This is a genomic window from Streptomyces sp. NBC_00012, from assembly GCF_045040875.1.
Taxonomy (GTDB): Bacteria; Actinomycetota; Actinomycetes; order Streptomycetales; family Streptomycetaceae; genus Streptomyces.
The window spans coordinates 619,364-847,555 of record NZ_CP108310.1; the positions used below are offsets into that span (position 1 = coordinate 619,364).

Below are 228,192 nucleotides of genomic sequence, written 5' to 3' on the forward strand. Positions count from 1 at the left end.
CCTTCACGAAACAGGTGGGAGCCGGGCGGCCGGGGGATGCTCCCCGGCCCCTGGTGGTGGAGGAGGGGATGGCTCAGGGGGTGAGGAGGGTCTTGATGGCGCGGCGTTCGTCCATGGCCTTGTAGCCCTCGGCGACCTGGTCGAGGGGGAGGGTGAGGTCGAAGACCTTGCCGGGGTCGATGGCGCCGGTCAGGACGCGGTCGATCAGGTCGGGCAGGTAGCGGCGTACGGGGGCGGGGCCGCCACGCAGGCCGACGTGGGAGAAGAACAGCTCCTGCCCGTCGACCGCGACCTCGTGCGGCACCCCGACGAATCCGACGGTGCCGCCGGGGCGGGTGGAGTGCAGGGCCTGGCTCATGGCCTGGGCGGTACCGACGCACTCCAGGACGCTGTCGGCGCCGATCCCGCCGGTCATCTCCTTGATCCGGGCCACGCCCTCCTCACCGCGCTCGGTGACGATGTCGGTGGCGCCGAAGGCCAGGGCGAGCTTCTGCCGGGACTCGTGGCGGGACATGGCAATGATCCGCTCCGCGCCCATCTCCTTCGCCGCGATCACCCCGCACAGGCCGACCGCGCCGTCGCCGACGACCACGGCGGTCGAGCCGGGCCTGACCTCGGCGGCGTCCGCGGCCCACCAGCCGGTGCCCAGCACGTCCGAGACCGCCAGCAGGCCCGGCCAGAAGTTCTCGTCCGGCACCTCATTGGTAGCGACCAAGGTGCCCTGCGCGTTGGGGATGCGTACGTACTCGGCCTGGCATGTGGACATGAACTCGCGGTTCAGGCAGTTCGACGGGAATCCGTTACGGCAGTTCGCGCAGGTGTTGTCCGAGGTCGCGAACGAGCCGACGACGAACTGCCCGGGCCGGACCGAAGTGACCTCACTGCCGACCTCCTCCACGAAGCCGACGTACTCGTGACCCATAGGGTGCGGGTCGCCGATCGGCTCCGCGCCCCGGTAGGACCACAGGTCCGAGCCGCAGACGCAGGTGACGGCCGTACGGATGATCGCGTCGGTGGGGTGGAGGATCTTCAGGTCGTCCAGGGTCTCGAAGCGGACGTCGCCGGGGGCATGGATCACTGCGCCGCGCATGTGGGGTCTTCCTTAAGCATGTGGGGTCTTCCTTAAGTACGAGGGGGCCGGACCGCCCGGGGCGGCCCGCGTGCCGGCGTTCCTGCTCTACCGAAGGAGCAGCAGGAAAAGCGCCACGTCATCCAGGTAACCCTCGCTTCGCGCGCGCAGCGAGTCACTGACAAGGGGTGTACTGGCAGTACATCCCTCCGTCTCCGGCCAGGCCGTACCGTCGAGGTGTGGGCAACCGAGAAGAGGTCCGCGAGTTCCTCACCTCGCGGCGCGCAAAGATCACTCCCGAGAAGGCCGGACTGCCTGCCGGTCCCCGGCGCCGCGTGCCGGGGCTACGCCGCAGCGAGGTCGCTGCTCTGGCCGACATGAGCGTCGAGTACTACGCCAAGCTCGAACGCGGCAACCTTGTCGGCGTCTCCCCGGCTGTCCTCGAAGCCGTCGCCCGTGCCCTCCAGCTCGACGATGCCGAACGCGCCCACCTGTTGAACTTGGCCCATGCCGCCGATGGCTCCCACGCGCTCACCCGCCCCCGTCGCCGACGTACCAAGGAGCAGTGGAAGCCGCACCGCAGCCTGCAGTGGACCTTGGACGCGATCACGGCAGGCCCGGCATTCGTACGCAACGGCCGCATGGACCTTCTCGCCGCCAACCAGCTCGCACGCGCCTTCTACGCCGACGTCTACGCCACGCCGGGCAACCAGGCGAATCTGGCCCGCTTCAACTTCCTCGACCCCGTTTCCCGCCGCTTCTACCCCAACTGGGACCTGGCCGCCGACGTCGCCGTCGCCATCCTGCGCACCGAAGCCGGCCGTAACCCGCACGACAAGGACCTGCACGACCTGGTCGGTGAGCTGTCCACACGCAGCGACGACTTCCGCACCCGTTGGGGCGCCCACAACGTCCGCCATCACGGCACCGGCACCAAACGCTTTCACCACCCGGCCGTCGGCGACCTCACCCTCGCCTACGAGGGCCTGGAAATGGCTGCCGAACCCGGCCTCACCCTCACCATCTACACCGCCGAACCCGGTTCCACGTCCGAAGAGGGCCTGCGTCTCCTCGCCTCCTGGGCCGCCGCACAAGACGCCGACCTGCCCATGGAACCGTCCACCACCAGCTGACCCACGACTCGGGTGACCCGCTGCTCAAGGCTGCTGCCTGGCATCTCCCGAGGCGGTCGGCGTGCGAGTGTCCGCCGGTCGCGGCGCAGTCATGTCGAGCAGGAGCAGCGCATCGTGGTCGGGGCTGCCCGGTTCGGCGGTATAGACGCCGATGCGCTGGCCGGGGGTGCCTTCGATGTGCAGTGACTGCGAGGTGAGGGTGATCGTGCCGACCTGGGGGTGGTGGAACGTCTTGTGGGCGGGCTTGCGACCGGTGACTTCGTAGCGTTCCCACAGGCCTGCGAAGTCGGGGCTCTTGAGAAGCAGCTCGCCGACGAGGTTGGTGAGGTCTGGGGCGTCGGATGCGGTGCCGGCGGTCGCGCGCAGGCGGGCGACGCAGGCGGTGATCTGCCGATCCCAGTCGGCGAACAGATCACGGGCCGCGGGGTGCAGGAACAGGTAGCGGGCGAGGTTGCGGTGCTTTGCCGGCCAGTCGTCCAGGCCCGCGTACAGGGCGAGGCCACCAGGGTTCCAGGCGAGCATGTCCATACTGCGACTGATGACGTAGGCCGGGTTCGGGCGCAGTGACTCCAGGAGCAGTTTGAGGTGGGGGCGCACGGTCCGGCTGGGCGCGGGCGGCGGCTCCGGGGCGTAGCGGGCGGCTCTGGCGGCGAGCTCGCGTAGGTGCTGGTGTTCCTGGTCGTCCATGTGTAGGGCGCGGGCGAGGGAGTCGAGGACGGCGGGGCTGGGGCGGGTCTCCTTGCCACGTTCAAGGCGCACGTAGTAGTCGATGCTGATGCCGGCGAGAGTGGCCAGCTCCTCGCGGCGCAGGCCCGGGGTGCGTCGGATGCCGGCGCCGACGGTGAGGCCGACGCGCTCGGGGCTGGTCTGGGTGCGGCGGGCGCGCAGGTAGCGGCCCAGCTCGGCGCCCTCGCTGTGCGCGCTCTCGGATGCCATGACTCCAGTCTCACCCGACGGGCACCCGCTCCGTAGACGGGAGGGGGGCCCTGTCATTACCCCTGAAGAGCCCGCCCTGCCACACCGGAGGAATCCGGGCGAAGGTGAATGAGCAAGACGCCGGCACCCTCCTCCTGCCGCCCAGTCCTCCACGAGAGGCACCGCCTGACGGGCTGGGCGAGAGTGACGAAGAGGCCCGGCAGCACCACGAACCGGAGAGGGCGAAATGCGGTACATCAAGCTGCGTGACCTGGAGGTTTCCCGGATCGGACTGGGTGCGATGGGCATGTCCCACGGCTACATCGGCTCAGGCACCGACGACCCGGAGTCGATCAGGACCGTGCACCGGGCACTGGAGCTGGGCGTCACCCTCATCGACACCGCCGAAATCTACGGGCCCTACACCAACGAGGAACTCCTCGGGCGGGCCCTGAAGGGCCACCGCGAGAAGGTGGTGCTGGCCGAGCGCGGCGAGGAAGGCATCGCCCGCATCCGCGAGCTGACCGGCGGCGTGGACAAGGTCATCGAGGCCGTCGGCACCCGCCAGGCCCTCGACACCGCGCTCGGCGCGGTCCTGGACGGCGGCACCATCAGCCGCCTGGGCGTCCCCCAGTACGAGCAGGGCCCGATCGGCCCGGCCGAGTTCATGCACAACATCACCCTGACCGGCGGCGCCAGCCCCGCCCGCGCCTACATCCCGGAACTGCTGCCCGACGTCCTGGACGGCACCATCACCCCCGGCCGCGTCTTCGACCGCACCTTCACCCTCGACCAGACGCCGGACGCTTACCAGGCCATGGCCGACCGCCAGGTCCTCGAGGCCCTCATCCGCCCCTGACCCCCCGGCCCCACCCGCACAGCGAAGGACACTCCGCTCATGCAGACCGTCACCCTCAACAACGGCATCAAGATGCCCCTCCTCGGCTTCGGCGTCTACCAGATCCCCGCCGAGGACACCGAGCGCGCCGTTTCCGAGGCGCTGGCCGCCGGCTACCGCCTGCTGGACACCGCCGCCGCCTACGGCAACGAAGAAGCCGTCGGCCGCGCCATCAAGTCCAGCGGCATCGCCCGTGAGGACCTGTTCGTCACCACCAAGCTGTGGGTGCAGGACGCCCCCGCCGAGGACAACACCCGCCGCACGTTCGAGACGTCCCTGAACAAGCTGGGCCTGGACCACCTCGACCTGTACCTGATGCACCAGCCCTTCGGCGACGTCTACGGTCAGTGGCGCGCCATGGAGGCGCTCAACCGCGAGGGCGTGGCCAAGGCGATCGGGGTTGCCAACTTCTACCCCGACCGGCTGATCGACCTGATCCTCAACAACGAGATCACCCCGCAGGTCAACCAGATCGAGACCCACCCCTTCTTCCAGCGCGCCGACTACCAGGACCTCATGCACGAGCACGGGGTGCAGATCCAATCCTGGGGCGGCTTCGCCGAGGGCAAGAACGACCTGTTCACCAACCCGCTGCTCGCCGAGATCGGCAAGGAGTACGGCAAGTCGGTCGCCCAGGTCGTGCTGCGCTGGCTGACCCAGCGCGGCGTCGTCGCCATCCCCAAGTCGGTGCGCGCCGAGCGCATGGCCGAGAACATCGATGTCTTCGACTTCCAGCTCACCGCTGAGCAGATGGCCGAGATCGCCACCCTCGACACCGGCAGCTCCCTGTTCTTCGACCACCACGACCCCGAGATGGTCACCTGGCTCGCCAAGCGCCGCCTAAACACCTGACCCGAACCCGCCACCCCAGGGGCGAACGGCCGCATGGTCGGCCGTTCGCCCCTCCCGCTTCCAGATCCCTCGCGAAGGGGCTATCTGTGAACCAGCAGGACCGCACTTCAGCCCGGCGTCGCGTCGGCGACCCACCGCTTCAGCGTGCGCAGCCCGATGCTGAGCTCGGCGATCTTCGCCGCGTAGCGGGTCTCCGCCGGCAACCCCGGCATGTACTCCGGTCGCGGTTCGCCGGGGAGTGCGAGGCGAGAAGTGCCGGAACGGTAGCCGGTCAGCACCTCACGGATATGTCCGGCCCGGTCCCGGATCCTCTCCCTCTCCGGCTCGCTCACTGCCCGAGCACCACAGTGGCGATCTCCTCAGGATCACTCCCCGCAGGACCAGGGTGATCGGCCTCAACGGCGGCGCGACCGGAGAACAGCAGCTCCTTCAGCGAGACGCGACGCACCCGCGCCTGACCGTCCCTCAGGACGACCTCGTTACCGGCCGCGGTGGCAACCAGCTCGACCACTTCGACGGTCGAAATCGGCGAAGAAGCCTCGCCAGCTCCAGGCGACTCTCGTGGAGCACGTGATCACGCATTGTGGCCGACCAGTGGACACCGGAGAAGTACCTCTGCCCTCGGTACCACCGGAACGTATGCCACGGAGCTGCCCTGGCCAGCCGGTCCAGCGGGACCGATCTCCACGCCTGGCCCTCGACGCATTCACCGTCCCGACATCGGAAACTCACCAAAGCCCCTGCGTCACGCCCCCCAGCAGCCACCCTGATGACCAAGGTGCCAGCGTGGTAACCGCGTCGGGTGCCAGCCTGGTGCGGAGTCACCCGAACAGATGACGCGCTCGACCTGCGGATCTCCGATAGATGGCACAAGTGCCGACCTGGTGCCATTGCAGCTGAGACTGTGCCGCGAAATCCTGGACCCTACACCCGTGCCCGTCAGGGGGGCCTGGAGGTACGTATGCCGCGGCCTTTGTGGACCGGAGCCATTTCATTTGGCCTGGTCAGCATCCCGATCAAGGTTGTCAGCGCGACCGAGGACCATGCGATCCGCTTCCGCCAGGTCCATCTGGAGGACATGGGCCGGGTCCGCACCCGCAAGGTCTGCTCGATCGAGGACGAGGTCGTGCCGCAGGAGGAGATCGGCAAGGGCTACGAACTCACGAAGGACGAGCTCGTCGCGGTCACCGATGAGGAGCTCGACGAAATGCCGCTGCCCACCGCGAAGGCCATCGAGATCGTGGCGTTCGTCGATGCCGACAGCATCGACCCGATCCGGATCAGCGACTCGTACTTCCTCGCGATCGACGGACAGGTCGCAGCCAAGCCGTACACCCTGCTCCGCAAGGCGTTGGAACGGTCCGACAAGGTCGCGGTCGCAAAGTTCGCATGGCACAACCGCGAGCGGCTGGGGCTGCTCCGCGTGCGGGAGGATGCGATCGTGCTGCACGCGATGCGGTGGCCCGATGAGATCCGCAGTCCCGAGTCCCTCAAACCGAGGGAAGTCGGCCTGGACGAAGAGGAGGTCGAACGGGCCGTCCAGCTCACCGAGACCATGGCCCTCGACGACATCTCCGGCTTCCGGGACGAGTACCGCGACGCCTTGGAGGAGCTGATCGAGGCGAAGTCGGAGGGCACCGAGATCCCGGAGCCGGCCGAGGGCGAGGAGCGGGAGGCCGGGAAGGTCGTCGACCTGATGGCGGCCCTGAACGCCTCCGTCAAGGCGGCCAGGGAGAGCCGCGGCGAGCACGGCGACCAGGACGCCACTGTGCACACCATGCAGCCGCGCAAGAAGACCGCGGCCAAGAGGGCCGCCCCGGCCAGGAAGACCACCGAGAAGAGGACCACGGCCGGGAAGAAGCGCGCGGCGAAGAAGTCCACCACCAAGAAGACCGCGGCCGCGAAGAAGCGCAGCGCGTCCTGAACGGGCGCGTAGCGGGATGGTCATGGTGAGTCTGCCGCGGATCGCTCCGATGCTCGCCACCCCGGGCTGCCTGCCGCCCGCGGCCGTGGAGGACCGCTGGGCGTTCGAGGTGAAACAGGACGGGCAGCGGGCGATGGTCTACCTGCCGGGCGACGGGACCACGGTCCTGCGGTCCCGGTCCGGGGCGGACATCAGCGCCGTCTACCCGGAGCTCGTAGGGCTCGGGTCCGTGCTCGGCCGGCCCGCGGTCCTGGACGGCGAGATCGTCGCGCTCGACGACGAAGGGCGAAGCGACTTCGAGCGGCTGCAGTCCCGCATGGGACTGGCCTCCACGGCGAAGGCGGCCCGGATGGCGCGACTGGTGCCGGTGCGTCTGGTTCTGTTCGATGTCGTGTACCTGGACGGCCGCGGCCTGACCGGGCTGCCGTACACCGGGCGCCGCGCCCTCCTGGAAGGCCTGGGACTGGACGGGGAACGGTGGTCGACGCCCGCGGCGATCGTCGGGCACGGCGAGCAGGCGCTGGAGATGACCCGGACCGCGGGGCTGGAGGGGGTGCTCGCGAAGCGGCTCGCGTCCGTGTACGAACCCGGCGCCCGCTCCCGCGCCTGGATCAAGATCCGTCACGTCCGGACCATCGATGTGATCGTGGGCGGGTGGGTACCCGGCCGCGGCCGGCTCACCGGCCTTCCCGGTGCCCTCCTGGTAGGAGAGGCACACGCAGGCCGACTTCGGTATGTAGGCAGCGTCGGAACCGGGTGGAGCGACACCGAACGAACCACCCTCGCCGCCCTGCTCCAGGTCGCCGCGATCGACCGCTGCCCCTTCGACGAGGTGCCGCGCGTGCCCGGTGCACAGTGGGTGCTGCCGCGGCTGGTCGGCGAGGTCCGCTACGCGACCAGAACGAGAGCGGGACTCCTGCGACACCCTTCATGGCACCGGCTGCGCCCCGACCTCGCACCGGACGACATCACCTGACTCGGGCGCCACTTCCTACTGATGCGGCTGCAGTCCCGTTTGCGGATTGCAGATCTGGCACGGCTCGGTGTCCGGCTCGCCCAGCGCGATCAACGCGTCCTCCCGATCGAGGAACCCGAACTGCGAGTTGTACAGGCTTCCCACGCCGTGGGAATCCCGGACGACGAGGCCGTGATCCGTGTCCCCGCCTGGATGGTCCACCTGATCAGGGAGGCGCGCAGGTACGGATCACCCAGCCCAGGGAGATCGCCCTGCACACGAAGGCGTTTGAGCAGATGCGCCGCAGTGCCGTTTACGGGCCCGAGGCACGGGCGCTGGTTGTGAAGGCGATCGACGCGCTCGGCTGAGTGGATCCCGCAGGTGGTCGGCCTGTGGCCATGCGACCTCGTCGGTGCGAACGGTGTTCTCCGACGGGCGGTACCGATGGTGTCAGCGTGATGCGGACGCGTACACGTCTCTCACGTCGTTTTTGGGCTTGGGCCTGGTTCGGCCGCACGGGCCCGCCGCGAACGCGTGGAGCAGGTTCTCCGTGGTGCGGGTGACGAAAGCTCCCGTGCGGGCATCCATGCCGTGGTTGCGTCCGTTCTCTCGGGTCCCCGCCATCAGCGCCTCGACCCACCGCATCGTCCCGGAGGCGAAGACGCCCGCCCCGCTCGGCGCGGTGTAGTAGGCGGAGTCGGCATAGCTGGACCTGCCCTTACAAACGACGGGGGAATGGGCGATGATCTCAAGCGGTGCCGGGGTGGGCATGCCAGGAGTGAGCCGGTCGTACTCCACTCCGACCAGATGATCGAAGGAGGCTCCTCGCTTCACGCCTGTCCCCTCGAAGAGCCAGTGGTCGCTCCGGCGAACGACATACGGGGCGTCCACGGGATAGCCCTCGTAGAGGACACCTGTCAGAGAGGACTCGGGGGAGGCGCCGGGCGGCCGGCGGAAGTCGTTGGTCGGCATGTCCGGGTGGTCGGCGAGGTAGGGGTCGTTGCGGTAGTCGGTCTTGTAGCAGACGACAGTGCGGTCGGCGCCGGTGGCGTCCGGCTCCAGCCTGACCCTGCGGAAGCAGGCGTTGGCCCCGAGGAAGGCCACGTTCATACCTGAGTCGCGCGCCTGGGTGACGTGTGCCCGTTGCTGCGGCGTCCAGTATTCGTCGTGTCCCAGCGAGACAGCTCCGGACGCGTTGTGGAGAATCCCGGGGTCGCGATGGATGTCCAGGCCCGTGGTGTGGGCGAGCGGGATACCCAGCCTCTCCGCCAGGACCACCACCGCCCGTTCGTAAACCATGAACTTCTCGGCGCCGTTGCCGTCATAGGGCCGGTCGAAACTTACGGCGAGCGACCGCGTGCCGTACGCGCCGTTCTCGCCCTGGTAAAGGCTGTAGCCGCCCCACAGGTTGTACGCCTGCCATGTTGCCGGGGCGTGCATCAGCACGACTCTGCCCGCGGCACTCGCCGAGCGGACGATCAGTGGCACAAAGTGCTGGTGCGCGTCTTCCGAGTCCAGCCGGAGCAGATACGCCCCCGCCGGCCAGCCGCTGGTGCTGACAGGGAGTGTGCGCTGCCAGTCCGCCCGTACGGTACGGGTGGCCCGGACCAGCCGGGGACGCCCCTGAACCGAACCGGCAATACGGTGGGAACGCCACACCAGTCGCGCCTGCGCCCCGCCGTACCAGCCGACGCGGTAGGCCGAGACCCGGAACGCCGGGGCGGTGGTGGAAACACAAAGGCCGAGTTCCTCGCCCGGCAACACACTCACCTTGTCGGCATAGCCCTCGATGGCCCCGGGCGGTCCCAGCGAACGGACACGCCAGTCGGAGTCCCCGGCCCGGGCGTTCTCCCCTCTCTCTGCGCCGTGGCTGGCGCCGGGCGGGGCGGACCCGGCGGTCCTGATTCCCCCTGCCTCGGAGGAGTGACAACCGGTCACCGACATACCACCGGCCATCGCCCCACCCACTGCCGCAGCAAGGAGGAGCCTGCGGTCCAGCCAGCCGGAGATCCCAGCGTACTGTCCCTCACCATGCTTCATTTCGCCCGCCGAACCCGTTCCGCAATGCTGTCACCGGCCATAATCCCCCGCCACGTGCCCGGGGACGACGAGGCAGCACCGAACCAGGACGGGCCGCGTCGTGTCACGGGCGTGGGGGCTGGAACGCTGACCGGATGACCCGGATGCGACCTGACCACCCTTGTGCGCTGTCCGGTGTGTCCCGTCGTGGCTTCACGACGTGCACTGTCCCACCCACGCGCCACTGACATCCCGGGCCGGTCCCGGCACACGCCTGCGGGAGGAGGTGCCGTCGCAATAGATGTTTGGTCGGGGTGCACGAACCAGGGCAGTTTGAACCCCGGGAAGCTCACCTCGGACTGTTCCAGCATGGTGCCGATGCCCCGCTGACTGCCGTCGCACGCGGTGTGGGTTCCGGTCTGGTGGTAGCTGGAACCCGAGCCACCGCCTGCCGACCAGATGCCCCTCACCTTGGGACGCGACGCGGCCGCTTCCATGACGGGCCTGACTGCCGTACTTCAGGTGATCGTGCAGGGCCTGATATAGCCGCTCCGGTCGTGCCCCGCCGTCTTTGCGTCGAGATGCTCCAAGGCGCAAGAGCATGACCGCTGTGCAGATTGCAAGAGCGTGGATCTGGTCCAGTGGGGCAAGACCTTCGACCGCGCTGGTAAGTCCCATCTCATTCCTGGGCAACGCGACGAAGGGCCGTAGTCGTCGCGAACTCGACCTCTTCCGGGGCCGAGGCCGCCAGCGCGTCGACCTCCGACATCCCCATGGATGGCTCCCCCAGCTCGTCGAAAAGCGCATCGTGATCGAGGATGATCCAGGCCAGGACACGCTCCAACCGGTCAGTACCCAGACCTGCGATGCAGGCAGCAACTCGGTCCCGGTTCCCGGCGAGGTGGGCCCGAGTCAGATCGGACTGCCCGCCACATTGCATCGACCAGCCACGGATCACCTGCTGCCTCCATGCCCACTCTTCCAGCGGATTTGAGGGTACGTCGCGGACCACTCCGGCCGATTCACCACTATGGGGCGGCGGTCGCGCGCGCTGCGCGTGGATCCGTTCCATGTCGGTACGGCTGTATACCGCCCTCTTCGGCGCCTCCGCGCGCTTCCGCGGTCTTGAGCTGGACGTTCAGAGAAGGGATATTCTTGGGCCGGGGGCCGGACGAGAATCCCGGCCCGATTACGGCGGGCCGGGATTCTCTGGCATGTGGATCAGGCGGTTGCTGGTTTTAGTAGTCGCCGAATCCGCCGCCCTCGCCCTTCTCGTCGTGGTGGCGCTTGATGACGCGGAAGCTGGCGACGACTCCGTGCTTGACCTTCACTCCGTCATCCATCTTCTCGTGGTGCTTCTTCTCGTGGTGCTTCTTCTCGTGGTGCTCGCCCTTCTCGCCCTTCTCGCAGTCCTCGTCCTCGTCCTCGTCCCTGCTGGGGAGGATGTTGTTGGCGGAGCTGTAGCGGCCGACGGTGGCGATGGGGGCACCGTTGTCGCACACGGCTCCGCGGAAGACCTCGACTTCGTTGCGGCTGTCGTTGCGGATGTTGATGCTCTTGGCGCCCAGGCCGCTGACGACGGTGATGCAGCCGTCGGGGCGGCCGGAGTATTCGCGCTCGTTGATGTGGATCCGGCCCTCCTCGTGATGGCGCTCGCCCCCGCGCTCGTTGCCGCCGCGCTCGTTGCCGCCGCGCTCGTTTCCTTCATTGCCCTTGCCTTCATTGCCCTTGCCCGTGTTGCCACCCTCGCCACCCATGGGGGCCTGGGCGGGGAGGACGACCGGGGCCACCTGGGCCTGGGGGGCGGGGACCGCGGAGGCGTAGGTGATACCGGTCGCGGTCAGTGCCGCGGCGGCCGCGACGGCCGTGGCGATCGCGTGGGAACGGGTCATGATCATGTCGCTTGTTCTCCTTCTCGGACTCAGAGACAGTGCTCGCTGTGACAGCCGGTGCGTGATCGAACGTACTAACACCCCCTGGTGCTGTCATATCGAGCAAATCGGAATCGCTGTTCTGGTGGGCCGATCGGGTCTGCAGAGCCTCCTTGCGACGCTCCGATGAAGAGCTGATTGACCGTCAAAATTGCCTTGAGCATGGGTGATTGAAAGACAATTAGCCCTTGCAGGTGATCTTCTGACGCCTAGTCACCCGTTGGCAGTGGGAAGTGCCGGCAAGTCGCTGCTTGACATGTGGCCTGCCTAGGTTCCAAGGAGGCCGAACGGCGTCGCCGAAGCGGTCGCCGCCCGGGTCGCCCGCTCCCGGTTCCTCTCCGAGGGCGGTCACCGCTGCGTGGTCCTCATGGAGGGATCCGTCCTGCGCTACCGCACGGCCGACCCCGACGCCATGAAAGGGCAGCTGCGCCACTTCCTGGCCGTGATGCCGCTCGCGTCTCTCTCTGGGGATCATCCCGTTCACCGTGCAGCGCACCGTGTGGCCGCTGGGGGCGTTCTACCTCCACGACGACGTGGCCGTGGAGGAGACGTCGGCGGAGATCAAGGTCAAGCAGCCGCGCGAGGTCGCCGATTACGCGAAGGCGTTCGCCGGGATCGCGGAGATGGCGGCGTACGGCGACACAGCCCGTACCGCGTGCCCGCGCCCGGCCAGAAGCCCGTCAAGCGGACCGACATCCTCATCCACAGCGAGATGCTCGCCGACAGCACGCAGGCCGGCGGCGTTCCCCTCAAGGACGACGACTTCTGGCGCCGGGACGCCGACTTCGACTACAAGTCCAAGGGCTGCATCAAACTCACGCCCACCGACCTCAAGGACCTGTCCTCTCTCCTCGACAAGGCCGGCTGGCCGAAGCAGGCCCCCAGCCACGTCACCAGCCTCCTCAGCGCAGCCACGATCGGCACCCGGGAAGAGGTCCAGGTACTGGTACAGGCACTTGACGGTGAGTACACGTACTTCGAGCCCCTCTGGAAGCAGGCCGCCGCCGAACGCACCGCCCCCGCATCAGCTCCCACACCACAGCCTCCGGGCCAGGGAACCAGCAGTCGGCTCGAAGAACTCATCGGGTGCGGCCTGGTGGGCGGCTGGTCGTGGCAGTCGGTGCCCGCGTGCGGTTCCGGGAGGTGCGGTGGCAGGCCGTCGCCCCGGCTGGGCCGAACTTCCACCTGCCCGGCCAGGACGGAACGGGCCTTGCCCAGTACCCACTGCGGAGTCCTGGACCATGCGGTGCCAGTCACGCTACAGGCCGGGGACCAGCGCTGATGGGGCTTGTCTCAGGCGATGCCCTCACCGGCTCATTTCACTTCCGTGTCCGTTTCCCGCCGTCCGCCGTATCTGAGCCGGGCGGAGGAGGCTCGGCAACGACGACGACCTCTGGACCCTTTGTTCCGGGGCGAGCGAGGTCGGATCCGACAGCACCGCCGCCGAGCCCGCTTCACGTCCTCGGGTGCGTGGGCGCGTGTGGGTCGCAGGAGTCCATGCGGCCGCTCTCCCAGGCCCAGGCGGCGACCTCGACGCGATTACGGACGCCGAGTTTGTCCTGAATGGTAGCCAGATGACTCTTGACGGTGCTGAGGGTGATGAACAGGGCGGTGGCGATCTCCTGGTTGGTACGGCCCCGGGCAATGGCCCGGATCACTTCCATCTCCCGTGCTGAGAGCGGCCGTGCGGGCCAGGCCGCGGACGGCGTCCGCGCCGGGGCGAGGCCGCGGAGCAGGCGCAGGGTGACGGATGGGGAGATCAGGGCGTCCCCGGCATGTGCGGCCCGGACGGCCTCGGTGAGCAGGGCGGGAGCGGCGCCTTTGAGGACGAAGCCGACCGCCCCCGCGCGCAGTGCGCCGTGGACGTACTCGTCCAGGTCGAAGGTGGTGACGATGACCACCCGGAGCGGGTCGGTGATTCCGGGACCGGCCAGGGCGCGGGTGACGTCGATGCCGTCCAGTCCCGGCATGCGGATGTCGACCAGGCAGACGTCCGGGCGCAGTCGGCGGGCGAGTTCGACCGCCTCGGCACCGTCGGCGGCTTCGCCGACCACGGTGATCCCGTCCTGGTCCTCCAGGATGAGGCGCAGGCCGCTGCGGATCAATGCCTGGTCGTCGGCGAGCAGGACACGGATGCTCAACGGGTCTCCTTGCCGAGGGCAGGCAGGGTGGCGCGGACCGACCAGCCGGTGCCCCGGCCGGGGCCGGCGCTCAGGTGGCCGCCGAGTGCCTCGACGCGTTCGCGCATGCCGATGAGGCCGAAACCGCCGTGGTGCTTGGGCCGGGTGTGGCCAGGCGGGGCGTCGTCGGTGACCGTGACGGTGACGCCGTCCGGGCCGTGGGTGACGTCGACGGCGGCGGAGCGGGCATGCGCGGCGTGGCGGGCGATGTTGGTGAGGGACTCCTGGACGATCCGGTGGACGGTGGTTGCCACTTCCGGCGGCCAGGGCGTGGGGTCCACGGGCAGCCGCAGGTGCACCTCCGGGCCGTGCCCGTCGAACCGGCGTATCAGTTCGGCCAGTTCCTGTCGGCCGGGTGCGGTGGGAGCCGTGGTGGCGACGTCGTCTGTGTCGCGCAGCAGCCCGACCACCCGACGCATCGCGGTCAGCGCCTCGCCACCGGCTTCCTCGATGTCGGCGAGGGTGGCGTCCAGACTCTCGGGCCGCCGTCCGGCCACGATTCGCGCGGCCTGGGTCTGGACGACGATGCCGGTGATGTGATGGGCCACGACATCATGCAACTCCCTTGCCAGAGCGAGCCGTTCCTCCTGACGGACCTCCTCGGCGGCGGCCCGTCGACGGAAGTCCACGAAGCGCAGCCCCAGCCCGGCCCCGAGCGCGAGGATCCAGCCCTCGATCCCGACCCGGAAGGGCGTTCCTGGACTCTCGACGGTCAGCAGACCTGCGGCCATCAGCGCCAGACCGGCCAGAGCGACGGCAACGGCGCGGCGCCACGGGAGCGTTCTCACAGCGGAGCCGCCGAGGACGAGCAGCCCCACGATGGCTCCGGCGCCGGGCTCGCCCGGCAGATCCGCAACTCCGGCGATCACCGCGCCCGCCCCCGCGACGGCCAGGCCGGCTGCGGCGGCCCAGCCCCGATGGCGCTCCCTGCCCAGCGCGATCAGGCAGACGGCGACGCCGACGCACACATCGACGGCCCAGGCACGGCCCTGCATGCTGTACTGCGCCGCCACAACAGCCAGTACGAGCGCGAAGACTACGCCCAGCGCCGCGTTGACCACGGTTTTCGACCTGCGGACCGGCCGCCCTGCTGTACTCACCCGGCCCACGTTAGCCCGCCCGGCGGACCTGCGAACCGGCCGAAAGTACGACTCCGTGCACGCCGATGCGTTCCTTCGGCCGGTGTGCGGCCCGCGGCCGTTCGACATGCTGGCCACATGCCTGATTTCACCTCTGCACCTCTCCTGCTCGCCACGGCGGCGTACGCCGAGAAGACCGAAAGAAGCCCACTGCTGTACGCCTGGTGGGCGCTCAACCTCGCCGTGCTGATCGCAGTCGGCTACGGCGCATTCCGGTTCATCACGTCGTGGCGCGCGAAGCGCGCCCCGCGCGGCTGATCTGGAGGGGAGAAAACATGACACCAGTACTGGAAGCCCTGAAGCTCAGCAAGCGGTACGGTCGCCACCACGCGCTCACCGACTGCGACCTGAGCGTCCCGCCCGGCCGGGTGATCGGACTGGTCGGCCCGAACGGCGCCGGCAAGTCGACGCTGCTGCAACTGGCCAGCGGACTGATCACGCCCAGTTCGGGCACGATCCGCGTGCTTGGCGCCGCGCCCGCCGCCGGTTCCGGCCACCTGGCCAAGGTCGGCTTCGTCGCCCAGGACACACCTGTCTACGCCGAACTGTCCGTCGCCGACCATCTGCGGATGGGCGCCCGGCTCAACCCCGACTGGGACCCGGACCTTGCCCGGCGCCGCCTCGCCCGCATCGACCTCGACCCCCGGCAGAAGGCCGGCCGGCTCTCCGGTGGCCAGCGTGCCCAGCTCTCTCTGACCATCGCCGCGGCCAAACGGCCCGAGCTGCTGATCTTCGACGAGCCCGCCGCCGCCCTGGACCCGTTGGCCCGGCATGCCTTCCTGGACCACCTGATGGAGTCCGTCACCGAACTCGGTGCCGCCGCCATCCTCTCCTCCCACGCCCTACCCGACGTGGAGCGGGTCTGTGACTACCTGATCGTGCTGGCGGGATCCCGGATCCAGCTGGCCGGTGATGTGACAGAGCTGCTGGCCGGCCACGTCCGGATCACCGGCGGCCACTCCGGTCTCTCGGCCCTGCCTGCCGGTGCGGATGTCATTGCGCTCACCGACCGCACCGAGCGGGAGAGCACCGCCCTGGTCCGTGCCGACCGCAGGCTGCCGGCCGACGGTCCATGGACGACGGCGGACGTGGGCCTCGAAGAGCTGGTCCTCGCCTACCTCGGCCGGGCGGACCGGTCCGATGGCCGACCTGTTCCGACTGCGGCGGAGGCCCACCGATGATCTGGATGACCTGGCGTCAATTCCGTGTCCAGGCCCTGGTGGGCCTCGGGGCGCTCCTGCTCCTCGCCTCGTACCTCGTCGTGCTCGGCGGGCGGATCCACGGCGCGTACGACGACACGCTCGCCCACTGCGCGAACCGTGACGCCTGTACCGGACCGCTGGGCGCCTTCGCCGACCGCTACAGCCTGCAGACCGACCTGCTCGGCTATCTGCTGCTCGCCGTCCCGGGTGTCATCGGGGTCTTCTGGGGCGCACCGCTCATCTCCCGGGAACTGGAGGCTGGCACCCACCGCCTGGTGTGGAACCAGAGTGTGACCCGCAGCCGGTGGCTCGCCGCCAAGCTCGGCCTGGTGGGCCTGTTGAGCGTGACCTGCGCCGGCCTGTACAGCCTGCTGCTGACCTGGGCGACCGGGCCGGTCGCCAACGTCCTCAACAACCGCTTCGAACCGGCGCTCTTCGCGTCGCGCGACATCGCCCCGCTGGGCTACGCGGCCTTCGCCTTCACCCTGGGCGCCACCCTGGGCCTGGTCCTTCGGCGTGCTGTGCCCGCCATGGCCGCCACGCTGGTGGTCTTCGCCGTGCTTCAGATCGCCGTACCCGCCCTGATCCGCCCGCACTACGAAACACCCACCCGCACCTCGGTACCGCTCACCGCCGAACTGATCCGCCGTCTGACGAAGATCGGCACGTACGGGGACATCGGCGGCCTGCGAATCCCCGGCGGGCCGTGGGTCGTCGAGACCAGCCCGATCCTCGACTCCACGGGCAAGGAGGTCGGCCACACCACATGGTTCCAGGACTGCATGGCCCGCAGCTCACTTTCCGAGCTGCCCACCTGTTTGGCCAAGGGCAACGTCCACGTCGAGACCGCCGAGCAGCCGGCCGACCGCTACTGGACCTTCCAGTACCGGGAAACGGCACTCTTCACCACTCTGACGGCCCTCCTGGCCGCCCTCGCCTTCTGGCGGATCCGTAGGCATCCCGCCTGACGGAACACCACCGTCGCCGCTCCCCGAAGCCGGACGAAGGCTCGGCCCGCCGGTACGCTCCGGTGCCGCGTTCCGGTCCTTCGGGAAAGGCGGAGCACACTGGATCCGAGATCGGGAGGCACCGGGCAAGCCGATGTGCGGACCCGGCCGGCCCCTGATGAGGCCCCTGGGCTCTACCAGTTCAAAAGCCCCTGGCCGACGCTCTGCAGCTGGTACCCGCTGGTATCCACCGGCAGAAGTCCGGGGTCTGAACCGGCCGGATCGCGCCCTACGGTCGAAGGCGACACCGTCACCTGCTGTGGCGCACTCGTGGCTGCGGTGGATCGCGGTCCTCATCAGCCGGTGGGCGTGCTCGGTCGGAGTCGTCGTGCAGACAGCGCAGACCCGGTAGCCGTCCTGGAGGGTCACCAACCCGTCGGCGGCAAGCTGCTCCAGGGCGGAGCGGACGCGGACTTGCCGGGTGCCGGCATCGGCGAGGTCGTTTGGCACTGGGGCCCTGCCGCAGCAGGCACCGGCTGGCCGGGGACCTGGAGCTGCTGTCGAGGGGGCCGTCCGCGGCATGGCGGAGCTGAGCGAGGACGTCGGCCACCACTACGGCACCCGGGTGTCGTAGTGGTGGCACTGCGGGCCGAGCCCGCCAGCGACGCCGCTCAGGTCGGCTCCGAAGAACTTGAGGGTTCTGGTGTTGACGCTCTCCAGGGGGATGCGCACGCGGTCTACGGGAACCCGGCGGTCGAGGCGTAGCGCGACTGTGATGTCCAGGCCGTGGATCACGTCGTGGCCCAAGTCCGCCTCGATCCCGCCGACCGGTGGCTTCCAGGGGTGATCCGCGTTGTCACGGAGCAGTGCGGCGAGCTCACGGGTCGAATGGGCAGCCGCGTCCCTGTGCGCGCATCGATCGGTCATCCGGTAGCCCAGGAACACCAGGTCACGGTCACCGGGCCGCTGCCGGTGAACTCCACCCGCCAGCACCGCAAGAACGACGGCTTCGGCCGCAACGACTTCCACATCGGCTTCGACCGCCAACAGGTGACCTGGCCGCAGGACGAGATCAGCCGGGGACGGCACGGCCCCTACCCGGCCTCCTCACCCACTGCGGCGCCTCTGATCGTGGCACGGTTCACCGCCACACCCGGAATCCGCACGGCGCCCATCGAGGACCGTCCGATCCTGCGCCTGCTGTTCGCCGCGCCGCGTCACACCCAGACCGCGAACCTGACGACCACGGCCGTGATCGCGGCACTGCGCACAGCGGCGCGGCAGGAGGTCGTACTACGCGCCTCCCGGCGGCCTAGGACAGGCCGTCGAGCGGCCGGAGGAAGCGGCGCTCGTACCGCTTGATGCAGCGGGTGTCACGAGCCAGCTGGAACGCTTCCTGGCATTCCGGGTCGGACATGCTGTCCGTGCGGTACTGCTCGTACGCGGCCAGGCCGGGAAAGGAGAAGAGGGCGTAGGCGATGTCGCTGTCGCCCTCACTCGGCAGGAAGTAGCCGTGGTGCGTCCCGCCGAAACGGTTGACGAGCCGGACCCAGCGGCGACCGTACTCTTCGAAATCCTCAAGCTTGTCGGCGTCGATCTCGTACTTCAGATGAACAGTGATCATGCCGACATCATGCCGGGTGCCGTACTGGCTTGATTCTGGTTCTGCCACAAAGGTTCACGGAGCGGCCGGTAGGCGGGAAACGACGCTGTCAGCCCACCCTGATCGCTCCCGGAGAGATCCTGGGAGTTCTCTGTGAAGCACGACGGCCACCACAGGGCCGGAGCGGCGGCAAGCGGGTCTTTCTCCCGATCGTCTCGCCGTGATTCACAGGAAGTTCACCGCGTCGCCCCGAGGTGAGCCCCCGATCCATAGGAACGCCTTGATGAGCCGAGCGACCGGCACGCCCGGGGAGATGACCTGAGAGCCGAAGTGTCCACGACGCGGTGATGGAGTTGGAGGACGAGGGTGGAGTAGTCATACCCGCGAGCACACCCCCGCGTCCGGGCGCTGTGCACAGGAATGGGCGTCCCCACGTCAGCCGTCCACTACGCCTGGGTGCCTTGGAGCAGGTACACATGCACACGCCCCGGAAGATCCTCCTCGGCGTGGGGACCGCCGCCCTGCTCGCGACCGGCGGCTTGAGCGCGTCCGCGGCCCCACCAGTGGACCAGCAGCCAGTTGACCACGGTCACCACCAGGGCGACGGCCAGGACCGCGGCCACGAGGAGCACGAGCAGCCGGTCATCCGCACGCTGCCGTCTGCCGCGCCTGCGGGTGCGCCGCCGTACCAGCGAGGGCCGGCGCCTGCGGGTGCGCCGCCGTACCGGCGAGGGCCGGCGCCTGCGGGGGCTCACCGGCTGGCCTGTGTCACGCCGCTCGCGACCTGCCCCAGGAAGCTCAGGATGCCCTGGCCCACCGGGGTGGGAGCCAGAAGGATCCCGAGCGCCAGGACAATGACGACGGTCATCTTCTCGTCCAGGCGGCTGCGAGCCTCAGTCCGCCGGCGCAGCCGGAGGAAGACGACGACTACCATTGCCCTCATGATGCACGCAGTGCGTGCATCATCAAGTGCATAGGTTAGGCTGCGCCTGTACGGAAGGGGCGAGATGACTGGCCGAAGGCGATGGTCAACCGAGGAGATCCTGGACACGGCGGTGGAACTGCTACGAACGGGCGACGCCGAGTCGTTCGGTGTGCGCAAACTCGCCGCGGCGCTCGGGACCGACTCCTCCAGCCTCTACCGGCACTTCCGCAACAAGACCGAGCTGATGCGCGCGGTCGCCGACCGGATGCTGGCGGCCGCGATGGAGGGCTACCGCCCCGAGGGCAACTGGAAGCAGCGCATCACCGCCCTGATCCTGCGCCTGCGCGAGACCTTCGGCGAGCAACCCCAACTCGCCGCGGTGTGGGGACGCCATGGGTCCGGCGGCACCGGATCCCGATTGGTCATGGAGGAGCTGCTGCAGGCCCTGCGCGCGTCCGGCCTGCCCGACGAGGAGGTCCCGGTGCGATACCACCGCATCGTGATCCTCCTCGCCGCGCTGATCGCCTCCGAGGCCGGTATCAGCACCATCGCCCCCAAGGACCACGAACAGGGCATGGAGCAGTTCCGCGTCGCGGTACTGGGCGCCGACCCCGAGCGCTTCCCCACCCTGGCCCACTTCGCCCGCGACATCCGTCCCCTCGGAGCGGACCGCCGCGCCGCGTTCGAGGAAATCCTCGCGGCCCACCTCGCCCACATCGAGGCCCGGATCCCCTGACATGCCGGATCACGGCCCGCCGGGCCAAGGCCCACCCGTCGGCGACGCTGACCCGCAGCAGTGGAGCGACGGACGGGTCAGCGATTGGCTCCGAGTGGCCGGCACGGGCTGCCGGGTGACGTCCCAATCGGCCGCGGTGCTTAGGGGCCAGCGGCTCTGCGCGGAGCATGGCGGCGCCGAACACCGAGCATGACGGAGCCGAACCGCCCCATAAAGGACATAAGGGCAGGCTGGCTCGAGCCCCGGGAACCGTCTTTGCTTCGGCACTGCGACCCAGGACACAGCCTCTTCCCGGGCCTGGCACACAACGGCTGCCGGCAAGGGTTGAGGGCACGGAACTCGGAAGACCTGGTCGGCTGTCCGTCCCGCCGGTCACGGTGGGGCAGCAGGTGATCGCGCCTTCATGGCCTGATCGGGCATCTCAGCAGACTGACGCCGGTACCGAGAGCACTCTGGGTACAGGCGTCAGCCGTTGGTCATGCTGCGTGCGCCACCGGGCCCCGGGCGCCTGGGCGACCATGCGGCCGCCGCACTGCGTGTGGACCGGCGGGTCGGGTCAGACCGTCGGGGAGGCGGAGAAGTAGGTGTTCCGGTAGCCCTTGCCGTCCCGGTCCCAGTCCAGCTGGATGAAGCCGTCGGCGAGGTATCGGCCGCTGCCCGCCTTGTACTTGAGGACTCCGGTGGTGTAGCTGCCGTTGCCGTTGGTGTTGCCGTGCTCGAGCTTGCTCTTGATGCCCGTGTAGTTGGCCCACTTCACGACCGGGTCGGTGCCGCTCACGGACTTCTTCACCTGGAGATGGAAGCGAGCAGCATCGAACTCCGCCGGCCCATCCACGAACCAGGCGGGCCCGTCCCACTTCACGTAGGCGTAGGTCGAGATGTAGCCACCGGATCGCTTGGCGCACAGAGTGACATCGAAGTCGAAGTTGTCGCCGTATATGCCGCCGTAGACGGGATTGTCGACGGAGTGGCTGCTGGTCTTGCAGTGATAGTTGGTGTCGGCGGAGGCCGTGCCCGCTGTGGCGAGGGTGGCAGCACCGAACGCCATGGTGGCGATCGCCATCGTGGCGACGGTGCGGGAGGTCCTGCTCACGGAAGTGCTCCTTGAAAGTGAGGCTGCGTGCGATCGGCGGAGCCTACCAAGGGAAGCGGACACCCCCTGCCAGCAAACTCAACTGGCCTCGGGGGCCCGCAGGTTACGCCGTGAATGTCCCTTGTTCCGGTGTGGCTACCGGCGTGCCGTAACCGCCCCTCGGGCCGTCTGTACAGCCGGCCACGATCAGCGAGCTTGGTCATCTTCGCCCGCAGCGGCTCCAGCTTCCCACGCACCGCCACCTCAAGTCCCAGCTCCTCGCCCACCGCCCTGACCTGCACCGGACCGTCGGCGGTCCGAACGAAGGCAAGTGTGTTGGCGGGACCCAGCGGACAGCAGCAGCACGGCGAACATCAGAGTGCAGGCGTCGACCACCCACTTCAGGCCCTACGAACGCGGAGCCGCCTACGCCGCCAGTAAGTACGCGCTGACGCACTGACCGCCCTCGTGCAGACCTCGCGCCCGGAACTGAACGGCTGCCCCGTCCGCATCATCGACTTCGATGACTGCGGCACCGGCCACTACCTGCTCGACATCGCCACCGTGCCCTTGCCCGTGCAGGCGTATGCGGAAGGGCGTCCCTACCCGGGCGCTCTCACCTCCGAGCAGTTCTGAGCACCTGACCGGAAAGTCCCCTTGTCAGCTGAGAGATCGCGGTGCAGGACGGTCGACACCGACCAGAAACACCGGCTTCGTGGCACTCTCCGCGACGAGCTGGCCGGCATACAGCCTCCCGGTCCAGATCGGCCCGGTCCGGACCGGACGGCGTGATCGGCGAGCCCACCGTGGCGATGTGGCCGGTCCGGGGGAGGTGGCAGACAGCTTACTGCCGTGCCACCGAGCTGCCGAGCAGAGCACTGGGAAGATATCCGGAGAGGACTCCCAACTCCCACCTGTGCACCTGGACCGCCAGGGCTGCCACGGCAACCACGCCGACCGGGAGCAGCGTCCGGGGCGAGGTGTCGACCATGCCCGCGCTGGCCCGATGCTCGACGAGCCGGGTAACGAGTGCCTGTTCGAAGGAGTTCTGGTCGTCGTCGAGGAGCACACGGAGGAGCCGCTGGTCCGGCGTCAGGTGGCCGGCTGCGTCCAGTCGGCGAGCCGCCTCAGCCCGTTCGACGGCGTCCGGCTTACGCAGGGGCACCGTGGGCCAGTCGCGCGGCAGATGTCCGCTCGCCTCGGTCAGGTACTCGCACAGCGCATCCATTGCGGCGAGGTCCGCCGGCTGCGACGTCGAAGTCAGCGTCGAGTACGGAACCCCTTCGCGGATCGCGGGCGCGTAGTCGTCCCGCAGCAGTAGACCGATCACCCGCTGGCTGTCCCACATGAGGCCGCTGATCAGGCACGTGGCGAACGTGTCGAGCCACGTCTCGGCGGTGGGCGCCTGCTCGATGACGTCGCCGAAGGCGATGTTCTCGCTGCTGAGCTGCTCATCGATGAGCGGGAAGACGATCTCCTGGTCACCGTTCGGGAAGCAACCCACGCTCAGCGCCCCCAGCGAGCACTCCGCTGCGGTCCGCAGTGCCGCGCGGGCGGTTTCATCGTCAAGGGCAGGGTCGTTCGCTGCGCGGGCGGCGACATGGTCGAGGAGTTCATCGCGCATCTCGTTCAGCTTCTCCGGGGAGGGATCGTCGTAGCGCATCCAGTGCCACCGCCGCCGGGTCCGCCCCGTGATGTCGTCGAGTGCCTCGGCCATGCACCGTCCGCTGACCGCGTGCTGCATCACTTCCTGCATCGTCTGCACCCTTCGTGGTGATCGTTTCGCCTGAACGCGGCAGGCTAACAGCGGCCTCGGACACTCCCCCACGAGCCCGCAGGCACCCTCGGGCCGACGTCCGGGTGCCGGTGCTTGGGCTTCTTCGATGTACGCGGCCGCCGGCTGCGCATCACCGTTGAGACCACAGCTCTGGACGGCGCCACAGTCGCCGCCGCGACGAGCTCGGTTCTCGGTCCACTTCGTTCATCTGACTCCGCGGCCTGACCCCAGCGAGTTCGTGCGAGATTGGGCTGCCGGACCGGTAAGGGGCCCAACACGACCGGCCGGTCCGGCGGCCTCGGGGGGGGGTGCCCTTATGTGTTTGGTCAAGGTCGAAGACCAGTAGGTTCATGTGGTCGAGGGCGGGGGCCGAGCCGTAGGGGTGCGCATGGGTGATAACCAGGTGGCAATCAAGCTCACGAGTGACGAGGCACTGGTGCTGTCGCACTGGCTGGAGAAGCTGCAGATGACGGACCTCAGTCGCGTTGTCGACGATCCGGCGGTGTGGGCACCGATCCACCGGATCGCCGGAACGCTGGACAAGGCTCTTCCTGAGCTGTTCGCGCCTGACTACGACCAGCGGCTTGAGGCCGCTCGTCAGCGGCTTCGGCCGGAGGACTGATCGAGCGTTCTGAACTCCTCACCTGGCCGCAGCGGGTGGGGGTTCGTAGAAGGTTCCGTCGCGGAGCATCGTGAAGAGGACATCGGCCCGGCGCCGTGCGAGGCAGAGCAGGGCCTGGGTGTGGTGCTTGCCCTGGGCGATCTTCTTGTCGTAAGGCACGCGAACCATCCCCGCGGGCGCGGGGAGCAGCACCGGCATACCCAGCCGACCTGCCGGGCGGGGGAACCATCCCCGCGGGCGCGGGGAGCAGGCTTCGCGACCTGCGATTTTAGCGCGGGCTTAGGCCGCTCTGGAGTACTTTCATAGATTCCGATAAATCGGCTGAACTATGCATTAACGACATTTCATGCCCTCCCGAAGCGGCGCCGCTTGGAGGCCCTGCTCCAGCCTTCGATCATGGAGCGAGATGATCTCCGCCTGCAAGGATAGAGTGTGTTGCAAGACCTGCATCGCCAGCTGATTTACGGCCGGGGCCCGCTCGTCAGCCCGGTTCCCGAGTCACGGGCACAGCGCCGGGCCCTCGCTCACCGGGCCCCGGACAGCGCGGTCCCTCAATTCCGGCGGGCCAGACTCCGCCAGCGGGTCCGGCGGACCGATCCCCGCTCGATTCCCGACTCGATGTGGGACGAGTTCTTCGGGGCTATGACCTGCGACCGTGACGGGCCGCGGTCCTGCTCTACGCCTCCACTGGCTCACGCGCCAGCGAGCTCCTCGGGGTCACCCCGGGAGACATCGACTCGGTCAAGCAACTGATCTGGGTGATCACCAAGGGGACCGACGACCGCGAGGCGGTCCCGGCCAGCCCGCAGGCGCTGACGGTCCTGGCCGCCTACCTCGACCACATCGGGCTGCCGCCGGCCGACGAGCCGGTTCTTCGCACGCGGCGGGGCCCGGACAGGCCGCTGGCCTACTGGGCGATGCGGCGGGTGATCCAGCGCGCGAACGAGAAGCTCGGCACGAACTGGACCCTGCACGACCTGCGACATACCGCCGCCACCCGAATGGCGAACGACCCCGACCTCCCTCGCCCAGGTCCGCGCGATCATGCGACACACCGACCTGGCCACCACCGGCCGCTACCTCAATGCCCGAGTCGAGGACCTCTTCGACGCCCTTCAGGCCCATTACGACCGCCCGCGGGTGCACCGGACCTTCATCGCCGGTTACGACCCCGACGACGTCAAGGCGGTGTTCGGTGCCTAACCGCACAACCGTCGAGACCTACACGGTCCGCAACCGGCGCCAGAACTACGACTCGGCGCCCAGCCAGAAGGAGCCGAGAAGGTTCACTGTCAGCATGAACACGCCTGCGTACGATGCCCGATGCTGCAGGTCAGCCCGAAGATGCTGCCGAGGCTCGCAGAGATCGAGAAGGACCTGATCCTCCGTCGCAAGCGAGCCGAGGAGGAGCAGCGGCTCGGTGAGATCAAGGGCATCGGCCTGACCCTGACCTTTGCCCGCACCAAGCAGGCCGACGCGGCCCGCCTCACGCGCCGATCCCCCGTCGCCCTCGGCATCCCAACCGTCCCATCCCCGAATAGATGACGCCCAGGGGCGGACGCCGGCGGTGACACTCCCGAAAGACGGAGGCCACGGCGTGAGTGAATAGGGGGCATGCTCTTCGACTTCACGCACGACCATGACGGTGAACGGCTCAGCGGCGTATACGGCGGTGACCCTTCCGGGGTCACCGCCGTGGTGCTGCATGGCGCAGGCACCAGCAGCACGGAGCGACTGCTCCCGCTGGTACGGGAGTTCGTGGCCCACGGCTGTCGCGGGATCGCCTTCGACTTCTCCGGGCACGGCGAAAGCACCGGAAAGCTCAGTGAGTTAAGCCTGCGGCGACGGTTCGAGCAGGCCGTAGCGGTGATCGACGCGTATGCGGGAGCGGACGGGCCGCTGGCCCTGGTGGGGTTCAGCATGAGCGGCCAGACCGTGGCCGATCTCGTCCGGCACTACGGAGATCGGGTAGCGGCGCTGGGGCTGTGCGCGCCCGCCGTGTACACCGCCGAGGCGTGGGACGTGCCCTTCGGGGACGGGAACAGGCGGTTCAGCAGGATCATCCGGCAGCCGGACAGCTGGCGGGAGGCGTCCGCGCTTGAGGTGCTGCGGGCGTACGAGGGCCGGGCGGTGCTCGCCGTGCCGGGCACGGACACGGTAATCCCCGCCGCGGTGACCGAGGCCGTACAGGATGTGCTGGCCGCCCGCGCCCAGTACACGCGGTTTGACCTTCCGGACGCACAGCACCAGCTGGGAATGTGGTTCCGCGATCACGGCGACGATCGGCGGGAGTTCGTTGAGGCGGTGCTTACCGGCCTCGACGACCGTGGCTGGACGGCCACGCGCGCATGGGTGGCCAAGCAGCTCGGCGACGGCCGCAAGGTCACCGACTTGCGCCTCCTGTCCGGTGGTTGGAGCTCCCAGATGCGCCGGCTCAGGCTCGACGACGGCACTGCTCTGGTGCAACGGACCTTCGTGAAACCGTTCTTCCGCCACCACGGGCCCGGGCTGCTGGCCCGCGAGGCGTCCGTCCTGGCGCTGCTCACCGGGCAGGAGAGCATCCCGGCGCCCGGTCTCGTCGCCGTGGACGCCACGGCCGAACACTGCGACCACCCGACCCTGTTGATGTCCGCGCTGCCGGGCCGCGTCCGCGTCGACGAGGACGACCTCGACCGGCGCCTGGACCTGCTCGCGGCCCAGCTCGTCCGCGTCCACGGCGTCGTACCGGCCGAAAGACCGCGCACGTACCAGGCGTGGACGTCCCCGGACCGCGTCCGCACCCCGGACGGCCCCCTGTGGGAACGGGCCGTGGACGTGATCCGCCGCAATCCGCCGCCGTACGAAGGCTGCTTTCTGCACCGCGATTTCCACCCCGGGAACGTGCTCTTCACGGGAGCCGGGCCGGGGCTGCGGATCACCGGTGTCGTGGACTGGGTCGAGACTTCGTGGGGACCTGCCGACCTGGACGTGGCGCACTGCTCGACCGCGCTCGCACTGCTGCACGGGCCGGCGCACGGGCTGGGCTTCCGCGGGCGGTATGAGGCACACGGCGGCCGCGACCTCGCCGACGACTACGATCACTTGTACTGGCGGCTGCTCGACGCCCTGCACTACTGCCCCGACGCGGCGAAGCTGGCCGGGCCGTGGCGTGACCTGGGGCGGGACGATCTGACGTCCGAGGTGCTGGGAGAACGGCTGAAGGCGTACGTGGACGGACTACTGCATCGATACGGCTGAGCGGCCCCTGAATCACTCGTCTGACACTGCCCCGAGGAGGCGGGCGTATTGGCCGCCGTAGTGCTCGTTCATGGCGTGTATCACCGCCCCGAACACTTCGCTCCGGTGGCAGAACGCTTGCGGACCGCAGGAACCGGGGTCGTCGTTCCCGAGCTCCACCGGGGCTCATTGCCGGCTGACACAGCCGCGGTCCAGGCTGTCATCGACTCGCTGCCGGAGAATCCGACCGTGCTCGGTCACTCCTACGGCGGGTCAGTGATCACCGGGGTGCGCGGGGCGGGACACCTGGTCTATCTGGCGGCCTTCGTGCCCGATGCCGGCGAGAGCGCAGCCGGTCTGAGTGGCGCGCCCCCGCAGCTCCAGGACGCGATCAACCCTGAACCCGACGGCTCGACCAGACTGCACCCCGACCGCGCCGCCGACACCCTCTACGGTGACTGTCCCGAACCTCTCGCCGCCTGGGCGGCTGGCCTGCTGCGTGCGCAAGCCCCCGGCTCCGGGCGAGGCATCCCAGAGCGGCACAGCTGGAGGTGAACCTGACCAAGGTCACCACGCACTGGCCGGACATGCTGCGGGTCGCCTGCTCGCTGGTGACCGGGCAGGTCCGCGCGTACGACCTGCTGCGGATGTTCGGCCGCGAGGGGCGGCCCGCGCCCTCGGGGCAGGCGTTCGCCGAGTACGGGCGGGTCGCCAAGACCCTGCGCCTGCTCCGGGTCGACGACCCGGTCGACGACACCTACCGCCGACAGATGAACCGGCAGCTCACCGTCCAGGAGTCCCGCCACAAGCTCGCCCGCGACATCATCTGCCACGGCAAGCGCGGACAGATCATGCAGGCGTACAGGACAGGGAGGACAGGGCAGGAGGACCAACTCGGGGCGCTCGGCCTGGTCCTCAATGCCGCCGTGCTCTGGACGACCCTCGCAGCTTCCCGGGCGGGTGCCCGTCTGGGGTATGGGGCCCCGGCGATCTGCGGCTGCGCCGTGTGGGCGTGAGTGACCGGAAGCGTTGCCGCGGGCAGGCAGCGGCGGGGCCCGGGGGCCCGGTTGCGTGCCCGCCGGGATGGTGTGTCAGAGCACGGCGAGCCGGTCCACCAGCAGTTCCACCCTCTGCTCGGTGTACTCCGGCGGCAGCCGTCCCGCCCGGGTCAGGGTGGCCAGCCCGTGCAGGGATGCCCAGAACGTTTCGGTGAACAGCCCCGGGTCGACGCCGTCCCCGGCGACCTCGCCCAGGCTTTCCAGCAGGGCGGCGAAGGCGTCTTTGAGTGGCTCCGGGGTGTCCTCCTGCGCGTACGCGAGGCCGCCGTCGAGCTGGAACAGGGCGTCGTAGAGCGCCGGGTTGCGTGCGGCGAAGTCGAGGTAGGCGTGGGCGAGGGCGGCGACCCGGGCGCGCGGGCCGTCCGCGGCGGAGGTCGCGGCCCGCACCGCCGCGGCCAGCTCGGTTGCGCCCTGGAGGGCGACGGCGCCGATGATCTCGCGTTTGCCGCGGAAGTGGCTGTAGAGCACGGGCTGGCTGTACTCGATGCGCTCGGCGAGCCGGCGGGTGGTGACCGCGTCCCAGCCCTGCTGCTCGGCGAGTTCACGGGCCGTCGCCACGATGAGGCGCTCGCGCTCCGCCCGTTCGCGGGCCTTGCGTTCCTGTACTGACATGCTTCGAATTCTAGCATCGCTAGACAAGTGAGCGGCAGCAGCGCTAGCGTTGCCTCATCATCTAGCGACGCTAGATCCCAGGAGGGGTCATCATGCTCAACGCACTCGAGGTGTTCACCACCGTGGTCGTCGGCGTGATGGTGGGGGTGGAGTTCTCCGTCGCCTTCGTCATCAACCCGATCTTCAACGCACTCCCCGAGGACAGCGGCCAACTCGGCCGCGCCCACGGGGGCCGGATGCTCGGCGCCGTGATGCCCGTCTGGTACATCGGCTCGCTCGTCCTGGTCGCGGTCTGGGCCATCGCCGGATGGCACCACCACGGCACCGGCCTCGTCGTCACCGCCGGCGCGCTGCTGATCCTCACCGTCGTCATGTCGATCCTGCTGCTCGTCCCGATCAACAACCGGAACAAGACGTGGACCCCCGAGAACCGGCCCGCCGACTGGAAACAGCAGATGAACCGCTGGAACCGCTTCCACTACATCCGCGTCGCCCTCCTCATCGCCGCCTTCGCCCTGCTGGCCGCCGCCCTCGCCTGACCCCGCGGGCCGACACCGCGCCGGTGGCGCACAATCCCCACTCCCCGGGCGGCAGCGGCCACCGAAATCCCAACATCCGGGAATGCAGCTGCCGATCGGATCCCACAACTCCGATCCCGGCAAACCACGCCCCTCGATCAGCCGCGTCAACGCGGCCTGATCAGGCTCCGCACGACTCAGCAAGCTCTACGAAGCTCACCAAGCCGACGAAGACTCGCAAGGAGAAGAACAATGTCGCTGAAGAAGATCAACACCGTCCTGGCCGCCGCCTTCATCCTCTTCATCCTCTGGTTCGGGACGGAGTTCATCCTGAGCCCGGAGACGACGGCGCCGGGCTTCGGCCTGCCGAGCTGGCCGTCCGGCGACGGTGACGGCTTCCTGATCATCAAGGGAATCCGCGACGTCGTCATGGCCCTGGTCCTGGGCATCCTGCTGGTGACGGGCCACCGCCGGGCGCTGGGCTGGGCGCTGCTGGTGGAGGCCCTCGCCGCGTACGGCGACATGGCCACCGTGCTGGCCCACCATGGCTCCGTGGCCATCGCGCTCGGCGTCCACTGCCTGACCGCGACACTGATGGTGGTCAACGGCCTGCTGATCATGCACGAGACCCGCAAGGTCGCGGCCGCTCCGGCAACACCCGTCCCGCAGCCCGCCTGACGCCACCTGGGCGCGTGTCGGCAGCGGCTGACCTTTTCAGCGTAAGGTCGATGCCGTACGTGGGATTGTCGAAGCCCTGGCTCGGGCACCGAGGAGCCGTCGATGCTGGACCAGGATTTGCCGCGCGCCGCGCGCCTGGCTGGTTACGGGACCGTGAGCACTCAGCTCTCCTTGCTGAGCGACCACCGGCTCGGGGAGGTCGTGGCAGCCGCTGCCCCGCTCGGGTCGGGCATCGGCGGCAGGTCGGCAGAGCTGGACATCGACGGAACGCGCGTCTTCGTCAAGCGGATCCCTTTGACGGACACCGAATTGCGCTCGGAGAACGCGCGGTCGACGGCGAACGTCTTCGAACTGCCGATGTTCTACCAGTACGGTGTGGGTTCGGCCGGGTTCGGTGCCTGGCGGGAGCTTGCCGTGCACACCATGACCACGAACTGGGTTCTCGGCGACGAGTATGCGGGATTCCCCCTGATGTACCACTGGCGGGTTCTGCCTGACTCCCCTCCCGAAGGATTCACCGACGAGTTCGGGGGCCTGGAGGGGGCCGTCGCGCACTGGGAGGGATCACCCGCCGTTCGTGACCGGCTGGAGGCCATCAGCCAGTCCTCGTGCAGCCTGGTGCTCTTCCTGGAGCACGTGCCGCACACACTCGCCGGATGGCTGGCCGACCACCGCGAAACCGCCGTGCCGGAAGGCGGGGACGGCTCGCACTTCCGCTGGGTGGAGGAAGCCCTGACGAGCGGAGCTGCCTTCATGAGTTCTCGCGGACTTGTCCACTTCGATGCTCACTTTGCCAACATCCTGACCGATGGCCGCCAGCTCTACTTCGCTGACTTCGGACTTGCTCTGAGCTCCCGCTTCGACCTTTCGGCGGACGAGTCCAACTTCCTCGCGGACCACCTCGCGTACGACCATTGCTACACCGCGAGCCACCTGCTCCAATACCACTTGCTCGACGGCATGCGCGGTGACACGGAACGCGAAGTCTTCCTGCACGACTGGATCGCAGGCCGGCGACCTGGCGACATCCCGCCCGGGATCACGGCCATCATCGACCGGCACGCACGCCCTACCATCGTCGTTGACTCCTTCTTCCGCCGTCTGCTCACCGAGAGCAAACAGACGCCGTTCCCGGCCGCGGAGATCGAGCGGCAGCTGGGCGCCGGCGCCACAACCCAGAGCTGATCCACGCCCTCGCCTGGGCTGTCCGGCAGTACGGCATCGGGGGCCACGGCCGCTGCCGGCCGGCGGGCGTCTCGGTGCGCCTCCCCGGGCCCTACGACCATCCGGCAGTAGCTCGGGGCACCTTGTAGCTGAGGCATCGCTCTGCGGACTGCGTGGGCCAGGCACTGTCACCGCGGCCGCAGGTTCCAGGTCCAGGCGGCTGTTCATGTCCAGCTCGAACCAGCCGTACGGATTCACATGGGTCCAGAACAGCGGCGACAGCGCTCGGCGGTCCGCATCGGTGAGCTGGTCGGCCCACCTCGGATCGGCCAGGACCTCCTGCATCAGCAGCGTGTTGACGTGCACCAGCGCGGACTGCAGCAGGTGCAGCGCGAGCATGCTGACCTTCTGGGACTCCTTGTCCGCACCGGCCAGGTCGCCGCCGCCCGCCGCCGGGAGCTCCCAGGCCCGCTGGGCGATCAGATCCCGGAAGAGCAGGGCGAGCACGGTGAGGATCGTGTCGCCCGCGCGTTCCAGCCGCCTGTACTTGGTGAGGCGCTGATGGAGAGGGCCTCGATACGGGTAGGGCGGGTGTCGGCGCTCATGGAGGCCCGGATGGCGTCCGCGTCCATACGGGCCCACTGCGGGAATGTTCCGGGCGCCGGGGTGCGGCCTCCGAGGTTGGGCCGTACGACCAGGAGCAGCAGCACGGCGGCGGCCACCAGGGGGTCGCCGTAGTAGTGGACGCAAGAACAACGGATATCGCTGACCTGGGACGATGCCGCTCGGGGTGCGGGGGTCTCGGGGCCGCTCGTACCGGCGGAGAGAGTCCGGTAGGTGTGCGGGCCGCGAACGAGGGGCCAGGCTGCCGGGGGCGTGGCTTCCTGGCCGGTCGCTGCTTGCGACTGGCTGGTCAGACGAGCGCCGGTGCGGGAGCGGGCAGGTAGGGGGTGATGTTGCGCCAGGCGCGCTCGATGTATTCCTCCTTCTCACCGACCGGGGCGACATAGTGCAGCGCGCTTTCGGCGGCGTCGTTGCCCTCAAGGCGGGCGATGATCCAGGCGGCGAGGTAGTGCGAGGCCAGGCAGCCGCCCGCGGTGGCGATGTTGTGATTGGCGTAGAAGGGCTGGTTGAGCACCTCGACGCCGGCGGCGACGACCCAGGGCTTGGTGATCAGGTCGGTGCAGGCGGGGATGTCGTCGAGCAGGCCGAGCTTGGCCAGCACGAGCGCGCCGGAGCACTGCGCTGCGATGAGTTGGCGCGAGGGGTCCAGGCCGCGCAGGATGTTCATGATCGCCGGGTCTTCGACGACCTCGCGGGTAGCGATGCCACTGCCGATGATGACGGCGTCAGCGGCGCACGCCTCCTCAAGAGTGGACATCTGTTCGATGACCACCCCGTTCATCGACGTCACCTTGGGGCCGGGGGTGGCGATGGTGACGCGCCAGTCGTCGGTCTTGATGCGGTTGAGCACCCCGAGCGCGATCAGGGAGTCGAGCTCGTTGTAGCCCTCGAAGGTGAGGATGGCGATGTGCACGGCGGCTGTCCTTCCGTATGAGTGGGGGTGGGTCTTGACGGTAAGGACCCACGAACAGGACAGTCAAAGAATTGTCATGGATACAATTCGGTGCATGGCAGCCCCGCGGTACAAAAAGCTGGTCGACGCTCTCGCATCCGACATCCGGACGGGGCGGCTCGCCACAGGTGTGCGGCTGCCGACACACCGCGGGCTCGCCGCCCGCGAGGGCATCGCCGTGGTGACCGCAACCCGGGTGTACGCCGAGCTGGAAGCGATGGGCCTGGTGAGCCGGGAACAGGGCCGCGGCACGTTCGTGCGTGACATCGCGGTTCCCGCCGGTCACGGCATCGATCAGCAGGTCGTCGCCACGGATGCGGTCGACCTCAACTTCAACTATCCGTCGCTGCCCGGCCAAGCCGATCTCCTGCGGCAGGCCCTGCGAGAGGTGGCCACCTCCGGTGATCTCGACTCGCTGCTGCACTACCAACCACATCGAGGGCGTCCCCAGGACAGAGCCTCGATCGCACGACACCTGAGGCGTCGAGAAATCACCACTGACGCGGATCGGATCCTCATTGCCAACGGCGCGCAGCACGGCCTGGCCATCACCGTCATGGCCGTGCTCAACGCCGGCGACGTCATCGCGGTCGACGCACTCACCTATCCCGGTTTCAAGGTGCTCGCGCACGCCTTCCATCTCGACCTGGAGCCCATACCGACAACCACCAACGGACCGAATCTCGATGCCCTCGAGAAGCTGTGCGCGACCCGCCCTGTGCGCGCGATCTACACCATGCCCACCTTGCACAACCCTCTGGGCTGGGTCATGCCGGCAACCGACCGAACCCGCCTGATCAAGATCGCTCGACAGTACGGTTCGCTCATCATCGAAGACGCCTCCTACGCCTACCTGGTCGAGGACCCTCCACCGCCCCTGGCCGCAACCGCGCCGGACATCACCGTCTACGTCTCGGGACTGTCCAAGAACGTCGCCACCGGCCTGCGGGTCGGCTTCGTCGTCGCCCCGCCTTCTGCGGTGCCCTCGCTCGAACGCGCGATCCGAGCGACCACCTGGAACACCCCCGCCCTGACCACCGCGATCGCCTGCCGCTGGCTCGACGACGGCACGGTGGACCACTTGGAAGCGCAGAAACGAAACGACGCCAAGGCGCGCCAATCACTCGCCAGACAAGAGCTGGCAGGCCTACCACTCATCAGCCACCCCTCGTCCTACTTCACATGGCTACCGCTGCCCGACGACGTACGCGCCGATCGCCTGACCGCCACCCTCGCGCGCCGGCACATCTCGGTCACCACGGCGGAGCCGTTCACCACCACCGTGCACACACCGCAGGCGATCCGCCTCGCTCTGGGCTCGACCGATCCGGACAGCCTCCGGTCGACACTGCGTACAGTGCGACGAGTCGCCGTCGAGGACGCCTACGCCTGAACTCCCCTCGACCGGCCGATTCTTGCCCGCACCGACGTCTGCGTACGAAAGTCCGTCGGCGCTGAAGGCATGGGGGTCCGGTCGGCCTGCGACCCGAGACTGATGAGGGAATCACCGCAGCCGTCCGAAACCGACGACCTCAAGGCCTCTCAACAGCCGCACAGGAAGCGACGTTGGGCCTGCGCCAACCTGCGTCCTGACCAGCGCTTCCGCATCGAGGAGATCCGTGACGACCTCATCGCGCGCAACGCCGAAGCCGAGGCCATGAGTTGGAGCGAATCAGAGTGGTCGCCCAATCCCACGCCTACCGCAGTCCAGCTCCCTGCCCTTGCGCACGTCCCGCACCAGCGCCCGAAAGGGCACGTCCGCCTCCGCGAGGACAGCGGCAAGCGGACCTCGACGAGCTCGGCATGCGCCGGTAGAGGCGGCAGGGGCAACGGCGCGGAGTGGTTCTTTTCTGAGGTCACGGTGTTTCGCGGCGTGCGAGAGCGTGCCGGATTGCTGCGAGGGTTTCCTCGTCGGTGGCATTGAGCTGCCTGGCGGCAGCTGCGTAACTGCTTGCATGTTCTGCGAGTTTCGCCTTGATGTCGGTAGTGGCCGCAGGGGCGACGACCTTGGTACCGGAACCTCGGCGGCTGCTGACCAGGCCCGCGGTCTCCAGTTCGCGGTATGCCCGCACAACGGTGTTGTTGGCCAGCCCGAGGTCCGAGGCGAGCTGGCGCACGGACGGCAGTCTGTCCCCCTGAACCAGCCGGCCGATGGAGATCAAATCGGCTAGTTGTGCGCGAAGTTGCTCGTACGGCGGGACAGGGGAGGCGTGGTTGACGCTGATGTTGATGCCATTTGTCGTCATGGTCGAGCCTTGATGTAGGCCTGCGGCAGCAACAAGACGCCCAGACAGTGACACGCGGTCAGTGCGGAGGTCAGGGCCGTGATGGCAAGCCCCCACTGGGCCACGTCCTTCATCCCGCCCGCGCAGGACATGCTCAGCACCACAACGCCCATCGTCAGGGAGACAGCGAAAAGAGGGGCGGTCACCAGCACTCCCCATGCGCCGACCGCCGCCCGGACGCTCGTGCGGCGTTGATCGTCGCTCCCGCACCGCGCCGTGACACGGCGCAGAAGCAATGCGCAGGCGACGGTTCCGAGGGCGAGACCGCCGAGGGCCGGCCAGGCGTAGTAGGGGCCCGGCCAGGGCGAGAGCAGTTGGGTGCCCGCCGGGCACGCGACGGACAGAGCACGTCCTGAACGACCGTCGGCGTCCGCCGAGCCGGTTGTGGCTGCGACGATCAGAAGGACCAGCAGGACAACAGCCTGCGCGGCCAGTGCAGCGGTCAGGAATCGGGGCAGATAGTCGCGGATCCGACGCGGTGTCACTTCGGCCACTCGTAGCGGGCCAGGACGCGGGCGCGCGACTACATCTGCCGCGAAGACGCCACCCATGACGCACAGACCGAATACGGGGAACCCGTACAGCAGATCCACATCAGACTCGGGGCTGAAGGAGACCAGGGCGTTGGCAGTCAGGCCGGTCGCCGCACCGGCCCATCTCACGGGAGTGTCGAGCCTCGCCCGCCACGCTCTTTCCGTTCCTGTGGCAGCAGGCATGCCGACCCCGTTCCCTCCCACGATGTGTATCAACCATGTGACACACTGCCCGGCAGATTAAAGTGTGTCAAGGGGGTAATACACTTCGTTTCGCCTGTTCGGCGGTCAGCTTCCGCAGCCGCCTCAGCTCCACGACCTGGGCGTGGTTCCGGTGAGCTGACAGCCGGTCGGTTCGGTTCGACGTGACGGACACGGATGCCATCGGCCGGACGGTGGCCGTCTCCCACCCCCGGCATCCCGCCCACCGGCACGGATGCCGCAGGGACGAGGGGACGTTCACGGCCCGGCGGTCAGTCGCCGGAGCAGGGCGAGGTCCACGTCCAGCAGACTGCGGACGACGGTCCGATGTGGTGCGGGGGTGATGGCGGTGAGCGAGGGCACGGCCACCACCCTGCAGCCGACGGCCTCCGCGGAGGCGACGCCGGTCGGGCTGTCCTCGACGGCGACGCAGGAGGCCGGGGAGGTGCCGAGCGCGGTCAGGGCCGCCTGGTAGGGGTCGGGGAACGGCTTGGTGCGCGGGGTCTCGCCCGCCGCCACCGAGACCGTGAACCAGTGCCGCCCGAGGGCGTCGAGGACAGTGTCCACGACCGGCCGCGGTGACGCCGACACCAGCGCCGTGGGCAAGCCTGCGGCGTGGACCGCCGCCAGGAGTTCCACGGCCCCGGGAAGGGGGACGACCTTCCGTCGTACGAGATCCGTGAAGCGCCGTTCGAGGGACTCGCCGAGCCGGGACGCCTCCGGGCGGCCCGGCGCACGGGAGGCGAGGTGCACGGCGCAGTCCTCGACGGCGCGGCCGAGGACGAACGACAGGTCCGCGTCCGTCAGGGCGAGACCCAGACCGAGGGCCTCCTCTTCGACCGTCCGCAGCCAGAGTCGCTCCGTGTCGACAAGCGTGCCGTCCATGTCGAAGAGGACCGCCTGGAGTTCGGTGTGCAAGGGGGGGCTCCCTGGTGGTGTGCTCGGGTGGTATGGATCCGGGTCCGGAGCCGCGGCGTCGCCGCTGCGGGGGCGCCGCGCTCCGGGCTGGTCATTCCTCGGTGGCGCCGAGGCTCGGTGTGTCGCGCAGGTGGACGTGGCGCGTGCCGGAGGCATGGAGTTCGAGGACGGTTACCTCGTTGGCGCCGGGCACGAGGACGGGAGCGGGGACGTACAGGCTGGCCTGGGGGCCCCGGGACCAGTAGCGGCCCAGGAGGAAGCCGTTGATCCAGGCCAGGCCCTTGGTCCAGCCGTCGAGGTGGAGGAACGTGTCGGCCGGCTCGTCCACGGCGAGTGTTCCGCGGTGGAAGGCCGGGCCCACCGGCGGACGTGCGGGGTCGAAGGGCCGGTGGGCGACGGCGTCCAGGCAGTCGAGGGGCAGGGCGCGGCTGTGCCAGACGGCGGGCGGCGTCCCGTTGATCGTGGTGCGGCCGAGCAGCCCCTTGCGGTCGCGGAGCCCCGGTCCGTAGTTCACCCGCCCCTGGTTCTCGACCAGTACGGTGAGTCGGGCTCCCTGTCTTGGCACGGTGAAGGCGAGGGCGTGCTCGTGGTTCTCGCGTTCCAGGACGCCGACCGGTTGCCCGTCGACGAAGACCTGGGCCCGGTCGTGGACCTGCTCGGCGTGCAGGACCACCGGTCCGGGCGTGGCCAGGTCGGTCTCGTAGAGGACGAATCCGAAGGACCGGCCGAGTTCCTCCATGGTCAGCGGCCGGTCGGCGGTCGTGGGGACGCCGAGGGCGTCGGCCTGTTCCAGCAGGGCGGCCGTGTGGGTGAGTTCCACCGGTCCGTACGCCGCCTTGGGAGCGACGGGGGGCAGGGGGTCCGCGGGGACGGGTGCGTGGCGGGCGATGACCTCACGGAAGGCGGCGTACTTGGGGGTGGGGTCCCCGGCCTCGTCGAGGAGGGCGTCGTAGTCGTAGGACGTGACGGTGGGGCGGTAGGTGCCCTTGTCGTTGGCTCCGTTGGTGAAACCGAAGTTGGTGCCGCCGTGGAACATGTAGATGTTGACGGAGGCGCCGGCGGCGAGCAGGACGTCGAGTTCCGCGGCGGCGTCGGACGGGTCCCGACGGGTGTGGATCCCGCCCCAGCGGTCGAACCAGCCGATCCAGAACTCCCCGCACATGAGCGGCCCCTGCGGCTGGTGGTCGCGCAGCGCGGCCAGCCCGGCGGCGGTGCGGCCGCCGAAGTTGGCGGTGGCCAGGACACCGTCGAGGCTTCCCCGTGCGAGGTCGGAGGGCTGGTCGCAGGTGAAGAGGGGGACGTCGACGCCGTGGCGGCGCAGCATGGCGGCGAGTTCGGCAAGGTAGGCGGTGTCGTCGCCGTGGGCGCCGTACTCGTTCTCGACCTGGACGGCGAGGATCGGCCCGCCGTTGCTGCTGAGGTAGGGGTGGAGGGGCGGCAGGAGGGCGCCGAGGTAGTCGTCGACGGCGCTCAGGTAGCGAGGGGCGCGGCTGCGCGGAACGAGGCCGTCCTCGGCCAGCAGCCAGGAGGGCAGGCCGCCACCTTCCCACTCGGCGCAGATGTACGGACCGGGCCTGAGCAGGACATGGAGTCCTTCGGCGGCGGCGGTGTCGAGGAAGCGGGGCAGGTCGAGGCCTCCGTCGAGGTGGAACTCCCCGCGTCGGGGGGCGTGCACGTTCCAGGGGACGTACGTCTCGACGGTGTTGAGGCCCAGCAGCCGCGCCTTGCGGAGTCGGTCGGCCCACTGATCCGGGTGGACGCGGAAGTAGTGCAGGGCGCCGGAGATGATCCGGAACGGGCGGGCGTCGAGGCGGAAGCCGTCGTCGACGATCTCCAGGCGGGGCATGACGGGTGGTGCTCCTCGGGGGCGGACCGGTCGCCGGACCGGTCGGGTTCCGGGCGGGTGACGTGAGTGAGGTGGGGAAGTGGGGAGGTGGGTGACGGGCCGGTCAGGCCGCGAGCGCGGTCTGACCGGCGTATCGGCCTAACCGTCGGCGTCCGGAAGGCGGCAGACGGCAGCCCGACGTCAGGCCCAGGGTCTTTCGTTTGGATCAGGCCGGATCAGGGAGCGGGGTCCGGTGCCGTGCGTCGCAAGGCGGAGGAGGGAGGCGACGCGGAGCGTCGGTGACCGACGACAACGCGGCGAGGTGCGGCACCGGGGCACGCGAGCCCGGCATGATCCAAACGAGAGGCCCTAGCTCAGCGGGCGGCACAGCAGGGCGTCGGGGACGCCGCCGTGGTTCCACTTCCAGGTGTAGGCGACACCGGCGATGTACTCGTTGTCGCCGCACTGGCCCTTGAAATGGCCCGGTGCCCAGTCACTGGCGGTCGAGCCGCCGGTGGCGGGCCGGTTGTCGGCGCGGTCGAACCAGAGCGCGCGGCCGGTGGTGGGGAGGGAGGCGGTGGCGGGCGCGCACAGCAGGGCCGCCATGGCGTTGGCCGTCACGCTGTAGCCGACCACGAAGGTGCGGTCGGGGCACTGAAGCTTGTTGTAGCCGCTCGCCCAGTCGCCCCCGGTGACGTACCGCTCGTCGGACACGACGGTCCAGGGGCTACTCGCCTTGGCCGGCTGCCCGGCGTCGGTGCACAGTCCTCGGCTGTCGCTGCGGCCGATGCCGACCAGTCGCTGGCTGTCCGGGCAGTTGGCCTTGCGGTTGCCCGGTGACCAGTCCGGCTTCGCCAACATGGTGGCGGAGACGTTGTAGTCGGCGTGGTCGAGGTCGAGCATGTTCCAGCGCGCGGTCGGTGCGACGGGCCCGGTCCTGCCCGTGGTGACGAGGCGGTTCCAGTCGTCGGCACGCCAGTCGCCGCCGTCCTGGATGCCCTGGCGGACGCCGTTCGCGCCGTATCCGAGCAGGGCCCAGTTGTCCATCTGGGCGCCGGAGGCGTCGGTCCAGCCGACGAGTGGCCAGATCGCGAAGTCGGTGTCGTTGGCGACGAGGATGTCGGTGAAGCGGTGCAGCCAGGTCTGTTCCTTGGTGTCGGTCGAGCCACGGCCGGCCGCACCGAACTCGCTGATCCAGACCGGGGCGGTGAAGTGCTGTCCGGCCCGCGTGACGAAGACGGCCTCGGAGTCGACCACCTGGGCGAGCTGCTCGGGCGTGAAGTCCTCGTACCGGGGGTCGCTGGTGGAGCCGGGGCCGCTGCCCGCCCCGGTGTTGGCGGGGCCGGTGTAGCCGTAGAAGTGGGCGGCGTACACGAGCTTGTCCGACCGGATCAGGGTGTGGGAGAGGGTGGCCACCGGCTTCAGCTGGGGACGGCCGTGCGGCACGCCGTCGAGTGGGATGCCGGTCCAGTTGATGCCCTCCATGACGATGAGCATGTCCGGGTCGGCCTGGAGGATCCGGTTGCCGGCCTCTTCGTACGCGGCGTAGAGGTCGTGGTCGTCGTACCAGCCCCAGTTGGGGTTGTCCCAGGTGTCGCGGCGGACCTCGTTGCGCAGGTCTGCGCCGACGACGCGCTTGTTCGCCTTGTAGCGGTTCACCAGGAACAGCCAGTCGTCCACCCACTGCTGGGTGGTCTGGCTGCTGTTCCAGCGCTCATTGCCGTCGAGGCCGCAGCAGAAGCGGGCCGTGGTGGTGTGGTTGTTGAGGATCACCGCGAAGCCGTCGGCGGTGAGTGCGGCGACGGCCGCGTCGAGGACCTGGAGGGGTGTCTTCCCCTTCAGCTGCGGGTTGGCCGCGACGGCCGCGTCCGGAACGGGGGTGGTGTTGTGGACGAGGGCGTTGGAGTACGGCAGCCGGATGCTGTTGAGGCCGAGGCGGTGGAAGTCGGCCAGGATCGTGGCCATGGGGACCCGGTCGAGGCCGAGCGGCATGTTGTTGGCGTTGATGCCGTGGACGTGGTTTGCGGTGTCGTTGATGTCCCCGCTGCCGTTCCAGGTGCCCTGGGCGCCTTCCCAGTTACCCGATTTCAGCTTGAAGCGGTTGCCGTCCGCGTCGACGATCCAGCGGCCCCGGGTGCTGAGCGGTGCCGTCCAGGACGCGGCGAGTTGCGGTCCGGTCAGGGGGACCGGGGGCGCCACCGCCTCCGCCGCGGCGGGCTGGAGGGGGGTGGCGGCAGCCGGGGTAGCGAGGAGCAGCGCGGACAGTACGGCCAGGGCCGAGGTCGCGCGTCGGAGCAGTGTGCGAGGTGGCACGGTGTCTCCTTACTTACGGATGGGTGGTGAGCCTGTTCTCGTGGTGCGGACCTGTGGGGCGGCGGGGGCGGGGCCGCGAGCAGTGGGCCTCGGGCCCTGGTTCAGCCCTTGAGGCCGCTGGTGGCGATGCCTTCGACGATGTAGCGCTGGGCGACGAGGAACATGACGACCAGGGGGGTGATGGTGACGACGGCACCGGCGAACAGCCCCGGAAGGTTGATCGTCTGTGAGGTGAGGAAGGTGGACAGCGCGATCTGCGCGGTCCAGGCGGACGGGTCCTGGCCGATGACCAGGGGCCACAGGAAGGAGTTCCAGCTGTCGATGAAGGACAGCGCGCCGAGCGAGGCCAGCATCGCTCCGGAGCTCGGCAGGGCGATCCGGCGGTACAGGCCGAGCCAGCCGAGGCCGTCGAGCCGTCCGGCCTCTTCGATCTCGGTCGGGAACTGCAGGTAGAAGTTGCGGAACAGCAGGACCGCGAACGGATTGAAGAGACCGGGCACGATGATGCCCCAGAGCGTGTTGACGCCTCCCATGGAGCCGACGACGACGAACGTGGGCACGAAGGTGACCGAGCCGGGGATCATCAGCGTCGCCACCACCAGGGCGAGCAGGACACCGCGTCCGGGGACGGGGATCCGGGCGAGGGCGTAGCCGGCGGCGGAGGCGAGGAGCGTGGAGACGGGCGCGGTGATGCCGGCGATCAGCAGCGAGTTGCCGAGGGCCCGGCCCATGGAGACGGTGGGGTCGGCGAACAGGTCGGTGAAGTTCTCGAAGTGCATGCTCGATGGCCACCACGTCCACTCCGGAGCGGTCAGGCTCTGGGAGTCCATGAGGGAGTTGCGGAGCATCAGGTAGAAGGGTGTCAGGAAGACCGCGGTCAGCAGGCCGATGAGCAGGCCGCGTACGAGGAGCCGCGAGGCTCGCGACAGTCCGGGCAGGGTGATCATGCGCGTCTCACTCTCCGCTTCTGCCGAAGCCGGTGAACCGGCCCTGCACCAGCGTCACTCCGACGATGACGGCGGTGAGCACGAAGGCTCCGGCGGAGCCGAGGCCGTAGTTCTGACTGCCCATCGCCGTGTTGTAGAGGTGGACCAGCGGGGTCTGTACGGGTGCGGTGCCGGTTCCGGAGAGCCCGCTGTTGAACAGGTTGTAGAACTCGTCGAAGGCCTGGAACGCGGCGATGAACAGCAGCATCAGCACGGCGACGGAGGTGTTCCGCAGCATCGGCAGGGTGATCCTGGTCAGGAGCCGCCAGCCGGTGGCGCCGTCGAGTGCGGCGGCCTCGTTGATCTCCTTGGGGATCGCCTGGAGACCGGCGAGGAAGAGCACCATGTAGAAGCCGACCTGGAGCCAGAGGCGCAGGGTGACGAGGGCGACCCAGTAGAACGGCGGCGACGTGGACTGCAGCCAGGCCACGGGATCCGCGCCGAACCATCCCCCGATCATGTTGGCTATGCCCATCGGCAGGCCGTTGAACAGGGACATCTTCCACAACAGTGACGCGGCGACGTACGAGACGGCCGCCGGGATGAGGAAGGTGGTGCGCAGCAGACCGCGAAATCGGCCGATCCGGTGCACCAGCAGGGCGAGCCCGAGGGAGGCGGCGAAGGTGACCGGCACGATGAAGGCGGTGAACACCAGGATCTGGACCAGGGAATCGCGGAACGCCGGGTCGGCAAGGAGCGTCCGGTAGTTCTCCAGTCCGACCCAGTTGCCGAGGGCTATGGTGCCGCGCGCGTCACTGAGGCTGAGCAGGAAACTCCAGCCGATCGCGACGTACTTGAAGATGCCGAGCCCGATCAGGGTCGGCGCGGTCAGCACCACGAACGCTGTCCAGCCGGACCGGCCCACGCGCGGACGGCTTGCGCGCACGTCGCCGGAGCGGGACCGGCCTGCGGGTGGCAGGCCGGCGTCCACGGCCCTCCCCGCCTTCTGTGTCATGTCGGTCACCGGGTTCATCGGCCGCGCTGCTTGTCGATCTCGCTCTGGGCCTTCTTCACCGCGCCCGCGAGGAGGTCGGACGGATCACCCTGTCCATTGGCGATCTTCACCGCGGCCGCGGAGAACGCCGTGCTCACGGCGAGGTCCCACGTCCCCGGGTAGTGCTTCCCGTACTTCTGGGCGAGCCGCACGGTCTCCTTGGGCTCGCCGGCGGAGAGCTTCTTCGCGGACGCCGCCACGGATGTGCGCGGCGGGACGTGGAAGCCGTAGCTCTCGGCGAAGTCCGTCTGCAGGTCGGTCTGCTGGACCCACAGCCACTGGACGAACTTCTTGGCCGCCGCCACGTTCTTGCCCTTGGCGTTGACGCAGCTGGTCCAGCCTCCCACGCGCACGACGGGAGTCCCGCCGGCCTTGAACGCGGGCCACGGCACCACCCCGAAGTCGTCACCGAGCGCGGAGGTGATGGCGGGCATCGCCCACAGACCGCCCCACTGCATCGGCACGACGCCCTGGTTCAGGGCTGCGGGGTCCCACCAGTCCGTGGTGAACCCGAGCAGCAGCGATTTGTCGTCGTGCAGTCGCTTCAGGCCAGTCAACGCTTCGAGGGCCTTCGCCGATCCGAACTCCACCTTGCCGTCGGGCGACACGAGGTCGCCGCCGTTGGAGAAGACGGAGATGGCCGTGGATTCACCGAAGCCGTCCTGGCCGAGGAACAGTCCCTTGTTCTTCTTGGTGGTCAGGGCCTTCGCCGCGTCGGCGAGGCCGTCGAAGGTCGTGGGCGGGGTGATCCCGGCCTTCGACAGGGCGCTCTTGCGGTAGTACAGCGCCATGACGTCGTCGATCATCTTGACGCCGTAGAGCTTGCCGTCGACGGTGACCGCTTCGATGGCGTTCTTGTTGAAGTCGCTCCTGGCGCTGCCGTACACGTCGTCGAGCGGAGCTATCTGGCCCCGTCGGGCGAAGTTCTCGTTGAAGTCGCCGATCTCGAAGACATCGGGGGCGGAGTCGGTCAGCAGGGTCGCGTTGAGCTTGCCCGAGTAGTCGCCGGGGACCCAGGTCACCTTGACGGCGATATCCGGGTTGGCCTTGGTGAAGGCTTTGGCGTAGCGGAGCACCGCCTGCTGGGTGCCGGCCTCGCCGTAGGCGTGGTACCAGACGTTGAGAGTGGTCTTCGCCCCGGAGGCGGAGCCACCGGTGGGGTCGGTGCTGCAGGCCGTCGCCAGGACGCTTCCGGCGGCGATGAGCAGCGATCCCGTGAGGAATCCGCGTCGGCTAAGCTGGGTTGGGCGTGTGCTCATGTCCCATCCTTCTTGTGAGGGTGTGCACAGGGCTGATGTGCTGCTTGGCCGACGCCTTCGTCATTGCTTGCCGGCAGAGGAGGGCGACGGCCAGGTACGCGACGGCTGGGGGCCGGTCAGCCGGCGCCGGCCGTCGGAGTGGCCGCGTACTGCGGGAAGAGGGCCTGGATGGCCACGGCCGCGCCACCACGGGCCCACTCCTCCCAGGGGAGCGGGCGCAGTGACAGCGGACACCGGGACGCCGCCCCGAAGACCTGTGCGGCGTAGGCGTCCTGGATGTGACGGCCGAGCAGGTCGTAGGTGTCGACTCCTTCGCCGCTGACGACGACCCGTTCCGGACCGACGAGGTTGACCAGTGCGGCGATGCCGACCCCGATGGCGTTTCCGGCCCGGGCGAACGCCCCACCAGCCGCGGGGTGGCCGTCCCGGGCCATGCAGACGACCTCGTCGAACGTGAGGTGCCCGTTCCCGGTGTCGCCACGGACCGACGCCAGAATCGCGTCGGTCGAGGCGATCGCCTCGACACAGCCGCGTGCGCCGCACCAGCAGCGCGGACCGGTCGGGTCTACGCAGATGTGTCCGACTTCTCCCGCGACGCCGAAGGCGCCCCGGAGGAGGCGTCCGTTGACGACGAGGGCGGAACCGATGCCCGCGCCGATGGTGACCAGCGCGAAGTTGCCGGTGCCGATGCCTTCGCCGAACCAGTGCTCCGCGACGGTCAGGGCCCTGACGTCGTTCTCAACGGTGACCGACAGACCAGTGGAAGCGGTGAGCAGCTCGGCGAGCGGTACGTCCCGCCAGCCGAGGAGTCCCGACTGGCGGAGCCGACCGGTGTCGCGGTCCACGTCCCCGTTGACCGCGACGCCGAGGTGACGCGTACGGTCCCGGAAAGCCGGTTTGGTGTCAAGCAGTTCGTCGACGAGGGCGGCGACGAGGGCGGCGACGGACTCGGGGGTGCACTCACCGAGCGGCCGGACGGCCGTGGCCCGGACACCGGCCCGCAGATCGCAGACGGCGCCGAAGAGCTGGTCGACGCTGATCTTCAGCCCGACGAAGTACTCCCGGTCGGGAGCGACCGCGAGCGGGTTGACCGGCCGGCCCGCACCGGGTGCGGTGCGCTCCGGCGGCAGTTCGTACAGGTAGCCGTCGTCGATGAGGGGCCTGGCCGCCTTGGTGACGGCGGTCGAGGAGAGCCCGGTCCGCCGCGCCAGTTCCACTCTGCTGAGCGGTCCCTCGGCAAGCAGCAGGGCGAGCACCGCCGTCTCGGCGGGTGCGGTGACCAAGGGCTGCGAGTGATGTCGAAACACGGGTGAAACGTAGAGCAAATAAATAACTTCTTCCAGTATTGATTTACGAGTTGGGGTTGTCCTACGCTCAAGCCCGCCTCCGTGCCCCCCTCCAGGACGCTCGAACACTGCGTCGTCTGCACGCCATTCCGCCCTGGAATCACTCCTGTTCATCTATCGCACGTCAGGGGACCCATCCGTGCTCGCCGCGCTCCCGCCCGTCACCTTCGACCCCGACCTCGGCCTCGCGGTCCTGCGCACGCCGAACAGCCTGTACGCGCTGCGGCTCGGCGCCGACGGCAGCCCCCGGCACCTGTATTGGGGCGCACCGCTCGAAACCTTCACCCTCGCCGCGCTCCCCGAGGTGGTCTCCCCCGCCGAGAGCAGCTTCGAGGCCGACGCCACCCCCGACGAACTCGCGCCGCAGACCGGAGCGCGCTTCGGACCGGCCGGACTCCAGGTCCGCTTCGCCGACGGAACCCGCGGCGCCCAGTGGCGCTTCGCCGGCCACAGCGTCGACGGCGGGGAACTCCGGCTGCTCCTCGATGACCGGCACCGCCCCCTGCGGGCCGAACTCTGCTACCGCGTCCGGCCCGGCACGGACGTCGTCGAACGCTGGACGGAACTGACCCACACGGGGGCCGCGGACGGTCCGCCGGACCCGGTCACCGTCGACCGGCTGGACTCGGCCTCCTGGACCGCACCCCCGCTGCCCGACTACCGGCTCAGCCATCTGGTCGGCGGCTGGAACAGCGAGTTCCAGCTCCAGCGCGACCGACTGCCCGTCACCGAGACCGTGCTGACGAGCCGTCGGGGAATCACCGGACACCATGCGAGCCCCTGGCTGGCCCTGGACTGCGGCACCGCCACCGAGGAGCAGGGCGAGGTGTGGAGCACCGCGCTCGCCTGGAGCGGAAGCTGGCGCGTCACGATCCACCGCGACCCGGTCGGCCGCACCACCTGGACCGGCGGCTTCGGTCACGAGGGCCTCAGCTGGACCCTGCGGCCCGGCGAGACCCTTCGCACACCGACGTACGCGGGCCTCTACTCCCCCCACGGCTTCGGCGCGGCCAGTCGCACCTGGCACCACTACGTACGCGAACACGTGCTGCCGGAGCCGGGCCGGGACCGGCCGGTGCTCTACAACTCCTGGGAGGCCACCGGATTCGATGTCGACGAGGCCGGCCAGATCCAGCTGGCGCAGCTGGCCTCCCGCGTCGGCGCCGAACTCTTCGTCCTGGACGACGGCTGGTTCGGCACCCGGCGCGACGACCGGTCCGGGCTCGGCGACTGGACCCCCCGCCAGGAGGCCTTCCCCCGCGGACTGCGTCCGCTGGCCGACGAGGTGCACCGTCTGGGCATGGACTTCGGACTGTGGGTCGAACCGGAAATGGTCAACCGCGACAGCGAGTTGTACCGGTCTCATCCGGACTGGGTCCTCCACTCCCCCCGGCTCGACGCGACGGAGCTGCGCAACCAGCTGGTGCTGAACTTCGCCCGGCCCGAGGTGGAGGAGTGGGCGTGGCAAACCCTGGACCACCTCGTCCGCACCTACGACGTCGACTGGTTCAAGTGGGACGCCAACCGGGCGTTCACCGAGGCCGGCTGGGACGGCCACCCCGACCCCGACCGCCTCTGGATCGACCACACGCGGGCCGTCCACCGCATCATGGACCGGCTCCGCGCCGCACACCCCGGTCTGCGCATCGAGGCGTGCGCGGGCGGTGGCGGGCGCGTCGACCTCGGCATACTCGCCCGCACCGACCAGGCCTGGACCTCGGACAACACCGATCCGGTCGACCGGATCGCCATTCAGCACGGTTTCGGACAGCTCCTCCCCTCCCAGGCCATGGCCGCGTGGGTCACCGACAGCCCCAACCCCACCACCGGCCGACGGACTCCGCTGCGCTTCCGCTTCCATGTCTCCATGGCCGGGGCGCTGGGGCTCGGCGGGGATCTCACGTCATGGTCCGAGGAGGAACTCGCGGAGACCGCCGAACTCGTCGCCCAGTACAAGCTGATCCGCCCGCTCGTCCAGCGGGGGCACCAGCACCGCGTCACCCCGGCCGGACCCGTGACCGCCGTCCACTACGCGGCACCGGACGACAGCGAGCACGCGGTCCTCGTCTGGCGCCCCACGACCCGCTTCGGCCACCGCCCCGCCCCGGTGCGGCTCCCGGCCCTCGACCCCGAGGCGCACTACCTGGACCCGGAGCTGGACCGCGTGCACAGCGGAGCGGTTCTGGTGCGCCACGGCATCGACCCGCGACTCCCCGCCGGCGACTACGCCAGCAGCCTGATCCGGCTCCGCCGCGTCGGTCCCTGAGCGTCAAGCCGTTCTCAACGCGCCCCGCTTCCCGCCCTCGCCGTTTCCCCCTCCTCTCCGCTTCCCGCCCCCGACACTCAGGACCCGACCATGAACGCTGCCACGGACACCGCCCGCGTACTGGTGATCGGCGTCGACGGCGTACGCCTCGACCTGCTCCCGGAACTGGACACGCCCCACCTCGACGGAATCGCCCGTGCCGGCTTCCTGGCGCCCGTCGAGGTGGACGCGGCGACACCCACGATGTCGGGCCCGTGCTGGACCACCATCGTCACGGGCGTCGGCGTCGCCAAGCACGGGGTATGGGCCAACCGCCTCGACGGCAACCGGCTCGACGTCTTCCCCGACTTCACGACCCGCCTCGCCTCCGACTGCGGACGGCGGACCTTCGCCGTCGGAGGGTGGGCGCCGCTCTTCCTCGCGCAGCAGGGCGGCCCGCTCTTCGTCGCCCCCACCCGGCTCGGCTACGTCGCTCCCCGCGAGGACACCCCCGAGGCCTGGGAAGAGGTGGACGAGAGGGTGACCGCCGAGGCGGAACACCTCCTCGGCCTGGACGAGGAGCTCCACGCCGGCTTCGTCTACCTCGGCGCCGTCGACGAGACCGCCCACTTCCTCGGCTGCGACCTGGAGTACCGTCGGGCGATCGAGGCCGCGGACCGACGGCTGGGACGACTCCTCGCCGCCGTACGCGAGCGCCCCGGCCACGCGGCGGAGCAGTGGACGGTCATCGTGGTGACGGACCACGGCCACCGTGACGAAGGCGGCCACGGGGGACGCAGCCGACAGGAGCGCACGGCTTGGATCGCCGCGTGCGGTCCAGGCCTGACCGCCGGTACGGCGCCGTCGTCCCTCCACCACGCCGACGTCGCCGCCCATGTCTACACAGCCCTCGGCATTGCGCCCGATCCGCATTGGACCCTGGACGGCACCGCCTTCACCGCGTGATCCCGAAGCCGACCCGTGTGTTCACCGGCAGGTGCACGGGTCGGCTTCGGGATCGATCACACGCATCATGCAGCCGCGGACCCAGCAGCGTGTGCCGTCGGGTTCCTGGACCGCGAGCATCGCAGGGAAGCGGTGCTGTTCTCGGACCGACTGCCCACGAAGGGGCTGCCGAGTCGTTTCCCGGAGGGCCGCAAAGTTACGTGAGCTCTGAGCTGCGGGGAAGCATCAGCGCAGAGTCCGTGTGGAGCGTGATGCACACCGGTGTGGAGGTGATGGCATCCAATGGCGACTCCCCGGTGCCGGAATTGCGGGCGTAGCGCGGATGGGCGCCTCCGCTGATCTGCCAGCGGATGCGGTGACCGACGTCGAAGCGATGGGCGGTTGAGCTCATGGGCACGGTGACCTGCGAGGGCGCATGTCCAGTCGTCCGAAGTCGGCCCAGCCCGTCACAGATGTTGACGGAGCGGCCTTGCGCGTCCACGTCGCACAAGCGGGTGAAGACGTCGGCGTGCCCGGTGTCCGTAGAGATGCTCAGCCTGGCGGAGACCGGGCCCAGGATGTCCACGGGCTCGGTCAGTGGAGGGCCGGTGAACGTCAGGACGTCGTCTCGGGTCTCCAGGATGCCGTTGTCCTGGGGACCGGCGGTGCGGGAGAGCAGCGGGCCGCCGAGGGACGGGGTGGGGTCGGCCGGGTCGTAGCGGAACGTCGTCAGTGGTGCGGAGTCCGTGGAGACCTGCTGGGTGAGATGTCCGCCCGGGGCGGGATACCACGAGGTGGCAGCGGAGGCCGGCGGCCAGTCGTCGAGGTCTCGCCAGGCCTTCTGGCCGCCGACGTGCACGCGAACCGCGGTGGGGCGCAGGCTGGACGGGTCGGTGTACAGGTGGGCGCGCAGCCAGGCGAGGCTTTCGGCGAACACCTCGGGCCACCCCTGCTGCAGGGCGGAGGTGTGGGTCCAGGGGCCGACGAGCAGGGCGGTGTCGCAGTCGGCCTGACGCAGCCGGTTGTACTGCTCGAATGTCTGGTCGACCAGTGCGTCGTGCCATCCGGTGATCAGAGCTGTGGGCACGCGGAGCCGCTCCGCCGGCTCCGCCAATGATGCGCCGCGCCAGTAGGCGTCCTTGGCGTCCGGGTGTGTCATCACGTCGTCCAGCCAGGGCAGTTCGCACCCGAGGGCGGACACGTACGCCCCGCGCAGGGGCTGCGCGGTGGCGACGGCGCGCATGCGGCGTTGCAGGCGCAGTGCCGCCTTCAGGAACGGTGCCATGCCCTGGTGCTGGTAAGTCATGCCCATGCCGACGGCGAGAGCGTTCTCCAGGCGCAGTGCACCGTCCGCGTGGAACAGGGCGTAGGGATCGTGCAGTCCTACTTGCACCACCATTGCCTTGAGCTCCGGCGGCGGGTCCAGAGCGAGAGCCCATTGCACGTAACCCAGATAACTGGGACCGACGGTCCCCAGTGTCCCGCTGAACCAGGGTTGCTCGCGCAGCCAGGACACCGTGGCCTGGCCGTCGGCGGCCTCGTTGCGCCACAGGTCGAACACGCCGCCCGAGCCGCCGGTGCCGCGACAGCTCTGCAGGACCACGTGAAAGCCCTGTTCCGCGAAGAGCAGGCCGTACTGGGGCGACCACGGCAGACCTCGGCCATAAGGTGAGCGGACCAGGAGGGTTGGGAAATCGCCCTCCGTGCGCGGAAAGTAGTGGTCGGTGATCAACGGGCTGCCATCGGCGGCCGGCACCACCAGCCCCGGCTCCCATCCGACCTCGTGCCGTTTCGCCGGCAGACCTCGCCAGGTCGCCCTCATCATCCGTGAGGACAGTGGCGGCTTTCCGGCTGGTGGCACCCAGGCCGGTCCGGCTACGGCGCCGGGCGTGCGTGATGGCATCGATCCGCTCCTTCATTCCGTACGATGTACGAGAATAGACGATGCTTGGATGGCCTTCGCAAGAGCCACCTCGACAACCGGAGCGCGAGACGTGCCCCATGACGGAAAGTCCGGCGCCGCGGGCGTCGACCCCGAACAGCTCTGGCTGCGTCCCACCGAGCCCCGCAGGGGCCGCAGGCCCTCCTTCAGCCGGGAGGCGATCACCGTGGCAGCCGTCACCCTGGCGGACACGGAAGGACTCGAAGCGGTCACCATGCGGCGGGTGGCCGCCGAGGTCGGAGCCGGCGTCATGTCGCTCTACAGCTATGCCCCTGACAAGGAGACACTGCTGGAACTCATGGTCGACCACGTCAGCGGCGAACTGACGGTCACGGACCCTCCCAGTGGCGACTGGCGTGCCGATCTGAAGACCATCGCCCACATGCAGCGCACCCACATGCTGCGACACCCGTGGCTGCCCTCCGCCTTGTCCACCCGCCGCGTTCCGGGCCCCAACACGCTGGCCTTCCTGGAACACGCGCTCGCCGTCCTGCGGCCTTCCGAGCTGGACGGCGCGGCGAAGCTGGAAGTCTTCGCCCAGCTCACCGCATTCGTGGCCGGGTACGTCGCCCACGAAATCACGCAGGCCGCAGCCTCACGATCCCAGGACAGGGCCGCAGCCGAGGCCCGCTATTTCGCCGCCGTCGCCTCCGACGGCCGCCACCCGGAACTCGCCGAAGCGCTTTCCGCCCCCGGACGCCCTCTCACTCCCGAAGCCACCTTCGCCCGGTTCCTGGGCCGCCTGATCGACGGCCTCGCCGCTGACTGACCGCACGCACATGTGGCCGCGTCCCGCCCGCGGCCCGCGGCCCGCGGCCCGCGGCACGTGTCACGTGTCACGGACGAAGACTGGCTTCGCACTTACGCCCCGGTGACGGCGCTTCCCGGCCTGCCACGCTTTCAGGGTGAGGTCGGTGACAGTGGAGGGCGGCGCGGCTGCTCGTGGTCAGTCCTGGCGGCACTGGACGGTCCGGCCGACGACGAACACAACCCTGACACCGCCCGCGAACTCGTCGTCTACATGCAACGCCCCGACGGCCAGCCCGGCCGGATGGGAGCGAGCTCTCAGGCGGGGTAGCAGCTCCGCCCGCACCGAGCCGAAGCAGCGATCGGCAGGCCGTCGGTCGTGGCCGGCGTGTGCAGGCAGTACAGGCCGATGTGGTCCAGGCCCAGCCGTCGCGCACTCATGTGGGCGGCCTGTCGCGGGTGGTTCCGGTTGCCCACCGCGCCCAGGTCGCCGTAGTCGGGGCCGCCCCGTACGAAGCCGCCCTCGGTGGCGATCACCAGGTCCCCCGGATACGGGTGGAGCGCCTCGCGACTCAGCTCCTCGTTGCTGTGCGGCCCGTGGCCGTCGGCGGTGTCGATGAAGTTCGCCCTCACCTGATCGGTGCCCACCTGGTGGTCCCTCGCAGGGTCTGGCCCGAGTGTCTAAGCAACGCAGGTGGCAGGCGTCCCCGAGGGGCGCAGGCGTCGGGACGCCGGCCGGTCCGACCATGCCCGGCGTCCGGAAGCCCGGGCGAGCGCGGGCCATAGCGCCGCACCGGCACCGTGCGCATCCCACCACACGGCGGAGGAAACCTATGGTCCACGACGACTCCAGACCGTCCCGCCGTGCATTTCTCCGGAGTACGGCAGGCGTCGGCCTGCTTGTCGCCCTGCCGGGTGCAGCCGCTTCGTCCTGCGCCGGACCACAGCAGACCGAAACCCAGGCGGCACCGGCCACGCCCGCCGCGGCCAGGACCAGTCCGTCCGCGGCGGGGCACGGCCTCACGTCGAACGCCTACGGTCACACCGACGCCGACTATGCACACCCGGGTCAACGACGGTTTCCTGCCCGCACCGGGCGAGAGCGACCGCAAACCCGCCGCCACCGTCGTCGTGACCACCCCCGACGGCAAGAGCCACGGCAACACGAAGACGTACGCCTGGAGCGACTTTTCTGCGTCGAAGGACCGATGCGACGTGCGCCTGGGGCCTTGTACCTTCAGCGGCGACCTGAAGACCTACCGCATGAAGGGCGAGTCGGACGGGACCGCTGTCGACCTGAATCTGCTGCGATGAAGTCGTCAGCTCTCCCAATCGACGGAAACCACCGTGCCGTCGCGGGTCAACTTGACGGCGAGTATTTGATCACTGAGATCAGGATCAAACATGTAGTCCAAGATGACAGGGGGGCCATCGGACAGGCCGCCCAGCCACAGGCCGACGCTTCTCAGGCGCATGGCGGCGGCGAAGGAATCAGCTCCGACCGGTTCGTCGGCTGCGTCCCGTACAAGACGAACAACCGTCACGCTGTCTTCAAGATTCTCAACGTGGTATTCGATGAAGTAGCGATCCTCGTGCAGGTACGTTCGCAGCGCCGTGCGAGCCGCTGTGTCGAGAGCCGACAGGTCGGTAAGGCATGCTGCAAATGCATCCAGCTCTTCGGTGTCCGGCTCGCTGGACGGTCCGGCCCACAGCTGGACTTCGACCTCATCGTCACCAAGCCGCGAAGTGCTTTCCCAGACGACATCCGTGCCGTCCAGCGCACTTGTTTCCACGCGCCCGAAGTGGGCGTGCTCCATGACCTTCACGAGAGATCACCATTCTCTTGCCGTGCTGAATGCGGGCAACTCCGCAGATCAGTTCACCGTAGCGGAGCCTTCTGACACCAACAGCTGACGCCCGATACCGGCGACGGAGTGCCCGAGGCCGCGCGGCCTCGGGCAAGGCTCCGGTGGAAGCCCTTCGTGCCGCAGACCCACCTGCCTGACTTCTACCGCCTCGCCACCACACGGACACGGGCCGAAGAGCAGGCCGCAACCTGCGCGGCCCGTGATCACGCCGGAGGCGGTGGTGGCGGCCGACCAGGGCCGGCTTTCGTCTCCGCCCCGTTCGTCGCGGCGTGCGGGTGCCTGGGGGTGTCGGTGCAGCCGATGCCGCCGGCCAACGGCCCGGTGGCAGGGCGTACCCAGCGGACGTTCCGCACTATCGGTAGCGGGTTCTCCCAGTACGTGGCCGGCGACCGAGCCGGAGGTCCCTGGCGACGTAAGGCAGGTCGGTTGTGCCGCGGCCGGGCCATGCGATGTCGTCAACGGCGAGAAACGGCTCGCCGGTCACGGTCGCGGGCGTTGCCCCGGTGAACGCCATGACGTCCCGATGCAGTTGCGACTGGTCGCACGCCGTACAGGTGGACTGAATGAAAACGAAGGGTGCCCTGCGGATTCTCGTCTCCGGCGCCGGTGTCGCCGGTCCGGTTCTGGCCTACTGGCTCACCAGGCACGGCTTCTCCGTCACCGTCGTCGAGCGCGCGCCGGTTCTGCGCCGCCTCGTCTTCGACGAGGAGTCCCGCTTCAACGCCTTCATCGGGGCCTACCTCGGAGTGCTGACCCTGCCGAACATCTCCGGCCTCGACGGCGAGCTCCTCATCCACGTCGGCGTCGGACGCACTGCCGGCATGTACGGCGCGCGGCACCTCGGCGACGCGCGGGCGTTGTTCCTGTTCCGGAGCGAGCGCGAGCTCGACCACCACCACCGCGACGTGCCCCGGCAGAAGGAACTGCTGCGCGGTGCGTTCGCCGGCATGCACGCCCACGTGGACCGCTGGCTGGACGAGCTCGACCGCACCCCGGCGTTCTACTTCGACTCTTCACAGAGCTGTACTGGGTGGGCCCTGGCACCGTCTGCTAGGGACCCTCCGCGCCCCGCTCTGGAGGTCCGCCACCATCAGTGAAGAACTGCCAGAGACTGAAAAGGGCGACGAGTTGAGCAAGCAGGTACGCGATCTGTATGGAGAAGTAGCGGATCTGGTAGACCGACAGCAATAGGCCCAGGCGGCTCTGCCAGTAGCGCCGCTCGCCGCGGAACGTATCCAGGTCCAAGACGATGCCGGTGACCGTGAGAACCAGGAGCATGCTCACGGCGTAGAGGGCCAGGTTCGACTGCCCCTCCCGTGTGATCCAGTTACCGACGGCGTCGATCCCTATCGGCAGAGCGTACGCGGCAGCCAGGGGCAGACTTCGCACGGGACCGCGGCGTCCAGGAAGCCGCCGCCAGAGCGCGCCGAGCAGGAAGCCTGCTCCGGCCCATGTGATCTCCCAGTACACGGCGTTCAAGGCAATGCCGGGCAGGCCGAACTGTGTGTCGAGGGTCGTGGTCAGGAAATGCCCTTTGATGTTCTCGGCCCACACAAGCAGCACGCTGGCAGGCAGTCCTACGAGCGCGGCGAGTCGGGCGGCTCGCTGTCCGTTGGCCCACCAATCGTCACAGGGGCCCAGAGCGAGTGCCGCGTCGACGACCGAGACATCGACAGGCAGTCTGTCTGCGACACCGGTCGAAGCCCGCCAGCGGTGCAGGCTGCGCAGTTCATGTTCGTGGCTGCGCCGGTTGAGAGCCTCATCATCCGACTGTCCTTGGTCCAGGCGCCGGAGTTTGGCGTGGATCTCGCGGAACCGGCGTGCACGATCGAGCAGGTCGGGGCGGAGCGAGGGGGTGATGGCCGTGCTCAGGCTCTCACCGGAACGTTGCAGGGATCGGTCGAGCACGCCTTTGCCTCGACACACGGCGAGGACGAGTGCGAGGGCCCCCAGGTCCAGGAAGAACCACAGGCCGTTCAACGCCGAGGTGTCCACGAATATGCCTAGCGAAAGCCCGACCATCAGCGGGAAGAACAGCAGCATCCAGAACTCGTCGACGGGGCCAGGATCCTGCGGCATGGGCGTGGTTCTATGGGCTCGCGCCCGCAGGACGGCGAGGACCACAAGTCCGCTGGCTGTCCACCAGATGTAGCCGGTCCACCAGTCCTGGCTGTTGACGGCAAACCAGGTGAGGTCCGTGCGCAGTGATTGCACATGGTCCAGTCCGTAGCGGTTGTCGGCGTGCGAGCTGAGCCACGAGACACGCTGCCAGAACCGTTCACTGGTGCTGGCAGTAGCCAAACCGGTCACCGCGACGGCGAGCGCAAGCGCTGGTGCCGTCCAACGCAGGGACAGTTCCCGTGGCATGGACGGGCCGCCCGGACTCAACGGAGGGGCAGGGCGGATCAGGCCGACTGTGCGGGCGAGCCGCCAGATTGCCGCAGCACTCCCCAGAAGCAGGAAAGCAAATACGCACCCGGTCGCGGTGAAGAGAGCGAGCACCGCAGTGTCCGGCGAATACGGGGTCAGGGAGGTGTGCGCTGTCAGGCCGAAGGTCGTAGGGCTCAGGGCCGCCGCGATGCCTGGCACGGTGAGAATGACCGCAGCCAGCCAGATCGTGCGGCGCCGGGGCCGGCCGAAGGCGAAGAGAACCCAGCCCAGCGCCAGGTTGATCAGGAGACCGTGCTGCGCCTGCCGGTTGGCCCATGACCCCTCGTCGCTGTACTGCCGCATCACGTCGTAGAACACGTTGTCGCCCATGCTGAGCAGACTCAGGACGACGCTGATGGCAGCCCACCAGGTGGCTGTTCTCATGCGAAGCTCTTCGTCCGGTGACGGCGGACCAGACCTTCTTGTCCTTCGTACCGCGACGAGCAGAAACACCGCCGTCGGCCAGTGCCACGGTATGCCAGACGTGTCGTTGGCCAGACTGAAGCGCAGGCGTTCCTGCTGCGCCGCCCATGAGCGCTGCCAGGAGGGGTCCAGGCGCACAGACAGCTGCGGCATGTGCTGCCCGGCTTTCCGGCGCCAGACCAAGCCGTTCTTGTCGTCATTGCCCGACGGTCGGGGCTTGGCCGAGAGGATGCTGGAAGCACCTGGCCTCACGATGATGGTGGTCCAGCGGGCCTGAGCCAGGGCGGGCGGGTTGAGGGCAACAGTCCAGTGGTCCTTGCCTATGTTGATATCCCAGGGACCGACCCAGAGCATGCCTTGGCTTTCGGCCCAGCCGTATGTGTCGACCTGTACACGCACTCCACCCTTCTCTGAGGTGATCTCAGGGCGGTTGGATCGCCACTCGGTCGACCATTGGACCTGCCTCGCTTCGCCCCGCAGCAGGCACCGCATTGCTCGGCGATACTCCTCGGAGTCCTGGCCGAGCAACAGCCCGGTGGCATACGGCCACTTTGAGGGAACATGGACGATCAGCCGGCTCAGTATCTTGGTCTGGGTACGGTGCCTGTCGTCCAGTTCCACGGTGGCACTTACCGACGCTTCAGCCAGCTTGCTGCTCTGGCATGCATCGCCTGCAGCGTGTGCGGGCGCAGATATGGAAGCGAAGACCGTCCCGAGCAACAGCGCGAGGAGCACACCAAAACGGACGCCCAACTCGTTCCCCCAAGCGCTTAGTTGACGCTGCACCATGATGAATGGACATCATGGTGCACGGGACGGCATTCTCGAAAACAAGTGCCATGTGGCGCGGATCGGCGGTGTCCGGTCCGGCCCCGAACCCGGACATCACATGTCGGAGCATCCGCTCTTGCAGGTTCTGGATGTGCTTGCCGTCTGGACGCGCTACTGGTCGTCGCCGGCGCTGTTCGAGGCGCTCGCCGCCCTGTTCCTGATCCGGGGCAAACGCCGAGGAACCGGGCTCGCCTGCGCCATCATGGCGACCGACCTCGCCACCAACTGGTACGCGGTCCACAGCATCCAGCACAGCAACCTCGCCGCTCAGCCCGGCCTTCAACGATTGGCTGCCTTCGCCGCACTCGTCCTGGGGATGGACGCCATTCATCCGACGACACCTCACCGATTGAGATGGGCTCCGAGCAGGCGGCCGAACCGACAGGAAATCTCATGACCGGAACATCCACGACCGGCCGACGGCACTGCACCAGGATCGCGGCGACCGCGCTACCGCTCTATCTCACGATGGTCGCGTCGTCCGCCGGAGCGCTGGTGGACACCGCTCTGCTCGGCAGACACGCGACCTCCTCACTCGCCGCGTTCGCCGTGACGATCGCCGTCTACAGCCCGGCCACCGCCGCAGTCACCGGCGCCCTGCGCGGCGTCATGCCGTTCGTCAGCCGGCACGAGGACGATCCCGACATCATGGTGCCGCTGGTCCGCAACGGCATGTGGCTGGGATTCATCGTCGGTCTGCTCGGCGCCCTCGCCGTGGCCTGGGCGAGGGTCATCGGACGCGCTACCGGTGTCCCCGAGTCCACCCTCGACCGCCTCGGGGCCTTTCCCTGCCTGCTGGCCATCGCGGTGCTGTCGACGTCGGTGGGGGCCTCCGCGATCTCCGTCCTGGTCGCGCTCGGACAGGGAAAGCTCGTCATGCGGGCGGGACTCACCGGCACGGCCGTCGCTGTGCTGATGTCCATCGCACTCATCGCGGGCGTCGGGCCGGTACCGGCTCTGGGGCTGAACGGCGCGGGCATCGCCATGCTGGCGTCCAGCCTCGTCACCACCTGCCGGGTCCAACTGGCCCTGCACCGGCTCCCGGTGCTGGCCGGACGGTCCCTGCGTCCCGGCCGCCCCGACCTCCCGCGGGTGTTCCGGCTCGCAGGCGTCGGCGTCCCGCTCGCCGGAACCGTGCTGATCAAGTTCGTGGTGCTGGGCGTCCTGACCTTCGCCGCCGCCAGGCTCGGCACGGAACAGGCCGCCGTGCACGGCGTCTCCGAGACCCTGGTCAACCTGGTCTACACCCTCGCCGTGGCGATCGGACAGGCGACCGTCCCCATCGTGGCGGGCGCTGCACGCGACGCCGACGTCGCCGAGGCCCGACGCAGTGTCGTCGCCGGCGGCGGGGTCGCACTGTGCGGCGTCGGCACCCTGGGCATCGGCCTCGTGGTGTTCGGCCACTGGATCGTTCCACTCCTCAGCAACGACCCGTCCCTGCGGCCGCAGTTGGAGGACCAGCTTCCGCTCGTTCTCGCCGTCGTGGTCACGGACGCTCTGCAGGCGATCGCCGGCTTCGGCATGCTCGGCCTGAAGCGGACCTTCCCGAGCCTGGTCTCCACGGCCGTCTTCTTCGGTCTGCTGTGCCTGAGTGCCGTTCCGGTGGCCGACGCGGGCGGACTCACCGCCCTGTGGTCCGCACTGATCTGCGCGAACCTCCTGCAGGCGCTCACCAAGGCCGCCGCCTTCCACCGGCGCAGCGGACGCCTGGCCACCCAGCAGTCAGGTCTCACCACCTGACATCCCGTCCCTCTCCGACCGGAAGCGGTAGTGCCGCGCGCACAGTCCCCGGGCCGTGGTCTTCGCCGCGGGCATCCGGGCACGGCGCAGGCACCCTTGGGCGAGACGCGGCGCGGCGGCGAGGGCCTGAACGTGATGGAGTCTCCAACAGCGCAAATTCCGTGATCGCGTACGGCAAGTGCGGGGAGATCGGCTCGAACCGGCGTGACGAGCAGGAGATGTTCGTCCTGTGCCTGCGCATCCTGCAATCCGCCCTGGTCCACGTGAACGCCCTGATGCTCCAGGACGTCCTCGGAGTGCCGGCGTGGGCCGGGCTCCTCGCTCCGGCCGACCGGCGCGGCCCGGCCCCCTGTTCCGGTCTCACGTGCGCCCCTGCGGTGAGGTGAACGTCGACAAGGGCGCCCGTCTGCACCTCGCCGCAGCCGCTGTTCCCGGGCCTCGTACACCGGCGGACGCCCGGCGGCTGCCCGGTAACCCGGGCACCTGGCAATAGAGGTCGGCCGAAGTGGTGGCTGCGCAGGGTTCCCGTGATTGGCCTGAGCTTCTCAGAGGGCGGTATGTGACGTGACGTCGTGGGACGCGGCCAAGAAGGTCCCGGGCCGCAAGCGGGGACCGGCCGTTGACGTCCTGGGCCTGGTGATCGCGGTGGTGGTGCTCGCCACGGCCGATGCCCCTCCGCGGGCGCGGGCGGTGTGTGAGGCGATGAATTGGAGATAGCTCCCAGCAACATCAACAACGTCCGTCTGAAGCTTAAGCGGCTCGCCGAGCGGGGGATCCTGGCCGAGACCGAGCAGGGGCTGTTCGCTGTTCACCCTGCCACGGCCGTAGCCCCTCCCGCGGGCCGCAACCAGCCTGCTCAGCCCAACCGAAAGGCCAATCCGGGCATCACCTCAGGTGCCGCCCTCCGGGGGCGCTCGGTCGCGCCGATGAGCGGACACGTCTGCCGGCCCGCCGGGAAATCCCGTTGCGGGTGACCGGCATCGGCTGTCTGATTGATCGGTCACCGATCAAGGTAGGGAACATGAGGACGTCGCTGCCCACCCCCTCGTTGCACACCGCTCGCCTTCGGCTGCGTGCCTTCGAAGACGCGGATGCGAACGACCTCTTCGCACTGCACAGCAGCGCCTACGTGCTGCGCTACTGGGACTCGCCACCGTGGAGCGAACGCGTGCGCGCCGAGAAGTTCATCACGGCTTGCCGGCAGATGGCGCAGGAGGGCACCGGGGCGCGGCTGGCCGTAGATCGTGTCTCCGACGGGGCGTTCATCGGCTGGTGCAGCCTGAACAGGTGGAATCCGGACTACCGTAGCGCGTCGCTCGGCTACTGCTTCGACGATGCAGCGTGGGGCCACGGCTACGCGACCGAGGCCGCGCGCGCTCTGCTGCGGTGGGCATTCGACACGCTGGACCTAAATCGCGTCCAAGCCGAGGCCGATACACGCAACATGGCTTCCGCCCGCGTGCTGGAGAAGCTCGGCTTCGTGCGTGAAGGGACATTGCGGGAAGACTGCGTCGTCAACGGCGACGTCTCTGACTCGTGGGTCTACGGGCTGATCAGGCGGGAGTGGCAGCCGTCGTCCGAGCCGGTTCCCGCCCACTGAGTTCCGTCGCTCGGCACCCGGTATCGGCCAACCCCGAGCAACTGATCACTGCGCCTCATCCCCACACAACGGCGAACTGGATAGAGAGTTGCACACCGTCCTCTCAGACGTCGAGCGCACCTTCTGGGCGGTGGTTCTTCCCGAGCAGGGTGGCTATGAGGACAGCGCCGAGCATGAGGAGGACGGCAGCGACGGTGAGCGCGAACGAGAAGCCTTCCGTCGCGGCGCGCAGAGAGTCGTCGTGTCCGGTCAGCGCCTCGCGGCGACGCGCGGCCATAGCAACGAGCACCGCTACCCCCACAGCGCCTCCGACCTGTTGAACAGAGCTCAGGACGGCCGATCCGAGCCCGGCGTTCTCCTCGGTGGTGCCCGCGAGCGCCGCGACGGTCAGGGCGGGCAGACTCAGTCCGCACCCCAGGCTCGTGACGAGCATGCCGGGCAGTACTCCGGAAGCGTAGCCGTCTCCCGGTGCCACGCCGGACAGCAGCAGGAGCCCGGCCGCGGTGATCAGGAACGACATGACGAGGGCCGGTCGCGCGCCGAGCCTGATCACCGCTCGGGAGGAGAGCCACATGCCCGTCAGGATGCCGGCGCCGTAGGGCAGGTAGGCGAGGCCGGCCGTGAGCGGGCGGTAGCCGAGCACGGTCTGCAGATGCACCATCAGCAGAAAGGCCATCGCGTACATGGCGGCGGAGAACAGCAGCGTCGTCCCATTGGCGACGGCACGGAACCGGAAGGACAGGAACGACAACGGCACCAGTGGCTCGGCAGTTCGTGCTTCGACTGCGACAAAGGCGAGGGCCAGGAGCACGGCGAGAACCAGGGGCCCGACAGCAGCCGTGTCCCCCCAGTTCGACTCACCGGTCCGGAGCAGTCCGTAAACCAGTGACACAAGGGCACCAGTGCCCAGTACCGCACCGGGTACGTCGAGGCGTACCGCGCGCCCGGCCCGGCTCTCGGGGACCAGGCGCGGGAGCAGCACGACGGCAGCAAGGGCCACCGGCAGGTTGATCAGGAAGATCCAGCGCCAGGACGCAAGGCCGGTCAGCGCGCCGGAGATCACCAGACCCGTGGTGCCGCCCAGACCCGCGATCCCTCCCCAGATGCCGAACGCCTTGGCGCGCTCGTCGGTACCCGGGAAAAGAAGCGTGATCAGTGCCAGCGCGGCCGGGCTGGCCATGGCCGCGCCCGCGCCCTGGACGAACCGCCCGGCCACCAGTTGCCAGGGATCCTGCGCGAGCCCGCAGGCCAGGCTCGCCACACCGAACAGCGCCACACCGGTCAGGAAGACGCGTCTGCGGCCCAGCAGGTCGGCCATGCGACCGAACAGCAGCAACAGCCCGCCGAAGGCGAGGAAGTAGGCGTTGACGACCCAGGCCAAGCCCGCGGTGCTGAAGCCGAGGTCATCGCGCATGCTGGGAAGTGCGACACTCACCACGTTGTCGTCCAGGACGAGCATGAACTGCACGAAGCACAGCACCACCAGGGCCGGTCCACGGCGTCCAACGGCCGTGGCACCGACCCTGGTTGACATCGACGTCATGCCGTGAGTCCTGTCCTCGTGAGCGGCCCGTGCAAACTGCGACAGCGCCCGTGGCGCGGATGAATGATCGGCATAGGACGACGCTATGCACCCGCCGCGCCGGCCGCGATGCGCTACAAGGCCACGTCATATCGCGTTGGGGACATACGCTGGGAGGCATGACCGATGCCGTCGTTGGGGCCGTCCCGGCCGGGGTGGGTGCCATCGTCGTCGGGACTTTTCCGTTGGCGTCCGGGCAGTGGTTCGTCCCGCACAGCCACCCGCAGCACCAGTTGGCCTGGGCGCGGCGCGGTGTGCTCGGCGTCGCCGTCGACGATGCCTACTGGGTCCTGCCGCGCACACGGGCGTTGTGGCTGCCCGCCGGGGTCGTCCACCGGACCGGCGCGACCCGCGACGCGGTGCTGTGCAGCCTCTACTTCGAACCGGACAGATGCGACAAGGACTGGACAGATCCCACACCGGTCGGTGTCGACGGGCTGTTGGCACACCTGATCGCCTACCTCAGCCACGAGAACCTCCACGATGACGCGCGACTACGGGCCGAGGCGGTCGTCCTGGATCTGCTGCGCCCCCTGCCTGCCACGCCCATCGACGTACCGAGTCCCGCCGACGACCGCGTACGCGCCGTGGCCGACGCGCTGCTCGCCAACCCCGCAGACCCCCGCAGTCTTGAGGCACACGCACGGGCCGTCGGGGTGAGCCGACGCACCCTGACCCGGCTGTTCGTCCACGACACCGGCATGAGCTTCGACCGCTGGCGCACCCATGTGCGGCTGCGTGCCGCCCTCCCCCTCCTCGCTGAGGGCCAGCCCGTTTCCCGGGTCGCACACACCGTGGGGTACGCGACACCGAGCGCCTTCCTCGCGGCGTTCCGGCGCACCGTCGGCACTTCCCCCGGCCGCTACCTCGATGGCGACGCTTCGTTCGAGGCATCTGCCACGAGCACCCCGATAAATGACCACTGAAAGGGTTCGGACCTTGGGGAGCGGTGAGCGGGTTGCCTCGCCGTGATTACTGCGGACGGTAGGCCCGAGCAGCCGGGCCGAGGTCGTCAACGCCTGCCCCCCCGGGCCCAGGATGCGGCGAAGCCCGCAAGGAAGCGGCAACGCAGTCTCGCGCTCACCGAAGCAGGACGCATCCAAAGTTGCCGCTCGTCCCCCTCGCCCATGAGCCCCGGAAGGCCGTTCGCCGGGCTTGACCTCAATCACGGTTGATGTTGTGGGGTGAGTGGTGGCGGCGATCGCAGCCGCCACCTGAGCAATTCGGCACGGGGAAGGGCACCGTCATGACGCGCGAGATTCTCGTAGTGGGGACGATTTCGCCGGAGACCCGGACCGCGGTGACCGGTGTGGTCAAGGACCTGGAGAAGGCTTTCAACGCGAAGGACCCGGTTGCGCTGGGCGAGCAGTACACGGAACACGCCTCCTGGACCAACGCGAGGGGCACGCGTCTTGACGGCAGGGAAGCGATCGCCGAGTTCAGCGCCCCGGCGCTGAGGAGCTTCCTGCGCGACTCCTTTGCCCGGTACGACGTGGTCAAGATGCTGGAGATAGCCCCTGGCGTGATCGCGGTGAACGTGGTGCAGACACCCACCGACAGCACTGGCAACCCTGTCGACGGTCCGTGGGGAGCGACGCTCTATGTGGTCGCCGAGCAGGTGGACGGCTGGCGCATCGTGGCCGGGCAGAACATGGCTGTCGCCCCGCAGGCCGTGTGACACCCGGCCCTGATGCGGGCCTGCTGTACGGGGCCGATGGCCCGCGAGAACCCGCCCTCGGGTCCGCTTGTCCGGAGCCGGGGAGGGCGAACGAGTCGTACCGCAGGCAGAAGATGCGCGAGGGGGTGTTGTCGGCGCGGTGAGGATCGTGCGCACCGCGCACGGAAGGAATCCGATGAACCCCAGCACCTGCGCCCGCCTGTACGGGCCCCCGCAGCCGGCGCCGCGTCCCGGGCGGACCGGCGTCGTCGTGCCGGCCTGGGTGCTGTGGACACTCAGCGTGGCGTCGCTGGCCTGGCTGACGTTCCTCGTGGCCCTGACCGCGCTCTGGGGCGCTGTGGAAGGGGCAGCAGCCGGCGGCTTCGTCCTGCTGTTCGTGCTGATCGTCACCGGCGCCGCCGTCGCCCTCATCGCTCTGGCCTTCGCCCCCGGCGTGCGCCGTCTGCACCGGGCGGGCCGTCTGCTGGCCTTGCCGGGCATGGAACTGCCGTGCTGACGTGCTGACGTCGGGTCGACCAGCCACGTATCGCCCTCTGTTCGCCGTGCCACGCGCCGTCATCGACAGCATGCGCACCATCGGGGAGCCGGCGCTTGAAGCCGTCCTCGCCCACCGGTCCTCATGCAGGACCGCGAAGAGGTCAACGGGGGGGCGAACCCCGGTGCGCGGATCTGCCCGGTCGGAACAGAGGGGGGTTCCTGCAAATGGAATTGCGATGTACGGTTCTGCAATCACGCTTGCAGCACGCTGCATCTCGTACCAGGGAGCAAGACCTGTGTCCGCATCGCAGAACCACGACCCCGCCGACGGCGACAGCCAGTGGCTGGGCGACGCCCTGCCCGATGTACGGCTGTCCAAGGCTCAGGCCCGGGTCGTCGACGTCATCGTCCGCAATCCGCAGCTTTCCTCGTACGCGGAGATCGCGGAGATCGCCGAGCGGGCTGACGTGAACAGTTCGACGGTCGTGCGGGCAGCCCAGACGTTGGGCTACCGGGGCTGGCCGGATCTGCAACGCGAGTTGCGGGCCCGCTACTTGGTGCACATCTCCACCGAGGAGACCCTGACCGAACACGGCGAGCACCGCAGCCCGCTGCACGACTCGCTCACGCACGACATCGAGAATCTGCGCCAGACCCTGGAGAGCAACTCCGCCGCCGATGCGGAGGCGGCCATCGCCACGCTGGCCTCGGCCCGGTCGATCCTCGTGGTCGGGGTCGGCTCCTTCGCCGGCCCGGCAAGTGTCATGGCGCACCTCGGCTCCACGATGGGCTACCCCGTCACGCTGGAGAGCCGGGCCGGCGTCCATCTGGCGACCGCTGTCAACTGTCTCGGCCCGGGTGACGTGATCCTGGTCATCAACATGTGGCGATCCACGAAACAGGTCATCGTCGCAGCCGACGCAGCCCGTGCGGCGGGCGCCACGGTGGTGGCGATCACCGACATGCGGCGCGGCCGGCTCGCCACCGCCATCGCCCACCACCTGCTGATCGTGCCGTCGGAGGGCATCTCCTTCTTCCAGTCCGTCACGGCCGCCACCTCGGTGGTCTACGGACTTCTCGCCGGCATGCAGACGGCTCAGCCCGAGCGCAGCCGTGCCGTCATCCGCCGCACCCAGCAGCTCTGGAAGGACCTGGACGTCTACCTCGACTGAACCGCTCTCACCCTCACGCCGTGTGGACGTCCGATCCGGTCCGCACGGTCGGCGACACCCACCCCACAGCCCATATCGAGCGGCGCGCCCCACCGGCTGTCGCCGCCGTACCGCACACGCTCCCACGCCGCCCGATCGGTGGCGCCTTCGGAGCACGGTGGCCTACGCGCCTTTCAGCACACCTCTTCCACTGCCGCGTGCGAGCGCTGACCGCGCCGACGGGCCTGCCCCGGCTCGCCCCTTCCCAAGGTCTGCCGGGGCTCACTGAGAACCGTCTCCCCCGGGCCTGCCAGGCCCGTCTCCCCGGCCTGGCCACCCGTTTCCCCAACCTGGTCCGTCCCCCCGACCCGCCCAACCCGACCCAACCCGGCCCGACCCGGCCCGTTTCCATTTCCGTACATACGCATGTACGTCCCCTCGTGACAGGAGCACTGATGAGTAAGCACATCGCCGTCGTCGGCCTCGGCTCGATGGGCGGCGCCATGGCATCCGCCCTGCTGCGGGCGGGGTGGCGGGTGCGCGGATTCGATCCGGCGCCCGCCGCCCGGTCCGCCGCCGCGAAGGAGGGTGTGGAGGTCGTCGAGGACCTCCACCGGTTGGCCGGCACTCCCTACGTGGTCCTGTCGCTGCCTTCGGCCCGCGTGGTCGAGGCGGCCGTGCCCGCACTGCTGGCGCGGCCGGGCACGCTCGCCATCGTCGACACCACGACATCGGAGCCGGGCACGTCCGCCGAGTGCGCGGCCCTCGCGGCGGACCATGGCGCGGCCTTCGTGGACGCACCTGTCTCGGGCGGCCGTGACGGTGCGGCCGATGGCCGGCTCGCCGCGTTCGTCGGTGCCGGCCCCGACGCGCTCGACGCGGCCCGGCCCGTCCTGGACGCACTCACCGGCGGCCAGTACCGCCACCTCGGCGCCCCCGGCTCCGGAAACGTGGTCAAGCTCCTCAACAACGCCCTTGCGGCGGTCAACCTGGTCGCGGTCGGCGAGGCCCTCGCCGTGGCGAAGGCGTACGGCGTCGACCCCTCGTCCGCGGCGGCGGGCATCAGCGGCGCGTCCGGCGCCAGCAAAGCGTCCGCGGCCATGTACCCGGACTGGGTGCTCACCGGCACCTACGACTCCGGCTTCGCCCTGGGACTCATGGCTCGGGACGCCGCACTCGCCGTCGAAACCGCCGCACAGCGCGGTACGGCCACGCAACTGCTGGCCGCCGTCAGCCGCGTCTGGCAGGAGGCCCTGGCCACGCTCGGTCCCGACGCCGACTTCACCGAGATCGCCCGCACCGTAGCCCCCTCCCTCACCCCCGAAGGAGCCACCGCAGCATGAGTACCACCACCTTCCCGACGGATCCGAGCGCATCCGGCGCCGCCACCGCCCGTGCCGCTCTCGATGCCGCGTTCCCGCAGGGCCTGGGCTCGTTCGTCGACGGTCAGGTCGTCACCGGCGGCGGCGAGACCGTACGCCTCACCACCGCCGCGACCGGAGAGGGCTTCGCCGACTACGCCGACGCCGGGGCCGAAGGGGCCGACGCCGTGCTGGCCTCCGCCGTCCGCGGGGCCGAGGTCTGGGCCGCGACCGACCCGTTCGAGCGGGCCGCGATCCTGCGCGAGGTCTCCCGGACGATCGGCGAGCACACCGAGGAACTCGCGCTCCTGGAGTCCGCCACCACCGGCAAGCCCGTCCGCGACACCCGCGCCGAGGCGGCCAAGGTCGCCGAGATGTTCGGCTACTACGCAGGGTGGGCGGACAAGTTGCTGGGCCACACGATCCCCGTCCCGGGCAACTGGCACACCTACACCGAACGGATCCCCTGGGGCGTCGTGGTGGCCATCACCCCGTGGAACGCGCCCCTGTTCACGGGCGGCTGGAACTCCGCCGCACCACTAGCGGCCGGCAACGCCGTCGTCGTCAAGCCCAGCGAATTCACCCCGGCCTCAACACTGCGCCTGGCCCAGCTGGCCCACCGGGCGGGGCTGCCGGACGGTGTGTTCAACGTCGCCACAGGTCTCGGCGCCACCGTCGGCGCCGCCCTCACCTCGGACTCCCGGGTCGGCAAGGTGTCCTTCATCGGCTCGGTCGCCACCGGCCGCCGGGTGGCGGTCGCCGCGGCGGGCGCCGGTATCCCGACCGTCCTCGAACTCGGCGGCAAGAGCGCCAACATCGTCTTCGCCGACGCCGACCTGGACCGGGCGGCCGACGGCGCCGTGTCGGCCATCTTCTCCGGAGCGGGCCAGTCGTGCGTGGCCGGCTCCAGGCTGCTCGTGGAGCGTTCCGTGCACACGGAGTTCATCGCGCGCGTGGCCGAGCGAGCGTCCCGGCTGCGGCTGGGCGATCCCCTCGACCCCACCACCGAGGTCGGCCCCATCATCACGCAGTCCCAGTTCGACACGGTCACCTCGCTGATCGAGGCCGGGCTCGCGGGCGGCGCCCGCCGGGTGACCGGCACACAGCTGCCCGCCCGGCTCACCGACTCGGCACTGGCGAGCGGACGCTGGGTGGCGCCCACCCTGCTGGACGGGGTCACGCCCGCCAACCCGCTGGAGACCACCGAGGTCTTCGGACCAGTGGTCGGCGCCGACGCCTTCGACACCGAGGCGGAGGCCATCGCCCGCGCCAACGCCACGAACTTCGGCCTGGCCGGGGCGGTCTGGACCCAGGACGTCGCCCGCGCCCACCACGTGGCGCGTGCCGTGACGGCCGGCACCTTCTGGATCAACGCCTACAAGACCATCCACGTCGCCGTGCCCTTCGGCGGCTTCGGGGACTCCGGGCACGGACGCTCCTCCGGTCCCGGAGTGCTGGACGAGTACACGCAGACCAAGGCCGTCTGGACACCCACCCGGGCCGCCGGCGCCCCGTTCCCCTCACTGAGCTACTAGGAGGCACCCCGTGGCCACGAAGAATCCCGCCGTCGCCGGCAGCCGGCTCAAGACCGAAACCTCCACCGGTGTGTCGGACTGGCAGGACCGGGTGCTCAAGCTGGCACGCGCCCTGCACGCACGTCCCGAAACCGCCTTCCAGGAGACCGGGTCCGCCGCGGCGATCACCGAGCTGCTCGCCGAGGGCGGGTTCACGGTCGAGCGCGGCACGGGCGGTCTGCCGACCGCGTTCACCGCCACCGCGGGCAGCGGCGAACTGACGGTCGCGCTCTGTGTCGAGTACGACGCACTGCCCGAGGTCGGTCATGCCTGCGGCCACAACCTCATCGCCGGCGCCTCGGTGGCCGCCGCGCTGGCCCTGGCCCCGTACGCCGACGAACTCGGCATCACGCTGAAGGCGATAGGCACCCCGGCCGAGGAACACGGCGGCGGCAAGGCGCTGCTGCTCGACGCCGGCGCGTTCGACGGAGTGGGCCTGGCCCTGATGGTCCACCCGGTACAGGACGGGGTCGGCTACAACCCCGCCGGGAGCACCGCGCAGGCGGTCGGCCGGTACCGGGCCGTGTTCCGGGGAAGTGCGGCGCACGCCGCAGCCGCACCCCACCAGGGCGTGAACGCCGCCGACGCCGCCACGCTCTCCCAGGTGGCCGTCGGTCTGCTGCGTCAGCAACTGCCGGGCGACCAGCGGGTGGCGCTGTTCGTCTCCGAAGGCGGCGTCGCCACCAACATCATCCCCGAGCGGGCCGTCGTCGACTTCGAGTGCCGGGCATTCACCCTGCCCGAGTACGAGACGCTGCTGGGGCGTGTCCGGCGGTGTTTCGAGGGTGCGGCCCTGGCGACCGGCACCGAACTGACCGTAGAGGCCACCGAGCCGCTCTACGAGCCTCTCGTACAGGACGACGTGCTGGCGGGCTTCTGGACATCGGCCATGGCTGCCTTCGGGCGGGACGTCACCTCCGGTGGCCGGCTCGCCGGCGGTTCGACCGACATGGGCAACGTCAGCCAGGTCATCCCCAGCCTGCATCCGTGGCTGAGCATCCCGGGGGTCGACGTGCCCATTCACTCCCATGCGTTCGCCGCTGTCGCCGACACATCCGTGGCGTACGACATGATGTTCGAGGCGGCTCGTGCCCTCGCCTGGACCGTCGTCGACGCGGCGGGCAGCACCGAGTACCGGCATCGTTTCGTCGCCGCGGGCTACCGCCGTGACGTCCGTGAGAAGGCGGTGTCGACATGACCACCCCCACTGCCGCGGTCAAGAACCGCGTCGCCGGGCCGCGTCAGACCCTGCCGATCGCCGCCCTCGCCCTGGTGATCGCCCTGGTCGTACAGGCCGTCGGACAGCTCGACATCGACCTGGGCATCGGCTCCGTCATTGTCTTCCCCATGGTGTGGGGTCTGATCCTGGGCCTGCTGGTGTCGGTCCAGAAGGTCCGCCCCCTCGGCATCCGTCTCCAGAAAGTGGCGTCCGCGCTCGTCGGCGTGGCCGTGATGCTCCTGGTCGCCCGGCTCGCCTTCAACATCGGCCCCAGCCTGCCGACGCTCGTCAAGGCCGGGCCCGCGCTGCTGCTCCAGGAGATCGGCCATCTTCTGGGCACGGTGGCCGTGGCCCTGCCGCTCGCCGTCGTACTGCGATTGGGCAAGGCCACGGTCGGTGCCACCTTCTCGCTCGACCGCGAGCCGTCCTTCGCGATGGTCTCGGAGAAGTACGGGCCGGACTCCGACCAGTACCGCGGCGTCCTGGCCATGTACGTGTTCGGCACGATGTTCGGAGCGGTGTTCATCACGCTCCTGACCTCGTTGGTGTCGAACTGGAACATCTTCGACCCACTGGCCCTCGCCATGGGCGCCGGCGTCGGCTCGGGATCGATGATGGCCGCGTCCTCGGCCAGCATCGTGGCCGCTTACCCGGGGCACGAGGAGGCCATCCTCGGCATGGCGGCGGTGTCGAACCTCATCACCACCGTCCTCGGGGTCTACGTGGGCATCTACGTAGCGCTGCCGCTGGCGGACCGGTTCTACCGCGCCCTCACCCGCCGTCAGAACACCCGCACGCCGCAGACAGCGACGCCCGACGCCCCCTGTGCCCCGGACGGCCCGACGGACGACGCCACTGCGAACCGCGCCTTCCGGGAGGAAGTCGCCGCCGCCTCGGGCGAGATCAGGATCCCGCTGTGGCTGTCGCTCGGCGTCCTGACGGTGCTCGGCCTCGGCACCGCCTCCGTGGCGGCCGGCACGATCGGCTGGGACATCGTCGGCGGCTACGCCGTGCTGCTGGGCCTGGTGATGCTCGGTCTGCTCCTCGCCAAGGTCAGCCGGAAGATCTCCGCGATCGTATGGATCACCACAGTGGGCGCGTACGCGTCCAGCCCGTGGTTCTTCGCCTCTGGCAGCCTCAACAGCCTGGTGGGCTCGGTGGACTTTCTGTCCATCGCCACGATCATGCTGACCCTCGCGGGACTGTCGCTGGGCAAGGACCTTCCGTTGCTGCGCCACATCGGCTGGAAGATCATCCCGGTGGGGCTCGTCGCGATCACCGCCTCGTTCCTGCTCTCGGTGGTGATCGCCGAGTTCACCCTCGGCGCGTGGGGCTGACCCTCCACGCGCGGGCCCGATCGCGCGACAGCGCCTGCGGAGCCGGCGGCGCGATCGGGCGAGGGGTCGTGGGGTCGTCGACTTCTTCTGTCTGCGCCGTCGTCGCCCGGACGCGTTCGGTCAGTTGCTCGGTGAGGCCGGTGTCGGTGAGCCAGTTCGCTGCGGTCAGCCGGCGGGCACATGCTGCATCGGGAAACGACGAAGCCCTTCCCCGGTGGAGGGAAGGGCTTCGTGAGCGAGCGCTGGGCAGGCCTTGCACCTGCATTTCCCCGCGGGAAGCGGGGCGTCTTTCCTTGGACCACCAACGCAATGTCAGTCGCCGCGAGCTGCGGCGGACTTTCAAGATCAACCATAGCGCATGCGGGCCGCCGGCCGGACACCATGCTCACCTCCGGCGCGAGCCCCTCGGCGGCGGGCTGCTCCTGGCCGCAGACCTGCTGCGGGACCGCCGGCCCGGACTGCGCGAAAGGTTGGTGGCAGTGGTCGAGTGGTCAGCCCTGCCGGCGGAAGTCCAGCATGTAGAGGACCTTGTCGTAGCGGCGTTCGCAGACGGCGACGAAACCGGGCAGACGGCCGTATTCGGTGAAGCCCAACGACCGGTAGAGGTGCAGGGCATTGGTGTTGTCACCACGGGCGTCCAGGGTGAGGACCTCGATCCCCGCCGCCCTGGCGTCAGCGACCAAGGCAGCGGTCAGTGTCCGACCGACACCACGACCATGGGCAGCAGCATCTACCGCGACCTTCTCCAGATCGGCGTGTGGCCGATGGGTCGGTCAGCCGTAGCGGAGCCAGTACCCCAATCCGACAAGCCGACGGTCGAGGTAAGCGACACGCAGCGCCGCGTCCCCGGCCTGCACCGCAGAGACGACGTGACCGAGAAGTTCCGCCACCTCGTCCCGCGAGGGCGGTTCGACCCAGCCCAGCGCGGCACCTCCACCGACCAGGTCCGCCAGGATCCGGTGGGCCGACTCCGCGAACCGGACCTCCAGCTCCGGATCGGAAGTCAGCTCCATGGCGTCAAGGATGGCGGGCTCAGTGGTCGCACCGCTGGTCGTGGCCGGATTCATGACCGGCAGCCTAAGGCGCGGTCGTCGCCAACCCCGTGATCGGGATCCCGGTGCCCGACACCCTGCTGCGTGACTACAAGGACGGGATCGACGGCGTACGGGTCATCTACTTCGTGACGGCTCTGAAGACGCTGACAGGCCTTGACACGCCCCGGCAGGTCTTGACACGTCTTCTCCGAACTGGTCAGCGTAGGCACGCGTTGCTGCGGACGCCGGCAGGCTTCTCCGTGACCGGCTCAACCGCTCATCCGCATCCGGACCATGCGCCCCGGACACCGCTCGACAGCCTGTTCCTGCCGGTGCGCTCCACTTCTGAGGAGGACTCCGACATGGCATCTCCCACTTCCACGAAACGAACTGTCGCGGCGGTACACGCCGCTCCGGTGTTCATGGACACCGAGGCGACCGTCGGCAAGGTCATCCGCTTCATCGAACAGGCCGGCCGGGAAGGCATCGACCTGCTGGTGTTTCCGGAGGCCTACATGCCCGGTTACCCGTACTGGATCGAGGCCTACGCCCCGCTGGACCAGCAGGGCGCCAACGTCGCCTACGCCGAGGCGTCCGTCGAGGTGCCCGGTCCGCAGATCGCCCGGGTCCAAGCCGCTTGTGAGCGCGCCGGGGTCGGCGCCGTTCTCGGTGTCAGCGAGCGGCTCGCGGGGACCCGCACGTGTTTCAACAGCCAGGTCTTCATCGAACCCGACGGCAACCTTCTCGGAGTTCACCGCAAGCTCCAGCCCACCTACGCCGAACGGATCGTGTGGGCTCAGGGCGGCGGCGCCACCCTCAGCGTCTTCGACAGCACTCTGGGCCGGATCGGCGGTCTGGCCTGCTGGGAACACACCATGAACCTGGCCCGGCAGTCCCTGATCACCCAGGGCCAGCAGATCCACGCAGCAGCATGGCCCGGTCTGTCCACCATGGCCGGCTTCGAGACCGTCGCCGACGTCCAGATCGACGCCATGATGAAGACCCACGCGCTCACGGCGCAGGCGTTCGTCATCTCCGCCGGAAACCCGGTGGACGAGACGTGCCTGCAGTGGATGGAGTCCACTGTCGGACCGCAGAAGCACATCACTGTGGGCGGCGGCTGGTCGGCCGTGATCCACCCCTTCAACCAGTACCTCGCCGGCCCGCACACCGGCCTCGACGAGAAGCTCGTCACCGCCGAGATCGACCTCGCCGACATCAACGCCGTCAAGGTCTGGGTCGACTCCCGCGGCCACTACGCGCGACCGGAGATCCTCGGCCTGCGGGTCGACCGACGCCCGCTCTGGCACGACGAAGGGCACCGCGAATGGCCTGCCGCCCCGAGCGACGGCACCACCGCCCCGGCGGCCGAAACGGCCTGAGCAGACGACAACGGACCAGCTCGACCACGCCGTCGGCGACCCCGATCCTGCCCGTTGTGCCAAAGTGCGTTGGTTGTCACCGACGAGAGCGGTTGGCTCGGCATTCTGCGCACCCGTCAGTATCGGCCGATGCTCGCCGCCCCTGCCGAAGTGGTGCCGGTGCGGCGGGAGCAGGGCTGCCGGAACCGGCTCCACCTGGTGACCCGTCTTGGCCAGCAAGGTCAAGCAGATGGGAGGCGATGGTGGAGGGAGAGGCCGCAGTGGCTCGGTGGACGCGACGCCGATCCGGACCGTGGGCTGCGGGCGGGAGCACGAAACGGGACCCGCGGTGTCGGTCGGCCTGGACACGAGGGCGGGTGCCCGCCGTGCTCGCGGTACTGACGGCCGGGCTCATGGTCTTCCACCGGGCGGTGCCCGACTCCGCGGGTCACCTGGGTAGTCTGCTGGAAGCCTTCCTCCCGTGGCTCGGCCTGGTGGACGTGGTGCTGCTCGTCCTGGCACTGCTGCGCCGCTCAGCGATCGCGCTGGTGGCGCTGCTGCTGCCGGTGGCAGCCTGGACCCATCTCTTCGGCGGGCTGCTCGGGACGGAGCACGGCCCGCACGACCTGGTCGTGGTGCAGCACAACGTCAGCGACGAGAACACCGACCCGGCGGGTACGGCCCGCGCCCTGGCCGGCGCCGAGCCCGATCTCATCGCGCTGGAGGAGCTCGTCCCCCCGGCGCTGGCGACGTACGCGCAGACCCTCGCCCCGAACTACCCGTACCACGCCGTCCGGGGCACCGTCGGACTCTGGTCGAAGCATCCGCTGACCGGTGCCCGGCCGGTGGACATAAAACCTCAGCGGATCACGGAGACCTGGAGTCGCGGGCTGCGCACCGTGGTCCACACGCCGCACGGCGATATCGCGGTGTACGTCGCGCACCTGCCCTCGGTCCGTGTCCGGGCGAGCGGCCTCGCTTCCTCGCAGCGGGACGAGAGCGCCGGCCTGCTGGGCAGAGCCATCGCCGCCGAGGAACTGAGAACGGTCCTTCTGCTCGGCGATCTCAACGGCACCGTCGACGACCGTGGGCTGGCCCCGCTGACCTCCCGGATGAACACAGCGGAGCGGGGCTTCGCCTTCAGCTTTCCCGCCGCCTTCCCCATGGCCCGGATCGACCAGGTCATGGCCCGCTCGGCGACCGTCGGCCGCATCCGCACCCTGTCACCCACCAGCAGCGACCACCTGCCGGTGACCGCCCGGATCACACTGGGCTGAAGCAGTCATCTCCATGGCAACAACCCTGTTCACCGGCTGCTGTCGGTGGAATCGCGTAGGCACGGTTTCATCGCGCCGGACGTCGGCGCGCACATCCTGTACATCCAGCACGAGGAAGGCGGCCGAGGCCAAAGGAGAGCCCTTAGGCTTCCCAGGTGACGAAACCCGCCGAGTCCCAGAACCCGCAGCCCGCCGCCCGGAGCTCGGCCGCGCAAGGAGGACCGCCCGACCGGGGGCGCCCGGCCAACCAGGGGCGCCGGGTCGCGGCCCGCAACCGGACCGCCCTCATCACCGCCGCCCGCGAGGTCTTCGCCGAACAGGGCCTGAACGCACCTCTGTCCACCGTCGCCCGCCGTGCCGGGGTGGGGCAGGGCAGTCTGTACCGGCACTTCACCGACCGGGTCGCTCTGGCCTCCGCCGTCCTCGACGAGAACGTCCGGCAGATCGAGCGGGCCGCCGTCGAACCCGGCGCGAGCCTGGAGAGCGTCCTGGGCGTGATCACCTGGCACCTGAGCCGCTCGACGGCGTTCGTCGACCTCCTGCGGGTTCGCGGCGATCAGGCCCGCACCCTGTCCGAGCGCGTTCGTACCGTCCTGAGCGGGTGCCTGCCCGCAGGTCATCGCCTGTCGCCCGACGACGTCATGCTTGCAGTCGCCATGGTCTCGGGAGCCGTCGCCGGCCCCACCCCGGCGGAACGAGAGCGCCTGGCCCTGCGGGCCTGGCGGCTGCTCGGCGTCGAGGTGGGACCGTTGCGGCCCTTCGAGACGGCCGTCGACGAGTGACCGTCAGCCGCCGTTGGACTGGCGGATCCCGTCGGCGAGCGCGGTGAACCCGTAGATGTACCCGCCGTCTGGGCCGCTGACGGTCATGTAGGCCGCCCGGCCTCCCGGGGCGATGGCGACGTTGGTCGCCGACCGCAGGCCCCCGGCGTCCTTGGCGGGGACCTCGACAGTGGCGAGGCGCTCCCCGTACTTGCTGTAGACGGCCATGGCCGGTCGGCCGTGCAGCGCCTGGTAGAGGTTGCCGGCGGCATCCACGGCGATGGAGTCGGTCTGGGCCAGGCCGCCGTCGACACGGATGGCCTTGTGCTGAGAGGTCACAGCGGTCCTGTCGGCGTCGAGCGACAGGTAGGAGACGGTGTCCTCGGTGAGTTCGCTGATCCACAGGCCGCGCACCTCGGGGTCGAACATGACCCCGTTGGGGTGGGCGAGCCCGTCGGTCAGGACGGTCGTCCCCGTGCCGTCGCGTTCGATGCGCACGATGCGCCCCCCGGTGTCGCCGGGCTCGGTGCCGTGCGAGTCGCTCACGTACAGGTTGCCCTCGTCGTCGAAGGCGATGTCGTCCGGGGTCATCCGCGAGCCGTCGACCTCGCCGGAGAAGAACGTGCGCGGGTCCGAGCCGTCCCGCTCCACGCTGACGACGGAACCGGTGGCGAAGTCGGTGAGGTACAGGCGCCCGTCGTACGGGCTGACCTGAGCGGAAGTGTAGGCACCCGTCCTGTCGGTGTAGACGCCCCGGTGCTCACCGGTGGCCACGTCGACGGAGATGACCTTGGGCTCGCCCGGGGGCGCGGTGACATCCACGACGTACAGGTCGCCGTTCTCCATCAGGACCGGTCCCTCCAGCAGTGTCATGCCGGTGGCCTCGTGCACGTCGGTCACGTGCGCGACCTGGGTGGCCCGGATGCCTCTGCCCTCTCCGGACGGCGAGGAGTTCGGGGCCTGGGCGGCGCCGGTCTCCGTGCCGCATCCGGTCAGTGCCAGGAGTCCTATGGCTGCCAGACTCGCCAGGGTGCGGGGTGTGCGGTACGTGGTCATGGGGTGGTGTGGCTCCTTCCTGTCGCGTCCGGGACGTCCGGACGCCGTGTCGTGCAGGAGAAGTGCCTCGAGTCCGTCGGTGGACACGTCGACCGTGACGACGCGGCCCTCCTCGCGCACGATGCGCGCGGCGACGGCCCTGCCGATGCCGGAGGCCGCGCCGGTGACGACGACGGTCTGGCCACCGAAGCGACCGGCCGTGACCTGCTCGGTCCACGGCTCGGGGGCGCCGATCTCGACGCCGAGGCCGGACTCCACGGCCGACCCGGTGGCTGCCGGAGGAGCGGTGGGCAGCCACTCCGGCACCCGGCCGGTCTCAGCGGCCGTGACGAGCGTGTCCACGAGCCTTGGCGGGAACTTTCCGCCGGACATCTTCACCAACTGCTCCAGCGGCAGACCGAGAGCCGGGGCGAGGGCCTGTTCGTTCTGTCCTTCCGAAGCCAGCAGACCGCGCAGGACCTGCCCGGCGACAGGATCCGCCAGCCAGTCGCGCAGCGGGGAGGCGGGGGTGAGGTTCGACATCGTGGGCCCTTCATGTCGTGGCGCTCGGGCAGGGCCGTGTGCGCCGGGACCCACCCCAACCGGACAGTATTGTCCGGTACTTGGGTTACGGTACCGGTGACCGCGCGGGGTGCCGCGAGAACACTGCCCCACCTCACGCGGCCGGCCGGCGCACCTCCCCCGAGAGAGGAATCCCCCCATGACCCTGCCGCAGCGCGACACCCCGCCCACCCCGCAGCAGACCGCAGACCTGCGCGAGCGGTACCGCATCGAGCGGGAGCGCCGCGTCCGCCCCGAGGGACCGGGCCAATACCGGTCGACATCCGCGGAGTTCGGCTACTTCGCCGCCGACCCGTACGCCGGCGTGGTGCCGGAGCGCGAAACGCTGCACGACGCCGTGGACGTCGCGGTCATAGGCGGCGGGTTCGGCGGGATCCTGGCAGGCGCGCGCCTGCGCCGGCAGGGTGTGGCAAGGGTGCGGGTCATCGAGAAGGGCGGTGACTTCGGTGGCACCTGGTACTGGAACCGCTACCCGGGAATCCACTGTGACGTCGAGTCGCACGTCTACCTGCCGATGCTCGACGAGACCGGCCACATACCCGAGTTGAAGTACGCCCCGGGCGAGGAGATCCGCAGGCACGCGGTGCGCATCGCCGAGCAGTTCGACCTGTACGAGGACGCTCTCTTCTCCACCGCCGCCACATCCCTGACCTGGGACGAGACCACACAACAGTGGAAGGTCGCCACCGACCGCGGCGACGAGTTCCGCGCCACCTACGTCATCACCGCCACTGGCACCCTCACTGAGCCCAAGCTGCCCGGCATCCCCGGCGTCGAGGACTACCGGGGCCATACCTTCCACACCTCCCGCTGGGACTACGGCTACACCGGCGGCAGCCCCGAGGGCGGGATGACGGGCCTGGCCGGCAAGCGGGTCGGCGTCGTCGGCACCGGCGCCACCGGCGTACAGGTCATCCCCGTGCTGGCCGAGGATGCCGGACACCTGTACGTCTTCCAGCGCACCCCTTCCTCCGTGGACGTGCGCGGACAGCGGCACATGACGCCGCAGGAGGTCGGGGCGGCCCATGAGGGCTGGGCGGCCGAGCGCCGGGAGAACTTCCTGCGGATCGTCTCCGGGGAGCACACCGAGCAGGACCTGGTCGCCGACCGCTGGACGGAGTCGGCAGCCCTGCTCGAGAAGCTCCTGCCGAGCTTCCGCCGTGACGGGGAGCCGGACTTCGAGGTCGTCTACGAGGCCGCCGACCACACCACGATGAACGCCATCCGGGACCGCGTGGCCGCCGAGGTCACCGATCCCTCCACGGCCGCGGCCCTCCAGCCCTGGTACCGGTACGCGTGCAAGCGCCCCACGTTCTCCGACCGGTACCTGCCCACGTTCAACCGGGACGACGTCACGCTCGTGGACACCGCCGACAGCCACGGCATCGAGCGCATGACCCCGCGTGGGGTCGTCGTGGGCGGTGTTGAGTACGAACTCGACTGTCTGGTGTTCGCCACCGGATTCTCCGTCGGCGTCTCCGGCATCACCTCCGGGAAGCTGCCCGTGACGGGCCGCGACGGGGTCCGGCTCCTCGACGCACGGACCCAGCACGGCCCACGCACCCTGCACGGTTTCACCAGCAACGGTTTCCCGAACCTGATCCAGATGGGCTCGCTGCAGAACGCCAGCAGCGTGAACTTCACGCACATCCTGGACGAGCAAGCAGTGCACGCCGCCGCCCTGGTCGCTGCCGCGGAAGAACACGGCGCCGTCGTGGAGCCCACCCGTGAGGCAGAGGACGCCTGGACCGGCGTCTGCGCCCAGGGAGCCCCCGACCACGAGTGGTTCCACGCCGAGTGCACCCCCGGCTACTACAACCAGGAGGGCCGCGGCCGCCCGAACGGCCCCCTCGCGTACCCGCACGGCGCCGTCGCCTTCCACGACCTCCTGCGCCGTTGGCGCGCGGAGAACATCATCGAGGTACTGCAGCCCAAGGTCTCCACCACGGTCTGACGTCCGCCCGACGTGCCCGCCCGGCGCACGTCGGGTGACGCCCCGTGGTGGGCGGCGAGTTCGACGCCACGGGTGGTGATCCTCTGCTCCAGAGCGGTCATTTCGGCGCGGGACAGGGGCGAGCATTCATGGCCGACGGCCCTGCCGACAGCGCCGTCCGGGGCGGCCGCGGTGATAATCCGCGGCTATGACCCTGTCTCGCGCGCCATCATGTATGTGTTCCCGATGTCGGGATCGCCGTAGAAGAAGAACAGCTTCAACTTGTCGTGCTGATCGCGGTCCACGTAGAAGGACCACACGTATGTCGATGGGGGCTCAGGAGTCGAGGCGTCAGTGGCCGTCACGGAAGAACGTCCATCCACTCGTGTCCGGGCTGTCAGCGCGAGCCGGACGACCTGTCCGCCGTCGTCGTCGGTCAGTTGCCAGGTTCCCGTACCGGAGAGGCGCCAGCCGTCCTCGAAGTCGAAGTCCTGCCCGTCGAGCTTCTCGAGGAGAGCCGTTCCGTCTTCGCGAAGCACCACGCGGGTCCCCTCGACGTTTTCCCACCCCCCCGCGACTTCGGCCGTAGTGGCGTCGTGGAGCCCCGTTCCCCCGTAGTACTGATAGGGACCGGCACACGCCGTCAGAACAGTCAGAACCACCATCAGGCCGACAACGGTCGCCCCCCACGCACGCAGCCTGCTTCCGCCCGCCACCAGGACCTTCCCCCCTCAGCCCGCATCGGCCAACCGATAGGAGTGGGCCGTGGAGAGATACCTTGTCAGACCTGTTGAACGCGTTCAACTCTGCGGCTGGAGCGGTAGCGCACACCACCCCGACTCGCGTAATCAAGTTTGACTAGCCGATATCGACGCCGTACCTTGCATCCCTAGTCAAGTTTGACCACTGACCGAAGGGGGGCGCTTTGCCTGACTACGATCTGGCGATCGTCATCGAAGGCCTGCGGAAGAGGTACGGGGACAAGCAGGCCCTCGACGGCCTCGATCTCATGGTCCGAACCGGGAACGTCCAGGGGATTCTCGGCCCGAACGGCGCCGGCAAGACCACAGCCGTACGCATCATGTCCACACTGCTGCGCCCCGAGGAGGGACGTGTCGAGGTAGCGGGATTCGACGTGAGGACCCGGGCCGACGAGGTGCGCTCACGGATCGGGCTGGTCGGCCAGAACGCCGCCGTCGACGAAGAGCTCAGTGGACGCCAGAACCTGGAGATGTTCGGCCGCCTCCACCATCTCGGCGCGCGCCGTGCAGGCATGCGGGCCGACGAGCTCCTGGCCCGGTTCGGGCTCGCGGACACCGGCAGCAAGGCCGTCAAGCAGTACAGCGGCGGTATGCGGCGGCGGCTCGACCTGGCAGTGGCTCTCATCTCCCGGCCGCAGGTGCTCTTCCTGGACGAGCCCACGACCGGGCTCGACCCCCGCGGCCGCACGGAGGTGTGGAACGCGGTGCGCTCACTGGTGGGCGGCGGCACGACCGTCCTGCTGACCACGCAATACCTGGAGGAGGCCGACCAGTTGGCCGACCGGATCGCGGTGATCAACCACGGAACGGTCATCGCGGAGGGCACGGCGGACGAGCTGAAGTCCAGGACCGGCGGTGACCGCATCGACGTGGTCCTGCACGACACGGCCCAGCTGGCACACGCGGCCTCTCTCCTGCCCGGTGACGTGGTGGCGGACGAGGACCGGCGAATGGTCAGTGCCTCGGTCACCGACCGGATGGCCGCGCTGACCGAGACCGTGCGGGCGCTGGAGGCGGCCGGAATCGAGGCGGAGGACATCGTGGTACGCCGGCCGACGCTCGACGAAGTCTTCATGCACCTGACGAAGGAGGACGCCGCATGAGTGCGACCCACGGTGTGAGCCTGGCGCACGGCACGGGTTCGAAGCTGAGCCGGGCGGCCGCCGACTCCTGGACGATGACCAGGCGCGAACTGGCCCACTGGGCGCGCCGGCCCGTGCAGGTGGTCGTCGGCCTGGTCTTCCCGGTGATGATGCTGCTGATGTTCAGCTACCTGATCGGCGGCGGACAGGGCATCGCCGGGGACTTCACGGACTACCTGGTGCCCGGCATGCTCACCATGACCATGGCCTTCGGCCTTGAGGCGACCATGCTCTCGGTCACCCAGGACCTCGGCAAGGGGGTCATCGACCGGTTCCGCTCGATGCCCATGAACTCCGGCGCGGTCCTGGTCGGACGGAGCGTCGCCGACATGCTGCAGTCAGCCGTCGGCCTGACCGTGGTGATCGCGGTCGGATACGCGATCGGCTGGCGCGGGCACGAGGGAATCGCCTCTTCCCTGGGTGCGGTGGGACTGTTGTTGCTGCTGCGGTTCGCGATGTTGTGGATCGGCATCCACCTGGCGATGGTCGCGGGCAAGCCCGAACTGGTGCAGGCGGTGCAGATCCTGGTCTGGCCGGTCAGCTTCCTCTCCAACGCCATCGCCTCGCCCGAATCGATGCCGTCGTGGCTGGGCGTGATCGTGGAGTGGAACCCGATGTCGGCGACGGCCACCGCAGTACGCGGCCTGTTCGGCAACCCGGGCGCGGGTGGCGACTCCTGGGCCGCGACCCACGCGGAACTCCTCGCCGTGGCCTGGCCGGTGGCCCTGATCGCGGTGTTCTTCCCGCTGGCCGTGAGGCGGTTCCGGGACCTGAGCCGCTGAAGGACAGTTCGGCGGATCCGGACCGCAGGTACTTCTACCGGATCGCCGTGCGACACCGGCGGGGCGGAGTCGGAAGCGGTCACCACCCTCGAGCGGCTCTGCGTAGTGTTCCGGCTCCTCGGTATCCGGCCACGGAGCCCGCGCAAGAACCCGTTTGGCGGACCGCCACGACCGCTGCTACGTTTCCGGAGGCCGTGCTGGAGAACGAGGAGGTGGTACCTGTGAACGCAGTATCGACATGGGTGCTTCCCTCCGGGGTCACGGTCGGGCGATAGGTCGTCCGGGAGCGCCGTTCATGAGCACTCCCGGAAGGCACGACCATGCACTTCACTTCTGAACAGCGTCTCGACGACGGTGTCCTCGAGCGCGAATTCACTCTCGGCGAGATCCCCGGCATCCTGTGGACGCCCGCATCCGCACCGGCGCCGCTGATCCTGATCGGCCATCCCCCGCTCGGACTGCGCAAGATGTACCCCCGGCTGGCAGGGCGGGCCCGGTACTACGCGTCGGAGTACGGCTTCGCCGCGGCCACCATCGAGCTCCCCGGGAGCGGTGAACGGCCCCGTTGGGCCGCCGCCGAGCAGGCCCGCGCCGACCTGCGCCGGGCGATGGCGGCCGGCGGGCCGGTCGGCGACGAGATCGTCGATGCCCTCATCCTCCCGCTGGTCGAAAAGGCGGTCCCGGAATGGCGGGCCGCCCTGGACGCCCTCCTGTCGCTGCCCGAGATCGGCGGCCCGGTCGGGTACGAGGGAGGAGTGATTTCCATCGGCGTCCGCCTCGCGGTGGTCGAGCCGCGCATCGTGGCCGCCGGTTTCTTCGCCGGGAGTCTTGTGCCCGCCGCCATGTTCGAGGAGGCCCGCCAGGTCACCATTCCGCTGCATGTCCTGCTGCAGTGGGACGACGAAGGGAACGACCGGCAGGCGGCCCTGGACCTGTTCGACGCCTTCGGCTCCAAGGAGAAGACCTTGCACGCCAATCTCGGCGGGCACACCGGCGTCCCGCAGTTCGAGATCGAGACCGGGGCCCGGTTCTTCGCCCGGCACCTGAAGTGAGGCCGGGCCGTCAGGCCACCAGCAGGCGGTAGGCCGTGTCGGCCAGGACGCTGCTCGTCGAGTGCAGGTCCCGGCGCTCCACTGCTGTTCATGCCGCGGGCCCCTGCCGACTCAAGACTTCGGCAGGGGCCCGCGCAGCCCGAATGCATGAGCTGTTCGATCTCTGCAGTGCTTCGATTTCTGCGTGCTTCGGGGGCTGCCCGGTCTGCACACTCTCGCCGCGGGTATCGACCGCGACCGCGACGCCGTCATCGCCGGTCCGGCCTTGCCCTGGAACTCGGGCATGGTGTCCTGCGCTCTTCCCGCCCTCTTCGTCGGCCCGGGGGCGGCTCGGGACCTCCCGGTCCCGCCACAAGGCCCTCACCGGCCGAGCATCACCCACCGCCCCGGCAGGCCGGCGGCTTGTTCATGCGATCATACGGACGGCTCTCGATGGACCGGCGCACGGCCAACTGATCAGGGGGCACGGCCAACTGATCAGTCTGTCGAGCGATCGCGCCATCGGGCATCGAGCAATCGGGCAAGAACGGGAGTGCGGTGTGAGCGGGGCTGGGGGGCAGGACGGGTCGTCCCTGTCCGAAGAGGAGTGGGAGCGGTTCCTCCGTGAATCGGTGGCGGGTGTGGACGGGGCCCCGGTGGAGCCGTCGGCACGCGCCCGTCAGGTGGAGCGGCAGCTGCGGGAGCGCTCCGGGCAGCCGGAAGGCTGGCGTACGTACTCACCGGCCCGGCCCCGGCGCAGGACAGGCTGGTACGTGACCGGGCTAGTGGCGGTCCTGGCCCTCCTGGTCGTGGCACTCTTCCCGCAGCAGGTCGTCGGCTGGTTCGGTGGCGACGACGGTGGGCAGGACGCGGCGCCGTTGGCCGCCGAGTCGGAAAGCCCGCAGGAGGCTCCCGGCGCCGAGCGGGATCTGCCCCCTACCCTCGCCGAGCCCTTCCGGGGTTCGCCTGCCGCCCGCTGGGCCGACGGAGCGGCAGGGATCACGGTGCCACCCGCCAGGGCGACCGGCTGGATGGACGCCGCCCAGGTCGAGCGGGCACTGCGGCAGAGCCGGGACTTCCTGGTGGCCGCGGGGCTCAACTCCCGTGTGCTGCGCGGCGAGCGGCCCACGAAGGCGATCGCCCTGCTGAACCCGCACCAGAAGGACGTCCAGGAGTATCTCCGTGCCTCCCTGTCGTCGAAGGCACCCACGGGCAAGACCGACCCGCTGCTGTTGTTCAGCCGCTTCCGGCCGGAGCAGTCCCGGCTGGTCGGGGACGTGGTCAGGACGCGCGGTCGGCTCACGTACCGGGAGGGGAAACATGGGGCGGTCGAGGTGACGGCGGACGTCACCTTCGTGTACCCGGTCACCGCGGCGGGCGACCGCGGGCGGGACGCCGAGGTCGTCCGTACGATCGTGCGGCGCGAGGTGGTGATGAGCTGGGACGATCCGGCCGAGGTCATCACCGAACCGGGCACGATGTCCCTCGTCTCGTACGCGCTCGACATGGTCAACGGCGGCTGCTCCGCCCCGACCGGATACTTCGAACCCCCCTTCGGCACGGCCGACGAGCAGCGCACCGACGAGGCCCGCCGGGTCGATCCGTACGACCGCAGCAAGCCGATCGACACGGGCGACGGCACGACGGCCACGGGCAACGACTGCGCGACCGCCACCCGCTCCTGATGCGTGCCGCGGAGGGCTGTGGAGCGGGTGTTCCTCCTGTATGAGTGGGGTGTTGCGGGCTGAGCCGTTGTGGGTTCGATGCTCGGTGACAGAACGATGCCGGTCGGGTCCTGAGATCCTCCGGCCGCAGAACGACAACGGGTGGGAGAGCATGATGACCGGGCAGGTCGCCGCAGTGAGCCGTAACGAGGTGTACTCGTTCAGCAAGCCCAATCGCGATTCCATCACGCTGCTCACGGGGCTCGGCGTGGAAGGAGACGTTCACGCAGGTGAGACGATCCGCCACCAGTTCCGCATGACCTACGAGCCGGATCTGCCCAATCTGCGCCAGGTCCACCTGATGCACGAGGAACTCTTCGACGAGCTCGCACTCAAGGGCTTCAAGGTCTCCGCGGGCCAGCTCGGCGAGAACATCACCACGCGCGGGGTGGACCTGTTGGGTCTGCCCACCGGCGCTCTGCTCCATCTCGGAGAACAGGCGGTGCTCGAGGTGACGGGGCTGCGCAACCCGTGCTCGAAGATCAACGACTTCCGCAAGGGACTGCTCGGCGAGGTCTTCACCATCGACGCCGTGTCCGGCGAGTTCACATTCAAGTCCGGCGTCATGGCTGTGGTCCGCCGCGGAGGGATCGTGCGCCCCGACGATTGCATCCGGGTCGAAACCCCGCCCCTTCCCCACCGGTCGCTGGAACGGGTCTGAGGGACGACGGCGCGGATCGGATCCCGCGTCGGCGCGATGGCCTCGGATCGCGCGGGACGAACACGCGGTCGCCGACCAGCCGGCCTCGATCAGGGCACTGCCGCTCGCGGTGGCCCGGTCGCGAACAGACCGCACGGCCCGCTCACCCAGGTCCATCCGTCGCCGGCGCGCCCGGCAGATCCTCCTGCCCTCCAGCCGAGGGTTAGCCGCAGCCCACCTCGGGGGGTGTCCCCATGGTCACGGTGTACCCGCTGCCAATAGCTTGCGGGCACACCATGGGGTCGCTGGAGCCTTGACGGGAAGGTTCTTTGGGGGAATCGCATGAATACGTATGTCCGGGCACTGGGTGTCGCGATAGCCCTTGCCCTGAGTGTCACGTCGTCAGCTCTCGCTGCGCCGCGGACCGTCGCCGAATCCTCCGAACACACCTCGTTGCAGCAGGTACTCGATCGACTGGCCGGCGCTGACGGGGCACCCGGAGCGATCGCGGAGGTGCGCGGCGGCAAACACGGATCCGCCGTGCTGACCAGCGGCATCGCGAACCTGGAGACGGGCGCGCCGATGCGTGCCGACAGCCACTTCCGTATCGGCAGCATGACCAAGACGTACGTCGCGACGGTCGTGCTGCAACTCGTGGGCGAAGGCAGCGTCGTGCTCGACGCGCCGGTGGAGCGCTACCTGCCCGGCGTCGTGCGCGGCAACGGCAACGACGGCCGGAAGATCCGCGTACGGGACCTGCTCCAGCACACCAGCAGGCTGCCCGACTACCTGACGTACTTCACACCGCAGGAGATCCTGGCCGACCGGTACGCGCACCACAGCCTCACCGACCTGCTCGCGATCGCGCGCTGGGTTTCCAGACGATGAGCGGCGCCACGACGGACGGCCGGCAGGCCACGGTCATGGTCAACCTCGACCCCGGCGGCTCCGACGCTCAGGACGCCGATGTGCAGGCCGCGGTGACGACCGCGTTGTGTTCCTGACCGGCATCGTGCCGACGTGGCGGGCGCGGGCCTCGCCGCCGAGCAGCGCGGCTCCCGGTCGCAGCTCCCATTCGTGATCGAAGTCGACACCGGGCGAGTGGCCTGCCGCGTCGAGGCTGCCGAGGTGGGTGGGGGGCGAGGACCCGGTCGACGAGGGCGAGTTCAGCGGCGGCCCGGTCCATCCGTAGGTCCACTTCGTCCTCCGTCCTCCGGGACGAAGCGGCCGCCGACCGTGGCCGATCCATGCCAGTGGCGCTCATGGGCACCGAGCGCGCCCGGTACCCGATACCGTCCGGGAACCGCCGCCGAACGGCGGCGGTGAGGGTACCCGAGCCGCGCTGGGAGGGCCGGTAGGTTCTACCGCCTCATGCCCTGCCCTCACGAGTTCTGTGGAGGACCTCATGACCATCCACCAGGTACTCACCACCGACTATCACACCGGCGGTGAACCGTTCCGCATCGTCCCCGAACCGCCGGTCGCCATCGAAGGGGCCACCGTCGCCGAACGCCGTGTCCTCGCCATCGGCAACCCCGACGTGGACAATCTGCGCAAGCTGCTGTGCTTCGAACCCCGCGGGCACGCCGACATGTACGGCGGGTTCATCACCCCACCCGACGACGAGGGTGCTCACTTCGGCGTGCTGTTCTGGCACAAGGACGGCTTCTCGACAGCCTGTGGCCACGGTTCCATCGCGCTCGCCGTCTGGGCCGTGCAGACCGGCCGCGTCGCCCGCGACCCCTCCGGCACCACCACAGTCGTCATCGACGTCCCCTCGGGCCGGGTCACCCTGCGCGTGCACACCGCCGGCGAACGGATCTCCGGCGTCGACTTCGTCAACGTCCCCAGCTACCGGCTCGCCGAACGCGTCACAGTCCCGACGTCCTGCGGGGACCTAGTCGTCGATGTCGCCTACGGCGGCGCCATCTACGCGCATCTGGACGCAGCCAGGGCAGGACTGGCCGTCACCCCCGAGCACTACTCCGACCTCATCGCGATCGGGCGCGAGGTCAAATGGGCGCTGAACGACAGCGAGCACGCCCGTCACCCCGTCGACGACCGCCTCAGCGGCATCTACGGGACCATCCTGTACGACGACCTCGGCATCGACGAGAACGGCAACCCGCACCAGCGCAACGTCACTGTCTTCGCCGACGGACAGGTCGACCGTTCCCCATGCGGCTCCGGCACCTGCTCCCGCGTCGCCGTACTCGCGGCGACCGGTCACCTCAAGCCGGGCCAGGTCCTCGTCCACGACTCGATCGTCGGCACCCGCTTCCACGCACGGGTCGTCGCGGAGTTGGCCGTTGACGGCTACCCCGCCGTCGTCGCGGAGGTCACGGGGAAGGCGTACCGGACCGGCGAGCACCGCTTCGAGCTCGATCCCTCGGACGACCTCGGCACCGGCTTCGTCCTGCGGTAGCCGTCCCGCCGACCGGCTGAGAAATCGAGGTGGTGCAGCCGGGCGTGCCGATCGTGCTGTTACGGAGCGGCCCGCTCGGCCGAGGCGGCAGTGGGCCGGTTCCGGACGGCGATGACTTCGCGCTCGGCCCGTTGGCCCTTCACCGGTCGTCCGCCTCGAATGCCTGGACGACAGCGAGACTGTCCTCGTAGACATGGTGCCGCGTGACAAGGCCGTCCTCCACGGTGAGATGCAGAGCGAACCGCGCGCGATACGCGCGTCCGGTGGCCCGGGCGGTCTGGCGGATCTCGCCGAGCACGACCGCGTCGTTTCCGTCGATGAGGATGCGCTCGACCTCGGTCGCCACGTGCTCCGGCACATGATGCCCGGCGAGCTCGCGATAGTGGGCGGCCGCGTCAGCCCGGGTGGACCGGTGACGGATCCACGGGGTGGCGGCACGACCGTGCTCGGCCTCCGGCCAGTTCAGCTTCCAGTCGCCCTGCTCGGCATACAGCTCGGCGATGTGCTCGGGGTCGCCCTCGCCGATCCTGCGCAGCAACTCCTCAACCGCTGCACGTGTGTTCGTAGGTGTGGCTGTGGACATGGCTTGACCTCTCCGTCCTGGTCCGCGTCCTCCGACGGCTCGGAGCGATCCCCAATCTGCCACCGCAGACGGGCCCGGGACGATTACCTCTGAAGTAAGGCAGGCGCGTCACCAGGGCATCCGCCTCGACAGTGGGGGACCACCCGCCGGGTCCGCCCGTCCGGACTCGGCGGGGACACGATCACGGAGCGGATGCTCATGCCGCCCCCTCCGTCGCCCCCTGGCCGGACGCACCCGGACACGGGTTCAGCACCCCTCGCTGAACGACCGGGGCAGCAAGCGGCTGCATGCCGTCACAACGGCAGAGGGCCGCAAGGCTCACTCCGAAGACCCGAGGCACTCGGTCAGCGCCGGGAGCGAGGCGGAACCACGAGGAGGGACGCTACAACTTCCCGTCGAAGTAGAACCGCCAGCTGTTGCAGCCTTGATCGGATCCGTTCGCCCCGTCACGCGTGCACGCCTTCACGGTGAAGTAGCCCGCCCCGTCCATCCAGCCGAGGCTCGTCCTCGGGGGCGAGCACGAGCCCGACCCGCCGGCCGCCTGCGCGGACTGGACCAGTTCGCCGTTGAAGTACAGGTAGCCCACCGCGCGGCGCCCGTCCGGCTTCCCACCGTCGCAGACGTTCAGGAAGACCCCATCGACCGACACATAGGCATGGGCGGAGGCCCAGCCGCCTTTCGGTGAGTCGTACGACACCACGCTTTCACTGACAGACCCGGCCGATGCCGTACCGGTGCCCAGCGCGAGGAGGCTTGCCGCCGCCGCTGCCGTGCCCAGTCCGGTGATCATGGAGTGTTTACTCATCATCTGTTCTCCCCGTTGTCTCGATGGGTCGGTCGTCCTGGCGATGAGCATCCCGACAACGCTGGGGCGAGACAACGGCTCTCACCTGTCCGGGACGGCCGCCCCGGTGTCCGGGACAGGCAGCACGGTGCGATGTGTGCGGCGAGGCATCCGGTACAGCAGGCCGAGCGCCGTGTCCGCACGGCAGAGCCGGCAGGCCGTCGTGGTGCGTCGAGCGCCTGGTCGTGCCAGGTGGCGAGCCACCAGCAGCACCGGCGTATCGCGGTGTGGGCAAGCAGGCGTCGTCCCGGAGGGACGCAGTTCGACAGCGGAACTCTCGCCGGTCTCCGGCATCATGCCAAGCCGGCCCATGCGTCAGCTCCGAACGTGCCCTTCACATCGGATGCCACGGTGGTGGCGTCCACCTTGGCTTGCAGGGCATACACGATCGTCTTGCGTGCGCCACGGACGCTGAGGTGGACCGGGCTGTCGCCTGGGTGGTCCGCAAGGATGCGCTTCAGTTCTCCGACGGACTGCTCGGTGATCCGGTGGGCGGGGAGGGCAAGCCGCACGGGAGGTTTCCCGCCGTGCTCGGCGGAGGACACATCCAGTACCGCGAGTTCTCTGCCGAAGATGTTCACGGTTCCGTCCCGGTCTTCGATCTTGCCCTTGACGGAGATGACGTTGTCTTCGGCCAGCGCGTGCTGCACCAGCTGGTAAGCGGCGGGGAAGAGGAGGACCTCGATGGCGGCATCACGGTCCGCGAGGTTCACGATGGCCCAGGCGTTGCCCTGTTTGGTCATCTTGAGCTGAATGCCGGTGATCAGCCCGGACAGCTGCACATCCCCGATGGTGCGGCCGGAGGCGAGCAGTTCGGCGATGGAGCAGTCCCGTGCGCCGGAAAGGACGTGCTCGGCACCGTCCAGCGGATGGGCGGAGACGTACAGGCCGAGCATTTCGCGCTCGGTCGCCAGAAGCTGTCGGCGGGGCCACTCTGCTTCGTCGATCGGGAAGTCGAGGCCGAAGGCCGGTTCGCCGCTTCCTTCACCGCCCAGATCGGCGAAGAGATCGTCCTGTCCGAAGCTTGCCGCTTTCTTCACGGGGATGATCGCGTCGATGGCGTCCTCGTGGATGGCGGTGAGGCCCTTGCGGGAATGCTCCAGGGAGTCGAAGGTGCCGGCCTTGATCAGGGACTCCACAGCCCGTTTGTTCAGTGCGGGCAGGTCGGCCTTGTCGAGGAAGTCGGAGAAGGAAGTGAATTTCCCTTTCCGGCGGCGGGCATCGACGATGGCCTCGATGACGTTGTCGCCGACGTTGCGTACGGACCGCAGCCCGAACCGTACGTCGTCGCCGACGGCGGTGAACTCGGCGACGGACTCGTTCACGTCGGGCTGGAGGACACGGACGCCGTTCTTGCGGGCGTCGGCGAGGTAGATCGCGGCCTTGTCCTTGTCGTCGCCGACCGAGGTGAGCAGGGCGGCCATGTACTCGGCCGGGTAGTTGGCCTTGAGGTAGGCGGTCCAGTACGAGACCAGGCCGTAGCCGGCGGTGTGGGATTTGTTGAATGCGTAGCCGGAGAACGGGAGCATGACGTCCCACAGGGCCTTGATGGCTTCCTCGCTGTACCCGTTTCCCCGCATGCCGTCGTGGAACTTGTCCCACTCCGCGGCCAGCACCTCCGGTTTCTTCTTGCCCATCGCACGGCGCAGCAGGTCGGCGCCGCCGAGGGTGTACCCGGCCAGTTCCCGGGCGATGGCCATGATCTGCTCCTGGTAGACGAGCAGGTGGAAGGTGTTGCCGAGGATCGGCTCCAGTGCGTCGCGCAGCTCGGGGTGGATCGGGGTGATCTCCTGTCGGCCGGTCTTGCGGTGCGCGTAGTTGGTGTGGGCGTTGGCGGCCATGGGGCCGGGACGGTAGAGGGCGTTGACCGCGGCGATGTCCTCGAACCGGGTGGGTTCCATCTGTTTGAGCAGGACGCGCATGCCGCCTCCGTCGAGCTGGAAGACGCCGAATGTGTTGCCTTCGGCCAGCAGCCGGTATGTCCTGGCGTCGTTCAGAGGGATCACGACGGTGGACGGGTCGCCGTCCAGGGGGTCTACGGTGGCCAGGCTGATGTCCCGGTTCTCGCGGATGTTCTCGATGGCCTGGTCGATGACTCCCAGGTTCCGCAGCCCCAGGAAGTCCATCTTGATCAGGCCCATGGCTTCGCAGGACGGGTAGTCGAAGCCGGTGATCTTCACACCGTCCGAGGCACGCATGTGCAGCGGGATGCGGTCGGTGAGCTTCGTTTTGGAGAGGATCACCGCCGCGGCGTGCACGCCGGTACCACGGGTGAGGCTCTCCACCCCGCGGGCGGTGTCGATGACCCGCTTCACATCCTGTTCGCTGTCATACATCTGCCGGATCTCGCCTGCCTCGCCGTACCGCTCGTGGGAGGAGTCGAAGATGGCGGCCAGCGGGGCGGACTTGCCGTTATGGTCCGGCGGGAGTGCTTTGGTGATCCGCTCGCCGTGGGAGTAGGGGTAGCCGAGGATGCGCGAGGAGTCCTTGATCGCGTTCTTGGCCTTGATCCTGCCGAACGTGTTCACCATGGCGGTGTACTCGTCGCCGTACTTCTCGGTGACGTAGCGGACCATCTGATCGCGCTGACGGTCGTCGAAGTCGAGGTCCACATCCGGAGGGTTGATGCGTTCGGGGTTCAGGAACCGTTCGAACAGCAGGCCGTGCTCCAGGGGGCACAGCTCGGTGATGCGGGTGGCGTAGGCAACGATCGAGCCGGTGGCCGAACCCCGGCCGGGACCGAGCGGAATCTTGTTCTCCCGGGCGTGGCGGCAGATGTCCGCCACGACGAGGAAGTAGGAGCTGAAGCCCATGGGCCCGATGACCGTCATCTCGGTCTCGAAGCGATCCAGGATGTGTTGGGGAACTGGTGCCCCATAGCGCATTGCCAGACCCTTGAGGACTTCCTTGCGCAGCCACGACTCCTGCGTTTCGCCTTCGGGCACGTCCGGGAACTGCGGCATCTCGTCGACGTGGTCGAAGACCTCGTCGTAGGACTCGATGCGCTCGGCGATCAGCAGAGTGTTGTCGCACGCTTCCGGCAGTTCCGAGAAGAGGCTGCGCATCTCGGCGGCTGTTTTGAGGTAGTAGCCGGAGCCGTTGAACCGGAAACGGCCTGGGTCGTCCTTGTTCTTCCCGACACCGATGCACAGCAGGCTGTCGTGGGCATCGGCCTGGTCCTCGGTGACGTAGTGCGCGTCGTTGGTGGCCAGGAGCGGGATGTTCAGTTCCTTGGCCAGGCGTAGCAGGCCCTCTCGGACTTCACGCTCGATGTCCAGGCCGTGGTCCATCAGTTCCAGGAAGTAGTTCTCGCGGCCGAAGATCTGCTGGCAGGCCGCAGCAGCAGCTTTCGCCTCGTCGTACTGGTTCAGCCGCAGGCGGGTCTGGATCTCGCCAGACGGGCAGCCGGTGGTGGCGATGATGCCGTCCGGCCGTTCAGCAATCAACTCGCGGTCCATACGCGGCTTTCCAGCAGGGAACTGACCCTCGTAGCTGGCCTGCGTGCTGAGCCAGAACAGGTTCCGCAGGCCCTGACTGTTCCGCGCCCACATGGTCATGTGGGTGAAGCGGCCGCCACCGGAGACATCTTTCGACCCCTCACCGTCCGCGCTCGTGGCGCGACGGCCTCCCGGTCCCCAGAACTCCTGCTTCCGGACGAACCGAGAGGAAGGCGCCACGTACGCCTCGATGCCGATGATCGGTCTGATGCCCTCGAAGCCCTTCGCGACCTGCGCGAACTCATAGGCGCCGAACATGTTGCCGTGATCACTCATGGCAATCGCAGGCATCCCCTGCCGGGCCGCCTCGCCGAACATCGGCTTCAGCTTCTGCGCGCCGTCCAGCATCGAGTATTCGGTGTGATTGTGCAGGTGGACGAAAGAATCCGGCACGGGTAGGTCGCCTCCGGGATGAGTAGGAAGCCCCATCCCGCCAGGGACGCGATGGGGGCCTTGTCGGTGGCGACACACCGGCATCGGCAGATGGGCGGACGGCTGGACACATCGCGGCGCGGTAACGCCGACGGGACGGCCAATGGGCCGCACCACCCGTGCACGCGATCAGCCCGAACCCTTGAAGTGCAGGCCCGGCAGCCACCCGGCCGCCGGGCAGCACTCCTCCTGCCGCGCTGCTTGCCAAACCACACGTTGCCCGGAGACATCAAAGCGAGCATGGCGTACTGGAATCAAACAACTACTTCGCCGGTCTGACTCAACCATTGGTTGTCTACCTAGGATGGTCAGCATGGATCTCACTGCCGTGCGCACCTTCGTTACCGCCGTGGACGCGGGACAGTTCCAAGAAGCCGCCGCCAACTTGTCAATCACCCCACAAGCCGTCTCCAAGCGCATCGCCGTGCTGGAGAAGGACCTCGGCGTGCAGCTGTTCAGCCGTACGGTCCGGGGAGCCCGGCTCACCATCGACGGGCAGGCGTTCCTGCCTTACGCCCGGGCTCTCCTCCAGGCCGAGGAACGGGCTGCCGCTTCCGTGCAGCCAGGGCGCCGGGCCTTGCGCGTCGATGTGATCGGACGTCGGCTCTCACTGGCGGGTCTGCTGCGCGACTTCCACCGCGCGTATCCCGAAACCGATCTTGACGTCGTCACCCTCTTCGACTCCAGCACGGCCATCGCCGCCGTCCGGTCCGGGGCGATCGACGCGACCTTCCGCGCCGTGACAATGCCGGGCCGGCAGCTCCCCGACGGCATCGAGGCCATTCCGGTCTTCGACGAACCACTGCACCTGTTCACAGGACCGGCTCACGAGTTCGCCGCCGCCGGCGCGATCGCTCCCGACCGGCTTGCCGGGCGCCGGATCTGGATGCCCGGCAACATGCCTGGCACCGAGTGGGCCGCCTACTATGACGAACTCGCAGCCACGTTCGGTCTCACCATCGACTCGGTCGGCCCGAACTTCGGTATCGAGCCCCTCCTCGACACGATCGCGGGCTCCTCGACATTGGCGACCTTCGTCAGCGAGCGGACTCCGCTGGTCTGGCCCGCCGGCCACGACCTGCGGCGCATCCCCCTGCACGACCCGACCCCGGTCTACCCCCACTCACTGATCTGGCGCACCGACAACCCTCACCCCGCCCTCACCGCACTGCGTAGCCACCTCATGTCCGCATACCCCGGCCGCCCGGACAGCGGGATCTGGGTACCGAAGTGGGCCCAGCGCGCCGCGCCTCGGAGTTAGCCCCTGCTGGATGGAGGCGACGAGCGACGACATCGTCAGTCGGTCGCCGATGGGATGGCGCTGGACTCCGTTCCGGACGTCCCCGCGCGGCAGACCAAGCGCAGGGGCGGACATCGTCGTCGACGTCCTTCTCACGGTCCGGGCCGGACACCGCATCGCGGTCGAGGCCTGCCGATGTCCGCTCCGGCCCAGGTCCGGGGCACGGTCACCTCCGCCGGCTCGTCTTCTGTCGGCGTACTCGCGAAAGTGGCTCTGGCAAGATTTTCGTAGGCCGGAGATCATCCCGGTGTTCGCGCGTGTGCGACGATCGCAGGATGCGGCAGCCGCGAGGCTGGTGATCTTTCCAGAGAGTGGAGTCCGGTGGAGGACGACGAGATACGCGCGCACTTCGACGGCCGCGCCCGCGTCGCGCTGTTGCCCGGGAACATCACCGCCTCGAAGCGTGGCCGGGCCGACGAGATTGCCCATGCGCTCGGCTACCGGCCGGCCGCTGTCCACAATGTCTGGCCCGTCGGTGTCCAGCTCGTCTACGAACGCGATGACGCCCCGCACGCATGCCGCCGCAGAGAACTGACCATTGCCCGACTGCGTGAGGGCGGACCGCTCCTGTCGGAGATCGCGCCGCCTCCGCCACCGCCGCCAGGTCCGCCGCCTCCGGCCCCGGCACAGTCCCGGGTCGGGCCCCGGCGCCCGGGCCGGCTTTCCGCGGAGCCTCCGCCGCCGCCTTCCACCGTGGCACCGGCCGGAGCCCGGATTCCGCCACCACCACCCTTTCCGCCTCCCCCGCCTCCGCCCCCGGTCACCCCGACCTCTTGACGGTTCTGCCGTGCCCCGCGCGGTGCCCTGGGGCTCTCATCAACCGAACACATTCATCCGTACGCGGCTGCGCACATTGACCGTTGCTCGACCAGGTCGCGGCGGAGCGGGAACAGCTCGACCGCAGCATCCGGTGCCTCGGCCATGGATGCGTCCCCCGCCCATGGCCCGCTGCCGGATCCGACTCCGCGCCGCCTGTTGGCCGCCCTGGGCCCGAGGATGCTGACACTGGCCGCCGAACTCACCTGGGGCGCGCATACGTATTTCGTGCCCGCCGAACACACCGAACGGGCACGCCGGATCATGGGGCCGGACGCGTTTCTCGGGATCGAGCAGGCCGTCGTGCTCGACCATGACCCCGACCGGGCCCGTGAGGTGGCCACGGCACACGTCGCCGGATACCTGGCGGCGCCGCACCAGGTGGCCAGCCTGCGCCGGCTCGGCTTCGGGGACGAGGACGTCGTCGGCGGCCCGAGTCGCAGACTGGTGGACGCGATCGTCGCCCACGGAGACACGGAGGCGATCCGCCGACGCGTTCAGCAGCATCTCGAAGCGGGAGCCGACCACGTCTGCCTGCAAGTACTGACCGCCGACCCGGCCAGGCTGCCGCAAGAGGAATGGCGCGAGCTCGCCCCCGTTCTCGTGCCGCACCATGCCCGGGTGGTCGCCGCAGACCGAACAACCTGACGACCGGGCCGCGGAAGGCGGCCGATCCGCCACGCACAAGGCGACAGGGCATGGGCGGCGCCCTTCACTTGGACAGCGAGCGCGCCCACGGCGTACGGCAACCACGCGGTCCGGCCGGACGGTCTCCCACAACGGGTGGACCGCCCGGCCGGGGGCGGATCTCACACGGTCGCGATGCCCGGGTCGCTCACGCCGGTCCGGCCGTTCTCGACGTGTCCGGCCAGGCGCCGCAGGTATCCGGCGCTGCCGTCGACGACGACCGTCAGGTCGTACCAGCGCTTGGTGGCGCGCAGGTCGATACTCTGCTCGACGGTGGCACCGGCGCGCACGGTGCAGGTCTGGGGCCCGCCGCCGTAGGCGTTGGTCACGGTGAGATGGGCGTCGGCGGCCGACGGGTTGGCCAGGATGAGCTTCAGGTTGCCGGTGCCGGCGTCGTGGCGTGCCGTCACCTCCGGCTCGGCAACCTTGTTGTTGCCCGTGAAGGTACGCAGGAAGCCGTTGGGGCCGTGGACCGCGAGGTCGTAACTTCCGCCGGAATAGTACGAGTTCCAGCTGTCGGAGACCGGCTTCCCGGCTGCCGCCGTGTATGTCCACGGTCCGTCGGTGCGCTTTTGCGAGCGCACCTGGAAGGCGGCACCGGCCCGGTCTCCCGCGCTGAACGTCAGCTTGTACTTGCCGGTCGCGAGGTCCGCGGCCCCGTCGACGTAGGGCGCGTACGCGAGCGGGCGGCTCGGCCGCGCCCCGGCCTCCTGCCGGGGCAGGGCACCCTGCGCGGGCGGCTTCGGTACGTAGCTGCTGTGGCGGTCACGGTCCGGCGGGACGTAGCCCGCGGTGTCCGGCAGGTCCGCCGGGTCCGTGACCTTGAGGGAGAAGTCGAAGGCGGACGTCAGGTCGCCGCAGATGGCGCGCCGCCACGGCGAGATGTTGGTCTCCGTCACCCCGAACCGCTTCTCCATGAAGCGCAGGATCGAGGTGTGATCGAAGGTCTCCGAGCAGACGTATCCGCCGGTGGACCACGGCGAGACGACGATCATCGGGACGCGCTGCCCGAGGCCGTAGGGGCCTGCGGCATATCCGATACTGCCCTTGTAGTGGTCCAGTGCGGTGTCGACGGTGGACAGACCCTGGCTCGCGGAAGCGGGCGGGTAGGGCGGCACGACGTGGTCGAAGTAGCCGTCGTTCTCGTCGTATGTGATGAACAGAGCGGTCCTGCTCCATACGTCGGGGTTGGAGGTGAGTGCTTCGAGGACTTGCGATATGTACCAAGCGCCATAGTTCGCGGGCCAGTTGGGGTGCTCGGAGAATGCTTCGGGAGCGGCGATCCAGGAGATCTGCGGCAGCTTCCCGGCCTTGACATCGCCTTTGAGGATGTCGAAGTAGCCGTCTCCCGCCTTGGCGTCGGTGCCGGTGCGGGCCTTTTCGTACAGGGGGTCGCCGGGCTTGGCGTTGCGGTAGTTGTTGAAGTACAGCAGGGAGTTGTCGCCGTAGTTGCCACGGTACGCGTCGTTGATCCAGCCCCACCCGCCGGCCGCGTCCAGCCCGTCGCCGATGTCCTGGTACACCTTCCAGGAGACGCCCGCCTTCTCCAGGCGCTCGGCGTACGTCGTCCAGCCGTAGCCCGCCTCCTGGTTGCCGAGGACCGGGCCGCCGCCGGTGCCGTCGTTGCCGACGTGGCCGGAGAGCATGTAGTAACGGTTCGGGTCGGTCGCGCCCATGAACGAGCAGTGGTAGTCGTCGCAGATCGTGAATCTGTCGGCCAGGGCGTAGTGGAACGGGATGTCGTCCCGCGTCAGATACGCCATGGTGCCGGTGCCCTTGGCGGGGATCCAGTTGTCGTACTTGCCGTTGTTGAACGCGCTGTGGCCGCCGCCCCAGTCGTGGTCGAGGCCCGCGATGAACTGCATGCCCAGGTTGTCGGCGTCCGGGTGGTAGGGCAGGGTCTCCTTGCCGAAGCTTGTCTGGTGCCATACCGGTTTGCCGCTGGGGAGTGTCACCGGGCGGGGGTCCCCGAAGCCCCGGATCCCCTTCATCGACCCGAAGTAGTGGTCGAAGGAACGGTTTTCCTGCATGAGGACGACGATGTGCTCGATGTCCTGGAGGGTTCCGCTGCGGCGCGCTGCGGGGATGGCGGCGGCGCGGTCGATGGAGCCGGAGAGGGCGGCGAACCCCGCGGTGGCTCCGGCGATCTGGAGGAATCGGCGCCGATTGATTTCGGTCATGAGGGTGGGGGTCCTCCTGTTGCTCAGGTGATGTCCGTACACGAAGAGGGGCAACGGGAGTATTCAAGAGGACCCGGGCTCGGGGAAAGTGGGCTGAGGTGAGGGTCGCGCAAAATATCGGTGACAGGCACGCGAGCCGTCAGCGTGTCACCCCACAGAACATCCGGAACCGGCGCGACACCCGACCCCCGAGAAGCCGACAGCCAAGGGACAGCCCTTGGATTCGGACACTCACCTGAACGACGAGAATCAGTGCCCGGCCGCCCGCATGCCCCTTGCCCGGGCTGTCCTCGACGCCGTGTCGGAGCCGAGGAGGTCGAGGACCTCGAGGGCACGGCTCGGCCGGGACGCGCAGGCCAGTACGCCTCCGCTGAATGTCGAACTGATGGCGGTGTCACCCGGCAGCGGGCCGACGACGGCGACGCCCGGCAGGTCCATCAGCTCGCTGTACTGCTGGAAGGCCAGGTCGGCCCGGCCGGATGACAGCAGGCTGCCGGCCGGAACCCCCGGCGGTGCCTGGACCTGCCGGCCGGACAGCTCGTCGGCAAGACCCAGCCGACCGATCAGATCGACCAGGGCCGCCCCGCTGGGGCCGGTCGAGTAGGCGATCTTCCTCGCGGACCTCAGGACGTCCCGCAGGTCGGATTCCGAGCCGAGCACCGGAACCGGTGATCCCTCCGGCACGGCGGCGACGACCTGGGAGATCCACAACGGCCGCGCCGTGCCCGCCAGGAGGTGCCCGTCCTTCTCCAGTGCGGTCAGCGCTCCGTCGGCGAGCACGAGCAGGTCGGCCTCGGCTCCCTCGCGCACCCGCCGGGCGACCTCGACCCCGCCGCCGGCCTCGAACCGCACGGGAAGCCCGTGTGCGAGCCGGATGTGTTCGGACAGCTCGGCCAGAATCTGCCGCGTCGCCATCGAGGACAGTCCGGAGATCTCTTCGTCCACATCGCCTCCTTGGTGTCCGGCAGATGGTACGGCGCTCGTTCGGGGAGCTCAACGCCGGTCTGCGAGACTGACCGCGTGAGCACAACCCGGAGCACGGCAGCTGGAAAAGTCCTTGAGATTCTCGCGGTCTTCGACCGGGATAACCCGTCACAGACCCTGTCGGAGATCGCGCAGCGCACGGGCCTGGCCTTGAGCACGACGCACCGGGTGGTCGCGGAGCTGGCGGGATGGGGAGCGCTGGAACGCGGGGAGGACGGGTCCTGGCATGTCGGACTGCGTCTCTGGGAGATCGCCTCGGGATGCCCCCGTACCCAGATTCTGCGTGATGTGGCTCTGCCGTTCATGCAGGACCTCTACGAGGCGACCCACGAGAACATCCAGCTCGCGGTGCGCGAGGGCACGGAGCTCGTGTTCGTCGAGCGGATAGCCGGGCACCGGTCGGTGGAGCTGCTGACGATGGTCGGGACGCGGTTCCCCGTCGGCTCCACCGGGATGGGGCGGGTGTTGCTGGCGCACGCGCCGTCGGAGATCCAGCAGGAGGTCCTCGAATCGCCGATGCGGGCCTGGACCCCGCACACCGTCACTGATCCCAGGACGCTGCGCACGCAGCTGGACCGTATCCGCCGTGAGCAGGTCTTCGTCAGTGACCGGCAGCTCTCGGAGAGCACCGTCGCGGTGGCCGCACCGGTGAGGATCGGCCGGACCGGGCCCGTCAGCGCGGCATTGGGGATCGTGATCACGGCGCGCAGCGCGAACCGTACCCGGGGGCTGCGTGAGCCGCTGCTGCGGGCTGTGTACGGGATATCCGACGAGCTCGGCCGGCGTACCCGTCCTACGGCCTGACATCCATGCGAGCTTCCGCCTGACGGAAACACCGGCGACCGGCTGTGGTCCCGGGTGTCAGCGTTCGGGGTGTTCCGAACGTTCGCAGTTGCTCAGGAGATGCCATGGCCGACACCGCCGTCGACACCGTTGCCTCGGTTCCCGTCGCTGTCATCGGTGCCGGCCCAGCCGGCCTGATGCTGGCGCACCTGCTCGGGCGCGCCGGAATCGAGACGATCGTCGTCGACACCCGCACCCGCCGCGAGATCGAGACGACCCAGCGGGCCGGCATCCTTGAGGCCGACGTGGCCCGGGACCTGGTCGAGACGGGGGTGTCCGAACGGATTCTGCGCGACGGCTGCGAGCACGAGGGGGTGGAGCTCCGCTTCGGCGGCCGGCCGCACCGCATCGACTTCAAGAAACTGGTGGGCGCGTCGGTCTGGCTCTATCCGCAGACCGACGTGTTCATCGACCTGGCCGACGCCCGGGACCGCGACGGCGGCACGGTCCGCTTCGGTGTCAAGGACACGGAAGTCCTCGACGTCACGACCGATGCTCCCCGGGTGCGCTACACCGCACCCGACGGATCCCGCCACGAGATCCGGTCGCGGTACGTGGTGGGTGCGGACGGATCGCGCAGCATGTGCCGCGATCTGGTGCCCGAGGACCGGCGGGCACGGTACGGCAAGGAGTACCCCTTCGCATGGTTCGGCATCCTGGCCGAGGCTCCTGCGAGCGCACCCGAGCTGGTCTACGCCCACTCCGAGCACGGGTTCGCGCTGATCAGCCAGCGCACCGAGGCCGTACAGCGGATGTACTTCCAGTGCAGCCCGGAGGAGTCCGTCGACGCCTGGCCGGACAGCCGCATCTGGGAGACGCTCCAGGCCCGCGTGGCCGGCCAGGACGGCTTCCGCCTCGTTGAAGGTCCGGTCCTGGAAAAAACGGTCCTGCGGTTCCGTTCGTTCGTCCAGGAGCCGATGCGCTGGGGCTCGATGGCACTGGCGGGCGACGCCGCGCACACGGTGCCGCCGACCGGTGCTCGCGGACTCAACCTCGCGCTGCACGATGTGAAGGTGCTCGCCGATGTCCTGCTGAAGGCACTCGGCAGTACGGGCGAAGCCGCGCTGGACGAGTACCAGCCCCGTGCCCTGCAGCGGGTCTGGCGGGCGCAGAACTTCTCCTACTGGATGACCCGGCTGCTGCACACCGCGCCCGGCAGCACACCGTTCGACCTGCGACGCCAACTCGGAGAGCTCGACAACGTGGTCGGCACCCGCGCCGGTCGCACCTATCTCGCCGAGCAGTACACCGGCTGGCCCACCCGTCCCCGCTGACCAGGACGACCACCAGGAGACAACCCATGATCATCGACTGTCACGGTCACTTCACCACCGCGCCGCCGCAGCTGGCACAGTGGCGGAACCGGCAGGTGGCGGCGGTCGGCTCCCCCGAGGGGGCGCCCGACCCCGACGACCTGGTCATCACCGACGACGAACTGCGCCAGGCCATCGAGGGCAACCAGCTGCGGCTCATGAACGAGCGCGACAGCGACCTGACGATCTTCTCCCCGCGGGCCAGCTTCATGGCCCACCACATCGGCGACTTCCAGGTCTCCTCGGTGTGGGCCCGGATCTGCAACGACCTGGTCCACCGCGTCAGTACGCTCTACCCCGACCGTTTCGCGATGGGCGCGATGCTGCCGCAGTCGCCGGGCGTCGACCCCGCGACCTGTCTGCCCGAACTGCGCCGCACGGTCGAGGAGCTCGGCGCGGTGACCATCAACCTCAACCCCGATCCGTCGGGCGGCAGATGGACCGCGCCACCGCTGACCGACCGCAGCTGGTACCCGGTCTACGAGGCGATGTCCGAGTACGACGTCCCGGCCATGATCCACGTCAGCACGTCGTGCAACCCGGCCTTCCACACCACCGGCGCCCACTACCTCAACGCCGACACCACGGCGTTCATGCAACTGCTGCAGGGCGACCTGTTCTCCGACTTCCCGACGCTGCGGTTCGTGATCCCGCACGGCGGCGGCGCGGTGCCCTACCACTGGGGCCGGTTCCGCGGCCTGGCGATGGCACTGGGCAGGCCGGACCCCGAGAAGCTGCTGGACAACGTCTTCTTCGACACCTGCGTCTACCACCAGTCCGGCATCGACCTGCTCACCGAGGTCGTTCCCAGCCGCTCGATCCTCTTCGCGAGCGAGATGATCGGCGCGGTGCGTGACATCGACCCGCGCACCGGCCACCACTTCGACGACACGAAGCGGTACGTCGAGGCCACCGCGAACCTCTCCGCCGAGGAACGCGCCGCTGTCTACTGCGGCAACGCCCTGCGCGTCTACCCCCGACTCGCCGCCCGCCTCACCGCCGCCGGCCACTGACCCAGGAGAAGAACCATGGAGCACACCGAGATCGGTGTCGTCCACACCTCGATCACCCGCGCCGGCCCCGAGGATGTCGCCGCGCTGTCGGCATTCGGCGTCGCCACGATCCACGAGGCCATGGGCCGGACCGGGCTGATGCGCCCCTATCTGCGCCCCGTCTACCCCCGGGCCCGGCTGTGCGGCACCGCGGTGACCGTGCTGCTGCAGCCCGGCGACAACTGGATGCTCCACGTCGCCGCCGAGCAGATCCAGGAAGGCGACGTGGTGGTCGCGGCCTGCACGACCGAGAGCGAGGACGGGTTCTTCGGCGAGCTGCTCGCCACCTCGTTCCGTGCCCGCGGTGGCCAGGGCCTGGTCATCGACGGCGGTGTACGCGACGGGGCGGACCTGGAGAAGATGGACTTCCCGGTCTTCTCCCGGGCGATCAATGCCAAGGGCACGGTCAAGGCCACCCTCGGCTCGGTCAACGTGCCGGTGGTCTGCGCCAACGCCCTTGTGCGGCCCGGCGACGTCGTAGTGGCGGACAGCGACGGTGTTGTGGTGGTGCCGCGCGAGCGGGCCGCTGAGGTCGCCGGGGCGGCGGCCCGGCGCGAGGCGGGCGAGGAGAGCAAGCGGGCACGGTTCCGCGCGGGCGAACTCGGCCTGGACATGTACGACATGCGCGGCCCGCTGGCCGAACTCGGCCTGCGCTACCAGGACTGATGATGACGACGGACTTCGAGAAGACTCCTGGCTGGCTGGACTGGTACGCCGGTCCGAGCCGGCCGCGATTCCGGATGCCCGAAGGCGCCGTGGACGCGCACTGCCACGTCTTCGGCCCGGGTGCCGAGTTCCCGTTCGCGCCCGAGCGGAAGTACACCCCGTGCGACGCGTCCAAGGACCAGCTCTTCGCGCTGCGCGACCACCTGGGCTTCGCCCGCAACGTCGTGGTCCAGGCGACCTGCCACGGCGCCGACAACAGCGCCATGACCGACGCTCTGCGGGCTTCCGGAGGACTGGCCCGGGGCGTCGCCACCGTACGGCCCGGGATCTCGGACACCGAGCTGCGGGAACTGCACGAGGCCGGTGTCCGCGGCGTACGTTTCAACTTCGTCAAGCGACTCGTCGACGCGGCACCGCGGCAGGACCTGCAGGACGTCGTCGAACGGATCGCCCCCTACGGCTGGCACGTCGTCCTCTACTTCGAGGCGGCCGACCTCGCCGGCCTGCGCGACTTCTTCCTCTCGATCCCGGTGCCCCTGGTCATCGACCACATGGGCCGGCCCGATGTCGCCAAGGATCCGCACGGACCGGAGTTCGAGACGTTCCTGGACTTCCTGCGGGCGAGACCCGACATCTGGTGCAAGGTGACCTGCCCGGAACGGCTGTCGGTGAGCGGCCCGCCGGCCCTCGGCGACGAGCAGCGGGCCTACCGCGACGTCGTGCCGTTCGCCCGGCGCGTGGTCGAGGAGTTCCCCGACCGGGCGCTGTGGGGCACCGACTGGCCCCATCCGAACCTCACCGGCCACATGCCAGACGACGGTCTGCTGGTCGACTTCATCCCGCACATCGCACCGACCGCGCAGCTGCGGCACAAGCTCCTCGTCGACAACCCGATGCGCCTGTACTGGCCGGACGCCGACTGACCCGCCCACGACCGGAGGCCACCATGTCACTGGACAAGACCTACAAGCTGGTGCCGGGAACCACCATCTTCGACGCCGAGCAGTCCGCCAAGGGCTACCACCTCAACCAGTTCTGCATGTCACTGATGACGGCGGAGAACCGCGAGCGCTACCTCGCCGACGAGCGCGCCTACCTGGACTCCTGGCCGCTGCGGGAGGAACAGAAGCAGGCGCTGCTCGACCGCGACCTCAACGCCGCCATGCGTGAGGGCGGCAACATCTATTTCCTCGCCAAGTGGGGTGCGACCCTGGGGTTCTCGTTCCAGCAGATGGCGGGTTCGATGACCGGCATGACCGAGGAGCAGTACCGCGCCATGATGGTCGGCGGCGGCCGCTCCGTCGAGGGCAACCGCATCGACCACGCCGTCCTGGAGGCGGCACATACCGACCCGGCTCCCCCGGCCGAGCACGCCACGATCACCGGTGCGGTCTTCACCTCCCACGTGCCCGCGATCGGGGCGGCGATGGACCACGGCAAGACCGACGAGCCCTACTGGCGGCCGGTGTTCGACGGGTACGAGTTCTCCAAGGAGTGGGAGAAGGAGAACCTCCCCGATGTGGTCTTCCTGGTCTACAACGACCACGCCTCCTCGTTCGACCTGTCCCTGATCCCTACCTTCGTGCTCGGTACGGGTGCGGCCTGCGCCACCGCCGACGAGGGGTACGGGCCCCGTCCCGTCCCCGGCATCGAGGGCGACCCCGACCTGGCCGCGCACATCGCGCACTCGCTCATCAGGGACGACTTCGACCTCACCCTCGCCAATGAGATGACCGTGGACCACGGCCTGACCGTCCCGCTGTCGCTGATGTTCGGTGACGTCGAGAAGTGGCCGTGCAAGGTGATCCCGTTCCACGTCAACGTGGTGCAGTACCCCGTGCCCTCGGGCGCCCGCTGCTTCGAGCTCGGGCGGGCGCTGCGTCGGGCGATCGAGTCGTACGACCGGCCGCTGAAGGTCCAGGTGTGGGGCACCGGCGGCATGAGCCACCAGCTCCAGGGCCCCCGCGCCGGTCTCATCAACCGCGAGTGGGACAACGCCTTCCTCGACCGGCTGGTCGAGGACCCGGCCGGCCTGGCGCGGGTGCCGCACCTGGAGTACGTCCAGGAGGCGGGTTCGGAGGGCATCGAGCTGGTCATGTGGCTGATCGCCCGCGGTGCCCTGAGCGATGTCGACGGGACCGGGGAGACCGAGGTCAAGCACCGCTTCTACCATGTGCCGGCGTCCAACACCGCCGTCGGCCACCTGATCCTGGAAAACCGCCCGCGGGCCGAGGAGCCCGCCGTGAAGGAGTGACATGACTGACGACCGAACCCTCCGGGTCGCCCTGGCCGGAGGCGGCGCCTTCGGCGCGAAGCACGCCGCCGCGCTCCGGCGGATCGACGGCGTCGAGGTGGCCGCCGTGGTGAGCAGCTCCCTGGAGAACGCCCGGAAGTTCGCGGCGGAGCAGGGCATCGGCCGTGGCGTCGCCACCCTCGACGAGGTGCTGGCCATGGACGACATCGATGCCGTCGTCCTCGCCACGCCCACACCGATGCACGCCGAGCAGACGCTGGCCTGTCTCGAAGCGGGCAAGCACGTCCAGGTCGAGATTCCGCTGGCCGCCTCCCTCGGCGACGCCGAGGCCTGCCTGGATGCGCAGCGGCGCACCGGGCTGGTCGGGATGGTGGGGCACACCCGCCGCTTCAATCCCAGCCACCAGTGGGTGCGGGAGCGGATCCGGGCCGGCGAGTTCGGCATCCAGCAGATGGACGTGCAGACGTACTTCTTCCGCCGTACGAACCTCAACGCCCTCGGCCGGCCGCGGTCCTGGACCGACCACCTGCTGTGGCACCACGCCGCGCACACCGTCGACCTGTTCGCCTACCAGACCGGCTCACCGGTCGTGCAGGCCAACGCCGTCCAGGGCCCGATCCACCCGGAGCTCGGTATCGCGATGGACATGTCCATCCAGCTGCGCGCGGAGAACGGCGCCATCTGCACCCTGTCGCTCTCGTTCAACAACGACGGGCCGCTCGGTACTTTCTTCCGTTACATCGGTGACACGGGCACGTACATCGCGCGGTACGACGACCTCTTCACCGGCAAGGACGAGCCGATCGACGTCAGCGGTGTCGATGTGTCGATGGACGGCATCGAGCTCCAGGACCGCGAGTTCGTCGCCGCCATCCGCGAGGGCCGCGAGCCGAACTCCTCCATCGCCCAGGTGATGGCCTGCTACCGGACGCTGGCCGCGCTGGAGCAGCAGCTCGACTCGTTCTCGCGCCCGTGACCACGACAGGGGCGGCCCGGTCCGCGCGGCGCGCCGGATCGGGCCCTTCGAGGCCCGACAGGCGCTGAGGGCGGGCTCGCCCGCGTACGTCGTGGCGGGACGGAAGGGCGCGGTACCGGGATCGAAATGATCCGGTACCGCGCCCCTTTCGTACGGTCGGAAGGCCGCCGGGCCGGGGCCGGCGGCGGGTCCGTCAGGCGTAGTGGCGGTAGACCGCCTCCGCGACGCAGGCCGGCTTCTCGCTGCCCTCGACCTCGACGGTGAACGTCAGCGGCATCTGCACGCCGTTGCCCTTGACCTCCTCCACGGTGCCGACGGCGCCGTGCAGGCGGATCTTCGCGCCAACCGGCACGGGGCTGGGGAAACGGACCTTCTCCAGGCCGTAGTTGACGCTCATGGAGGTGCCGGTGATCTCCAGCAGCTCGCCGAAGAGCGGGATGATGAGGGAGAGGGTGAGGTAGCCGTGGGCGATCGGGCCGCCGAACGGGCCGTCCTTGGCCTTCTCCGGGTCGGTGTGGATCCACTGGTGGTCGTCGGTGGCGTCGGCGAAGGTGTTCACCCGCTCCTGGGTGATGTCGAGCCAGTCGGTGCGGCCGAGGTCGGCTCCGGTGAGGGCCTTGAGCTCGTCGATGCCGTGGGCGGTGGCGGGCATGGTGGATCCTTCCGATGGCGCGGGCGGCGAGGGGCGCCGCCCGCGGAGGTGGGGTGTCGGGTCCTGTCAGGAGTGCGAACGGTCTCCGGAGCCGTCCGCGTACGCGTCGCGCACGGCGGGCTTGATGATCTTGCCGGAGGCCGTGCGGGGCAGTTCCCCGGTCAGGACGAGGGACTTGGGGATCTTGTACTTGGCGAGCCGGCCGTGGAGGTGGCCGAGGATCTCGCCCTCGTCGGCGTCGGCGCCGGGCCGCAGGACGACGACGGCGCGGCCGACCTCGCCCCAGACCGGGTCGGGTACGCCGATGACGGCGCACTCGGCGACGGCGGGGTGGGTGAGGAGCACGTCCTCGACCTCGGCCGGGTACACGTTCTCGCCGCCGGAGACGAACATGTCCTTGACCCGGTCGACGATGTACGCGTAGCCGTCGTCGTCCAGCCGGACGATGTCTCCGGTGCGCAGCCAGCGCCCGCCGCCGTCCTCCCGGGCGAAGGCGGCCTCGGTGTCCCCGGGCCGTTCCCAGTAGCCGGTCATGACGTGCGGGCCCTGGACCAGGATCTCGCCGCGCTCGCCCGGTCCGGCCTCGCGACCGTCCGGGAGTACGACGCTGGTGTCGGTGAAGAAGTGCGGCACCCCGGCGGAGCCCGCCTTGACCGAGGTCTGTTCCCGGTCCAGGAAGAGGACGCCGGGGGACGCCTCGGTCATGCCGTAGCCCTGGCTGAAGGCGAGGCCGCGGTCGAGGTACGCGGCGATGGTGCGGGCGGGCACGGGGGCGCCGCCGCAGTTGAGGGTGCGCAGGCTGGACAGGTCCGTGGTCGCCCAGCGGGGCCGCGCGGCCATGGCGTCGTACATCGTGGGGACGCCGAACATGTACGTCACGCGCAGTTCCTCGATCAGCTCCAGGGCGCGCTCGGCGTCGAAGGCGCCGAGGAGGACCACCCGGCCGCCCTTGAGCAGGGTCGGCAGGCAGGTCATGTTGAGCCCGGCGGTGTGGAACAACGGCGCGACGACGAGGGTCACCTCGTCACCGGTCAGGTCGGTGTCGACAAGAACGTTGACGCTGTTCCAGGTGATGTTGGCGTGGGAGAGGACGGCGCCCTTCGGACGGCCCGTGGTCCCGGAGGTGTACATGATCAGGCAGGGGTCCTCGGGCGCCACGGCCTCGTCCAGCGGCTCGGTCCCCGCGCCGGCGAGCAACTCCTCGTAGCCGCGGGCTCCGTCCTCGTCGGGGCCGGTGAGCGCGATCCGCTGCCGTACGCCCGCCTCGTCCGCCGCGGCACGGGCCGCGGTGGCCTGCTCGGGGGCGTGGACGAGGACGGTGCTGCCCGAGTCGGACAGGTTGTAGGCCAGCTCCGGCGCCGCGAGCCGGGTGTTGAGCGGTACGAAGACCGCCCCCAGCGTCCCGGCGGCGAACAGGGTCTCCAGGAAGGCAGGGTGGTTGGGCCCGAGGTACGCGATCCGGTCGCCCCGCGCCACGCCGAGCGCGCGTAGGGCATGGGCCAGGCGCAGGACGCGCAGGTGCAGCTCGCGGTGGGTCAGGGTGCGGTCCTCGTGGACCACGGCCACCCGGTCGGGAGTCTTGCGGGCCCGGCGCGCCGGCCAGGAGCCGATGCCTTGGTTCAACACGGCGTCTCCTTCAGCCCGTGGTCAGACCGAGCAGGCGGGCGGCGTTGTCCTTGAGGATCTTCGGCCGGACCTCCGGCTTGATGTCGAGCTTCTCGAAGTCGGCGAGCCAGCGGTCGGGCGTGATGACCGGGTAGTCGGAGCCGAAGAGCACCTTGTCCCTGAGCAGCGTGTTGGCGTACCGCACCAGCTGCGGCGGGAAGTACTTCGGCGACCAGCCCGACAGGTCGATGTACACGTGCGGCTTGTGCGTGGCCACGGCCAGGGCCTCGTCCTGCCACGGGAAGGACGGGTGGGCCAGGACGATCCGGAGTTCCGGGAAGTCCACGGCGACATCGTCGACCAGCATCGGGTTCGAGTACTTCAGCCGGATGCCTCCGCCGCCGGGGACGCCGGCACCGATGCCGGTCTGGCCGGTGTGGAACAGCGCGGGCACACCGAGTTCCTCGATGGCCTCGTAGAGCGGGTACGCCATCCGGTCGTTCGGGGAGAACGCCTGGATGCTGGGGTGGAATTTGAATCCGCGCACCCCGTGCTCCTCCACCAGGCGACGGGCCTCCCGCACGCCCGCCCGGCCCTTGTGGGGGTCGACGCTCGCGAACGGGACGAGCACGTCGGCGTGGGCGGCGCAGCTCTCCGCGACCTCCTCGTTGGAAATGCGAGGATGGCCCGTGGCGTGCTCGGCGTCCACCGTGAACACCACCGCGGCCATGCGGCGTTCACGGTAGTGGGCAGCCATCTCGTCGATGGTCGGCTGCCGGTGACCGTGCGCCTTGAAGTACTCCTCGGAGGCGCCGAACAGCTCCGGGCTCAGGGCCCCGTGGCCGTCCTTGGAGATCTCCGCGTGCGTGTGCACGTCGATGGCGGTCAGCCGGTCGAGGTCGAGCGCGAGGTCGCCCATGTCACGCCTCCGGGGCCTGGGGCGCGGGGATGCCGTAGGTCTCGGGCTCGGCGCCGACGCCGTCCGGCCACTCGGTGGCGATGGCATCGGCGCTCCACCCGCCGTCGGCGAAGGCGACCGCCTTCTCCTTGGGGTGCGCCCACAGGGCGAGCCGGTCGCCGCCGATGCCGATGGCCTGGCCGGTGACCCCGTCGGAGTCGTCCGAGGCGAGGAAGGTGATCAGTGCGGCGACGTCCTCTACGGTGCCGAGGCCCTCGTCCTTGCGCAGCCAGTCCGGCAGCGGCTCGCCGGTCCGCTCGGACTCCTCGATGACCGGAGCGAACGCCGGGATGGTCTTGGTCATCTCGGTGGCGGCGACCGGCACGACGGCGTTGACGGTGATGCCGGCACGGCCCAGTTCCATGGCCCAGGTGCGGGCCATGGCGACGATGCCCGCCTTGGCGGCGGCGTAGTTGGTCTGGCCGAAGTTGCCGCGCTGTCCGGCCGGGGAGGAGATCAGGACGAGCCTGCCGCCGGTGCCCTGCTCGCGCATCCGGACCGCGGCGGCGCGGGCGCAGGTGAAGGTGCCGCGCAGATGGACCCGGACCACGTCGTCGAAGTCCTCGTCGGTCATCTTCCACAGCACACGGTCGCGCAGGATGCCGGCGTTGGTGACGAGCACGTCCAGGCGTCCGAACTGCTCGACCGCCGCATCGACGAGCTGCCCGGCGGCCTCGCTGTCGCCCACGGCCGCGACGACGCCGGTCGCCCGGCCCCCTTCGGACGTGATCGAGGCGACGGCGGCGTCCACCGTGTCCTTGTCGATGTCGTTGACGACAACGGCGGCGCCCGCGACGGCGAGGGCCTGCGCGTATGCCAGACCGAGACCGCGTCCGCTGCCGGTGACGACAGCGACCTTGCCCTGGAGATCCATTGAGAGGTGCCTCTCGTGAGTGAGAAAAAGAGGAATGCCGAAAGAGCCGACCCGAACCGGGATCGACAGGAATCCTGATGACCGCAAGTCTGAACAATCGACAGGATTCCTGTCAATGCCCTAGGCTGAGACGCCTGCTGCCCCACACGGACCGACACGACGGGAGGACGAACGTGAGCACGTCACTGCTCTACCTGGTCAAGAGGACGGAGCTGGCGGTGCGCGCCCGCCTGGAGGAGCTGCTCAAGCCCGCCGGGGTCACGGCGCTTCAGTACACCGCCCTCACCGTGCTGGAGCGACACGACGGGATCTCCGCGGCACAGCTCGCCCGCGACTCCTTCATCACCGCCCAGTCGATGGCCGACATGGTCCGCACCCTGGAGAGCCGCGGCCTGATCCACCGCGAACCCAACCCCGCCAACCGCCGCGAACGCCTCATCCTGCTCGCAGCCCCCGGGCGGCAGTTGCTCTCCGAGTACGCCGAGCCGGCACGCCGCCTGGAGGAGCGCATGACCGCCGGCCTGAGCGTCGAGGAGACCGACGCGTTCCGGGAGGCGCTGAACGAGGCATGGCGGTCCCTGTCCTGACCGAGCGTTACGACCACCGGGCACAACGGCCTTCGGCGCAGTGGCGGAGTCGCTCGAAAACCGGTGGAACAGCGGCGCCGTGTGCCATTACCGTGCTGCCGACCTGAGTCGTCCAGGCAAGGACATGCCGTTGTACACCCTGTGAGACCTCCCGAGCGCTGATCTGTCGCGCGTCGCACATGTGCGACGCGCTGCTTTTTGCTGCGGACTTCTCACTGGAACCGGTGTACTTCTGTGCTCAACACCTGGGTAGTCATGCCCACTTGCCTGCCGCTTGTTCTCCGCCGCTGTCATGCGTGCGCGTCCGGGCGCTTCCGGACAAGCGGTAAAATTCCGCGTCAACGCACATCACAAGCTCCTCGACGCCTGGCTCCTCGCGCTCTGTACCACTTGCGGGGAGACGGCGAAGCTCACGGTCCTGGAGCGGATGAATGTGCGCTCCGTACGGCCTGAGCGGCTGGACCGGATGCATGGCAATGATCCTGGCCTGGCAGCCGAGCTGCTTCAGGATCCGGCCGTGCTGCGCCGCAATCGCATCGCCCTCGACTGGGACGACGCCTGGCGCCTCGACACCGGCGGATCGGATCATCTCGATCGTGAGGTGATCGACGTCTCGGTGCGCTTCGCGGCGCGGATCCCTGTCCGGCCGGTGCGGCTGATCGCTGAAGGTTGCGGTCTTTCGCGGTCCGAGGTCGAGAGGCTGATCACGGAGGGGAATCCCGTTTCGGCAGTCCGGCTGAACGGCAGGATCTCCGGCGACTTCACCTTCACGCTCAAGCGCTGAGCCCACCTCGGGCACCGGGGCCTGTCCGGCAGGACCTGCCGGACAGGCCTCAGAGGCCGCCGTGGGGAACTCCACGGCGGCCTCGGCTCACTGACCCACTCTTCCGTCGACGCACTCGCGCAGCAGGTCGGCGTGCCCGCAGTGCCGGGCGTACTCCTCGACCCGGTGCACCATCAGCTCCCGAACCGAGATCCCGTCCTTCCCCAGCCGCTCCCCCAAGGCCGGGTGCTCGGCCAGCGCGGCGTCCGTCGCGGCCTGCTCCCGTTCCAGATCGACGTACGCCGCGTCGACCAGGGCCTGATCGGCGACGGCTTCGTCGAAGTCCGCGTCACGCTTGCCGTACAGCTTCGACAGCGGCTCACCGTCGCTGATCCAGTTGCGCCAGTCCCGTTCCACCTCGGCGAGGTGCCGGACCAGGCCGAGCAGCGACATCGTCGACGGTGGCACCGACCGGCGGGCCATCTGCTCCGCGTCCAGGCCCTCGCATTTCATCCTCAAGGTCAGACGATAGTCCGTCAGGAAGCTGTTCAGCGTGGGAAGTTCGCCGTCCGGGCCGACTCCTTCGCTGTTGCGGGGGTCTTTGTCCGGGTCGGTCCACATGTCGGGGTAGACAGTGGCCTGGGTCCATCGTGCGGGTTGATCATTCATGCGTTCATGTTCGTCTGCGAGAGCCCTGACCCGCTACTGGGTTTGAACTCCGGTCACCCGCTGGTGACGCCGGACAACGCTGTCCCACCACTACCGGGTGCTCCAGCCGCGGTCGACGCGCGCGCCGCGTCCTCGCCGAGCGGGTCGACGCCCTGCTGAACGGAACTCGCCCCATGGCCTGCCCCAGAGGCTCAACCGGCACGGCACCCCGGTCAGCCTCGATCTTTCTTTACGGTCGAGGCCGGAGCAAATCCCGTAATCCCTACTGCGCGCCCTTCGCACCGCCCAGGTACGAAGCAATGTGGGAAAAGGTCGCTGTCTGCCGCCCGGAAGCTCTTGACTACGTCCGCGTTCAAGCTCAGCGCGTATTCGTTCTCGTCTGCCGGACCATAGACGACGACTGCGTACAGGTTGCCGTCCTCCACCGCCTTGAACCTGTGGTCGACAGCGAAATATGTGGCGTGCCGGCCGACGTCGTAATTGTAGGTCCGTTCGGCGTCACCGACTTCGTCATCACTTCCCTGAACTTCACGGGAAAGCTCCTGGTATCCAGGGATGGATCTTTTGGCCAATTCGGAGGCCTTCTCCACTGATGCGGCAGGAGAATCTTCCGATACTGAGAAGACCCGAAGCTTCCAAGGCCCTCCATCCAACGGTTTGTAGTTGAACACGCCCGGCTTTGTGATGATGTTGTTGTCCGCTGGAGGACGCCTCCGTCAGAGGACGCCTCCGTTGGCGCGGAGGTTCTGGCCCGTCAGCCATCGTCCGTCCGGCCCTGCGAGGAAGGCGACGACGTCTGCCACGTCGTCAGGTCGGCCGAGGCGTCCGAGCGAGGTCATTCCGATGGCGATCGCCAACCTCTCCGGCTCGTTGGCCGCTCTCAGGAGATCGGTGTCCGTGGCGCCGGGCGATACGGTGTTGACCGTGATGCCGCGTGCGCCCAGCTCACGTGAAGCCACCAAGGTCAGCTGTTCGAGGGCGCCCTTGCTGGCCGCATACGGGGCGTTTCCGCGTGCGGGGAAAACCGTGTTGAGGGTGGAGATGTTCACGATCCGCCCGCCGTCACGCATGTGCCGTGCCGCGTACCGCATCGTGAGAAAGACCGACTTGGCGTTCACGGCCATGACTCTGTCGAAGTCGGCCTCCTCCGTTTCCGCGATGGGCACGACTTCGCTGAGTGTGGCCGCGTTATTGACGAGAACGTCCAGGCCGTCGAGCCGACGTTCGGCTGTAGCCATCAGCTCCTCGGCCGCGCCGGGCTCGGCCAGGTCCAGCTGGACGGCAATGACGTGCCCGCCCGCCTTCTCGGCCTGCCTCACAACGTCATCCGCAGCATCCCGGTGCCGCGCGTAGTTGAAGACCACAGTCGCGCCGTCCCGCGCGAGCCTCAGCACGACAGCCCGGCCGATCCCCCGTGAACCTCCGGTAACGACAGCTGCCTTGCCTGTGAGCACTGCCATGCTCTCTCCCTTCTTCGGTGATCCACCTGGCGTGCACACATGTACCCACCAGACGGCTTCGCATCGCGTCCTGCACGATGGACCCGTGCTGCGGGGAGCGGCTGCTCCCGTTACGGCGGAGTGGATCCGTCGCTGGACACGATGCCACCGGCCGGCTCGGCACCGCCTCGGCGTGCGAAACCCGGAATCAGCTCATTCAACTCACCGGTCATTCTGCGCCGTGTCTTCGCACGGACGGAAGTGCCAGTACCACCGCGACCGCGGTCAGCTGCCACAGCACGCCGAACTCCAGCAACCGGTCTGCTCCCACGACGCCTGACACCGGTCCGGCCAGCGCCAGCCCAAGTGGCCCCAGGGCGAAGGCACCCAGGCTGTCGAACGCACTGACACGTCCGCGGACCTCGGCGGGGATCTCGCGCTGGATGACGGTCGTCACGAGGGTGTTGCACACCGCTGCCCCAGCTCCGGCGAGGAAGGCGGCCGCGGCCACCCAACCCAACGACAGTCCCGCCGCCAGCGCTGCCGCCGGGACTGCCCAGCCCGCGGATGCGGCCACGGACCAGGCAAGTGCCCGCCGGGGATTCCTGCCGAGCAGCGCCAGGCCGCTGCCGATCGAGCCGATGCCGTACAGGGACAGCACCAGCCCCCAGGCACTGGCACCGCCGAGCCGCTGCTGGGCAAGAGACGGTCCCAGCACCAGGAACGGTGCCCAGAGGACGAAGTTGAAGAGACTGATGTGGAGGGTCGTGACCCACAGCCATGTGCGGGAGGTGAACTCCTTCCAGCCACGCCCCAGTTCGGTGAACACCCCGTGGCCGGGCGCGGCCAACTGCGACAGCGGCAGCCCGGCCAGGGCCAGGACACTCACGCCGTAGCTGACCGCGTCGACAGCGACCACTGTGCCCGCATCGGAAACAGCGATGAGCAGGCCGGCCAGGCCCGGACCCGCGACCGAGGTCACAGCCTGGCCGATCTGCAGCAACGCGTTGGCGTCCGCGAGTTCATCCGCGGGAACGAGGCCAGGCACCAGTGCCGTCAGGCCGGGGCTGAACCCTCCCTCACCGATTCCGAGGAACACCGCCAGGACGACTACTTCCCAGATCCTCGCGCTGTGGGTGAGCAGCAGTACGGCCAGCACGCCTTGGGAGGCGAACCGGAGCAGATCTGCTGTCAGCATGACCGCACGGGCCCCGAGGCGATCGGTGAACACGCCGCCGAGCAGCAGCACGACCAGCACCGCGAGAATCCGGGCTGCCATCACCACACCGACGGAGTCGACCCCGCCGCCGGGCAGTTGCAGCACTGCGAAGGTCGTGGCGATCGTGTTCATCCCGGAGCCGAGCAGCGACGTGCTGTGGCCGACGACGAAGCGGCGGAACCTGGGGTGCCGCAGCGTGCGCAGCCGGTGAGTGGCTGTCCGGGGCCCGGGGACAGCGGGAAGGCGAATGCGAAGCGTCATGGGTCCGCACTCTCCCTGCGCCGAGCTATTCCCTGCAACCTTTTCCGGGAAAGAAAACCGAGCCTTTCGCAATCAATTTCCCTTCCGCATGGATTGCCGCAGTAAATAGGCTCTATTTACTGCAACATGCCTGGTGATAGGCTCAGTTGCGAAAGAGCGAGGCAGCCTCCACGAGGCTCATTTACTGCGGATGGCCAGCATGAGTAAGCGTCAGATCGACGGCGTGGGAAAAGATCTGGCGGCGCCGGTGGAATACAGCGCCGCCGTTGACCGCTACCTTGCTGCGGCCGATCTCGGCAGCGCCTCCCGCCGGGTCTACCGCATCTCGCTGCACGGATGGGCCTGGCCACTGGTCGACCGCCGGGTCCCGACCGGTCGTGAGCGCAGGGGCGCCGATCCGCCCGTCGTTCCTCTTGCCCTGCTCGACGGCCCGAAGGCCTCTCAGCGGCTGCAACGGGGGCTCACCGACCGCGCCGCCACCGCGCAACCACGCACACTGACCCGTGAACTGGCCTGTCTTCGAGCGGCTACGGCGTGGTGGCTGGCACAGGGCTGGATCACTGCGGACCCGGCCACCGGGCTGGCAGCACCAGCGCCCTGCCCGGTACCGGAGCACACCCCCTCCGATGTTTGGAGGGCTGTGAGGGCGAGTGCCGCCGGCCCGGACAGGGCCCGTGGCGCCCTCACCTTGCGTGCTCCTCTCAGGGAGTTGACTCTGTGGCATCTCCTCCACGAGTCGAGGGCCTCCGTCGAGCAGGTGCTCGCCCTCGACATCCACCACCTCGACCTACCCGGCCGACACACCAAGGAGCGCACGACAGGCGCCCTGAGCTGGGGACCGGGAACGGCGCGCCTGCTGCCCATGCTGCTGGCCGGGCGCACCGCGGGGCCGGTGTTCGTCACCGACCGGCGGGCCCCCGCCGGCACACCGGCAGCCGACCGCTGCCCGGTGACCGGCCGAGGACGGCTTTCCTACCGCCGAGCCGCGGAACTCTTCACTTCCGCGACAAGACCGCTCGATCCCGCCGGTCACGGCTGGACCCTGCTCGTCCTGCGCGACCGGGCACCCCGGATGATCCCCCGATGACGCACTGGTGGGACCTCCGTCGTCCACGTCCGATTCGATGCGTACGTCCTCTGCACCGCGACCGTTCCGACGCGGCCGCACCTTGGCGCCCCAGCAGCTTCCGGAACACTTGAGCACCGGACCGGTGACCGGTGCGCTCCTGCGCGAGAGCGGACGCGATGTCTTCTGTCGTCCGGATCCGGTGTCATCGGGGGCACGATCTACGATCAACGCTGCCGAGCGAAAACTGCTTACCGCCGGGGGACTTGAGGCTGTGGACGACCGCGATCCGATACTCGCTGACCGCTACCGCCTGGTGCGCCCGCTGGGGCGCGGCGGGATGGGGGAGGTTTGGGAGGCGCACGACGCCAGCCTCCGGCGGCCGGTCGCGGTCAAGGTGATCTCGGTCCTTGCGGGTGGCGGCAGTCGGGCCGACGAGGCGCGCGCCCGGTTTCTGCGGGAGGCGCGGATCACCGCCGCACTCCAGCATCCTCATATCGTGACCGTCCACGACCTCGGTGAGGCAACCACCGGCCAGGGCACGACGCCGTTCCTCGTGATGGAACTGCTCCGGGGCGAGGGCCTGGACGCCGTTGTCCGGCGCGGACCTGTCGGCGAGGAGGAGGCGGCGCGGTGGGGGGCGCAGGTGTGCGACGCGCTGGGTGAGGCGCATACCGCCGACATCCTCCACCGCGACATCAAGCCCGCGAATCTGTTCGTCGCGGCCTCGGGCAGCCTGAAGGTGCTCGACTTCGGGATCGCCCGCGCCGCAGACGCCTCGGCCACCGGTGACCGGCTGACCCACACCGGGTTCATGGTGGGCACGGCCGCGTACATGGCACCGGAGCAGGCACGCGGGCGGCCCGAGCAGCGCAGCGACCTGTACTCCCTCGGGTGTGTGCTGTTCGAACTGCTCACCGGGCGGCTGCCGTTCGACGCCCCGGACACCCTCGGGTATGTCACGGCGCACCTTCACGATCCGCCGCCCACGCCGAGCAGCGTCCTGCCCGGCGTCTCCGCTCCGTGGGACCGTCTGGTCGGTCGGCTGCTGGCCAAGGACCCGAGCGAACGATACGAATCGGCCGCCGTGCTCGCCGACGAACTGCGGCGCCTCGGTGGTGTGCCGCAGGCCGCACCCGCGGTTCGCTACACCCCCACCGTCGTCGGCCAAGAGGAGCACGCGGCGGGCTCACCGCCTTCGGCTGCCTCCGTGTCCGGCGATCCCGCGGCGGCATCCACGGTTCAGGCGCCTGCCGGGCCCCTCGGTGGAACGGGCATGAGCCGGCGCGACCTGCTCCTGAGGGGTGCGGGCGTCGCCGCGGTCGCGGTCGCCGGAGGGGCGGCGGCGATGTACCTGACCGGCGACCCCGAGCGGGACCCGGTCGCCTGGTCGCAGAAGATCGCAGACGTCGACGTGATCAACGCCGACGGTCCGGACATCGTCCTGGCCGACGGCCGGTGTCATGTGGCCGCCGGCCACTACTACAAGGAGACCGCCGCGCTCCACACCTTCGACCTCGCCACCGGTAAGCGTCTGTGGAAGGTGTCCCTCAACGCGGCCTGGGCCCGGGAAGCACGCTTCACGGTCGTCGCCGGCACGGTACTCGCCCTGACCCATGACTCCGACAACAAAGGCGGACAGGTGCACGCCTTCGACGCTGCCACCGGCGAGCGCCGATGGCAGGAGTCGGTCTCCAACAGCGCCATGGGGCTGGATGTGCACCGGCCCAGCGGCCTGCTGATCACCGGAAAGGACGGTCTGGTGATCGGAGTCGATCCGCGCACCGGCCACCATCGATGGGTCATCGACGCGTCCTCCCCCTACGACGCCTCATGGATCCTGGCCGGTGACCTGGTCCTTTGCAGCGGCGGAACCGCAGTACTCGGCAGGACGGGCAGGAAGCTGTGGACACACTCCGGCTTCCAGCCGCACGGCGACCTGGCGCAGCCCGTGGGCGAGGGCCTGCTCTGCTACGAGGCCGGCAGGACGGCCCAGGTCGACCTCGTCTGCCGCAAGGCGGACACAGGCGAGGTGATGTGGCGGAGCCCGTTCCGGCAGACCCTCCCGGACATCCTCACCACCGATACCTACCAGCCGCTCGACGAGCTCGTGTCGGGCACCACGGTGTTCCTCCCGCTGGCCGCGGGGTCCCGCCGGAAACCGACCGCGCTGAACGGACTCACCGGCGAGCAGGCCTGGACCTACGGCAGTACGTACCAGGGGGTCGGCCTGAAGAAAGGGGCGACGACCCGCGTGGCGGGCGGGTTCGTCCTGCACACGGGATCGGGACCGTTGTGCCTGGCCGCCGAGGACGGCAGGAAACGGTGGCACGCCGACGCCCAGAGAGTGCAGACCACCGGCAAATACGCCCTGCTCTCCGGGACGGAGCGGGCACGAGTGCTCCAGCACTGGACCAGCGTGCGGATCGTGGGAGTGGAGCACGGCCGCACGCTCTGGACAGGCCGGTTCGACAGCACGGCGATGAGCGAGCCTGCCGCGAGCGGCAACTCGATCGTGGTCCTCGACGGCAGCGGCACGCTGTGGGCGGTGCGCGTGTGACCGTTGGGCCTTGCGGGAGAGCGGCCACTACCGCTGGCTGACCCGTGTGTCCCGGCCGGAGTGGGTGCCGCGCATCGCGCGTCCGGGCCTCGGCGTGTCCGGTGTGCACCCTGCGGACGCAGCCCTGTCACCGCCCGGGACGGCGGCCTGGGCGAGGCCGGCGAACAGGCCGGCGGTCTCGGCGAGTGGGGGCGTGAGCCCATGATGGCGCCGGGATGGTTCGGGGAGTGCCGAACTGTTCCGGCCCTAGCGTCGGGGTCATGACGCACACGATGCATGAGTTCGACCGCTACGCGGATATCTCGGCGGCGCTCGCCGACCCGGCGCTCGTCCCGGATCCCCCGGCTACGGACGGTGGTCCGGCCGGGGCCGGCGTCGCGTGGTTGCGTGCCACCGTGGCCCGGTTCAGCTCCGGTGAGCCGCACCGGCGACGGCGGGCTCTGGTGGAGGCCGAACTGGCCCGGCTGGAGCCCGCCGCCCTGCGGCGGGCGGTTGCCGCAGGGCCCGAGGGGGAGGTCCGGGTGCGGGTGGTACGTACCCTTGCGGAGGCTCTGGGGATGCCGGATCCCGGGGCGGTCGCGGAGGCGGTGACCGTGGTGGCCGGGGCCTATTTCGGAGCCGCGGACGCGGCCGCGGACGAGGCGGTGGCCCGGCTGGTGGCGCAGCTGGCGCCGGCGCCCGCGGACGAAGCCGCTCTGGAAGCCGCCGCCAACCGCATCGGGCTGCTGGTGCAGGCCTGCGCGGCGACGGCCGCGCTGGTGGAGGCCGCCGCCGGCAGCGACGTACCGCTGGCCCGGGTGCTCCGCGAGGTTCCGCCGGTACCAGCCATGCGCCGGGTCGCCGCCCGTGCCACCCGGGTCGCCGGTCGAGAGATCGGCGAGGGCGACGTGGTGCTCCTGGACCTCGCGACCGCCAACCGTGTGCACCCCGTGCCCCTCACCTTCGGCGCACCGCCGCGGATCTGCCCCGGCCGGGCTCACGCCCTCGCCATGGCCGACGGCCTGCTCCAGCGACCGCGGACCGCCTTCGCCCGTCTGCACGACCAGGTCACCCCGTTGCTGCTCCCCAATGCCTGGGACTACGCCTCCGCGGCCGTTCTGGCGGCGCAGGGCTTCCCGGCGGTCGGCACCACGAGTCTCGGCGTCGCCGCGGCCGCCGGCCTGCCGGACGGGGCGGCGGCGACCGTCGAGGAAAACTTGGCTCTGGCCCGCCGGCTCGGTCAGGGCTCCTTCCTGTTCAGCGTCGACGTAGAAGGGGGTTTCAGCGATGACCCGGAGAAAGTGGCCGAGCTGGCCGAAAGGCTGTACGACGTGGGCGCCTCGGGGATCAACCTCGAAGACGGGCGTCCGGACAGCACCCTCGCCCCCGTGGAACTGCACGCCGCGAAGATCGCCGCGGTCAAGTCCGCCGTGCCCGCGCTGTTCGTGAACGCTCGCACCGACACCTACTGGCTGGGACGCCAGGAGGAGAAGACCGAGACGCGCCTCGCGGTGTACGAACAGGCCGGTGCGGACGGGGTATTCGCGCCGGGGCTGTCGGATCCGGACCGGATCGCCGCCCTGACGGAAAACCTCACCGTCCCGCTGAACATCCTGTACACACCGACCGGACCCACCCTCGCCGAGCTGGCCACGATGGGCGTGCGCAGGATCAGTCTCGGCTCGCTGCTCTACCGCAACGCCCTGGCGGCGGCCGTGACCACTGCGACCGCCGTCCGCGACGGCCTGCCGACAGAACCTGCGACCCTCTCCTACGCGGAGGTACAGGCATTGGGGGCGCCTGCCCATCTGCGACGTGGTGACACCTGCGTCCGGCACGACGCGTGACCTGACGGCGGCGCGTGCGCACGGCCGTGTCCAGCAGCGCCTTGAGCAGCACCCACGCGTCGTCGGTCAGATCTCCTCTGCTGAGCATGGCCAGGGCACGGGTCACCGCATGGGAGGAGTACGCCCGCCCTGCCCGAACTGCTCGCCGCCTGCCCACTCGTCGGCGAGCAACGCCCATACTTCAAGGTCGTGGCGCTCACCGTTCATCGGGAACACACTGCGCGAGACGCCCTCCTGTGTCATGCCCAGCCTTCTGGCGACGGCGATGCTTGCTAGGCCTTGCCCCCGGCGTCGGGACCGAGTGCGGGGGAAGTTTGCGGCGCGTAGTGGGGCCGGCCGTCCTGTGCGTGTTGCGCGATCTGCGGGTACCCGGAGCGGAACGCCGGAGCGAGAGTGCGCCCGGTCGCGTCGGTGTGTCTGTTCTCGTACAGCTGATGCGCGCCGTACACGAGCAGCGCCCAGGCCAGGCAGGTGAACGCCGCCGTGTCCAACAGCGAGGATCTGCGGCCCCTCCTCACCGCGTTCGCATCCCGTCATCTCGGCTGCACCGTGCAGATCCGCGCCATGGGCTACAACGATCCCTTCTCCGCCCTGCGCCGCGGCACGATCGACGTCCTGCTCGCCTGGCTCCCCATCCGGGAACCGGACCTCACCGTTGGCCCGGTGGTCTGTACCGAGCCCGTCGTGCTGTGCGTGTCCTCCACCCACCGACTGGCCACGCGTCGCTCCGTCTCCTACGAAGACCTCGCCGACGAGGCCGTCCTGACCGGCGCTGCGCCCGACTACTGGCGCGAGTCGCTCATACCTGCGCACACGCCCAGCGGACGGCCGATTCCCAGGGGGCCGTCCGCGGTCGACGGCACGCAGCTGCTTGCCATCGTCGGCAGCGGGGAAGCGGTCTGTCCCGCGCACGCGCACGCACTGCGCTACTACGCCCGGCCCGATATCGCCTACATCCCCATCCACGATGCCCCGCTCAGCCGCTGGGCACTGTGCTGGCGCGCCAGCAGCGAGACCACCTTGATCCGCAACTTCGCCGAGGTCGCCGACGACCTCGGCCCGTTGCCGCTGTGACGCTCCGTACGTCATCTGCCCCGGCCGTAACGCACAGGAGCGGGACCCGTCGCGGCCTCCGCGCACCTCTCGCGCACCTTCTGCACAGCGCTGGAGCCGGGCGGCATCCCCGGTCGTAGCCCGGCGCAAAGTGCCTGATCGCAGGGGGCGAGCGAGTGCTATCGTCGCCCGCATGCCCGAACTGACCGCACCCACGGACCGGCTTCGGTCCTCATGGCTCGCGGCGCGTGACGAGTGGACGCCAGGTGCCCACCAGGACGGGGCCGGCTTGCGTCTCGCTCCCGAAGCCGACCGCGACGGCCCCGAGGTCTTCTCGGCTTGGGTCAGGCAACTGCAGCAGCAGTCGGACAGGTCAGTTGTCCTGGGGAGAGGGGCGCGTCCACGCCACCCACTGGTGGATCGTCGAGGGTGACAGCTATCTGGGAGCCATCGATCTGCGGCACCGCCTGAACGCCTTTCTTGTAGACAGGGGTGCGGCCGTGCCGGTTGCAGCCACTCGTCGATGGCGGCGGCCAGCAGAGTCAGTGGCACCGTCAACTCTCCATTTGCGGCGGGCGGGTGTGTGCCGGCTTCCGGCACGTCGCTCCGCGGGGTAATGGGGCGCGGGGGGGCGGGGGGCAGGAACACGGAGACGGATGTACGAAGGCGGCTCCGAGGGGTGATCCTCGGAGCCGCCTTCTATTTCCCTTGCCCGCTGCGGTCGTTCGTTCCCTTCACCTCCTCCCCGGTCCTCCGTGATCAGGCGGGCACTCTCACTGACCTGGCGGCTGAGGGCTGTCCCGCAGTCCCTGGCGGGACAGCCCCCTAGGCGGACTTCCTCAGCGTCCTCCCGGTGACCATCACCCCCGCCAGGACTGCCGCGGCCAGGGTGCCGACGATCGCCGTGACGATGGCTCCGTCGTTCAGGTGCAGGCTGACGTCGGACGAGGTGGCCTGGGAGAGACCGGAGGCCATTCCCGCCAACGGGGGCAGCGTCACCAGGACCCCGAGGCCGGCTCCGACGACCACCAGCAGGGCGGTCCCGCCGACGGCCAGCTTGAGAAGCTGGCGGACGGTGCCGCCGGCGGACTTCATGACCGCGTAGTCGCGGCGCCGGCCGTGGGCCGCCATGGCCATGCTGTTGGCGACGGCGATCACGCTGTAGCCGACGGCGATGACGATGAGCATGGCAGCCAGGCTGTCGGTGAGCTTCGCGTCGGTGTTGTAGTCGTCGAGGGCGTACTGCATGGCGTCGTGCACGGCGGTGCCGGGGACCGCGGCGGAGGCCTTGTTGCCCGCCGGGACGAAGATGTCGTCGGTGAGCGCGGCCAGGTCGTGGGCCCGGACCAGGTCACGGGCGACCACGAAGTCACCGCGGCCGGGTCGTCGGGCAGGACACGGTCCGCTTCTCGCCGACGAAGGCACGAGCGACGACTGACTCGCGTCCTGGACATCGAGTCGAGGACCCTGCCCTACCCGGAAGAGGCCTCTCGCCGGATCTGGGAGCGGCACGACCCTGCCCCCTACGACCTCATTCATCGACGAGCACGGACCTGAAGCCTCCCGGAAGAGCGGTTGGGAGCCCACCGGCGTACTGCGTCGCCCCGCAATCCGATCCGGGGAGGGGCGCGGCGCCCTTGATCTGCATGGCTCTTCGATGGACAACCCCAGGCGAGCAGGACTCGCGCGCGGGAGCGCGAAGCCGGCCGCGCGAGTTCAGGGGCGGCCCGGACCGGTTCGGGCCGCAGTACTCACAGGCGGCGGTGTCGGGCGACGCTCCGCCCGGCCGCCTCGCCGAGGTTGTGCCACCACTGCCGCCGGGCTTGGCACCTCCCCGGGGCCCGCGAAATTTTGGCCGCCGAGGCATCCCACATACCCCCCTGGGGTATATGGTTACGATCGACGTCCTGAACGGACGACGCCAGAAGGCGCATTACACCTATGGAGATGTCATGAGGAATCACTCCGGTCACGACCAGACCGACCACGGCGCCCACAGCGGTCACGACGCCCAGCCCGGTGGGCTGTCGGTCTCCCGCAACGGCTACACCCTCGTGCTCGACTCGACGATCCTCAACTCCGGCGTGCAGCCGATCAGCTTCCGGGTGACCGGCCCCGACGGGCAGGCGGTGACCGAGTTCATACCCGAACACGAGAAAGAACTGCACTTCATCGCCGTCCGGCGCGACACGGCCGGATTCCAGCACGTGCACCCCGTGATGGACAGGAAGGGGACCTGGAGCGTCGAACTGAGCCTGGATCCCGGGGACTGGAGGTTCTTCACCGACGTCCACCCGGCCGGCCACGACGGAACCATGACACTCGGCATCGACGTCGCGGTCGCCGGGCCGTACGACCCGCGGCCGCTCCCCGAGTCCACCGGGATCGCGCGGATCGGCGAGTACACCGTCGCGCTCGACGGTGAAGTCCTGCCCGGCGAGGAGAGCCGACTGACCCTCACCGTCAGCCGGAACGGCCGCCCCATCACCGACCTGCAGCCCTACCTGGCCGCGTACGGGCACCTGGTGGCACTGCGCGTCGGCGACCTGGGCTACCTCCACGTCCACCCGGAGAGCGAACCCGGTGACGGCACCACCGCACCGGGACCGGAGATCGCCTTCATGGTGGTCGCGCCCACGGCCGGCACCTACCGCCTGTACCTGGACTTCCAGCACAACGACATCGTCCGGACGGCCGAGTTCACGGTGCGGACCACCGCGGCCACCCCCCGCTCGGACGCGGCGCCCCAGGCCACACCCGAGCACGGAAGCCACCACCACGGCCACCACGCACACCACTGACCGCGTGGACGCCGCTGATCAGCTGCCGCGGCACACAGCACGGCCAAGGGGCGCTCGGCTCGTCGAACCCCACCGCCCCCGGCCCATCCCCACTTCGGAAGGAGCGTCATGCCACGCCTGACCCGACTCACGCCCGACACGGCGGTCGGCGCCTCGCGCGACCTCCTCGCCGACCTGGTCTCACGCCATGGCCAGATCGGTGACATGGTCTCCACGATGGCGCACTCGCCGGCCGTGCTGGGCGGCTACCTCCAGCTCAGCCGGGCCATGGGACGAGCCAAGCTCGACCGCAGGACCAGCGAACGGATCTCGATCGCCGTCCAGGTCCTGCAGGGATGCGGGCTGTGCCTCGACGCGCACGTCAGTGCCGCCCGCGCCATGGGAGTGGACGAGGAAGAGATCGAGCGGGCCCACGCGGGTACCTCGGCAGATCCCGCGATCGCGGCGATCATCACCCTCGCCCTCCATATCTACCGCGAGCCGACGTCGATCACCGACGAGCAGGTCATCGCGCTGCGGGAGCACGGCTACAGCGACCGTGCGATAGCCGATGTCGTCGGCGTCGTCGCACTCAACATCCTCACCGGCGCCTTCAACCTGCTCGCCGGCCTCGCACCGGGGAGCGACACCGGTGCGTAGAGACAACCCCGCCTGTACTCGCGGGGCACGGCCTCCACTCCGGGGCCGCGCCCCGCCGCACGGAAACGGAAGGAACCCGTCATGCGTCTGTTCGCCGTCCGCGACTACCGCCACCTGTTCGGCGCCCAGGTCATCGCCCTGTTCGGTACCGGGCTGACGACAGTGGCCCTCGGGCTGCTCGCCTACGACCTCGCCGGGCCGCGCGCCGGCATGGTCCTCGGCACCGCCCTGACCATCAAGATGGTCATGTACGTGGTCATAGCCCCGCTGGCTGCCGCGTACGTCGACCGGATCCCCAGGAGAAATCTCCTGGTCCTCCTCGACGTGGTCCGCGGTGCGGTGGTCCTGGCGCTGCCGCTGATCACCGAGGTCTGGCACATCTACGTCCTGATCGGCCTGCTCCAGGCCGCCTCCGCGGCGTTCACCCCGACGTTCCAGGCCGTCATCCCCGACATCGTCACCGACGAGTCCGACTACACACGTGCCCTGTCCGCCTCCCAGGTCGCCTCCACCATGGAGAGCCTGCTCAGCCCCCTGATGGCAGCCGTCGCCCTGGCGTTCATGAGCTTCGACCGGCTGTTCCTGGGCACCGCCGCCGGATTCCTCGTCTCCGCCCTGCTCGTCCTGTCGACGCGCATCCCCGATGCCCGCCCCAGTACCCACACCAAGGCGTGGGACAAGGCGGCAGCAGGGATCAGGACCTTCCTCAGGACGCCCCGGCTGCGCGGCGTCATGGCGCTCAATCTCGTGGTTGCGGCAGCGGGGTCGATCGTCGTCGTCAACACCGTCAACCACGTCCGTGACGAGCTCGACGGCTCGCAGTCGGACGTCGCCTGGATGCTCGCCGCCTCCGGCACCGGAACTCTCCTCGCCGCCCTCGTGCTTCCCCGCGTTCTCGACCGGGTCACTGCCCGCACCGTCATGATGACCGGCGCCGGAGTCCTCGTCGGCGGCACGGTCGCAGCGGTGACGCTCATCGCGGCCGGACTGACCACATGGACCGGTACGGCGATCATCTGGACCGTGATCGGCATCGGCATGGCACTGATCATCACACCGACCGGCAAGGTCCTGCGCGCCTCCGTCGGGCGGGACGCGATCCCCGAGGCATTCGCGGCCCAGTTCTCCCTGTCGCACCTCGCCTGGCTGATCACCTATCCCGTCGCGGGGTGGCTCGGCACGACCGCCGGCTTCACCCCCGCCTGGTCGGTCCTCGCGGTCCTCGCCGGGGCGGGAGCGATCGGTGCCCCTCTTCTGTGGCCGCGCCACGACGCACGAGGAGCCATGACCAGACCGGTGGCACCCGCCCGACACACGCCCGGCAAGGACCGGTCCACCCTCACCAAGGCCGCCTGAAGCGCTGCGTACAGCGCAGTGACGCGGCCGCGCCATCAGGAGTCACGGCCCCCGGGGACCCGCAGAACGGGCTCCCGGGTCCTACGTCGTCCATCGGAGGAAATGCCGACCGCTGATCATCCACGGGCAACCGACTTGGGACCACTGACATCGCGCCCTGTGGCGATCAGTAGGACGCGATCGAGATGTGGGTGCTCGTCAGCAAATCCGCCAGGGTCGGAGTTTCTCGGGGTTGCGCACTGCCCAGATCTGCCTGATCCGATCGCCCGCGATCTCGAACGCGAACACGGTCACGAGGCTGCCGTCCTGGTGCGCCGCCAAGAGATCCCGCGTGGTCGGCGCGGTTCGTGAGGCTGCGGGGGACCGAGCCGGAGAACACGCCGCAGGAGGTGGGCAGGCAGGCAGGCAGGATCAATGTCCGTGACCGGCGCACCCAGTCGTCTCCGGCGTCGGGGGTGGGCTCACGTCATGGGCATGAATTCGGGCAGGGTGAGGGCCGAATGGGCCGGTCGTCCCTCCTCGGAAGGTACGGCGCTGAGGTTGCGCAGCATCTCGTTGCGCCGCTCCAGGGCCTGGGCGGTGGTCGGGAAGAGTGCGGCATCGCCCTCGCCGACCTGGTCCTGGTTCAGGGTCACGAACTCACGGGTGTTGTGTTCGTAGGCGGCGAAGCCCGCGGCGTGGTCCCGCTCGGCCAGGGAGCCGGCGAGCATGTACGCGCCGACGAGCGCGAGGCTGGAGCCCTGTCCGGTGAGGAACGAGGGCGCGTACGCGGCGTCGCCCACCAGCGCGACCCTGCCGCTGGACCAGTGGGGCATGCGGATCTGGCTGACCACGTCGAAGAACAGGTCGTCCGCGTCGCGCATGGCGGCGACCATGCCTGGGACCTCCCATCCTGCGTCGGCGAAGACCGCGGCGACCAGGTCCCGTTGGGCTTCCGGGTTCCGGAACGCGTGGAACGGCGGTTGCGGGTGGGCGAAGTTCAGGAAGGCGTGCACTTCGTCGTTGTCCCCCACGGAGTAGAGTGCCGCGGCCCTGCCCGGGGTGTTCCACACCGTGCTCTCCCGGAAGAGCCCGAAGGTGTTGCGCATGGTGAACCCGGCGAAGCAGTAGCCGAGGTACCGGTGGAACTGCGCTTCGGGGCCGAACAGGAGCTCGCGGGTGCGTGAGTGCAGACCGTCCGCACCGAACACCATGTCGAACGTACGCCTGCTGCCGCCGCGGAAGGTGACGTCCACACCGTGGCCGGACTGGTCGAGGGTGTCGATGGAGTCGTCGAACAAGAACTCCACGTCGTCACGGACCGCCGCGTGGAGAGCGTCGGTCAGATCCCCGCGCCGAACCTCCAGGTCCCGTCCCGCGACACCGCCGGTGATGGTGTGCGGGTCGACCGAGGCCACCTGGCTGCCGTCCGCTTCGAGGAAGGTCAGCCGGCGCAGGTCGATGTGCGCGTCCTGCAGTCGCGGCAGGATTCCCATCCTCCGGACGACCTCGAATGCGGTGCCGCGCACGTCGATGGGGTAACCACCGTCACGCGGTGCGCGCGCCTTCTCGACCACCGTGACGGCGAATCCGTAGCGGTTCAGCCAGAACGCCAGGGCGGGCCCCGCGATACTGGCCCCGGATATCAGGACCTTGCGCCTCGGCGTGGTGCGGACGTCCCTCAACGCATCGGTGCGGTTCATTCCTTGACTCCTTTGCTCATGGTGCGGGCGACAAGCAGGGACAGCGCCGTGACGGCGCCGGCTATGACGAAGCCGGTGACGAAGGCCGATTCGGCCGGGACGTCCGACCCGGAAGGGGTCCCGGCGGTGAGGAGCGCACCACTGACCTGCGCGCCCACGGCGTAGCCGAGCACGCGCGTCACCAGAACCAGACTGGTGGCGATGCCGGTGTCACCTCGATCGACGGATGTGGCGGTGCTGGTCACCATCGCCGTGACGCACAGGCCGTTGGCGAGCGCGATCAGCATCTTGCCGATGACGAGGTGCCAGACCTCGGTGTGCAGGGCTGCCAGGCCGATCAGGGCGGCGACCATGATGACGATCCCGGCGGTGACCACGGCACGCGGGCCGAGACGCCGCGCCCCGATCCCGCTGATCGGCCCGGCCAGCGACGCGGCCACGGCGCCGGGCAGCAGGAAGAAGCCGATCTCGGTGGCGCCGGCCCCGAAACCGTACTCGTCGGCGGGCACCGCGAACAGCTGCGGGACGAGATAGACCGCCACCGAGGTGCCGACGCAGATCACGAACGTCAGCACACACGACTTCCACACCGCGGGCCGGGCAAGCATGCGCAGGTCGACCATCGGCGAGGCCGCACGACGCTCGACGGCTGTCCATCCGGTCGCGAAGGCGGCCAGAACCACGATGAGGGCGCCGAGCACGAGTGGCTGCGAGCCGATGTCGGGCGCCAGCGCGAGCACGATCATGAGCGTGGCCAGCGTCCCGCTCAGGAGAACCAGGCCGGGCCAGTCGACCGCGGCGTCGTCCGACCGGCCCGGCGGATCGTGCGGCATCAGCCTGTTCACGAGCACCGTGGCCCCGATGACCGCGATCGTCGGCAGTGCGAACATCCAGTGTCGGGACAGCCCTTCCGCCACGGGCCCGGCCGACAGCGTTCCCGCCATCCCGCCCCCGACGAACAACCCGCTGACCACCCCGATCGCCACCTTCGACGCTCCCTCGGGGAGGTGTTCACGCACCAGGATGAACGACAGGGGCAGCGCGCCCACCATCGCTCCCTGCAGTACCTGACCGAGCAGCAGCACCGGCAGGTTCGGCGCCAGGGCGGACGCCAGACCGCCGGCACCGACCACCGCCATCAGCCGGATCAGGACCCGTTTCCCGCCGTAGCGGTCGCCCAACCTGCCCGCGACCGGCGTGACGAGCGCGCCGGTGATGAGGAGCACGATGCTGAGTAACGCCCCTTCGGTGGGGCTCATGTCCAGTTCGCGTTGCAGGAGCGGCAGCGTCGGCGTCACCACCGATTCCAGGGCACCGGTGGCGACTGCCAGCATGCCGAGGGCTCCGACAGCGGCCTTCCCGATGCGAACCGGGGGAGCCGGAGTTGCGGTCATGGACGTCCTTTCCGTCATTGCAGGCGAGGAAGGAATCGGTCGTACATGTAGCGCTGCCGCCTTGCCGGGCCCGGCGCGGACACAACGGCCATTCACGCGGGGCGCGGTGCGGATGGTGCTCCGTGGACGGGTCCGAGGTCGTCCGGCGGGGTGAACCCGTAGATGTGTGGCGTGAGTTGGAGCCCGCACGGCTGCGCCGGGCGATCAGGTGTACGAGTGCGGCAGGTACTGAGGCGAGACTACACTACACCGTGCAGTGTAGGACGGTTAGGATGTGCCCATGCCCACCACGAAGACGCCGACCACGAAGACAGCGGCCACGAAGACACTGCGCGAAGGGTCCGCGCGGAAGCGGGCCGCCATCCTCTCGGCGGCCCGAGAGCTGTTCCTCGCCGACGGCTTCGACCGGTCCAGCGTCGACGCGGTCGCCGCCCGGGCCGAGGTGTCCAAGCGGACCGTCTACGACTACTTCGGCGACAAGCGGACGCTGCTGCAAGCAGTCGTCGACTCCGTGGGCCAGTCGCTGATCACCACCATCCGGCGCACCCTCGACGAAACCCTCTCCGGCCCCACCGAGGCCGCCGATCTCGAGGACGCCCTGATCACGTTCTCGATGCGCATCGCGACCGACATGCTCGGCTCGGCGGAGTACGCGACGCTGCAACGGCTGATCCGGGCCGAATCCGGCAACCTGCCGCACGAGGGCTACAACTCCATGGCCGACGCCCCCGACGAGGCAATTGCCGAGCGGTTCGCCGCCTTCGACGAGGCCGGGCTGCTCGATGTCCCCGACCCCCGCCTCGCGGCCGCCCAGTTCATCGCGCTGGCCTTCGGCGTCGCGCTGGACAGGCTCGGCTCCGCGAATGCCGCCGAGGACACCCGCGTCCAGCCACTCGTCGTCGAGGGAGTGCGGACCTTTCTACGGGCATACCGGGCCGCGTAGGGGCGGGGCAGCACGAAGCAACGGTGCGCCGTCAGCCCACATTTCCCCCTCTCCCCCTCCCCCGCGAGCTCGACGCGGGCACGATGCCGGGCCAGGGTGCTCAGGAGTTCGGCCGGGGCGCCCCGGTGCGGCGAGACGACCGCCGGGGCATGATCTCCTGCGTGACGAGGGAAACGAATGCGGGCGTGGACGCTGATGGAACCCATCCGTGGGACGCGCGGTTGGGCTGGGCGTACGGGCTGATAGCCGACGATCCCGCCGAACGGGCTGCGGCACTGGTCCGCCTTGCTGACACCCAGGGGAACGTGCGGGACGCGCATGGCCGGTTCAACGAGATGTGGCGCCTGACGCTGCCGCTCGGTGGAAAGGAGCAGTGGCGGGATCCATGGCGGGATCCGGCCTTCCTGCAGGCATACGAGACGTACCTCGAAGCCGGGAGTCATGTACTGCCCAACGCATTGTGGAACCGCCCTCCGGGCGATATCCGGACATGGCCGGGTCTGCCCTACGCACTCCTCTTCCTGGAATGGGAGGCAAGGTATCCACACGAGTGGACCCTGCATGCCAAGAAGTGGGGTACGAAACAGAGCCTCATCCGGGACGTCGCGGTCGCCGGCCATGACGAGACGGTCAGGGCGAAGCTCACCGACCTGGTCGAGATCGTCGTTCGGAGGGCATACCGCTGCAAGGACCGCGAGTACCTGCGCGTTGCCCGAGCCGTGGACAGCGAGGACCTGCGCGGCAGGCTTCAAACAGCCGCCCGGTCCGACGACCCATGGGCGAGGCTGCATGCCGGCTACGTTCTCCGGCTCCTGGATCACCCCGAGGTGCCCAACACGATCCGCGTCTGGCAGAACTGGGTCGCGGCCGAAACCGGCGCCAGAGGGTGAGGCCTCCGTCCTCCCCTCCGCGAGGTGGCTGCCCACGGCTGTATCCATGAGGACACAGACATTGTCCAGCCCGTCCCGGGCCTTGGGCGGAGGTCTCGGACCCGCGTGGTCGGTGGTCGGGTCGACGGGCCGCACTCGGTGGGTTCCGGGCGAACCGCTACCGTACGGGAGCCGAGCAATCCGATCGTTCTGAATCGTGTGGGGTGTCTGTGGTGGCCTTCGGTGACAACGGTCCGGCGGCCCGGCACGGTGCGGGCGGCCGCAGGGCGGCTGCGCGGCGGCGGCGTCGGCCCCCGGCGGGACGATGTGGCCGAACTGGCCCGGCTCGGCGACGAGCATCCGGACCTGCGCGGCCGGACGTGGCGGAGGCGGTCTGCGCGTTCGTCCGCGAGCACCTGGCCCGGGACGAACCCCCGGCGGACGGCGGCAACGATCCGGCCGGGCCTGAGGTACGGCGGGCGGCGCTCGCCATGCTCGCCGACCGGTTGCGCCCCGTACCGGACGCTGCCGGGCCGGACACCGCCCGCTGGGACGGCATTGCGGTGGACCTGACCGGCGCGGTCGTGGACGGCGTCGACTTCACCGGCTGCCGGTTCGCCCGCGCGACCTTCGCCGACTGCCTGTTCCGCGGCGCGACCACGTTCGAGGGTGCTCGGTGGGCGGACGACGCGGTGTTCCCGCGCGCGGTGTTCTCCTGCGACGCCCGGTTCCACGGCCGGGCCCGGTTCGGCGGGGAGGCCGTCTTCGGCCGGGTTCGGTTCCACGGCCGGGCCCGGTTCGACGCCGCCCGGTTCGACGGGCTCGCCTGGTTCGGCTTCGGCGAGGAGGGTGTCTGGGAGGAAGAGGACGGGGCGGATCTCGACGACGACGACGCCTGCACGAGATGTTCCGGCCGACGACCGTGATCCCCTGGCGCGAGCCGAACGAGGCCGGCCCTCACTGGCCCGATGCGTATCCGATGGGTGAATACCAGACCTGGGAGGAGGGCGGGGACGGGGCGCTGTTCCGCGGTGCCGCGTCGTTCCGCGGTGCCGCGTCGTTCCGCGGTGCCGCGTCGTTCCGCGGTGCCGCGTCGTTCCGCGGTGCCGCGTCGTTCCGCGGTGCCGCGTCGTTCCGCGGCGCACGCTTCCGGCGCGCCGCGTGGTTCTGGAAGGTGCGGTTCGGCGCCGCGGCGGTGTTCCGCGGCGCGCGCTTCGACTCGCAGGTGTACCTGGACCAGCCCGCCGCCGACCTCACCGACGCCCGCGCCGCGGCCACCGACCTCGAACAGCGGTGGCCGTTCGGCTGGACGGCGGCGCCCGCGGACGGCGGCCCGGCACACCTGACGACCGACGCCGCCGTCGCCCCGTACGCACACCAGCTGGCCGCGGCCGAGGGATCCGTACGGCTGGCCGGGCTGCGGATCCTGGACGTCCACGGGCCGGTCCGCCATGACGGCGCGGACCTCGGCGAGGAGCACCTCGCCCTGTCCGGCCTGTCCCGTCGGCACACCGCCCGCGCCACGCTCGCATCGCTGCTCGCGGCCCGCCCCGCGCCGTGACCACACCGCCGGTCCGCCCCCGGTGAACGTGAGGCCGCCCGGCGGTCCGCCGAGCAGACGCAGGCCGGAGAGGAAGCCGGCGACCTGGCCGGGCATGTCGAGGGTGGCGGGCAGCTCCGGGGCCGGGCGGCTGAGATTTCTCGGGGACGACCCCACCCGGTTTCGGGGTTCTCCCGGAGTGTGCCGAGGTGTCCGCCGCCCGTAGCGTGCGGGCATGTCAACTTCCCTGCGTATCAAGGCCTTCGTGGCATGCGCGGTGGTGCTCGCCGCCACCGCCACGACCACCGGGACGACTGCCGCCACCGCCGCCGCCCCGGACCCGATCGCCCGCTTCCACGGCCAGCACATCGACTGGCACGCCTGCGCCCTCGGCTCCGGCGACGAGCTCGGCCAGAAGCTGGACGCCGCCGGCGCCGACTGCGCCGACATCACCGTGCCGCTCGACTACGCCGACCCCGACGGTCGCACGATCACCGTCGCCATATCCCGCCTGAAGGCGACCGACACCGCCGACCGTGTCGGTCCGCTGCTGCTCAACGACGGTGGACCGGCCGGCCCGAGCCTCCACATGCCACTGACCAAGTCGGAGGTGATGGGAGAGGTCGCCGGCCGTTACGACCTGATCGGCATGGACCCGCGCTTCGTCGGCCGGAGCACCCCACTGGACTGCGGCTGGGACCTCGGCTCCGCCCTCGTCCGCTCCGCGGGATCCGGCCCGGCGGCGTACCGCCAGGAGGTCGCCGTCGCACGCGACCTGGCCGGGCGGTGCGAGCGCGCCCACGGCGACGTGCTGCCGTACGTCACCACCCGCAACACCGCCCGCGACATGGACGTCGTCCGCGCCGCCCTCGGCGCGGACGCCCTCTCCTACCTCGGCTACTCCTACGGCAGTTACCTCGGCGAGGTCTACACACAGCTCTTCCCCGGCCGCACCGACCGCATGGTGCTCGACGGCGTCAACTCCCCGGAGCACTACAGCCAGACCCTGCTGCGCGGAGCCGAAGCGGCCAACGAGGCGGCCCTGCGCGCATGGGCGTCGTGGGCTGCCGCACGGCACGGCACCTACGGTCTTGGCGCCACGCGCGCCGAGGTCCTGGCGACGGTGGATCACATCCTCGGCGCCGCCGCGCAGAAGCCGTTGCGGATCGGGAAGGCATACCTGCTGGACGAGCACGTGCTCCCCGCCGTCTTCATCGGCGGCCTCGGCAGCGACCTCGACGAGCGGCGCGCCGAACTGGCCGCGACCGTACGTCTCCTGGCGCGCGCCGCGGACCGGGAGCCGGTCGAGCCGTCCGAAGCACTCGCCGGGCAGATGGAGTTCCTGCTGACCGGGGCAGGTTCGGCCCCTTCCAGCCAGATGACGGCGATCATCTGCGGCGACGTCGCCGAGCGGCGCGGGGTCGGCAGCTACTGGCGCGCGGTCCAGGAGTCCCGCGAGCGGTTCCCCCTCGTCGGGCCGCTGGCCAACAACATCACCCCGTGCGAGTTCTGGGACCGGCCCGCCGAGGCGCCGACCGTGCTCGACAACGACGTCCCGGCCCTGCTCGTCAACGCCACCTCCGACCCCCGCACCCTCTACGCCGGCGCCGAGGCCCTGCGCGAGCTGTGGCCGAGCTCCCGGCTGCTCACCGTGCACGGCGCCCGCCAGCACGGTTTGTACGGCGAGTACGGCAACGCCTGCGTCGACCAGCGCGTCAACGCCTACCTGCGCACGGGGCGGCTCCCCGCGCGCGACCTGACCTGCGAGGCGTAGCCCGTTCCGCTGATCACAGCAAGCGGAAGCGCTCCCGATGAAGCGTTCATACCGGCGTTCCCGTCAGGGTGTGCATGATGTGGTCACCGAGGCGGGGCAGCCAGTCGGGCCGCGCGTTACCGACAAGGTGGTCACCGTGCGGGACGGGCAGGTAGGTGCCGTGCGGTGCCAGACGGGCCACGGGCTCGCCGTTCGTCACGCCGGGAATGATGTCCCGGTCGACGTCCACGACCAGGAGCGGGGCCGCGATGCGGGGTGCCAGGCCGGCGAGGTCGACGTGGCGGGCGAACTGCCGGGCGGCGTCGGCGTCATCGCCGAGAGATCGGGAGCAGTGGCCCGCGGACGCGTTGGCGATGCTGTTGAACCGCCGTGATCGGAACGTAGTAGCCTGACCACACCAAGTGACCGCGAACTCGGCCGAGTTCATCCTGCCCAGGTTGCGAGCGGTCTGTCCCTCCGGCCGGCCCGCTCGGAACGAGCCCACCGCACTGCTGGACGCGATGGCTCCGGGCGCCGTGACAACAAGCCCGCCGCCGCGCGCCATCAGTCATGGCGGTCGGCGGTCGGCGGTCGGCGGTCGGCGGTCGGCGGTCGGCGGTCGGGACACGGAACGGGAGGAAGAGCGGGATGACGCAGGCTGCGGGGATCGAGCTGGACGAGCGAATGCCGGGACGTCGGTGGACCGTGCGTCTGGACGCCTTCGGCCGGGGCAGTGCGGCGGTGCGTGTCTCGTGCAGCCGCCCCGCCTGTGCCGAGCAGCGTCTGCCGTCCGCGGCCGCCGGCCGTGCCGCCGCGATCGCCCACCTCGGGGCCCACCTGCGTGCCGCCGCAGCGCCCAGGGCCGGGGCGTACTGCGCGTGCAGGGCCGAGGGCTGCCACAGCCATCTGCCCGACACCGGCCGGCCCGCGCGTGACGAAACCTGGCGGTGCGGCGGGCCGATCGTCCTGGCCGTGGTCACCGACCGGGCAGGACGCTGGTGGCAGGCCCTGGAGTGCTGCTCGCGGTGCGCGGCCGCCACGCCCGGAGCGAAGACCGCGGCCACCTCCCGGGCCCCCGGGCCCCAGCCCTCCGAACGCCCGGCCCCCGCAGCCCCGGGTGCGGGCACACCACAGTTCTCCGACCGCCAGGTCGCGGCCGGAGCGGGGCTGCCGGCTCCCCGCTCCGCACCCGTGCGGCGCCGTCCACCGCAGGCGAAGATCGCCCAGCGCGTCATCCCGCGCGATCTGCGACCCGTCGCCCTGCGGGATGAACTCATCGAACTCGGTGACCTCTTCCGTGCCTACCAACAGCGCGACCAACCCGACCTGGCGCTCCTGGCCGACCTCCACACCCGCAAGGCCGGCGCCTTCGCGGCCTGGGCCGAGGCCACCGGCGACACCGGCCTGCGGCTGGACGCCCAGCGTGCCGAGCAGGCCGCCACCGCCGCCCGCCTCCAGCACCTGCAACGCACCGGTCTGGCCACGAGCAGCACCGACCCGGACGGCAGCACGCCGGCCGTGGCCCGCCTGCTGAACGGCCCCATCCAGTGGGACCACGCCCGGGCCGCCCTGGCCCACGTCGCCGACACCGCCCCGCTGCCCGGACCGGAGGCACGCCTGCTGGTGGTGATGCTGACCCTGCGCACCGCGCACACCGGATCGGGCAACCTCGTCGGCCAGGACCTGACCGGGCTGGGCCTGAGCAAGCCGGAAGCCCTGGTCACGCAGTTGGCGGACGTCGGCTGGCTGCGCCTCCCCGGCACCCCCGCTGACCTGCTCGCCTCCCGGCCCGAGAACCCCACCCCCATCACCGTCCCCTCCCTGGTCCCCGACGCGGACGCCCCGGCGCTGTTCACGGTCGGCAGGAAACTACGGCCCAAGCTCAGCGGTTGGGCCCAGAGAACCGTCTCCGACAAGAAGCTCCGTAAATCCAAGGCCACCGCCGGCACCCGGCTGCTCGCCCTGGTCCTGACCACCCAGAGCTGCGCCGACGGCCGGCTGGGCGCCTCCGGCCAGGGCATCGGCCTGGACCACCTCTCCTCCTGGTGCGCCACCGACCCCGACGAACTGCCGCACCTGGCCGACCAGCTGACCGCAGCGGACTGGCTCGTCGAGCCCGCCCTCACCCCCACCCGCCTCACCGGCCGACTGACCGAGCGGGTCCTCCCGCTCACGTGCCCGCTCATCTAGCCAGGCGTCCGCCGGGATCGGGCTGCTGAGCACGACGCCGGCGTTGTTCACGAGGATGCAGCCGGCGCCGTATCCCCACGTGGAAGTCGAGGAAACCGCGCTGCTCGACTGACTCCTGAGGCGTGTCTCCCGGCCTCGCCGCCATGTGATCGCCACCGCGGGCGCCGAGGTCGGGCCGGAGATCAGCACCCGCACGGCCTCCGGGCCGACCGCCACGGCGCACACGGCCTCCACGACGCCGCCGCGCACGGCCACGCCATCGCCGCGCCATCGCCGCGGCCTGGGCGCTGAACGCTGGAGACTGGGCAACACGCTTTAGGCTTTCCCCGATTCGAACGGGAGGGGCAGGAGCATGGCGATTTGGGGACTGGTCGTCGAGACGACCGTGGGCCTCGGGGAGCGCAAACACACGGAGGCGTACGTGCTGACGCACGTGGAGGGTACGCGTCAAGAGGCTCTGGCGGAGCTGGAGCGGCGTGCCCGGGGACATGCGCCGGAGCACCCGAGAAGTCCGAAGCGCCGTCGGCTCTTCCGGGAGGGCGACGGCTTCCTTCTGGTGATCGACGGCGCCTGGCAGTCCTTCAGCACGCGGTTCACGGTGGCGGAGCTGCTGGACGACAGCGCCGCACCGGACCCGCCGTCGGCGGAGACGGCCCCACCGGAGGCCGGACCGCAGCCGGAACCGGCGGACGCGGTGCCGCTTGCGCCCGCGACGCCGCCGGTGGAGCGCTACTCGGACGGGGTGCCGAAGCGACCGGCCTGGTGGGGACGCACCGGCCTACCGTGACAGCCGACGCACCCCGCCGACGACGCCCGCAGAACGCATGGCGTCGTCGGGTCCGCGGTGCCGATGCCCGGCATCGATGCACGTGGGGGTGCGGGCGGGGCGGCCGGGCTCACGCACCCTGACCCGTCCGCCCATCCGCGCGACCTCTAATATCGTGTGGCGTTTCGTCGTCGGACGCCGATGCCTGCCTGGCCGCGTCCGCCGCCCGACGCGCACGACACCCGCCGCACGGCGATGGAGTCGGGTATGGAGCAGTCGAGGAGAGGAACGTTCATGCGTGCTCGGAGCATCGGTGCGGCCGCCGCAACAGCATTGGCGCTGGTGGCTGCCCGCGACCTCGTCCAGAAGAAGCACGCACTGCTCAGGAACTTCCCCGTGATCGGGCACGCCCGGTACCTGCTGGAGACGATCGGGCCGGAGCTGCGGCAGTACGTCGTGACGTCCAACGAGGAAGAGCGCCCGTTCAGCCGTGACCAGCGCACCTGGATCTACGCGTCGTCGAAGGAAGAGAACAACTACTTCGGGTTCGGAACCGACGTGGACGTCGAGCATGTGCAAGGACACGCGTACGTGAAGCAGCGCACGTTCGCCGGCACGCTGCCCGACCTGCACGACCTGCACGACCCGCAGGCCCCGCTGCCCTCGGCCAAGGTGCTGGGCGGCCCGCGTGGACGCGCCAAGGCGTTCCGGCCGGCGAGCATCGTGAACATCTCGGCGATGAGTTTCGGATCGCTGTCCGGCGCCGCCATCACGGCGCTCAACAAGGGCGCGGCGCTGGCCGGCACGATGCAGAACACCGGCGAGGGCGGTCTCTCGCCGTACCACCGCAACGGCGGTGACCTCATCCTCCAGATCGGGACGTCGTACTTCGGTTGCCGCAACGAGGACGGCACCTTCAACCTCGGCAAGCTCAAGGACGTGGTCGCCGGCGCCCCGGTCAAGGCGATAGAGATCAAGCTCTCCCAGGGTGCCAAGCCGGGGCTCGGCGGGATGCTGCCGGGCGCGAAGGTGACCCCCGAGATCGCCGGGATCCGCGGCATCCCGGCCGGCAAGGACTGCGCCTCTCCCTCTCGGCACACCGCGTTCCATGACGTCGACTCGATGCTCGACTTCGTGGAGCTGCTCGCCACCGAGACCGGTCTGCCGGTCGGGATCAAGAGCGCCGTGGGGGAAATGAGCTTCTGGGAGGAGCTGGCCACGCTGATGGCGCGCGGTGATCGCGGCGTCGACTTCGTGACCATCGACGGAGGCGAGGGCGGCACCGGGGCGGCTCCCCTGATCTTCACCGACTCGGTGTCGCTGCCGTTCCGGATGGGCTTCTCCCGCGTCTACGGCACGTTCGCCGAGCGGGGTCTCACCGACGACCTCACCTTCATCGGCTCCGGCAAGCTCGGCCTGCCCGAGAACGCCGCCGTCGCCTTCGCCCTGGGTGTCGACATGATCAACGTCGCCCGCGAGGCAATGCTGTCCATCGGCTGCATCCAGGCGCAGAAATGCCACACCGACAAGTGCCCCACCGGCATCGCCACCCAGGACCCGTGGCTGGTGCGCGGCGTCGACGCGCCCTCGAAGGCGACCCGGGCCGCTGTCTACCTGCGCACCCTGCGCAAGGAACTGCTGAAGGTCTCGGGAGCCGTCGGCGTCGCCCACCCGGCACTCATCACCACCACCGACATCGAGATCATGAACGGCGACTACGACGCCCGCACCCTGGCGAGCGTCTACGGCTACAAGGACGGCTGGGGTGAACTCGGCCCGGAGCTCGCCCAGGAGATCACCGCACTGCTCACCACCGGACCGACCCCTCTCCGGAAGCCGGCCGGCTGACGCGTGACGAGTCACCGGTGGACAGCCTGGCTGCCCGGGTGCCCGGGCAGCCAGGCTGTCTCGCAGGTGATTCAGCGCAAGGCTCCGCGGATGCCGGGATGCCGGCCCGTCGTGCCCGCCGGAACCCGGCGCGCCGGGGCATGCATGCCGCGCGTGTCCGCGTACAGCCCTTGATGCCTGAGTTCACCAGATCGTGTCGATCGTTCACTGTTCGGATCTTCTCCTGGCATTTCGCCGCAGATGATGACTGCGCGGCGCAGTGATGCACCTCGGAGCACCCTCACGGGCTTCTCGGTGTCCGGCCCCGTGGCTCCATCGGCACAACAGAGGAGATCCATCGTGCATCTGACTCCGCATGAGCAGGAGCGCTTACTGATCCATGTCGCGGCGGACGTGGCGCAGAAGCGGCGTGATCGGGGGCTTCGTCTCAACTACCCAGAGGTCATGGCCCTGTTGAGCGTGTACGTCTACGAGCAGGCACGCGACGGCAAGACGGTCAGCGAGATCATGGACGAGGGCCGTCGGCTGTTCGGCCGGGACGACGTGATGGACGGCGTCCCCGAGATGATCAAGAACGTCCAGGTGGAGGCCACCTTCCCGGACGGCACCAAGCTGGTCACCATCCACTACCCCATCCCGGAAGCGGCGGAAGAGCCCGGGATCCATCCGGGCAGGATCGAGCACCCCGCGCCTCCCCGCACGGCCGCCGGCCCGGTCGAGTGCCCCGGCGAGACCTCCGAGCACGACGACACCGCCGACCGGTACGACGCGATCTTCTTCAACCAGGATCTGCAGGCCGGCAGGACGACGATCAAGGTGAAGAACGCCTCCGACCGCCCCCTCCAGGTCGGCTCGCACTACCACTTCGCCGAGGTCAACCCGGCCCTGAAGGTCATCGGCCCCGACGGCACGGCTTCGGAGCTGTGGGACTGTGCCGAGGCCAGAGGCCGACGGCTCAACATCGCCGCAGGCACCTCCGTGCGTTTCGAGCCGGGTGACGAATGCTGCGTCGAACTCGTCGAGCTCCAGGGCGAGGTCGGCAGTTCCGGCGACCTGGCCAGGATCCAGGGACTGCGCGAGGGGATCGTCCGATGAACAGCGACCGGCGACCGAGCAACGAGCTGACGCGGGCGGACTACGCCACGCTGTACGGTCCCACCACCAGGGACCGGGTCCGGCTCGCGGACACCGACCTGACCCTGGAGATCGAGGCGGACTGGAGCGGCGGCCCGTCGCACAGCGGCAACGAGATGATCTTCGGTGGCGGCAAGGTGATCCGCGAGTCCATGGGCATGTCCCACCTCGCCCGGGACGGCAGGAACAGCGCCGGCGAAGCCACGGAGCACCGGCCCGTGGACACCGTCGTCACGGGCGCGCTGATCCTCGACTGGTGGGGTGTGGTCAAGGCCGACATCGGCATCCGCGACGGCGGCATCGTCGCCATCGGCAAGGCGTACAACCCCGAGACGATGGACCCGATCACGAGCTTCGAGATGCCGTCCGGTTTCGGCGCGAGGTTCACCGAGCACGGGCAGGCGGGCAACACGACGACCGCGGTGGAACCGGAGAACTTCGTCGTCGGTCCGAGCACCGAGGTCATCGCCGGCAACGGGCGGATCCTCACCGCGGGCGGTGTGGACACCCACGTCCACTTCATCTGCCCCGGCGAGATCCATGAGGCCCTGGCCGCAGGCGTCACCACTCTCATCGGCGGCGGTACCGGACCGGCCGAGGGAAGCACGGCCACCACCGTGACTCCGGGCGCCTGGCACATCACCCGGCTCTTCGAGGCGCTGGACGAGTTCCCGGTCAACGTCGGCTTGCTCGGCAAGGGCAGCTCGATGAACAAGCACGAACTCGACGCGCAGGTGGACGCGGGGGCCTGCGGATTCAAGGTGCACGAGGACTGGGGCGCGACGCCCGCCGTGATCGACAGCGTCCTGGAGGTATCCACGCAACGCGGCGTCCAGGTCGCACTGCACGCCGACTCGCTCAATGAGTCCGGGTTCCTGGAGTCCACCAGGGCCGCCTTCAAGGACCGGCCCATCCACATCTTCCACGTCGAAGGTGCGGGTGGCGGCCACGCCCCGGACATGATCGAACTGGTCAAGGAACCCAACGTCCTTCCGGCCTCGACCAATCCGACCCGCCCCCTGACGGTCAACACCGTCAAGGAGCACGTGGACATGATGATCGTCTGCCACCATCTGAACCCGGACATCCCCGCGGACAGGGCCTTCGCCGACTCCCGCATCCGGCCGTCCACCATGGCCGCGGAGGACCTCCTGCACGACATGGGCGCCATTTCGATGATGTCCTCCGATGCCCAGGCCATGGGCCGCATCGGCGAGATGATCATGCGGACCTGGCAGACCGCACACGTCATGAAAAGCCGGTACGGGCCACTCCCCGAGGATCTGCAAGCCGCCCGGATCAACACCGACCTGCAGCACACCGACCACGCGCACGACGAACAGCAGCGACAGCCGAACGACGACTTCCGCGCCCGCCGCTACGTCGCCAAGTACACGGTCAATCCGGCGATCACGCACGGCATCGACGAGTACGTCGGATCCGTGCAGAAGGGCAAGCTGGCCGACCTGGTGCTGTGGGAGCCGAAGTTCTTCGGCGTCAGAACGCACATGGTCCTCAAGGGCGGACAGCTCGCCTACGCACAGGTCGGTGACGCCAACGCCTCGATCACCACTCCGCAGCCCTATCTGCCGCGCCCGGTCTGGGGCTCCACCGGCCGCTCACCGGGCCGCAACTCGCTCAACTTCGTCGCCCCGGGAGTGGGAGCCAGGCTGACCAGCCTCGCCGTGGACGCCGAAGGGACCGTCACGGGGAGGAAGCCCACCGGCGGCCTCGGCCTGGAGAAGCACTTCACCGACATCAACGACACCCGGCACCTCACCAAGGCGTCCATGCTGCTCAACGACCGGGGCGCCGCAGGCAAGCCACTGGACCTGAAAGTCGACCACAACAGCTTCGAGGTCACCATCGGCGGTGCGACCACCACCGACGCACGCACCGAGATCGAGGGCGCGATCGTGCCGCGCTCCTACGTGGACGAAGTCCCCATGGCCCAGCGGTACTTCCTCTTCTGAACCGACCTCCTGCCGGGGCGGGCGCACGTGTCCGCCCCGGGCACTGCTCACGCCGGCCCCGGACCCGGCACCTCACCACGACGGAAGGCATCGCTCGACCATGAGCCGTGCAGCCCTGCTCCTGCTGGCCGACGGCCGCTTCCCCGCCGGCGGGCACGCCCACTCCGGCGGCGTGGAAGCCGCGGTAGCAAACGGAGCCGTCCATGACACCGACAGCCTGGAGGCGTTCTGCCGCGGCCGTCTGCACACCGTCGGCCTGACCGCGGCCGGCCTGGCCGCCGCCGCGGCAGCCGGGTACGACCCCCTGCTGCTGGACGAAGCCGCCGACGCCCGTACGCCGACCCCCGCCCTGCGGACCGTCGCCCGGCGGCTCGGGCGGCAGATGCTGCGCGCCGCACGAGCGACGTTCCCGTCGGAACAACTGGAGCAGCTGGCAGCCGCACGCCCCCAGGGCGCCCACCAGCCCGTCGTCCTGGGACTCGCCGCCCTCGCCGCCGGGCTCGCCCCGGTGGACGCGGCCCACGCCGTCGCGTACGAGAACACCGGTGGCCCGGCCACCGCGGCCGTGCGCCTGCTGAGCCTCGACCCGCTCGACGCCTCCGGACTGCTGGCACGCCTCGCGGCCGAGATGGACTGCGTCGCCGCTGCCGCCGCCGAGGCCGCGGCCCGCATCGCGACGGAAGGCGTCGACGCGCTGCCGTCGGCCTCCGCACCGCTGCTGGACATCACCGCCGAGCAGCACGCCGCCTGGACCGTCCGGCTCTTCGCCTCCTGACCGCCCTGCCCGGCCGGCGATCGCCGGCCCCGATGACTGGAGCCCACCGTGCACCTCGACCACTCCCCCGGCACCATGCCTCACCGTCACACCCACAGCGCCGATCCGACCCGGCCCGACGGCAGCCGCCGCGCCCTTCGCGTCGGCCTCGGCGGCCCCGTCGGCTCCGGCAAGACCGCTACGGTCGCCGCGCTCTGCCGAGCCCTGCGCGACCAGTGGTGCATCGCCGCCGTCACCAACGACATCTACACCCGCGAGGACGCCGAATACCTGCGCCGCGAGGCCGTGCTGCCACCCGAGCGCATCGCCGCTGTCGAGACCGGAGCCTGCCCCCACACCGCCATCCGCGACGACATCTCCGCCAACCTGGAGGCCGTCGAACACCTGGAGGAAACGCTGGCCCCGCTCGATCTGGTGCTGGTCGAGTCGGGTGGGGACAATCTCACCGCGACCTTCTCCAAGGGCCTCGTCGACGTACAGATCTTCATCATCGATGTCTCCAGCGGCGACGACATCCCCCGCAAGGGCGGGCCCGGTATCACCACCGCCGACCTCCTCGTCGTCAACAAGACCGACCTCGCCCCGTACGTGGGGGCCGACCTGGCCACCATGGCCGCCGACGCCGAACAGCAGCGCGGTGACCTCCCCGTCGTCTTCACCAGCCTCACGTCCGACGACGGCATCCGCGAGGTCGCCGACTGGGTGACCGGACATCTCACCGAGTGGCGCGCCGGGGTCGACGCATGAGTCCCACCGCCCGGCTCGCCGGCGCCCCCTCGACGTCCCGCCCCGGCGGTGAGGAAGCCACCGGACATCCGGACGGAGTACAGGCGACCGCGCTGATCCGCGCCGCGTACAACGGGCGGGTCACCACGCTGCCGCAGCTGCGCAGTGACGGCCCGTTCCACCTGCGGCACATGCGCGGCAGCGGACGCTTCGCGACCGTGGGCATCATCGGCGCCATGAGCGCGCCGCTCGGCGGTGACCGGCTGGCCATCGACATCACCGCCGAGGACCGCGCCGAACTCAAGGTCACCACCGGTGCCGCCACGCTCGCCCTGCGCGGCCCCACCACCGAGCCCGCCACATACGACGTGAAGATCACCGCGGGAGAGGGCGCTCGTGTGCACTGGCTGCCGCACCCGCTGATCAGCGCGGCCGGGAGCAACCTCCGGCAGACCTGCACCATCGAACTCGCCTCCACAGCACGGCTCGTGCTGCGGGAAGAGCAACTCCTGGGCCGCGCCGACGAGGAACCCGGCCACCTCGTCACCCGCCTCAGGGTCCGCCGCGGCGGCCGCCTCATCCTCGACCAGCAGTCGGCATACGGCCCCCCGGAACCCGCATGGAACGGTCCTGCCGTACTCGGAGACCACCGCGCCGTCGGGCAGCTCCTGATGGTCGCCCCCGAGCCGTCGGCGGTGCGCGCACCCGTGCTGCTGGGTGAGGAACCCCGCGGCGCCCGCGGCATCCTCACCCCGCTCGCGGACGGCCACGCACTGCTCGCCACCGTCGCGGCCCCCGGCTCGGCAGCACTGCGCCAACTCCTCGACGAGGCATTCGCCCTGGCGTCACGCGGCTGAGGGCGGTCAGGCGGTTACGTCGCAGTCGCGGCCGCTCGCGCCGATGTGAGGCGGATGATCAGAATCGCGCCGACGTGGGGCGGATGATCAGGCGCCCGCCGACCGGTTCCCGGCCGAGTTGCTTCCTCCGAAGGAGGCAACCAGCGCCTCGGCCACGGTCGCGGCATCCGCCTCTGCGACTTCCGCCGGATACTCGGGCAGCAGATCGTCCCAGACGGGCATCCACGATCCGTACAGCTGGGCCTGTCCCGCAGGACGGGCGAAGAACCAGATGTGCAGGTGCGCGCCTCCATCGCCGATGCGGTAGACGTGGGCCCGCGAAATGTTCGGCACAGCCTGTACATGGCGGACAACGTGAGTGGTCAGTACCCCGAGCTCAGCCGCCAGTTCATCGGGCAGGTCGGCCATGTCGTAGTGGTCACGCGGATGCAGCATGAGGACCAGCGGAACCCCGACTCCCGTGATCCGGGTCAGCCGCCAACGGTCGCTGAACCAGATCCCTTCGTCCCGGTCCCGGCACGAATCACAGTCCGACGGGTCCTCACCGTGCCGCGCAGGCTCGGGCAGGACCGGAGGGCGCAGCGGCGCGACACGCAGGCCGTCCGGTTCGAACGGGCTGACATCCCAGCCCGTCATCCGTGCGAGCGGAAGTCGGCGTTCCTCATCCGCAGCGGTGAGCGCGTGTTCGTAGAAATCGTCAGGTCGCAAGGCCATTCTGCGAAGACTAGTTCGACAGGGCAGCCCTTGGGGCCCCTTGAGGACCCTTGAGGCCGGAAACCCCCCAACTCGTGGGCGGTGGTTCGCCGACGTCGAACGCGCAGGTGGGGACCGGGCACGGTGCCGGTGGCGGAATGAGAGGTGCCCAGGCATGCTGACCCGCATGGTCTCGGTGGTGCAGAACGTGGCGATCGACTGTTCGGATGCCTATGAACTGGCTCGGTTCTGGAGTGAGGTGACGGGTTTCCCCCTGCATCCGCAGGACGGCCCGGGCGACCGGGAGGTCCAGGTGATGCTTCCGGAGGGCCCGCTGCTGTACTTCAACCAGGTGCCGGAACCGAAGACGGTCAAGAACCGGCTCCACTTGTGCCTGCGTCCGACGACCTCGCGGGAGGAGGAGGTCGAGCGATTGTTGCGTCTCGGAGCCACCCTGGTCACTGATCGCCGGGAGCCCGACGGGGCGGGCTGGGCCGTCCTCGCCGATCCTGAGGGCAATGAATTCTGTGTCCTGCGAAGCGAGTCCGATCGCGCCCCACTCCTCGCGACCCGCGCGCCTCACGTCAGCGACGAACCATTGGTCACGTAGTGCAGTCACCAATAGCGTTGAGTGACCATCTCGCGCTGTCGTCCGAGAGGAAACAGTGATGCTCAAGCGTCTCGCCGCCACCATCGGTGGTCTCGCCCTTGCCCTCGGCGGTGCGGTAGCCGCCGCGCCCGCCGCCGTCGCAACTCCGCAGGGCTGCTTCTACCAGGTCCTGGAGCAGCACCCCGAGGCGGATCCCGCCGTGGTGGAGCACGCCTGCCTCACCGCAGCCGACGGCAGCCCCGAAGGTGTACTGGCCTGCTACTTCGAGCTGCGGCAGGACTACATCCCCGCCCAACTCGCTCTCGACGCCTGCCGGCGGGCGTCTCAGGAGTAGCGGCCGACCGGCCCGCCGGCCGAGTTCCGGGAGCTGGTCCGGTTGTCGGCCGCAGCAGCTCCCGCCCGTGGGCGAAGCACGCCCGGAACACAGCGGGCCGAGTCGGACCACCGAGTCCGAATGGGCAGCGGACGCCGCGGAGATGGCGGTGACGGAGGCCCGCGTCGATAGTCAGCTGTCGAAGCCGAGGCCGAAGCGGTCGAGCGCCTTGAGCCACGTGTTGCGGCGGCCCTGGTTGCGGTCGGCGCGGGCCATGGACCACTGGGTGACGCCGATACCGATGGCGCGGACGGGCTCGGGCGGGAACGGCAGGGGCTTGCGGCGGACGAGTTCCAGCTCCGTGCGCTCGGTGTGGTCGCCCGCGAGCAGGTCGAGCATGGTCTCGGCACCGAAGCGGCTCGCGCCGACCCCGAGACCGGTGAACCCGGCCGCGTACGCGACCTTCCCGTGGTGGCTCGTGTCGAAGAAGACGCAGAAACGCGTGCTGGTGTCGATGGCTCCACCCCAGGTGTGCGTGAACCGGACCCCTTCGAGCTGCGGGAACGTGGTGAAGAAGTGCCGGGCGAGGGTGGCGAACGTCTCGGGCCGCTGGTCGTGTTCGGCGCGGACCCGGCCCCGGTAGTGATAGACCGCGTCGTAGCCGCCCCACAGGATGCGGTTGTCGGCGGAGAGCCGTACGTAGTGGAACTTGTTGGCACAGTCCGCGAAACCCTGGCGGTGCCGCCAGCCCAGGGAGGCCAGTTGCTCGTCGGTCAGCGGCTCGGTCATCAGCGCGTAGTCGTACACGGGGACGGTGTACGGACGGTGGCGCCGGAGCGGGGACTGGTAGGCGTTGGTCGCGAGCGCGACCCTGCTGGTGGTGACACGGCCGTAAGGGGTGCGGACGGCGATCACCGCGCCGTGCTCGTCGAGCTTCGTTGCGGGCGTGTGCTCGTACACCCGGACGCCGAGGTCGAGGCAGGCGCGCTTGAGACCCCAGGCGAGCCGGGCGGGGTTGACCATCGCCACGTCCTTGTTCCACACGCCGCCGAGGAACGTCGGCGAATCGATCTCCGCGCGGACGGCCTCGGCGTCGAGCAGGAGCGGTTCGCCGCCGTACCGGGCGGACGCCTCGGCCACCTCTGCCAAGTCGTCGAGCTGATACGGCTCGGTGGCGACGTCGAGGGAACCGGTGCGCTCCCAGGAACAGTCGATGCCGTGCCGGGCCACGGTGTCCTCGATCGCCTGGAGGTTCTCGCGGCCGAGCCGTTCGAGCCGTCCGATCTCGTCGGGCCACCGCTCCAGGCCGTTGCCCAGACCGTGGGTGAGGCTGGCCTCGCAGAATCCGCCGTTACGGCCGGAGGCGGCGCCTCCGACCCGGTCGGCCTCGATGAGCACGACGTCCGCGCCCGGGTCGCGTTCCTTGGCGACGAGGGCGGTCCACAGGCCGGTGTAACCCCCGCCGACGACGAGCAGGTCGCAGCGGGTGCCGCCGACAAGCGCGGGGTGCGACTCCGGCCGCTGCGGGTCGTCGAGCCAGAAGGGGGTCGGTACGGCGTCGGTGAGTGAGGCGAGAGGGTTCACGGGGTGGCGCTCCTTCGGATCACGGAGGCGGCCGGAACACGGCCCCTCCGAAGCACCACCCACGAAACTCTGTCCGCGTCTTCAATGTCAATGGTGTTGGCGTAAGCGACTCGCTCGTTCACACCCTCTCGTTCACGCCCTCTCGTTCACCCCCGTTCGTTCACCCCTCTCGTCCACCCCCGCTCGTTCACGCTCGCTCATTCTTCGTCGGCCGCGGGCTTGAGCGCCGCCATCGCGTCGAGCATCAGCTCCAGGGCGAAGGGGTAGCCGCTGCCCCTCATATCGGCGGCGAGCAGCGGGAAGGTGGCGGCGATGTGCGGGTGCGTGTCGGAGGTCAGCCTCCCGTACGCCTCCTTCCAGACCTCGGTGTCGGCGACCTGGGCGGCCGGCGGCAGGGCGAGGGCCGCGGCGTCCTGGGCGGCGAAGGCCAGGGCCTGGTCCACGAAGGCGTGGTAGATCCGCACCGCGAGCCCGTCGGGGAAGCCCGCCTCCCGCAGCACGCCCAGGATCGTCTCCACCGCGCGCATTTCGTGGCAGCGGCCGGTCGTCCGGTGCGCCGCGAGCAGAGCGGCCTGGGGGTTCGACCGGTACGAGTCGTGGATCCGCAGACCGATGGCGCGCAGGTCCGCCCGCCAGTAGCCGGTCGGCGTCCAGCCCTGCTGCGCGCGGCCGATCAGTTCGTCGGCGACGGCGAGAAGCAGGGCGTCGGTGTTGCGGAAGTAGCGGTACAACGCGCTGGGATCGGCGCCCAGCGCGGCGCCGAGCCGTCGTACGGAGAGCGCTTCGGCACCGTGCTGCGCGATCAGGTTCAGCGCGGTCTCGATGATCAGCCGCTCGGAGAGTACCGCGCCCTGCTTGGTGGGCCTGCGGCGCTGCCGCTTGCCTTCGGGAACCACACGTTCTGTCATGCGTCGACCCTAACTCTTACGTCAACACCATTGACGTGATTTCCGTCTCTCCTATTCCATGACGCCCATCGCCTCCTTCCTGGCGTCCCCCGCCCTCTTCGTCGACGCCCGTCGCCCAGTGCCGACCGCCGTCCCACCTGTCCTGGAGCAGCCCGTGACCGCAGCCGATCTCGTCTTCACCCGTGGCCCCGTCTTCACCGCGGATCCGGCCCGCAGCCGGGCATCCTCGCTCGCCGTCGTCGGCGACCGGATCGCCGCCGTCGGCCACGACGAGGTGCGCGACCTCATCGGCCCCGCCACCGAGGTCGTGGATCTGAAGGGCAAGCTCCTGCTCCCGGGGTTCCAGGACGCCCACATACACGCCGTGAGCGGCGGGGTCGAGATGGCCGAGTGCGACCTCACCGGCACGGTCGGGGTCGCCGAGTACCTGAACCTGATCGGGGCGTACGCGAAGGCCCACCCGGACCGCGCGTGGATCACCGGGGGCGGCTGGTCCCTGGAGAGCTTCGAGGGCGGGCTGCCGACCCGGCAGCTGCTGGACCCTGTCGTCGCGGACCGCCCGGTGCTCCTGTCGAACCGGGACCACCACGGCGCCTGGGCCAACACCCGCGCGCTCGAACTGGCCGGGATCACCGCGAGCACCCCCGATCCGGCCGACGGCCGGATCGAGCGGGAGCCGGACGGCACGCCGACCGGGATGCTCCAGGAGGGCGCGATCGCCCTGGTCGCCCGTCTGGTTCCGCCGAGCAGCCCGGCGGAGCGCCTCGCCGGGCTGCTGCGCGCACAGGAGCTGCTGCACTCCCTCGGCATCACGGGCTGGCAGGACGCGATGCTCGGGACGTTCGACGGCAAGCCCGACGCGTCGGACGCCTACATGGCCGCGGCCCGCGACGGCTCGCTCACCGCCCGAGTGACCGGTGCGTTGTGGTGGGACCGGGAGCGCGGCGCCGAACAGATCGCCCAACTGCTCGCCCTGCGCGAGGAGTTGAACCACGGCCGGTTCCGTGCGAGCTCCGTGAAGATCATGCAGGACGGCATCGCGGAGAACTTCACCGCCGCGATGACCGCTTCGTATCTCGACAGCTGCGGCTGCGCCACCGCCAACAGCGGCCTCAGCTTCATCGACCCCGCCGCGCTGCGGGAGTACGTCACGCGCCTCGACGCGCTCGACTTCCAGGTCCACTTCCACGCGCTGGGCGACCGCGCGGTCCGTGAGGCCCTCGACGCCGTGGAGGCCGCGCTCGCCGCCAACGGATGGCGTGGCAACCGTCACCACCTGGCCCATCTCCAGGTCGTTCACCCCGAGGACGTCCCGCGGTTCGCCCGGCTCGGCGCGATCGCCAACATCCAGCCGCTGTGGGCCGCCCACGAGGCGCAGATGGACGAGTTGACCATCCCGTTCCTCGGGTCCGAACTCGCCTCCTGGCAGTACCCGTTCGGCGACCTGGTGCGGGCCGGCGCCACCCTGGCGGCGGGCAGCGACTGGCCGGTGAGCAGTCCGGCGCCGCTCGAAGGCATCCACGTGGCCGTGAACCGCAAGGAGCCGGGGACCGCCGACGACCGGGTCTTCCTGCCCGAACAGCGGATCGATCTGCAGACCGCGGTCGCCGCCTACACCGCGGGCACCGCCCATGTGAACGGGCTGGACGACGCGGGCAGTCTGCGCGCCGGGCACCTCGCCGACCTGGTGGTCCTCGACCGCGACATCTTCACGGCGCCGCCGGAGGACATCGCGCGGGCGCGGGTGGAGCGGACGTACGTGGGCGGCCGGCTCGTCCACGCGGTCTGACCGGTGATGTGGCGACCGGGTTCGCGCAGGGGGCGGCCCCGGCAGCCGCGCCGCTCAGCCCGGCAACGACCGGCGCGAGGACTCCCGCACTTCGAGCCGCGTGGGCACCAGCACTCCGGACGGTTCCGTGCGCCCCAGCTCCAGGACGGCCATGAGGAGTTCGGTACCGGTCCGGGCGATCTCCTGGGGCCGCAGACTGAGCGTGGTCACCGACGGCCGGGTGTGCTCCGCGGTCACGTCCTCGCTCACGCACACCAGGAGCAGGTCGTCGGGGACCCGGTAGCCGCCCCGGCGGGCCGCCTCCAGGACGAGGGGCGGGCTCGCCTCGGCGACCACGAACAGGGCGTCGGGGCGCTGGTCCCCCTCTCCGGGACCGGTCAGGGCCGTCTCGACCGCCGCGACGACCGGCCCGTTCCCCGGCTCCGGCACGTGGGTGATCCGCTCCGGCAGGCCGCGCGCCGCGCACCAGTCCCGGTACGCGGCGAGCACCCCCGTGTGGAACCTGGTCGTGCTGCCGGGCAGCACCATCGCGGGACGCCGGGCTCCCTCCTGCCAGAGGTGGTCCAGCGTCCCGCAGGTCGCCGCCACCGCGTCGACGTCCACCCAGTGGGCGCCCGCGCGTCCCTCGACGGACCGGTCGCTGAACACCGGGATCCGGGCGGCGAGCAGATCCTCGACGATCCGGTCGCCCGCGACGGGATCGGTGACGACCACCGCGTCGAGCGGCAGGTCGGCCCACTCGCTCTGCAGGGATCCGGCCGGCAGCAACACCATCGCGTAGCCGCGCTCGAGGGCGGTCGCCGCGGTGGCGCCGGTCAGTCTGGCGAAGTACGGGGACTCCAGGAACGTCCATGGGGCGTGGGTGAGCTCCCCGACCACGTACCCGATCAGCCGGGCCCGTCCCGCGCGCAGCTGGCGTGCGGTGGCGTTGGGCCGGTAGCCCATTCTCCGCGCGGTTTCGCGCGCCTTCTCCCGCACGGCCGGGGAGAGGCGTCCGGTGCCGTTGAGCGCCGCCGAGACGGTGGTCTTCGAGAGGCCCGCCTCGCGGGCGACGTCGACGAGCCGGACACGCGGGCCGGCCTTCGATGGCTTTCCTGCTTGGCGCGGGGCTTCGGTCATGCAGGTGATGTTGCCACCCCCGTGACCTCAGCAAAACCGTTCCCGCAAACTCTTGTGCGGGAACGTTCCCGCATTGATACTCGCTCCATCCCCCAGCGCCCGTCACAACACCCGTAAAGGGGTTGGTCCGCATGCGCATGCGCAGAACCGCCACCTCGATCGCCTGCACCGCCGTCCTCGCGGTCGCCGCCACCGCCTGCTCCGGCGCCAACACCTCCCAGCAGGGCGGAGCCGTGACCGACTACAAGGTCACCCCGACCTCGCCTCCCGCGAAGGGCGGCCTGGACTCCGTCACCTGGTCCCTCTACGCGGAGCCGTACACCCTGGACTACGCCCTCGCCTACGACTACCCGCCCAACACCGTCCTCGCCAACGTCTGCGAGCAGTTGATGCGGGTCACCCCCGACCACCGGATGGAGCCCGGTCTCGCGGTCGGCTTCGACCGTCCCGACCCGCGCACGCTGGTCTACACGCTGCGTCCGAACGTCAAGTTCCACGACGGCACGACCATGACGGCGGACGACGTGGTCGCCTCCCTGAAGCGCCACATGAACCCGGCCGTCGGCTCCCCCTGGGCCTCGACGTTCAAGAACGTCAGGACCATCGAACGGACGGGCCCGCTGGAGGTGACGCTCCGCCTCTCCAGGCCCGACGTCCTTCTGCACGAGTTGATGGCCGCGTCGCCCGGGACCGTCGAGAGCGCCGCGTACCTGAAGAAGGCCGGCAAGGACTACGGCACCGCGGACGGCGGGGTCAACTGCACCGGCCCGTTCGCCCTCGACAAGTGGGCCAGGGGCGACAGTGTGACCCTGAAGAAGTTCTCCGGTTACTGGGACCACGCGCTCGTCCCCAAGTCGAAGTCGGTGAAGTTCACCTTCATCGAGGACCCGGCGGCGCGCTCCAACGCGTTCCTCTCCGGTACCGCCGACGGCGGCTACATGGTGCCGTCGTCGTCCCTGGCCCAGCTTCGCGGCAGCGGCAAGGGGAAGCTGCTGTTCGGTCCCAACACGGCGGCCGCCGACCTCTCCGTGCTCAACCTCAAGGGCACCCTCGGCGACATCAGGGTCCGCAAGGCCCTGTCGATGGCGCTCGACCGCAAGCAGATCATCAAGGCCGCGGCGGGCGGCGTGGGCGCCCCCGCCAAGGCCCCGGCGGCACGCGGCGCCTGGGCGCTGGTCCCGGACCGGACGGCCAAGTACTACGACTCGCTTCCCGAGCCCGAGTACGACATCGCCGCGGCGAAGAAGCTGGTGCAGGAGGCCGGCGCGAACGGCAAGAAGGTCACGATGGTGACCAGCACGCTCGCCCCCGAGATCAGCGTCGTCGCCAACGCCGTGCAGGGGGCCGGCCGGCAGATCGGTCTCGATGTCGAGCTCAAGTCCGTCTCCCCCGACGCGTACAGCAGCATCTTCGTCGACCCGTCGGCACGCGCCGGTTTCGACCTGGTGATCACCAACGGCTACGACAACACCCCGGACCCGATGGAGTTCTACCAGTACCTGCGCACCGGCGACTTCGGGAACTACGGGAAGTACTCCAGCCCCGAGTTCGACACCGCCTTCGACAAGGCGAACTCGGAACCCGACCCGGAGAAGCGCGCCGAGCTGACCGCCGAGCTCCAGCGGATCGCCATGCGTGACCTCCCGATCATCCCGGTGTACGAAGCGCCGTACTCGGTCTTCCTCGGCAACCGCATCACCGGTGCGCCGACCGGGATCGCCCAGCTCTACTACCCGTGGGCGGCCAGCATCGGAGCGGCGAAGTAATGGCTCGTTTCCTCACCGGACGGGTGCTCGGCATGGTGGCCGTGCTGTTCGTGACCTCCGTCGTGGTCTTCGGCTCCGTCCATCTCGCGCCGGGTGACCCGGTGTCCTTCCTGCTGCACGGCCGTCCGGCGACCCCGGAAGCGGTTGAGTCGCTGCGCGCCCAGTACCACCTGGACGACCCGCTGCCGGTGCAGTACGCGAAGTGGCTCGGTTCGGCGCTGCAGGGCGACTTCGGCCGCTCCGCCCAGTACCACCAGGACGTCTCGTCCCTCATCGGCTCCCGGATGACGGGAACGCTGACGCTCATCGGATACGCCGCGGTGCTCGTGGCACTGCTCGGAGTGGCGGCCGGCATCGGCGCCGCGCTGCGTCCCGGACTGTTCGACCGCGCCGTGCTCATCGGCACCGGAGTGGCCACCGCGACGCCCGCGTTCGTCACCGCCATCGTGCTGGTGTCGGTCTTCTCCGTACGCCTGGGCTGGTTCCCCGGTCCGGGCGGCACGCCCGCCGGTCTGTCGGAACGGCTGTACTACCTGACCCTCCCGGCCTTCGCCCTGGCGCTGTCCTTCGCGGGACTCCTGGCGCGGGTGACCCGCTCGGCGATGCTCGACGAACTCGGGCGTGATCACGTGGAGGTGGCACGCGCCCGCGGTGTCGCGGGGCGAGCCGTGGTGCGCAGGCACGTACTGCGCAACGCGCTCGGCCCCGTCGTCACCGTCGGCGGAACGATGCTCGCCGGACTGCTCATCAGCACGTCGATCGTCGAGACCGCCTTCGACGTCCCCGGCCTCGGTTCCCTGCTCGTGCAGTCGGTGACGGCCAAGGACTTCGCCGTCGTCCAGGCGATCACGCTGCTCAGTGTGGCGGCCTTCGCCGTGGTGAACCTGGTCGTCGACCTGCTCGTCCCGCTCATCGACCCCCGTCTGTCCCTCCGGGGGGAAGGCTCCTCATGACCTCACCGGCAACCGCGGCCGACGCGGTGCACAAACCCCTCGGGCCGTCCCGCCGTCCGGGCCTGCGCGGCCTGCGCCTGCTCGGCCAGGGCCCTCTGTTCGCGATCTCCGTCGCGGTACTCGCCGTGCTCGTCCTGGTCGCCCTGCTCGCCCCGGTCATCGCTCCGTACGATCCCGAGGCGCTCGACCTCTCGGCCAGCCTGGTCGGGACCACGGGCGACCATCTGCTCGGCACCGACCAGTCCGGGCGGGACATCCTCTCCCGGCTGATCCACGGCGCGCGCACCGGACTGCTCGGCCCGCTGCTGATCGTCGTCGTCTCCACCCTCCTCGGCACGCTGCTCGGCACGGTCGCGGCCTGGCGGGGCGGCTGGACGGACACGTTCCTCTCCCGGTCGATGGACCTGGTGTTCGCGATCCCCGGGCTGCTCCTCGCGATCCTGCTCGTCTCCGTGGTCGGTTCCGGCATGACGGCCCCCGTGATCGCCATGGCCGTGGCCTACACGCCGTACGTGGGCCGGCTGGTGCGCGGGATCGCCCGCCAGGAGAAGGCCCGTCCCTACATCGAGTCCTACCGGGTGCAGGGCTGGTCGGGGTGGACCATCTGCCTGCGGCACCTGCTGCCCAACATCGCGCCGACGGTGTTCGCCCAGTCCGCGATGAACTTCGGGTACGCGCTGATGGACCTCGCCGCGCTGTCCTTCCTCGGCTTCGGAATCCAGCCGCCGGCCGCCGACTGGGGCGCCATAATCAACGACGGTCAGTCGGCCGTCCTCCAGGGAGCGATGTTGCCCACTCTCGCGCCCTCGGCCTGCATCGTGCTCGCCGTGGTGGCGTTCAGCATCGTCGGCGAGGGCATCGCCGACCGGATCGCACGGCGGGAGCGGTGAACCGCATGACCGAACAGACAACACCCGCACACGGCACTCCTGCCGGTACCTCCGGCGGCGCACCCGTCCTGGAGATCGACGGGCTCGGCGTCCGGCTGCCCGACGACCGCGCCGCACGTCCGATCCTCGACGGGGTCGGCCTGCGGGTCGCCGCGGGCGAGACCGTCGGCCTGGTCGGCGAGTCCGGCTCCGGCAAGTCCGTGGCCTGCCGCAGCGTGCTCGGCCTGCTGCCGCCCGGCGCACGCACCACCGGACGGGTGCGGGTCGCCGGCCAGGACGTACTCACCATGAACCGCGCGGAGCTGGCCGAGCTGCGGGCCCGTCGGGTCGCCATGGTCTTCCAGGATCCCCGCGCCTCCGTCAACCCGCTGCGCCGCGTCGGGGATTTCCTCACCGAGGGACTGCGCGCGGCCGGCACCTCCGCCGCGACGGCCACGGCGCGGGCCGAGGAACTGCTCGACGCGGTCGGCATCCGCGATCCGCGGGGCGCGCTGCGCCGCTACCCGCACCAGTTCTCCGGCGGCATGCTGCAACGCGTGGTGATCGCCGCGGCGCTCGCTTCGGAACCCGCGCTGCTCGTCGCCGACGAGCCGACCACCGCACTGGACGTCACGACCCAGGCGGAGATCATCGCGATCCTCACCAAGCTGCGGGCCGAGCGCGGCACCGGCCTCCTGTTCGTCACCCACGACCTCGAACTGGCCTCCGCGATCTGCGACCGCGTGTACGTGATGTACGCGGGCCGGATCGTCGAGACGCGGGGTACGGACGAGCTGTTCGACCGGCCGCGGCACCCGTACACGGCGGGGCTGCTCGCCTGCACGCCCCGCATCGAACGGGACGCGCCACCGCCCCGGCCCATCCCCGGCCGCCCCGTCTCGCTCGCCGAGGCCCCGCCGGGGTGTGCCTTCGCCGCGCGCTGCGCCCACGCGCTGCCGCGCTGCACCGAGGAGCCCCCCGTACTGGCGCGGTACGGCGACGGTCTCGCCGCGTGCCACCGTGCCGACGAAGGGATCACGCTGTGACGGCGACCGCGACAACGACGACGAACGGCCTGGTGGTCGAGGGGCTGTGCAAGCGGTACGGAGACCACCAGGCGGTCGACGACGTGTCGTTCGCCCTGGCTCCGGGCGCCTGTCTCGCCCTCGTCGGGGAGTCCGGCAGCGGCAAGACGACCACCGTGCGCATGCTCGTCGGGCTGGAACGCCCCGACGGCGGCACCGTACGCCTCGACGGCCGGGACCGTTCGGCGCGGGCCCGCAGCCGGAGCGAACGCCTGGCCCGCGCCCGGGAGATCCAGATGGTCTTCCAGGATCCGTACCTCTCGCTGGACCCCCGGGTGACGGTGACGGACTGCGTGGACGAGGTGCTGCGGCTGCACACCCGGCTCGACCCGGCGGCCCGCACCGCCCGGGTGCGGGAACTCCTGGACCAGGTCGGCCTCGGCGAGCGCGAGGCGACGGCGCTGCCGCGGCGGCTGTCCGGCGGGCAGCGCCAGCGCGTGGCGATCGCACGGGCCCTCGCGGTCGAGCCCCGGGTACTCGTCCTCGACGAGGCGGTCGCGGCGCTGGACGTGTCCATCCAGGCCCAGATTCTCGATCTGCTCGCCACGATCCGCCGCGATTCGGGGATCGCCTATCTCTTCGTCACGCACGACCTCGCCGTGGTCCGGCACGTCGCGGACGAGGTGCTCGTGCTCAAGGGCGGACAGGTCGTGGAGACGGGACCGACCGACCGGGTGCTGGACTCGCCGGAACACTCCTATACGAAGCTGCTCCTCGGCTCCGTCCCCCGGCGCGGGTGGGACGCCTCCCTCACGGCGCCGGAGCGCCGGCTACCGGAGTGAGTCCCGGCGGCCGGGCGGGCGGCTCGTTCCCCGTCCGGTGTGCCGGTCCCCCGCGCAACGGCTTTGGAGGCCGGGTGTGCCCGCCGCGGGGCCGGGTCGCCGGACGAGTCCGCAACGCCGTGAGGACGTCGATGGAGGCGGAGGAGGCCGGCGGCAGGTTGTTGCCGTCGCCGATCACAAGGGGGACTCCGGGCACGCCGGGACGGAACTGAGCGGCCGTCCCGGGACCGGGCTCGACCGGGGACCGGGACCGGGACCGGGACCGGGACCGGGACCGGGATGACATTCGCACCACGGGCACCTGCGACGGGTGACCAGGACCTTTCACTGATCACCGGGGAGACCGGTCGACCGCTCGTGGCTATCCGGGCTGCTGCGACGGTGATTGACTTCCGCTCCCCGCCCTAAAGGACGGGGATTCCTGCCACGGTCGAGTAGCCGGTACGGACCCGGATTTTCTCGGGGTCGGTATCCGCGTACACCTTCGCCGTCCAGTTGTCGCGCAGCCATGAGGCGGACAACGACCATGGCCGCCCCGCCGAATACGCCTCGTCCGGCAGGAACACCACCCACAACCCGGCCTTGTAGCCGGTGGTCACGATGAGACCCATCCGGTCGTCCGAACCCGGTGGCAGCTCCGCGAGCATGAACTCGACGGTCTCCTCGTACGGCCACCGGGCCGGGAGTTGGAAGACGGCTCCGCGGGAAATCTCCTCCGGATGTTCACTGAGCAGGATCCACTTCATGGCCGGGATGCTATCGAGGAGGTCCTCGCCCGGTTTCTGCAGGACCTCGTTCGTCCTGGGCTGCTGCCCTGCGGGCGTGCGCTAAGTTGCCCGCCATGACTGAACTCGGCCCCGTCGCCTGGCCACCCGCCCCGATCAGCACCGAGCGGCTCGTGCTCCGCGAGAGCGAGGCCCGGGACCGTGCAGCCTTCATCGAGCTGTTCGCCTCGCCGGAGGTGGGCACCTACGTCGGCGGCCCTCGACCACGCGATGAGCTCGAGCGCGCGGTGCCTGAGATACCCGGGCGGCGCCCCGGCCTTTTCGTGATCGAGCTCGACGGAGCGATGATCGGCATGGTCACGCTCGACCGGCGCGACGCGGAGCGTCCGGGTCACATCCGTCCGGATGCCGGGGAGGCCGAGCTCGGCTACATGTTCCTGCCGAAGGCGTGGGGATACGGGTACGCCGCCGAGGCGTGCGCGGCAGCACTCGACTGGGCCGCCGACGCGCTTCCCGGCGAGCCGGTGGTGCTCTGCACCCGGACCGCCAACGCCCCCTCAATGCGCCTCGCGGCGAAGCTGGGCTTCACCGAGGTGGAACGGTACGAGGAGTACGGCGCCGAGCAGTGGTTCGGCGTGCGGTCCTCGGTCACGCCGAACTGCTGAACTCAGCCCCTCCGGCCCGGATCGCGGCCCTGGGCGGCTCTTCTCCGCGCAACGTCCACGCGGAGAAGAGCTGGGTCATGCGGGTGGGGCGGGGACTATCCGGCGAAGATGCGCTCCGGCCAGCCTGCGGCGATCCGCCCGTACGCCAGGATGTCGGCGCTGTTCGGAGTCTCCTCGTTCTTGTCCATGTAGAGGTAGGCGTCGCCGGTGGGGAGCGTCCCGATCCACGCGGAGTTCGGGCCGGGCGGCGGCCGGGAGAGACCCCGCATCAGGCCATTGCCATGGCGAACGCGTCGACGTCGTCGGCAGTGCGCCGCTTCGCTCGGGAGGCGGTCCGTACGAGCCGTCGACCGCGGCCCGGGCCCCGCCGGATCCTGCGGAGTCGCCTCGGCACGACCAGGACTGCGGTGACTGTGCCGATCAGTGGCGGCTCATCGTTCCCCGGAGGACAGTGAGCCGTTCCGCGCGTTCACTGCAGGGTGTTCGTGTCCCTGGGGATGTTGCCTGCGGCGGGAAGCGGCTGGTGTCCTTCGTCCCAGTGATTGGACCAGCTGCACAGTCCGCACGCGTATCGGCCGTTGAGGCCGTGCACCTCGGCACCGCAGCCACGGCAGCGCGTGGTGGTGATCTCCGGGGTCATGGCGGGTCCGGGAGAGCTGGACGACCAGCCGCACTGGTTGTTGCAGGTCCAGGACCCGTCGGGGCCCTGGGTGGCTGCCGCGCCGCAGTTTCCGCATGTCATCGGAGACCTCCCCGGGGTGGCCTCGCCGACGGGGGTGCGGCGAGGCCAGGTTCAGGATGGCAGGAAAAGGCGGGGTTCCGAGAGTCTTCTCGCTCTTTCGGGTTACCCGGACCGCGTCGGCAGCGACGGACGGATCAGATCCCTTTCGACATCGGACAGTTCGTGGCGACGTATCACCCCGCCACGACCCACAACCCGAGACCGCCCTGACGACAGGGCCTACCCCTTGGCGTGGGTCAGTTCGCACCTCCCGTCCACGCAGGAGCGACGCAGCCGCCCGGCCGAGAGGGTCTCCACGAGGCCGATCGCCCAGCACATCGGGCAGCCTCGCAGTACGACCAGGCCGACCGGGGCGAGCAGAAGGCTCGCCGGTCCGGCGACCGGCAACAGGGCCAGCGACCCGATGAGCGCGCCGAACCCGACGGCGCCGCGGGCCAGATGGCGCGGGAGGGAGTCGTCGGCGAAGCCGCCGCGCACCGGCGCGTCGCGTCCACCGGCGGCGCCCGGTGTGGAGCCGGATGTGGAACCGGGCAGGGAACCGGATACGGAGTTGGGCGTAGAGCCTGGCGTAGAGCCGGACACGGAACCGGGTGCGGAACCGGGCGTAGAACCGGGCGCTGAGCCGGGTGCGGCGGTGCGTTTCGTCGTGGTCCGGTCAGGTGTCATCGTTGGTCACCCTCATCCCGGTCGGTTCATCGCTCAATACCTCGCGTACTGCCGAACGAGCCCGGTGCAGGCGGGACTTCATCGCGGCGGTGCTCAGTCCGAGCCGTTCGGCGACGGTGCGGCCGGGCAGGCCCTGGATGTCCCGCATGACCAGCACCTGCCGCTGGTCCTCGGGCAGGGCGGCGATGACGGCCGCGACACGTTCGGCTTCCAGGCGCAGCAGCACGTCCTCCTCGGCGGACCGCGCGGTGCCGCCGAACGTGTCGAACCGGTCCGACGTGCCGAGCCGGCCGTGTTCGTCGGCCGGTGCGCGGTGGAGCAGGGCGCGGGTGCGGCGCAGGCACTCGTTGCGGACGATCCGGAACATCCACGAGGCCAGTGCCCCGGAGGCACGCAGCATGCCGATCTTGCGGTAGAGGATGATCAGCGCTTCCTGGGCGGCATCCTCGGCGTCCTGGGGTGTGGCGCACAGCGTGTGAGCGAACCGGTGTACGTGCGGGTAGGAGCCGTACACCAACGCGGTGAGCGCCTCTACGTTGCCTCTTTGCGCCGCGGCGACCAGAGTCGCGCCGGGCCAGGTGCGGTCAGCCACGCTGACGCCTCCGGCGGCGCAGCAGCGTGACGGTGCACGCGCACAGCAGCAGCGCGGCGGCCGCAGCGACGATGATGACGGTGGTCATGGATCCTCCTGGTCGGGTGCGAGGCGGACGCGGTCGTCCGCACGCCTATGAGAGGCGCGGCAGGCACGAAAGGATTCACCCCTGGCCGTGGTCCGGTGTTTCAGGGTGCCCCGACGCGTACGGGCTCGCAGGGCGGGGTCGAATCCGGCATGGCCCGCCGGGTGGCGTGGCCCGGCGGTGCTCCTCGGCCTGCTTCTCCAGGTGGCCGCGGCTGCGGGCCATCCATGCGTGGGTGCGTGCCCGGCAGGACGGCCGGCGGGCGGCGAGGGCTCACAGCCGCAGGGGTCGCCGGGACGCGCCCGGACTCGGCATGCGGGCTCAGTCCTTGCGTCCTGTCACGGCGACGGTGAACCCGAGGCCGATCATCGTGAGCCCGCCCACGCCTCCGACCATGGAGAGCCGCCGGGGCGAGCGGGCGAACCAGTCCCGTCCGGTTGCCGCGACCAGTCCCCACACGCTGTCGCAGCACGCCGCGATGATGTTGAAGACCAGCCCGAGCAGCAGCATCTGAACCACGATGTGCCCTTGGGCTCGGTCGACGAACTGCGGCAGCACAGCGGCGAAGAACACCATGGTCTTGGGGTTGGCCACACCGACCGCGAACCCCTCCCACAACGTGCGCATGCCACCCTGTGCGCCCTTGTCGGAAGCGAACTCGGCCTGGAGCGAGCCACGTTGCCGCCACGCCTTGGCGCCCAGATACACCAGGTAGGCGGCACCGGCCAGCTTCAGCGCCGTGAAGACGAGGACGGAGCGTTCCACGATCGACCCGACCCCGAGAGCCACGGCCACGATGAGCACATAAGCCCCCAGCGTATTTCCCACCACCGTGGTCAGCGCGGCTCGGCGCCCCTGCGCCAGCGCCCGCCCGATCACGAACAGCACACTGGGCCCGGGGATCACGATCAGCAGGAACGACATCGCCGCGAAGGCGAGCAAGCGCTCGGCAGACACCATGGCGCCCATACAAGCACGGGCCCACTCCACCCTTCAGCCCCTTTTCGTCGCGCAGGACCGCGTACCGCGTACCCGGCTACGCCCCCGGGCGGCTGGTTCCTGTGCAGCACGTTCGCGGGTTCGGCTTCGTTCGAGACCGTGGCGCCCTGTCCGGCATGACGACGACGAACCGAAAGATCCATGCCGCGCAGACGGCCGGGACGCGTCCGGGCGGTGTCACCCGCGGTCGGACACCGGACGCAAGGCAGGTCATCGACGGCCTGTCCTCGCACGCACGCGCCGAGGCACGCACCAAGGCTGAGTGAACCTCCCGGCCGGAAGGGCTGTGGGGCTCACTCGTCGCGCAACCGAAGAAGGTACGCCGCAGTCAGCGCGACGGCACGGTCCTCGTCGTGCGACAGCTCCGCGAGGGCACGTGAGGCCGTCGTCCCCGGGATGCCCGCCAGTGCCTGGGTCAGCCGTCCGCGTCCGGGCGCTCGGGTGGTGTCGTGGGCGAGACGGTCGACGAGCCCGGTCGCGATCCGGTCCGCCGTCGCGGTGTCGTCCGCCAGCACGCTCAGTGCGTCGGCCGCATCGGTGTCGTTCCTGCCCTCCACGATCATGTCGATGAGCGTCGGGACCGCATCGGTCGCTCCGCGCGTCCCGAGCGCCAGGGCCGCGTACCCGCGGACCACGGCGTCGGGGTTCGCGAGGGCGTCCCGCAACTGCTCGGCAGCCTCGTCGCCGGGCATCTCGGCGAGGGACCGAACCGCGCGTTCCCGCACGGCGGCCACCGGTGAGCCGAGGCCCCGCGCCAGCAGTGCCGGGCCGCCGTCGCCCGATCGCGCCAGCGCCCATCGAATGGCTCCGGCGACGTTCGGCTCCGTCTCGCTCAGTGCCGCCTCGACCAGAGCCTCCACCGGCACCGGAACCTCGTCGGCCGAGGAGAGGGCCGCGCGCTGGCGCGCGTCGGCGCTCTTCGACCCCAGTGCCTGGAGGAGCGCGACGACCTGGAGGACGTGCTCCCAGTCGGCGGGGTCCGCGGCATCGATCCGGCAGAGCCGCGTGAGCAGCTCGGTCTCGGCCGCGATGCGTTCGCGTGTCCGGCGGACGAGGTCGCCGACGAGCGCCGAGGGCGTGAAGCCGGGATCGTCGAGTGCGCGCCCGATCTCACGCAGCGACAGCCCCAGTGACCGCAGGCTCTCGATGTGGAAGATCCGCCGGATGTCCTCCCCGGAGTACTCCCGGTATCCGGAGCCCGTACGGCCCGAAGGCCGCACCAGGCCGAGCGACTCGTAGTGCCGGAGCATGCGGGCGCTGACCCCGGACCGTTGCGCCACCTCACCGATCAGCACGCCCTATCGTCCCTCCTGGCCGGACCCGCCGAGGGCCACGACGCGCTTCGCCTCCTCGATCGCGAACTCGAACCCGGCGTCCGGGTCGCGCAGCAGCCGCTGTGTGGCCAGCGCGTGCGCGTGCGCGCGCGGGTCACGGGCCGTTGTCGCGGCGTGCAGGGCCGGCAGAACCACTTCGCCCAGCGCGACCAGCGCCCGGCTGAGACTCAGCTGCGTCTCCCGCCCACCACGCCCGAGTTGCGTCGCCAGCGCCAGGGCCAGAGCGGGCTCCTCGCCCTCCGGTACGAGTACGACCGCGGCCCGCCAGGCGCTCCGCGCCACCTCGTCGTCGGCGTCGGACAGGAGCGTCGGGGTGATCACCGGCCACGCCCGCCGGTCCCCGATCTTGGACAGGGTGTGCAGCGCCTGGCTCCGTGCCTGCGCACGCTCCGAGCGGACTTCGCGGACCAGTCCGGGGAGCGTCACGGAAACCGGGTGGCGGGTGAGCGCCCAGGTCAACATGTCGCGGACGTAGAACTCGGGCTCGATCGCGCATCGCTCGATGAGCTTGTCGACGAAGCGCGGGTCGGGCGCCGTACCGACCGCCAGAGCTGCCCGCAGCCGCATGGACGAGTTGCCGTCCTCCAGTGCGTGGAGCACTCGTGTCCCATCCGTGTCCTGTCCCGTGACCGTCATCGAGACCACCTCCTCGGCAAGCAGTGAAAACCTTGTCACCGTGACAAGGTCAAACAGGACCCGCCGCGCGAACACCGGTCACCTGCCGGGTCCCCATGCGTCCCGGCCGGTCCGTCCGGCATCATCACGGGATGATCGGCAATCGGACAACCCATCGCACGGCGGACGGCGTCCGCGTACCGGGCACCTGGCGGCACGCGTTCATATGCAACGGCGGCTCCTACTTCCTCACCGACCTCTTCATCTACGCCGACGGCCTCGTCGACTGCTGGGAACTGGTCACACTCGACGAGTTCGAGAAGAAGCTCCACAGCGGATGGGTGGCCACCAGCCTTCCGGACGGCGGACGCGCATCCGCACACGCCCTGGCCTCATGGACGTTCGGCGAACCGCGCACCTGGCTGACGCCAGAGCTGCTGCTCGCCGAAGTCCGTGACACCATCGACGAGCTGAACGGTCGCCCCGACTCGACCGGCCGCTGCCTCGCGGCGGTGGATGTCTTCATGGGGGACCGGACGGAGGACAACCGGGCTGCTGCGCGGGCCGCCTACCTGGCCATTCCCGAGACGGTGCGCCGGTACGCGCTCGGCGACATGGACCGCAAGGACCATCCCCTGCAGGTGCTGGTGGCGGGGCCCGGCGGGCGGGCGCCGGACTGGCCCGAGGAACCGGTCACGCAGGAGGCGTACGACGAGGCCATCGCGTATTTCGAGGAGCGGAGCCGGTGGATCGCGGAGGCTCCTTCCCGAGTGCCGGCCGACGGGGCGGCGGACTCCTTCGCCCCCGCGGTCAAGGTCTACCACTCATACCCGCGGCGCGCGCTCGAACACCCGGGGAAGCAGGCCCTGCGCAACGACTACCCCGCCGCGATCACCCTCGACGAGGTCACCTACCCGTCGGTGGCGCACGCCTACTGGGCCCGGTCCGTCGCCGCGCCGGAGGCCCGTTCCGCGGTCGCGGCGGCGGAGACGGGGGCGAAGGCCCGCACTCTCGCGGCTGCGGCGCCGCGGCGCGAAGGCTGGGAACCGGCACGGACCGCGGTCATGGCCCGATTGCTGCGCGCCAAGTTCGAGCAGCACCCCGAGCTCGCCGCGATCCTGCTGGCCACGGGTGATGCGACAGTCATCTACGACGACGCGGACTCGGGCTTCTGGGGCGACAACGGGGGCCGGGGCCGTAACTGGACGGGCCGCCTCCTGGAACTCGTCCGGTCCGAGCTGCTGGCCCGACAGGCCCGCATCGAGTGACACGGGGCCCGGGGCCTGTGATCGACTCTCCCGTCCGGCAGGCTGGACGCGCTCGTACCGGTCACGCGGCCGTGCGCTCGCGCCGGTCACGCGGTCATGCGGTCGTGCCGGTCACGCGGTCGACCGGGCAGGCCCCGCCTCGGATTTGCGGGCGAGCAGGTGAATCTCCTTGAACTGCCGCCGGTCGGTGGGCTGAGGCTCGCGAACCATCCGGGCCACCTCGGCCAGACCGGCCGTGCGCAACATCGCCGCGAAGTGATCCGGCGACCACCGATAGGCAGGAACGACGGCGTGATCGAAGACCTGAGTCGGGTGGGACGGATCATCGCTGGCCGAAAAGCCGACCAGAACGTGGCCGCCGGGTGCCAGCAGACGGTGGAACTCCGCCAGGACGGCGGGGAGTTCCCGCGGCGGAGTGTGGATGATGGACCAACGCGAAAGTACGCCTCCCAGCGCGCCGTCAGCGATGTCCAACGCGGCCATCGAGCCCACGTCGAACCGCAGGCCCGGGTGATTCCGCCGAGCTGTCCCGATCATCGCGGGAGAGGCATCGATACCGAACACCGCCAACCCCAGTTCATCCAGATGAGCGGTGATATGGCCGGGTCCGCACCCCAGGTCCGCGACCTGACCGTCCCCACTCGCGGCTACGGCCTCGGCGAAGGCACTCAGGAACGCGCGGTCCAGAGGCCGGTCGCGCAGCTCGTCGCGGAACAGTTGCGTGTACTGGGGGGCAGCAGCGTCGTAGGCCTCGCGGGTGGCGGCGAGGGCATCGTGTTCGATCATGCCCACGACCGTAGTCCCTGGCGCCGCGACCAGCCGGGGAATCACGAACCTCCCGCCCGGCCGCCGGTTCGCCCCGGGACATCGGCGGTCCGGAGAAGGGACGGGAACGAAATGGTTGCGTCGGAAGCGCTCCGGGGCCGGATGGAAAGCGGCTGGGTGTCAGCCCCTGACCACGATCCGCCACGGTCGGGGGGCCGTCCGGGACATGTCCGGGACGGTCGACATCCGTTCCCCTCAGCTGCTCCCGCTCGGAGGATCGTTCCGACAGCACCTCTTCGATCCGAGGGAGAATCATGCGTACTCGACTCGTGCTCGCCGGCGCCGTGATGGGCGCCGCCCTGCTGACCGGAGCCACACTCTCCACCGCCCACGCGGCACCCGTACCCACCGTCACGGACACAACGACCGTCGCGCCGATCGCCGACTCGTGGATCTACGTCGGCACCTACGGCAGCCACCAGGCGTGCTACGACGACGGCGTGAACTCCGCCTACTCCCAGTGGGACTGCAAGCAGTCGAGCAGCGGCAAGTGGCAGCTCTGGGTGAACGACGCGTCGTAGGCCGACACCGGAGCAGATCCGAGGCGCGAACCCCTGCTCCGTAACAGCGGCGGGCGGTGAGGCCGCGACGCCACCGTTGGTGGCATCTGCGGCTTCGCCGCCCGTTACTTCGATCCGAGGGAGAAACATGCGTACTCGACTCGTGCTCGCCGGCGCCGTGATGGGCGCCGCCCTGCTGACCGGAGCCACACTGTCCACCGCCCACGCGGCACCCGTACCCACCGTCACGGACACAACGACCGTCGTGTCGACCGCCGACTGGCAATACCCCGGGCAGACGTGCGGCCGGCCCCGGCCCGACCGGCCGGGCTGAGAGACTGGGCCCATGGATGCAACAGAGCGGTTCTGCAGGGCGGTTGTGGAGTGGGCGGCCGGGGGTGCGGGGGCTCCAGCGGCTGCTTCGGCCGCACGCGAGCTGGCCGGCGGTACCGCTCTGCACACGGCCGTACTCGTGGAAGGGGTCAGCGACCGGGTCGCGCTCGACACGCTGGCCGCCCGTCACGGCCGGGCCCTCGGTGCCGAAGGCATCGCGGTCATCCCGCTCGGAGGTGCGACCAGCATCGGCAGGTTCCTGGATCTGCTGGGCCCTCAGGGGCTCGGCATCGGGCTGGCGGGCCTGTGCGACGCCGGGGAGGAGAGCCACTTCTCACGCGCACTCGAGCGAGCAGGTCTCGGCCACGGCCTCTCCCGCGCCGGCATGGAGCCGCTCGGTTTCCATGTGTGCGTCGCCGATCTGGAAGAGGAACTGATCCGCTCGCTCGGTGCCGCCGCCGTACAACAGGTCATCGAGGCCCAGGGCGATCTGCGGGCGTTCCGTATCTTCCAGAAACAGCCCGCCCAGCGGGAGCGGATGGTCGAGCACCAGCTGCGGCGCTTCATGGGCACCATCAGCGGCCGGAAGAGCCAGTACGCGCGATCGCTCGTCGATGCCCTGGAACTCGCCCGGGTACCGAGGCCGTTGGACCGCCTGCTCGCGCATGTTTCCGTGAGCTGAACTGCCGGTTTCCGCGTCTCGCGGGTCGGAACTGCCGGGTCCGCGAAGCCCGCGGGAGCAGCGCTACGCGGCGAGCGCGGCGGGCTCGCGCAGGTGGGCGGCCGCCGTCCGCCACGCGGTGGTCACCGCGGTCCGGGCCCGTGCCGTGCGGGTGGCGCGGTCGCCGGTCAACTCCAGCGGCGCGCCCACGTGCACATGAAGGCCCGGTCGGCGCAGAGGGGCCGTGACCAGGCCGGCGAGCTGCTTGGCGGCGCTGCCCGAGGTGATCCGGCGGGCGCCTGCCTGGCCCACGGGTACGACAGGGGCGCCGGTGCGTTCGGCGAGCCTGGCCAGGCCGCTGCGGAAGGTGCCGGGTGCCGCTTCCGCGGCGTCCCTGCGGCGGGGCAGGCCCCCTTCGGCGTAGATGAGGACCAGCCGTCCCTGCTCCAGGGCCTCTGCCGCGGCGTCCAGCGCGGCCGCGGCGCGGCGGTCTCCGCGTATGACGGGGATGTGCCCTTCGCGGGCGAGCGCACGGCCGAGCAGCGGGACGCGCCACAGCCCCGCGGCCGCCATGATGACCGGCTCGACGCCGAGGCGGTGCAGGGCGGCGGTCACGATCGCGGGATCGGCCAAGGACGTGTGGTTGGCGGCGATGATGCTGCCGGGCGCGATTTCGGCGCCGGGGTCGGTGGTCACCGTCAGGTGGCCGACGGCGGGCACCAGGACGTCGGCGATGCGGCTGAGCACGAAGGGTCTCCCGGGTCTCGGCGATGTCGGCCTTCATCGTCGGGACCTGATCCCGTCCGGGGCGTGAGTCGTCGTACTCATCTTTCTCGGCCGGGCTGCCGGGTGCGGGCTACGAATTTCTCGGCCGGCGCCTGCCGGGTGCGGGCTACGAGGGCTGTTCCGGCGCGGCCGGGCCGGCGGCGGAACCGGCCGCCGGATCGTTGCGCGCCGCCACGAGCGCCTCCAGCCCGTCCAGGATGCGCTGGAGGCCGAACTCGAAGTGGTCGAAGCCGGTGCCGAAGGCTGCCTCGGGCAAGGAGGCCATGACGGGATAGCGCCCGCTGGCCATGGCCTTCTCCAGGAAGGGCTGCTGGGCCTCCCAGAACTTCGCGTCCGTCACACCGGACGTGCGCTCGGCCTCCTCCTCGTACACCTGCGTGCGGGCGGCCCCCACCACGTACCCGTCGATCAGGATGATCACCGACACCAGTTCGGGGTCGGACAGGCCCATCGGCCTGATCAGGGTGAGCGCCTTCTCCATGCCGTCGAGCGCGTTCGGGCCGAGGATGGGGCGGGACTGGTTGACCTCCAGCAGCCAGGGGTGGCGGCGGTAGAGGGCGCGAGTGGCGTGGCCCAGGGCCTGGAGGGCCGAGCGCCATCCGCCGTCGAGGTCGCCGTCGCCGGAGTCGGCCGGGTCGCCGGACACGCGCTGGACGCGGTCCAGCATCAGGTCGAGCAGCTCACCCTTGCCGGGGACGTACCGGTACAGGGACATCGTCCCGGTGCCGAGCTCCATGGCGATCCTGCGCATCGAGACCGCGCCGAGCCCGTCCCGGTCGGCGACGTCGACGGCGGCCGCCACGATCCGCTCCAGGGTCAGGCCCGGCTTGGGGCCCCGGCTTGGCCGCCTGCCTGTGTCCCACAGCAGTTCGAGGGTCCGGTTGATGTCGCCGCTGCCACTGGTCTGCGTACTGCTCGTCATGACAGCAGTTTAGGTCCGGGCGAAAAACCGAGTACGGTGTACGCACAATCGGGTACGGTGTACCCAGTCAGAGAGTGGAAGGGGGTACCCATGAGCGGCAGAAGCGGCGGTTACGCGGTACGGGCCGAGGGTCTCGAAAAGCGGTACGGCCAGAAACGAGCCCTGGACGGCTTCGACCTGACCGTCCGTGAAGGCACCGTGCACGGCCTGCTCGGGCCGAACGGCGCCGGCAAGACCACCGCCGTGCGCATCCTGGCCACGCTGCTGCGGCTGGACGGCGGCCGGGCGGAGGTGGCCGGCCTGGATGTCACTCGGCGGGCGCACGCGGTGCGCGGGCGGATCGGGCTGACCGGACAGTACGCGGCCGTGGACGAGGTGCTGACCGGCCGGCAGAACCTGGAGATGTTCGGCCGGCTGTTCCACCTGGGCGGCCGGCGGGCCCGGTCACGGGCCGTGGAGCTGCTGGAGCAGTTCGACCTGACCGAGGCCGCCGACCGGGGCGTCGGCAAGTACAGCGGCGGCATGCGGCGCCGCCTCGACCTCGCCGCCTCGATGATCCTCGCCCCGCCCGTGCTCTTCCTGGACGAGCCGACGACCGGGCTGGACCCCCGCGGCCGGGGCGAGGTCTGGGAGTCCGTCCGGGCCCTGGTCGCGAGCGGCACGACCGTGCTGCTGACCACGCAGTACCTGGAGGAGGCCGACAGGCTGGCCTCCCGCATCACGGTCGTCGACGAGGGCCGGTCCATCGCCGACGACACTCCGGACGGGCTGAAGGATCTGGTCGGCGGCGACCGCATCGAGGTCGTGGTCGCCGAGCGGGCCGAGCTTCCCCAGGTGGTGAAGACGGTCGCCCGGGTCTGCGAGGGCGAACCCGGGACCGACGAGGACGGATTGCGGGTGTACGCCCCGGTCACCGACCGGGTGGCCGCCCTGACCGAGGTGGCACGCGCCCTCCAGGACGAGGGCGTCCGGGTCGAGGACATCGGACTGCGCAGGCCGAGCCTCGACGACGTGTTCCTGCGCCTGACCGGACACCGGGCCGAGAAGCAGAAGGAGGCGGCGGCGTGAGCGCTACCGACCTGACCGGGACGCACGGCCGCGGGCGGCTGTACTGGCTGTTCGCCGACTGCGGCAACCTCGTCCGCCGCGGCCTGACCCACTACCGGCGCCAGCCCGTCAACATCGCCTGGCAGCTCGGCTTCCCGATCCTCTCCGTCCTCCTCTACGGGTACGTCTTCGGCAGTGCGATGACCGTGCCAGGCGGCGGGGACTACAAGGACTTCCTGATGCCCGGCATGTTCGCGATGACGATGGCGTTCGGCTTCATCAACACCGCGACCATCATCGTGCACGACTCCACCAAGGGCGTCATCGACCGCTTCCGCTCGATGCCGATGGCCTCCTCCGCGGTGGTGGCCGGGCGTGGCGTCACCGATCTCCTGGTCGCCTGCGCCGAGCTGGGGATCATGATGCTCACCGCGGCCGCCATGGGCTGGCGGCCGGACGGGGGCTGGGGCTTCCTGGCCGCGTTCGGACTGCTGCTGTGGCTCAGGTTCGCGCTGATCTGGATCGGGGTGTGGCTCGGGCTGCTCGTGCCCAACCCCGAGGCGGCGGGCGGTCTGTTCGCGGTGGCGTTCCCCCTGACGATGGTCTCCAGCATCTTCGTCGCCCCGCAGCTCATGCCCGGCTGGCTGGGCTGGGCAGCGGCCTGGAACCCCATCTCCTCCACGTCCGCCGCCACCCGGGAACTGTTCGGCACACCGGTCGGCGGCGGCGACTCCTGGATCGAGCAGCACGCGCTGCTGATGGCGGTGGTGTGGCCGGTGCTGCTGACGGCGGTCTTCCTGCCCCTGGCGGTACGGCGGTTCCAGCGGCTCAGCCGATGATCGCCGGTGGAGGTGGGTCTTGTTCAACAGCGTACGTACCGTGATGACCTTCGCCCCGGACCCCGGGGCGTCGGCCCGCTGGTGGGGTGAACTGCTGGACGTCCCCGTGAGGACGGACGTCAGCGACGCCGGGGGCGTCCACGCCTGGAACGAAAGACCCCGGCCGCCCTCGTACGTGTCACTCCGGATCGTTCCGGATGTCTCGTCCGGCGCCCGCGCCACTACCTTTTCGACGGCGCCCGCCAGAACGACCAGCCCGTAGCCCGTGGAGCAGCGATGCCGACGACCGTCACGACCCGCCGGCCGACCTCCGCACCGCTCGGGCGTCAGGAGCGAAGGGTGCTCCACGCGGTCGGCTGCGGTCTGCGGGACGACGAGATCGCTGCCGCTCTCGCCGTGCCCGAGGACGCAGTGGCCGGGCACCTGGCGCGGATCCTCGTGAAGCTCGGGCTGCGCGACCGGGCCGCCGCCATCGTCCACGCCTTCGACTGCGGCCTGGTCGTACCCGGTTGCGGCCCCCGCCCGCAGGCGGCGGGCCCGGTGCTGCGGGCGGCGGGCGGGCCGAAGGTGGAGATCTCCGTGCTCGGGCCGCTGGAGGTGCGGCGGGGCGGCCGGACCCTGGATCCGGGACATCTGCGCCAGCAGGCCGTACTGGCGGCGCTGGCGCTGTGCGCGGGGCGGGCGGTCAGTCAGCAGGAGCTGCTCGACGGGGTGTGGGGGATGGAGCCGCCGGTCACGAATGTGGTGCCGGTGTCCATCTACCGGTTGCGCAAGACGCTGCGCCCCGGGGACGGCCCCGACCCGGTGATCGAGCACGGCCGGTGCGGCTACCGGCTGGCCGCCGGCGGGGTCGAGGTGGACGTGGCGCGTATGGAAGCGCTGGTCACCGAAGCCGCGGCGGCCGACCGGGCGGGCGAGGCGGCCGAGGCGGTCCGTCTGTGTTCCCGGGCGCTGGAGCTGTTTCGCGGGGAGCCTCTGGCCGGTCTGCCCGGGCCGTTCGCCGAGCTGGAGCGGCTGCGGCTCACCGAGCGCAGGATCGCCGTCGTGCAGCGGAAGTCGGAGTGGCAGCTGCGGCTGGGCCGGCACTCCGAGGCGATCGCCGAGCTGTCCGCCCTCCTCGCGGCGCACCCCCTGAACGAGTCGGTGGTGGCGATGCTGATGCGTGCGCTCTGCCGTGACGGCCGGCAGGCCGACGCGGTGGCCGTGTTCGATCGCGCCCGCCGGCGTCTCGCCGATGACCTGGGGGTTCGTCCCAGTCGGATGCTGCGGCTGACGTGCCGGATGATTCTGAGCGGGGACGAGGCCGGCCTCGGTCCCGGGACCGGCGGCACCGCGCGGTGACCGGACCGGGACGTCGGCAGTGACTCACCACCTGTCGGTGGCCGTCGTCCCGGCCGTCGACAGGTGGTGAGGAGCGTCCGTGGTTACGCGGGGTACCAGGCGCCGTTGTACCACTGCTCGTTGGCGCTGTCGTTGTGGTGGTCCATGTTGAAGTCTTCGGGGTAGTTCTTGACGTGGTTGTTCGGGTACGTCCAGATGCCGGCGGACTCGTCGCAGACGTAGTCCCAGTGACAGATGGTCTTGACGGGCACGTTGCCGAAGAACTTGTCGGCTCCGGCGAGCGGTGCGCCGACGATTCCGCCGAACGGCACGGATCCCCCGTTGGCACCGGGGTTGCCCTGGCGCTTGGGGTCCGCGATGAGGATGGCATTGACGTTGTCGAACGTCTGCCAGTTCTCGGTGACCCAGATGTGCACCACCGCGGCGCCCAGGGAGTATCCGGCCATCTTGACGTGCTGGCCGGGGCACGCCGCGCGCTGGTCGCGGACCAGCCGGTTCAGCTCGTTGACGCCCGCGCGGGCGCTCGCGCCGTTGGGGATCTGGGTGGGGTACCCGACGTGCTGCTGGATGTTGCCGGTGAAGCCGTCGTTGTTCCAGGAGCTGCCGGTGCCCCCGACCACGATCGTGTAGGTGCCCTCGCACGGCGCTGCCGCCTGTGCCGTGGTCCCCTGTGCCACCGACAGCCCGGCCGTCATCAGCAGACCGGCCGCCGCGGCCGCGATCCTTCTTGTTCGCATTACGTCCTCCCCATGTGGTTGGCCGACGCGGCCGCATTCCGGTGCGGTACGCGGTCGGCCCGGGTCCAAGCAGACTGTGGCAGCGGCCGATGACATCACGATGAAACCCGGCTCCGGCGGGCGGTATCGGCGTCCGGCCGATGGCGATAACCCATGGATAAGGGCGCCGCCTAACTTCGGATGCCATGCAGGAGGCTCAGACCTGAAAGGGGTTTGCCGCATGGACTTCCGGATTCTCGGGCCGGTGGAGGCCCGGCGTGACGGAGACTGGATCGCGCTGTCCGGTTCCAAGGTGCACACGGTCCTTGCCGCGATGCTGCTCGCACACGGGCGGGTCGTCTCGGACTCCAGACTCGGCGCGCTGCTGTGGGGGTGGGACCCGCCCGTCACCGCGAGCGCGCAGATCTACACATACATGTCGCGGCTGCGCAAGCTGCTCGGTGACGAGGTCGAGATCGTCCGGCGGCAGCCGGGGTACGTACTGCGGGCGCCCGGGGCCCGGATCGACGTCGTCGAGTTCGAGCGGCTCGACCGGCTCGGCCGTGAGGCGCTGCGGGAGCGGCGTCACGCCGACGCTCAGGCGCTGCTGACCGAAGCGCTGGGGTGGTGGCGCGGTCCGGCGCTGTCGAACGTGACCGAGTTCCTTCTGGAGGCGGAGCTGCCGCAGCTGGAGGAGGCGCGGATGCTGGCGCTGGAAAACCGTATCGAGGCGGATCTCGCGCTGGGCATGCACGAGCAGGTGACGGCCGAGCTGACGGGTCTGGTCGCCGAGCATCCGGTGCGGGAGCGGCTGCGTGCCCAGCTGATGACCGCGCTGTACCGGTGCGGGCGGCAGGCCGATGCCCTCCAGACGTACTACGAGGGACGCAAGGTGCTCGTCGATCAGCTGGGGGTGGACCCGGGCGAGGTGCTCGGGGCGACGTACCAGGCCGTGCTGGGCGGGGAGTTGGGGTTGCGAGGTGCAGGGGCAGCGCGGGGGCGGTCCGATGTACCCACCATGCTTCCGGCCGCCGAGGGCGGCTTCGTCGGCCGGTCCGCGGAACTGTCCCTGCTGACCTCGCGGTTGGCGGCCGGGACGAACCGGCCCCGGCGCCTGCTGGTGACCGGGATGGCCGGGGTGGGCAAGACGGCGCTCGCCGTACGGGCCGCCGAGGAGAGCACCGGTCATTTCCCCGACGGTCAGCTCTACGCCGAGCTGTGCCATCAGGACGGTACGCCCAAGGACGCCGGCGAGGTGCTGGTGCGGTTGCTGCGGGCGCTGGGCGAGCCCGGTCTCGACGGGAACTCCCCGCTCGCCCTCGACCGCGACGAGCTGGTCCGGCTCTACCGTGCGCGGACCTCCGGCAAGCGGCTCCTCGTCGTCCTCGACGACGCGGTCGGCGACCTCCAGGTGGCGCCGCTGCTGCCCGCGAGCCCGCAGGCCGCCGTGCTGATCACCAGCCGGGCCCGGCTGGCCCGGGTGGCCGGGGCGGACACCGTGGCCCTCGCGCCGCTGGACGACGACGAGTCCCTGGCGATGCTGGCCGCGGCGGCCGGTGAGGAGCGGCTGAGGGACGACCCGGATTCCGCCGACGACCTGGTCGCGTACTGCGGGGGGCTGCCGTTGGCGCTGGCCGTGGTGGGCGCCCGGCTCGCGGCGCGGCCGTCGTGGCCGGCACGCCGGTTCGCGGAGCGGCTCGCCGATCCGGCGGAGCGGCTCGCCGAGCTGTCCTTCGGCGATCTGGATGTGCGGGCTGCGCTGTTGCCGTCGGTACGGCGCATGGCCGCCGGGGGCCCGTCAGCGCTCCGGGCCTTGTCCGGTGCCGGTACGGAGCCGTTCTCGGCCCGGGACGCCTCGGTGCGGCTCGCGGTGTCGGAGGACCGGGCCGAGCGGGTACTGGAGTCGCTGGTGGACACCGCGCTGCTCGACCTCTCGGGGCTCGATCCCGAGGGACTGCCGCTGTACCGGTGCCATGAGCTGGTTCTCCTGTACGCGGCGTCGCTGGACCCGGCGGCCGTCGGACCGGTCGTCACAGCCCGGCGTTCGCCCGCCGAGCGCGACAGCGCCACCGCGGTCGGATGACCGCGGTGGCCGGGAAGTCTCCGTCGTCCGTGGTGTCACCACGTTCCGCGGGTCCAGGAGTACGTCGGGATCTCGGGGACGAGCGCGGGGGCGATGGTCTCGCGGACCACGGTCCACGCGTCGGCGACGACGCGTTCGCGGGGCGGCCGGGCGGCGGGGCCGAAGGCGGTCGCGGTGACCGCCCACATCGCGGCGACCGCGGCGACGGCCCGGACCTCGGCGGAGGGCTTGGCCGGTACGGCGCGACCCCGGCCGACGTCGATACGGAAGCCGAGCTCGGCGGCCTGGGCGGCCCGCACCTCATGGGCGACCGGGCCGCCGGGGCGGCCGAACACCGCGGCGGACAAGGGGTGTTCATAGGCGGCACGCACCCAGACGGAGACCCGGACGCGTTCGCGCTCCTCCCAGCCGCCGCGTGCGGCGGGCCCGGGGTCCGCCTGCTCGACGGCGGCGGCGAGCTCGGCGAAGTATCCGGTCAGTCCGGTGTCGTCGAGCTCCCCGAGGATGTCTTCGAGTTCCCCGAGGTTGTCCTCGAGCTCCCCGAGGTCGTCGTCCAACCTCCCGAGGTCGTCTTCGAGTCTCCCGGGACTGTCGGTGCGCGGGCTGCGGTCGGTGAGTTCATCGGCTCCGGCGAGTTCGCCGGCTCGTCGGGCGAGTCCGCCGAACCCGGGCCGATCGGCGCGGGCGGCCAGGGGAGTTGGAACGGTCGGTGCCACCGGGGCGGTCTCCAGGGGATGCGTCGTCATGACGGTCGGCTTCCTTCGGTGTCGGGCCCATCGGCTTCGTCCGGCGGGCCGAGTACGGAGTGGATGTGAACGGGACCGGGCGGAGCGCCGCCGGGCGGGCGGGCGATGGCAGCGGCCACCCGGTCGTCGAGCCGCAGGTCCTGGACCGACCAGACGGTGGTGCGGCCGGAGTGCGTGTGCAGTACGCGGACCGGTCCGTGACGGGCCGGCCAGGTCTCCAGCTGGTTCAGCGCGGTGCCCACCAGTCCCAGACCGGCCGCCTTCACGACGGCCTCCTTGCGCGTCCAGACACGGTGGAACCCGGCGTCGCGTGCCGGTCCGGGCGGCAGCGACACCAGGTGGGCGCGTTCGTTGTCGGTCAGCACCGAGTCGTACAGCGAGGGCTGGCGCATGGGCCGTACGGCCTCGACGTCGACTCCGATGGCGTGGCCTTCACCGAGCGCGAAGACACCGCACCCCGCGGTGCGGGACATGCTGATCGCCCACGGCACCTCGGGGTGTTCGATCACCGGCGGGCCGTGCCCGAGGTCCCCGCAGCCGGGGCACCGGCGCCGGCCCAGCTCGATGGACTGCGGTGCCACGAGCAGTAGTTCGGACAGCGCACGGCGCGCCCCGGCCCTCGTGTGCACGAAGGCGGCCACGTCCCGCTCGGCCAGCAGGGTGAGTGCGCGGTGGAATTCGTCGGTGCCGAGCAGCGCCAGGTCGTCCGGGACGACCCGCTGCGGCGGCTGCCACCACCAGACGTGGGCCGCGCCGGCGAGATCCGGTGTCCCGGGCGCTGCCCGGGAAGGCCGCTGGGTCCCGGTGCTCTTCGGTGTTCCGTGTACGAACGCCATGGACTGCCCCCATTCCTCATTCCTTCGAGGCCTTGTCGACCTCTCGTGTTTCCCGTGGCCTCCGGTTCCTCCGCCCGGCCGACCGTGCGGACAGAAATGCCACGGTGCGATCGTCCGCCCGGCGCCTACGGGCCGTCTATATGCGTCCGGGCATACGCCTGAGTCCGAATTCCCCGTAGGGCCGCGATAGCACTTCCTCGGAGACTGGGCCGGTAATTTCCGAGCGACCCGAGGATGTCCACATGTCCGAGACCCATACGCTTTCCCTGCCGCTTTCGGCAGCAGCGGCCGGCACCGTCGTGGAGCTGACGGAGGCCGAGCAGAACGCACTCGTCGCCGTCGCCGAGCAGCTGACCCCGAAGGGGCTCGCGGACGGCAGGATCGACGATCTCCGCTGGCTGGACGCCGCGCGCGAGGCCTCCGTACAGCTGCCGCGCAGGCTGCTGTCGGCGCTGCGCGCGTTCCGTCACGACGCGGGCCCCGACGGAGTCCTGCTGCTGCGCAACCTGCCGGTGGTGGCGGACGCCCCGCTGCTTCCGACGCCGGCCGTGAAGGGGTCCGTGGAGCGTCTTCCCACGGTCGCTGCTTCCGTCATCACCACCGCGATGCTGCATCTCGGAGAGGTCATAGCATTCCGTAACGAAAAGACCGGTGCGCTCGTACAGAATGTCGTTCCCGTTCCGGGGAGCGAGTCCTCGCAGAGCAATGCGGGTTCCGTTCTCCTCGAACTCCACATCGAGAACGCATTCCACGACAACCGCCCGGACTTCGTGGGTCTGCTGTGTGTGCGGGAGGACCCGACGGGCGATGCGAAGCTGTGCACGTCCTCCATCCGCCGCGCGCTGCCGCTGCTCTCCGAGAAGGCGCGAGCGGTACTGTCCGAGCCGCGGTTCCTGACCGAGCCGCCGCCGTCCTTCGGCACCCTGGACAGCGTGACGCCCGCCCACGCGGTGCTGAACGGCGACCCGGAGGACCCCAATGTGCTGGTGGACTTCTCCGCCACCCATCCGCTGGACGACGAGGCCCGGCATGCCATGGCCGAGCTGCGGGACGCGTTCATGGAGACGATGTCGGCGCTGTCGCTGCGCGTCGGCGACCTGGCCGTCGTCGACAACCGCCTCGCGGTGCACGGCCGGACGTCGTTCACTCCGGCCTACGACGGTGCGGACCGCTGGCTGCACCGGGTGTACGCGCACCTGGACCACCGGCGCAGCCGGGTGGACCGGGCGGGCAACGGCGCGGTCCTCGGCTGAGCGGGGCCACGCACGCGACGTCCGTATCCGCCAGGCAGGCCGAGGGGCCGGCCCCCGCACGGGGCCGGCCCCTCGGCGGTGTCCGTGGAGTACCGCCCGGCCCACGACGCCCTCCGGGCGTACGACGGGAATCCACGGACGCCGCCGAGACCGTTCGCATGCGGCGCACGCGTGCAGCAGTCAGGGGTGCACGGGAGCTGAACTCCCGTACACCCCTTTGGTGTTGATGTGAAGCTTCGACCTACTGACGGGCGCTGATGACGTCCGCCGGGCGGCCGCCGAGCGCGAAACGGCCGGGGACCAGCGTCGCCACCGCGGTGAGCACCGCGGCGAAGCCGAGGACCCCGAGGAACATCGGTAGGTCGATGGACGGCCGGGCGGCGCCCGTCATCCCGACGCTGAAGGCGGTGAGCACCGCGAGCGAGATGGCCGTGCCGAGCACCGCGGCGACCAGGACGATCAGCGCGGTCTCGATCCTGAGCATCGACATCACCTGACGGCGGGTCGTGCCGACGAGCCGCAGCAGGGCGAACTCGCGGGTGCGGTCCGATACCGACATGGCCAGGGTGTTCACCACGGCGATCGCGGTGAACGCGATGATCAGGCCCATCGCGAGGTAGTTGACCTCGGCGTTGGACTGCTGGACCTCGGCCTGTACGTCGTCGACCTGGGTGCGGTCGAGGACGCCGATGCCCGGGAAGCGCTTGAGTGCACCGGTCAGCTGCTCACGGCCCGCCTTGCCGTCGCCGGCCGTCTTGACCAGGACGGAGGAGGCGAGCGGATTGTCGACGTGCTGGGCGACCAGGTCGTGCGACATGGTCAGGTCGCCGAAGCCGAGGCCACGTTCGTAGACGGCGGCGACCTTCAGCCGGACCACGGTGGAGTCGCCGAGCGTCACCTTGAGCGTGTCGCCGGGCTTCTTGCCGAGGTGGTCGGCGGAGACGTCGCTCATCGCGATGCTCTTGTCCCCGAAGCCCTTGAGGCTGCCCCGGGAGACGTCCGGGTCCCAGTTCGTGGTGAGGCCCTGCGCGGAGATGCCCTGCGCCGGGTACTTGTCGAGGCCGACGCGGACCTGGGTCCGGACGATCTCGGTGACCTGGGTGACGCCCGGCACGGCGCGCAGCGCGTCCGTCGCCTCGGCGGGGACCCCGGGGCCGTTCGAGGCGACCACCCAGTCGGCCTTGTTGCCCGCCTTGGCCTGGGCCGAGGCGGCGTCGCCCATCGTGGTCTGCACGAACAGGACGGTGCAGGCCATGCCGATGAGCAGGACCAGTGGGGTGACGGCCGCGGCCATCCGCTTGGCGTTGGCGCGGGCGTTAGCGGTCGCGAGGTGGCCGCCAACGCGCGAGAACTTCAGCGGGATCCCGAGGATCGCGACGGCGATGCGGGCGATGACCGGGCCCAGCAGCGAGACCGCGACGGCGAGGACCACGACGGACAGGAACGTGACGGGCTGCGAGGCCGGCTCGGTGCGCAGGAAGCCCAGCAGGACGACCACACCGATGCCGAGGGCCAGGACGAGCATCCCGACGCCGAGCCGTCCCCACGCGAAGTGGCGCTGTTCCATGGCCGCCTCGGACAGGGCCTCTGCCGGGCGGATGCGGGCGGTGCGGCGGGCGGAGATGCGGGCCGCGACCCACGCCCCGAGCAGGGCCGCGCCGACGGCGGCGGTGAACGGCACGAAGCTGAAGGTGAGTTCGAGGGTGTCGGGGATGGCCTTGAAGTCGATGAACTTGCTGTGCAGCCAGTACGCGATGGGCAGGCCCACGACCGAGCCGAGGGCGCCCGCGAGGCCGCCGATGATCAGGGCCTCGCGGCCGATCAGCTGACGGACCTGCTTGGGGGTGGCGGCGATGGCGCGCAGCAGGGCGAGTTCGCGGTAGCGCTGCTGGATGGAGAGCGCGAAGGTGCCGACGACGACGAGGATCGCGACGAGCAGCGACGTACCGCCCATGGCGCCGCCCATGGAGACGAGCTTGACCCGGGCCTTGCCCGCGTCGAGGAACTCGATGGGGCCGCGCTCGCCACCGGTGGCGATGGCGTACTTGCGGCCGTCGCCGGCGAGGGCCTTCTCGGCCTGGTCCGCGAGTTCGCCCGCGGAGACGCCGGGCTTGGGCAGCAGGCCGACGGTCGCGACCTGGCCGGCCCGTCCGGAGAGGTCGCGGGCGGTCTCGTCGGAGAAGAACAGCGAGGTCTGCTGGTGCAGGTCGCCGCCCTTCGCCGCGGCGATGCCGCTGACCTTGTACGTCGTCGGGGCACCGGTCGACTGGACGACGAGGCTGCTGCCGGTCCTGAGGCCGGTGCGGGCCGCGAGTTCCCGGTCGAGGACGACCTCGGTGGCGCCCGCGGGTGCCTTGCCGTCGGTCAGCTCGAACGGGGTCAGCGCGGCGGAGGACCAGGCGTGGCCGTAGGACGGCTTGCCGTCGATGCCCGGCACGATCTGGCCCTGGGGGCCGACCGCGTACGCCGGGAAGTTCGTCTCGGGCACCGCCTTGCGGACACCGGGTAACGCCGCGAGGGTCTCGGTGGTGCCCTCGGGCAGCCAGACCCGCTCGGCCAGCGGCTTCGCCTTGTGCTTCTCCTTGACCTTGCCTTTCTTCTTCTTGATGGTCGTCTGGTGGACGTTCTGGTCGGCGCCGACGATGACCGGTGCGGCGGCGTAGCGCTCGGTGGCGATGGTGCCGCGCAGACCGGTCTCCAGGAGGATGCCGCAGGCGGTGACCAGGGCGGCGGCGCAGAACAGGGCGAGGAAGGCGCCGATGAAGCCGCCCTTCCTGGCCTTGAGCGTCTGCAGTGCGTAGCGCAGCATCAGGCCCACGCTCCCAGGTGTGTCATGCGCTCGGCGACGAGGTCGGCGGTCGGGGAGTCCATCTTTCCGGCGATCTTGCCGTCGGCCAGGAAGAGGACGGTGTCGGCGTACGAGGCGGCCACCGGGTCGTGGGTGACCATGACGACGGTCTGGCCGGTCTCGTTCACGCAGTCGCGCAGCAGGGAGAGGATCTCCTTGGCGGTCACGGTGTCGAGGGCGCCGGTCGGCTCGTCGCCGAAGATGACGTCGGGCCGGGTGATGAGAGCGCGGGCGATGGCGACGCGCTGCTGCTGGCCGCCGGAGAGCTCGGCGGGCCGGTGGGCGGCCCGGCCGCCCAGGCCGACGCGGCCGAGGATCTCGTCGAGCCAGTTCTTGTCGAGGCTCTCGCCGGCGAGGCGCAGGGGCAGCTCGACGTTCTGACGGACCGACAGGGACGGGATGAGGTTGAACGCCTGGAAGACGAAGCCGATGCGCTGGCGGCGCAGCTTCGTCAGCTGGGTCTCGTTCATGTCGTTGAGCTGGGTGTCACCGATGTAGGACTGACCGGTGGTCGGCTTGTCGAGGCCGGCCGCGCAGTGCAGGAACGTCGACTTGCCGGAGCCCGACGGGCCCATCACCGCGGTGAAGGAGCCTCGCTCGATCCCCACGGAGACCCCGTCCAGGGCACGCACGCCGCGGCCGTTCTTGCCGTACACCTTGGTCACGTCGGCCAGACGAAGGGCGTGCCCCCGGTTGACCGTGTTGTAGCCGTTGTCGAGTGAAGGGCGGCTCGTCTCGGTCACCATGTTGCGACCTGTCCTCTCCGTAGTGCGGTTCCGGGGCTCAAGGGGATGGTTTTCGAGCGTATATGGCATCGGGTCGAGCGTGGTCCGTACTTCTATATTCGATCTATTTCGGGGCTTTTTGAGGCAGTTGACCAGGCATTCGCCACCGGCCGCCGCGGTGGCAGTCAATCCTCGCGGTGATGCGCGGCATCAGGAAGTGGATTTCGGTGTGAGTGTGTTGTGTTCGGTGGGGCCTTCGGGACCCCAGGGGGTGGGGAGCGCTCCGGGTCCGGGCATGACTTCGCGCCGCAAGAAAAAGATCTTGCGGCGCGAAGCCCGACCTCACGCCGGGGCGTGGGTGTGGACCGGGCCCAGGAGGCCGGCCTCCGGGCGGGCCACGGAGGCCGCCCAGCGGTCGCCGATGCCGACGTCCGTCACCTGCCAGTGCGTTTCCACACCACGGTAGCGGTGCACCACCCGCACGGGACCGTCCTGCGCCGGAGCGACGTCCAGCGTGTTGAGCGGCATGCCCAGCAGGCCGAGGCCGACGGCCTTGACCACCGCCTCCTTGCGGGTCCAGGCCCGGTGGAAGGCGGCGTCCCTGGCCGGTCCCGGCGGCAGACCGAGGACGTACGCCCCCTCCGAGGCGGTGAGGACCACCTCGGCCAGGCCGGCCGGTTCGACCGGCCGGAGGGCCTCCACGTCGACGCCCACCCAGTTGCCCGCCCGCACCGCGAGGGCTCCGGCCCCCGCCGTGCGGGACAGGCTGACCGCGAGCGGGACCGGCGGGTCGGAGACGGCCGGCGGGCCGTGCTCCCGGTCGCCGCAGCCGGGGCAGATCCGCCGGCCGAAGCCGACCTCCCCCGGTTCCACACCGAGCAGCCCGGCCACGGCCCGCCGGGCGGCGGCCCGGGTCGCGGTGAACGCGGCGGCGTCCGCCTCGGCGTGGAAGCGCTGGGCCCGGCCCCGCTCCACCTCGTCCAGGACGGCGTAGTCCGCCGGGTCGGTCCGTGCGCCGAGCGGCCACCACCACACGTGGATCTCTCCCGACTCCCGCATCCGGCCGACCGCTTCGAGCGCCGGGCGGGGTATGCGCACCTCGCTGATCGCGGTGTTCCGCCGAGGTGTCATCTGGCCTCCTCTCGATCCTTTCGATACGGCCGGTCTCAGGCCAGTCCGTTGAGGCGCAGGAGCAAGTCCTTCACCTCGGTGGCGTGGTAGCGGTCCCGTTCCTGCCCCGGGTCGGAGCACAGCAGCAGCGGCCCGTCCCGGTGGTCCTGGGGCAGCCGTCCGTGGCTGCCTCTGACATGGGCCGGGTCGAGCGGCACCACGGTGAGCGGTGCGCGCATCCCGGCCTTCTTGCGCAACAGGGTGAGTGCTGCCTTCGCCTTCACCGCCTTGTCGGCGGGGTCGAAGAAGAGCTCGGCCGGGTCGTAGCCCGGCTTGCGGTGGATCTCGACGCCGCGCGCGAAGTCCGGGGCGCGGGTGTCGTCGAGCCAGTAGTAGTACGTGAACCAGGCGTCCGGTTCGGCGACGGCGACCAGCTCGCCCGCGTTGGGGTGGTCGATGCCGTACGTGGCCTGTTCGGTGCGGTCCCAGATCTCGTCGACGCCCTCGGTGTGCTTCAGGACGTCGCGGACGCGCGGTATGTCGGCGGGGTCGGCGACGTACACATGGGCGGCCTGGTGGTCGGCCACGGCGAACGCGCGGGAGGTACAGGGGTCCAGGTACTCCATGCCGCGCTGGCTGTAGACGGAGAGGAGTCCCTCGCGGCGCAGTGCGCGGTTGATGTCGACGGGCCGGGAGACGGGGCTGATGCCGTACTCGCTGAGGGCGACGACGGTAGTGCCGCGGTCGCGCAGGTCGCCGAGGAGCGGGGCGAGCGCGGCGTCGGCCTCGCGGGCGGCACGCACGGCCTGGGGGCTGTCGGGGCCGTACCGCTGGAGGTCGTAGTCGAGGTGGGGCACGTAGATGAACGACAGGTCGGGGCGGCGGGTGTCGACGACGTGGCGGGCGGCGCCGGCGATCCATCGGGTGGAGGCGATGGAGGCGGTCGGCCCCCAGTAGTTGAAGATGGGGAACTCACCCTGGCGGGCGGTGAGTTCGTCGCGCAGCCCGGCGGGTTTGGTGTAGCAGTCGGGGGACTTGCGGCCGTCGTAGTGGTAGACGGGTCGCGGCGTCAGTACGGTGTCGACGTCCGCGCCCATGGCCCACCACCAGCACAGGTACGCGGTGGTGTGGCCGGGGTCCTGTTTCCGGGCGGCCTGCCACACCTTCTCGCCCCCGACGAGGGCGTTGTGCTGGCGCCACATCATGACCTCGCCGTGGTCGCGGTGGTACCAGCCGTTGGCGACGGCCCCGTGGTCGCGGGGCAGCAGGCCGGTGGTGAGGGTGGCCTGGACGGTGGCGGTGACCGCGGGGAAGACGGTGTCGAGGCGGGCGGCGAAGCCCTCCTGGCCGATGGCCGCGACGTGCGGCATCTCGCCGAGGAGGCGGGGGGTGAGGCCGACGGTGCACAGGACCGCGACCTGGTGGCCGGTCATGGTGTGGCTCCCCCGTGCTCGGTGAGGCCGAGACGGACCAACTCGCCGTGCGTCCATTCGAGTTCGGTGGCGATTCCGGCGGCGATGCCGGCCGCTCCGGTGGGCCGGAGCCCGGCCGGCAGCACGTCCCAGGTGTACGTCTCGACCTCGATGTGGTCGGTGAGGGCGCGCTCCCCGCCGAGCGTCGCCCGCAGGGTCTCCTGGAGGGAGTCGCTGGTGTTGCGCAGCGGCGGCTCGGGCTGGTCGTGCAGGGGTACGTGGTAGTGGATGCGCCAGGGCGCGTCGCCGGGCAGGGCGCCCGCGAGGGCGGGGGCGAGGTCGTCGGAGCCGTGCAGGGTGCCGTCGGGCCCCTGTTCGCGGACCTGGTGCAGGAAGCGGGGTTCCGCGAAGGGGCGCAGCGCCTCGCGGGACTCGGTGTCGGCGGGTGTGTCGGCGACGAGGGCGGAGGACGCCTGGAGCTTGACGATGGGCACGCCTTCGGCGACGAGGGCGGCGACGGCGCTTCTCGGGTCCTCGTGCTGGACGGCGAGGTGGCAGGCGTCCAGGCACAGGCCGATCCAGTCGTGGTCGGCGCCCGCGATGGCGCGGGCGGCCTGGGCGGTGGTCTCGGCGACGCAGCCGGGCTCGGGTTCCAGGCCGACGCGGATGGTGCGGCCGGTCTCGGCCTCGATCTGCTTGAGTCCGGCGGCCAGGTCGTCGAGGTGCTGGGCGGCGGTGGAGCGCTGCACGCCGGTCCAGGGGGTGCGCCAGGCCAGCGGCAGGGTGGATATGGAGCCGCGGGCGGCGTCCTCGGGCAGCAGTCCGGCGAGCACCTTGGCGAGGTTGAGGGTGTAGGTCAGGCGGGACGGCTCGGACCAGTCGGGGAAGTACACGCCGCGTTTGACGACGGGGGTATGGAAGCCGCGGTAGGGGAAGCCGTTGAGGGTGACGGTCTCCAGGCCCCGGGTGGTCAGGGCCCGGCGCAGCGCGGCGGTGTCGGCGGGGTGGTCGGCGAGGTGGTGGGCCACGTCGGCGGGGAGCCAGAGACCGAGGCCCACGAGGTCGGTGCCGAGGTGCTGGCGTACCTGTTCCGCGTGATCGGTGAGCTGGGCCGTGATCCCGTCGAGGGTCTCCGCCGGATGCACGTTGGTGCAGTAGGCGAGGTGGATGGTGGTGGAGTCCGAGTGGTGCAGACGCATGATGTATCGACCTCAACTGCCGCCGCGGGCGATCGAATTTCCGGCGTACAGCCCCGCGGCCTGTACATCGTTGTAACCGTCCAGGTCAAGCCTGCCCGACTGCCCGTAGAACGTGAGCGGGTTGCGCCACATGACGCGGTCGACATCATCCTCGTCGAAACCGGCTTCGAGCATGGCTTCCGCGGTGATCCTCGTGAGCAGGGGATCGCTGTGTCCCCAGTCCGCCGCCGAGTTCACGAGCATGTGCTCCGTTCCGTACTTTTTGAGGATGTCGACCATCCGCCGCGGGGTCATCTTGGTGTCCGGATATATGGAGAACCCCATCCAGCAGCCGGTTCCGATCACCTCGGTGACGGTGACCTCGTTGAGGTGGTCGAGGACGACGTGGCCGGGTTCGATGCCGGACTCCTCGATGACGGCCAGCGAGCGGGCGGTGCCGCCGGCCTTGTCGCGGTGCGGGGTGTGGACCAGTGCGGGCAGCCCGAACTCGACCGCGAGGTCGAGCTGTGCGGCGAACGCGTGCTCCTCGGCTTCGGTCATGGTGTCGTAGCCGATCTCCCCGACCGCTACGACGGAGTCCTTGGCGAGGTAGCGCGGCAGCAGGTCGAGCACGGGGGTGCAGCGCGGGTCGTTGGCCTCCTTCGGGTTCAGTCCGATGGTGCAGTGGTGCCGGATGCCGAACTGGGCGGCGCGGTAGGGCTCCCAGCCGAGCAGGGCGTCGAAGTAGTCGGCGAAGCTGGCCGGGTGGGTGCGTGGCTGGCCGAGCCAGAAAGCCGGTTCCACCAGGGCGCGTACACCTGCGTCGTACATGGCCCGGTAGTCGTCGGTGGTCCGGGACGTCATGTGGATGTGCGGGTCGAATATACGCATGGCCGATCTCCGTCGGGGTGTGTGGTCCGGCTCCGTTGCGGGCCGGATGCGGTGCTCAGCTGTCGTGGGTGGCGACCAGCCACAGGTCGGCGGGTACGGTGCGACCGGCCGCGCGGCGCTCGGTCGCGAAGCCGACGGCCATCCGGGCCAGCTCGGCGTCCCGGCGTTCGTGCAGTCCGGCCACCTTGGCCAGCGGGATCCCGGTGAAGAGGCACTTGAGGACGGCCTGGCGCCAGCGGTACTGGTCGAGGTGGGCCCGCGCGTAGGGGCCGAGCGCGGCGGCGATGAGCCGGTTGTCGTTGGTGCGCAGCGCGTCGTCGGTGAGGTGGACGGCGTGCGGTCCGAGGGGCAGGAAGGGCAGGGCGCACAGGACACCGCGCCGCTCCGCCGCGTCGCCGTTGTGGTAGCGCTCCGTGACCTCCTGCGCCAACTCCGGCACTTCGGACGGCAGTTGGGTGAGGAGCCTGGTGCGTACGCCGTCCTCGACGCTCCAGCCCGCCCAGCCGGGCAGCCTGCCCCGGCCGTAGACGCGGCCGGCGGCGGGGAAGCGGCTGTCGAGGGCGGCCGGGCCCTGTTCGGCGACGGCCGCGAGGTCCTGGGCGAGACGGGCGCGGTGCTCGTGGCCGAGGGCCGAGCCCAGCCCCTCGGTGAGGGCGCGCAGGGTGAGGGTGTGGTGCACGGTGGTCGGTGCCGCCGTGATCGTCGGTGCTGTCATACCGGTTCGGCCTCCTTCGACAGGGCTGCGGTGCGCAGGAATTCGATGCTGTGGCGGGCGGTCGCGGTTGCCGCGTGGCTGTGCCGGGGCAGTTCCACGGAGACCAGTCCCCGGTACCCGGCGGCGCCGAGGGCATGCAGTACCGGCGGGAAGTCGATCTCGCCCTCGCCGAACGGCAGGTGCTCGTGGACGCCGCGGCGCATGTCCTCGATCTGGACGTGGGCGAGGCGGTCGGACGCCAGTTCGATGCAACGGGTGACGCTGTGGGGTTCCAGGCACCGGCAGTGACCGATGTCGAGGGTGAGGCGGAAGCGGTCGGGGAGGCCGAGCTCGCGGTGGAGCCTGCGATAGCCGGCGAGGTCGGCGACGAGCATGCCGGGCTCGGGTTCGAAGGCGAGGTCGATCCCGGTGGCGTCGGCGTGCGCGACGGTCTCGGCGCAGCCGTCGACGAGCCGCTGCCAGGCCTGTTCCGGAGTGGTGCCGGGGTCCGGGGGGCCGCTCCAGAAGTGGACGGCCCCGGCGCCGAGTTCGGCGCCGATGCCGATGGCGCGGCGCAGCAGCCCGAGGCGCAGCTCACGGCCCTCGGGCTCGGCGGAGAGCAGGGTGGGGCGGTGCTTGCGCCAGGGGTCGAGGAGGTAGCGGGCGCCGGTCTCGACGACGACGGCGAGGCCGGTGGCCTCCAGGGCGCGCCGGGTCTCGGCGATCCGCCGGGTCAGGTCGTGGGCGTAGGGGTCGAGATGCTGGTGGTCCAGGGTGAGGGAGACGCCCTGGTAGCCGAGGTCGGCCAGGACGCGCAGCGCGTCGGGCAGCCGGTGGTCGGCGAAGCCGTTCGTGCCGTACGCGAAGCGGAGTCCGTGGGGCGGGGCGTCCGGGCGGGGGTTCATGTCGAGGACACCTTCCGGGCGAGCCGGCCCACCAGGGGCAGGGCGGCGACGAGCGGCAGGGCGAGCAGGGGTGCTCCGGCGCGGGCCACCAGGGTGGCCTGGAGGGGCAGCAGGGCGTGGATGCCCGCGCCGACGGCGGCGCGGACGCGCGGGGCGGAGGGGTCGCGGACGACGGCGGCCTGGGCGCGGGCGCAGGTGCCCGCGTAGGTGGCGAGGGCCGCTCCGGTGACCAGGGCGTCGACGGGCTTGCGGGCGGCGGGGGCGTCCGGTGCCCCGGCGGCGGCGAGCAGCGCGGCCACGGACCCGGCGGCGGGGCCGCCGAGGTGGGCGCCGTCCACCGCGGCGGTGAACAGCCGTGCGGGGGTGGGCTGTTGGGTGCCCGGCCGGTCACTGAGGGCGGCGGCCGCGGTCGTGGCCCGAGGACCCGCGACGGCCAGCAGCCGGGCCGCGCCCGCACCGGTGATCGCGGTCGTCGTCGCCAGGGACAGCTTCGGCTCGCTCGTGGGCGCGCCGTCGACCTCGTGGCGGCTGAGGCGGGTCACCGCGAAGGTGTGTGCGGCGACCGCGGTGGCTGCCGGGAGGGCGGCGGCTGCTCGTCCGGGGCCGGTGCCGTGCAGGACGTCCAGGGCACGGGCGGCGGCCATGGCGGCCGGGCCGAGCGGGGTCGACTTGAGGCCGAGGTCGTACGCCCAGACGGCGGCGGCCAGCGGCAGGGTGCGGCGCAGCAGGGTGCGGCGGCCGCCGGCGAGGGCGGCGAGGCCGAGGCCCGCGCCGGTGAGGCCGACGGCTGTGGCGAGGGCGGCGCGCGGGGTGAGGCGGCCGGACGGGATGGGGCGTTCGGGGCGTTCCATGGCGTCCTCGGCGCGGTCCGCCCAGTCGTTGAGGGCCATGCCCGCCCAGTACAGGGCGACGGAGGACGCGGCGAGGCCGGTGGTGCGGCGGATGCCGGGGCGGCCCGCCGCGAGCGCCCCGGCGAGGACGTCGCCGGGGACCGTGATCGCGGCCGGGGCCCGGACCAGTTCCGCGTAGGTGCGCAGGGTGGTGTTCATCGCGGGGTGCCCGTCACGGCCGGGACCGGGGCGTTCGCCCAGGCGGTCAGGGCCTCGTACTGGAGGGTGAGGTTGTGCTCGCGGGAGCCGGCCGGGTCCTTGAAGAAGAAGCCGAGTGCGGTGAGCGCCCCGGATTCGCCGCGGCGGCGGCCGTGGGCGGCCAGCCGTACGAGGTCGAGGACGAGCGGGGCGGCGAGGGCGGAGTCGCAGCCCTGCCAGGTGAACTGCATGGACATCCGGACGCCGAGGAAGCCCTCGAAGGAGATGTGGTCCCAGGCGGTCTTCCACTCCCCCATCTCGGGGACGTTGTCGATGTGGACCTGGCCCTGGACGGGGTGGCCGACGGTCTCCTCCAGGCTGCGCTGCTTGGACTCGGTCTTGCTGCGGGCGGCCTCGGGGTCCTGGAGGGTGGCGCCGTCGCCGCCGCCGAGCAGGTTGGTGCCGGACCAGGAGCGCAGGCGCAGGGCGCGCTGCGTGAACATCGGGGCGAGCGCGCTCTTGACGAGGGTCTCGCCGGTCTTGCCGTCGCGCCCGGCGTGCGGGACGCCGCAGGCGCGGGCGAGCTGCTCCAGGGCGGGCAGCGAAGCGCCCGCGGACGGGGTGAAGTTGACGTAGGCGCAGCCGGCGCGGAAGGCGGCGTACGCGTACAGGGAGCTGGGCGGCAGCAGGTCGGTGCCGGTGGCCAGGACCTCGTCGAGCTCCGTGAGGTCGAGGAAGGCCGGGTCGGGGTCGGGCAGCGGTTCGGTGGAGGAGACGTTGACGACGACGACCTGTTCCAGGGCGTGCCGTTCGCGGAAGGAGACGATGTCCGCCGCGAAGCGCGCGGCGGCCTCGGCCTGGGGCTCGCCGGGCCGCTGCGAGCCGTCGCGGATCTCGCGGTCCGCGGCCTCCAGTGCGCCGCGCACGCCGTCCAGGAGGGTGGCGGGCAGGACGCCCGCCCGGGCGAGTTGCCCGGCCCTCGCCGTCAGTGGGACGGACACGATGTCGTGCCCGCCGAACACGAGGTCGGCGAGGGCCGGGAGCGATGCGTCACGGAACGGGGGAAGGTCCGTGACACATCCGTCGGAGGAGGCACTGCCCGCGGCGATCGCGGTGGCGCCGACGGTCGCGGCCGTGGCGACCGAGCCTCGTGCGCCGATCATCCAGACGCCGATGCGGGGTGAAGTTCCGGTCGTGGCTCGCATGGTGGGCTGTGCCTCCTGAGTCGTACGGGGAGTGAGGTGCGGTCCTGGGGCGTGTGCGGGCACGCCCTGTGGATGGACGGCACCGCGTGCGGTGGCCTCCTAGAACTTGCCCAGGTCAGCCGGGTACGGGAAGGTGTCGAAGGCCTGGTCGAGCTGGTCCGTGTTGCGGTGCAGCCACTTGTGGGTGACACCGTGCACGGTCCGCCGGGGCAGGCGCTTGTTGTCGTTCGCGTCGATGGCCGGCTGGCCGATGGCCTGGAGCTCCCAGGCGACGCCCGCGAGCCGGTTGATGTGCGTCCACCACTTCACGTCGATGTCCAGGAGCCGGAAGCCGGCCAGGAAGGGGTGCCAGCGGTGGTAGGCGTGGGTGAAGTCCGGGGGCGTGAAGTTCATCATGTGGACCTTGTTGCCGGCCGAGCGACGCGGGTCGAACAGGACGCCCTGGCCGAAGTCCTGGAAGGCGCGGACCAGTCCCTCCGGGTCGTGCCCGTAGAACTCGCGGTAGACATCGCGCTGGGCGTCGGAGAGCAGCGCGAAGGCGTCGCGGTTGGGGCGGATGAGCTCCAGGTAGCTGCGCGGGTAACGTCCGCCGGAGCGGGTGGCGGCCCAGGCCGAGTCGACCTTGGTGAAGTCGCCGAACGGCTTGACGATGACATCGACGGCCTCGACGAGTTCGGGCGTCGGGTTGAAGTAGAAGCGCTCGTCGTACTCGTACCAGAACTCGTTGGCGCGACGGTCGCCGACCATGCCCGGGACCTCGGGGAACTCGCTGCGGGACCGGCCGTGTGCGGCCGCCGGCAGAGCGCCGGCCACCGTCACCGCGGCCGCCGCCCCGGCGATGCCGGCGGCGGCCCTGAGGACGCCCCGGCGGTCCATGGTGTTCTGCGGCATCGGTGAATCTCCTTCGTCAGTGGGCGGTGCGGAGGACTTCGGTGATGGAACGACTCTCGCGGCCCGGACTATGTGCGTCCTATAACCGCGCCGGCCGGGCGTATTGCCTGGTCACAGGGGTGAGGAGCGGTGCCGAAGCCGCCGCGATGCCGGGACGATATGGCAACGGATTACGTTCTTCCGGAAACAGATGTACGAATCACTACATCGTTTTTCGGCCATGCAAGCGGCCAGTACCGGTCACTGTCCCCACCAGTGAAGGAGTCACTGTGGTCACGCTCACAAGCGCCCGGGTCCGGCAGAAGGACACCGACGACAACGGGGGCCTCCCCCGATTACACGGCCCCCTCGCCTGGTGCGCGGGGGCCATGGCACTGCTCGCGGTGACAGCCACGGGCGGCCTGCTCCTCGACGGACGCACCGTGCTGGGTGAGGGGGTGTGGCTCAAACCCCTGAAGTTCGCGGTCTCCTTCGGCCTGTACACGATCACCCTGGCGTGGATGATCGGCCGGACGGAGCGCTGGCAGCGCACCTTGCGCAGACTCGGCACCGTCACCGTGGTGCTGTTCATCGTCCCGGAGATATCGGTCATCACGTTCCAGGCCGTGCGGGGCGAACGCAGCCACTTCAATGTGTCGTCCACGCTCAATGACGTGCTGGTCAAGGCGATGGGCGGCGCGGCCTACATCGGCTGGACGATGACGCTGCTGCTCGGGATCTTCCTCCTGTGGCAGCGCAAGGTGGACCGGCCGCTGGCCTGGGCCATCCCGATCGGACTGTTCGTCTCCCTGGCGGGCATGTCGATCGGCTATCTGATGACCACCCCCACGGCCGCGCAGCAGCGGGCCATGGACGCCGGGGAACATCCCTCCACGCTCGGCGCGCACAGCGTCGGGGTACTGGACGGTGGTGCCGGCCTGCCGCTGACCGACTGGGCGACCGGTGGCGGGGATCTGCGGGTGGCGCACTTCGTGGGTCTGCACGCGCTGCAGCTGCTGCCGCTCGCCGCCCTGGGCCTCGGGATGCTCGCGGGACGGCTGCCGCTGCTGCGGGGCGAGGGTACGCGTACGGCCCTGATCGTCGTCGGCGGCGCCGGCCATGCCGGGCTCACCGCCCTGCTGCTCTGGCAGGCGGAGCGGGGACAGCCGCTGCTCGAACCCGACCGGCTCACGCTCACCACCGCCGCCTGGCTCGTCGGCGCGGTCTCGGTGGCCGTCGCCGTGGTGCTCGCGACGGCGTCGCGCGACAGGCGTGACGTACCCGGGGGCTGACGCTCGCGGCGCGGACGGAGGAGGGGGTCACCGCGGCTGCGATGACCCCCTCCCTTCGTCTGCGCGATCCACCGGGCGTCCGGTCAGTCGGCCGCCGCGAACGGGCCCCGGCGCAGGGCCGGGGAGATCAGCGCGGCGAGGGCCGTCAGAGCCATCGCGAGGCTGAGTCCGAGGACCGTCCGGGTCGGGCCGAGGCCCTCCAGCGCGAACCCGGCCGCGACCGGCCCCGCGGCCATCGCACCGCCACCGACCAGCATGGCCAGGGAGTTGGCCCGTCCCCGCATGCTGTCCGGTGCGATCCGGACGAGATGGACGCCGCCCGCCACGTTGAACACACCGCCCACATAGCCGCTCAGCGCGAAGATCGCACCCAGCGCGTAGGGGTCGCGGAGCACGGCGACGGGCACCATCAGCAGCGCCCACACCGCCAGCCCGCCGATCACCAGGGCGCGCATCGACAGGCGTTCGGTCCACCGGCCACCGCTGAGCGCCCCGACCAGGCCGCCCGCCCCGCTGAGCGAGAGCACGACACCCACCTGGAACTCGGTGCCGCCCGCCGACTGGATGCCGGACATCACCGCCAGGTTGAGGCCCTGGAAGAGGATGTTGGAGACGGCGACGGCGGCCATCACGGCCCGCAGGAAGTGCTGGCGCCACATCCAGACGAGACCGGCGCTGACCTCGGCGGCGAGCGCCGTCCGGGGCGCGTCCTTCCGGTCCTGCTGAAGCCTTGCGCGTACCCCGAACAGGCAGACCACGGCTGCCAGTTGACCGGCTGCCGCCGCCACGAACGGCAGTGCGGAGCCCAGTGTGACCAGTCCGCTGCCCAGCGGCTGGCCCGCGATGGCGGCCCCCCGGGTACGGGCCTCGTTGCCGGTCATCGCGGCGCCGATCTGCTCGGGCGGCACCACGGCGGGCACGGCGGCCCGCTCGGCCAGCTGGAACAGCACACCGAGGGTGCCCTCGACGAACGCGGCGGCCAGCAGCGCCCACAGCCAGATGTGCCCGCTCAGCAGGAGCGCGGCGATCACACCGGCCACCACCGCCTGGCCGAGTCCGGTCACCAGCATGATGCGCCGCCGGTCCCAGCGGTCGACGAGCGCGCCGCCGGGCAGCTGCACCACGAGCTGCGGGAGCAGCAGCGCGGTCCCGACCAGCCCGGCGTCGCTGGGCGACCTGGTCGCCCACAGGACGGCGAGCGGATACGCGACGGCGGTCGCGCGCCCGGCGAGCAGCGAGAGGCCGGCGCCGCCCCAGAGTAGGCGGTAGTCACGGTTGCGCCGCAGCGGTACGGGCGGCGCGGCGGTCTTCCCGTCCGGTGCGGGCTCCGGCACGCGCCCCTCGGTCGCCCGGGGCTCCTCGTCCGGCACGGCGTCGTCCCGTTGCTCGGCCAGGAGCCACGGCAGCACCGCCGTGTCGGTCAGTTCGGTCACGGACTCGGTCGCGGGTTTCATCGCGCGGCCACCAGATCGCGGTCCGTGACGGAGGTCGCCCCGGCCGCCGGCTCCCCGGCCTTCGGGGAGGTCCCGGCGGTGCGGACGAACTCCAGTACCGCCATCGCGCTGTACATCTTGTTGGTGGCCTGGGCGAAGGCGATGCTGTGCGGTCCGTCCAGTACCTCGGCCACGACCTCCTCGCCCCGGTGGGCGGGCAGGTCGTGCATGAACACGGCGTCCGGGCTGGTCTCCCACAGGGCGGGGGTGATCTGGAACGGGGCGAAGACGTTCCGCCAGTCGGGGTCGGGCTTGCTGGTGCCGGTGGTCTGCCAGCGGGTCGTGTAGATCACGTCGTAGCCGCCGGTCAGCTCGTCCATGTCGTGCCGCTCCACCAGGGTGGCGCCGGTGCGGGCGGCCTGGGCGCGGGCCCGGTGCGCGATCGCCTCGCCGAGGCCGTAGCCGGGCGGGGTGCGGACCTCGAAGTGGACACCGGGGAAGCGGGTGAGGGCGAGCGCGAGGGCCGCCGCCGTGTTGTTGCCCTCGCCCGCGTACAGGATGCGCAGGCCGTCGACGTGGCCGAAGTGGCGTACCAGTGTGGTGAGGTCGGTGAGCGCCTGGGTGGGGTGTTCCTCGGCGGTCATGGCGTTGACCACGGACATGGTCCCCTGCCGCGCCCAGCCGCGCAGTTCGGCCTCGGGTCCGGCGGTCCGGGCGACGAGGACGTCGAGCATCCCGGACAGCACCCGGCCGGTGTCCTCGGTGGTCTCGCCGGTGTTGAGCTGGAGGTCGCCGGGCCCGTAGGCGATGAGGGAGCCGCCCAGCCGCAGCGACCCGGAGGAGAAGGCGGTGCGGGTGCGGGTGGAGGTCTTGGCGAAGTAGACGCCGACGACCTGGCCGTCCAGCGGTGCGGGCCGCCGGGCGAGCCCGACGGAGAACTCGGCGCCGCGGTCCACGATCCGCCGCAGCTCCGCGTCGGTGAGGTCGTCGATGGAGATCAGATGACGCATGGGGTCAGCCTTCCTGGGCCGGGTCGTGGGCCGTACGGACGTCGAGTGCGGCGGCGAGGTGCTCCACCGTGTGGTGGCGCAGTGCCGTCGCGAGGTCGAGGGGGAGCCCGGCCCTGCGGGCGGCGAGCAGCAGGGGCGGGACGAGCAGGGAGTCGCCGCCGAGGTCCCTGAAGTCGTCGTGCACGCCGACCTGTTCGAGGCCGAGCACCTCGGCCCAGACGGCGGCGAGCCGTCGCTCGGTGTCGGTGCGCGGCTCCTCGTAGGGGGTGTCGGCGGCGGTGGCGGCGCGGGCCACCAGGGCGACTCGGTCGCGCTTGCCGTTGTCGCCGAGCGGGAGCGCGGGCAGGGCCGTGACGGTCGCCGGGATGACGGCGGCGGGCAGCACCGCGCGCAGCCTCTCGCGCAGGGCGGGCACCGAGACGGTGTGTCCCTCGGCGGGGACCACCCAGGCCGCGAGGCGCTTGCCGCCGTCGGCGGCGTCGACGGCCGCGACGAGGGCTTCGCGCACGGCGGGGTCGGCGGCGAGCGAGGCCTCGGCCTCGCCGGGTTCGACGCGGTGTCCCCGGATCTTGACCTGGTCGTCGGCGCGGCCGAGGAACTCCAGGGCGCCGCCCGGGAGCCGGCGGGCCAGGTCCCCGGTGCGGTAGAGGCGGGCGCCCGGCAGTCCGTAGGGGTCGGGCAGGAACGCGACGGCGGTCAGGTCGGGACGTCCGGCGTAGCCGCGGGCGAGCCCGTCGCCGCCGAGATACACCTCACCGGCGATGCCGGCGGGGACCGGCCGCAGCGTGCCGTCCAGGAGCCGCAGGGTGACGCCCGGGAGCGGGGAACCGAGCGCCACGAGGGTGCGCGGCGCGCGGGGCCGTTCGGGGGCGTGCAGGGTGTCGGCGTGCTGGAGCCCGGCCCGGACGCCGGACGCTGCCGCGACGGGGCGCGGCGCGCTGCGGTGCCGGGGCAGGACGCGCAGGGCGGTGGCGGCGACGGTCGCCTCGGTGGGGCCGTACTCGGCGGCGAGGACCATACCGCCGGCCCCGATGCGGGCGGCGACCCGGTCGGCCTGGGCGGCCGGGTAGGCGTCGCCCGCGCAGACGGCGAGCGCGGCCAGGGAGCCGAGTTCGGCGTCGGTCAACTGGGCTTCCAGGAGCGCCAGATGGCCAGGGGTGAGCCCGACGAAGGAGTAGGGCGCGCCCTTGAGGAGCTCGGTGCCGAACTCCCCCGGCCCGTACGACTGCGGGAGCAGCCGTACGGTCTGCCCGGTCATCAGCGGCGCGTACAGCGCGGGGACCCCGAGATCGAAGCCGACGGAGGTGAACCACGGCGCGCCGCCGGTGCCCGCCGCCGCGTACTGCTCGACCGCCCAGTGCAGGTAGTGGGAGAGAGAACGGTGGCTGATCTCGACGCCCTTGGGGGTGCCGGTGGAGCCGGAGGTGTGCAGGACGTACGCGAGCCGGTCCGGATCGTGGGCGGTGGCGGGTCGGGCGGGCACGGGGGCGTCGTCGAGGTCCTCGGTGACCAGGAGCGGGACGTCGCCCAGGCGGGCGGCGTGGCGGCGTTCGGTGACCGCGAGCGCGAAGTCGGTGCCGGCGATCCGGGCGTCGGGGGTGCAGGGGTCCACGGGCACCTGCGCGGCGCCCGCCTTCCAGACGCCCAGGAGCGCGGCCACCAGGTCGGGGCCCCGGTCCAGGAGCACGGCGACGCGGGTCTCGGGCCCGGCGCCGAGGGCGCGCAGCCGGTGGGCCACGGCCTCGGCACGGGCGTCGAGCGCGGTGTAGGAGAGGGTGGCGTGCGGGAGGGTGGCGGACCCGAAGGAGAGGGCGGGGGCCAGCGGGGTGCGGGCGGCCTGTGCCTCGATCGCGCCGAGCACGTCGGCGGGGGTGTCGGAGTGCGGCAGGGCGGGCGCGGCGAGGGCGCCGCGCTCGTAGGCGTCGGGGTACGAACCGCGGGCGTCGCCGTCGGCGCCGGTGCGCGCCATGTCGGCGAAGACGGCGGTGTAGAGCGCGGCGAGGCGCTTGGCCCGGCCCCGGGAGAGGGTGCGGGTGCGGGAGGCGATGGACAGGTGACCGCGCACGGGGGTGCCGACGACGAGCCGGAACTCGTTGGGGCTGTCGTCGCGGCTGGCCATGATGTCGATGAGCTCGGTGTCGACCTGGTGGAAGTCCAGGTAGTGGAAGAGGACGTCGATGAGGTGGGATTCGCCGCCGGGTCTGCGCATGGCGGGCATCGGGTAGCGGCGGTGCGGCCACAGCTCGACCTCGCGGGCGAAGACCTGCTGGGCGAGTTCGCCCCAGGTCGCGGCGGTGCGCTCGTACGGGAAGGGCACCGAGTTGAGATACATGCCGGAGACGCGTTCGGCGCCCGCCTCCTCGGGGCGCGCGTCGGCGACCATGCCGCCGCGGAACCGCTCGGCGCGGGTGAGCAGCGACAGGACCTTGCTGTGCGCGGCGTGCAGGACGCTCTTGTAGGGGACCTCGGCGGCGGTGGCCAGGGCGCGCAGGCCCGGCTCGACGTCGCCGAGCGGTACGTCGATGCGGTAGCGCTCGTCGCCCTCGTCGTCGCCCTGCCATCCGGCGGGGACGCTGAACCGCTCGTACGTGTCGACGATGTGGCGCCAGTGCTCGCGATCGGCCGGGTCGTCCAGGGAGCGCAGTTCGCCGGCGACGAAGTCGGCGTAGCGGACGGCGGGAACCGGCGGGGCGGGCTCGGGCTCGGCGCCGGAGCGCAGCGCGCGGTAGGCGCGGAGCATCTCCATCAGCTGGGAGTGGTAGCTCCAGCCCTCAATGACGGGGTGGCACTCGGTGATGGACAGCCACCAGCTCTCGTCGTCGAGGAGGTGGACGGCCATCCGCATGAGCGGTGCGCGGGTGAGGTCGAAGAGCTCTTCGCGGTCGCGGTCGGCGAATTCCCAGAGGGCCAGTTCGCGGCGGGCGGCGGGCAGGTGGCGCAGGTCGTCGAAGACGCAGGGCATCCGTGAGGCGGCGTGGACGAGCTGGAGCGGCCGGGAGTAGCCGCCGAGGGCGAAGGAGGTCCGCATGACCTCGTGGCGTTCGACGATCAGGTCGGCGGCTCGCTGGAACGCGTCCGGGTCGAAGGGGAGTTCGTCGCGGATCCGGAAGGAGGTGATGTTGTGGTAGCGGTTCTCGGTGCTCTCGCCGTACATCTCGACGAGCATCCCGGCCTGGGTGAGCGAGACGGGGTAGGCGTCGGTGACGTCGGCGGGCAGCGCGGCCCGGTCCTGTTCGCCGATGAGGGCGAACCGGGCTACGGCCGTGCCCGGCCCGGCCCCGTCGGCGTCGCCGAGGGCGGCCCGCAGCCGGGCCACGGTGCGGTGGGCGAAGATGTCGCGGACGCTGGTCTCCCAGCCGGCCTCGCGCAGGGCGCCGACGAGGGTGACGGCGCGGATGGAGTCGCCGCCGAGCTCGAAGAAGTTGTCGTGGACGCCGACGGTGTCCCGGCCCAGGACGGTGGCCCAGATCGCGGCGATGGCGCCCTCGGTGGCGTCGCGGGCCTCGACGTAGTCGCCGACGGCCGTGGCGGCGCGGCCCGGGGCGGGCAGCGCGCGGCGGTCGAGCTTGCCGTTGGCGGTCAGCGGCAGGGCGTCGAGGGTGAGGTAGGCGGCGGGCACCATGTACGACGGGAGGGTCTCGCCGACGCGGGCGCGCAGCGCGGCCGGGCTGATGTCGTCGGGGCCGGCGCCTTCGGCGGGGACGACGTACGCGACGAGTTCCCTGGCGCCGGGGCTGTCCTCGCGGACGAGGACGACGGCTTCGGCGACGGCCGGGTCCGCGGTGAGCGCGGACTCGATCTCACCGGGCTCGATGCGGTAGCCGCGGAGTTTGACCTGGTGGTCGGCGCGGGCGACGAAGTCGAGGTTGCCGTCGGGCAGTACCCGGGCGATGTCGCCGGTGCGGTAGAGCCGGGCGCCCGCCGGGCCGTAGGGGTCGGGCACGAAGCGCTCGGCGGTCAGGTCGGGGCGGCCCGCGTAGCCGCGGGCGACGCCGATGCCGCCGATCCACACCTCGCCGGGCACGCCGACGGGCAGCGGGCGCAGGTGCTCGTCGAGGACGTACATGGTGGTGTGCGGGACGGCGCGGCCGATGGGGACGAGTTCGGTGGTGACGGGCCCGTCGAGGAAGTAGGCGGAGTTGCCGACGGTGATCTCGGTGGGGCCGTACTCGGCGGCGAGGCGGGTGCCGTCGGGGCCCGCCGATGCGGTCCAGCGCTCGGCGAGCCGGGCGGTGAAGGAGTCGCCCGCGGCGATGACGAGACCGGCCAGATTTTTGATCTGATGGTCCGTCAACTGCTGTTGGAGCAGGTCGAGATGGCCGGGGGTGAGTTTGATGAAGGAGTACGGGGCGCCCGCGGCGAGCAGGGCGCCGAGGTCGGCGGTGTCGAAGTCCTGCGGGAGCAGGTCGACGTCGCGGCCGGTCATCAGCGGCGCGTACAGGTCGGGGACGCCGAGGTCGAAGGCGACCGACGAGAACAGCGGGGCGCCGCCGGGGCCGGCGCCCGCGTAGGCCTGGACGGTCCAGCCGAGGTAGTTGGCCAGGCCGCGGTGGGTGACGAGGACGCCCTTGGGGCGGCCGGTGGAGCCGGAGGTGTAGATGACGTAGGCGAGCGCGTCGAGGTCGTGGCCGGTGGGCAGGGCGGCGGTGGCGGCCGCGCGGGCGGCCTGCTCGGCCGGGTCGTCGGTGACCAGGACGGTGGGGCCGTCTTCGTCGGTGACCGGGACGGTACGGCCGTCGAAGCGATCGGCGTAGCGATTCTCGGTGAGGACGGTCCGGGTGCCGGTGGTGGCCAGCATGTGGCCGACGCGCTCGTCCGGGTAGCCGGGGTCGATGGGCACGTACGCCGCGCCCGCGCGCCAGATGCCGAGCAGGGCGGCGACCAGTTGCGGCGAGCGGTCCAGGAGGACGGCGACGGTGTCCTCGGGGCCGATACCGAGCCCGGCGAGGCGGCGGGCGTGGCGCTCCGCCTCCTCGACGAGCCGGCGGTAGGTGTACGTGGTCTCGCCGTGGCGCAGTGCGGTGGCGTCGGGGGTGGCCGCGGCCTGTTCCAGGATGGTCTCCAGGACGGGGCGCAGGGCGGTGGCGTCGAGGGGGTGATCGGTGCCGACTGGGGTGGCCGGTCCGTCGAGGAGCAGGGCGCGCTCCTCGGGACCGATCGGGTCGAGGGTGGACAGCGGGGCGTCGGGGGCGGCGGCGATCTGTGCGAGGAGCCGGGTGTAGTGCCCGGCGATCCTGTCGGCGGTGGCCGCGTCGAAGAGGGCCGTGGCGTATTCGAGGCTGCCGTGCAGGGTGCCGTCGGCGCGTTCGGTGAGGTGCAGCGTCAGGTCGAAGCGTGCGATGGAACCTGCGGCCGGGACGGGCTCGGCGGTGATTCCGGGCAGTTCGGGTCCGTCGGCCCCCTCGCCGGACACGAGGTCGAACATGACCTGGAAGAGCGGTGTGGTGGACAGGTCGCGCTCGGGCTCCAGCTCGTCGGCGATCCGGTCGAACGGCGTCTCCTGGTGGTCGAAGGCGTCCAGCACGGTGGTGCGGTTGGCGGCGAGGACGTCCCGGAAGGCCGGGTCGGTGCCCCAACGGGCCCGCAGTACCAGGGTGTTGTACGCGTATCCGGCCATCTGCCGCAGTTCGGGGCGGGTGCGTCCGGAGACGGCGGTGCCGACCGAGACGTCCCGCTTGCCGGTGTAGCGGCCGAGCAGGGTCTGGTAGGCGGTGAGCAGCACCATGAAGAGCGTGGCGTCGCCGTCGCGGGCGACCTTGCGCAGCGCGGTGGCGGTGGTGGCGGGGACGTCGAAGCCGTGCGAGGCACCGCCCCAGGTGCGTACGGCGGGGCGGGGCCGGTCGGTGGGCAGGGCGAGCGGTTCGACGCCGGCGAGCTCCCGGCGCCACCGGTCGAGGCCGCGGTCGGCGTCGGGGCCGCTCTGCCGGCGGGCCGCCCAGGCCGCGTAGTCGGCGTACTGGACGGGAAGTTCGGGCAGTTCCTCGCCCCGGTGGAGGGCGGCGAGGTCGGCCAGGAGCAGCGGGCGGGTCAGCGCGTCGCAGGCGATGTGGTGCATGACGACGAGCAGGACGTGGTCGTCGGGGGCGAAGCGCAGCAGTCGTACCCGCAGCGGGTGGTCGGCGGCCAGGTCGAAGGTCTCGGCGGCGCGGGCCTCGGTGAAGGCGACGGCGGCCGCATCGCGGGCGGCGCTGTCCAGGCCGGGCCGGTCGGTGACCGCGAGGTCGACGGGACCGGCCGGGTCGACGACCTGCCGGGGGTCGGCCGCGTCCAGGACGTAGCGGGTGCGCAGGATCTCGTGGCGGGCGGCGAGCGCGTCGAACGCCTGCTGGAGGGTGCCCGTCGAGAGCGGACCGCGCAGCCGGTACGCCATCGGCAGCAGATACTCGGGGCTCTCCGGATCGAGCTGGTGCAGGAACCACAACTGGCGCTGCCCGGCCGAGAGTTCAAGGGGCTTCGTGCGGTCTGCGCGCGGGATCGCGGCGCTGCGGACGGGGGTCTCGGCGCCTCGCCCGCCGCGCCCGGCGAGGCGGCGGCGCAGGAGCTCGGCGCGCAGCTCCTCCTGCGTGGGCTGCGTCGGCGCGGTGGGTGCGGTCACGGCTGGTACTCCCTGTGGGCGAGGGCGAGTTCGGCTTCGGTGAGCTTCTCTATCTCGGCCGTCACGGCCTCTTCCACGGCTTCGGCGAGCCGGGCGACGGTGGGGCGTTCGAAGACGGCGCGCAGGGGCAGTTCGACGTCGAACTCCTCCTGGATGCGGGCGATGACCTGGGCGGCGCGCACGGAGTTTCCGCCGCTGCGGAAGAACCCCTGGCGGGAACCGATCCGGTGGCCCGCGACGGCGTCGGGGCCGAGCAGCACCTCGGCCCAGATCCCGGCGATGATCTCCTCGACGGGTCCTTCGGGCGTGGTGTACGGCTCGTCGGCGAGCGCGGCCGCGAGGTCGGGCGTGGGCAGGGCCGCGGTGTCGACCTTGCCGTGCCGGGTGAGCGGTACGGCGGTGATCGGCACGAGCAGCGCGGGGACCATGTAGTCGGGCAGCCTGCGGGCGCAGTGGTCCAGGAGCGCGCTGTCGCCGGGCACGGGCAGGTCGTCGGCGGCCACCCAGTAGGCGACGAGCGCGGCGTCGGGGCCGGTGCCGTGGACGGTGACCACGGCCTGGGCGACGGCGGGATGCTCGGCCAGGACGCCCTGGACCTCGCCGGTCTCCACCCGCCTGCCGCGGATCTTGACCTGGCCATCTGCGCGCCCGGCGAACTCCAGTGTGCCGTCGGGCAGCATCCGGGCCATGTCGCCGCTGCGGTAGAGGCGGGCGCCGGGCTCGCCGTACGGGTCGGGCACGAACACGGCGGCTGTCAGGTCGGGCCTGCCGTGGTAGCCGCGGGCGAGGGCGGCACCGCCGATGCACAGCTCGCCGGTCACCCCGTACGGCACGGTCACGAGGTTCTCGTCCAGCACCCGGACCGTGCAGTGCGGGTAGGGGCGGCCGATCGGGGTGGACTGCGCGGTGTCGTGCGCGTCCCACCGGGTGGAGGCGATGGTCGTCTCGGTGAGCCCGTACTCGTTGATGAACCGCCGCAGCCTGCGCGAGAGGTCTCGGGCGAGGGCGGGCGGGCAGTCCTCGCCGCCGGTCTTGCCGACCAGCGGGCGGCGGCCGAAGCCGGCGTCGATCAGCATCTGCCAGTGCGCGGGGGCGGCCTGGAGGTGGCTGACTCCGTGCCGGTCGAGCAGCGCCAACTGGGCGCGATGGTCGCGTAGTTCGTGTTCCTGGGCGAGGACGACCCGGCCGCCCGCGACGAGCGGCATGACGAGCTCGGTCCAGGAGATGTCGAACGTGGGCTGGGCCAGGGCGAGGTAGGCGTCGTCGGGTCCCTGCCCGAAGCCCAGGTGGGCCTGGAAGGCGCGCAGGGTCGGCAGCAGGGTGCGGTGCTCGACGGCGACCCCCTTGGGGCGGCCGGTGGAGCCGGAGGTGTACATCAGGTAGGCGAGGCGTGTGCCGTCCCCGGCGGGCAGCGGCTCGGCGCCGGCCGGCGGTGCGGCGTCCGGTTCCGTGTCCAGGGTGAGGACGGCGCCGCGGTGGATCCCGGCGAGGCGTGCGGCGCCCGTCGTGTCGGTGACGAGGACGCCCGCCCCCGAGTCGGCGAGCACATGGGCGATCCGGTCGTCGGGCGCGCCCGGGTCGAGCGGCACATGGGCGGCGCCGGCGTGCCAGCTGCCGAGGATCGTGGCGAGCAGGTCGGGGGTGCGGCCGAGCAGCACGGCGACGGTGGTCTCCGCCCCGGCGCCGAGGTCGCGCAGCCGGTGGCCGAGGAATTCGGCGCGGCGGGTCAGCCGCTCGTACGTCCAGGTCTCGTCGCCGCAGACGACGGCCGGGTCCTGTGGGGAGCGCCGGGCCACCTCCGCGATCGCGGTGTGCACGCCGCCTTCGGACGCTCCGGTGATCGTGTCCCCCGCACCGGCGGGGCCGGGGCCGTGGGCGACGAGTTCGGCGCGCAGCGCGGCGGGCAGGATGTCGGCGGTGCCCAGCCGTGCCCACGGGTCGTCGGCGACCGCCTCCAGCAGTCGGGTCCAGCAGTCGGCGAACCGCTCGACGGTGGCCGGGTCGAACAGGGCGGTGGCGTACTCGGCCATGCCGAGCAGGGAGCCGTCGTCCCGGCGCTGCACGACGAACGTGAGGTCGGTGCGGGCGGCCTGCCAGGCGCCCCGGAAGGCGTCGAGGTCGCCGGACGAGGTCGCGGTGCCGGTGCGCCCCTCCTCGTGCAGGTCGAACATCACCTGGTAGAGCGGGGTGCGGGCGGCGTCGCGGCTCTCGTCGAGCTCGGCGACGAGCCGGTCGAACGGCAGCTCCTGGTGGGCGAAGGCCTCGCGGGCGGTGTCGCGGACCCGGACGACGGCGTCCCGGAAGGTGTCGGCGGCGTCGGCGTCGCAGCGCAGCACGAGGGTGTTGAGGAAGAACCCCACGACATCGGCGGTCTCGGGCCGCTCGCGGCCGGCCACCGGGATGCCGACCGGGACGTCCCAACAGCCGGTGAGGCGGGCGACGAGCGCGGAGAACGCGGTGAGGAGGGTCTGCTGGAGAGTCGCCCCGCAGCTGCGGCCGAGGGCCGCGACGCGCTCGGTGAGCGCGGCCGGGACGGTGAAGAGGTGGACGGCGCCGTGTGCGTCGCGCACCGGCGGCCGGGGCCGGTCGGTGGGCAGGTCGAGCGGGACGATGCCGTCCAGCACCTGCTTCCAGTGGCCGAGTTCGCGCGAGACGAATGTGTCGGTGAGCCGGGCGCGCCGGTGGGCGGCGTGGTCGGCGTACTGCACCGGGAGCTCGGGCAGCCGGGCGTCGGTGCCGGTGTGGGCGGCCTCGGCGAGCGCCTTGAGGTCGCGCTCCAGGACGACGGAGGACCAGCCGTCGCAAGCGATGTGGTGCAGCGAGAGGATCACGTGCAGGTGCTCGGTCCCCCGGCGTACGGTCAGCGCGCGCCAGACGGGGCCGTTCTCCAGATCGAAGGGGCGGGCGAACTCCTCCTGCACCAGGGCGTTCAGCTCGTCGGCGGTCGCGGCGAGCGCGGTGCGCAGCCGGGGCGGGCGGGTGCCGGGCGCGTCGGCGATCTGGACGGGCTCGGTGCCGTGCAGGACGTACCGGGTACGCAGGATCTCGTGCCGGTCGGCGAGTGCGCCGAGGGCGGCGGCGACGGTGGCGTCGCTGTACTCGGCGGGCAGGGTGAGGAAGGTGGGGGCGTTCCACTCGCTGCTGCCGGGGCGCAGCCGGTCGAGCAGCCACATGCCCTGCTGGCCGGGCGAGAGCGGTAGGCCCTCGGGCTCGCGGGGCACGGGAAGGACCGTTTCCGCAATGTGGTCGTCGCCGGTCGGGTCGCCGGGGCGGCCGATCAACGCGGCCTGGGTCTCGACGGTGGTCGCGGTGAACAGCGCGCGCAGCGGTACGCGGGTGCCCGCCGACGCGGACAGCAGCTCGGAGAGCCGGGTCAGCATCAGTGACGAGCCGCCGAGCTGGAAGAAGTCGTGGGTGGCGCCGATCTCCCCGGCGGGGATGCCGGTCAGCTGCGCCCAGATCTCGGTGACGGCCCGCTCGGTGGCGTCGCGCACCGGGACGTACGCGGTCTCGGCGCGGCTCTCGGCCGGGTCGGGCAGCGCGCCCCGGTCGATCTTCCCGCTGGCGGTGAGCGGCCACTCGTCGACGGTGACGAACACGGAGGGCACCAGGACGTCGGGCAGGGTGCGGCGCAGGAAGGCGCGCAGCTCGTCGGGGCGGGGCGCCTCACCGCGCGGCTGCACCCAGGCGGCGAGGCGGTGGCCGTCACCGGCGGTGTCGGGCACGGCGGCGGCGACGGCGGTGCGCACCCAGGGGTGGGCGGCGAGCGCGGCCTCTACCTCGCCGGGCTCGATCCGCACACCGTTGACCTTGACCTGCTGGTCGAGGCGGCCGAGGTACTCGAGGACGCCGTCGGCGCGCCAGCGCACCTTGTCGCCGGTGCGGTAGAGCCGCTGTCCCTCGTTGTGCGGGTCGGGCACGAAGCGTTCGGCAGTCAGGTCCGGGCGGCCGAGGTAGCCGAGGGCGAGCCCGATGCCGCCCGCGTGGAGTTCGCCGGGGACGCCGACGGGCACGGGCCGTCCCGCCGGGTCGAGGACGACCACGCGCATGTTGCCGATGGGCCGTCCGATGGGGACGGCGCCGGTGTCCCGGTCCGGGTCCCACAGGTGCTCGGTGATGTCGACGGACGCCTCGGTGGGGCCGTAGGTGTTCCAGATCCGTACGCCGGGCGCGCGTTCGAGGATGCGGCGGCACAGGTCGGCGTGAAGGGGTTCGCCGGCGCTGAAGACCAGGCGCAGGGCGGTGGCGCGCTCCCAGCCGGATTCGTCGACGAGGCGCCGGTAGACGGAGGGGACGCCCTGGAGGACGGTGACGCCGTGGTCGGCGACGGCGGCGAGCAGGGTCGCGGGGTCGCGCTCGGCGCCTTCGGGGGCGAGCACGAGGGCGGCGCCGCTGATGAGCGGGGAGAACAGCTCCAGCCCGGCGGCATCGAAGCCGACGGTCGTCTTGAGCAGCACCCGGTCGGCGGGCCCGAGCCGGTGGCGGTGGGCAAGCCAGCGCACCCGGTTGGCGATGCCCTCGTGCGGGACGACGACGCCCTTGGGGCGGCCGGTGGAGCCGGAGGTGTGCAGGACGTAGGCGGGCCGGGCCGGCTCGGCGGCGAACTCCGGTGCTGCTGCGGGCTGTTCGCCGTTGAGACCCTGGGACCGCTCACCGGTGACGTCCTCGGCGAGCAGCACCCGGGTGCCCGTGGGCAGCCTGTCGGCGGTGGACCGCTCGGCGAGGGCCACCGGTGCCTGCGCGTCGTCGAGGACGAGGGCGATGCGGCTCTCGGGGTGGTTGGGGTCGAGCGGTACGTAGGCGCCGCCCGCCAGCCAGACGCCGAGGAGCCCGGCGACCAGGTCGGGCCCGCGGCGCAGGCACACGCCCACGAAGTCGCCGGGGCGCACGCCCAGGGCGTGCAGCCGGGCGGCGAACAGGGCGGCGCGCGCGCCGAGTCCGGCGTACGTGACCATGCTTCCGTCGGCGCCGACCACGGCGGGCGCGTCGGGCGTACGGGTGCGCTGGGCGGCGAACAGCGCGGGCAGCAGGGGCGCGGTCCTGGGCCGGGCAGTGGTCGCACCGGCGTACGAACCCGACAGCGTGCGGTCGTTCACAGTCTCTCCTCCATCGGGATCGGGCGGCGCGGTGGGGGTCGGGCCCGGCCTCGGATCCGGCGGCCAGTTCGGTCAGGCGGCGGTGGCGTCCATGCGGCGACGCAGGCTCAGCGGGCGCAGGTCGGTCCAGATCTCGGTGATGCGCGCGAGGCACTCCTCGCGGGTGCCCTCGGCGCCCTCGGCGTGCCAGCCGGCCGGCAGGGCGCGGTCGGCCCACCAGATCGAGTACTGCTCCTCGTCGTTGAGCACGACGCGGTACAGGGTCTCTTCGGTCTGTTGCTCGCTCATCAGTTCGACGCCCCTTCGTGTGGTCGGTTATGGCCATGGTTGAAGGGCGACCTATCCGGGCCCTATGCCGGCCATGTATTCACCGAGCCCGGGGCATGGCGGGCCAATGCAGTTGCTTTGGAGGTTGTCTCACGTGGCAAGTTTCGCGAGCTTCTTGTAGCAGGTCAGGGCGGCGGCCATGGCCAGGCCTCGGCTCTGCCGGTCGTTGCGGACCACGTACGGGATCTTGAGACCACGAGCAGCCCATGGAAGGCTCATGCCGCATGATCGATGAATTCGCGAAGGACAATCTGCACGGGAGACTGCGGCGGGACCGCAGGGCGCTGCTCTGGAAACTCGACGGCTTGTCCGAATACGACGCCCGCCGACCTTTGACAGCGACCGGGACCAACCTCCTCGGCCTGGTCAAACACGTGGCCACCGTCGAGGCCAGGTACTTCGGCGAGGTCTTCGACCGCCCTTCCCCGGAACCGCTGCCCCGATGGGGGGACTACAACGGCAGCGATCTATGGGCGACCGAGGACGAGACCCGCGATCAGATCATCGGGTTCTGCCGGCGCACGTGGGAACACTCGGACGCGACGATCAACGAGCTTCCCCTCGACGCCCCCGGCCACGTGCCGTGGTGGCCGGAGCCTTATCCCAACACGAACCTGTTCGCCATCATGGTCCATGTCCTCGGCGAGTCCAACCGGCATGCCGGGCACGCCGACATCCTGCGCGAGGGCCTCGACGGCCGGACCGGGGTGCGCCCCGAACACGAGAAGCAGATCGACGAGGAAGCCCGTGCGGCCTACTGCGCGAAGATCGAGCAGGCCGCCAGGTCGGCCGCACCGGTCAAGGCTTAGAGGTTGCCTCACGTGACTTGATGTCCGTGCGGCATGCTGCCGGTCGTGGGCGCTGATCTGTCGAAGCGTCTGGTTCCTGATGAACTCCATCCCGCTCGCCGTCGCCGTGTCCGGCGCGAACAGGCACGACAGCCTCGCCCTCAAGCCGCTCATCCGCGGCATACCCGCCGTCCGGTCCCGCCGGGGATCACGGCGGCGCCGACCCGTCAAACTCCGCGCGGACAAAGGCGTAGGGGGGCGGGCTGGCACAGCGCTCCACTTGGCCATTCGGAGACACGGCCGTCTCGGCCGCCCCCACGGCTGGGTCAGCCCGGCTTGACCGCCAGCGTCGCGAAATAGTGCGACATGTATTGAGCGGATGCGTTGGACTGGTGCGGCGCTTCCGCGAAGGCGGTGAGGACGAACCCCGCGGCGAGTTGCCCGCCGATCTGGTCTGTGAGGGTGTGGCTGTATTCAAGAGGGGCATCCGCGCCGAACTTCGTGGCGCGTTCCTCGGCTGAGTACTGCGTGACATCGCTGTAGGGCAGCTTGTGCACGACGATCAGCTCGGCGCGCTCGTCGAGCGCCTCGTGGTCGAACAAGTACGCATCAGGGTTCAGGAAGCCCACGAGCAGAGTTCCGCCCGGTCGCAGGACGCGGAAGCACTCACGCCACACCGGTGCCAAGTCTGGTACGAACAGGTTGGAGACCGGATGGAATACGACGTCGAATGTTGCGTCGCCGAAGGCGCTGAGGTCGCACATGTCGCCCAGGACAGTGCGCAGCTCGAGTCCGTCGCGCGCCGCCACCATCCGGTCCTGGCCGAGCTGGCGGGGTGAATTGTCGAATACGGTGACCCGCGCCCCTGCGGCGGCGAGGATCGGACCCTGCTGGCCACCACCGGAGGCCAGGCACAACACGTCCTTGCCGGTCAGGTCCGTCGGCAGCCAGGAGCGGTCGACCGGCTCATGCCCGATGAGAACGATCGACCAGTCGCCCCTGCGGGCGCGCTCGACATCCTCAGCACTCACCGGCCTCGACCACTCGTTGCCCTCTTGGACACACTTGTCCCAGGCTGCCCGATTGTGGGCAACCGGGTCGACAACAATGTCCTGCACGTTTAACTCCCTGCTACAGCCAAGCGGACACCTGCGGTGCTGACAGTTCGGTGCCGCCAGCCAACACGATTGCAGGGTGCGGGCTCAACGAAATTAGCGGGCATCGAGGTGTCCACGGGCTCGACGGGTGGTCGCGCAGCGGGTGCGTAAGCGCTGGTTGCCGGGGTCGCGGAAGCCGTGGGCGTCGCGGGCGACTGTCTTGATGACCCGGTTGGTGCCTTCGGAGCCGGCGTTGGTGATCCCGGTGTGCAGGAACGCAAGGATCTCTGGCCACCATGCCTCGACGGTTGTGGCTAGGCGCTGCAGTTCGGGAAGGTCGGCGTCGGCGCGTCGGCGGTAGAACCGGTACAGCAGATCGCGGACCTGTTCCCGGTCCGGGCGGGTCCGGGCGGTGGCAAGCAGGTCCAGGAGGTCTTCCTTGGCGTTCCACGCGACGGTGATCGGCGTGCCGATCACCCTGGGCAGGTTGGACAGCTCGTCGAGGAGAGCGTCGACGTGCTCGCCGCGCATCCGGGCGGCGGAGCGGGTGGAAGTTCGCCGGTGAAGCTCTGCCCACCGCCGAGGAGGCCGGGTGCGCCGGCACCCGCATCCTGCGGGCGGACTCCCAGTTCTACAACGCCGGGGGGATCGCCGCCTGCCGCCGGGCCGGCGCCCGCTTCTCGATCACGACCGGTATGAACCCCTCCATCAAACGAGCCGTCCTCAGCATCCCGGGCAAGGCAGGGCAGCAGATCACGCACCCGACCGCAGTACCCTGACGCCCCTGACCATCCCGCCCCTCCAGAGCCCGACCGGAGCAGAACTGTGGAAAAGCTGGGCAGGCCAGCAAGCACCGCCTGCCCGCGCCCAGTCACAACCCCGCCACCCCGACCCTCGAAGCCTCAAAAGATCACTTCAGAAACAGACCGGTGAATCGAGGTTCAGTGTTCCCCACACGGATACTTGCCGGTGCCCCGTTGGCTCTGGCGATTCTCGCCCTGTCCGGCTGTTCTTCCCTCTGGCACTGCACCGACACGGCGGCGGAGCGCGGTAGGGCCGGTGTCAGGGTGCAGGTCGAGGACACATCTGGACAGCCTCTCGGCGTCACCGCCGAGGTCGTTGACTGGCGCCTTGAGCCCCACCCGCAAGTACCCTCCGAAGGTGACCGGGTCCACTTCCACTACCGCTTCGACGGCGCCGACGAAAGATCCGGCCCGGCAGTGGATGCCTGCGCAGTCGACAAGAAGCGCATGGCGTTGGGGTGTCAGACGGTTTATTCGTCCCAGGCGTTCGGGCCGGATGGTGCCCTCACGGGCGACGACTGGCTCGCCGTCGAGCATCCTGAGCAGGTTGCCGGAGTGCTGTTGATCCCCAATGACCAGTCCTACGACGGACGAACCTGCGAGACGGACATCAAGGACGGTGGCGGGCCGCATCCCCCGGAACCAGCCGGCACGGGGGACCAGTTGTAAGGCGGTTGAGCGCGAGGCACGGGTCTGCCTGCGCCCCGGTGTTTGCGCTGTTTGGTGGTCTGGTTGCGCGCCCATCGCCCCGGCTCGACCTTGCTGCGGCCACTCTGAGTTCTCAGGATCGGCCACCGCATCGGCTTCTTGATCGATCGGGGCCAGTCCCGGAATGACCATGCCGTCCGCGCCGACGCCGTACACGTCGCCGTCCCACCGCGCGGCTTGGCCCTGCATGGCGAAGCCGTACGCGGCTGCGTACGTTCAGTGGTGGTTCGCGTTCTTGCCAGTGGGTCTGTCCGGCCTTGAGCAAGGCGTCGGCCTTGGTCGCGACACCTCTAAGATCGGGCCATGATTCGCGCAGTGGTGTTTGACGTCGGTGAGTGCCTGGTGGACGAGACCCGCGAGTATGGCACGTGGGCCGATTGGCTCGGCGTACCGCGGCACACGTTCGCTGCCAGGTTCGGCGCGGTCATCGCCCAGGGCCGGAACTACCGCGACACGTTCCAGGAGTTCCAGCCAGGTTTCGACCTGTACGCCGAGCGGGAGAAGCGCGCGCAGGCCGGGCAAGCGGAGCACTTCGACGAGAGCGACCTGTACCCGGACGTTCGCCCGGCCCTTGCGCAGCTTCGAGCGGCTGGGCTGTGGCTCGGCATCGCGGGCAACCAGACCGTGCGGGCTGGCAGAATCCTGCGGGAGTTGTTCACCGACGATGTCGACCTGATCGGCACCTCGGACGACTGGGGCACATCGAAGCCCGACCCGAAATTCTTCGTACGCGTCGCCGAAGTCGCCCCGCACGACCACAGCGAGATCCTGTACGTCGGCGACCGCGTCGACAACGACCTGCGCCCCGCGGTGGCCGCCGGGATGCATACCGCGCTGATCCATCGCGGTCCCTGGGGAACCATCCAGTGGAACACCGCCGAGGCCAGGGAGCTGCCGACGTTCCGCATCGAGTCCCTGGCCGAACTTCCGGAGGCCATCAAAAAGTTCAACGAGCGAGTGCACTCACAGTCGTAGCCCACCCGTACAGCCGATCGTCCAGGTCCCGCACACACTGCTCATGCTGGTGCGGGGCCAGAGATCGGCGTACTTCCTGAACCCGGTCCATGCCCATCGCATACCAGGTGACCTCAAGCTGATCGAGCGCCCGACACGCGTACTCACACGCCTGCTCCGGGTTTCCGGCCGCCGCTTCAACCGCAGCGAGATCGCCGTAGATGACAGTTCGTTGCTTGTCCTCAGTGGCTGGCATGTCGTCGAGGACTGCGAGGAGCGTAGTTCGTGCCTGGGGCAGATGACCTGCCTTCAGCTGGGTGTTCCCCTTGAACGCGGCGAGACGGACCGCGGTGAACCAGTCCATCCACAGCGGCGACGCATGCCCAGTGCCCGCAGTCAGAACATCCTCAGCGTGCCCGATCAGGTGCAGGGCCGTCCTTGTGTTCCCGCACCGGGTCTCGCACTCGGCCTCGACGGCGTCCAGCCATGCCAGGAACTCGGCCGACGCAGGGCCGCGGCGAGCGTGGGTTCGTGCGGCCACCATGCGCTCCACCGCCGCGTCTCTCTCGCCCGCCCATGCCGGGATGAACGCGGAGTGGGCGAGGATTGCGCTGCCGAGCAGCGGATCGTCCGCCTGCCCGGCCGCCTGGAGCGCGAGCAGGAGCGTCGTCGCCGCCTGGTCGCTGTCGCGGAGGTCGAAGAGCTCGATGCGTCCCGTTAGCAGATATGACTCGGCCAGCGCCGCAGCGACGGTGCGACGGGTCTGCCCAGCCGTCTCGGTCAGCAGCGCGCATCCGAGCGTGGTGTGGGCGACGGCCGCAGGGTGCAAGGTGGCCGGGGCGACGGACCAGTACAGACGCCGGTGAGACCGGGTCACCGCCTCGAAGTCCGCAGCCACGGAGGCGGGTTGCATCGCCACTGCGGACTGCATCGGGACAGCCGCCAACCCGACAGCGGCCACGGACGCCCCGACCAAGGACCGCCGCACAGGGTCGACCCGGTCACGGCCGACCGGAGGGGCGAAGCCGAGTGATTCCATGTCCTGACCGAGCAATTGGGTGAGGGACTGTTGCAGATCGGGGTGCGGACAGGGCGGGTTCTCGGACTCCCAGCGCCGAACCTGCCGGACACCCACCCCGAGGGCGGTTGCCAGCTCCTGCTGAGATCGGTAGCCCGCGGCATGACGTGCGGACCTCAGACGGGTGTTGCTCGCGGGCTGCGACATGCGCACCTCCATGATGTGTGCTCAAGTCAGCGTCATGGAAGGCCCTTTCGGGCACCAGCCATCACCCGTACGACGGCATGAAAGTCCTCTTCTGTGTCGCGAAAAGACCTCTGGAAGTCCTCGATATGCGCCCCCGCGAGGGCCAGTCTTGGCGAACCTGCCCAGCACGGTGCCCCGAGGAGCCGCAGACATGACCCCATCCAGCATCCACACCATCAGAGACTGCCGGCTCGAAAAGGCCGGCCGCACCTGGGATGCGATCCGCGTCCCCCGCAGTGTCGGCCTCTCGGCCCTCGCCATCCTCGGCACCCGGTCCGGGGCTGTCCTCGAAGACCCCTTGTCAGCCGCGTTGTACTGGTTCATTCCCGTAGGCGATGCCGCTGCCTGGGATGTGGCCGGCACTCGCGTCCTTGCCGAGGACGCCCATCTGGTAATTCCGCCGGTCAGGCGTACGCAGGGTCCTGGTCCGCACTGGCGGGTGTGCCCTGCCGATGAGACGTGGATGACGGAGGCCGCGGCTCTACAGGCCGCGCTTGAAGATGCGGCCAGTCCTTACCGAGGGGCGGTGCGATGACCACCTCCGCATCGAGCCAGACATCGGTTCCCGACGCCGAGTACCGCACGCTCCTTGGCCACACGTACGCATGCTTGGCCTGTCGCGCGGGGGTCGTCTGCCCCACGGCGGTCCGGCTGCATCGCGCTTGGCTGGAGGCCCGCCGATGATGTGTGATCGCTGCCAGAAGCCCATGACGGCCGAGGAGTCGGAGGCGTACGAGATGCCCGGCGCGACTGGTCCTGGCCTCACCATCCGTGTGCACAGGCGGCCTTGCTCGCTGCCTGTCGCGGCCCGGCCGACACCGTACCCGCGCGAGCGGAAGCACTGATCTCCCGCTCGTGGTTGCATCGCGTCGGCCGGCCACGAGCGAGCCTGTTCCCCGCGCCCGATGCGCTCACGAAGTGGTTCGGCCGAACCACTTCCCGGGGCGGCGGACGTGGCGCAGGTAGGGGTTCATCGGCCGCGACGGGTTCTGGACTCGCTGTCCTGTCTCATCGGAAGTGAGCTGTTGATGAACCCTGTGACCAGGACGGTGCGGGTTCGGTGAGATGAGCCGGACTCAGGGCATTGCGGTGAGGTGCTCCATTTCAGTGGGTTCCGTAGCCCTGACCGGGGAGGCCACTCAACGCGCAGCGGCATCGGTGAGGATTGCCCCAAGTCGTGCTCGGCACTCGGCGACGAAGGAGGGGAAGGTGTTCCAGTAATAGGAGATTCCGCTGACGCCCACCGCGATCGCCCAGGCGCGGGCACGGGCCCAGGTCGGATCGTCGAGGCTCAATGTGTCCCAGTAGGCCTGTCGTGCTTGTGGCGGCAGGTCCCAGAGTGTGGAGTGCTCGGCGTCGGGAAAGCCGACCGAGAGTCCTCCGAAGTCGATGACTGCGTGGAGCTTGCCTTCCCGGACCAAGAGGTTGGTCGGCTTGAGGTCGCCGTGGAGCCACACGTGAGGTCCGGAGGGCTCGGGCAGTGCGAGCGCGGCTCGCCACAACTGTTCCAGAGAGTCGACGTCGAGCTCAGAACCCACGGTGGTTCGGCAATCGTCGAGACACCCAGCGATCCACTGGTCGCATGGCCCCAAGCCGCCTCCCCGGTACCAGCTGAGGCCATCTGCGCGAGTCGCACCCATGAGGTCGATGCTGTGGAGCTCCCGCACGACCGCCGCGAGATCGGCTCCGAAGGCGGCCCAGTCCCGGACGGTGTCCGGGCCGGCCTCGACACCGTCGATCCAGCGGTGGACCGACCAGGTCAGAGGAAAGACGTCGGTGGGCGTCCCAGCGTGGACGACCTCGGGAATCGGACATACGAGGAAGGGCGCCAGGCGAGGAAGCCATTCCTGCTCCTTCCGCACGGACTGTCCCTTCTCGGCAGTTCGTGGAAGTCGCACGAGCAGGTCATCGCCCAGCCGATACATGGTGTTGTCCGTGCCCGCGCCCGCGGGCGACAACGGCAGGTCGGCCCACTCCGGGCGCTGGGCCTTCAGCAGTGACCGGACCAGCGTCTCGTCGACCGGGATCTCATCCTCGTGAAGTGTCACGTCGGAAATCTCACCGCAGGAGCGAACGGGAAGCCAGTGACTTTCTGAACGAGGCAGGCGACGGGACACGCGCATGAGACGCATGGCGGGGTCCCTGGCGCGGGGAGAGCGCCAGGGACCCCTGGTCCTGTTCGCACGCGACCCGACTACACGTCAGGCCGCTTGGTGGAGCCGGTTCTCCGACCCGCCGAGGGCCGCCTCGACGTCGTGGTCGAGGACCCAGTCGACGCTCTCGGCGTCGATGCGGCGCTGCGCGGCGGCGTCCTTCGGCTGCTGCCCGGTCCGGGAGCCGCGCTGCACACGGGTGGTGTGCGGCCGGCGCGCCTCCTCGTAGCGGCGCAGGGCGGCGGCGATGCCGTCCGCGCCGGGCGCCGCCCCTTCGAGGCAGACGGCGAGCGCCACGGCGTCCTCCACCGCCTGGTTGGCGCCCTGTCCGTGGTGCGGGAGCATCGGGTGGGCCGCGTCGCCGAGCAGGGTGGTGCGGGTGGTGCTCCACCGCTCCAGCGGCTCGCGGTCGTACAGCGCCCAGCGGCGCACCTCGCCCGCCGCGTCGGCGAGCGCGCGCACGGTCGGGTCCCAGCCCGTCAGGACGGCGTCCAGGTCGGTGCGGTCGCCCGCGCTGGTCCACGACTCGGCGGCGCCCTCGGCGGCCGGGGTCACCACGACGTAGGTGAACTGCCGGCCCCCGGTGACCGGGTAGAGCAGGACGCGCGCGGTGGGCCCCGCGTACATGTACATCAAGGCGGGATCCAGGTCCGGCAGGTCGGCGGCGTCGACCACACCGCGCAGGGCGCTGTTGCCGGAGTAGACCGGGGCGTCGGCGCCCGCGACCGCGCGGCGCACCGCCGAGTGCACGCCGTCCGCGCCGATCAGCACGTCGGCGCGGGCGTCGGTGCCGTCCGCGAAGTGCAGGACGACCCCGTACACGGTCTCCTCGTACCGGACGAGCTCCTTGCCGGTGTGCACCCGCTCGGCGGGGACCCGCGAGGACAGCATCCGGTGCAGGTCACCGCGGTGCACGGTGTAGTACGGGGCGCGGAACCGCTCCTGCCAGGCCTCGCCCATCTCCTGGCGGGCCACCGTGGCGCCGTTGTGGAAGGCCCGTACCTCCAGCGCCTCGGGGCGCACCGCGCACCGCTCCAGCTCCGGCCCGAGGCCGAGGCGTTGGAGCAGTCGGGTGCCGTTGGGGCCGAGGTGCATGCCGACGCCCTGCTCGCGCAGTTCCTCCCCCCGCTCGTAGACCTGGACGTCCAGGCCCCGGTGGTGCAGTGCGGCGGCGGCCGTCAGACCGCCGAGTCCCGCACCCACGATCGCGATGCGCATGGTCATCGGTGTTCCCAGGAGTTCTCGAAGGATTCGAAGTCGTCGAAGTCATCGAAATCGGCGACGTCGTCGAAGGAGGTGGTGCCGAGGGCGAGCAGCGCGGCCGTCTCGTCCTGCCCGGCGAGTTCCACGTCGGCGATCCGGGTGCCCGGGTCGGCGACGGCCGCAGCGAGCATCCGCTCGTAGCCGTCCGCGAACCGCTCGGCCGTGGCGCGGTCGAGCAGGTCGGTGTCGTACGAGAAGACGGCGGTGACACCGTCGGGGGTCTGCTCGATGCGCAGCAGCAGGTCCAGCTGGCCCTCCTGCTGCGGGACGTCGATGAGGGCGATGTCCAGCCCCTTGTACGCGACGGACGGGCCGATGATCTGCCCCGGCGGAACGTTGGGCACCGGCGGGTCCATCCGGTCCATCTGGACCAGGAACAGCGCGGTGCGGAAGACGGTGGCCTGCGGGAAGGCCAGTGCGCACGGGTAGCGGACGTTGACCATGCCCCGCATCACCCGCTCGCCGGCCAGCGCGGCGGTGCCCCGGAAGGTGCTGGTGGCGTCGAACTCGGCCCGTACCGGCATGGTGTTGAGGAAGCAGCCGATCACGTCCCGCTGCGCCTTGCCCATCCGGCTGGTCGCGGGCACCCCGAGGACGAATTCCTCCTGGCCGGTCCAGCGGTGGGTGAGTGCCTGGAAGACGCCGAGCAGATACGCGAACGGGGTGACGCCCGCGTCGTCGGCCGCCGCGTCGAGCCCCTGGGCGGTTTCCGGGGCGAGCACGCGGACCACGGTGCCGCCCCGGAGCGAGCGCACGACGGGTCGCGGCCGGTCCAGCGGGAGCTCCGCGGCGGGCGCCCCGGCGACCGACTCGCGCCACCGGTCCGCGCCGCGCCGCCCCGCCTCGGAGGCGATGTGGCGCAGTTCCTCGGCGGCGTGGTCGGCGTACGAGCCGGGTATGGGCTGCCAGGCCGGTGCGGTGCCGGTGGAGATGCCCGCGTAGGCGTCGAGCAGGTCACGCACGAGCAGCCAGCGCGAGGTGAAGTCGCTGACGATGTGGTGGGCGGCGGTCACCAGTGCCCACTCCTCGTCGGAGCGGCGCAGCAGCACGACCCGGAAGGCGCCGGACTCCAGGCGGAAGGGGCGGGCGCCCGCCTCCTCCGCGGCGCGTCGCAGGCCCTCCTCGTCGATGGCATCGAGGTCCCTGAACTCCATGCGGACCAGGGCCCGTTCGGCGGCGGTGCGGACCGGTGTGCCGTCCTGCTCGGTGAAGACGGAGCGCAGCAGCTCCTGCCGGTCGCCGACGGCGGTGACCGCCTCGGCCATGGCGGCCGGGTCGACGGGTCCGCGCAGCAGCAGCGGCATCACGATGTTGTAGGAGGCGCTCTCCGGTGCGACGCGGTACGCGGTCCACATCGCTTCCTGGATGGCGGTCAGTGGCAGGGTTCCCCTGGCCGTGGCGCGCTCGTCGGTGCCGGTCGCGGTGCTCATCCGCAGCCACCCGCGTGGCTCATGTCGGTGGTCCGGCCCGCGGCGGGCGCGGCGGGCGGCTCGACCGCGGTGGACGCGGAAGTGGCGGGGGCGAAGGACGCCGCGAAGTCGGTGACGCGGTCCAGGCCCCAGTACGGCTCACTGCCGTTGATGAAGTACGGCACGCCGAAGACGCCGTCGCGGTGCACGTCGAGCAGCGCCCGTACGCCCTGTTCGCGCACGAGCGGGTGGTGGGGGGCCTGGGCGACCTCCGCACCGTCCAGGCCGATCTCCTCGGCCAGCTCGCGCACCACGTCCGGGTCGCAGATGTCGCGCCCCTCCAGCCAGCGGGCCCGCCCGGCGCGCTCGACCCAGGTGCGGCCGAGTCCCTCGCGCTCGGCGAGGAACCAGGTCAGGTGGGCCGGCTCCCACCAGGGCTTGCGGTCCACCGGCCAGGTCAGCGCCAGGCCGCGGTCGGCGGCGAGCCTGCGCACGTCGCGCAGGATGTAGAACTGCTTGGCCCGGGACATCGGGTGGAACGGGAACTCGGCGCCGGGCGATGCTTCGGCGAGGAGCTTCTCGCTGGTGGGGTCCGGTTCCCAGAACGGGCGCCATTCGACGCGGTCCAGCAGCTCCGGATGGTCGCGCTCCAGGTCGGCGAGGGCGAAGAAGTTGTAGGGGCTGCGCAGGCTGAAGTAGAACCGGGGCGGCTTGGTGGTGCGGGCGGTCATGGCGAACTCCTAGGGATCACGGGAGGACCGGGGTGTCAGACGACCAGGCCGCCGTCGATGGAGAAGACCTGTCCGGTGATGTACGCGGCACGGTCGGAGGCGAGGAACGCCACCAGCTCGGCGACCTCCTCGGGCTCCCCGAACCGGCCGAGCGGGATGCTCCTGGTCATGTCCTTGGCGTACTTCTCGGAGAGTCCGCCGGTCATGTCGGTACGGATGAAGCCGGGTGCCACGGTGTTGGCCCGCAGCCCGGCCCGGCCGCCCTCCTTGGCGAGGGCCTTGGTGAAGCCGATGATCCCGGCCTTGGAGGCCGAGTAGTTGGTCTGGCTCGCCTGCCCCTGGGACGCGATCGAGGAGAGGGTGATCACGGTGCCCCGGCGGCGCTTCATCATGGGGAAGACGAGCGCCTTGGCGAAGTTGTACGTGCCGTCGAGGTTGGTGCGCACCACGGCGTCCCAGTCGTCGTCGGTGAGCGTGGCCAGGTTGCTGTCCCGGACGATTCCGGCGGCGGTGACGAGGGTGTCGACCGGGCCGAGGGTGTCCTCGGTCTCCGCGACGAAGGCGCGCACCCCGTCCCGGTCGGTGACGTCGACGCGGCCGGTCAGCGTCCTGGCCCCGTGCTCCCGGGCCGCCTTCGCGGCGAGCTCGGCCGCCTCCGCCCGGGACTGGTAGGACAGGGCCACGTCGTATCCGTCGCGGGCCAGGACCTCCACGACGGACCGCCCGATACCGCGCGATCCACCGGTGACGAGGGCCACCGGCCTGGGAGTGTCGGACATGGTGCGTGCCCTTTCTGCGAGTGCTGCGCGGGAAGTCGGGGGCTTGCTGAGGGCTCGGCGGCTCAGCCGAGGCGGAGCAGGGCCGCGCCCACGGTGCCGTCCCGGTCGACGGCGGTGACCAGGGCGAGCCGGTCCACCAGCTCCGGGCGGGCGGCCGACTCGGCGAGTACGGCGGCGAGTTGGAAGGCCGCACCGGCCGCGGTGGCGTCGCCGATGAGGGGGCGGACCGCGACGCGCGGCGCGGCGAGGCCGTCCAGGGCCGCGGTCTCCTCCTTGCCGAAGACGCCTGGCGGGTTGCCGGGGGCGATGAGCGCGATGTCGTCGGGGGCGGCCCCGGCGGCGGCCAGGACTTCGTCGACGCAGCTCTTGAGCACGGCGGAGGCACGGCCCGTGTTCCGGAAGGCCCGGAAGCGGCAGCCGAGCACCGTCGCGAGGACGGTGCGTCCGCTTTCGCGGGCCGCCGCCCCGCTCTCCAGGAGGAAGAGCGCCGCGCCCTCGCCGAGCGGTTCGGCGGCGCTGCCGCCGTGGTCGGCGACGTGCTCCAGCCGGGCGCGCTGTACCGAGAACTCCTCGGCTGCGCCCGCGAGGAGTGCGGTGGCGTGGCCGCCGCGCAGCAGCCGGGAGGCGTAGTTGAGGGCGAGCAGCCCGGTGGCGGCGCCGCCGGAGACGGTGACGTTGGGGCCCTTGAGCGTGTGCCGGATGGCGCTCTGTCCGGTGGGGCAGTTCATCACGGTGTTGGGGAACCTGGCGGGGTCGACCAGGTAGGGCGCCCTTCCGGTGAGCGCGTCCCGGGTGAAGTCCATGATCGACTGGACGCTGCCGGAGGTGCCGAGCACCAGGCCGGTGCTCTCGGGGCCGGCGGCCAGGCCCGCCCCGTACTCCTCCAGGAGCATGCCCACGGTGGTGGCGGCGATGGCGGTGACCCGGTCCATGGAGCGGGTGCCCTTGCGGCCGAGGACCGCCTTGATGTCGAAGCCGGGAATGAGCCCGGCCTCGTCGTAGGGCACCGGCCACTGCTCGCCGTCGAGGGCGGCGACGGCGCGACGTCCCTCGCGCAGTCCGGCCGTGAACCCGTCCCGGCCCAGCCCGTACGGCGAGGACACGGCCCAGCCCGAAACGACCAGGTCCTGCGCGGTGGTGACCGCGTCGGCTGACATTGCGTTCAACTCCTCTCAGGCCGCGTCGGGCCGGTTCACGCCGCCGCCGCTGCGTCGGCGGGCAGGGTCTCGGCCGCGTTCGCGTCCCAGTGCCCGAGCATCAGGACCGCGTTGTTTCCGCCGAAGGCGAGGCCGTTGTTCTGCACGACCCGCAGCCGGGCCTCGACCGCCTCGTTGGGTACGCAGTCCACCGCGCACTCGGGGTCGGTCGTGCGGTGGTTGATGGTGGGCGGGATGAAGCCCTCCCGCAGTGCCAGGGAGCAGGCCGCGGCGGCCAGCGCGCTCGCGGCGCCCATGGTGTGGCCGATCATCGACTTGATCGACACGGTGCGCGGCAGTTCATCGCCGAAGACCTGCCGGATCGCACCGACCTCGGTGACGTCGTTGGCCTTGGTGCCGGTGCCGTGCGCCGAGATGAAGTCCACGTCGGACGCCTCGATGCCGGCGTTGCGGTGGGCGGCCGTGATGCAGCGCGCGATGGAGTCCCGGTCGGGCGCGACCGGGTGGCTCGCGTCGCAGGACAGCCCGTAGCCCAGGACCTCCGCGTAGATGCGGGCGCCGCGGTCCAGCGCGGACTCCAGGGACTCCATCAGGAGGATCCCGGCGCCCTCGCCGGTCAGGATGCCCTGCCGGTCGGCGTCGAAGGGGCGGCACACGTCGGGGGCGATGGTGCCGAGCCGGTAGAAGCCGGTGAACGTCTTGCGGCACAGGGCGTCGGCCCCGCCGCAGAGCGCCATTTCGACGTCACCGGAGCTGATCGCGTCGTAGCCGGAGCCGACCGCGTAGTTGCCGGCCGCGCAGGCGGTGGGGACGGTGACCGTCTCCACGTCCTCCAGGCCGAGTTCGCGGACGATGCCGGCGGAGAGCCGGCCGGGCCACACCCGGCGGGCGACGGTGGCGTCGAGCCGGTCCTCGCCCTCGGCGACCTGAAGGCCGATCAGATGGTCCAGGTCGCGGGACTCACCGTCGGTGGTGCCGACCGAGACCAGGGTGCGCCTGGCCCGTACGTCGTCCTCGGTGAGTCCCGCGTCCGCGACCGCCATCCGGCTGCCGGCCACCGCGAACTGCGCGGCCCGGCCGAGCTCGTCGGCGGTCATGTCGCGCAGCCACGCCTCGGGATCGAAATCGGTGATCTCGCAGGCGTTGGAGTACGCGAATCCGGTGGTGTCGAAGGCGCCGATCGGTTTGGCGCCGCTGCGCCCGGCCCGCAGGCCGTCGGCGAAGGCGTCCACCCCGGTGCCGATGCTGGTCACCACGCCGAGCCCGGTGATCACCACCCGGTGCCGGGGGGCCGTGCGCGGCGCCGTGCCGCCCGTCGCTCCGCTCACTTTCCCTCGGCCTCCGCGACCACGGCGTACACGCCCGCCAGGTTGACCATGCGGCTGAGCTCGGCCTGCTCCAGGACGAGACCGAAGTTGCGCTCCAGGGAGGCGAGGATCTCGATGGTGCGCAAGGAGTCGGCGTCGTGCTCCTCCTTGAAGAGGCTGGTGTCGGTGACCTCGTCGAGTTCGAGTTCGAGGATGTCGCAGACGATCTCCTTGATCTCGGCCTTGCGCTCGGTGTTGAGGTCGGCGATCTGGGTGGTCATGTGGTGCCTCCGGGTCTCGGTTCGGGTTTCCCTGTCCGGGATTTCCCGGGTCGGGATTTCTCTGGTCTCCGGTGCTGCTATCCGGAACTGCTCTGCGGTGCTGCTCTCTGATGAGGAAATCCTGCGGTGACGCGCTATTACTGGGCTATATCGGCCAGTTGGCCCACGAACCCGGCGTCGGTCGGCCCGTCCCACAGGTGGGCGACATCGCCGAAGTGCCGCTGCACCCAGGCGTCGTCGTAGATGGTGTCGAGGTAGCGGTCGCCGCCGTCGGGCAGCACGATCACCACGTTGGAGCCGGGCGGTATGCCGGGGGCGAGCCGGGTCAGAGCCGCGACGACCGCGCCCGAGGAGCCGCCGGCGAGGATCGCCTCGCGGCGCACCAGGGTGCGACAGCCCACCACACAGTCCAGGTCGCCGACGTGCACCACCCGGTCCGCGTCGGACCGCCGCAGCAGTTTGGGCGCGACGGACGCGCCGTGGCCGGGCACCAGGCGGGCGCAGTCGACGGGTGAGTCGAACAGCACGCTGCCGAGGGCGTCGACCGCGTTGACGGTCGTGCCGAGGCGGTGCCGACGGATGTACTCGGCGCAGCCGCCGAGCGTGCCGCTGGTGCCCGCGGCCACGACGAGCTGGTCGACCTTGCCGTCGAGGGCTTCGGCGATCTCCCCCATCGTGGTCTCGTGGGCCCGCCGGTTGAGCGGGTTGGCGTACTGGTCGGGCCAGTAGGCGTCGGGCGTGATCGCCACGAGTTCGGCGACCCGGTGCAGCCGGGCGGACAGCAGTTCCCCGGTGGCCGGGTCGGGCTCGGTGATGACCTCGACCTCGGCCCCGTAGGCCCGCAGGATCGCGATGTTCTGCCGGGTGGTGCGGGTGTCCACCACACAGACGAGCCGCAGGCCGTAGTAGCCGCAGATCTGCGCGAGCCCGATCGCGAGGTTTCCCGAGCTGGACTCGATGACCGTCGACCGGCCCGGGACGAGCTCCCCGGACCGGATCTTCGTGGCCACCATGTTCAGCGCGGAGCGGTCCTTGACACTGCCGCCGGGGTTGAAACGCTCCACCTTGGCGAACACCCGCGAGGTGAACCCCGGCATCAACCGTTCGAGCTCTACGAGCGGGGTTCCTCCCACAGTGGAAAGGATGCCTTTCAGCCCCGTCTCCGGCTCCCGTTCTGTGCGCGCCATGTGATGCGGCCATCCTCTGCTGGGAGATACGAGTGCGGAATCAACAGGCCCCAGGCTGTGCCCGCGCGCTATACGCCCTCCATAAATCCCGACGCCCAGCGATCTCATTCGGCCTTTTCCGCCGGGTTATAGAAGTGCCGTAGGGACGCTGCCGATTCTGGCCATCGCCACAGTTCCGACACAACAACTTCGGCCAGAAGAGGGAATTCGATATGACGGACACCTCCACCGCAACAGACAACGCCATCAAGAAGGTCGTGATCCTCGGCGGCGGTACGGCCGGCTGGATGACCGCCGCCTACCTCGGCAAGGCCCTCCACAACACGGTCGACGTCACGGTCCTGGAGGCTCCGAGCATTCCGCGCATCGGTGTGGGCGAGGCCACCGTGCCCAATCTGCACCGTGTTCTCTTCGACTTCCTCGGAATCGAGGAGGAGGAGTGGATGCGCGAGTGCAACGCCAGTTACAAGATGGCGGTCCGCTTCATCAACTGGCGTACGCCGGGCAGAGGTCAGAGCGATCCGCGTGAGCTCGACAACGGCGGTGCGGACCACTTCTACCACCCGTTCGGCATCAGCCCGGAGCACGACAACATTCCGATGTCGCACTACTGGTTCAAGAACAAGTTCGAGGGGAAGACGGACGAGCCGTACGACTACGCCTGCTTCCGCGAGGCGCCGCTGATGGACGCCAAGAAGTCGCCGCGGCACCTGGACGGCACCTCCCCCACCCGGTACGCGTGGCACTTCGACGCGGCGCTCGTCGCGGACTTCCTGCGCCGGTTCGCCACCGAGAAGCAGGGCGTGAACCACATCCAGGACGAGATGACGCGGGTCGAGAAGGACGAGCGGGGCTTCGTCAAGGCCCTGCACACCAAGGAGGGCCGGGTCCTGGACGCGGACCTGTTCGTGGACTGCTCCGGCTTCCGCAGCCTGCTGATGAACCAGGCGATGGAGGAGCCCTTCGTCGACATGAGCGATCAGCTGCTGTGCGACCGCGCGGTCGCCACGGCCGTGCCGCACGACGACGAGGCCAACGGCGTGGAGCCGTACACCTCGGCGATCGCGATGTCCTCCGGGTGGTCCTGGAAGATACCGATGCCGGGCCGCTTCGGCACCGGTTACGTCTACTCCAGCCGCTTCACCACGCAGGAGGAGGCCACCGCCGAGTTCTGCGAGCTGTGGGGCCTGGACCCCGAGACCACCGAGTTCAACCACGTGAAGTTCCGGGTCGGCCGCAACCGCCGGGCCTGGGTGAAGAACGTCATCGGCATCGGCCTTTCCAGCGCCTTCCTGGAGCCGCTGGAGTCCACCGGCATCTACTTCATCACCGCCGCGGCCTATCAGCTGGCCAAGCACTTCCCGGACAAGACGTTCAACCAGGCCCTGGTCGACAACTTCAACAGGGAAATCGAGGTGATGTTCGACGACACCCGCGATTTTATCCAGACCCACTTCTACTTCGCGCCGCGTACCGACTCGCCCTTCTGGCGCGCCAACAAGGAACTGAAACTCCCCGCGAGCATCCGCGAGAAGATCGACGCGTACAAGGCGGGCCTTCCCGTCAATCCCGCGGCCACCGACGACACGACGTACTACGGGAACTTCGAGGCGGAATTCCGCAACTTCTGGACCAACGAGCGCTATTACTGCATCTTCGCCGGCCTCGGCCTGGAGCCGGACGCACCGCTGCCGATCCTGTACCACAAGCCGGAGTCCGTGGCCGCCGCGCAGGCCATGTTCGCCCAGGTCAAGAAGGAGCAGAAGGAACTCCTCAACTCTCTGCCGAGCACCCACGAGGCGCTCCGCAGGCTGCACGGCAAGTAGTCGTGCCGCACCGCGTCGCCCGGCAGCCGGGACTCCTCTCCGGCCGGCTGCCGGGCGCGCGGCACACGTCCTCGAAGGAGAAACCATGACCGACCGGCCCGTTCCGGAAGCCGACATACGCCCTCTGATGGGCAGTTTCCCCTCCGGCGTCTCCGTGGTGACGACGCTCGACTCCGACGGCACGCCCCGCGGGATGACCTGCAGTTCACTGGCGAGCGTGGCGCTCTCCCCGCCGACGCTGGTGATCTGCCTGCGCACGGCGAGCCCCACCACCGAATGCGTGCTGTCCAGTGGGCAGTTGGCCCTCAACCTGCTGCACGAGGAGGCGCACGGCACCTCCGACCTCTTCAGCTCCGGCAACCCCGACCGGTTCGCGCTGAGCGAGTGGCGGCTGCCGCTGGGCGCGGGTGGCCCGCACCTGACGGAGGCCGCGCACGCCATCGCCGACTGCACGGTGGTCGGTACGCGGGAGGTCGGGGACCACACCACCGTCTTCGCCCAGGTGCGGCGGTTCACCGCCGACGAGTCCGTCCAGCCGCTGCTGTACGGGCGGCGCCGCTACGCACGCTGGTCGGACGCCACGGCGGCCGCCAGGGAAGGAGCCGGCCGTGTCGGCACGTGACCCCCTGCCCGATCTCCTGATCGCCATCCCGGTGGTCATCCTGGTGTGCCAGGCGGGCGCCCAGCTGTTCCGCAGGTTCGGCCAGCCGCCGGTCATCGGCGAGATCACCCTCGGCATCATGCTGGGGCCGTCGCTGCTGGGCTGGGTCTCGCCCGCGGCACAGGCCTGGCTGTTCCCTGAGTCGGTGCTGCCGTTCATCAGCGCCTTCGGCAACATCGGCCTGCTGGCCTTCATGTTCCTGATCGGCCTCGAACTGGATCTCGGTACATTGCGCGGCCATCGCAGGACCGCCCTCGCGGTCAGTCAGGCGAGCATCGCCCTGCCGCTGGTCCTGGGCTCGCTGCTGGCCTTCGCGATGTTCGGCTCGTTCGCGCCGCCGGGCGTGGGGCGGTTGCCGTTCGTGCTGTTCATCGCCGTGTCGATGAGCATCACCGCGTTCCCCGTCCTGGCCCGGGTCCTCACCGACCGGGGCCTGGTCGGTACCCGGATCGGCTCGCTGGCCATGGCGTGCGCGGCGGTCGACGACGTGACCGCCTGGTGCCTGCTGGCGGCGGTCGTCGCGGTGTCGACGAGCGGTTCACCGGCCGAGGCTCTGACGACGGCGGCGCTCGCCGCGGTCTTCCTCGCCGTCATGATCTACGCGCTGCGTCCGCTGCTCGCCCGCTGGGCGGAGCGGGCCGAACGGGTCGTGGACGGTGTGGTCCTCGTCGTCCTCTTCAGCGGCCTGTGCCTCTCCGCACTGGCCACCGACAGGATCGGCGTGCACGCGCTGTTCGGCGCCTTCGTCTTCGGCCTGGTCACTCCCCGGGGGTCCATGGTCATCGAACGCTGCACGGCCCGGCTGCGCGCGTTCTCGGTTCCGGTTCTGCTGCCGCTGTTCTTCGTCTCCACCGGGCTGCACACCGATGTCTCACTGCTGGCCGGCGACCCGGTCCAGTGGCTGTGGGCGCTGGCGATACTCGCCGTCGCGGTGCTCGGCAAGTGGGGCGGGAGCACGGGCGGGGCCCGGCTCTCGGGTCAGTCCTGGCGCGACTCCCTCGCGATCGGGGCGCTGATGAACTGCCGGGGCCTGACCGAGCTGGTGGTGCTGAACCTGGGGCTCGAACTCGGTGTGATCGGGCCCGAACTGTTCACCATGCTGGTGCTGATGGCGCTGATCACCACGGGCCTCACGTCGCCGGCCCTCTCCTGGATCCGGCGCGAGAAGTTCCGCGGTTCCCCGCGGACGGGGTCCGGGCCGCCCGCCCGGGGCGACGCGGAGCCGACCGCGGTCGGCGGCGCGGACCAGGAGCGGGACCAGGCTCTCGAACCCACCGCCGCCCGGTGACCGCGCGGACGCGCCACGGCCGTACCCACCGGTTCCCCGGGAGGTATCGCCATGGCGCCGTCCACGGTCCTCGTCCGTCCCGGGTGCCCGGTCACGCCGCCGTGGCGACCCCGGCGACCGGGGCTTGCGGGGCCTCGCCGACCGGGGTGTGCGGGGCCGAGGTGGCCCGTACCCACCGGTCGAGGGTGTCGGCCGCGGCGCCGGAGTCGATCGCCCGGCCCGCCGCTTCCACCGCCCAGCCCAGGCGTTCGGTGACGGTACGGCCCCCGGTGGGTTCGCCCGCCACGAGCGCGGCGCCCGCGGAGAGCAGCACCGCGTCCCGCACCGGGCCGCGCTCGCCGTCGAGGACCCGGCGGGCGACGGCCGCGTTGTACACGGCGTCCTCCCCGCGCAGTGCCTCCAGCGGTGCGAGCGCGATCCCCACGTCACGCGGGTCGAACCGCTCCCGCCTGATGTCGCCGTCGTCCACGGCCAGCACGGTCGACGTGGTGGTGACGGTGAGCTCGTCGAGCCCGTCGTCGCCCCGGAAGACCAGGCCCCGCCCGCCGGCCCTGGCCAGCGCTCCGGCGATCAGCGGCAGCAGCCGGGCGTCGGCGACCCCGACCGCCTGTGCGGTGGGCGCCGCCGGATTGGTCAGCGGGCCCAGCGCGTTGAAGACGGTCGGGATGCCGAGCTGTTTGCGCGGCCCCGCCGCGTGGCGCATCGCCGGGTGGAAGTCCGGCGCGAAACAGAAGGTGATGCCCGCCTCGTCGACCACGGCGGCGATCCGCTCGGGCGACAACCGCAGGGTGACGCCCAGTGCTTCCAGGACGTCGGCGGAGCCGGAGGCCGAACTCGCCGCCCGGTTGCCGTGCTTGACGACCCGTGCGCCCGCTCCCGCCGCGACGATCGCGGACATCGTGGAGATGTTGACCGTGCGTGCCCCGTCGCCCCCGGTGCCCACCACGTCGACGGTCCTCCCCGGCACGTCGATGTGTACGGCATGGGCCAGCATTCCGTGCACGAGCCCTTCGAGCTCGCCCACGGTCTCGCCCTTGGCCCGCAGGGCCACCAGGAAGCCGGCGATCTGTGCGTCGGTCGCCCGGCCCCGCATCACCTGGTCCATCACCCAGGCGGTGTCGACGGCGGTGAGATCCCGGCCGTCGAGCACCTGCCCCAGCAACGGGGGCCAGGAGCGGTCCTGTTCGGGTGTCGTGGGGCTCACTGGTCTTCTCCTTCTCGGGTCAGGCGGCGCTCGGCGCCGGGTGCCACGGGTCGTCCAGCGTCGGTCCCTGGACGGACACGGGGCTCGGGTGCCACGGGTCGTCCGGCATCGACGAACGGGCGGCCACGGGGCTCGGGTGCCACGGGTCGTCCAGCGGCGTGGCGGAAGCGGTGGTGTAGGAGCCGGCGTGGTCCGCCCGGCCGGCCTCCGAGACGGTCTGCACGGTGGCGAATATCGCCGCGCCGGCGAGCGTGACGACGACGGTCTGCTGGATCTTCCCGGTGATCGCGTTGAGCTTCATGATTCCTTTTCCCCCTATGAACTGTTGCGGTTCGTTCCGACATCCAGAACATTAGGAAGGATCTGTTTCGAATCATTATCACCAGGACTTCCGCCTATCAGACGCAGCAATATATTCGATATAATCGCTGGTCAGCGCCATGCGGACGAGATTGTTCCAGCCATCTGGAGGGTGCGGCCGAGGAGATCGATTTCAATTTCCGACCGATCCCACGCGCGAGCTCCGTATATCGGTCTTCTCCCTCGCGGGGCCGGCCCGGCGGGCGGCCGCCAGAAAGTTGTCCAGGAGCCGCAGGCCGCCGACGGTGGTGATGGACTCGGGATGGAACTGCACCCCTTCCACGGCGAGCGTGCGGTGCCGCAGCCCCATCACGTAGCCGTCGTCCTGAGCGTGCGCGGTGGCGATCAGCGGGGGCGGCAGCGGTTCGCCGGCGATCAGCGAGTGATAGCGCGTGGCGGTCATCACCGGCTCCAGCCCCTCGAACACCCCGGCGCCGTCGTGGCGCACGAGGCTGGTCTTGCCGTGCTTGAGCCGCTCGGCGACCGTGACCCGGCCTCCGTACGCCAGACAGATCGCCTGGTGGCCCAGACAGATGCCGAGCAGCGGTACGGACCCGGCGAAGGCGCGCACCAGCTCGACGTGGCCCGAGTCGGCCGCGTGGCCGGGCCCCGGACCGAGGACGACCGCGTCGGGCCGGAGGCCGGCGAGCTGCTGCGGGGTGCGGGTGTGCGACCGGACGACGTCGGTGTCGGCGCCCAGGGTGCGCAGGTACTGGTCGATGATGTGGGTGAAACTGTCGTACGCGTCGACGAGCAGGACCTTCACGGCAGCAGCTCCTCACCGGTCAGCGACCAGTAGGCCGCGCCCATCTTGTGCAGGGTCTCCCGCCACTCGGCCCCGGGCGAGGAGTCGGCGACGATGCCCGCGCAGCTCTGGGTGGAGTAGGTGCCGCTGCGGCCGTCGTGCACGATCGTGCGGATGCACAGGGCGAGTTGGCTCCAGCCGCGCAGGTCGACGAGGCCGACGGCGCCCGCGTACATGCCGCGCGGCTCGCTCTCCAGCTCCTCGATGATCTCCATGGCGCGGATCTTGGGCGCGCCGGTGACGGTGCCCGCCGGGAAAGTGGCGCGCAGCACGG

206 protein-coding genes and 18 pseudogenes (1 of these 224 running past the window's edge) are annotated in these 228,192 nt (G+C 70.4%); 113 read left to right on the plus strand and 111 right to left on the minus strand.

Annotated elements, in window-relative coordinates:
• Positions 1-73: 73 nt before the first annotated feature.
• A complete protein-coding gene (locus OHA19_RS42240; RefSeq protein WP_331749675.1) occupies positions 74-1,090 on the minus strand; it encodes a zinc-dependent alcohol dehydrogenase family protein in 1,017 nt (338 codons plus the stop codon).
• A gap of 218 nt (positions 1,091-1,308) precedes the next feature.
• On the opposite strand from OHA19_RS42240, the gene OHA19_RS42245 reads away from it, so the two are divergent.
• A complete protein-coding gene (locus OHA19_RS42245) occupies positions 1,309-2,202 on the plus strand; it encodes a helix-turn-helix transcriptional regulator (protein WP_331749673.1) in 894 nt (297 codons plus the stop codon).
• Positions 2,203-2,226: 24 nt separating this feature from the next.
• On the opposite strand, the gene OHA19_RS42250 is transcribed toward OHA19_RS42245, so the two are convergent.
• Positions 2,227-3,138, minus strand: a complete 912-nt coding sequence (locus OHA19_RS42250) for a helix-turn-helix transcriptional regulator (protein ID WP_331754466.1) — start codon at positions 3,136-3,138, stop codon at positions 2,227-2,229.
• 226 nt (positions 3,139-3,364) lie between these two features.
• Between OHA19_RS42250 and OHA19_RS42255 the strand changes: the two genes are divergently transcribed.
• Both OHA19_RS42255 and OHA19_RS42260 read left to right on the plus strand, forming a co-directional pair.
• Positions 3,365-3,976 carry an aldo/keto reductase gene (locus OHA19_RS42255; RefSeq protein WP_331754468.1) on the plus strand — a complete coding sequence of 204 codons (612 nt, stop codon included), beginning with the start codon at positions 3,365-3,367 and terminating at the stop codon, positions 3,974-3,976.
• A gap of 39 nt (positions 3,977-4,015) precedes the next feature.
• Positions 4,016-4,867 (plus strand): aldo/keto reductase, encoded by an 852-nt coding sequence (locus OHA19_RS42260; protein WP_331749667.1) that lies wholly within the window; start codon positions 4,016-4,018, stop codon positions 4,865-4,867.
• A gap of 107 nt (positions 4,868-4,974) precedes the next feature.
• Here the strand turns inward: OHA19_RS42260 and OHA19_RS42265 are convergent, their stop codons facing one another.
• Positions 4,975-5,199, minus strand: a complete 225-nt coding sequence (locus tag OHA19_RS42265) for a hypothetical protein (protein WP_331749665.1) — start codon at positions 5,197-5,199, stop codon at positions 4,975-4,977.
• Positions 5,196-5,378 (minus strand): hypothetical protein, encoded by a 183-nt coding sequence (locus OHA19_RS42270; protein ID WP_331749663.1) that lies wholly within the window; start codon positions 5,376-5,378, stop codon positions 5,196-5,198. The genes OHA19_RS42265 and OHA19_RS42270 overlap by 4 nt, the downstream gene beginning before the upstream one ends.
• Positions 5,379-5,828: 450 nt before the next feature.
• On the opposite strand from OHA19_RS42270, the gene OHA19_RS42275 reads away from it, so the two are divergent.
• Complete coding sequence (locus tag OHA19_RS42275) at positions 5,829-6,791, plus strand: Ku protein (RefSeq protein WP_331749661.1); 963 nt, start codon at positions 5,829-5,831, stop codon at positions 6,789-6,791.
• Positions 6,792-6,813: 22 nt separating this feature from the next.
• A complete protein-coding gene (locus OHA19_RS42280) occupies positions 6,814-7,767 on the plus strand; it encodes an ATP-dependent DNA ligase (protein ID WP_331749659.1) in 954 nt (317 codons plus the stop codon).
• A gap of 15 nt (positions 7,768-7,782) precedes the next feature.
• On the opposite strand, the gene OHA19_RS42285 is transcribed toward OHA19_RS42280, so the two are convergent.
• Complete coding sequence (locus tag OHA19_RS42285) at positions 7,783-7,968, minus strand: DUF6233 domain-containing protein (RefSeq protein WP_331754470.1); 186 nt, start codon at positions 7,966-7,968, stop codon at positions 7,783-7,785.
• Positions 7,969-7,982: 14 nt separating this feature from the next.
• Between OHA19_RS42285 and OHA19_RS42290 the strand changes: the two are divergent.
• Positions 7,983-8,114, plus strand: a pseudogene (locus OHA19_RS42290) (transcriptional regulator); the annotation flags it as partial.
• A gap of 82 nt (positions 8,115-8,196) precedes the next feature.
• Here OHA19_RS42290 and OHA19_RS42295 read toward each other — a convergent pair.
• The 3 genes from OHA19_RS42295 to OHA19_RS42305 all read right to left on the minus strand — a co-directional run bounded on the left by OHA19_RS42295 (position 8,197) and on the right by OHA19_RS42305 (position 11,663).
• Positions 8,197-9,690, minus strand: coding sequence for a N,N-dimethylformamidase beta subunit family domain-containing protein (locus OHA19_RS42295; RefSeq protein WP_405722928.1), 1,494 nt, complete (start codon positions 9,688-9,690; stop codon positions 8,197-8,199).
• 754 nt (positions 9,691-10,444) lie between these two features.
• Positions 10,445-10,723 (minus strand): hypothetical protein, encoded by a 279-nt coding sequence (locus OHA19_RS42300; protein WP_331763061.1) that lies wholly within the window; start codon positions 10,721-10,723, stop codon positions 10,445-10,447.
• 280 nt (positions 10,724-11,003) lie between these two features.
• Entirely contained in the window at positions 11,004-11,663 is a 660-nt protein-coding gene (locus OHA19_RS42305; protein WP_331749653.1) for a hypothetical protein, read from the minus strand.
• 316 nt (positions 11,664-11,979) lie between these two features.
• Here OHA19_RS42305 and OHA19_RS42310 point away from each other — a divergent pair.
• Together OHA19_RS42310 and OHA19_RS42315 are read left to right on the plus strand one after the other, a co-directional pair.
• A pseudogene (locus OHA19_RS42310) lies at positions 11,980-12,346 on the plus strand (Scr1 family TA system antitoxin-like transcriptional regulator); the annotation flags it as partial.
• Positions 12,347-12,351: 5 nt separating this feature from the next.
• Positions 12,352-12,978, plus strand: coding sequence for a hypothetical protein (locus tag OHA19_RS42315; protein ID WP_331749650.1), 627 nt, complete (start codon positions 12,352-12,354; stop codon positions 12,976-12,978).
• Between the two features lie 172 nt (positions 12,979-13,150).
• Here OHA19_RS42315 and OHA19_RS42320 read toward each other — a convergent pair whose 3' ends face one another.
• Together OHA19_RS42320 and OHA19_RS42325 are read right to left on the minus strand one after the other, a co-directional pair.
• On the minus strand, positions 13,151-13,837 hold the full coding sequence (locus OHA19_RS42320; RefSeq protein WP_331749647.1) for a response regulator transcription factor: 687 nt from the start codon (positions 13,835-13,837) through the stop codon (positions 13,151-13,153).
• Positions 13,834-14,976 (minus strand): histidine kinase, encoded by a 1,143-nt coding sequence (locus tag OHA19_RS42325; protein ID WP_331749643.1) that lies wholly within the window; start codon positions 14,974-14,976, stop codon positions 13,834-13,836. Before OHA19_RS42325 ends, OHA19_RS42320 begins: the two co-directional genes overlap by 4 nt.
• A 117-nt stretch (positions 14,977-15,093) precedes the next feature.
• On the opposite strand from OHA19_RS42325, the gene OHA19_RS42330 reads away from it, so the two are divergent.
• The 3 genes from OHA19_RS42330 to OHA19_RS42340 are packed head-to-tail and all read left to right on the plus strand — an operon-like array spanning position 15,094 to position 17,185.
• Complete coding sequence (locus OHA19_RS42330) at positions 15,094-15,273, plus strand: hypothetical protein (protein WP_331754474.1); 180 nt, start codon at positions 15,094-15,096, stop codon at positions 15,271-15,273.
• Between the two features lie 17 nt (positions 15,274-15,290).
• On the plus strand, positions 15,291-16,196 hold the full coding sequence (locus tag OHA19_RS42335; RefSeq protein ID WP_331750721.1) for an ABC transporter ATP-binding protein: 906 nt from the start codon (positions 15,291-15,293) through the stop codon (positions 16,194-16,196).
• A complete protein-coding gene (locus tag OHA19_RS42340; RefSeq protein WP_405722532.1) occupies positions 16,193-17,185 on the plus strand; it encodes an ABC transporter permease subunit in 993 nt (330 codons plus the stop codon). Before OHA19_RS42335 ends, OHA19_RS42340 begins: the two co-directional genes overlap by 4 nt.
• Positions 17,186-17,827: 642 nt before the next feature.
• Here the strand turns inward: OHA19_RS42340 and OHA19_RS42345 are convergent.
• Positions 17,828-18,097 (minus strand): annotated as a pseudogene (locus OHA19_RS42345) (hypothetical protein); the annotation flags it as partial.
• Here OHA19_RS42345 and OHA19_RS42350 point away from each other — a divergent pair.
• A complete protein-coding gene (locus OHA19_RS42350) occupies positions 18,071-18,526 on the plus strand; it encodes a hypothetical protein (protein WP_405722958.1) in 456 nt (151 codons plus the stop codon). The pseudogene OHA19_RS42345 and the gene OHA19_RS42350 overlap by 27 nt on opposite strands.
• Here OHA19_RS42350 and OHA19_RS42355 read toward each other — a convergent pair.
• From OHA19_RS42355 to OHA19_RS42365, 3 genes are all read right to left on the minus strand, one after another.
• Positions 18,477-18,788, minus strand: coding sequence for an NIPSNAP family protein (locus tag OHA19_RS42355; RefSeq protein WP_331749634.1), 312 nt, complete (start codon positions 18,786-18,788; stop codon positions 18,477-18,479). The genes OHA19_RS42350 and OHA19_RS42355 overlap by 50 nt on opposite strands.
• Before the next feature lie 425 nt (positions 18,789-19,213).
• Positions 19,214-19,522: a hypothetical protein gene (locus OHA19_RS42360; RefSeq protein WP_331749631.1), complete on the minus strand. Its 309-nt coding sequence runs from the start codon at positions 19,520-19,522 to the stop codon at positions 19,214-19,216.
• Entirely contained in the window at positions 19,519-19,710 is a 192-nt protein-coding gene (locus OHA19_RS42365; protein ID WP_331749628.1) for a hypothetical protein, read from the minus strand. Before OHA19_RS42365 ends, OHA19_RS42360 begins: the two co-directional genes overlap by 4 nt.
• 64 nt (positions 19,711-19,774) lie before the next feature.
• On the opposite strand from OHA19_RS42365, the gene OHA19_RS42370 reads away from it, so the two are divergent.
• A complete protein-coding gene (locus OHA19_RS42370; protein ID WP_331749625.1) occupies positions 19,775-20,428 on the plus strand; it encodes a helix-turn-helix domain-containing protein in 654 nt (217 codons plus the stop codon).
• 556 nt (positions 20,429-20,984) lie between these two features.
• Here the strand turns inward: OHA19_RS42370 and OHA19_RS42375 are convergent.
• On the minus strand, positions 20,985-21,521 hold the full coding sequence (locus OHA19_RS42375; RefSeq protein WP_331749622.1) for a hypothetical protein: 537 nt from the start codon (positions 21,519-21,521) through the stop codon (positions 20,985-20,987).
• 447 nt (positions 21,522-21,968) lie between these two features.
• Here OHA19_RS42375 and OHA19_RS42380 point away from each other — a divergent pair, with 447 nt between their 5' ends.
• Positions 21,969-22,136, plus strand: coding sequence for a hypothetical protein (locus tag OHA19_RS42380; protein ID WP_331754477.1), 168 nt, complete (start codon positions 21,969-21,971; stop codon positions 22,134-22,136).
• A 208-nt stretch (positions 22,137-22,344) separates the two neighbouring features.
• Here OHA19_RS42380 and OHA19_RS42385 read toward each other — a convergent pair whose 3' ends face one another.
• The gene (locus OHA19_RS42385) at positions 22,345-23,256 is read right to left on the minus strand and encodes an Imm49 family immunity protein (protein WP_331750718.1); all 912 of its coding nucleotides are present in this window, start codon (positions 23,254-23,256) and stop codon (positions 22,345-22,347) included.
• A gap of 409 nt (positions 23,257-23,665) precedes the next feature.
• On the opposite strand from OHA19_RS42385, the gene OHA19_RS42390 reads away from it, so the two are divergent.
• Positions 23,666-23,899: a hypothetical protein gene (locus OHA19_RS42390; protein ID WP_331749616.1), complete on the plus strand. Its 234-nt coding sequence runs from the start codon at positions 23,666-23,668 to the stop codon at positions 23,897-23,899.
• An 18-nt stretch (positions 23,900-23,917) separates the two neighbouring features.
• On the opposite strand, the pseudogene OHA19_RS42395 reads toward OHA19_RS42390, so the two are convergent.
• Positions 23,918-24,043 (minus strand): annotated as a pseudogene (locus tag OHA19_RS42395) (IS110 family transposase); the annotation flags it as partial.
• A gap of 527 nt (positions 24,044-24,570) precedes the next feature.
• Between OHA19_RS42395 and OHA19_RS42400 the strand changes: the two are divergent.
• From OHA19_RS42400 to OHA19_RS42425, 6 genes and pseudogenes are all read left to right on the plus strand, one after another.
• A pseudogene (locus OHA19_RS42400) lies at positions 24,571-24,849 on the plus strand (site-specific integrase); the annotation flags it as partial.
• 94 nt (positions 24,850-24,943) lie between these two features.
• On the plus strand, positions 24,944-25,102 hold the full coding sequence (locus tag OHA19_RS42405; protein WP_331749613.1) for a hypothetical protein: 159 nt from the start codon (positions 24,944-24,946) through the stop codon (positions 25,100-25,102).
• Positions 25,103-25,222: 120 nt separating this feature from the next.
• Positions 25,223-25,444: a recombinase gene (locus OHA19_RS42410; protein ID WP_331749610.1), complete on the plus strand. Its 222-nt coding sequence runs from the start codon at positions 25,223-25,225 to the stop codon at positions 25,442-25,444.
• 69 nt (positions 25,445-25,513) lie between these two features.
• Positions 25,514-27,136: an alpha/beta fold hydrolase gene (locus OHA19_RS42415; RefSeq protein ID WP_331754481.1), complete on the plus strand. Its 1,623-nt coding sequence runs from the start codon at positions 25,514-25,516 to the stop codon at positions 27,134-27,136.
• 48 nt (positions 27,137-27,184) lie between these two features.
• Positions 27,185-27,667: pseudogene (locus tag OHA19_RS42420) on the plus strand (alpha/beta fold hydrolase); the annotation flags it as partial.
• Positions 27,655-28,056, plus strand: a pseudogene (locus OHA19_RS42425) (Tn3 family transposase); the annotation flags it as partial. The pseudogenes OHA19_RS42420 and OHA19_RS42425, both read left to right, overlap by 13 nt.
• Before the next feature lie 150 nt (positions 28,057-28,206).
• Here OHA19_RS42425 and OHA19_RS42430 read toward each other — a convergent pair.
• Positions 28,207-28,785, minus strand: coding sequence for a TetR/AcrR family transcriptional regulator (locus OHA19_RS42430; protein ID WP_331749604.1), 579 nt, complete (start codon positions 28,783-28,785; stop codon positions 28,207-28,209).
• A gap of 92 nt (positions 28,786-28,877) precedes the next feature.
• On the opposite strand from OHA19_RS42430, the gene OHA19_RS42435 reads away from it, so the two are divergent.
• From OHA19_RS42435 to OHA19_RS42445, 3 genes are all read left to right on the plus strand, one after another.
• Positions 28,878-29,324 carry a DUF1772 domain-containing protein gene (locus OHA19_RS42435; RefSeq protein WP_331749601.1) on the plus strand — a complete coding sequence of 149 codons (447 nt, stop codon included), beginning with the start codon at positions 28,878-28,880 and terminating at the stop codon, positions 29,322-29,324.
• Positions 29,325-29,555: 231 nt separating this feature from the next.
• Positions 29,556-29,981, plus strand: coding sequence for a DUF4267 domain-containing protein (locus OHA19_RS42440; protein ID WP_331749598.1), 426 nt, complete (start codon positions 29,556-29,558; stop codon positions 29,979-29,981).
• Between the two features lie 102 nt (positions 29,982-30,083).
• Positions 30,084-31,166, plus strand: coding sequence for a protein kinase family protein (locus OHA19_RS42445; protein WP_331749595.1), 1,083 nt, complete (start codon positions 30,084-30,086; stop codon positions 31,164-31,166).
• 276 nt (positions 31,167-31,442) lie between these two features.
• Here OHA19_RS42445 and OHA19_RS42450 read toward each other — a convergent pair.
• The 3 genes and pseudogenes from OHA19_RS42450 to OHA19_RS42460 form a co-directional block, all read right to left on the minus strand.
• Positions 31,443-31,544, minus strand: a pseudogene (locus OHA19_RS42450) (hypothetical protein); the annotation flags it as partial.
• Between the two features lie 80 nt (positions 31,545-31,624).
• Positions 31,625-31,867 carry a Pycsar system effector family protein gene (locus OHA19_RS42455; RefSeq protein WP_331754484.1) on the minus strand — a complete coding sequence of 81 codons (243 nt, stop codon included), beginning with the start codon at positions 31,865-31,867 and terminating at the stop codon, positions 31,625-31,627.
• Between the two features lie 191 nt (positions 31,868-32,058).
• Positions 32,059-32,682: a DJ-1/PfpI family protein gene (locus tag OHA19_RS42460; RefSeq protein ID WP_331749593.1), complete on the minus strand. Its 624-nt coding sequence runs from the start codon at positions 32,680-32,682 to the stop codon at positions 32,059-32,061.
• 94 nt (positions 32,683-32,776) lie between these two features.
• Here OHA19_RS42460 and OHA19_RS42465 point away from each other — a divergent pair, with 94 nt between their 5' ends.
• Positions 32,777-34,114, plus strand: coding sequence for a PLP-dependent aminotransferase family protein (locus OHA19_RS42465; RefSeq protein ID WP_331754708.1), 1,338 nt, complete (start codon positions 32,777-32,779; stop codon positions 34,112-34,114).
• Between the two features lie 463 nt (positions 34,115-34,577).
• Here the strand turns inward: OHA19_RS42465 and OHA19_RS42470 are convergent, their stop codons facing one another.
• The 9 genes from OHA19_RS42470 to OHA19_RS42510 all read right to left on the minus strand — a co-directional run bounded on the left by OHA19_RS42470 (position 34,578) and on the right by OHA19_RS42510 (position 45,342).
• Positions 34,578-34,967: a GntR family transcriptional regulator gene (locus OHA19_RS42470; protein WP_331749590.1), complete on the minus strand. Its 390-nt coding sequence runs from the start codon at positions 34,965-34,967 to the stop codon at positions 34,578-34,580.
• A complete protein-coding gene (locus OHA19_RS42475; RefSeq protein WP_405722518.1) occupies positions 34,964-35,668 on the minus strand; it encodes a hypothetical protein in 705 nt (234 codons plus the stop codon). Before OHA19_RS42475 ends, OHA19_RS42470 begins: the two co-directional genes overlap by 4 nt.
• A 330-nt stretch (positions 35,669-35,998) precedes the next feature.
• A complete protein-coding gene (locus OHA19_RS42480) occupies positions 35,999-36,658 on the minus strand; it encodes an HAD family phosphatase (protein WP_331749586.1) in 660 nt (219 codons plus the stop codon).
• A 91-nt stretch (positions 36,659-36,749) separates the two neighbouring features.
• On the minus strand, positions 36,750-38,504 hold the full coding sequence (locus OHA19_RS42485; RefSeq protein WP_331754485.1) for a beta-galactosidase family protein: 1,755 nt from the start codon (positions 38,502-38,504) through the stop codon (positions 36,750-36,752).
• Between the two features lie 348 nt (positions 38,505-38,852).
• A complete protein-coding gene (locus OHA19_RS42490; RefSeq protein WP_331749582.1) occupies positions 38,853-40,796 on the minus strand; it encodes a cellulase family glycosylhydrolase in 1,944 nt (647 codons plus the stop codon).
• A 101-nt stretch (positions 40,797-40,897) separates the two neighbouring features.
• A complete protein-coding gene (locus OHA19_RS42495) occupies positions 40,898-41,743 on the minus strand; it encodes a carbohydrate ABC transporter permease (RefSeq protein WP_331749579.1) in 846 nt (281 codons plus the stop codon).
• A 7-nt stretch (positions 41,744-41,750) separates the two neighbouring features.
• Positions 41,751-42,737 (minus strand): sugar ABC transporter permease, encoded by a 987-nt coding sequence (locus tag OHA19_RS42500; RefSeq protein ID WP_331750712.1) that lies wholly within the window; start codon positions 42,735-42,737, stop codon positions 41,751-41,753.
• Positions 42,738-42,751: 14 nt separating this feature from the next.
• The gene (locus OHA19_RS42505; RefSeq protein ID WP_331749576.1) at positions 42,752-44,035 is read right to left on the minus strand and encodes an extracellular solute-binding protein; all 1,284 of its coding nucleotides are present in this window, start codon (positions 44,033-44,035) and stop codon (positions 42,752-42,754) included.
• Between the two features lie 116 nt (positions 44,036-44,151).
• On the minus strand, positions 44,152-45,342 hold the full coding sequence (locus OHA19_RS42510) for an ROK family protein (RefSeq protein WP_405722513.1): 1,191 nt from the start codon (positions 45,340-45,342) through the stop codon (positions 44,152-44,154).
• Positions 45,343-45,520: 178 nt separating this feature from the next.
• On the opposite strand from OHA19_RS42510, the gene OHA19_RS42515 reads away from it, so the two are divergent.
• Both OHA19_RS42515 and OHA19_RS42520 read left to right on the plus strand, forming a co-directional pair.
• Positions 45,521-47,647 (plus strand): alpha-galactosidase, encoded by a 2,127-nt coding sequence (locus OHA19_RS42515; RefSeq protein WP_331754487.1) that lies wholly within the window; start codon positions 45,521-45,523, stop codon positions 47,645-47,647.
• A gap of 90 nt (positions 47,648-47,737) precedes the next feature.
• Positions 47,738-48,592 (plus strand): alkaline phosphatase family protein, encoded by an 855-nt coding sequence (locus tag OHA19_RS42520; protein ID WP_331749569.1) that lies wholly within the window; start codon positions 47,738-47,740, stop codon positions 48,590-48,592.
• A 196-nt stretch (positions 48,593-48,788) separates the two neighbouring features.
• Here OHA19_RS42520 and OHA19_RS42525 read toward each other — a convergent pair whose 3' ends face one another.
• Positions 48,789-50,393, minus strand: coding sequence for a CocE/NonD family hydrolase (locus tag OHA19_RS42525; RefSeq protein ID WP_331750710.1), 1,605 nt, complete (start codon positions 50,391-50,393; stop codon positions 48,789-48,791).
• 130 nt (positions 50,394-50,523) lie between these two features.
• On the opposite strand from OHA19_RS42525, the gene OHA19_RS42530 reads away from it, so the two are divergent.
• Entirely contained in the window at positions 50,524-51,282 is a 759-nt protein-coding gene (locus tag OHA19_RS42530; protein ID WP_405722509.1) for a TetR/AcrR family transcriptional regulator, read from the plus strand.
• Between the two features lie 296 nt (positions 51,283-51,578).
• On the opposite strand, the gene OHA19_RS42535 is transcribed toward OHA19_RS42530, so the two are convergent.
• Positions 51,579-51,908, minus strand: a complete 330-nt coding sequence (locus OHA19_RS42535; protein WP_331749562.1) for an aldo/keto reductase — start codon at positions 51,906-51,908, stop codon at positions 51,579-51,581.
• Between the two features lie 408 nt (positions 51,909-52,316).
• Between OHA19_RS42535 and OHA19_RS42540 the strand changes: the two genes are divergently transcribed.
• Complete coding sequence (locus tag OHA19_RS42540) at positions 52,317-52,574, plus strand: hypothetical protein (protein WP_331754489.1); 258 nt, start codon at positions 52,317-52,319, stop codon at positions 52,572-52,574.
• Between the two features lie 5 nt (positions 52,575-52,579).
• Here the strand turns inward: OHA19_RS42540 and OHA19_RS42545 are convergent, their stop codons facing one another.
• Together OHA19_RS42545 and OHA19_RS42550 are read right to left on the minus strand one after the other, a co-directional pair.
• The gene (locus tag OHA19_RS42545; protein WP_405753488.1) at positions 52,580-53,086 is read right to left on the minus strand and encodes a DUF2004 domain-containing protein; all 507 of its coding nucleotides are present in this window, start codon (positions 53,084-53,086) and stop codon (positions 52,580-52,582) included.
• A 394-nt stretch (positions 53,087-53,480) separates the two neighbouring features.
• A pseudogene (locus OHA19_RS42550) lies at positions 53,481-53,669 on the minus strand (AraC family transcriptional regulator); the annotation flags it as partial.
• Between the two features lie 22 nt (positions 53,670-53,691).
• Between OHA19_RS42550 and OHA19_RS42555 the strand changes: the two are divergent.
• A pseudogene (locus OHA19_RS42555) lies at positions 53,692-54,141 on the plus strand (NAD-binding protein); the annotation flags it as partial.
• Between the two features lie 37 nt (positions 54,142-54,178).
• On the opposite strand, the gene OHA19_RS42560 reads toward OHA19_RS42555, so the two are convergent.
• Positions 54,179-56,716 (minus strand): DUF6185 family protein, encoded by a 2,538-nt coding sequence (locus OHA19_RS42560; protein ID WP_405722503.1) that lies wholly within the window; start codon positions 56,714-56,716, stop codon positions 54,179-54,181.
• 52 nt (positions 56,717-56,768) lie between these two features.
• On the opposite strand from OHA19_RS42560, the gene OHA19_RS42565 reads away from it, so the two are divergent.
• The 5 genes and pseudogenes from OHA19_RS42565 (at position 56,769) to OHA19_RS42585 (ending at position 60,152) form a co-directional block, all read left to right on the plus strand.
• Entirely contained in the window at positions 56,769-57,209 is a 441-nt protein-coding gene (locus OHA19_RS42565; protein ID WP_331754491.1) for a hypothetical protein, read from the plus strand.
• Positions 57,206-58,552 (plus strand): MATE family efflux transporter, encoded by a 1,347-nt coding sequence (locus tag OHA19_RS42570; RefSeq protein ID WP_331749552.1) that lies wholly within the window; start codon positions 57,206-57,208, stop codon positions 58,550-58,552. Before OHA19_RS42565 ends, OHA19_RS42570 begins: the two co-directional genes overlap by 4 nt.
• On the plus strand, positions 58,444-58,938 hold the full coding sequence (locus OHA19_RS42575) for a Tn3 family transposase (protein ID WP_405722498.1): 495 nt from the start codon (positions 58,444-58,446) through the stop codon (positions 58,936-58,938). Before OHA19_RS42570 ends, OHA19_RS42575 begins: the two co-directional genes overlap by 109 nt.
• 181 nt (positions 58,939-59,119) lie before the next feature.
• Positions 59,120-59,218: pseudogene (locus OHA19_RS42580) on the plus strand (IS5/IS1182 family transposase); the annotation flags it as partial.
• Between the two features lie 355 nt (positions 59,219-59,573).
• A complete protein-coding gene (locus tag OHA19_RS42585) occupies positions 59,574-60,152 on the plus strand; it encodes a GNAT family N-acetyltransferase (protein WP_331749546.1) in 579 nt (192 codons plus the stop codon).
• A 103-nt stretch (positions 60,153-60,255) separates the two neighbouring features.
• Here OHA19_RS42585 and OHA19_RS42590 read toward each other — a convergent pair whose 3' ends face one another.
• On the minus strand, positions 60,256-61,695 hold the full coding sequence (locus OHA19_RS42590) for an MFS transporter (protein WP_331749544.1): 1,440 nt from the start codon (positions 61,693-61,695) through the stop codon (positions 60,256-60,258).
• A gap of 158 nt (positions 61,696-61,853) precedes the next feature.
• Here OHA19_RS42590 and OHA19_RS42595 point away from each other — a divergent pair, with 158 nt between their 5' ends.
• From OHA19_RS42595 to OHA19_RS42630, 8 genes are all read left to right on the plus strand, one after another.
• Positions 61,854-62,660 carry a helix-turn-helix transcriptional regulator gene (locus OHA19_RS42595; protein ID WP_331749542.1) on the plus strand — a complete coding sequence of 269 codons (807 nt, stop codon included), beginning with the start codon at positions 61,854-61,856 and terminating at the stop codon, positions 62,658-62,660.
• A 320-nt stretch (positions 62,661-62,980) separates the two neighbouring features.
• A complete protein-coding gene (locus OHA19_RS42600; RefSeq protein WP_331749539.1) occupies positions 62,981-63,412 on the plus strand; it encodes an SgcJ/EcaC family oxidoreductase in 432 nt (143 codons plus the stop codon).
• A gap of 175 nt (positions 63,413-63,587) precedes the next feature.
• A complete protein-coding gene (locus tag OHA19_RS42605; protein ID WP_331749535.1) occupies positions 63,588-63,908 on the plus strand; it encodes a hypothetical protein in 321 nt (106 codons plus the stop codon).
• A 277-nt stretch (positions 63,909-64,185) separates the two neighbouring features.
• Positions 64,186-65,061 carry a MurR/RpiR family transcriptional regulator gene (locus tag OHA19_RS42610; protein ID WP_331749532.1) on the plus strand — a complete coding sequence of 292 codons (876 nt, stop codon included), beginning with the start codon at positions 64,186-64,188 and terminating at the stop codon, positions 65,059-65,061.
• Positions 65,062-65,495: 434 nt separating this feature from the next.
• A complete protein-coding gene (locus OHA19_RS42615) occupies positions 65,496-66,383 on the plus strand; it encodes an NAD(P)-dependent oxidoreductase (protein ID WP_331749530.1) in 888 nt (295 codons plus the stop codon).
• Positions 66,380-67,936, plus strand: a complete 1,557-nt coding sequence (locus OHA19_RS42620; RefSeq protein ID WP_331754494.1) for an aldehyde dehydrogenase family protein — start codon at positions 66,380-66,382, stop codon at positions 67,934-67,936. Before OHA19_RS42615 ends, OHA19_RS42620 begins: the two co-directional genes overlap by 4 nt.
• 10 nt (positions 67,937-67,946) lie before the next feature.
• Positions 67,947-69,173 carry an amidohydrolase gene (locus OHA19_RS42625; RefSeq protein ID WP_331749525.1) on the plus strand — a complete coding sequence of 409 codons (1,227 nt, stop codon included), beginning with the start codon at positions 67,947-67,949 and terminating at the stop codon, positions 69,171-69,173.
• Positions 69,170-70,531, plus strand: a complete 1,362-nt coding sequence (locus OHA19_RS42630) for a DUF3100 domain-containing protein (protein WP_331749521.1) — start codon at positions 69,170-69,172, stop codon at positions 70,529-70,531. Before OHA19_RS42625 ends, OHA19_RS42630 begins: the two co-directional genes overlap by 4 nt.
• A gap of 491 nt (positions 70,532-71,022) precedes the next feature.
• Here OHA19_RS42630 and OHA19_RS42635 read toward each other — a convergent pair.
• A pseudogene (locus tag OHA19_RS42635) lies at positions 71,023-71,598 on the minus strand (GNAT family N-acetyltransferase).
• Between the two features lie 329 nt (positions 71,599-71,927).
• Between OHA19_RS42635 and OHA19_RS42640 the strand changes: the two are divergent.
• From OHA19_RS42640 to OHA19_RS42650, 3 genes are all read left to right on the plus strand, one after another.
• Positions 71,928-72,947, plus strand: a complete 1,020-nt coding sequence (locus OHA19_RS42640; RefSeq protein ID WP_405722489.1) for a carbon-nitrogen hydrolase family protein — start codon at positions 71,928-71,930, stop codon at positions 72,945-72,947.
• 392 nt (positions 72,948-73,339) lie between these two features.
• A complete protein-coding gene (locus OHA19_RS42645; RefSeq protein WP_405722922.1) occupies positions 73,340-74,203 on the plus strand; it encodes an endonuclease/exonuclease/phosphatase family protein in 864 nt (287 codons plus the stop codon).
• A 155-nt stretch (positions 74,204-74,358) separates the two neighbouring features.
• The gene (locus OHA19_RS42650; RefSeq protein ID WP_331749504.1) at positions 74,359-74,985 is read left to right on the plus strand and encodes a helix-turn-helix domain-containing protein; all 627 of its coding nucleotides are present in this window, start codon (positions 74,359-74,361) and stop codon (positions 74,983-74,985) included.
• 3 nt (positions 74,986-74,988) lie between these two features.
• On the opposite strand, the gene OHA19_RS42655 is transcribed toward OHA19_RS42650, so the two are convergent.
• The gene (locus tag OHA19_RS42655) at positions 74,989-76,020 is read right to left on the minus strand and encodes an SMP-30/gluconolactonase/LRE family protein (RefSeq protein WP_331750705.1); all 1,032 of its coding nucleotides are present in this window, start codon (positions 76,018-76,020) and stop codon (positions 74,989-74,991) included.
• A gap of 69 nt (positions 76,021-76,089) precedes the next feature.
• Positions 76,090-76,791: pseudogene (locus tag OHA19_RS42660) on the minus strand (hypothetical protein); the annotation flags it as partial.
• Between OHA19_RS42660 and OHA19_RS42665 the strand changes: the two are divergent.
• A complete protein-coding gene (locus tag OHA19_RS42665) occupies positions 76,721-78,535 on the plus strand; it encodes an NAD(P)/FAD-dependent oxidoreductase (RefSeq protein ID WP_331749501.1) in 1,815 nt (604 codons plus the stop codon). The pseudogene OHA19_RS42660 and the gene OHA19_RS42665 overlap by 71 nt on opposite strands.
• A 185-nt stretch (positions 78,536-78,720) precedes the next feature.
• On the opposite strand, the gene OHA19_RS42670 is transcribed toward OHA19_RS42665, so the two are convergent.
• Positions 78,721-79,179, minus strand: a complete 459-nt coding sequence (locus tag OHA19_RS42670) for a hypothetical protein (RefSeq protein ID WP_405753490.1) — start codon at positions 79,177-79,179, stop codon at positions 78,721-78,723.
• Positions 79,180-79,439: 260 nt separating this feature from the next.
• On the opposite strand from OHA19_RS42670, the gene OHA19_RS42675 reads away from it, so the two are divergent.
• From OHA19_RS42675 to OHA19_RS42705, 7 genes are all read left to right on the plus strand, one after another.
• Positions 79,440-80,378, plus strand: coding sequence for an ATP-binding cassette domain-containing protein (locus OHA19_RS42675; RefSeq protein ID WP_331754498.1), 939 nt, complete (start codon positions 79,440-79,442; stop codon positions 80,376-80,378).
• Positions 80,375-81,199, plus strand: a complete 825-nt coding sequence (locus tag OHA19_RS42680) for an ABC transporter permease (protein WP_331754500.1) — start codon at positions 80,375-80,377, stop codon at positions 81,197-81,199. The genes OHA19_RS42675 and OHA19_RS42680 overlap by 4 nt, the downstream gene beginning before the upstream one ends.
• A gap of 320 nt (positions 81,200-81,519) precedes the next feature.
• Positions 81,520-82,251 (plus strand): alpha/beta hydrolase, encoded by a 732-nt coding sequence (locus tag OHA19_RS42685; protein ID WP_331749483.1) that lies wholly within the window; start codon positions 81,520-81,522, stop codon positions 82,249-82,251.
• A 572-nt stretch (positions 82,252-82,823) separates the two neighbouring features.
• Complete coding sequence (locus tag OHA19_RS42690) at positions 82,824-83,915, plus strand: hypothetical protein (protein ID WP_331754712.1); 1,092 nt, start codon at positions 82,824-82,826, stop codon at positions 83,913-83,915.
• A 154-nt stretch (positions 83,916-84,069) separates the two neighbouring features.
• Positions 84,070-84,615, plus strand: coding sequence for an MOSC domain-containing protein (locus OHA19_RS42695; protein ID WP_331750700.1), 546 nt, complete (start codon positions 84,070-84,072; stop codon positions 84,613-84,615).
• A gap of 321 nt (positions 84,616-84,936) precedes the next feature.
• The gene (locus OHA19_RS42700; RefSeq protein ID WP_331749481.1) at positions 84,937-85,482 is read left to right on the plus strand and encodes a serine hydrolase domain-containing protein; all 546 of its coding nucleotides are present in this window, start codon (positions 84,937-84,939) and stop codon (positions 85,480-85,482) included.
• Between the two features lie 517 nt (positions 85,483-85,999).
• Positions 86,000-87,019, plus strand: a complete 1,020-nt coding sequence (locus tag OHA19_RS42705) for a proline racemase family protein (protein WP_331749478.1) — start codon at positions 86,000-86,002, stop codon at positions 87,017-87,019.
• Between the two features lie 139 nt (positions 87,020-87,158).
• Here the strand turns inward: OHA19_RS42705 and OHA19_RS42710 are convergent, their stop codons facing one another.
• From OHA19_RS42710 to dnaE, 3 genes are all read right to left on the minus strand, one after another.
• A complete protein-coding gene (locus OHA19_RS42710; protein ID WP_331749473.1) occupies positions 87,159-87,602 on the minus strand; it encodes a nuclear transport factor 2 family protein in 444 nt (147 codons plus the stop codon).
• Positions 87,603-87,984: 382 nt separating this feature from the next.
• Positions 87,985-88,407 (minus strand): hypothetical protein, encoded by a 423-nt coding sequence (locus OHA19_RS42715; RefSeq protein WP_331754502.1) that lies wholly within the window; start codon positions 88,405-88,407, stop codon positions 87,985-87,987.
• Positions 88,408-88,739: 332 nt separating this feature from the next.
• Positions 88,740-92,336 (minus strand): DNA polymerase III subunit alpha, encoded by a 3,597-nt coding sequence (gene dnaE, locus OHA19_RS42720; RefSeq protein WP_331749468.1) that lies wholly within the window; start codon positions 92,334-92,336, stop codon positions 88,740-88,742.
• Between the two features lie 352 nt (positions 92,337-92,688).
• On the opposite strand from dnaE, the gene OHA19_RS42725 reads away from it, so the two are divergent.
• Together OHA19_RS42725 and OHA19_RS42730 are read left to right on the plus strand one after the other, a co-directional pair.
• Positions 92,689-93,636 (plus strand): LysR family transcriptional regulator, encoded by a 948-nt coding sequence (locus OHA19_RS42725; protein WP_331749466.1) that lies wholly within the window; start codon positions 92,689-92,691, stop codon positions 93,634-93,636.
• Positions 93,637-94,590: 954 nt separating this feature from the next.
• Positions 94,591-95,139, plus strand: a pseudogene (locus tag OHA19_RS42730) (LLM class F420-dependent oxidoreductase); the annotation flags it as partial.
• 161 nt (positions 95,140-95,300) lie between these two features.
• Here the strand turns inward: OHA19_RS42730 and OHA19_RS42735 are convergent.
• Together OHA19_RS42735 and OHA19_RS42740 are read right to left on the minus strand one after the other, a co-directional pair.
• The gene (locus OHA19_RS42735) at positions 95,301-97,358 is read right to left on the minus strand and encodes a phosphocholine-specific phospholipase C (protein WP_331749463.1); all 2,058 of its coding nucleotides are present in this window, start codon (positions 97,356-97,358) and stop codon (positions 95,301-95,303) included.
• Between the two features lie 249 nt (positions 97,359-97,607).
• Positions 97,608-98,303: a substrate-binding domain-containing protein gene (locus tag OHA19_RS42740; protein ID WP_331749460.1), complete on the minus strand. Its 696-nt coding sequence runs from the start codon at positions 98,301-98,303 to the stop codon at positions 97,608-97,610.
• 75 nt (positions 98,304-98,378) lie between these two features.
• On the opposite strand from OHA19_RS42740, the gene OHA19_RS42745 reads away from it, so the two are divergent.
• From OHA19_RS42745 to OHA19_RS42775, 7 genes are all read left to right on the plus strand, one after another.
• Positions 98,379-99,146 (plus strand): IclR family transcriptional regulator, encoded by a 768-nt coding sequence (locus OHA19_RS42745; RefSeq protein ID WP_331749456.1) that lies wholly within the window; start codon positions 98,379-98,381, stop codon positions 99,144-99,146.
• Positions 99,147-99,250: 104 nt separating this feature from the next.
• Positions 99,251-100,459, plus strand: a complete 1,209-nt coding sequence (locus OHA19_RS42750) for a 4-hydroxybenzoate 3-monooxygenase (protein ID WP_331749454.1) — start codon at positions 99,251-99,253, stop codon at positions 100,457-100,459.
• A gap of 26 nt (positions 100,460-100,485) precedes the next feature.
• Positions 100,486-101,511, plus strand: coding sequence for an amidohydrolase family protein (locus OHA19_RS42755; RefSeq protein WP_331749451.1), 1,026 nt, complete (start codon positions 100,486-100,488; stop codon positions 101,509-101,511).
• 15 nt (positions 101,512-101,526) lie between these two features.
• Entirely contained in the window at positions 101,527-102,216 is a 690-nt protein-coding gene (ligK, locus tag OHA19_RS42760) for a 4-carboxy-4-hydroxy-2-oxoadipate aldolase/oxaloacetate decarboxylase (protein WP_331754506.1), read from the plus strand.
• Positions 102,217-102,218: 2 nt separating this feature from the next.
• Positions 102,219-103,139: an amidohydrolase family protein gene (locus OHA19_RS42765; protein WP_331750698.1), complete on the plus strand. Its 921-nt coding sequence runs from the start codon at positions 102,219-102,221 to the stop codon at positions 103,137-103,139.
• Positions 103,140-103,162: 23 nt separating this feature from the next.
• Positions 103,163-104,470 carry a protocatechuate 4,5-dioxygenase subunit alpha gene (gene ligA, locus OHA19_RS42770; RefSeq protein WP_331749446.1) on the plus strand — a complete coding sequence of 436 codons (1,308 nt, stop codon included), beginning with the start codon at positions 103,163-103,165 and terminating at the stop codon, positions 104,468-104,470.
• A 1-nt stretch (position 104,471) separates the two neighbouring features.
• Complete coding sequence (locus tag OHA19_RS42775; protein WP_331749444.1) at positions 104,472-105,446, plus strand: Gfo/Idh/MocA family oxidoreductase; 975 nt, start codon at positions 104,472-104,474, stop codon at positions 105,444-105,446.
• Positions 105,447-105,639: 193 nt separating this feature from the next.
• Here the strand turns inward: OHA19_RS42775 and OHA19_RS42780 are convergent, their stop codons facing one another.
• From OHA19_RS42780 to OHA19_RS42795, 4 genes are all read right to left on the minus strand, one after another.
• A complete protein-coding gene (locus tag OHA19_RS42780; protein ID WP_331749440.1) occupies positions 105,640-106,098 on the minus strand; it encodes a MaoC family dehydratase in 459 nt (152 codons plus the stop codon).
• Positions 106,099-106,164: 66 nt separating this feature from the next.
• Positions 106,165-107,724, minus strand: a complete 1,560-nt coding sequence (locus OHA19_RS42785; RefSeq protein ID WP_331749437.1) for a long-chain fatty acid--CoA ligase — start codon at positions 107,722-107,724, stop codon at positions 106,165-106,167.
• Positions 107,725-107,734: 10 nt separating this feature from the next.
• Positions 107,735-108,622 carry an amidohydrolase family protein gene (locus OHA19_RS42790; RefSeq protein WP_331749434.1) on the minus strand — a complete coding sequence of 296 codons (888 nt, stop codon included), beginning with the start codon at positions 108,620-108,622 and terminating at the stop codon, positions 107,735-107,737.
• A 1-nt stretch (position 108,623) separates the two neighbouring features.
• Positions 108,624-109,535, minus strand: coding sequence for an SDR family NAD(P)-dependent oxidoreductase (locus tag OHA19_RS42795; RefSeq protein ID WP_331749431.1), 912 nt, complete (start codon positions 109,533-109,535; stop codon positions 108,624-108,626).
• A gap of 173 nt (positions 109,536-109,708) precedes the next feature.
• Between OHA19_RS42795 and OHA19_RS42800 the strand changes: the two genes are divergently transcribed.
• Both OHA19_RS42800 and OHA19_RS42805 read left to right on the plus strand, forming a co-directional pair.
• Entirely contained in the window at positions 109,709-110,122 is a 414-nt protein-coding gene (locus OHA19_RS42800) for a MarR family transcriptional regulator (protein ID WP_331749428.1), read from the plus strand.
• Positions 110,123-110,356: 234 nt separating this feature from the next.
• Positions 110,357-110,906, plus strand: a pseudogene (locus tag OHA19_RS42805) (DUF1062 domain-containing protein).
• Between the two features lie 87 nt (positions 110,907-110,993).
• Here the strand turns inward: OHA19_RS42805 and OHA19_RS42810 are convergent.
• From OHA19_RS42810 to OHA19_RS42825, 4 genes are all read right to left on the minus strand, one after another.
• The gene (locus OHA19_RS42810; protein WP_331749425.1) at positions 110,994-111,554 is read right to left on the minus strand and encodes a DinB family protein; all 561 of its coding nucleotides are present in this window, start codon (positions 111,552-111,554) and stop codon (positions 110,994-110,996) included.
• A 212-nt stretch (positions 111,555-111,766) separates the two neighbouring features.
• A complete protein-coding gene (locus OHA19_RS42815; protein WP_331749423.1) occupies positions 111,767-112,225 on the minus strand; it encodes a hypothetical protein in 459 nt (152 codons plus the stop codon).
• 45 nt (positions 112,226-112,270) lie between these two features.
• Positions 112,271-113,014, minus strand: a complete 744-nt coding sequence (locus OHA19_RS42820; RefSeq protein ID WP_331749422.1) for an SDR family oxidoreductase — start codon at positions 113,012-113,014, stop codon at positions 112,271-112,273.
• A gap of 208 nt (positions 113,015-113,222) precedes the next feature.
• A complete protein-coding gene (locus OHA19_RS42825) occupies positions 113,223-114,473 on the minus strand; it encodes an MFS transporter (RefSeq protein ID WP_331749421.1) in 1,251 nt (416 codons plus the stop codon).
• 199 nt (positions 114,474-114,672) lie between these two features.
• Between OHA19_RS42825 and OHA19_RS42830 the strand changes: the two genes are divergently transcribed.
• The 3 genes from OHA19_RS42830 (at position 114,673) to OHA19_RS42840 (ending at position 119,925) form a co-directional block, all read left to right on the plus strand.
• On the plus strand, positions 114,673-115,560 hold the full coding sequence (locus OHA19_RS42830; RefSeq protein WP_331754507.1) for a hypothetical protein: 888 nt from the start codon (positions 114,673-114,675) through the stop codon (positions 115,558-115,560).
• Between the two features lie 253 nt (positions 115,561-115,813).
• Positions 115,814-118,099, plus strand: coding sequence for a protein kinase domain-containing protein (locus OHA19_RS42835; RefSeq protein WP_331754508.1), 2,286 nt, complete (start codon positions 115,814-115,816; stop codon positions 118,097-118,099).
• Positions 118,100-118,359: 260 nt separating this feature from the next.
• Positions 118,360-119,925, plus strand: coding sequence for an isocitrate lyase/phosphoenolpyruvate mutase family protein (locus OHA19_RS42840; RefSeq protein ID WP_331749413.1), 1,566 nt, complete (start codon positions 118,360-118,362; stop codon positions 119,923-119,925).
• 102 nt (positions 119,926-120,027) lie between these two features.
• Here OHA19_RS42840 and OHA19_RS42845 read toward each other — a convergent pair.
• Together OHA19_RS42845 and OHA19_RS42850 are read right to left on the minus strand one after the other, a co-directional pair.
• A pseudogene (locus OHA19_RS42845) lies at positions 120,028-120,198 on the minus strand (GNAT family N-acetyltransferase); the annotation flags it as partial.
• Complete coding sequence (locus OHA19_RS42850; protein ID WP_331754723.1) at positions 120,198-120,416, minus strand: hypothetical protein; 219 nt, start codon at positions 120,414-120,416, stop codon at positions 120,198-120,200. The pseudogene OHA19_RS42845 and the gene OHA19_RS42850, both read right to left, overlap by 1 nt.
• On the opposite strand from OHA19_RS42850, the gene OHA19_RS42855 reads away from it, so the two are divergent.
• On the plus strand, positions 120,409-120,999 hold the full coding sequence (locus OHA19_RS42855) for a LysR family substrate-binding domain-containing protein (RefSeq protein WP_331754510.1): 591 nt from the start codon (positions 120,409-120,411) through the stop codon (positions 120,997-120,999). The genes OHA19_RS42850 and OHA19_RS42855 overlap by 8 nt on opposite strands.
• Before the next feature lie 804 nt (positions 121,000-121,803).
• On the opposite strand, the gene OHA19_RS42860 is transcribed toward OHA19_RS42855, so the two are convergent.
• Entirely contained in the window at positions 121,804-122,343 is a 540-nt protein-coding gene (locus OHA19_RS42860) for an ABC transporter permease (RefSeq protein ID WP_331754512.1), read from the minus strand.
• Between the two features lie 587 nt (positions 122,344-122,930).
• On the opposite strand from OHA19_RS42860, the gene OHA19_RS42865 reads away from it, so the two are divergent.
• The 3 genes from OHA19_RS42865 (at position 122,931) to OHA19_RS42875 (ending at position 125,774) form a co-directional block, all read left to right on the plus strand.
• On the plus strand, positions 122,931-123,779 hold the full coding sequence (locus OHA19_RS42865; RefSeq protein WP_331754514.1) for a hypothetical protein: 849 nt from the start codon (positions 122,931-122,933) through the stop codon (positions 123,777-123,779).
• Between the two features lie 108 nt (positions 123,780-123,887).
• Positions 123,888-124,418 carry a carboxymuconolactone decarboxylase family protein gene (locus tag OHA19_RS42870; RefSeq protein WP_331754516.1) on the plus strand — a complete coding sequence of 177 codons (531 nt, stop codon included), beginning with the start codon at positions 123,888-123,890 and terminating at the stop codon, positions 124,416-124,418.
• Between the two features lie 81 nt (positions 124,419-124,499).
• Positions 124,500-125,774: an MFS transporter gene (locus tag OHA19_RS42875; RefSeq protein WP_331749397.1), complete on the plus strand. Its 1,275-nt coding sequence runs from the start codon at positions 124,500-124,502 to the stop codon at positions 125,772-125,774.
• Between the two features lie 198 nt (positions 125,775-125,972).
• Here OHA19_RS42875 and OHA19_RS42880 read toward each other — a convergent pair.
• The 3 genes and pseudogenes from OHA19_RS42880 to OHA19_RS42890 form a co-directional block, all read right to left on the minus strand.
• A pseudogene (locus OHA19_RS42880) lies at positions 125,973-126,095 on the minus strand (RNA polymerase subunit sigma-24); the annotation flags it as partial.
• Between the two features lie 140 nt (positions 126,096-126,235).
• A complete protein-coding gene (locus OHA19_RS42885) occupies positions 126,236-127,456 on the minus strand; it encodes an FAD-dependent monooxygenase (RefSeq protein WP_331749394.1) in 1,221 nt (406 codons plus the stop codon).
• Positions 127,453-128,850: an MFS transporter gene (locus OHA19_RS42890; RefSeq protein ID WP_331749391.1), complete on the minus strand. Its 1,398-nt coding sequence runs from the start codon at positions 128,848-128,850 to the stop codon at positions 127,453-127,455. Before OHA19_RS42890 ends, OHA19_RS42885 begins: the two co-directional genes overlap by 4 nt.
• 280 nt (positions 128,851-129,130) lie before the next feature.
• Here OHA19_RS42890 and OHA19_RS42895 point away from each other — a divergent pair, with 280 nt between their 5' ends.
• From OHA19_RS42895 to OHA19_RS42915, 5 genes are all read left to right on the plus strand, one after another.
• Positions 129,131-129,793 (plus strand): TetR/AcrR family transcriptional regulator, encoded by a 663-nt coding sequence (locus tag OHA19_RS42895; protein WP_331754519.1) that lies wholly within the window; start codon positions 129,131-129,133, stop codon positions 129,791-129,793.
• 149 nt (positions 129,794-129,942) lie between these two features.
• Positions 129,943-130,683 (plus strand): hypothetical protein, encoded by a 741-nt coding sequence (locus OHA19_RS42900; RefSeq protein WP_405753493.1) that lies wholly within the window; start codon positions 129,943-129,945, stop codon positions 130,681-130,683.
• Positions 130,684-131,042: 359 nt separating this feature from the next.
• Positions 131,043-131,588 (plus strand): pentapeptide repeat-containing protein, encoded by a 546-nt coding sequence (locus OHA19_RS42905; RefSeq protein ID WP_331754522.1) that lies wholly within the window; start codon positions 131,043-131,045, stop codon positions 131,586-131,588.
• Positions 131,589-131,641: 53 nt separating this feature from the next.
• Positions 131,642-132,223, plus strand: coding sequence for a pentapeptide repeat-containing protein (locus OHA19_RS42910; protein ID WP_331749379.1), 582 nt, complete (start codon positions 131,642-131,644; stop codon positions 132,221-132,223).
• Between the two features lie 214 nt (positions 132,224-132,437).
• Positions 132,438-133,976, plus strand: a complete 1,539-nt coding sequence (locus OHA19_RS42915) for an alpha/beta fold hydrolase (protein ID WP_331763039.1) — start codon at positions 132,438-132,440, stop codon at positions 133,974-133,976.
• A gap of 46 nt (positions 133,977-134,022) precedes the next feature.
• Here OHA19_RS42915 and OHA19_RS42920 read toward each other — a convergent pair whose 3' ends face one another.
• Positions 134,023-134,403, minus strand: coding sequence for an alpha/beta fold hydrolase (locus OHA19_RS42920; protein WP_405722458.1), 381 nt, complete (start codon positions 134,401-134,403; stop codon positions 134,023-134,025).
• 200 nt (positions 134,404-134,603) lie between these two features.
• Between OHA19_RS42920 and OHA19_RS42925 the strand changes: the two genes are divergently transcribed.
• The 8 genes from OHA19_RS42925 to OHA19_RS42960 all read left to right on the plus strand — a co-directional run bounded on the left by OHA19_RS42925 (position 134,604) and on the right by OHA19_RS42960 (position 144,224).
• Positions 134,604-136,145, plus strand: coding sequence for a hypothetical protein (locus OHA19_RS42925; RefSeq protein WP_331754527.1), 1,542 nt, complete (start codon positions 134,604-134,606; stop codon positions 136,143-136,145).
• A gap of 352 nt (positions 136,146-136,497) precedes the next feature.
• Complete coding sequence (locus OHA19_RS42930; RefSeq protein WP_331754529.1) at positions 136,498-136,932, plus strand: hypothetical protein; 435 nt, start codon at positions 136,498-136,500, stop codon at positions 136,930-136,932.
• 273 nt (positions 136,933-137,205) lie between these two features.
• The gene (locus OHA19_RS42935; RefSeq protein ID WP_331754531.1) at positions 137,206-138,759 is read left to right on the plus strand and encodes an FMN-binding glutamate synthase family protein; all 1,554 of its coding nucleotides are present in this window, start codon (positions 137,206-137,208) and stop codon (positions 138,757-138,759) included.
• A 339-nt stretch (positions 138,760-139,098) separates the two neighbouring features.
• Positions 139,099-139,854, plus strand: a complete 756-nt coding sequence (locus OHA19_RS42940; protein ID WP_331749366.1) for an urease subunit gamma — start codon at positions 139,099-139,101, stop codon at positions 139,852-139,854.
• Positions 139,851-141,866 carry an urease subunit alpha gene (locus OHA19_RS42945; RefSeq protein WP_331749363.1) on the plus strand — a complete coding sequence of 672 codons (2,016 nt, stop codon included), beginning with the start codon at positions 139,851-139,853 and terminating at the stop codon, positions 141,864-141,866. The genes OHA19_RS42940 and OHA19_RS42945 overlap by 4 nt, the downstream gene beginning before the upstream one ends.
• Positions 141,867-141,966: 100 nt before the next feature.
• Positions 141,967-142,641 (plus strand): urease accessory UreF family protein, encoded by a 675-nt coding sequence (locus OHA19_RS42950; RefSeq protein WP_331749360.1) that lies wholly within the window; start codon positions 141,967-141,969, stop codon positions 142,639-142,641.
• Positions 142,642-142,677: 36 nt separating this feature from the next.
• Positions 142,678-143,388: an urease accessory protein UreG gene (ureG, locus tag OHA19_RS42955; RefSeq protein ID WP_331750690.1), complete on the plus strand. Its 711-nt coding sequence runs from the start codon at positions 142,678-142,680 to the stop codon at positions 143,386-143,388.
• Entirely contained in the window at positions 143,385-144,224 is an 840-nt protein-coding gene (locus tag OHA19_RS42960; protein ID WP_331754534.1) for an urease accessory protein UreD, read from the plus strand. The genes ureG and OHA19_RS42960 overlap by 4 nt, the downstream gene beginning before the upstream one ends.
• Positions 144,225-144,311: 87 nt before the next feature.
• Here the strand turns inward: OHA19_RS42960 and OHA19_RS42965 are convergent, their stop codons facing one another.
• On the minus strand, positions 144,312-144,938 hold the full coding sequence (locus OHA19_RS42965; protein ID WP_331749353.1) for a hypothetical protein: 627 nt from the start codon (positions 144,936-144,938) through the stop codon (positions 144,312-144,314).
• Between the two features lie 166 nt (positions 144,939-145,104).
• On the opposite strand from OHA19_RS42965, the gene OHA19_RS42970 reads away from it, so the two are divergent.
• Together OHA19_RS42970 and OHA19_RS42975 are read left to right on the plus strand one after the other, a co-directional pair.
• On the plus strand, positions 145,105-145,527 hold the full coding sequence (locus tag OHA19_RS42970; protein ID WP_331750687.1) for a VOC family protein: 423 nt from the start codon (positions 145,105-145,107) through the stop codon (positions 145,525-145,527).
• A 58-nt stretch (positions 145,528-145,585) separates the two neighbouring features.
• The gene (locus OHA19_RS42975) at positions 145,586-145,861 is read left to right on the plus strand and encodes a hypothetical protein (RefSeq protein ID WP_331749351.1); all 276 of its coding nucleotides are present in this window, start codon (positions 145,586-145,588) and stop codon (positions 145,859-145,861) included.
• Between the two features lie 171 nt (positions 145,862-146,032).
• On the opposite strand, the gene OHA19_RS42980 is transcribed toward OHA19_RS42975, so the two are convergent.
• Complete coding sequence (locus OHA19_RS42980; protein ID WP_331754536.1) at positions 146,033-147,424, minus strand: FAD-dependent oxidoreductase; 1,392 nt, start codon at positions 147,422-147,424, stop codon at positions 146,033-146,035.
• A 197-nt stretch (positions 147,425-147,621) separates the two neighbouring features.
• Complete coding sequence (locus OHA19_RS42985; RefSeq protein ID WP_331754538.1) at positions 147,622-148,332, minus strand: helix-turn-helix domain-containing protein; 711 nt, start codon at positions 148,330-148,332, stop codon at positions 147,622-147,624.
• 154 nt (positions 148,333-148,486) lie between these two features.
• Between OHA19_RS42985 and OHA19_RS42990 the strand changes: the two genes are divergently transcribed.
• The gene (locus tag OHA19_RS42990; protein ID WP_331754540.1) at positions 148,487-150,121 is read left to right on the plus strand and encodes an amidohydrolase; all 1,635 of its coding nucleotides are present in this window, start codon (positions 148,487-148,489) and stop codon (positions 150,119-150,121) included.
• 54 nt (positions 150,122-150,175) lie between these two features.
• Here the strand turns inward: OHA19_RS42990 and OHA19_RS42995 are convergent, their stop codons facing one another.
• Positions 150,176-151,240: a LacI family DNA-binding transcriptional regulator gene (locus OHA19_RS42995; protein ID WP_331749342.1), complete on the minus strand. Its 1,065-nt coding sequence runs from the start codon at positions 151,238-151,240 to the stop codon at positions 150,176-150,178.
• Between the two features lie 131 nt (positions 151,241-151,371).
• Here OHA19_RS42995 and OHA19_RS43000 point away from each other — a divergent pair, with 131 nt between their 5' ends.
• The 5 genes from OHA19_RS43000 to OHA19_RS43020 are packed head-to-tail and all read left to right on the plus strand — an operon-like array spanning position 151,372 to position 156,695.
• Positions 151,372-153,006: an ABC transporter substrate-binding protein gene (locus tag OHA19_RS43000; RefSeq protein ID WP_331754541.1), complete on the plus strand. Its 1,635-nt coding sequence runs from the start codon at positions 151,372-151,374 to the stop codon at positions 153,004-153,006.
• A complete protein-coding gene (locus OHA19_RS43005; protein WP_331749336.1) occupies positions 153,006-153,959 on the plus strand; it encodes an ABC transporter permease in 954 nt (317 codons plus the stop codon). Before OHA19_RS43000 ends, OHA19_RS43005 begins: the two co-directional genes overlap by 1 nt.
• A complete protein-coding gene (locus tag OHA19_RS43010; RefSeq protein WP_331754543.1) occupies positions 153,956-154,849 on the plus strand; it encodes an ABC transporter permease in 894 nt (297 codons plus the stop codon). The genes OHA19_RS43005 and OHA19_RS43010 overlap by 4 nt, the downstream gene beginning before the upstream one ends.
• Before the next feature lie 5 nt (positions 154,850-154,854).
• Positions 154,855-155,874 carry an ABC transporter ATP-binding protein gene (locus OHA19_RS43015; protein ID WP_331749330.1) on the plus strand — a complete coding sequence of 340 codons (1,020 nt, stop codon included), beginning with the start codon at positions 154,855-154,857 and terminating at the stop codon, positions 155,872-155,874.
• Complete coding sequence (locus OHA19_RS43020) at positions 155,871-156,695, plus strand: ATP-binding cassette domain-containing protein (RefSeq protein ID WP_331749327.1); 825 nt, start codon at positions 155,871-155,873, stop codon at positions 156,693-156,695. Before OHA19_RS43015 ends, OHA19_RS43020 begins: the two co-directional genes overlap by 4 nt.
• A 404-nt stretch (positions 156,696-157,099) precedes the next feature.
• Here the strand turns inward: OHA19_RS43020 and imm45 are convergent, their stop codons facing one another.
• Complete coding sequence (gene imm45, locus OHA19_RS43025) at positions 157,100-157,441, minus strand: Imm45 family immunity protein (RefSeq protein WP_331749323.1); 342 nt, start codon at positions 157,439-157,441, stop codon at positions 157,100-157,102.
• 95 nt (positions 157,442-157,536) lie between these two features.
• On the opposite strand from imm45, the gene OHA19_RS43030 reads away from it, so the two are divergent.
• Positions 157,537-158,085, plus strand: a complete 549-nt coding sequence (locus tag OHA19_RS43030; protein ID WP_331749320.1) for a GNAT family N-acetyltransferase — start codon at positions 157,537-157,539, stop codon at positions 158,083-158,085.
• Between the two features lie 95 nt (positions 158,086-158,180).
• Here OHA19_RS43030 and OHA19_RS43035 read toward each other — a convergent pair whose 3' ends face one another.
• The 5 genes from OHA19_RS43035 to OHA19_RS43055 all read right to left on the minus strand — a co-directional run bounded on the left by OHA19_RS43035 (position 158,181) and on the right by OHA19_RS43055 (position 161,130).
• The gene (locus OHA19_RS43035) at positions 158,181-158,354 is read right to left on the minus strand and encodes a hypothetical protein (protein WP_331749316.1); all 174 of its coding nucleotides are present in this window, start codon (positions 158,352-158,354) and stop codon (positions 158,181-158,183) included.
• A gap of 200 nt (positions 158,355-158,554) precedes the next feature.
• Positions 158,555-158,827: a hypothetical protein gene (locus OHA19_RS43040; protein WP_331749314.1), complete on the minus strand. Its 273-nt coding sequence runs from the start codon at positions 158,825-158,827 to the stop codon at positions 158,555-158,557.
• A gap of 219 nt (positions 158,828-159,046) precedes the next feature.
• On the minus strand, positions 159,047-159,304 hold the full coding sequence (locus tag OHA19_RS43045) for a hypothetical protein (protein ID WP_331749312.1): 258 nt from the start codon (positions 159,302-159,304) through the stop codon (positions 159,047-159,049).
• Positions 159,305-159,482: 178 nt separating this feature from the next.
• Positions 159,483-160,085, minus strand: a complete 603-nt coding sequence (locus OHA19_RS43050; RefSeq protein WP_331749309.1) for a sigma-70 family RNA polymerase sigma factor — start codon at positions 160,083-160,085, stop codon at positions 159,483-159,485.
• 406 nt (positions 160,086-160,491) lie between these two features.
• On the minus strand, positions 160,492-161,130 hold the full coding sequence (locus OHA19_RS43055; protein WP_405722443.1) for a LysE family translocator: 639 nt from the start codon (positions 161,128-161,130) through the stop codon (positions 160,492-160,494).
• A gap of 155 nt (positions 161,131-161,285) precedes the next feature.
• Here OHA19_RS43055 and OHA19_RS43060 point away from each other — a divergent pair, with 155 nt between their 5' ends.
• Positions 161,286-161,435, plus strand: coding sequence for a hypothetical protein (locus OHA19_RS43060; protein ID WP_331749307.1), 150 nt, complete (start codon positions 161,286-161,288; stop codon positions 161,433-161,435).
• Positions 161,436-161,462: 27 nt separating this feature from the next.
• Here the strand turns inward: OHA19_RS43060 and OHA19_RS43065 are convergent, their stop codons facing one another.
• Both OHA19_RS43065 and OHA19_RS43070 read right to left on the minus strand, forming a co-directional pair.
• Positions 161,463-162,464, minus strand: a complete 1,002-nt coding sequence (locus OHA19_RS43065; protein ID WP_331749304.1) for a MerR family transcriptional regulator — start codon at positions 162,462-162,464, stop codon at positions 161,463-161,465.
• 3 nt (positions 162,465-162,467) lie between these two features.
• The gene (locus tag OHA19_RS43070; RefSeq protein ID WP_331749301.1) at positions 162,468-163,139 is read right to left on the minus strand and encodes a HEAT repeat domain-containing protein; all 672 of its coding nucleotides are present in this window, start codon (positions 163,137-163,139) and stop codon (positions 162,468-162,470) included.
• A 131-nt stretch (positions 163,140-163,270) separates the two neighbouring features.
• Between OHA19_RS43070 and OHA19_RS43075 the strand changes: the two genes are divergently transcribed.
• Positions 163,271-164,386, plus strand: a complete 1,116-nt coding sequence (locus OHA19_RS43075) for an NADAR family protein (RefSeq protein WP_331749298.1) — start codon at positions 163,271-163,273, stop codon at positions 164,384-164,386.
• Between the two features lie 111 nt (positions 164,387-164,497).
• Here the strand turns inward: OHA19_RS43075 and OHA19_RS43080 are convergent, their stop codons facing one another.
• Positions 164,498-165,172: a methyltransferase domain-containing protein gene (locus OHA19_RS43080; protein WP_331754545.1), complete on the minus strand. Its 675-nt coding sequence runs from the start codon at positions 165,170-165,172 to the stop codon at positions 164,498-164,500.
• Between the two features lie 293 nt (positions 165,173-165,465).
• Here OHA19_RS43080 and OHA19_RS43085 point away from each other — a divergent pair, with 293 nt between their 5' ends.
• From OHA19_RS43085 to OHA19_RS43095, 3 genes are all read left to right on the plus strand, one after another.
• Positions 165,466-165,732, plus strand: a complete 267-nt coding sequence (locus tag OHA19_RS43085) for a hypothetical protein (RefSeq protein WP_331749292.1) — start codon at positions 165,466-165,468, stop codon at positions 165,730-165,732.
• A gap of 127 nt (positions 165,733-165,859) precedes the next feature.
• Entirely contained in the window at positions 165,860-166,045 is a 186-nt protein-coding gene (locus OHA19_RS43090; protein ID WP_331749288.1) for a hypothetical protein, read from the plus strand.
• 12 nt (positions 166,046-166,057) lie between these two features.
• Complete coding sequence (locus tag OHA19_RS43095; protein WP_331749285.1) at positions 166,058-166,726, plus strand: TOPRIM nucleotidyl transferase/hydrolase domain-containing protein; 669 nt, start codon at positions 166,058-166,060, stop codon at positions 166,724-166,726.
• Between the two features lie 63 nt (positions 166,727-166,789).
• Here OHA19_RS43095 and OHA19_RS43100 read toward each other — a convergent pair whose 3' ends face one another.
• Entirely contained in the window at positions 166,790-167,452 is a 663-nt protein-coding gene (locus tag OHA19_RS43100) for a lysophospholipid acyltransferase family protein (RefSeq protein ID WP_331749282.1), read from the minus strand.
• Positions 167,453-167,597: 145 nt separating this feature from the next.
• Positions 167,598-168,413 carry a TetR/AcrR family transcriptional regulator gene (locus OHA19_RS43105; protein ID WP_331749279.1) on the minus strand — a complete coding sequence of 272 codons (816 nt, stop codon included), beginning with the start codon at positions 168,411-168,413 and terminating at the stop codon, positions 167,598-167,600.
• Between the two features lie 90 nt (positions 168,414-168,503).
• Between OHA19_RS43105 and OHA19_RS43110 the strand changes: the two genes are divergently transcribed.
• The 3 genes from OHA19_RS43110 to OHA19_RS43120 all read left to right on the plus strand — a co-directional run bounded on the left by OHA19_RS43110 (position 168,504) and on the right by OHA19_RS43120 (position 171,640).
• Positions 168,504-169,481: an ATP-binding cassette domain-containing protein gene (locus tag OHA19_RS43110; protein ID WP_331754547.1), complete on the plus strand. Its 978-nt coding sequence runs from the start codon at positions 168,504-168,506 to the stop codon at positions 169,479-169,481.
• Positions 169,478-170,299 carry an ABC transporter permease gene (locus OHA19_RS43115; protein ID WP_331749272.1) on the plus strand — a complete coding sequence of 274 codons (822 nt, stop codon included), beginning with the start codon at positions 169,478-169,480 and terminating at the stop codon, positions 170,297-170,299. Before OHA19_RS43110 ends, OHA19_RS43115 begins: the two co-directional genes overlap by 4 nt.
• Before the next feature lie 276 nt (positions 170,300-170,575).
• Complete coding sequence (locus OHA19_RS43120; RefSeq protein ID WP_331749266.1) at positions 170,576-171,640, plus strand: BTAD domain-containing putative transcriptional regulator; 1,065 nt, start codon at positions 170,576-170,578, stop codon at positions 171,638-171,640.
• A gap of 83 nt (positions 171,641-171,723) precedes the next feature.
• Here the strand turns inward: OHA19_RS43120 and OHA19_RS43125 are convergent, their stop codons facing one another.
• Positions 171,724-172,377, minus strand: coding sequence for a cutinase family protein (locus tag OHA19_RS43125; RefSeq protein ID WP_331754548.1), 654 nt, complete (start codon positions 172,375-172,377; stop codon positions 171,724-171,726).
• Positions 172,378-172,597: 220 nt separating this feature from the next.
• On the opposite strand from OHA19_RS43125, the gene OHA19_RS43130 reads away from it, so the two are divergent.
• Entirely contained in the window at positions 172,598-174,439 is a 1,842-nt protein-coding gene (locus OHA19_RS43130; protein ID WP_331754549.1) for a BTAD domain-containing putative transcriptional regulator, read from the plus strand.
• Positions 174,440-174,474: 35 nt separating this feature from the next.
• On the opposite strand, the gene OHA19_RS43135 is transcribed toward OHA19_RS43130, so the two are convergent.
• Both OHA19_RS43135 and OHA19_RS43140 read right to left on the minus strand, forming a co-directional pair.
• Entirely contained in the window at positions 174,475-175,185 is a 711-nt protein-coding gene (locus tag OHA19_RS43135) for a hypothetical protein (RefSeq protein ID WP_331749260.1), read from the minus strand.
• Positions 175,182-176,021, minus strand: coding sequence for a 4'-phosphopantetheinyl transferase superfamily protein (locus tag OHA19_RS43140; RefSeq protein WP_331754551.1), 840 nt, complete (start codon positions 176,019-176,021; stop codon positions 175,182-175,184). Before OHA19_RS43140 ends, OHA19_RS43135 begins: the two co-directional genes overlap by 4 nt.
• A 242-nt stretch (positions 176,022-176,263) precedes the next feature.
• Here OHA19_RS43140 and OHA19_RS43145 point away from each other — a divergent pair, with 242 nt between their 5' ends.
• Entirely contained in the window at positions 176,264-177,274 is a 1,011-nt protein-coding gene (locus OHA19_RS43145; protein WP_331754554.1) for a TauD/TfdA family dioxygenase, read from the plus strand.
• A 241-nt stretch (positions 177,275-177,515) separates the two neighbouring features.
• Here the strand turns inward: OHA19_RS43145 and OHA19_RS43150 are convergent, their stop codons facing one another.
• The 11 genes from OHA19_RS43150 to OHA19_RS43200 all read right to left on the minus strand — a co-directional run bounded on the left by OHA19_RS43150 (position 177,516) and on the right by OHA19_RS43200 (position 190,161).
• Positions 177,516-180,083: an FtsX-like permease family protein gene (locus OHA19_RS43150; protein WP_331750681.1), complete on the minus strand. Its 2,568-nt coding sequence runs from the start codon at positions 180,081-180,083 to the stop codon at positions 177,516-177,518.
• Complete coding sequence (locus tag OHA19_RS43155) at positions 180,083-180,868, minus strand: ABC transporter ATP-binding protein (RefSeq protein WP_331749255.1); 786 nt, start codon at positions 180,866-180,868, stop codon at positions 180,083-180,085. The genes OHA19_RS43150 and OHA19_RS43155 overlap by 1 nt, the downstream gene beginning before the upstream one ends.
• A 321-nt stretch (positions 180,869-181,189) precedes the next feature.
• Positions 181,190-181,978, minus strand: coding sequence for a 4'-phosphopantetheinyl transferase superfamily protein (locus OHA19_RS43160; protein ID WP_331749252.1), 789 nt, complete (start codon positions 181,976-181,978; stop codon positions 181,190-181,192).
• Between the two features lie 35 nt (positions 181,979-182,013).
• Complete coding sequence (locus tag OHA19_RS43165; RefSeq protein WP_331754557.1) at positions 182,014-183,390, minus strand: nucleotide pyrophosphatase/phosphodiesterase family protein; 1,377 nt, start codon at positions 183,388-183,390, stop codon at positions 182,014-182,016.
• Entirely contained in the window at positions 183,387-184,568 is a 1,182-nt protein-coding gene (eboE, locus tag OHA19_RS43170; protein WP_331749250.1) for a metabolite traffic protein EboE, read from the minus strand. The genes OHA19_RS43165 and eboE overlap by 4 nt, the downstream gene beginning before the upstream one ends.
• Before the next feature lie 12 nt (positions 184,569-184,580).
• Positions 184,581-185,438, minus strand: a complete 858-nt coding sequence (locus OHA19_RS43175) for a TatD family hydrolase (RefSeq protein WP_331749248.1) — start codon at positions 185,436-185,438, stop codon at positions 184,581-184,583.
• A 55-nt stretch (positions 185,439-185,493) separates the two neighbouring features.
• On the minus strand, positions 185,494-186,153 hold the full coding sequence (locus OHA19_RS43180) for an EboA domain-containing protein (RefSeq protein ID WP_331749246.1): 660 nt from the start codon (positions 186,151-186,153) through the stop codon (positions 185,494-185,496).
• A complete protein-coding gene (locus tag OHA19_RS43185) occupies positions 186,150-187,037 on the minus strand; it encodes a sugar phosphate isomerase/epimerase family protein (RefSeq protein ID WP_331754559.1) in 888 nt (295 codons plus the stop codon). The genes OHA19_RS43180 and OHA19_RS43185 overlap by 4 nt, the downstream gene beginning before the upstream one ends.
• Positions 187,034-188,086, minus strand: coding sequence for an SCO3242 family prenyltransferase (locus tag OHA19_RS43190; protein ID WP_331754561.1), 1,053 nt, complete (start codon positions 188,084-188,086; stop codon positions 187,034-187,036). The genes OHA19_RS43185 and OHA19_RS43190 overlap by 4 nt, the downstream gene beginning before the upstream one ends.
• Entirely contained in the window at positions 188,083-189,270 is a 1,188-nt protein-coding gene (locus OHA19_RS43195; protein WP_331754563.1) for an inositol-3-phosphate synthase, read from the minus strand. Before OHA19_RS43195 ends, OHA19_RS43190 begins: the two co-directional genes overlap by 4 nt.
• A gap of 99 nt (positions 189,271-189,369) precedes the next feature.
• Entirely contained in the window at positions 189,370-190,161 is a 792-nt protein-coding gene (locus tag OHA19_RS43200) for a Tat pathway signal sequence domain protein (RefSeq protein WP_331749237.1), read from the minus strand.
• Between the two features lie 269 nt (positions 190,162-190,430).
• On the opposite strand from OHA19_RS43200, the gene OHA19_RS43205 reads away from it, so the two are divergent.
• On the plus strand, positions 190,431-191,432 hold the full coding sequence (locus tag OHA19_RS43205) for a hypothetical protein (protein WP_331749235.1): 1,002 nt from the start codon (positions 190,431-190,433) through the stop codon (positions 191,430-191,432).
• An 83-nt stretch (positions 191,433-191,515) separates the two neighbouring features.
• Here the strand turns inward: OHA19_RS43205 and OHA19_RS43210 are convergent, their stop codons facing one another.
• The 6 genes from OHA19_RS43210 to OHA19_RS43235 form a co-directional block, all read right to left on the minus strand.
• Positions 191,516-192,886 carry an MFS transporter gene (locus OHA19_RS43210; RefSeq protein ID WP_331749233.1) on the minus strand — a complete coding sequence of 457 codons (1,371 nt, stop codon included), beginning with the start codon at positions 192,884-192,886 and terminating at the stop codon, positions 191,516-191,518.
• Positions 192,883-193,875, minus strand: a complete 993-nt coding sequence (locus OHA19_RS43215; RefSeq protein ID WP_331749231.1) for an ornithine carbamoyltransferase — start codon at positions 193,873-193,875, stop codon at positions 192,883-192,885. The genes OHA19_RS43210 and OHA19_RS43215 overlap by 4 nt, the downstream gene beginning before the upstream one ends.
• 4 nt (positions 193,876-193,879) lie before the next feature.
• A complete protein-coding gene (locus OHA19_RS43220) occupies positions 193,880-200,470 on the minus strand; it encodes an amino acid adenylation domain-containing protein (protein WP_331754566.1) in 6,591 nt (2,196 codons plus the stop codon).
• Positions 200,467-205,566: an amino acid adenylation domain-containing protein gene (locus OHA19_RS43225; protein WP_331754568.1), complete on the minus strand. Its 5,100-nt coding sequence runs from the start codon at positions 205,564-205,566 to the stop codon at positions 200,467-200,469. Before OHA19_RS43225 ends, OHA19_RS43220 begins: the two co-directional genes overlap by 4 nt.
• A 72-nt stretch (positions 205,567-205,638) precedes the next feature.
• Entirely contained in the window at positions 205,639-205,854 is a 216-nt protein-coding gene (locus OHA19_RS43230; RefSeq protein WP_331749225.1) for an MbtH family NRPS accessory protein, read from the minus strand.
• A gap of 129 nt (positions 205,855-205,983) precedes the next feature.
• On the minus strand, positions 205,984-206,112 hold the full coding sequence (locus OHA19_RS43235; protein WP_281066960.1) for a hypothetical protein: 129 nt from the start codon (positions 206,110-206,112) through the stop codon (positions 205,984-205,986).
• Between the two features lie 5 nt (positions 206,113-206,117).
• On the opposite strand from OHA19_RS43235, the gene OHA19_RS43240 reads away from it, so the two are divergent.
• Both OHA19_RS43240 and OHA19_RS43245 read left to right on the plus strand, forming a co-directional pair.
• The gene (locus tag OHA19_RS43240; protein WP_331754571.1) at positions 206,118-206,702 is read left to right on the plus strand and encodes a DinB family protein; all 585 of its coding nucleotides are present in this window, start codon (positions 206,118-206,120) and stop codon (positions 206,700-206,702) included.
• Between the two features lie 82 nt (positions 206,703-206,784).
• Positions 206,785-206,931, plus strand: a pseudogene (locus tag OHA19_RS43245) (IS5/IS1182 family transposase); the annotation flags it as partial.
• Between the two features lie 76 nt (positions 206,932-207,007).
• On the opposite strand, the gene OHA19_RS43250 reads toward OHA19_RS43245, so the two are convergent.
• A complete protein-coding gene (locus OHA19_RS43250; RefSeq protein ID WP_331754572.1) occupies positions 207,008-207,799 on the minus strand; it encodes a class I SAM-dependent methyltransferase in 792 nt (263 codons plus the stop codon).
• Between the two features lie 93 nt (positions 207,800-207,892).
• Positions 207,893-208,309, minus strand: a complete 417-nt coding sequence (locus OHA19_RS43255) for a transposase (protein WP_331749220.1) — start codon at positions 208,307-208,309, stop codon at positions 207,893-207,895.
• Between the two features lie 413 nt (positions 208,310-208,722).
• Between OHA19_RS43255 and OHA19_RS43260 the strand changes: the two genes are divergently transcribed.
• Together OHA19_RS43260 and OHA19_RS43265 are read left to right on the plus strand one after the other, a co-directional pair.
• Positions 208,723-209,250 (plus strand): hypothetical protein, encoded by a 528-nt coding sequence (locus tag OHA19_RS43260; protein WP_331749218.1) that lies wholly within the window; start codon positions 208,723-208,725, stop codon positions 209,248-209,250.
• Positions 209,251-209,592: 342 nt separating this feature from the next.
• Positions 209,593-210,264: an HAD family hydrolase gene (locus OHA19_RS43265; protein WP_331754575.1), complete on the plus strand. Its 672-nt coding sequence runs from the start codon at positions 209,593-209,595 to the stop codon at positions 210,262-210,264.
• On the opposite strand, the gene OHA19_RS43270 is transcribed toward OHA19_RS43265, so the two are convergent.
• The gene (locus OHA19_RS43270; protein WP_331754577.1) at positions 210,236-211,468 is read right to left on the minus strand and encodes a helix-turn-helix domain-containing protein; all 1,233 of its coding nucleotides are present in this window, start codon (positions 211,466-211,468) and stop codon (positions 210,236-210,238) included. The genes OHA19_RS43265 and OHA19_RS43270 overlap by 29 nt on opposite strands.
• 190 nt (positions 211,469-211,658) lie before the next feature.
• Between OHA19_RS43270 and OHA19_RS43275 the strand changes: the two genes are divergently transcribed.
• Complete coding sequence (locus OHA19_RS43275) at positions 211,659-212,042, plus strand: hypothetical protein (protein WP_405753503.1); 384 nt, start codon at positions 211,659-211,661, stop codon at positions 212,040-212,042.
• 604 nt (positions 212,043-212,646) lie between these two features.
• On the opposite strand, the gene OHA19_RS43280 is transcribed toward OHA19_RS43275, so the two are convergent.
• From OHA19_RS43280 to sbnA, 9 genes are all read right to left on the minus strand, one after another.
• Positions 212,647-213,555: an aminoglycoside phosphotransferase family protein gene (locus OHA19_RS43280; protein ID WP_331754579.1), complete on the minus strand. Its 909-nt coding sequence runs from the start codon at positions 213,553-213,555 to the stop codon at positions 212,647-212,649.
• A 153-nt stretch (positions 213,556-213,708) separates the two neighbouring features.
• Positions 213,709-214,884: an FAD-dependent monooxygenase gene (locus OHA19_RS43285; protein ID WP_331754581.1), complete on the minus strand. Its 1,176-nt coding sequence runs from the start codon at positions 214,882-214,884 to the stop codon at positions 213,709-213,711.
• Positions 214,881-216,353, minus strand: a complete 1,473-nt coding sequence (locus OHA19_RS43290; RefSeq protein WP_331749212.1) for a condensation domain-containing protein — start codon at positions 216,351-216,353, stop codon at positions 214,881-214,883. The genes OHA19_RS43285 and OHA19_RS43290 overlap by 4 nt, the downstream gene beginning before the upstream one ends.
• Positions 216,350-217,063: a DsbA family protein gene (locus OHA19_RS43295; protein WP_331749211.1), complete on the minus strand. Its 714-nt coding sequence runs from the start codon at positions 217,061-217,063 to the stop codon at positions 216,350-216,352. Before OHA19_RS43295 ends, OHA19_RS43290 begins: the two co-directional genes overlap by 4 nt.
• 35 nt (positions 217,064-217,098) lie before the next feature.
• Positions 217,099-217,842: a 3-oxoacyl-ACP reductase FabG gene (gene fabG / locus OHA19_RS43300; protein WP_331754582.1), complete on the minus strand. Its 744-nt coding sequence runs from the start codon at positions 217,840-217,842 to the stop codon at positions 217,099-217,101.
• A gap of 62 nt (positions 217,843-217,904) precedes the next feature.
• A complete protein-coding gene (locus tag OHA19_RS43305; RefSeq protein ID WP_331749206.1) occupies positions 217,905-218,999 on the minus strand; it encodes a beta-ketoacyl synthase N-terminal-like domain-containing protein in 1,095 nt (364 codons plus the stop codon).
• A gap of 35 nt (positions 219,000-219,034) precedes the next feature.
• Positions 219,035-220,327: a beta-ketoacyl-[acyl-carrier-protein] synthase family protein gene (locus tag OHA19_RS43310; RefSeq protein WP_331749204.1), complete on the minus strand. Its 1,293-nt coding sequence runs from the start codon at positions 220,325-220,327 to the stop codon at positions 219,035-219,037.
• Positions 220,324-220,587 (minus strand): acyl carrier protein, encoded by a 264-nt coding sequence (locus OHA19_RS43315; RefSeq protein WP_331749202.1) that lies wholly within the window; start codon positions 220,585-220,587, stop codon positions 220,324-220,326. Before OHA19_RS43315 ends, OHA19_RS43310 begins: the two co-directional genes overlap by 4 nt.
• Before the next feature lie 137 nt (positions 220,588-220,724).
• Positions 220,725-221,774: a 2,3-diaminopropionate biosynthesis protein SbnA gene (sbnA, locus tag OHA19_RS43320; protein WP_331749200.1), complete on the minus strand. Its 1,050-nt coding sequence runs from the start codon at positions 221,772-221,774 to the stop codon at positions 220,725-220,727.
• 212 nt (positions 221,775-221,986) lie between these two features.
• Between sbnA and OHA19_RS43325 the strand changes: the two genes are divergently transcribed.
• The 3 genes from OHA19_RS43325 (at position 221,987) to OHA19_RS43335 (ending at position 225,549) form a co-directional block, all read left to right on the plus strand.
• Positions 221,987-223,600 (plus strand): tryptophan halogenase family protein, encoded by a 1,614-nt coding sequence (locus tag OHA19_RS43325; protein WP_331754584.1) that lies wholly within the window; start codon positions 221,987-221,989, stop codon positions 223,598-223,600.
• Positions 223,601-223,685: 85 nt separating this feature from the next.
• On the plus strand, positions 223,686-224,222 hold the full coding sequence (locus OHA19_RS43330) for a flavin reductase family protein (protein ID WP_331749196.1): 537 nt from the start codon (positions 223,686-223,688) through the stop codon (positions 224,220-224,222).
• Positions 224,209-225,549: a cation:proton antiporter gene (locus OHA19_RS43335; protein ID WP_331754587.1), complete on the plus strand. Its 1,341-nt coding sequence runs from the start codon at positions 224,209-224,211 to the stop codon at positions 225,547-225,549. The genes OHA19_RS43330 and OHA19_RS43335 overlap by 14 nt, the downstream gene beginning before the upstream one ends.
• Before the next feature lie 91 nt (positions 225,550-225,640).
• On the opposite strand, the gene trpD is transcribed toward OHA19_RS43335, so the two are convergent.
• From trpD to OHA19_RS43355, 4 genes are all read right to left on the minus strand, one after another.
• Complete coding sequence (gene trpD, locus OHA19_RS43340; RefSeq protein WP_331749192.1) at positions 225,641-226,753, minus strand: anthranilate phosphoribosyltransferase; 1,113 nt, start codon at positions 226,751-226,753, stop codon at positions 225,641-225,643.
• Between the two features lie 19 nt (positions 226,754-226,772).
• Positions 226,773-227,054 (minus strand): hypothetical protein, encoded by a 282-nt coding sequence (locus tag OHA19_RS43345; protein WP_331749190.1) that lies wholly within the window; start codon positions 227,052-227,054, stop codon positions 226,773-226,775.
• A gap of 192 nt (positions 227,055-227,246) precedes the next feature.
• The gene (locus OHA19_RS43350) at positions 227,247-227,879 is read right to left on the minus strand and encodes an aminodeoxychorismate/anthranilate synthase component II (RefSeq protein WP_331749187.1); all 633 of its coding nucleotides are present in this window, start codon (positions 227,877-227,879) and stop codon (positions 227,247-227,249) included.
• Positions 227,876-228,192: the final stretch of an anthranilate synthase component I family protein gene (locus OHA19_RS43355; protein WP_331754589.1), read on the minus strand. 1,219 nt of this gene lie beyond the right edge of the window; only the last 317 of its 1,536 coding nucleotides appear in the window; the start codon falls outside the window, past its right edge — the gene reads right to left on this strand; it ends in the stop codon at positions 227,876-227,878. The genes OHA19_RS43350 and OHA19_RS43355 overlap by 4 nt, the downstream gene beginning before the upstream one ends.

Coding starts and splice junctions, on each gene's coding strand:
- OHA19_RS42240 (WP_331749675.1), bottom strand. CDS start 1,090: ATGCGCGGCGCAGTGATCCATGCCCCCGGCGACGTCCGCTTCGAGACC.
- OHA19_RS42250 (WP_331754466.1), bottom strand. CDS start 3,138: ATGGCATCCGAGAGCGCGCACAGCGAGGGCGCCGAGCTGGGCCGCTAC.
- OHA19_RS42255 (WP_331754468.1), top strand. CDS start 3,365: ATGCGGTACATCAAGCTGCGTGACCTGGAGGTTTCCCGGATCGGACTG.
- OHA19_RS42260 (WP_331749667.1), top strand. CDS start 4,016: ATGCAGACCGTCACCCTCAACAACGGCATCAAGATGCCCCTCCTCGGC.
- OHA19_RS42275 (WP_331749661.1), top strand. CDS start 5,829: ATGCCGCGGCCTTTGTGGACCGGAGCCATTTCATTTGGCCTGGTCAGC.
- OHA19_RS42280 (WP_331749659.1), top strand. CDS start 6,814: ATGGTGAGTCTGCCGCGGATCGCTCCGATGCTCGCCACCCCGGGCTGC.
- OHA19_RS42295 (WP_405722928.1), bottom strand. CDS start 9,690: ATGTCGGTGACCGGTTGTCACTCCTCCGAGGCAGGGGGAATCAGGACC.
- OHA19_RS42305 (WP_331749653.1), bottom strand. CDS start 11,663: ATGATCATGACCCGTTCCCACGCGATCGCCACGGCCGTCGCGGCCGCC.
- OHA19_RS42330 (WP_331754474.1), top strand. CDS start 15,094: ATGCCTGATTTCACCTCTGCACCTCTCCTGCTCGCCACGGCGGCGTAC.
- OHA19_RS42335 (WP_331750721.1), top strand. CDS start 15,291: ATGACACCAGTACTGGAAGCCCTGAAGCTCAGCAAGCGGTACGGTCGC.
- OHA19_RS42340 (WP_405722532.1), top strand. CDS start 16,193: ATGATCTGGATGACCTGGCGTCAATTCCGTGTCCAGGCCCTGGTGGGC.
- OHA19_RS42355 (WP_331749634.1), bottom strand. CDS start 18,788: ATGATCACTGTTCATCTGAAGTACGAGATCGACGCCGACAAGCTTGAG.
- OHA19_RS42365 (WP_331749628.1), bottom strand. CDS start 19,710: ATGAGGGCAATGGTAGTCGTCGTCTTCCTCCGGCTGCGCCGGCGGACT.
- OHA19_RS42370 (WP_331749625.1), top strand. CDS start 19,775: ATGACTGGCCGAAGGCGATGGTCAACCGAGGAGATCCTGGACACGGCG.
- OHA19_RS42385 (WP_331750718.1), bottom strand. CDS start 23,256: ATGCAGGAAGTGATGCAGCACGCGGTCAGCGGACGGTGCATGGCCGAG.
- OHA19_RS42390 (WP_331749616.1), top strand. CDS start 23,666: ATGGGTGATAACCAGGTGGCAATCAAGCTCACGAGTGACGAGGCACTG.
- OHA19_RS42405 (WP_331749613.1), top strand. CDS start 24,944: ATGCGACACACCGACCTGGCCACCACCGGCCGCTACCTCAATGCCCGA.
- OHA19_RS42410 (WP_331749610.1), top strand. CDS start 25,223: ATGCTGCAGGTCAGCCCGAAGATGCTGCCGAGGCTCGCAGAGATCGAG.
- OHA19_RS42415 (WP_331754481.1), top strand. CDS start 25,514: ATGCTCTTCGACTTCACGCACGACCATGACGGTGAACGGCTCAGCGGC.
- OHA19_RS42430 (WP_331749604.1), bottom strand. CDS start 28,785: ATGTCAGTACAGGAACGCAAGGCCCGCGAACGGGCGGAGCGCGAGCGC.
- OHA19_RS42435 (WP_331749601.1), top strand. CDS start 28,878: ATGCTCAACGCACTCGAGGTGTTCACCACCGTGGTCGTCGGCGTGATG.
- OHA19_RS42440 (WP_331749598.1), top strand. CDS start 29,556: ATGTCGCTGAAGAAGATCAACACCGTCCTGGCCGCCGCCTTCATCCTC.
- OHA19_RS42445 (WP_331749595.1), top strand. CDS start 30,084: ATGCTGGACCAGGATTTGCCGCGCGCCGCGCGCCTGGCTGGTTACGGG.
- OHA19_RS42465 (WP_331754708.1), top strand. CDS start 32,777: ATGGCAGCCCCGCGGTACAAAAAGCTGGTCGACGCTCTCGCATCCGAC.
- OHA19_RS42470 (WP_331749590.1), bottom strand. CDS start 34,967: ATGACGACAAATGGCATCAACATCAGCGTCAACCACGCCTCCCCTGTC.
- OHA19_RS42485 (WP_331754485.1), bottom strand. CDS start 38,504: ATGCCCCGCCTGGAGATCGTCGACGACGGCTTCCGCCTCGACGCCCGC.
- OHA19_RS42495 (WP_331749579.1), bottom strand. CDS start 41,743: ATGATCACCCTGCCCGGACTGTCGCGAGCCTCGCGGCTCCTCGTACGC.
- OHA19_RS42500 (WP_331750712.1), bottom strand. CDS start 42,737: ATGACACAGAAGGCGGGGAGGGCCGTGGACGCCGGCCTGCCACCCGCA.
- OHA19_RS42505 (WP_331749576.1), bottom strand. CDS start 44,035: ATGAGCACACGCCCAACCCAGCTTAGCCGACGCGGATTCCTCACGGGA.
- OHA19_RS42520 (WP_331749569.1), top strand. CDS start 47,738: ATGAACGCTGCCACGGACACCGCCCGCGTACTGGTGATCGGCGTCGAC.
- OHA19_RS42525 (WP_331750710.1), bottom strand. CDS start 50,393: ATGAGGGCGACCTGGCGAGGTCTGCCGGCGAAACGGCACGAGGTCGGA.
- OHA19_RS42530 (WP_405722509.1), top strand. CDS start 50,524: ATGGCCTTCGCAAGAGCCACCTCGACAACCGGAGCGCGAGACGTGCCC.
- OHA19_RS42540 (WP_331754489.1), top strand. CDS start 52,317: ATGCACACCCGGGTCAACGACGGTTTCCTGCCCGCACCGGGCGAGAGC.
- OHA19_RS42565 (WP_331754491.1), top strand. CDS start 56,769: ATGATGAATGGACATCATGGTGCACGGGACGGCATTCTCGAAAACAAG.
- OHA19_RS42570 (WP_331749552.1), top strand. CDS start 57,206: ATGACCGGAACATCCACGACCGGCCGACGGCACTGCACCAGGATCGCG.
- OHA19_RS42585 (WP_331749546.1), top strand. CDS start 59,574: ATGAGGACGTCGCTGCCCACCCCCTCGTTGCACACCGCTCGCCTTCGG.
- OHA19_RS42590 (WP_331749544.1), bottom strand. CDS start 61,695: ATGACGTCGATGTCAACCAGGGTCGGTGCCACGGCCGTTGGACGCCGT.
- OHA19_RS42595 (WP_331749542.1), top strand. CDS start 61,854: ATGACCGATGCCGTCGTTGGGGCCGTCCCGGCCGGGGTGGGTGCCATC.
- OHA19_RS42600 (WP_331749539.1), top strand. CDS start 62,981: ATGACGCGCGAGATTCTCGTAGTGGGGACGATTTCGCCGGAGACCCGG.
- OHA19_RS42605 (WP_331749535.1), top strand. CDS start 63,588: ATGAACCCCAGCACCTGCGCCCGCCTGTACGGGCCCCCGCAGCCGGCG.
- OHA19_RS42615 (WP_331749530.1), top strand. CDS start 65,496: ATGAGTAAGCACATCGCCGTCGTCGGCCTCGGCTCGATGGGCGGCGCC.
- OHA19_RS42620 (WP_331754494.1), top strand. CDS start 66,380: ATGAGTACCACCACCTTCCCGACGGATCCGAGCGCATCCGGCGCCGCC.
- OHA19_RS42630 (WP_331749521.1), top strand. CDS start 69,170: ATGACCACCCCCACTGCCGCGGTCAAGAACCGCGTCGCCGGGCCGCGT.
- OHA19_RS42640 (WP_405722489.1), top strand. CDS start 71,928: ATGGCATCTCCCACTTCCACGAAACGAACTGTCGCGGCGGTACACGCC.
- OHA19_RS42645 (WP_405722922.1), top strand. CDS start 73,340: ATGGTCTTCCACCGGGCGGTGCCCGACTCCGCGGGTCACCTGGGTAGT.
- OHA19_RS42655 (WP_331750705.1), bottom strand. CDS start 76,020: ATGACCACGTACCGCACACCCCGCACCCTGGCGAGTCTGGCAGCCATA.
- OHA19_RS42665 (WP_331749501.1), top strand. CDS start 76,721: ATGACCCTGCCGCAGCGCGACACCCCGCCCACCCCGCAGCAGACCGCA.
- OHA19_RS42670 (WP_405753490.1), bottom strand. CDS start 79,179: ATGGTGGTTCTGACTGTTCTGACGGCGTGTGCCGGTCCCTATCAGTAC.
- OHA19_RS42680 (WP_331754500.1), top strand. CDS start 80,375: ATGAGTGCGACCCACGGTGTGAGCCTGGCGCACGGCACGGGTTCGAAG.
- OHA19_RS42685 (WP_331749483.1), top strand. CDS start 81,520: ATGCACTTCACTTCTGAACAGCGTCTCGACGACGGTGTCCTCGAGCGC.
- OHA19_RS42695 (WP_331750700.1), top strand. CDS start 84,070: ATGACCGGGCAGGTCGCCGCAGTGAGCCGTAACGAGGTGTACTCGTTC.
- OHA19_RS42700 (WP_331749481.1), top strand. CDS start 84,937: ATGAATACGTATGTCCGGGCACTGGGTGTCGCGATAGCCCTTGCCCTG.
- OHA19_RS42705 (WP_331749478.1), top strand. CDS start 86,000: ATGACCATCCACCAGGTACTCACCACCGACTATCACACCGGCGGTGAA.
- OHA19_RS42710 (WP_331749473.1), bottom strand. CDS start 87,602: ATGTCCACAGCCACACCTACGAACACACGTGCAGCGGTTGAGGAGTTG.
- OHA19_RS42715 (WP_331754502.1), bottom strand. CDS start 88,407: ATGAGTAAACACTCCATGATCACCGGACTGGGCACGGCAGCGGCGGCG.
- OHA19_RS42725 (WP_331749466.1), top strand. CDS start 92,689: ATGGATCTCACTGCCGTGCGCACCTTCGTTACCGCCGTGGACGCGGGA.
- OHA19_RS42735 (WP_331749463.1), bottom strand. CDS start 97,358: ATGACCGAAATCAATCGGCGCCGATTCCTCCAGATCGCCGGAGCCACC.
- OHA19_RS42750 (WP_331749454.1), top strand. CDS start 99,251: ATGGCCGACACCGCCGTCGACACCGTTGCCTCGGTTCCCGTCGCTGTC.
- OHA19_RS42755 (WP_331749451.1), top strand. CDS start 100,486: ATGATCATCGACTGTCACGGTCACTTCACCACCGCGCCGCCGCAGCTG.
- ligK (WP_331754506.1), top strand. CDS start 101,527: ATGGAGCACACCGAGATCGGTGTCGTCCACACCTCGATCACCCGCGCC.
- OHA19_RS42765 (WP_331750698.1), top strand. CDS start 102,219: ATGACGACGGACTTCGAGAAGACTCCTGGCTGGCTGGACTGGTACGCC.
- ligA (WP_331749446.1), top strand. CDS start 103,163: ATGTCACTGGACAAGACCTACAAGCTGGTGCCGGGAACCACCATCTTC.
- OHA19_RS42775 (WP_331749444.1), top strand. CDS start 104,472: ATGACTGACGACCGAACCCTCCGGGTCGCCCTGGCCGGAGGCGGCGCC.
- OHA19_RS42780 (WP_331749440.1), bottom strand. CDS start 106,098: ATGCCCGCCACCGCCCACGGCATCGACGAGCTCAAGGCCCTCACCGGA.
- OHA19_RS42790 (WP_331749434.1), bottom strand. CDS start 108,622: ATGGGCGACCTCGCGCTCGACCTCGACCGGCTGACCGCCATCGACGTG.
- OHA19_RS42795 (WP_331749431.1), bottom strand. CDS start 109,535: ATGGATCTCCAGGGCAAGGTCGCTGTCGTCACCGGCAGCGGACGCGGT.
- OHA19_RS42810 (WP_331749425.1), bottom strand. CDS start 111,554: ATGAATGATCAACCCGCACGATGGACCCAGGCCACTGTCTACCCCGAC.
- OHA19_RS42820 (WP_331749422.1), bottom strand. CDS start 113,014: ATGGCAGTGCTCACAGGCAAGGCAGCTGTCGTTACCGGAGGTTCACGG.
- OHA19_RS42825 (WP_331749421.1), bottom strand. CDS start 114,473: ATGACGCTTCGCATTCGCCTTCCCGCTGTCCCCGGGCCCCGGACAGCC.
- OHA19_RS42830 (WP_331754507.1), top strand. CDS start 114,673: ATGAGTAAGCGTCAGATCGACGGCGTGGGAAAAGATCTGGCGGCGCCG.
- OHA19_RS42840 (WP_331749413.1), top strand. CDS start 118,360: ATGACGCACACGATGCATGAGTTCGACCGCTACGCGGATATCTCGGCG.
- OHA19_RS42865 (WP_331754514.1), top strand. CDS start 122,931: ATGAGGAATCACTCCGGTCACGACCAGACCGACCACGGCGCCCACAGC.
- OHA19_RS42870 (WP_331754516.1), top strand. CDS start 123,888: ATGCCACGCCTGACCCGACTCACGCCCGACACGGCGGTCGGCGCCTCG.
- OHA19_RS42875 (WP_331749397.1), top strand. CDS start 124,500: ATGCGTCTGTTCGCCGTCCGCGACTACCGCCACCTGTTCGGCGCCCAG.
- OHA19_RS42885 (WP_331749394.1), bottom strand. CDS start 127,456: ATGAACCGCACCGATGCGTTGAGGGACGTCCGCACCACGCCGAGGCGC.
- OHA19_RS42890 (WP_331749391.1), bottom strand. CDS start 128,850: ATGACCGCAACTCCGGCTCCCCCGGTTCGCATCGGGAAGGCCGCTGTC.
- OHA19_RS42895 (WP_331754519.1), top strand. CDS start 129,131: ATGCCCACCACGAAGACGCCGACCACGAAGACAGCGGCCACGAAGACA.
- OHA19_RS42900 (WP_405753493.1), top strand. CDS start 129,943: ATGATCTCCTGCGTGACGAGGGAAACGAATGCGGGCGTGGACGCTGAT.
- OHA19_RS42910 (WP_331749379.1), top strand. CDS start 131,642: ATGGGTGAATACCAGACCTGGGAGGAGGGCGGGGACGGGGCGCTGTTC.
- OHA19_RS42915 (WP_331763039.1), top strand. CDS start 132,438: ATGTCAACTTCCCTGCGTATCAAGGCCTTCGTGGCATGCGCGGTGGTG.
- OHA19_RS42920 (WP_405722458.1), bottom strand. CDS start 134,403: ATGAACTCGGCCGAGTTCGCGGTCACTTGGTGTGGTCAGGCTACTACG.
- OHA19_RS42925 (WP_331754527.1), top strand. CDS start 134,604: ATGACGCAGGCTGCGGGGATCGAGCTGGACGAGCGAATGCCGGGACGT.
- OHA19_RS42930 (WP_331754529.1), top strand. CDS start 136,498: ATGGCGATTTGGGGACTGGTCGTCGAGACGACCGTGGGCCTCGGGGAG.
- OHA19_RS42935 (WP_331754531.1), top strand. CDS start 137,206: ATGCGTGCTCGGAGCATCGGTGCGGCCGCCGCAACAGCATTGGCGCTG.
- OHA19_RS42945 (WP_331749363.1), top strand. CDS start 139,851: ATGAACAGCGACCGGCGACCGAGCAACGAGCTGACGCGGGCGGACTAC.
- OHA19_RS42950 (WP_331749360.1), top strand. CDS start 141,967: ATGAGCCGTGCAGCCCTGCTCCTGCTGGCCGACGGCCGCTTCCCCGCC.
- OHA19_RS42960 (WP_331754534.1), top strand. CDS start 143,385: ATGAGTCCCACCGCCCGGCTCGCCGGCGCCCCCTCGACGTCCCGCCCC.
- OHA19_RS42965 (WP_331749353.1), bottom strand. CDS start 144,938: ATGGCCTTGCGACCTGACGATTTCTACGAACACGCGCTCACCGCTGCG.
- OHA19_RS42970 (WP_331750687.1), top strand. CDS start 145,105: ATGGTCTCGGTGGTGCAGAACGTGGCGATCGACTGTTCGGATGCCTAT.
- OHA19_RS42975 (WP_331749351.1), top strand. CDS start 145,586: ATGCTCAAGCGTCTCGCCGCCACCATCGGTGGTCTCGCCCTTGCCCTC.
- OHA19_RS42985 (WP_331754538.1), bottom strand. CDS start 148,332: ATGACAGAACGTGTGGTTCCCGAAGGCAAGCGGCAGCGCCGCAGGCCC.
- OHA19_RS42995 (WP_331749342.1), bottom strand. CDS start 151,240: ATGACCGAAGCCCCGCGCCAAGCAGGAAAGCCATCGAAGGCCGGCCCG.
- OHA19_RS43000 (WP_331754541.1), top strand. CDS start 151,372: ATGCGCATGCGCAGAACCGCCACCTCGATCGCCTGCACCGCCGTCCTC.
- OHA19_RS43005 (WP_331749336.1), top strand. CDS start 153,006: ATGGCTCGTTTCCTCACCGGACGGGTGCTCGGCATGGTGGCCGTGCTG.
- OHA19_RS43010 (WP_331754543.1), top strand. CDS start 153,956: ATGACCTCACCGGCAACCGCGGCCGACGCGGTGCACAAACCCCTCGGG.
- OHA19_RS43015 (WP_331749330.1), top strand. CDS start 154,855: ATGACCGAACAGACAACACCCGCACACGGCACTCCTGCCGGTACCTCC.
- imm45 (WP_331749323.1), bottom strand. CDS start 157,441: ATGAAGTGGATCCTGCTCAGTGAACATCCGGAGGAGATTTCCCGCGGA.
- OHA19_RS43030 (WP_331749320.1), top strand. CDS start 157,537: ATGACTGAACTCGGCCCCGTCGCCTGGCCACCCGCCCCGATCAGCACC.
- OHA19_RS43035 (WP_331749316.1), bottom strand. CDS start 158,354: ATGCGGGGTCTCTCCCGGCCGCCGCCCGGCCCGAACTCCGCGTGGATC.
- OHA19_RS43040 (WP_331749314.1), bottom strand. CDS start 158,827: ATGACATGCGGAAACTGCGGCGCGGCAGCCACCCAGGGCCCCGACGGG.
- OHA19_RS43055 (WP_405722443.1), bottom strand. CDS start 161,130: ATGGTGTCTGCCGAGCGCTTGCTCGCCTTCGCGGCGATGTCGTTCCTG.
- OHA19_RS43060 (WP_331749307.1), top strand. CDS start 161,286: ATGACGACGACGAACCGAAAGATCCATGCCGCGCAGACGGCCGGGACG.
- OHA19_RS43070 (WP_331749301.1), bottom strand. CDS start 163,139: ATGACGGTCACGGGACAGGACACGGATGGGACACGAGTGCTCCACGCA.
- OHA19_RS43075 (WP_331749298.1), top strand. CDS start 163,271: ATGATCGGCAATCGGACAACCCATCGCACGGCGGACGGCGTCCGCGTA.
- OHA19_RS43080 (WP_331754545.1), bottom strand. CDS start 165,172: ATGATCGAACACGATGCCCTCGCCGCCACCCGCGAGGCCTACGACGCT.
- OHA19_RS43085 (WP_331749292.1), top strand. CDS start 165,466: ATGCGTACTCGACTCGTGCTCGCCGGCGCCGTGATGGGCGCCGCCCTG.
- OHA19_RS43090 (WP_331749288.1), top strand. CDS start 165,860: ATGCGTACTCGACTCGTGCTCGCCGGCGCCGTGATGGGCGCCGCCCTG.
- OHA19_RS43095 (WP_331749285.1), top strand. CDS start 166,058: ATGGATGCAACAGAGCGGTTCTGCAGGGCGGTTGTGGAGTGGGCGGCC.
- OHA19_RS43105 (WP_331749279.1), bottom strand. CDS start 168,413: ATGACGAGCAGTACGCAGACCAGTGGCAGCGGCGACATCAACCGGACC.
- OHA19_RS43110 (WP_331754547.1), top strand. CDS start 168,504: ATGAGCGGCAGAAGCGGCGGTTACGCGGTACGGGCCGAGGGTCTCGAA.
- OHA19_RS43120 (WP_331749266.1), top strand. CDS start 170,576: ATGCCGACGACCGTCACGACCCGCCGGCCGACCTCCGCACCGCTCGGG.
- OHA19_RS43125 (WP_331754548.1), bottom strand. CDS start 172,377: ATGCGAACAAGAAGGATCGCGGCCGCGGCGGCCGGTCTGCTGATGACG.
- OHA19_RS43130 (WP_331754549.1), top strand. CDS start 172,598: ATGGACTTCCGGATTCTCGGGCCGGTGGAGGCCCGGCGTGACGGAGAC.
- OHA19_RS43135 (WP_331749260.1), bottom strand. CDS start 175,185: ATGACGACGCATCCCCTGGAGACCGCCCCGGTGGCACCGACCGTTCCA.
- OHA19_RS43140 (WP_331754551.1), bottom strand. CDS start 176,021: ATGGCGTTCGTACACGGAACACCGAAGAGCACCGGGACCCAGCGGCCT.
- OHA19_RS43145 (WP_331754554.1), top strand. CDS start 176,264: ATGTCCGAGACCCATACGCTTTCCCTGCCGCTTTCGGCAGCAGCGGCC.
- OHA19_RS43150 (WP_331750681.1), bottom strand. CDS start 180,083: ATGCTGCGCTACGCACTGCAGACGCTCAAGGCCAGGAAGGGCGGCTTC.
- OHA19_RS43155 (WP_331749255.1), bottom strand. CDS start 180,868: ATGGTGACCGAGACGAGCCGCCCTTCACTCGACAACGGCTACAACACG.
- OHA19_RS43160 (WP_331749252.1), bottom strand. CDS start 181,978: ATGACACCTCGGCGGAACACCGCGATCAGCGAGGTGCGCATACCCCGC.
- OHA19_RS43165 (WP_331754557.1), bottom strand. CDS start 183,390: ATGACCGGCCACCAGGTCGCGGTCCTGTGCACCGTCGGCCTCACCCCC.
- eboE (WP_331749250.1), bottom strand. CDS start 184,568: ATGCGTCTGCACCACTCGGACTCCACCACCATCCACCTCGCCTACTGC.
- OHA19_RS43175 (WP_331749248.1), bottom strand. CDS start 185,438: ATGCGTATATTCGACCCGCACATCCACATGACGTCCCGGACCACCGAC.
- OHA19_RS43180 (WP_331749246.1), bottom strand. CDS start 186,153: ATGACAGCACCGACGATCACGGCGGCACCGACCACCGTGCACCACACC.
- OHA19_RS43185 (WP_331754559.1), bottom strand. CDS start 187,037: ATGAACCCCCGCCCGGACGCCCCGCCCCACGGACTCCGCTTCGCGTAC.
- OHA19_RS43190 (WP_331754561.1), bottom strand. CDS start 188,086: ATGAACACCACCCTGCGCACCTACGCGGAACTGGTCCGGGCCCCGGCC.
- OHA19_RS43195 (WP_331754563.1), bottom strand. CDS start 189,270: ATGCGAGCCACGACCGGAACTTCACCCCGCATCGGCGTCTGGATGATC.
- OHA19_RS43200 (WP_331749237.1), bottom strand. CDS start 190,161: ATGCCGCAGAACACCATGGACCGCCGGGGCGTCCTCAGGGCCGCCGCC.
- OHA19_RS43210 (WP_331749233.1), bottom strand. CDS start 192,886: ATGAAACCCGCGACCGAGTCCGTGACCGAACTGACCGACACGGCGGTG.
- OHA19_RS43215 (WP_331749231.1), bottom strand. CDS start 193,875: ATGCGTCATCTGATCTCCATCGACGACCTCACCGACGCGGAGCTGCGG.
- OHA19_RS43230 (WP_331749225.1), bottom strand. CDS start 205,854: ATGAGCGAGCAACAGACCGAAGAGACCCTGTACCGCGTCGTGCTCAAC.
- OHA19_RS43235 (WP_281066960.1), bottom strand. CDS start 206,112: ATGAGCCTTCCATGGGCTGCTCGTGGTCTCAAGATCCCGTACGTGGTC.
- OHA19_RS43240 (WP_331754571.1), top strand. CDS start 206,118: ATGATCGATGAATTCGCGAAGGACAATCTGCACGGGAGACTGCGGCGG.
- OHA19_RS43255 (WP_331749220.1), bottom strand. CDS start 208,309: ATGCGCGGCGAGCACGTCGACGCTCTCCTCGACGAGCTGTCCAACCTG.
- OHA19_RS43265 (WP_331754575.1), top strand. CDS start 209,593: ATGATTCGCGCAGTGGTGTTTGACGTCGGTGAGTGCCTGGTGGACGAG.
- OHA19_RS43270 (WP_331754577.1), bottom strand. CDS start 211,468: ATGTCGCAGCCCGCGAGCAACACCCGTCTGAGGTCCGCACGTCATGCC.
- OHA19_RS43275 (WP_405753503.1), top strand. CDS start 211,659: ATGACCCCATCCAGCATCCACACCATCAGAGACTGCCGGCTCGAAAAG.
- OHA19_RS43285 (WP_331754581.1), bottom strand. CDS start 214,884: ATGACCATGCGCATCGCGATCGTGGGTGCGGGACTCGGCGGTCTGACG.
- OHA19_RS43290 (WP_331749212.1), bottom strand. CDS start 216,353: ATGAGCACCGCGACCGGCACCGACGAGCGCGCCACGGCCAGGGGAACC.
- OHA19_RS43295 (WP_331749211.1), bottom strand. CDS start 217,063: ATGACCGCCCGCACCACCAAGCCGCCCCGGTTCTACTTCAGCCTGCGC.
- fabG (WP_331754582.1), bottom strand. CDS start 217,842: ATGTCCGACACTCCCAGGCCGGTGGCCCTCGTCACCGGTGGATCGCGC.
- OHA19_RS43305 (WP_331749206.1), bottom strand. CDS start 218,999: ATGTCAGCCGACGCGGTCACCACCGCGCAGGACCTGGTCGTTTCGGGC.
- OHA19_RS43315 (WP_331749202.1), bottom strand. CDS start 220,587: ATGACCACCCAGATCGCCGACCTCAACACCGAGCGCAAGGCCGAGATC.
- sbnA (WP_331749200.1), bottom strand. CDS start 221,774: ATGGCGCGCACAGAACGGGAGCCGGAGACGGGGCTGAAAGGCATCCTT.
- OHA19_RS43325 (WP_331754584.1), top strand. CDS start 221,987: ATGACGGACACCTCCACCGCAACAGACAACGCCATCAAGAAGGTCGTG.
- OHA19_RS43330 (WP_331749196.1), top strand. CDS start 223,686: ATGACCGACCGGCCCGTTCCGGAAGCCGACATACGCCCTCTGATGGGC.
- OHA19_RS43345 (WP_331749190.1), bottom strand. CDS start 227,054: ATGAAGCTCAACGCGATCACCGGGAAGATCCAGCAGACCGTCGTCGTC.